Annotated in this window: 175 protein-coding genes, 2 pseudogenes and 1 riboswitch (1 of these 178 running past the window's edge); of the genes and pseudogenes, 89 read left to right on the top strand and 88 right to left on the bottom strand. The window is 62.5% G+C overall.

Annotated features, from left to right (window positions below; translation table 11 throughout):
- The 4 genes in view from paaC to AC07NV_RS17220 are tightly spaced (at most 10 nt apart) and all read left to right on the top strand, a layout consistent with a single transcriptional unit that may run on beyond the window.
- A protein-coding gene (gene paaC, locus AC07NV_RS17235) for a 1,2-phenylacetyl-CoA epoxidase subunit PaaC (RefSeq protein WP_495167608.1) crosses the window boundary here: on the top strand, positions 1-320 show its final stretch. It extends 439 nt beyond the left edge of the window; 320 of the gene's 759 nt are visible here — the last part of the coding sequence; its start codon lies off the left edge, out of view; it ends in the stop codon at positions 318-320.
- Positions 317-766, top strand: coding sequence for a 1,2-phenylacetyl-CoA epoxidase subunit PaaD (gene paaD / locus AC07NV_RS17230; protein WP_495167607.1), 450 nt, complete (start codon positions 317-319; stop codon positions 764-766). Before paaC ends, paaD begins: the two co-directional genes overlap by 4 nt.
- A 1-nt stretch (position 767) precedes the next feature.
- Complete coding sequence (locus tag AC07NV_RS17225; RefSeq protein WP_495167606.1) at positions 768-1,847, top strand: 2Fe-2S iron-sulfur cluster-binding protein; 1,080 nt, start codon at positions 768-770, stop codon at positions 1,845-1,847.
- Between the two features lie 10 nt (positions 1,848-1,857).
- A complete protein-coding gene (locus AC07NV_RS17220) occupies positions 1,858-2,469 on the top strand; it encodes a TetR/AcrR family transcriptional regulator (RefSeq protein ID WP_495167605.1) in 612 nt (203 codons plus the stop codon).
- Here the strand turns inward: AC07NV_RS17220 and paaI are convergent.
- The 4 genes from paaI to AC07NV_RS17200 form a co-directional block, all read right to left on the bottom strand.
- Complete coding sequence (paaI, locus tag AC07NV_RS17215) at positions 2,466-2,894, bottom strand: hydroxyphenylacetyl-CoA thioesterase PaaI (RefSeq protein ID WP_495167604.1); 429 nt, start codon at positions 2,892-2,894, stop codon at positions 2,466-2,468. The genes AC07NV_RS17220 and paaI overlap by 4 nt on opposite strands.
- Positions 2,891-4,210 (bottom strand): MFS transporter, encoded by a 1,320-nt coding sequence (locus AC07NV_RS17210; protein WP_495167603.1) that lies wholly within the window; start codon positions 4,208-4,210, stop codon positions 2,891-2,893. Before AC07NV_RS17210 ends, paaI begins: the two co-directional genes overlap by 4 nt.
- A gap of 69 nt (positions 4,211-4,279) precedes the next feature.
- Positions 4,280-6,583, bottom strand: coding sequence for a TonB-dependent receptor (locus tag AC07NV_RS17205; protein WP_495167602.1), 2,304 nt, complete (start codon positions 6,581-6,583; stop codon positions 4,280-4,282).
- Between the two features lie 265 nt (positions 6,584-6,848).
- Positions 6,849-7,289 carry a MarR family winged helix-turn-helix transcriptional regulator gene (locus AC07NV_RS17200; RefSeq protein WP_495167601.1) on the bottom strand — a complete coding sequence of 147 codons (441 nt, stop codon included), beginning with the start codon at positions 7,287-7,289 and terminating at the stop codon, positions 6,849-6,851.
- Positions 7,290-7,430: 141 nt separating this feature from the next.
- On the opposite strand from AC07NV_RS17200, the gene AC07NV_RS17195 reads away from it, so the two are divergent.
- The 4 genes from AC07NV_RS17195 (at position 7,431) to AC07NV_RS17180 (ending at position 9,367) form a co-directional block, all read left to right on the top strand.
- Complete coding sequence (locus AC07NV_RS17195; protein ID WP_495167600.1) at positions 7,431-8,195, top strand: alpha/beta fold hydrolase; 765 nt, start codon at positions 7,431-7,433, stop codon at positions 8,193-8,195.
- A gap of 229 nt (positions 8,196-8,424) precedes the next feature.
- Positions 8,425-8,868, top strand: a complete 444-nt coding sequence (locus tag AC07NV_RS17190) for a DoxX family protein (protein WP_495167599.1) — start codon at positions 8,425-8,427, stop codon at positions 8,866-8,868.
- A gap of 77 nt (positions 8,869-8,945) precedes the next feature.
- Complete coding sequence (locus tag AC07NV_RS17185; protein WP_495167598.1) at positions 8,946-9,215, top strand: hypothetical protein; 270 nt, start codon at positions 8,946-8,948, stop codon at positions 9,213-9,215.
- Positions 9,212-9,367 carry a hypothetical protein gene (locus AC07NV_RS17180; RefSeq protein ID WP_495167597.1) on the top strand — a complete coding sequence of 52 codons (156 nt, stop codon included), beginning with the start codon at positions 9,212-9,214 and terminating at the stop codon, positions 9,365-9,367. Before AC07NV_RS17185 ends, AC07NV_RS17180 begins: the two co-directional genes overlap by 4 nt.
- A 25-nt stretch (positions 9,368-9,392) precedes the next feature.
- Here the strand turns inward: AC07NV_RS17180 and AC07NV_RS17175 are convergent, their stop codons facing one another.
- The gene (locus AC07NV_RS17175; RefSeq protein WP_495167659.1) at positions 9,393-10,304 is read right to left on the bottom strand and encodes a LysR family transcriptional regulator; all 912 of its coding nucleotides are present in this window, start codon (positions 10,302-10,304) and stop codon (positions 9,393-9,395) included.
- Between the two features lie 100 nt (positions 10,305-10,404).
- On the opposite strand from AC07NV_RS17175, the gene AC07NV_RS17170 reads away from it, so the two are divergent.
- From AC07NV_RS17170 to AC07NV_RS17115, 12 genes are all read left to right on the top strand, one after another.
- The gene (locus tag AC07NV_RS17170) at positions 10,405-10,713 is read left to right on the top strand and encodes a hypothetical protein (protein WP_495167596.1); all 309 of its coding nucleotides are present in this window, start codon (positions 10,405-10,407) and stop codon (positions 10,711-10,713) included.
- A gap of 20 nt (positions 10,714-10,733) precedes the next feature.
- Positions 10,734-11,639, top strand: a complete 906-nt coding sequence (locus AC07NV_RS17165; protein WP_495167595.1) for a pirin family protein — start codon at positions 10,734-10,736, stop codon at positions 11,637-11,639.
- A 40-nt stretch (positions 11,640-11,679) separates the two neighbouring features.
- Positions 11,680-12,276, top strand: a complete 597-nt coding sequence (locus AC07NV_RS17160; protein ID WP_495167594.1) for an NADPH-dependent F420 reductase — start codon at positions 11,680-11,682, stop codon at positions 12,274-12,276.
- A 28-nt stretch (positions 12,277-12,304) separates the two neighbouring features.
- Complete coding sequence (locus AC07NV_RS17155) at positions 12,305-12,754, top strand: CBS domain-containing protein (RefSeq protein WP_495167593.1); 450 nt, start codon at positions 12,305-12,307, stop codon at positions 12,752-12,754.
- 23 nt (positions 12,755-12,777) lie between these two features.
- Positions 12,778-13,548, top strand: coding sequence for a glucose 1-dehydrogenase (locus AC07NV_RS17150; protein ID WP_495167592.1), 771 nt, complete (start codon positions 12,778-12,780; stop codon positions 13,546-13,548).
- A 137-nt stretch (positions 13,549-13,685) separates the two neighbouring features.
- A complete protein-coding gene (gene wrbA / locus AC07NV_RS17145; RefSeq protein ID WP_495167591.1) occupies positions 13,686-14,285 on the top strand; it encodes an NAD(P)H:quinone oxidoreductase in 600 nt (199 codons plus the stop codon).
- A 109-nt stretch (positions 14,286-14,394) separates the two neighbouring features.
- Entirely contained in the window at positions 14,395-14,832 is a 438-nt protein-coding gene (locus AC07NV_RS17140; RefSeq protein WP_495167590.1) for an ester cyclase, read from the top strand.
- Positions 14,833-14,845: 13 nt separating this feature from the next.
- A complete protein-coding gene (locus AC07NV_RS17135; RefSeq protein WP_495167589.1) occupies positions 14,846-15,346 on the top strand; it encodes an ester cyclase in 501 nt (166 codons plus the stop codon).
- Between the two features lie 25 nt (positions 15,347-15,371).
- Entirely contained in the window at positions 15,372-16,325 is a 954-nt protein-coding gene (locus AC07NV_RS17130) for a zinc-binding dehydrogenase (protein WP_495167588.1), read from the top strand.
- 572 nt (positions 16,326-16,897) lie between these two features.
- The gene (locus AC07NV_RS17125) at positions 16,898-18,028 is read left to right on the top strand and encodes a hypothetical protein (RefSeq protein WP_495167587.1); all 1,131 of its coding nucleotides are present in this window, start codon (positions 16,898-16,900) and stop codon (positions 18,026-18,028) included.
- A 156-nt stretch (positions 18,029-18,184) separates the two neighbouring features.
- Positions 18,185-18,739 (top strand): hypothetical protein, encoded by a 555-nt coding sequence (locus AC07NV_RS17120; RefSeq protein ID WP_495167586.1) that lies wholly within the window; start codon positions 18,185-18,187, stop codon positions 18,737-18,739.
- A 184-nt stretch (positions 18,740-18,923) separates the two neighbouring features.
- Positions 18,924-19,373, top strand: coding sequence for a hypothetical protein (locus AC07NV_RS17115; RefSeq protein WP_495167585.1), 450 nt, complete (start codon positions 18,924-18,926; stop codon positions 19,371-19,373).
- Positions 19,374-19,544: 171 nt separating this feature from the next.
- Here AC07NV_RS17115 and AC07NV_RS17110 read toward each other — a convergent pair whose 3' ends face one another.
- On the bottom strand, positions 19,545-20,735 hold the full coding sequence (locus AC07NV_RS17110; RefSeq protein ID WP_495167584.1) for a hypothetical protein: 1,191 nt from the start codon (positions 20,733-20,735) through the stop codon (positions 19,545-19,547).
- Between the two features lies 1 nt (position 20,736).
- Positions 20,737-21,732 carry a nucleoid-associated protein gene (locus AC07NV_RS17105; RefSeq protein WP_495167583.1) on the bottom strand — a complete coding sequence of 332 codons (996 nt, stop codon included), beginning with the start codon at positions 21,730-21,732 and terminating at the stop codon, positions 20,737-20,739.
- 357 nt (positions 21,733-22,089) lie between these two features.
- Between AC07NV_RS17105 and AC07NV_RS17100 the strand changes: the two genes are divergently transcribed.
- Complete coding sequence (locus AC07NV_RS17100) at positions 22,090-25,062, top strand: hypothetical protein (protein ID WP_495167582.1); 2,973 nt, start codon at positions 22,090-22,092, stop codon at positions 25,060-25,062.
- 129 nt (positions 25,063-25,191) lie between these two features.
- On the opposite strand, the gene AC07NV_RS17095 is transcribed toward AC07NV_RS17100, so the two are convergent.
- Genes AC07NV_RS17095 through AC07NV_RS17070 form a run of 6 tightly spaced genes read right to left on the bottom strand, consistent with a single transcriptional unit; the run spans position 25,192 to position 29,679 of the window.
- Complete coding sequence (locus AC07NV_RS17095; protein WP_495167581.1) at positions 25,192-26,316, bottom strand: hypothetical protein; 1,125 nt, start codon at positions 26,314-26,316, stop codon at positions 25,192-25,194.
- 26 nt (positions 26,317-26,342) lie between these two features.
- Complete coding sequence (locus AC07NV_RS17090; protein WP_495167580.1) at positions 26,343-26,633, bottom strand: DUF6378 domain-containing protein; 291 nt, start codon at positions 26,631-26,633, stop codon at positions 26,343-26,345.
- Positions 26,634-26,693: 60 nt separating this feature from the next.
- Positions 26,694-27,188, bottom strand: coding sequence for a PIN domain-containing protein (locus AC07NV_RS17085; protein ID WP_495167579.1), 495 nt, complete (start codon positions 27,186-27,188; stop codon positions 26,694-26,696).
- Positions 27,185-28,312 carry an ImmA/IrrE family metallo-endopeptidase gene (locus AC07NV_RS17080; protein WP_495167578.1) on the bottom strand — a complete coding sequence of 376 codons (1,128 nt, stop codon included), beginning with the start codon at positions 28,310-28,312 and terminating at the stop codon, positions 27,185-27,187. The genes AC07NV_RS17085 and AC07NV_RS17080 overlap by 4 nt, the downstream gene beginning before the upstream one ends.
- A 1-nt stretch (position 28,313) precedes the next feature.
- Positions 28,314-28,889: a hypothetical protein gene (locus AC07NV_RS17075; protein WP_495167577.1), complete on the bottom strand. Its 576-nt coding sequence runs from the start codon at positions 28,887-28,889 to the stop codon at positions 28,314-28,316.
- Between the two features lie 4 nt (positions 28,890-28,893).
- Positions 28,894-29,679, bottom strand: coding sequence for a hypothetical protein (locus AC07NV_RS17070; RefSeq protein WP_495167576.1), 786 nt, complete (start codon positions 29,677-29,679; stop codon positions 28,894-28,896).
- Positions 29,680-30,168: 489 nt separating this feature from the next.
- Between AC07NV_RS17070 and AC07NV_RS17065 the strand changes: the two genes are divergently transcribed.
- Together AC07NV_RS17065 and AC07NV_RS17060 are read left to right on the top strand one after the other, a co-directional pair.
- The gene (locus AC07NV_RS17065; RefSeq protein WP_495167575.1) at positions 30,169-30,768 is read left to right on the top strand and encodes a hypothetical protein; all 600 of its coding nucleotides are present in this window, start codon (positions 30,169-30,171) and stop codon (positions 30,766-30,768) included.
- Between the two features lie 331 nt (positions 30,769-31,099).
- Complete coding sequence (locus AC07NV_RS17060) at positions 31,100-31,489, top strand: hypothetical protein (protein WP_495167574.1); 390 nt, start codon at positions 31,100-31,102, stop codon at positions 31,487-31,489.
- A gap of 41 nt (positions 31,490-31,530) precedes the next feature.
- Here the strand turns inward: AC07NV_RS17060 and AC07NV_RS17055 are convergent, their stop codons facing one another.
- Complete coding sequence (locus tag AC07NV_RS17055; RefSeq protein ID WP_495167573.1) at positions 31,531-33,459, bottom strand: hypothetical protein; 1,929 nt, start codon at positions 33,457-33,459, stop codon at positions 31,531-31,533.
- A 229-nt stretch (positions 33,460-33,688) separates the two neighbouring features.
- Here AC07NV_RS17055 and AC07NV_RS17050 point away from each other — a divergent pair, with 229 nt between their 5' ends.
- Positions 33,689-34,804, top strand: a complete 1,116-nt coding sequence (locus tag AC07NV_RS17050) for a Fic family protein (RefSeq protein ID WP_495167658.1) — start codon at positions 33,689-33,691, stop codon at positions 34,802-34,804.
- A 1,050-nt stretch (positions 34,805-35,854) separates the two neighbouring features.
- On the opposite strand, the gene AC07NV_RS17045 is transcribed toward AC07NV_RS17050, so the two are convergent.
- The 3 genes from AC07NV_RS17045 to AC07NV_RS17035 form a co-directional block, all read right to left on the bottom strand.
- Positions 35,855-38,176, bottom strand: coding sequence for a serine hydrolase (locus tag AC07NV_RS17045; protein ID WP_495167572.1), 2,322 nt, complete (start codon positions 38,174-38,176; stop codon positions 35,855-35,857).
- Between the two features lie 57 nt (positions 38,177-38,233).
- Positions 38,234-39,157 carry a class A beta-lactamase gene (bla, locus tag AC07NV_RS17040; protein ID WP_495167571.1) on the bottom strand — a complete coding sequence of 308 codons (924 nt, stop codon included), beginning with the start codon at positions 39,155-39,157 and terminating at the stop codon, positions 38,234-38,236.
- A 126-nt stretch (positions 39,158-39,283) separates the two neighbouring features.
- Positions 39,284-42,193, bottom strand: coding sequence for a TonB-dependent receptor domain-containing protein (locus tag AC07NV_RS17035; protein WP_495167570.1), 2,910 nt, complete (start codon positions 42,191-42,193; stop codon positions 39,284-39,286).
- 521 nt (positions 42,194-42,714) lie between these two features.
- On the opposite strand from AC07NV_RS17035, the gene AC07NV_RS17030 reads away from it, so the two are divergent.
- Positions 42,715-44,124, top strand: a complete 1,410-nt coding sequence (locus tag AC07NV_RS17030) for a type III PLP-dependent enzyme domain-containing protein (RefSeq protein ID WP_495167569.1) — start codon at positions 42,715-42,717, stop codon at positions 44,122-44,124.
- Positions 44,125-44,954: 830 nt separating this feature from the next.
- Here AC07NV_RS17030 and AC07NV_RS17025 read toward each other — a convergent pair.
- Both AC07NV_RS17025 and AC07NV_RS17020 read right to left on the bottom strand, forming a co-directional pair.
- On the bottom strand, positions 44,955-47,531 hold the full coding sequence (locus AC07NV_RS17025) for a TonB-dependent receptor (RefSeq protein WP_495167568.1): 2,577 nt from the start codon (positions 47,529-47,531) through the stop codon (positions 44,955-44,957).
- Between the two features lie 1,361 nt (positions 47,532-48,892).
- Positions 48,893-50,128: a glycosyltransferase family 4 protein gene (locus AC07NV_RS17020; protein WP_495167567.1), complete on the bottom strand. Its 1,236-nt coding sequence runs from the start codon at positions 50,126-50,128 to the stop codon at positions 48,893-48,895.
- Between the two features lie 395 nt (positions 50,129-50,523).
- Between AC07NV_RS17020 and AC07NV_RS17015 the strand changes: the two genes are divergently transcribed.
- The 12 genes and pseudogenes from AC07NV_RS17015 (at position 50,524) to AC07NV_RS16960 (ending at position 66,131) form a co-directional block, all read left to right on the top strand.
- Positions 50,524-51,132, top strand: a complete 609-nt coding sequence (locus tag AC07NV_RS17015) for an outer membrane protein (RefSeq protein WP_495167566.1) — start codon at positions 50,524-50,526, stop codon at positions 51,130-51,132.
- A gap of 256 nt (positions 51,133-51,388) precedes the next feature.
- Positions 51,389-52,075, top strand: a complete 687-nt coding sequence (locus AC07NV_RS17010) for a response regulator (RefSeq protein WP_495167565.1) — start codon at positions 51,389-51,391, stop codon at positions 52,073-52,075.
- A 165-nt stretch (positions 52,076-52,240) separates the two neighbouring features.
- A complete protein-coding gene (locus AC07NV_RS17005) occupies positions 52,241-53,500 on the top strand; it encodes an ATP-binding protein (RefSeq protein ID WP_495167564.1) in 1,260 nt (419 codons plus the stop codon).
- A 26-nt stretch (positions 53,501-53,526) separates the two neighbouring features.
- Positions 53,527-53,691, top strand: a pseudogene (locus AC07NV_RS17000) (IS3 family transposase); the annotation flags it as partial.
- A gap of 529 nt (positions 53,692-54,220) precedes the next feature.
- Complete coding sequence (locus tag AC07NV_RS16995) at positions 54,221-57,013, top strand: TonB-dependent receptor domain-containing protein (protein ID WP_495167563.1); 2,793 nt, start codon at positions 54,221-54,223, stop codon at positions 57,011-57,013.
- A complete protein-coding gene (locus tag AC07NV_RS16990; RefSeq protein WP_495167562.1) occupies positions 57,003-57,242 on the top strand; it encodes a hypothetical protein in 240 nt (79 codons plus the stop codon). Before AC07NV_RS16995 ends, AC07NV_RS16990 begins: the two co-directional genes overlap by 11 nt.
- 8 nt (positions 57,243-57,250) lie before the next feature.
- Positions 57,251-59,170 (top strand): serine hydrolase domain-containing protein, encoded by a 1,920-nt coding sequence (locus AC07NV_RS16985; RefSeq protein WP_495167561.1) that lies wholly within the window; start codon positions 57,251-57,253, stop codon positions 59,168-59,170.
- Between the two features lie 40 nt (positions 59,171-59,210).
- Complete coding sequence (locus AC07NV_RS16980) at positions 59,211-60,902, top strand: serine hydrolase domain-containing protein (protein WP_495167560.1); 1,692 nt, start codon at positions 59,211-59,213, stop codon at positions 60,900-60,902.
- A 62-nt stretch (positions 60,903-60,964) separates the two neighbouring features.
- Entirely contained in the window at positions 60,965-62,596 is a 1,632-nt protein-coding gene (locus AC07NV_RS16975) for a serine hydrolase (protein ID WP_495167559.1), read from the top strand.
- 213 nt (positions 62,597-62,809) lie between these two features.
- The gene (locus AC07NV_RS16970) at positions 62,810-63,286 is read left to right on the top strand and encodes an Lrp/AsnC family transcriptional regulator (protein ID WP_495167558.1); all 477 of its coding nucleotides are present in this window, start codon (positions 62,810-62,812) and stop codon (positions 63,284-63,286) included.
- Between the two features lie 362 nt (positions 63,287-63,648).
- Positions 63,649-64,731 (top strand): pyridoxal-phosphate dependent enzyme, encoded by a 1,083-nt coding sequence (locus tag AC07NV_RS16965; RefSeq protein WP_495167557.1) that lies wholly within the window; start codon positions 63,649-63,651, stop codon positions 64,729-64,731.
- Positions 64,732-65,300: 569 nt separating this feature from the next.
- Positions 65,301-66,131 (top strand): 23S rRNA (adenine(2030)-N(6))-methyltransferase RlmJ, encoded by an 831-nt coding sequence (locus AC07NV_RS16960; protein ID WP_495167556.1) that lies wholly within the window; start codon positions 65,301-65,303, stop codon positions 66,129-66,131.
- 125 nt (positions 66,132-66,256) lie between these two features.
- On the opposite strand, the gene AC07NV_RS16955 is transcribed toward AC07NV_RS16960, so the two are convergent.
- The 4 genes from AC07NV_RS16955 to AC07NV_RS16940 form a co-directional block, all read right to left on the bottom strand.
- Positions 66,257-66,577: a hypothetical protein gene (locus AC07NV_RS16955; RefSeq protein ID WP_495167555.1), complete on the bottom strand. Its 321-nt coding sequence runs from the start codon at positions 66,575-66,577 to the stop codon at positions 66,257-66,259.
- 129 nt (positions 66,578-66,706) lie between these two features.
- The gene (locus AC07NV_RS16950) at positions 66,707-68,413 is read right to left on the bottom strand and encodes a class I adenylate-forming enzyme family protein (RefSeq protein ID WP_495167657.1); all 1,707 of its coding nucleotides are present in this window, start codon (positions 68,411-68,413) and stop codon (positions 66,707-66,709) included.
- Between the two features lie 280 nt (positions 68,414-68,693).
- On the bottom strand, positions 68,694-69,230 hold the full coding sequence (locus AC07NV_RS16945) for a hypothetical protein (RefSeq protein ID WP_495167554.1): 537 nt from the start codon (positions 69,228-69,230) through the stop codon (positions 68,694-68,696).
- Positions 69,231-69,282: 52 nt separating this feature from the next.
- The gene (locus tag AC07NV_RS16940) at positions 69,283-70,020 is read right to left on the bottom strand and encodes a Crp/Fnr family transcriptional regulator (protein WP_495167553.1); all 738 of its coding nucleotides are present in this window, start codon (positions 70,018-70,020) and stop codon (positions 69,283-69,285) included.
- A gap of 128 nt (positions 70,021-70,148) precedes the next feature.
- Here AC07NV_RS16940 and AC07NV_RS16935 point away from each other — a divergent pair, with 128 nt between their 5' ends.
- Positions 70,149-71,540 (top strand): DUF1254 domain-containing protein, encoded by a 1,392-nt coding sequence (locus AC07NV_RS16935; RefSeq protein ID WP_495167552.1) that lies wholly within the window; start codon positions 70,149-70,151, stop codon positions 71,538-71,540.
- 367 nt (positions 71,541-71,907) lie between these two features.
- On the opposite strand, the gene AC07NV_RS16930 is transcribed toward AC07NV_RS16935, so the two are convergent.
- Together AC07NV_RS16930 and AC07NV_RS16925 are read right to left on the bottom strand one after the other, a co-directional pair.
- On the bottom strand, positions 71,908-72,873 hold the full coding sequence (locus tag AC07NV_RS16930) for a FecR family protein (protein WP_495167551.1): 966 nt from the start codon (positions 72,871-72,873) through the stop codon (positions 71,908-71,910).
- Positions 72,870-73,412, bottom strand: a complete 543-nt coding sequence (locus AC07NV_RS16925) for an RNA polymerase sigma factor (protein WP_495167550.1) — start codon at positions 73,410-73,412, stop codon at positions 72,870-72,872. Before AC07NV_RS16925 ends, AC07NV_RS16930 begins: the two co-directional genes overlap by 4 nt.
- On the opposite strand from AC07NV_RS16925, the gene AC07NV_RS16920 reads away from it, so the two are divergent.
- From AC07NV_RS16920 to AC07NV_RS16905, 4 genes are read left to right on the top strand one after another with little or no spacing between them, the layout of a single operon-like run.
- Complete coding sequence (locus tag AC07NV_RS16920; protein ID WP_495167549.1) at positions 73,405-76,167, top strand: TonB-dependent receptor; 2,763 nt, start codon at positions 73,405-73,407, stop codon at positions 76,165-76,167. The two genes, AC07NV_RS16925 and AC07NV_RS16920, sit on opposite strands and share 8 nt — an antisense overlap.
- 35 nt (positions 76,168-76,202) lie before the next feature.
- The gene (locus AC07NV_RS16915) at positions 76,203-78,638 is read left to right on the top strand and encodes a S9 family peptidase (RefSeq protein WP_495167548.1); all 2,436 of its coding nucleotides are present in this window, start codon (positions 76,203-76,205) and stop codon (positions 78,636-78,638) included.
- Between the two features lie 23 nt (positions 78,639-78,661).
- Positions 78,662-80,044 (top strand): amidohydrolase family protein, encoded by a 1,383-nt coding sequence (locus tag AC07NV_RS16910; protein WP_495167547.1) that lies wholly within the window; start codon positions 78,662-78,664, stop codon positions 80,042-80,044.
- 13 nt (positions 80,045-80,057) lie between these two features.
- Entirely contained in the window at positions 80,058-82,202 is a 2,145-nt protein-coding gene (locus AC07NV_RS16905) for a prolyl oligopeptidase family serine peptidase (protein ID WP_495167546.1), read from the top strand.
- Between the two features lie 541 nt (positions 82,203-82,743).
- Here AC07NV_RS16905 and AC07NV_RS16900 read toward each other — a convergent pair.
- The 8 genes from AC07NV_RS16900 to dgcN (AC07NV_RS16865) form a co-directional block, all read right to left on the bottom strand.
- Complete coding sequence (locus tag AC07NV_RS16900; protein WP_495167545.1) at positions 82,744-83,847, bottom strand: amidohydrolase family protein; 1,104 nt, start codon at positions 83,845-83,847, stop codon at positions 82,744-82,746.
- A gap of 89 nt (positions 83,848-83,936) precedes the next feature.
- Positions 83,937-86,423: a TonB-dependent receptor gene (locus tag AC07NV_RS16895; protein ID WP_495167544.1), complete on the bottom strand. Its 2,487-nt coding sequence runs from the start codon at positions 86,421-86,423 to the stop codon at positions 83,937-83,939.
- Between the two features lie 117 nt (positions 86,424-86,540).
- Positions 86,541-87,563, bottom strand: a complete 1,023-nt coding sequence (locus AC07NV_RS16890) for a FecR family protein (protein ID WP_495167543.1) — start codon at positions 87,561-87,563, stop codon at positions 86,541-86,543.
- 32 nt (positions 87,564-87,595) lie between these two features.
- The gene (locus AC07NV_RS16885) at positions 87,596-88,207 is read right to left on the bottom strand and encodes an RNA polymerase sigma factor (protein ID WP_495167542.1); all 612 of its coding nucleotides are present in this window, start codon (positions 88,205-88,207) and stop codon (positions 87,596-87,598) included.
- Between the two features lie 12 nt (positions 88,208-88,219).
- Positions 88,220-89,782, bottom strand: coding sequence for an N-acyl-D-amino-acid deacylase family protein (locus AC07NV_RS16880; RefSeq protein ID WP_495167541.1), 1,563 nt, complete (start codon positions 89,780-89,782; stop codon positions 88,220-88,222).
- A gap of 22 nt (positions 89,783-89,804) precedes the next feature.
- On the bottom strand, positions 89,805-91,199 hold the full coding sequence (locus AC07NV_RS16875) for a serine hydrolase domain-containing protein (RefSeq protein ID WP_495167540.1): 1,395 nt from the start codon (positions 91,197-91,199) through the stop codon (positions 89,805-89,807).
- 28 nt (positions 91,200-91,227) lie between these two features.
- The gene (locus tag AC07NV_RS16870) at positions 91,228-92,265 is read right to left on the bottom strand and encodes a dipeptide epimerase (protein WP_495167539.1); all 1,038 of its coding nucleotides are present in this window, start codon (positions 92,263-92,265) and stop codon (positions 91,228-91,230) included.
- 52 nt (positions 92,266-92,317) lie between these two features.
- A complete protein-coding gene (dgcN, locus tag AC07NV_RS16865) occupies positions 92,318-93,328 on the bottom strand; it encodes an N-acetyltransferase DgcN (RefSeq protein WP_495167538.1) in 1,011 nt (336 codons plus the stop codon).
- A 202-nt stretch (positions 93,329-93,530) separates the two neighbouring features.
- Between dgcN (AC07NV_RS16865) and AC07NV_RS16860 the strand changes: the two genes are divergently transcribed.
- Positions 93,531-94,994: an amino acid permease gene (locus tag AC07NV_RS16860; RefSeq protein WP_495167537.1), complete on the top strand. Its 1,464-nt coding sequence runs from the start codon at positions 93,531-93,533 to the stop codon at positions 94,992-94,994.
- Here the strand turns inward: AC07NV_RS16860 and AC07NV_RS16855 are convergent, their stop codons facing one another.
- The 3 genes from AC07NV_RS16855 to AC07NV_RS16845 all read right to left on the bottom strand — a co-directional run bounded on the left by AC07NV_RS16855 (position 94,995) and on the right by AC07NV_RS16845 (position 101,055).
- On the bottom strand, positions 94,995-95,873 hold the full coding sequence (locus AC07NV_RS16855; RefSeq protein ID WP_495167536.1) for a MurR/RpiR family transcriptional regulator: 879 nt from the start codon (positions 95,871-95,873) through the stop codon (positions 94,995-94,997). It abuts the gene before it with no gap.
- A 390-nt stretch (positions 95,874-96,263) separates the two neighbouring features.
- On the bottom strand, positions 96,264-98,210 hold the full coding sequence (locus AC07NV_RS16850; protein ID WP_495167535.1) for an N-acyl-D-amino-acid deacylase family protein: 1,947 nt from the start codon (positions 98,208-98,210) through the stop codon (positions 96,264-96,266).
- A gap of 88 nt (positions 98,211-98,298) precedes the next feature.
- Positions 98,299-101,055: a TonB-dependent receptor domain-containing protein gene (locus AC07NV_RS16845; RefSeq protein ID WP_495167534.1), complete on the bottom strand. Its 2,757-nt coding sequence runs from the start codon at positions 101,053-101,055 to the stop codon at positions 98,299-98,301.
- A 460-nt stretch (positions 101,056-101,515) separates the two neighbouring features.
- Here AC07NV_RS16845 and AC07NV_RS16840 point away from each other — a divergent pair, with 460 nt between their 5' ends.
- Positions 101,516-102,157, top strand: coding sequence for a helix-turn-helix domain-containing protein (locus AC07NV_RS16840; protein ID WP_495167656.1), 642 nt, complete (start codon positions 101,516-101,518; stop codon positions 102,155-102,157).
- 232 nt (positions 102,158-102,389) lie between these two features.
- On the opposite strand, the gene AC07NV_RS16835 is transcribed toward AC07NV_RS16840, so the two are convergent.
- Positions 102,390-103,262: an alpha/beta fold hydrolase gene (locus tag AC07NV_RS16835; protein WP_495167533.1), complete on the bottom strand. Its 873-nt coding sequence runs from the start codon at positions 103,260-103,262 to the stop codon at positions 102,390-102,392.
- Between the two features lie 2 nt (positions 103,263-103,264).
- Positions 103,265-105,571 (bottom strand): TonB-dependent receptor, encoded by a 2,307-nt coding sequence (locus tag AC07NV_RS16830; protein ID WP_495167532.1) that lies wholly within the window; start codon positions 105,569-105,571, stop codon positions 103,265-103,267.
- A 171-nt stretch (positions 105,572-105,742) separates the two neighbouring features.
- Here AC07NV_RS16830 and AC07NV_RS16825 point away from each other — a divergent pair, with 171 nt between their 5' ends.
- Positions 105,743-106,351 (top strand): TetR/AcrR family transcriptional regulator, encoded by a 609-nt coding sequence (locus AC07NV_RS16825; RefSeq protein ID WP_495167531.1) that lies wholly within the window; start codon positions 105,743-105,745, stop codon positions 106,349-106,351.
- Here AC07NV_RS16825 and AC07NV_RS16820 read toward each other — a convergent pair.
- The 3 genes from AC07NV_RS16820 to AC07NV_RS16810 all read right to left on the bottom strand — a co-directional run bounded on the left by AC07NV_RS16820 (position 106,270) and on the right by AC07NV_RS16810 (position 111,290).
- Positions 106,270-107,007 (bottom strand): DUF1826 domain-containing protein, encoded by a 738-nt coding sequence (locus AC07NV_RS16820; RefSeq protein ID WP_495167530.1) that lies wholly within the window; start codon positions 107,005-107,007, stop codon positions 106,270-106,272. The genes AC07NV_RS16825 and AC07NV_RS16820 overlap by 82 nt on opposite strands.
- Positions 107,004-108,236, bottom strand: a complete 1,233-nt coding sequence (locus tag AC07NV_RS16815; protein ID WP_495167529.1) for a GTP-binding protein — start codon at positions 108,234-108,236, stop codon at positions 107,004-107,006. Before AC07NV_RS16815 ends, AC07NV_RS16820 begins: the two co-directional genes overlap by 4 nt.
- Positions 108,237-108,434: 198 nt before the next feature.
- Complete coding sequence (locus tag AC07NV_RS16810) at positions 108,435-111,290, bottom strand: CHAT domain-containing protein (protein WP_495167655.1); 2,856 nt, start codon at positions 111,288-111,290, stop codon at positions 108,435-108,437.
- Positions 111,291-111,458: 168 nt separating this feature from the next.
- On the opposite strand from AC07NV_RS16810, the gene AC07NV_RS16805 reads away from it, so the two are divergent.
- The gene (locus tag AC07NV_RS16805) at positions 111,459-112,298 is read left to right on the top strand and encodes a hypothetical protein (protein ID WP_495167661.1); all 840 of its coding nucleotides are present in this window, start codon (positions 111,459-111,461) and stop codon (positions 112,296-112,298) included.
- Between the two features lie 717 nt (positions 112,299-113,015).
- Here AC07NV_RS16805 and AC07NV_RS16800 read toward each other — a convergent pair.
- The 6 genes from AC07NV_RS16800 to AC07NV_RS16775 are packed head-to-tail and all read right to left on the bottom strand — an operon-like array spanning position 113,016 to position 117,743.
- Complete coding sequence (locus AC07NV_RS16800; protein WP_495167528.1) at positions 113,016-113,471, bottom strand: aconitase X swivel domain-containing protein; 456 nt, start codon at positions 113,469-113,471, stop codon at positions 113,016-113,018.
- Positions 113,465-114,697, bottom strand: coding sequence for an aconitase X (locus AC07NV_RS16795; protein ID WP_495167527.1), 1,233 nt, complete (start codon positions 114,695-114,697; stop codon positions 113,465-113,467). Before AC07NV_RS16795 ends, AC07NV_RS16800 begins: the two co-directional genes overlap by 7 nt.
- Positions 114,694-115,623 (bottom strand): hypothetical protein, encoded by a 930-nt coding sequence (locus AC07NV_RS16790; RefSeq protein ID WP_495167526.1) that lies wholly within the window; start codon positions 115,621-115,623, stop codon positions 114,694-114,696. The genes AC07NV_RS16795 and AC07NV_RS16790 overlap by 4 nt, the downstream gene beginning before the upstream one ends.
- Before the next feature lie 8 nt (positions 115,624-115,631).
- Positions 115,632-116,537: a beta-keto acid cleavage family enzyme gene (locus AC07NV_RS16785; RefSeq protein WP_495167525.1), complete on the bottom strand. Its 906-nt coding sequence runs from the start codon at positions 116,535-116,537 to the stop codon at positions 115,632-115,634.
- Positions 116,534-117,292, bottom strand: coding sequence for an SDR family oxidoreductase (locus tag AC07NV_RS16780; RefSeq protein ID WP_495167524.1), 759 nt, complete (start codon positions 117,290-117,292; stop codon positions 116,534-116,536). Before AC07NV_RS16780 ends, AC07NV_RS16785 begins: the two co-directional genes overlap by 4 nt.
- A 16-nt stretch (positions 117,293-117,308) precedes the next feature.
- Entirely contained in the window at positions 117,309-117,743 is a 435-nt protein-coding gene (locus AC07NV_RS16775) for an acyl-CoA thioesterase (protein WP_495167523.1), read from the bottom strand.
- A gap of 160 nt (positions 117,744-117,903) precedes the next feature.
- Here AC07NV_RS16775 and AC07NV_RS16770 point away from each other — a divergent pair, with 160 nt between their 5' ends.
- Genes AC07NV_RS16770 through AC07NV_RS16760 form a run of 3 tightly spaced genes read left to right on the top strand, consistent with a single transcriptional unit; the run spans position 117,904 to position 123,370 of the window.
- Positions 117,904-120,030 (top strand): TonB-dependent receptor, encoded by a 2,127-nt coding sequence (locus AC07NV_RS16770; protein ID WP_495167522.1) that lies wholly within the window; start codon positions 117,904-117,906, stop codon positions 120,028-120,030.
- Between the two features lie 50 nt (positions 120,031-120,080).
- A complete protein-coding gene (locus AC07NV_RS16765) occupies positions 120,081-122,075 on the top strand; it encodes an alpha/beta hydrolase family protein (protein ID WP_495167521.1) in 1,995 nt (664 codons plus the stop codon).
- Entirely contained in the window at positions 122,072-123,370 is a 1,299-nt protein-coding gene (locus tag AC07NV_RS16760; RefSeq protein WP_495167520.1) for a spinster family MFS transporter, read from the top strand. The genes AC07NV_RS16765 and AC07NV_RS16760 overlap by 4 nt, the downstream gene beginning before the upstream one ends.
- Positions 123,371-123,386: 16 nt before the next feature.
- On the opposite strand, the gene AC07NV_RS16755 is transcribed toward AC07NV_RS16760, so the two are convergent.
- From AC07NV_RS16755 to AC07NV_RS16730, 6 genes are all read right to left on the bottom strand, one after another.
- Complete coding sequence (locus AC07NV_RS16755; RefSeq protein WP_495167519.1) at positions 123,387-124,097, bottom strand: GntR family transcriptional regulator; 711 nt, start codon at positions 124,095-124,097, stop codon at positions 123,387-123,389.
- A 57-nt stretch (positions 124,098-124,154) separates the two neighbouring features.
- The gene (gene argE / locus AC07NV_RS16750; RefSeq protein WP_495167518.1) at positions 124,155-125,351 is read right to left on the bottom strand and encodes an acetylornithine deacetylase; all 1,197 of its coding nucleotides are present in this window, start codon (positions 125,349-125,351) and stop codon (positions 124,155-124,157) included.
- A 605-nt stretch (positions 125,352-125,956) separates the two neighbouring features.
- The gene (locus tag AC07NV_RS16745) at positions 125,957-127,453 is read right to left on the bottom strand and encodes a SulP family inorganic anion transporter (RefSeq protein ID WP_495167517.1); all 1,497 of its coding nucleotides are present in this window, start codon (positions 127,451-127,453) and stop codon (positions 125,957-125,959) included.
- 5 nt (positions 127,454-127,458) lie between these two features.
- Positions 127,459-128,154 carry a carbonic anhydrase gene (locus AC07NV_RS16740; protein ID WP_495167516.1) on the bottom strand — a complete coding sequence of 232 codons (696 nt, stop codon included), beginning with the start codon at positions 128,152-128,154 and terminating at the stop codon, positions 127,459-127,461.
- 98 nt (positions 128,155-128,252) lie between these two features.
- Complete coding sequence (locus AC07NV_RS16735) at positions 128,253-129,590, bottom strand: ATP-binding protein (RefSeq protein ID WP_495167515.1); 1,338 nt, start codon at positions 129,588-129,590, stop codon at positions 128,253-128,255.
- Entirely contained in the window at positions 129,590-130,297 is a 708-nt protein-coding gene (locus tag AC07NV_RS16730) for a response regulator transcription factor (protein WP_495167654.1), read from the bottom strand. The genes AC07NV_RS16735 and AC07NV_RS16730 overlap by 1 nt, the downstream gene beginning before the upstream one ends.
- Before the next feature lie 388 nt (positions 130,298-130,685).
- Between AC07NV_RS16730 and AC07NV_RS16725 the strand changes: the two genes are divergently transcribed.
- The 8 genes and pseudogenes from AC07NV_RS16725 (at position 130,686) to AC07NV_RS16690 (ending at position 138,690) form a co-directional block, all read left to right on the top strand.
- Positions 130,686-131,222 (top strand): hypothetical protein, encoded by a 537-nt coding sequence (locus AC07NV_RS16725; protein WP_495167514.1) that lies wholly within the window; start codon positions 130,686-130,688, stop codon positions 131,220-131,222.
- 334 nt (positions 131,223-131,556) lie between these two features.
- Entirely contained in the window at positions 131,557-131,916 is a 360-nt protein-coding gene (locus tag AC07NV_RS16720) for a hypothetical protein (protein ID WP_495167513.1), read from the top strand.
- A 305-nt stretch (positions 131,917-132,221) separates the two neighbouring features.
- Entirely contained in the window at positions 132,222-133,562 is a 1,341-nt protein-coding gene (locus AC07NV_RS16715) for a spinster family MFS transporter (protein ID WP_495167512.1), read from the top strand.
- 63 nt (positions 133,563-133,625) lie between these two features.
- Complete coding sequence (locus AC07NV_RS16710; RefSeq protein WP_495167511.1) at positions 133,626-136,304, top strand: TonB-dependent receptor; 2,679 nt, start codon at positions 133,626-133,628, stop codon at positions 136,302-136,304.
- Positions 136,305-136,649: 345 nt separating this feature from the next.
- Positions 136,650-136,865 carry a hypothetical protein gene (locus AC07NV_RS16705; protein ID WP_495167510.1) on the top strand — a complete coding sequence of 72 codons (216 nt, stop codon included), beginning with the start codon at positions 136,650-136,652 and terminating at the stop codon, positions 136,863-136,865.
- Between the two features lie 12 nt (positions 136,866-136,877).
- Positions 136,878-137,924: pseudogene (locus tag AC07NV_RS16700) on the top strand (acetyl-CoA C-acyltransferase); the annotation flags it as partial.
- A gap of 97 nt (positions 137,925-138,021) precedes the next feature.
- The gene (locus tag AC07NV_RS16695; RefSeq protein ID WP_495167509.1) at positions 138,022-138,237 is read left to right on the top strand and encodes a hypothetical protein; all 216 of its coding nucleotides are present in this window, start codon (positions 138,022-138,024) and stop codon (positions 138,235-138,237) included.
- A gap of 81 nt (positions 138,238-138,318) precedes the next feature.
- Complete coding sequence (locus tag AC07NV_RS16690) at positions 138,319-138,690, top strand: DUF3703 domain-containing protein (protein ID WP_495167653.1); 372 nt, start codon at positions 138,319-138,321, stop codon at positions 138,688-138,690.
- Here the strand turns inward: AC07NV_RS16690 and AC07NV_RS16685 are convergent.
- The 3 genes from AC07NV_RS16685 to AC07NV_RS16675 form a co-directional block, all read right to left on the bottom strand.
- Positions 138,611-139,339: a DUF4377 domain-containing protein gene (locus tag AC07NV_RS16685; RefSeq protein ID WP_495167508.1), complete on the bottom strand. Its 729-nt coding sequence runs from the start codon at positions 139,337-139,339 to the stop codon at positions 138,611-138,613. The two genes, AC07NV_RS16690 and AC07NV_RS16685, sit on opposite strands and share 80 nt — an antisense overlap.
- Positions 139,340-139,667: 328 nt before the next feature.
- Positions 139,668-140,963 carry a metallophosphoesterase gene (locus AC07NV_RS16680; RefSeq protein ID WP_495167507.1) on the bottom strand — a complete coding sequence of 432 codons (1,296 nt, stop codon included), beginning with the start codon at positions 140,961-140,963 and terminating at the stop codon, positions 139,668-139,670.
- Positions 140,964-140,987: 24 nt separating this feature from the next.
- Positions 140,988-143,294, bottom strand: coding sequence for a TonB-dependent receptor (locus tag AC07NV_RS16675; protein ID WP_495167506.1), 2,307 nt, complete (start codon positions 143,292-143,294; stop codon positions 140,988-140,990).
- A 189-nt stretch (positions 143,295-143,483) separates the two neighbouring features.
- On the opposite strand from AC07NV_RS16675, the gene AC07NV_RS16670 reads away from it, so the two are divergent.
- Both AC07NV_RS16670 and AC07NV_RS16665 read left to right on the top strand, forming a co-directional pair.
- On the top strand, positions 143,484-144,071 hold the full coding sequence (locus AC07NV_RS16670; protein ID WP_495167505.1) for a TetR/AcrR family transcriptional regulator: 588 nt from the start codon (positions 143,484-143,486) through the stop codon (positions 144,069-144,071).
- 77 nt (positions 144,072-144,148) lie between these two features.
- Positions 144,149-144,778 (top strand): GNAT family N-acetyltransferase, encoded by a 630-nt coding sequence (locus AC07NV_RS16665; protein ID WP_495167504.1) that lies wholly within the window; start codon positions 144,149-144,151, stop codon positions 144,776-144,778.
- Positions 144,779-144,912: 134 nt separating this feature from the next.
- Here AC07NV_RS16665 and fahA read toward each other — a convergent pair whose 3' ends face one another.
- Entirely contained in the window at positions 144,913-146,199 is a 1,287-nt protein-coding gene (fahA, locus tag AC07NV_RS16660; protein ID WP_495167503.1) for a fumarylacetoacetase, read from the bottom strand.
- A gap of 73 nt (positions 146,200-146,272) precedes the next feature.
- On the opposite strand from fahA, the gene AC07NV_RS16655 reads away from it, so the two are divergent.
- On the top strand, positions 146,273-146,734 hold the full coding sequence (locus tag AC07NV_RS16655) for a MarR family winged helix-turn-helix transcriptional regulator (protein WP_495167502.1): 462 nt from the start codon (positions 146,273-146,275) through the stop codon (positions 146,732-146,734).
- A 1-nt stretch (position 146,735) separates the two neighbouring features.
- On the top strand, positions 146,736-147,716 hold the full coding sequence (locus AC07NV_RS16650; RefSeq protein ID WP_495167501.1) for a 2-dehydropantoate 2-reductase: 981 nt from the start codon (positions 146,736-146,738) through the stop codon (positions 147,714-147,716).
- A gap of 39 nt (positions 147,717-147,755) precedes the next feature.
- Here the strand turns inward: AC07NV_RS16650 and AC07NV_RS16645 are convergent, their stop codons facing one another.
- Positions 147,756-149,204, bottom strand: coding sequence for a CYTH and CHAD domain-containing protein (locus AC07NV_RS16645; RefSeq protein WP_495167500.1), 1,449 nt, complete (start codon positions 149,202-149,204; stop codon positions 147,756-147,758).
- Positions 149,205-149,465: 261 nt separating this feature from the next.
- On the opposite strand from AC07NV_RS16645, the gene AC07NV_RS16640 reads away from it, so the two are divergent.
- Together AC07NV_RS16640 and AC07NV_RS16635 are read left to right on the top strand one after the other, a co-directional pair.
- On the top strand, positions 149,466-150,377 hold the full coding sequence (locus AC07NV_RS16640; RefSeq protein ID WP_495167499.1) for a LysR family transcriptional regulator: 912 nt from the start codon (positions 149,466-149,468) through the stop codon (positions 150,375-150,377).
- A gap of 97 nt (positions 150,378-150,474) precedes the next feature.
- Positions 150,475-151,719 (top strand): acyl-CoA dehydrogenase family protein, encoded by a 1,245-nt coding sequence (locus tag AC07NV_RS16635; protein WP_495167498.1) that lies wholly within the window; start codon positions 150,475-150,477, stop codon positions 151,717-151,719.
- Between the two features lie 46 nt (positions 151,720-151,765).
- Here AC07NV_RS16635 and AC07NV_RS16630 read toward each other — a convergent pair whose 3' ends face one another.
- A complete protein-coding gene (locus AC07NV_RS16630) occupies positions 151,766-153,412 on the bottom strand; it encodes an N-acyl-D-amino-acid deacylase family protein (RefSeq protein WP_495167497.1) in 1,647 nt (548 codons plus the stop codon).
- Positions 153,413-153,634: 222 nt separating this feature from the next.
- On the opposite strand from AC07NV_RS16630, the gene AC07NV_RS16625 reads away from it, so the two are divergent.
- The 7 genes from AC07NV_RS16625 to dacB all read left to right on the top strand — a co-directional run bounded on the left by AC07NV_RS16625 (position 153,635) and on the right by dacB (position 161,923).
- Positions 153,635-154,519 (top strand): LysR family transcriptional regulator, encoded by an 885-nt coding sequence (locus AC07NV_RS16625; protein WP_495167496.1) that lies wholly within the window; start codon positions 153,635-153,637, stop codon positions 154,517-154,519.
- 97 nt (positions 154,520-154,616) lie between these two features.
- Positions 154,617-155,651: an N-acetyltransferase DgcN gene (gene dgcN, locus AC07NV_RS16620; RefSeq protein ID WP_495167495.1), complete on the top strand. Its 1,035-nt coding sequence runs from the start codon at positions 154,617-154,619 to the stop codon at positions 155,649-155,651.
- Between the two features lie 10 nt (positions 155,652-155,661).
- Positions 155,662-156,654: an N-acetyl-D-Glu racemase DgcA gene (dgcA, locus tag AC07NV_RS16615; RefSeq protein ID WP_495167494.1), complete on the top strand. Its 993-nt coding sequence runs from the start codon at positions 155,662-155,664 to the stop codon at positions 156,652-156,654.
- Between the two features lie 22 nt (positions 156,655-156,676).
- Positions 156,677-157,915, top strand: a complete 1,239-nt coding sequence (locus AC07NV_RS16610; protein WP_495167493.1) for a dicarboxylate/amino acid:cation symporter — start codon at positions 156,677-156,679, stop codon at positions 157,913-157,915.
- The gene (locus AC07NV_RS16605; RefSeq protein WP_495167492.1) at positions 157,912-159,414 is read left to right on the top strand and encodes an MFS transporter; all 1,503 of its coding nucleotides are present in this window, start codon (positions 157,912-157,914) and stop codon (positions 159,412-159,414) included. Before AC07NV_RS16610 ends, AC07NV_RS16605 begins: the two co-directional genes overlap by 4 nt.
- Positions 159,411-160,439, top strand: a complete 1,029-nt coding sequence (locus AC07NV_RS16600; protein ID WP_495167491.1) for a serine hydrolase domain-containing protein — start codon at positions 159,411-159,413, stop codon at positions 160,437-160,439. The genes AC07NV_RS16605 and AC07NV_RS16600 overlap by 4 nt, the downstream gene beginning before the upstream one ends.
- Positions 160,436-161,923 (top strand): D-alanyl-D-alanine carboxypeptidase/D-alanyl-D-alanine endopeptidase, encoded by a 1,488-nt coding sequence (gene dacB / locus AC07NV_RS16595; protein ID WP_495167490.1) that lies wholly within the window; start codon positions 160,436-160,438, stop codon positions 161,921-161,923. Before AC07NV_RS16600 ends, dacB begins: the two co-directional genes overlap by 4 nt.
- Here the strand turns inward: dacB and AC07NV_RS16590 are convergent.
- Positions 161,918-164,299: a penicillin acylase family protein gene (locus tag AC07NV_RS16590; protein WP_495167489.1), complete on the bottom strand. Its 2,382-nt coding sequence runs from the start codon at positions 164,297-164,299 to the stop codon at positions 161,918-161,920. The genes dacB and AC07NV_RS16590 overlap by 6 nt on opposite strands.
- Positions 164,300-164,714: 415 nt before the next feature.
- On the opposite strand from AC07NV_RS16590, the gene AC07NV_RS16585 reads away from it, so the two are divergent.
- The 5 genes from AC07NV_RS16585 (at position 164,715) to AC07NV_RS16565 (ending at position 176,396) form a co-directional block, all read left to right on the top strand.
- Positions 164,715-167,753: a TonB-dependent receptor plug domain-containing protein gene (locus AC07NV_RS16585; RefSeq protein WP_495167488.1), complete on the top strand. Its 3,039-nt coding sequence runs from the start codon at positions 164,715-164,717 to the stop codon at positions 167,751-167,753.
- Between the two features lie 227 nt (positions 167,754-167,980).
- A complete protein-coding gene (locus tag AC07NV_RS16580) occupies positions 167,981-170,608 on the top strand; it encodes a TonB-dependent receptor plug domain-containing protein (RefSeq protein WP_495167487.1) in 2,628 nt (875 codons plus the stop codon).
- A complete protein-coding gene (locus AC07NV_RS16575; RefSeq protein WP_495167486.1) occupies positions 170,608-171,741 on the top strand; it encodes a pyridoxal phosphate-dependent aminotransferase in 1,134 nt (377 codons plus the stop codon). Before AC07NV_RS16580 ends, AC07NV_RS16575 begins: the two co-directional genes overlap by 1 nt.
- Positions 171,742-172,332: 591 nt before the next feature.
- Positions 172,333-175,173 (top strand): TonB-dependent receptor, encoded by a 2,841-nt coding sequence (locus AC07NV_RS16570; RefSeq protein ID WP_495167485.1) that lies wholly within the window; start codon positions 172,333-172,335, stop codon positions 175,171-175,173.
- Between the two features lie 38 nt (positions 175,174-175,211).
- Entirely contained in the window at positions 175,212-176,396 is a 1,185-nt protein-coding gene (locus AC07NV_RS16565; protein ID WP_495167484.1) for an OsmC family protein, read from the top strand.
- Between the two features lie 69 nt (positions 176,397-176,465).
- Here the strand turns inward: AC07NV_RS16565 and AC07NV_RS16560 are convergent, their stop codons facing one another.
- From AC07NV_RS16560 to ccoN, 11 genes are all read right to left on the bottom strand, one after another.
- Positions 176,466-176,741: an HU family DNA-binding protein gene (locus AC07NV_RS16560; protein WP_495167483.1), complete on the bottom strand. Its 276-nt coding sequence runs from the start codon at positions 176,739-176,741 to the stop codon at positions 176,466-176,468.
- A 155-nt stretch (positions 176,742-176,896) separates the two neighbouring features.
- Positions 176,897-178,210, bottom strand: a complete 1,314-nt coding sequence (hemN, locus tag AC07NV_RS16555; protein WP_495167482.1) for an oxygen-independent coproporphyrinogen III oxidase — start codon at positions 178,208-178,210, stop codon at positions 176,897-176,899.
- 61 nt (positions 178,211-178,271) lie between these two features.
- Complete coding sequence (locus AC07NV_RS16550; protein WP_495167481.1) at positions 178,272-178,502, bottom strand: hypothetical protein; 231 nt, start codon at positions 178,500-178,502, stop codon at positions 178,272-178,274.
- On the bottom strand, positions 178,499-178,654 hold the full coding sequence (gene ccoS / locus AC07NV_RS16545) for a cbb3-type cytochrome oxidase assembly protein CcoS (RefSeq protein ID WP_495167480.1): 156 nt from the start codon (positions 178,652-178,654) through the stop codon (positions 178,499-178,501). Before ccoS ends, AC07NV_RS16550 begins: the two co-directional genes overlap by 4 nt.
- A complete protein-coding gene (locus AC07NV_RS16540; protein WP_495167479.1) occupies positions 178,651-180,771 on the bottom strand; it encodes a heavy metal translocating P-type ATPase in 2,121 nt (706 codons plus the stop codon). The genes ccoS and AC07NV_RS16540 overlap by 4 nt, the downstream gene beginning before the upstream one ends.
- Entirely contained in the window at positions 180,768-181,238 is a 471-nt protein-coding gene (locus tag AC07NV_RS16535) for a FixH family protein (protein WP_495167478.1), read from the bottom strand. Before AC07NV_RS16535 ends, AC07NV_RS16540 begins: the two co-directional genes overlap by 4 nt.
- A gap of 16 nt (positions 181,239-181,254) precedes the next feature.
- Positions 181,255-182,712 (bottom strand): cytochrome c oxidase accessory protein CcoG, encoded by a 1,458-nt coding sequence (gene ccoG, locus AC07NV_RS16530; RefSeq protein WP_495167477.1) that lies wholly within the window; start codon positions 182,710-182,712, stop codon positions 181,255-181,257.
- On the bottom strand, positions 182,699-183,643 hold the full coding sequence (gene ccoP / locus AC07NV_RS16525; protein ID WP_495167476.1) for a cytochrome-c oxidase, cbb3-type subunit III: 945 nt from the start codon (positions 183,641-183,643) through the stop codon (positions 182,699-182,701). Before ccoP ends, ccoG begins: the two co-directional genes overlap by 14 nt.
- Positions 183,636-183,794 (bottom strand): cbb3-type cytochrome c oxidase subunit 3, encoded by a 159-nt coding sequence (locus tag AC07NV_RS16520; RefSeq protein ID WP_495167475.1) that lies wholly within the window; start codon positions 183,792-183,794, stop codon positions 183,636-183,638. Before AC07NV_RS16520 ends, ccoP begins: the two co-directional genes overlap by 8 nt.
- A complete protein-coding gene (gene ccoO, locus AC07NV_RS16515) occupies positions 183,791-184,558 on the bottom strand; it encodes a cytochrome-c oxidase, cbb3-type subunit II (RefSeq protein ID WP_495167474.1) in 768 nt (255 codons plus the stop codon). Before ccoO ends, AC07NV_RS16520 begins: the two co-directional genes overlap by 4 nt.
- A 12-nt stretch (positions 184,559-184,570) precedes the next feature.
- Entirely contained in the window at positions 184,571-186,229 is a 1,659-nt protein-coding gene (gene ccoN, locus AC07NV_RS16510; RefSeq protein WP_495167473.1) for a cytochrome-c oxidase, cbb3-type subunit I, read from the bottom strand.
- 172 nt (positions 186,230-186,401) lie between these two features.
- Between ccoN and AC07NV_RS16505 the strand changes: the two genes are divergently transcribed.
- Positions 186,402-187,082 carry an OmpW/AlkL family protein gene (locus AC07NV_RS16505; RefSeq protein WP_495167472.1) on the top strand — a complete coding sequence of 227 codons (681 nt, stop codon included), beginning with the start codon at positions 186,402-186,404 and terminating at the stop codon, positions 187,080-187,082.
- Positions 187,083-187,085: 3 nt separating this feature from the next.
- Here the strand turns inward: AC07NV_RS16505 and AC07NV_RS16500 are convergent, their stop codons facing one another.
- Positions 187,086-187,775 carry a Crp/Fnr family transcriptional regulator gene (locus tag AC07NV_RS16500; RefSeq protein WP_495167471.1) on the bottom strand — a complete coding sequence of 230 codons (690 nt, stop codon included), beginning with the start codon at positions 187,773-187,775 and terminating at the stop codon, positions 187,086-187,088.
- A gap of 225 nt (positions 187,776-188,000) precedes the next feature.
- Here AC07NV_RS16500 and AC07NV_RS16495 point away from each other — a divergent pair, with 225 nt between their 5' ends.
- From AC07NV_RS16495 to AC07NV_RS16485, 3 genes are all read left to right on the top strand, one after another.
- On the top strand, positions 188,001-188,762 hold the full coding sequence (locus AC07NV_RS16495; RefSeq protein WP_495167470.1) for a response regulator transcription factor: 762 nt from the start codon (positions 188,001-188,003) through the stop codon (positions 188,760-188,762).
- 3 nt (positions 188,763-188,765) lie between these two features.
- Positions 188,766-190,100, top strand: a complete 1,335-nt coding sequence (locus AC07NV_RS16490; protein WP_495167469.1) for an ATP-binding protein — start codon at positions 188,766-188,768, stop codon at positions 190,098-190,100.
- Positions 190,101-190,260: 160 nt separating this feature from the next.
- On the top strand, positions 190,261-192,684 hold the full coding sequence (locus AC07NV_RS16485) for a TonB-dependent receptor domain-containing protein (protein ID WP_495167468.1): 2,424 nt from the start codon (positions 190,261-190,263) through the stop codon (positions 192,682-192,684).
- A 69-nt stretch (positions 192,685-192,753) separates the two neighbouring features.
- On the opposite strand, the gene AC07NV_RS16480 is transcribed toward AC07NV_RS16485, so the two are convergent.
- From AC07NV_RS16480 to AC07NV_RS16460, 5 genes are read right to left on the bottom strand one after another with little or no spacing between them, the layout of a single operon-like run.
- A complete protein-coding gene (locus AC07NV_RS16480; RefSeq protein ID WP_495167467.1) occupies positions 192,754-194,076 on the bottom strand; it encodes an erythromycin esterase family protein in 1,323 nt (440 codons plus the stop codon).
- A complete protein-coding gene (locus AC07NV_RS16475; protein WP_495167466.1) occupies positions 194,073-195,686 on the bottom strand; it encodes a serine hydrolase domain-containing protein in 1,614 nt (537 codons plus the stop codon). Before AC07NV_RS16475 ends, AC07NV_RS16480 begins: the two co-directional genes overlap by 4 nt.
- Positions 195,683-196,702 (bottom strand): N-acetyltransferase DgcN family protein, encoded by a 1,020-nt coding sequence (locus AC07NV_RS16470; RefSeq protein ID WP_495167465.1) that lies wholly within the window; start codon positions 196,700-196,702, stop codon positions 195,683-195,685. Before AC07NV_RS16470 ends, AC07NV_RS16475 begins: the two co-directional genes overlap by 4 nt.
- Entirely contained in the window at positions 196,699-198,171 is a 1,473-nt protein-coding gene (locus tag AC07NV_RS16465; protein ID WP_495167464.1) for an amidohydrolase family protein, read from the bottom strand. The genes AC07NV_RS16470 and AC07NV_RS16465 overlap by 4 nt, the downstream gene beginning before the upstream one ends.
- Before the next feature lie 60 nt (positions 198,172-198,231).
- Positions 198,232-200,379: a TonB-dependent siderophore receptor gene (locus AC07NV_RS16460; protein ID WP_495167463.1), complete on the bottom strand. Its 2,148-nt coding sequence runs from the start codon at positions 200,377-200,379 to the stop codon at positions 198,232-198,234.
- Between the two features lie 168 nt (positions 200,380-200,547).
- Here AC07NV_RS16460 and AC07NV_RS16455 point away from each other — a divergent pair, with 168 nt between their 5' ends.
- Positions 200,548-201,498: a MurR/RpiR family transcriptional regulator gene (locus AC07NV_RS16455; protein ID WP_495167462.1), complete on the top strand. Its 951-nt coding sequence runs from the start codon at positions 200,548-200,550 to the stop codon at positions 201,496-201,498.
- A 91-nt stretch (positions 201,499-201,589) separates the two neighbouring features.
- A riboswitch (SAM-I-IV-variant riboswitch) is annotated at positions 201,590-201,698 on the top strand.
- Positions 201,699-201,750: 52 nt separating this feature from the next.
- Positions 201,751-202,803, top strand: a complete 1,053-nt coding sequence (locus tag AC07NV_RS16450) for a threonine aldolase family protein (protein ID WP_495167461.1) — start codon at positions 201,751-201,753, stop codon at positions 202,801-202,803.
- Here the strand turns inward: AC07NV_RS16450 and AC07NV_RS16445 are convergent.
- The gene (locus AC07NV_RS16445) at positions 202,775-205,813 is read right to left on the bottom strand and encodes a DUF2339 domain-containing protein (RefSeq protein WP_495167460.1); all 3,039 of its coding nucleotides are present in this window, start codon (positions 205,811-205,813) and stop codon (positions 202,775-202,777) included. The genes AC07NV_RS16450 and AC07NV_RS16445 overlap by 29 nt on opposite strands.
- A 425-nt stretch (positions 205,814-206,238) precedes the next feature.
- On the opposite strand from AC07NV_RS16445, the gene AC07NV_RS16440 reads away from it, so the two are divergent.
- On the top strand, positions 206,239-207,489 hold the full coding sequence (locus AC07NV_RS16440) for an SEL1-like repeat protein (RefSeq protein ID WP_495167459.1): 1,251 nt from the start codon (positions 206,239-206,241) through the stop codon (positions 207,487-207,489).
- A 124-nt stretch (positions 207,490-207,613) separates the two neighbouring features.
- Here AC07NV_RS16440 and AC07NV_RS16435 read toward each other — a convergent pair whose 3' ends face one another.
- The 3 genes from AC07NV_RS16435 to AC07NV_RS16425 form a co-directional block, all read right to left on the bottom strand.
- Positions 207,614-208,417 (bottom strand): hypothetical protein, encoded by an 804-nt coding sequence (locus AC07NV_RS16435; protein ID WP_495167458.1) that lies wholly within the window; start codon positions 208,415-208,417, stop codon positions 207,614-207,616.
- Positions 208,417-211,026: a TonB-dependent receptor gene (locus AC07NV_RS16430; RefSeq protein ID WP_495167457.1), complete on the bottom strand. Its 2,610-nt coding sequence runs from the start codon at positions 211,024-211,026 to the stop codon at positions 208,417-208,419. Before AC07NV_RS16430 ends, AC07NV_RS16435 begins: the two co-directional genes overlap by 1 nt.
- A 274-nt stretch (positions 211,027-211,300) precedes the next feature.
- Positions 211,301-211,930 (bottom strand): NAD(P)-dependent oxidoreductase, encoded by a 630-nt coding sequence (locus tag AC07NV_RS16425; protein WP_495167456.1) that lies wholly within the window; start codon positions 211,928-211,930, stop codon positions 211,301-211,303.
- A 110-nt stretch (positions 211,931-212,040) separates the two neighbouring features.
- Between AC07NV_RS16425 and AC07NV_RS16420 the strand changes: the two genes are divergently transcribed.
- Positions 212,041-212,394, top strand: a complete 354-nt coding sequence (locus AC07NV_RS16420; RefSeq protein WP_495167455.1) for a winged helix-turn-helix transcriptional regulator — start codon at positions 212,041-212,043, stop codon at positions 212,392-212,394.
- Between the two features lie 240 nt (positions 212,395-212,634).
- On the opposite strand, the gene treA is transcribed toward AC07NV_RS16420, so the two are convergent.
- The 6 genes from treA to AC07NV_RS16390 are packed head-to-tail and all read right to left on the bottom strand — an operon-like array spanning position 212,635 to position 220,591.
- A complete protein-coding gene (gene treA, locus AC07NV_RS16415; protein ID WP_495167454.1) occupies positions 212,635-214,158 on the bottom strand; it encodes an alpha,alpha-trehalase TreA in 1,524 nt (507 codons plus the stop codon).
- Positions 214,155-215,372, bottom strand: coding sequence for an MFS transporter (locus AC07NV_RS16410; RefSeq protein ID WP_495167453.1), 1,218 nt, complete (start codon positions 215,370-215,372; stop codon positions 214,155-214,157). The genes treA and AC07NV_RS16410 overlap by 4 nt, the downstream gene beginning before the upstream one ends.
- A complete protein-coding gene (locus AC07NV_RS16405) occupies positions 215,372-216,403 on the bottom strand; it encodes an alpha/beta hydrolase (RefSeq protein WP_495167452.1) in 1,032 nt (343 codons plus the stop codon). The genes AC07NV_RS16410 and AC07NV_RS16405 overlap by 1 nt, the downstream gene beginning before the upstream one ends.
- Positions 216,400-217,368, bottom strand: coding sequence for an alpha/beta hydrolase (locus AC07NV_RS16400; protein ID WP_495167451.1), 969 nt, complete (start codon positions 217,366-217,368; stop codon positions 216,400-216,402). Before AC07NV_RS16400 ends, AC07NV_RS16405 begins: the two co-directional genes overlap by 4 nt.
- A 25-nt stretch (positions 217,369-217,393) precedes the next feature.
- Positions 217,394-218,230 (bottom strand): SGNH/GDSL hydrolase family protein, encoded by an 837-nt coding sequence (locus AC07NV_RS16395; protein WP_495167450.1) that lies wholly within the window; start codon positions 218,228-218,230, stop codon positions 217,394-217,396.
- Positions 218,231-218,248: 18 nt separating this feature from the next.
- On the bottom strand, positions 218,249-220,591 hold the full coding sequence (locus tag AC07NV_RS16390) for a TonB-dependent receptor (protein ID WP_495167449.1): 2,343 nt from the start codon (positions 220,589-220,591) through the stop codon (positions 218,249-218,251).
- Positions 220,592-220,782: 191 nt separating this feature from the next.
- Here AC07NV_RS16390 and AC07NV_RS16385 point away from each other — a divergent pair, with 191 nt between their 5' ends.
- The 4 genes from AC07NV_RS16385 to AC07NV_RS16370 all read left to right on the top strand — a co-directional run bounded on the left by AC07NV_RS16385 (position 220,783) and on the right by AC07NV_RS16370 (position 228,530).
- Positions 220,783-221,766 carry a LacI family DNA-binding transcriptional regulator gene (locus AC07NV_RS16385; RefSeq protein WP_495167448.1) on the top strand — a complete coding sequence of 328 codons (984 nt, stop codon included), beginning with the start codon at positions 220,783-220,785 and terminating at the stop codon, positions 221,764-221,766.
- Between the two features lie 387 nt (positions 221,767-222,153).
- Positions 222,154-225,183, top strand: a complete 3,030-nt coding sequence (locus AC07NV_RS16380; RefSeq protein WP_495167447.1) for a TonB-dependent receptor — start codon at positions 222,154-222,156, stop codon at positions 225,181-225,183.
- 217 nt (positions 225,184-225,400) lie between these two features.
- Positions 225,401-225,895 (top strand): PraA/PraB family alkane oxidation protein activator, encoded by a 495-nt coding sequence (locus tag AC07NV_RS16375; protein WP_495167446.1) that lies wholly within the window; start codon positions 225,401-225,403, stop codon positions 225,893-225,895.
- Between the two features lie 322 nt (positions 225,896-226,217).
- Positions 226,218-228,530: a hypothetical protein gene (locus AC07NV_RS16370; protein WP_495167445.1), complete on the top strand. Its 2,313-nt coding sequence runs from the start codon at positions 226,218-226,220 to the stop codon at positions 228,528-228,530.
- A 42-nt stretch (positions 228,531-228,572) separates the two neighbouring features.
- Here AC07NV_RS16370 and AC07NV_RS16365 read toward each other — a convergent pair whose 3' ends face one another.
- Entirely contained in the window at positions 228,573-229,199 is a 627-nt protein-coding gene (locus AC07NV_RS16365) for a TetR/AcrR family transcriptional regulator (RefSeq protein ID WP_495167444.1), read from the bottom strand.
- A 207-nt stretch (positions 229,200-229,406) separates the two neighbouring features.
- On the opposite strand from AC07NV_RS16365, the gene AC07NV_RS16360 reads away from it, so the two are divergent.
- Both AC07NV_RS16360 and AC07NV_RS16355 read left to right on the top strand, forming a co-directional pair.
- The gene (locus tag AC07NV_RS16360) at positions 229,407-230,261 is read left to right on the top strand and encodes a metal-dependent hydrolase (RefSeq protein WP_495167443.1); all 855 of its coding nucleotides are present in this window, start codon (positions 229,407-229,409) and stop codon (positions 230,259-230,261) included.
- A complete protein-coding gene (locus AC07NV_RS16355) occupies positions 230,258-230,680 on the top strand; it encodes a DUF2147 domain-containing protein (protein ID WP_495167442.1) in 423 nt (140 codons plus the stop codon). Before AC07NV_RS16360 ends, AC07NV_RS16355 begins: the two co-directional genes overlap by 4 nt.
- Positions 230,681-230,686: the final 6 nt, after the last annotated feature.

Raw genomic sequence — 230,686 nt, 5'->3', positions numbered from 1 at the left:
GGCTCGGCGACGGCACCGACGAGAGCCGCGCGCGGATGGAGGGCGGCCTCGACTGGCATTGGCGCTTCGTCGACGAATTATTCCAGATGGATATGGTCGAACGGGAGCTCGCCGATGAGGGCGTGGCGGCCGATCGTAGCGCACTCCGCCCGGCGTTCGATGCGCGCATGAAAGCGGTTCTTGATGAGGCCGGCATCGCCATCCCCGCGCTGCCGCGTGCCGTCAGCGGCGGGCGCACCGGGTATCACAGCGAGCATCTCGGCCATCTCCTCGCGGTGATGCAGCATCTGCCGCTGCGCTATCCGGACGCGCGCTGGTGAGCCTCGCGCCCGCCATCGCGAGGGTTCGCGACGTCCTTGCTTCGGTCCCCGACCCGGAAATTCCGGCGGTGTCGGTGGTCGACCTCGGCATCGTGCGCGATGTCCGGCCCGATGCGGTGACGATCACGCCAACCTATTCGGGCTGCCCCGCGACGCTTGCGATCGAGCAGGCGATCCGCGAGGCGCTCGACGCCGCGGGCTTTGCCGGCGTCGCGATCGAGACGGCGCTCGCGCCGCCCTGGTCGACCGACTGGATCACCGCCGAGGGGCATGCGAAACTGCGCGCCTACGGCATCGCCCCGCCCTCGCCGACTGCGACCGCGGTATGCCCGCGCTGCGGCTCCGATCACACCGAAGAGGTCAGCCGCTTCGGATCGACGCCGTGCAAGGCGCAGTGGCGCTGCCGCGACTGCTTCGAACCCTTCGACCGCTTCAAGTGCCACTGAGATGACCGAGATATTCCACTCCCTCACGATCCTCGACGCGCGGCGCGAGACCGACGATGCGGTGTCGCTGCGATTTGCGCTGCCGCCCGGGATGGACGACGCCTTTGCCTTTCGCGCCGGGCAGCATGTGACGCTGCGCGCGACGGTCGACGGCGAGGAGCTGCGGCGCAATTATTCGCTCTGTGTCAGCCCGCACGACGGCGAGCTGCGCATAGCGATCAAGCGGATCGCGGGCGGGCGTTTCTCGTCCTGGGCGAACGAGCAATTGGTTGCGGGTGCCGCGATCGACCTGATGCCGCCGCACGGCAGCTTCACCTGGCATTATGAGCCCGGGAAGCGCCGCTCCTACCTCGGTATCGCCGGCGGGTCGGGGATCACCCCGGTGTTGTCGCTGCTCAAGACCGCGCTCATCGAAGAACCGGACAGTCGCTTCACCCTGCTCTATGGCAACCGCCACAGTGGCGGGATCATGTTCCTCGAGGAACTGGCGGCGCTCAAGAACCGCCATATGGACCGGCTTGCGGTCTATCATTTCCTCGAAGACGAACTCGATGCCGAGGCGCCGCTGTTCAACGGGCGGCTCGACCGCGACCGGCTGGGCGAGCTTTTCGGCACCCTCGTCGATCCCGCGACCGTCGATGCCGCCTTCATCTGCGGGCCCGGCCCGATGATGGACGCCGCCGAAATCGCGCTCGTCGAAGCGGGCATGGCAAAGGGCGCGATCATGCTCGAACGTTTTACGGCCGACCGCCCGAGCGGCGCCGAGGCCATCGAGCTCGATCGCCAGCGCTCGGAAGCGTCGGGCCGCCAGTTGGTGATCGCGATGGACGGCCGCAGCCGCCGCCTTGCCTTCGACAGCAAGCACGGCAGCATTCTCGACAACGCCCGCGCCGCCGGCCTCGCCGCGCCCTATGCGTGCAAGGCGGGCGTCTGCGCGACGTGCCGCGCGCGGCTGGTCAAGGGCGAGGTGGTGATGGCGGCCAACTACGGCCTGTCGGCCGAAGAACTCGCCAAGGGCTATATCTTGACTTGCCAGGCGGTTCCGAAGACGGAAGAGGTTGTACTCGACTACGACGCCTGAAGGATAGAGATTGGCCCGACCGCAAGCCCCGGACTATGCCGACCGACGCGAGGCGATGCTGGGCAGCGCCGCTGCGCTTTATGCCACCCACGGATTCCTCGGAGCCTCGATCGCCGACCTTGCGAAGGCGAGCGGCGTGTCGAAGTCCCTGCTCTATCATTATTTCGGATCGAAGGAGGACATCCTCTTCGAAATCATGCTCGATCATGTCGAGGCACTGAAACAGATGGTCGGCGACGTGCTGAAGGATGCACCGGCCGATCCCGCGGCGCGTCTTGCACGCCTGACCCGCGGCTTCCTCGCGCTCTATGTCGGGGCGTCGGACCGGCACAAGGTGCTCGTCAACGACCTCGACAAGCTGCCCGCCGTGCGCCGCCGCAAGGTCGTGCGTATCGAGCGTGAACTGATCGACCTCGTCGGCGACCTCCTCGCCGAGCTCGGTCCCCGCTATGGCACGAGCCGCGCCGAGCGCCGCGCATCGACGATGCTCTATTTCGGCATGATCAACTGGACGCACACCTGGTTCGAGCCCGATGGTCCCGTCAAGGCGGCCGAGCTGGCGGACCGCGCGACGGCGATCTTCCTCGGCCGCGACGCACTGCCGGCGGAAAGCGCGGCCTAAATCTGCGGAGTCATGATTGACCCGCCGACGGTGCGCGACAGGCCGTGGAACAAGGCAATATCCCGGCCATCGCTCGTCCGCACGATAACGCTATGCGCACCGCTGCGGCCTGATGCCATCACCGCCTGCGCTTCGGCGACAAGGCGGTCGCCGGGCCGGGCGGGGCTGAGGAAGCTGATCGACGCCGCCTGCGCGACGGTCTGCAATCCGTAGCTGTTGCAGGCATAGGCGAAGGCCTGGTCAGCGAGGGTGAACAGCGCGCCGCCGTGCGCGGTGCCATAGCCGTTAAGCATCGTTTCCGTCACCGTGACCGCTATCCGGGCATAGCCCTCGCGGACTTCTTCGATTGCAATCCCCCATTCGCGCCCCATCGTCTCGCGGGTGCTGAGGAAGTCGGCGATGACGCGGGCATCGGCGTCGCTCATGCCGGCTCGATCGCTGCGCGCTTCGCGCCATCACCGAGGCCAACGAGTGCCAGCGCGCCGAGCGCCGATCCCAGCGCCATGATCAGCGCCACGACGGGGACCTCGAAATCGGCGGCGAACAGGCCACCCGCGACCATCGGCGCGAGCACCGCGCCGCCGCGCCCGACCCCGATCGTGAAGCCCGTCGCCGTTGCGCGCACTGCGGTGGGGAAGCTGTTGGCGAGCAGCCCATAAAGCCCGACGACGCCAGCGGTCGCCGCGAACCCCGTGGCGGACGCGATCAGCGTCAGCGCGCCAATGTCCGCCGCGCCGCGACCGAAGAGGATGACGAGCCCCACCGACAGGGCCATGACCGCAACCGTCAGCAGGCGCAGCGGGATCCGCGCGGTGAGCAAGCCGATGACGAGCGCCCCGCACACGCCGCCGACATTGGCCCAGACGAGGACGCCTGCCGCTTCGGCGGGCGCATGCCCCATGTCCGCGACGATCTTCGGGATCCATTTGAAGATGAAATAATAGGTCATGATATGTGCGAGATAGGCAGCGGTGAGCAGCAATGTCGTTCGCGCAAGCGCGGGCGAGAACAGCCGCGCGAAAGGCAATTGCGCATCGGCGGGCGGCCTATCGGGCAGCGTGGCGATCGCCGGATGGCCCATGCGCCGGAGCGCCCTGTTGATCGAGCCGAGCGCCTGCGGTCCGCCGCGACGCAGTTCGAACGCGATCGATTCCGGCGCGAAGAAAAAGACGACCGGGATAAAGATCAGCGTAACCAACGCACCGAGCTGGAAGATTGCCTGCCAGCCATGGTCGGCCAGGAGGGTCGCCGAAATCGTCCCGCCGATCACTGCGCCCAGGGGAAAGCCCCCCGCCATCAGCAGGACGCAAAGGTCGCGGCGCCGGGCATTGGCCGCCTCCGACACCGCAGCATTGGTCGCCGCAAGCATGCCCCCGATGCCGACACCGGTGACGACGCGGCACAGACACAGCATGGTGACATTGTGCGCCTGCCCCGCAAGCGCCATGCCCGCGGTCATCGCCGCGAGGCAGCCGATGATCGTTTTTCGCCGGCCGAACCGGTCGGCAAGATTGCCGAGCAGCATCGATCCGAAGGCCATGCCGATCAGTTCCATCGACAGCACGAAACCGAGCGCCGCGGGATCGAGGCTCCAGTCGCGCGCAATGCCCGGCGAGGCGAAGCTGATCGCAAGCACATCGAACCCGTCGATCGCGTTGAGGCCGATCATGATGGCGACGATACGCCACTGGAATGCGGACATGGGCCGGTCTTCGATGATATCGCGTACCGATTGCGTCATTCGTCTCTCTTTCTCTGGTGTCGGCAGGGCCGTCCTTGCCCTGCCTACCGTCCGGCCCGGGTGCCGCGCCTAATATTTGAAGGTCGCGGTCAGCCCGTAGGTGCGAGGTTCGCCATAAAGCGCGAAGGCGACGCGGCTATCGCGCTGCGAGAAGACGTGGGTGCGATATTCGGTCTTGGTGAGATTCTTCCCCCACAGGCTGAGTTCGAAATGCTCGTCGGCCGATTTGAAAGTGATCGAGCCATCGACCAGTTCGTAGCCCGGAATGACGGTGATCGGATTATTGTCGGCGTCATAATAGCTGAGGCTCTGATATTTATAAGTCCCGCGGATCCCGAGACTCGATCCGTCGCTGAACTCCTGCGTGTATCCGGCAAAGCCGCTCGCTGCATATTTGGGGGACTGGCGCAGGCGGTTGCCGTCGAAGTCGCCGGTGACGATCTGCGACGGCGTGCCGGTGAACTCGGTATATTTGGCATCGAGCCAGGCGAAGGTGCCGCCGATTTCGAAACCGCGGAACGGGTTCGCCGATGCCTCGACCTCGATACCCTTGATCCGCGCCTTGCCCGCATTCTCGGTAATGAACTGGCCGAAGGTCGTGCCCGCGGGCTGGAAAAAGCGGGTCACCTGCAGGTCGCGATAATCGGTATAGAAGCCTGCGAGGTTGAGCCGCAGGCGCCGGTCGAAAAGCTGTAGCTTTGTCCCGAGTTCGTAGTTGACGGCCTTTTCGGGATCGAAGGGCGTCGTTGCGGTCAGCGCCGTCGACGCCGTGCCTGTGAAACCGCCGCTCTTGAAGCCCGTCGAGACGCTGGCATAGGCGAGCAGATCGGGCTGAAATTCATAGTCGGCGATCAGCTTCCAGCTGAAATTGCGCCAACTGTCCTTCGCGGCGACCTCGGGGTAGGCCTGCAGGAGCAGCGGCAGGCCGCTATAGATAATCGCCTGCGAGGTAATCTTCTTGCGCTCGTAGGAATAGCGCGCGCCGCCGGTGACCTTGAAACCCGGCGCAACCTTGTAGCTGGCCTGTGCATAGGCGGCATAGGAGAGGCCATCGTTGCTCTGGATCGATTCGGAGACGCTCGGTAGCCGGTCGGTCCGGCCGAGCGCGGGGAAATTGAACCCTTCGTGGCGGGTATTTTCTTCCTTGCTGACAAACAGGCCGCCGATCCATTCTACCGCACCACCCGAGGGCGAGATAAGCCGGATTTCCTGCGTATACTGCTTCGGCTTCTCGCGCACGGCATCGGTGATCTTGAAGGTGAAGCCGTTGGTCGCGGGGCCAAGCAGGACAGTGTTCGGATTGCCGGAGGCGCCGGTGAGGTCGGTGAAGACCGACGAAGGCGGAAGCCCCGAGGAATCCTCAAGATAGTCATAATCGGTCTCGCGATAGCTGCTGATCGAACTCAGCGTTGCGAAGTCGAAATCATAATTGAGCTGAAGATTGGCGCCGAAGATCGTGCGCTTCGTATAGCCCTCGACCGAAGCCAGCGTCGTATAGGGGCTATCCGCGCCGCCGAGCGCGATATTCACCGCGACGGGGTCGGACGCACAGCCGCAATTGTGCAACGGGCCCTGGCTGCCGACGGGTTCGCGGTTCGTCGCGCCATTATTGTCGTGCACGCCGTCGACGGTGAAGATCGCCTCGAAACGATCCGACGGCGTCCAGCGCAGCGTCCCGCGATAGCTGAAGCTTTCGGTCTCGCCCCAGCGTTCGCCATATTGGGGGCTGCCGACGAGGACGTTACGCAGATAGCCGTCACTCGAACGATAGCTCAACGCCACCTTCGCGAAAAGATTTTCGGCGATCGGGCCGCTGATGAGACCCGCGGCATCCATCCGGCCGTAATTGCCCGCCTTGACCTGCAGCTTCATGCGGAAATCGTCGGACGGTTTCAGCGTCACGAAGTTGATCGACCCACCGATCGAGTTCTTGCCATAGAGAGTGCCCTGCGGCCCGCGCAGCACCTCCACGCGCTCTAGGTCGAAGAGGTCGAACACCTGTGCCGAGCGCGCGGCGATATAGACGCCGTCGATCGAAACGACGGTCGAATCGCTGGCGGCGGGGCCGTCCTCCTTGGTCCCGACGCCGCGAATCGCGATCTCGGGCTGCCCAGCCGCAAAGGCGGCGAAGGTCAGGCCCGGGGTACGGTCGGCGACGCCTTCAAGGCTGGTGATATTGTCGCGCGCCAGCGTTTCTCCGGTGATCGCGGTAATCGCCGCGGGGACCTTTTGCAGCGCCTCTTCGCGCCGGTTCGCGGTCACGACAATCTCGTTGGCGACGCTTTCCGTCTCGCCTTGATCGGCGGTCTGGGCAAGCGCAGGGCTCACGAAAAGCAGGCTGCCAAGGGCCCCTGCGCCAAGTACGGCCTTCATATCAACCTCCCCTGTTTTAATTATCCGACCGGTCGGTCTTATAATAATCTCGACAATCGAGCAATATATGATCGTCCGACCGGTCAATTTATATAATTATAGGCCTTTTCATGCCCGTAGCGCGAGAATCAGCCGGGTTCGGACCGCCGACACTGGAACAAGGCGACAATCGGAAGGGGGGTAAGAACATGCTGACCGTGGACGGGATCGCTATCGCGATCGGCAAGATGTCCTGACCTTTGACATGGCCTGCCGCCGCACTCCACTATTCGGTGAGCGCGGCGCGCAGCCTTTGTACCTGCTCGTTGAACGCGATCATTTCGGGTATCGTCAGCTTCGAGCCGGCGAGCAGCGCATCGGTGAGACAGCCCGCCCCTTCATGAAGCGCCCTGCCCTTGCCGGTCAGATGCACATGCACCTGCCGTTCGTCGGCAGGGTTGCGTTTGCGGGTAACAAGTCCCGCATTCTCGAGCCGCTTGACCAGTGGGGTGATCGTACTGGGTTCGAGCGCAAGACGCTCGGCGATCGCACCGATCGTCAGCTCGCCCTGCTCGGCGAGACTGCTCAGGACCAGATACTGCGTATAGGTGATTCCCATCGAATCGAGCATCGGTTTGTAGAGCCGATTGATCGCGATCGTGGTCGAATAGAGCGAGAAACAGAGCTGCGCATCGAGCGGCAGCGGCTTGCCATCGGGTCCGGACATAAAAACATTCCTTTTGAATCAATGCGTTGTGGAAATATCCATTATTGCGATAAATTTTATCTTTGACAACATCGGAAGTCCAGCCTTAAAACGACTTATCGCGATAATGATTATCGCGAAATATCAGATAGGAGATATGCCATGACCAAGAAGATCCTCGCCGCCGCTGCCGCCTCGCTTGCCGTCGCCGCTGCTCCCTCGGTTTCCGCAAAGCAGGCCGAACCCGTCAAATCGGTCGTCCTCGTCCACGGCGGCTTCGTCGACGGCTCGGGCTGGGCCGATGTCTACAAGCTGCTGTCGAAGGACGGCTATAAGGTGACGATCGTCCAGAACCCGACCAACTCGCTCGAAGACGATGTCGCTGTGACCAAGCGCGCGATCGCTGCCGCCGATGGCAAAGTGATCCTTGTTGGCCACAGCTATGGCGGCGTGGTCGTGTCCGAAGCCGGCACCGACCCCAAGGTCGCAAGCGTCGTCTACATCGCGGCCTTCGCTCCCGACAAAGGCGAATCGGTCGGCTCGCTGATCGCCAACCCCGCGCCGGGCGCGCCGGTGCCGCCGATCCTTCCCCCGGTCGATGGCTATATCTTTCTCGACAAGGCAAAGTTCGCTTCCGCCTTCGCCGCCGATGTGAAGCCCGAGGTAGCCGAGTTCATGGCCGCGTCGCAGGTGCCGTGGGGCGTCAATGCGCTCGCCGGTGCGGTAACCGTCCCTGCCTGGCGCCAAAAGAAGAGCTGGTACCTCGTCGCCAGCGACGACAAGATGATCCCGCCGCCCGCCCAACGTGCGATGGCCGCCCGCGCCGGATCGACCGTCAAGGAAGTCGCCGCCAGTCACTCGCTCTATGTCTCGCAGCCCGCCGCGGTCGCCAGCATCATCGAGGAAGCCGCCAAGGGCGCCGAATAAGCGCCGGCTCCCAAGGCCCGATGCACCGGATCTCCGAAACGGTATCCGGTGCATCGGGCTTCCGCGAGAAACGGACAGGCTCGGACCAGCCCGCTCCAGACGCCAGGTAATTCGAAATTATCGAACCTAACGGACTATTTTATTCGTCTGGTTCGACATGCCCCGCGATGGCATTTCCCGGTCACCGCGGCGCTCCATGGTGGCGTGCCGTTTCAGAAGGAAAAGTCCCATGACGCAAACCGCTACCGCTGCCGCCGGATTTTCAGGCGCCACCACCAATTACTCCAGCCTTCTCACCGGCGCCGCACCGCTCGCCGGCCGGCTCCTTATCGCGCCGCTGTTCCTGCTCTCGGGGGTCGCCAAGCTCAGCGCACCCGAGGCAACGATCGGCATGATCGCCTCGTCGGGTCTGCCCTTCGCGACGCTGGGATTTGCTGCAGCGGTCCTCGTCGAGGTCGTCGGCAGCATCGCGCTGATCGCGGGTTATCGCACGCGCCTCGTCGCCGCGCTGATGGCTCTCTTCTCGGTCGCCGCCGCGTTCGCTTTCCATAGCGATCTCGTCGACCAGAACCAGTTCATCCACTTCTTCAAGAACATCGCCCTCGCAGGCGGGCTGCTGCAGATCGTCGCCTTCGGTGCCGGTCGTTTCAGCCTCGACGCCCGTCGCCGGTGAACGAACGAGGGGCGCCTCGCCGAGGCGCCCCCCTCCCCAATCTCGACCCTCCGCGAATGACCGGAAAGGAGAATGATATGTTCCAAGCTCTCAAAACCCATGGTGCGTTTCGGTCTGCAGTCCCGGCATCGCGCGGCACCGCGCGCACCTCTGCGTCTCGCGGTTTTGGCCTTCCCGGGATCGCGGTGATGCTCCTTTACGCAGGCGTCACGCTCAGCGCCGCAGCCTTCGTCTTCCTCCAGCTCGCGGCCGAGTTCGGCGATCGATCAATGGCAGGGCTGCTGACCTCGATGATCGCCATCACCCTCCTGCCCTTCCTCGGGCTCGGCGAGAATCGCCCGTCATGAAATGGCTCCCGCTCCTGCTGATGCTCAGCGGCTTCAACCCGGGTCAGGCGTCGCAACTCGCGGCCGCGATCGAATCGATCTGGATCGGGGCGTCCAGCTCTGCCGTCTCTGCGCTGATCCTGACGCCCTTCCGGCGCGTCTTAGAACGTTAGGCGATCCACTCCGGCAACATTGCCCTCACACCGCGGCTTCAGCCCTGGCCTGTTCCTCGAACCGCGCAATGAGCCAGGATGCCGCTGGGCCCGGCGGCGTGTCGGCGCGGTAGATGGCAGCGAGCGCATAATCGCCGCCGATGCTGTCGGGTAGATCAAGCGCCACCAGCCGACCCGTCTTCAAATCCTCTTCGATCATCGGCACCGGCATATTGCCCCAGCCGATCCCCGCCTTCAGCAGCATATGCTTCGAGCCGAGATCGGCGAGGCGCCACGTCCGGCTGCTCACCACCGCGAAATCGCGCCCCTCGGTCAACGGCGAACGGTCGGTGAGGACGAGCTGGATATGCTCGCGTCCGGCGCCCGGCGCGTTGCGGCCGGCAAGCGCCAGTGGATGCTGCGGCGCCGCAACGGGAATCATCGGCACATGCCCGATCGAAATGCGCTCGACGCCCGCAATGGGCCCATCGAGCGGCCCTGTCACGCCGATCGACGCGACCTTATCGAGGACGAGCTTGGTCACCGCCCCGAGTGTCTCGACATGCAGGTGCATCGACACCGTCGGAAATTCCTCGCGAAAGCTGGTCAGCGCATCGACGACGCGCGCCTCGGGCAGCAGCACGTCGAGGACGAGGTGCAGTTCGGCCTCGATCCCCTGCAGCATCCCCCTGACCTTGGCCCGGAGGCCATCGATCCCGTTCGCGACGGTACGCGCCTCGGCGAGCACCATCCGGCCGGCTTCGGTCAGCTGCGGCTTGCGCGTCGTTTCGCGGTCGAACAGCAGCATGCCGAGCTGAGCCTCAAGATTGGCGATCGAGTAGCTGATCACCGAGGTTGCCCGGTTCAATTTGCGCGCCGCCCCCGCGAAACTGCCAACATCGACGACGGTCAACAGCACCTTGAGCTGGTCGAGCGTCGGCGTACCCGGTTCCGATATCATATCGATTTCCTCGAACGTTTCTACCGATCTTATACCGGTTTTATTGGCAACCGCCCAGGCATATTTTCATCTCATCCAATCGAGCCAGGAGGCTGAGATGAGACTGAACGACATGCCGATCCCGCAGCTTTCCAGCGCCGACTGGCGCGTCGTGGCCGACGCCATTGCCATCGGCGAGACCAGCGACATCTCGCTGTTCGGACGGATCGGCGAGCGGGTGAAGCTGGCCCTGACCGGTATCGAAACCCGGCATCCCGCCGTCGACCCCAAGGTCAAGGCGATCCGCGATTTCGTCACGGCGACGCGGCGCGAGCAAAGGCTCGCCGACGAGCGCGCCGCAGCGCTGCTCGCCAACGGATTTTCTGCCGATCAGGTTGCGGCGCTCGCACTCCTGTCGATCCACTGATTTTCAAAGGAACCAGGACAATGACCCTCAACACCGCCAGCCCCGTCGACCAGCTCATCCTCCCTGCGGTGCGCGATCTCGGCGACTTCGACGTCCGCCGCGCGCTCCCTTCGGTGCAGCGCCGCATGGTCGGCCCCTTCATCTTTCTCGACAGCTTCGGCCCGGCGGTTTTCCGCCCCGGCATGGGCGTCGACACGCGGCCGCACCCGCATATCGGCCTCGCAACGCTGACCTATTTGATCGACGGCGAAATGGTCCACCGCGACAGCGAGGGCTATGTCCAGACGATCAATCCGGGCGAGGTCAATCTGATGACCGCGGGCCGCGGTATCGTCCACTCCGAACGCAGCGGCGCCGAGTTCCGCGAGAATGGCGGCACGATGTTCGGCTTTCAGGCCTGGCTCGCGCTGCCACAGGAACTGGAAGAAACCGCACCCGGTTTCCAGCATGTCGCCGCGAACGCGATCCCGCAGCTTAGCGACAAGGGCACCCATATCCGCCTCCTCGCCGGCGACTTGGACGGCAGCCGCTCGCCCACGAAGATTTTCTCCAACACGCTCTACGCCGACGTTACACTCGAAGCCGGTGCCCGCTTCCGGGTCGACAGCGATCATATCGAGCGCGCCATCTACGTCGTCGACGGCGAGATCGAAATCGAGGGCCTGAACGGGCATTTCCTCCGGGACCAGCTGATCGTCTTTAAACCCGGCGCCGAAATCATCCTGCGCAGCCATGGCCCCAGCCGGCTGATGCTGCTCGGCGGCGAGCCGCTCGACGGCGAACGCCACATCTTCTGGAACTTCGTCTCGAGCCGCAGGGAGCGGATCGAGCAGGCGGCCGACGACTGGCGCGAACGCCGCTTCCCCGGTGTGCCCGGCGAGACCGAATTCATCCCGCTTCCCGAAACCCCGCGCCGCGCGGCGTGAATGCAATCCACAATCAACCTTAAAGCAGAAGGACAACATCATGACCTATTCAATCATCGGATCCGGCGCGATCGGCACCGCTCTCGCCCGCCAGTTCGCTCGCAAGAACATCCCGGTACTCATCGCGAACAGCCGCGGACCCGCGTCAATCGCGCCGCTCGCCGCCGACCTCGGCTCGGCGATCGAGCCCGCGACGCTCGAAGCGGCGCTCGCCGCCGACATCGTCATCCTCGCAGTGCCCTTTGCCGCGGTCGGCGACACCGTCGCCGGCATCGCCGACTGGCAGGGCCGCATCGCGGTCGACGCGACCAACGCGATCGACTTCACCGATTTCTCGCCCGCCGATCTGGGCGGCGCGCTGTCGAGCGACCTCGTCGCAAAGCAGCTTCCCGGCGCGCGGCTGGTCAAGGGTTTCAACAGCCTGCCCGCCGCGGTTCTGGCTGCCGAGCCCGGTGTCGACGGCGGACGCCGCACGATCTTCGTGTCGAGCAACGACGCCGAGGCGACATCGGCGGTCGCCGACCTGGTCGATGCGCTCGGCTTCGCGCCCATCGCGCTCGGCCGGATCGATGAAGGCGGCCGGCTGCAGCAATTCGGCGGCGCGCTGATGGTCCACAGCCTGATCAAGCAGGGCTGAACGCCCCCTACCCCTCAGAAGGAGAAGCATGATGCGTATTTCGGATATCCTGAAGGACAAGAACCATCGGCTCGTCACCATACCGGGCAGCGCCCCGATCCATGAGGCGGTATCGCGGATGCACGCCGAACGGGTCGGCGCGCTGATCGTCCGCTCGGGCCATGGCCGCCTGCTCGGTGTCCTGTCGGAACGTGACGTCGTGCTCGGCCTCGACATCTACGGCGCGGCGTTGCTCACGATGTCGGTCGACGATGTGATGACGCTCGGCGTGCCGACTGCCTCTCCTTCCGACAGCATCGCCGATACGATGAAGGTGATGACCGATCGCCGCGCCCGGCACCTGCCGGTGATCGAGGAGGGCCTCGTCGTCGGCCTCGTCAGCATCGGCGACATCACCAAATATCGCCTCGCCGAGAAGGTCGAGGAAAACAGCGTCCTGCAGGACATGGCGAAGTTCCGCCTAGCCGCTGCCGCCTGATATCGAGCCCAAGGAGACAGACAATGAGCGACATTCTCAAGGACAAGACCGTTATTGTCACCGGCGCGTCGAGCGGCATCGGCCGCGCGATCGCGATCGCCGCCGCACGGCACGGTGCAAAAGCGGTGATCGTGTCCGATATCACCGAAGTGCCGCGCGAAGGCGGCGCGCCAACGACGGCCGAAATCGAAGCGCTCGGCGTCGCCGCCCGCTTCCACAAGGCCGATGTTTCGAGCAAAGCCGACAATGAGGCTCTCGTCGCAACGGCAGTAGAGTTCGGCGGCGTCGACGTGATGGTCCTCAATGCCGGAATCTCGCTGAAAACCGATGGCGCCGACGTCAGCGAGGAAGACTATCGCCGGTTGATGGCGATCAACCTCGACGGCACATTGTTCGGCGCGCAGGCCGCGGCGGCGGACATGAAGGCGCTCGGCAAGCGCGGCAGCATCGTTCTGATGGCGAGCATAGGTGGCATCGTCGGCGCGGGCTTCACCGTCGCTTACTCGACCAGCAAGGGCGGCGTCGTCCTGATGGCGAAGGCGCTCGCCGACGCGCTCGGCCCCGACGGCATTCGCGTCAATGCGATCGCGCCCGGCACGATCGATACCGAACTTCTCCGCTCGACCCCCGACATCGCGGAAGCATCGGAGAGGTTCCGCCAGCGCACCCCCCTCCGCCGCCTCGGCCAGCCGAGCGAGATTGGCGACGCCGTCGCGTTCCTCGGCTCGGACCTGTCGAGCTATATCAGCGGCATCGCGCTCCAGGTCGACGGCGGACTGCTGTCGGTCATCTGACCCCGGAGAAGCGCGCCAACATGTCGAAACCATCGAACCTATGGGTCGATATTATTCGGATATTCAAGAGACCCTTTACAAGCCAGTTTAGCGCCACCGCTGCGGATCTGGCCGCAGGACCAACGAAGGAAACTGAAATGACCAAAGTTCTCGTTCTCTATTATTCGTCCTACGGCCATATCGAAACCATGGCCAATGCGATCGCCGAAGGCGCCCGCGCCACCGGCGCCACAGTCGACGTCAAACGCGTTCCCGAAACCGTCCCTGAGGAGGTCGCCAAAAGCGCCTATTTCAAGCTCGATCAGGCCGCCCCGGTCGCAACCATCGCCGACCTTGAGAACTACGATGCGATCATCGTCGGTACCGGCACGCGCTTCGGCCGCATGTCGAGCCAGATGGCGGCGTTCCTCGACCAGGCCGGTGGCCTGTGGGCGCGCGGTGCCCTCAACGGCAAGGTCGGCGCGGCCTTCACCTCGTCGGCCACACAGCATGGCGGCAACGAGACGACGCTTTTCTCGATCATCACCAACCTGCTGCACTTCGGCATGACGATCGTCGGCCTGCCCTACAGTCACGCCGGCCAGATGACGGTCGACGAGATCACGGGCGGCGCGCCCTATGGCGCGACGACGGTCGCTGGCGGCGACGGATCGCGCCAGCCTTCGGAAATCGAGCTCGAAGGCGCGCGCCATCAGGGCGAGCTGGTCGCGAAGACCGCCGCCAAGCTTTTCGCCTGATCCCCAAAAGGCGGCCGGTTCCGGCCGGTCGCCTCCCCATAGTCGAACAGATCGAGCGGACGGGCTTCCCGTTTTCGCAAGGAGAGACGTCATGTCTGGAGAATATGAGATGACCAACGATATTAGCGAAATCGCCAAGTCCATCACCCGCCGCAACACCGAAGCGGTGCAGGGCGGCGGCGACTGGGCCCTGTTCGACGAACTCTTCGCCGACGACTTCTTCGACCACACGCCGCAGCCGGGCGGCACGCGCGACAAGGCGGGCGTGCTTGTCCTCTACAAACGGCTGCGCGAAGCTTTTCCCGACTTCACCCCCGAGATCCACTGGCAGCGCGCTGACGGCGACGTCGTGACGACGTACAAGACCTATCACGGCACGCATCGGGGCGACTTCCTCGGCATCGCCGGCACCGGTACCAGGGTGAGCTTCGAAACTGTCGATGCGATGCGTGTCGTCGATGGCAAGATCACCGAACATTGGGGTGTCGCCAATCTCTATTCGGTCCTGCAGCAGCTCGGCGCCATCGCGCCGCTGCCGACGAACTGAAAGGATCGTTGCGATGAAGACTCCCCTTTTTCTTATGGCCGCCGCGGCGCTGATGAGCGCACTGCCGGCTCCGGCACAGGCGCAGGCCATCGAGGCGTCCGCGACGCTCCCCGCCGACCCGAAGCAGGCGGTACTGCTCTGGTATGATGCGTTCGCGCAGAACCGCCCCGAGCTCCTCGACCTGCTGCTCGCGCCCGCGTGGAAGGACATACCGACGCCGCCATCGGTGCCGCCGGGCCCCGAGGCCGCGAAGCAGACGCTCGCCAAGCTGCGGTCGGCTTTCCCCGACTTCGATATCAAGGTCGAAGATGTGATCCGCGACGGCAACAAGGTCGTCGTACGCTCGACAATCACCGGCACCCAGAAGGGTGTGTGGCTCGGCTTGCCCGCGACCGGACGGTCGATGCGGATCCAGGCCGTCGATATCCATGAGTTCGAGGGCGGACAGGTCGCCCGCACCTGGCACACCGAAGACTGGATGACCGGCCTTCGCGAGCTCGGCCACCAGCACTGACATTTTCCCGGACAGGAGACAGACAATGACCACCGTTATCCGCGTACGCCAGACCGGCGCCCCTTCCGTTCTCGTTCCCGAAACCGACAGCATCGGTGCCCCTGGCGCGGGGCAGGTTCGCCTGCGCCACGATGCCATCGGTGTGAACTTCGTCGACACGATGTTCCGCGCCGGCGTCTATCCGATGCCCGTGCCCTTCGTCGGCGGAGTTGAAGGCGCCGGCACGATCACCGGGATCGGCCCCGAAGTCGCGGACTTCGCCGTCGGCGACCGCGTCGCCTATTTCTTCGCGCCCGGCGCCTATGCCGAGGAACGCATCATCGACACGGCGCCGCTGGTGCGCGTGCCCGACGATGTTCCGGGCGAGATCGCCGCGGGCCTGCTCACCAAGGGCGTCACTGCCTGGCTCGCGGTGCGTGAGCTTTTTCCCGTCAAGGCCGGCGACACCGTGCTCGTCCAGGGCGCGACCGGCGGCGTCGGTTCGCTGGTGACCCGCTGGGCGAAATCGCTCGGCGCGACCGTGATTGCCGTTGGTTCCGCAGCGAAGCTCGCGCGCATCGCGGACGAGGCCGATCATGCGCTCGCATCCGACAACCCGGACCTTGCCGGCCGCATCCTCGCGGTCGCCCCGGCGGGCGTCGACGTTGTTTATGAATTCGTCGGCAAGGCGACGTTCGCCGCCTCGGCTGCGGCGATCAAGGATGGTGGATCGATCTTCACCATCGGCGCCGCATCGGGCGCGCCCGACGTCGATCAGGCAGCACTCGCCGCGCGCGGTGTCAAAGTCGAACACGCAAGCGCGGCCGCGACGGTAAAGGGCACAATGCTGCACCAGGCGGCCGCCGAAGTGTTCGGCCTCTGGCAGCAAGGTGTATTCCGCGACATCGAATTGCATCGCTATTCGCTGACCGAGGCGGCCAAAGCGCATGAAGATATCGCCGCACGGCTTATCGGCCCTAATCCCATACTCGTTCCCTGAACCGATGACCAACGGCCCGCCTCGCCGCCCCGCAAGCCGCCCGCGGGAGACAACCAATCCCCCAATCGATCATGATGCCAAGTCAGATGAACGAACTCGGCTAGGCCCAAATGCAGCAGCGCCGGACTTGGCCGCTTGGAGAACGTCCGCTTCCGGAGGCAAAGTTCGAGAAGCAGACATCTGCATCTTGATGATCAACATTTCGATGCGAACATCGAGATTCCTTATAGGGCAACTCGTCGATCGAATAGGCAAGGACACCAATGTGTTTCAGCTGCCCGGAAGCAAACCATCGAACACCGGTGCTTGCAGCGCCGCAAGATTCCCGCATAATATCAACACCAAGGTGAGGCCCGCACGCCGCTGATTTACCCCGCGAGCTATGCCAGATGCTCTGACGACGGACCATATCCATCTTGACGCAAAGCCTATCCTCCCCAACCCCGCCGAAGACCCGATTCAACCCGCGCCGCTTCCTTTTTCTGGCGGCGCTGTGGATGACGATAGGGTCATTTGTCGGCTTTATCGTCGCCGGCGCAAACGGGGTGGCACCCGATTCATGGATACCCTTCGTGGTGATCGGATATATCGCGGCAAGCTTCCTGTTCACCGGCTCGTTCGTGGCGGGCATATCGCGCAATCTGAAACCGATGCTCGAGTCCGCACAGAGCGGCATCGCGAACCGGATTCTCGAAGCTGCCGAGGACGGAATTTTGCCTGGCAAACGCGTGTTGGCGCGGGTCGGCAAGCTTGAAGAAGCAGGCCTGACGGTTTCGAACTTCAATCATATGTTCATTTTCACCCTGACGGTGTTTCCGGAACATGGCGCCCCTTATGAAACGGTAATCCGCCAGTTCATCACCATGGGCGAGCTTCCAAATTTCTACACCGGACGCTTTGTCGTATTCATCGAGGATCCGGAGAGCCCCGGCTATGGGGTCATCGAAAAGGAGCCGCCCGAAGATTGGCAGCAAAAAGCCGCCGAGCCGCCTCCCGCCTGGAAGACGCAAAAAGCCGAGACATCCTATCCCGACAAAGGCACGGGGCTGTTCGGCGGCGCGCTGGATCTGTCCGCCCGGATGTCACCGGCGCGGCTAACCGCCAATTTGATCGCGACTTTGGTCTTCCTTGGGCTTGGCTTTTTGGCCCCCTTCGCCCTCGTGACGGGCGGGATCGAAACGGTGACGACATTCGTGCAGGATTTGCCGAAAACGCTAACCGGACGGAACGAAGGAAATTTCGACAAGGAGAAGCTCCGCAAGGCATATGATCGTGCGATAGCCTATGCGGGCAACCGGCAAATCCATGACATGATTATCTATAAGGACCATGTGACGCTGACGGTCGAAAATCCGTCCCGGGAGAATGCCTATGACGACGTCACCATGCGCGGCGCAATCGTGGACTCCCGGCCGGACGGGACAAGTGCTTCGATCGGGCCCGAAGCGACTTTCCGCGCCGCCGATACGAATTTCGCGGCGCTCGAACATGCTCTGGGCGATGCGCTGATGCACGGCGACAAAAATCAGCTTTCCTATATCGGGTTCCGCAATCGATCGGAAATCTCGACAATAAGGATCAATAGCGCATCCGGCATATCGATCGACGAGAGGAAATTCGTTGTTATCGCAGCCGGGTTTAACAGCGATTATGGATCGACTTCCCGAACATATGATGCCGCGACCGGGCGGTTTTTGAATTAAATCCGACAGTCATTACGCCCTCGGAGGTGATCGGGCCCGGAGCCAGAAACCATCGCCCGTGCGGTACACAATCCGGCACAACGCGCATTTGCCAAGCTGCGCTGAAACGATAGAAAAGCCGCCATATCGTCACTCGATCAAGGATCCGGACGTCTCGTGAAATTTCATCCAGCCTCGCTTGCCCTGACGCTTGCATTTCTCCTCGCTGACCCCGTTCGGGCCGACGACAGTTCCGGATACGAGGTCGAGCCGTCCAGCCTGACGCTTGCCGACATCATCGCGTGCAAACTCGAAGACGTGCCCACATGGAACGGATTTGCGTTCTGGTTTCACGATAATGCGGAGGCAAAGCGCCACTACGGAATGACGGCGGTGAAGAGCAGCAACCCGTTCCTCTCCGAATATCGGCTTGCAACGCCGGTAACCGTGTTCGGCCGGACGACCGACCAGGTCGCATTCAGCAATTCGGGCCTGATGGCAGTTTTTTCGGAACTCACCCCGCAGGCCCTCGCGAAGGAATTGGGGATCACCCCGATCATTGACGCACCGGGGAAATATCTGGGTGAGCGCTCGATCGTCGAGGCGCCCTTCGATGGGGGATCGCCGGCCTTTCAGGGGACGTCCAGGATTTCGCTCAATGTCTCGACCGTCACCACGCACCCGGGGAAGGTTCTGGCCGGGTGCAGCTACCGGATCGACATCAAGGATTGAGCCTTCGCCGGGCTGAAAGGTCCGGCCGGCAGACACGACGAACCGTGCTGTCGAATTTCTTGCCTTGCTCGCTCCCGGGTGAATACGGGATAGACGATTTCGCATTGTTGGCTTCAGAACGACATGCGTTGCTGACTGGAATCCTACACCGTAGATCGAGCGTTGGCCAACCAGAGGTGATATTGTGTTTCCAATCCCGGCTTTCGTTCTGATCCTCTCGGACCCCGCGCTTCCACCGCCGGTGACGATACATGAAATTCCGACGGCCCGGGCGCCACTGACCAACTCCGATCGCGTGGTCGTGACCTGTCCTGACGGAGACATGGTGGGTGCAGAGTTTATCCGCGAACACCAAAGCGTATCGGTGGTCGGGATCGCAGGCTTTTCCCGCGCGCTTTCCGACAAGCAGCGCAAAATCGTCGATGCCGCTCTCAAACCGCTGGGATCGCTGGATCGGGTTGAAATAGTCTGCAACGGGCCGGATAGCGCGATGATCCGGGTCCTTGGCGATTTTATCGATGTTAAAGGCCAGATGTATCAGCAGACGGTGGTCGTCGTCTGGGAGGATTCGGGCATGTTGGGAACGGAGCGGCGAGCCGTTCCAGAAATGGAGTTGGAGCAGCGGACGCTTTGAAGCCCATCGACACCTGCGTCCCCATTTTCGCGTTTATTAACCCGCGAAGCGGTGCCCACGTTTGGCCGTTAGCGGTCAGGCAGCTTTCAGCGGGGAGGTCTAAAGTAGCAGACCCTCCTTTCAGTTTGCGCGGTCATTCGCCTTCGCCATCGCTATCAACTCCCAAGACCCTTAGCGCCATAGATTCAGGCAAGTACCCGATCCTTCTTCGGTGAGCCCGAGGAAGACGAAGAGCGCGACGATAAAACCGAAGACCCCAATCCCGATTACGCAGCGCAGCGCGATCTCATGCCAGCGGATGCGCGCTTCGAGATCCGTAAAAATGTCAGTGAATTGGTCCGCGACATCGGCATATTCGTCGGCCAGGCGCGTCTTCTGACCTTCGATCTCGAGCGCGAGCACGCCAAGCGTCTTCCGCTGATTGAGGACGGCAAGTAGCAAGAGCGCAACGAAGATCGCGGCGCCAGACAGAACGGCGATATTGCTCCAAAATTCTGCGCTGCAGCCAGTCGATTTTTTGAGCTGCGCCGCGACAATCATCGTCGCGACTGGGATACCTAGAAGCTGATTTTGAATGTCGACGATCGTCTTGTGGATCTTTGCAACGAAATCGACGCGCGCCGTTTCAACCTCGTTGCGGATTTTGGAGTAAGAGAAGCTCGAAATGAAAAGTTTGTAGCCCTGTTCGAGGCGGTTGCAGAGAACTTCGAGGTTGCGCAGCAGATAGCCGAAGCGCTGAGCTTCGGGCACGGGGCCAGCAAGTTCGCAGATCGCATTGACGAAGAGCGTCATCCGGTGATCGGCGTGGAGCGTTTGCGACAAAAGTCCGTCGAGCCTTGCTGAAAGCTCGGACACGTTGGATTGAAGGTCGGCAGCACCGAAGCGTTCGGGAACGATGATCTTCTGGGTGCCGATAAAGACTAGTTCGCGGCGGGTATCGTCAACATAAGATGCGGCCTGACGCAGATATTTTGTGACGCCGAGCATCGCTCGATATTCGACGATCTTTGACGGCACAACACTGTCACCATTGGCGAAGGCGGCCTCGATCACATAGTAATGTTTGGGCTCCGCGGACGCTGCGTCGAAATGTTTGAACAGCGCGTCGAAGTTGCGAACGAGCAGCCCGAGCTTTTGCGACGGCGGCTTCCATTCGATATCGACGGTCGTTCCGACGGTCAGCGCGACGCCTTCTTGAACCAGTGAGATTTGCGCGTCTTCATAGAGCGTATCGTCGTTCTCGATGCGCTCGATGGTTTCGGCGATTTTGAGCGTCGCGATTTTGAGCCGACCTGTGCCCGCCTCAGCATCGAACTTGGTGCACCGGTAGAGGTCCACCAGCTCAGACCAGCTGATGCTCATGTCAGCCGACCAGCGTCCGCAATTCGTGGACAAACTCATCGGGGAGATCGAGGAGCGTGAGGCTATTATCTTTCTTGTTGAAGCGCACCGGGCCGTGGTTGAGAGCCTCCCGATCGAACTCGACGCTCCAGGCGGGAGTTTGCGATTTGAGGCGGACGAGCGACTTTAAAGCGCGCCGGTCGGGGACGAAGCCGTCGTTTAACTTGCGATCCGGATGCGCGAGCCAAGTGACGAGTTTCGTCGGTGCTTTGGGAAGAAGCTCATTAGCGAGCGCCTCGAAGGGGAGCTCCTCGCGCTGCCGCGAATAAGTCTCGCAAATGACCTTTGCCTTACCGAGGAAGGCCGCAGTATCGACCTCATTCATTTTCTCCGCGGCAGCATAGTCCTTCAATGACGCTACTAGATCGCTCGTATCCTTGCGGTCCTGCACGACGGAATCACAGCCCAGAAACTCTTGGAAGTATTCAGAGACGTTGCCCTTCCCTTTGAGGAAGCTGACATAGCGTTCCTCCCTTGCGGCCCAACCGGTAAGATTGATCCGCCCAGCAAAGCGGAAGCCGTCAAGATCAAGATGCTTGACGCTTTGCATCTGGAGGTTGCTGGTGAGTGCGGCACCGAGTTTGTCGTTGACGATTGCGACGAGGAGATAGTCGCGCTTATCCGCAAAAAACCGTGCGAAGAAGACATATCCTCCGGTCGAAGCTGACTTGCGGCCAGCCTGAATTTCGAGATTGGCCATCATCTTGTGGGTGAAAGCGAGGAAATCGATACTTTTGTGACGGATAAAATCGACCACATAGCTTTCGGTTGGATAGCCGTCAGCGGACGTGAACTTGCCGTGCGATTTGGAGGCGCGACCCTTGTAGAGTTCGTAAAGCTCGTCGACGACCCGTTGGGTCGTTTCATTAACCGGGAGTTCTTTGTCGGCAAGGACGACGGAGAAGCCGCCGTCGCGCCGTTCGAGGTCGTGGATCGCGAGACCCTTGATTTGATTCACTTTGGCTTCCCCCTTCGCCCCGCGACTTGATCCGCCGTGACGCTCCCGATGACAGAATACGCGGCGTCAAACCACACGACGGCACAACTACAAGAGCAAATATATACGGATCGGCAAAAGGCCTAACGAAAATCGACCTGCCTCGAACGCTCATTATATTCATTTCGCAACTTCGTCGAAGGCGTTGGCCGTTTGCCGTCACGCCGGCTTGAACGGGAAACTAAACGAAGCGGACGTTGCCGGCGTGCCGGTGACTATGGCAGCTAACGACCGATTGTGAACGACCGATTCTCGCGAGCAGGCATCGCTTAGCTTGCCGAGGTCGGGTTGCTCCGGGGGCTGCAGCGCGGTCGGCAAATGGAAATGCAGACATTCTTTGAGGCTGACCGATGCCCGCCGACTTCCTATGACGATGTCATGGCAAATCCAGCGCAGCTCGCCGGTCAGATCCGCTACTATCTCGGCGAACTCTCCACCCGCAGCGGGCATCACGAATTCGAGGAGCTCGCGCGGCATACGGCCCGGGCGCGACTTTACAGCAATATTCTACCCGCAACGGGTCCGGTCAGCAGCGGTGGAGATGGTGGACGGGACTTCGAGACCTTCGAAACCCAAATCTCGGACAGTCTCACGGTGGGATCCTCCTTTGCCGGGCGATCATCCGCGACCAGGCGCGTCGTGTTCGCATGCAGCCTCGAAAAGAAGATCGAAGCCAAGATCCGCCGCGACCTCAAGACGATCATCGCGAATGGAAAGCCCGACGAGATCATCTGCTTCTGCGAAAGCAATCTTCCGATCGGGCGGCGGCGCAAGCTCATCAAGGAAGCTGACGAGGCGGGCGTGGAACTGCGCGTTTTCGACGGTACAGCGATAGCAGAATGGCTCGCCGAGCCCGACATATTCTGGATCGCACAGCAATATCTTCACCTTCCCGAAGATCTTGCGCCGGACGTGGTGCAGGAAGAAGGCTATTCGGCGCACCGGCGAAAATGGGCCGAGCGCGACGTTATTCCCGTCAGCCGGGCGCATTTTGTCGCGATCAAATCGGGACTCCGTGCAGCGACCTTTGAAGAGAGTGCCCGGGTCGATCTCGGGTTCTGGCTTTCAAAAATGGAGGGCTTCTTCGCTACGATCACGCCTCGCGATCTCGTACGCGATGCCAGTTATGAAATTGCCGTAGCTCAGCTGCGGGGGCGCGGCGAACTCGACAGCCAAGCCGCGCGAGTCGAGGATTATTTCAGCGACTTAGAGGACCATGTCTCGATCGGGGACCTATCGACTGCGAGCACGCTGCTGACCTACTGCATGGGAGCGCTCTATCTCGGCCACTTTCACGGCAACCACGCTGACTTCGCGGCGATCCGGGACCGCCTGTCTGCTACGCTCCAGAATGAGTTGGCCAAGGACATTGGGCCCGGGCGTCGGGCCGGCCTACTCCATGTTTCGGCACTCCTCGAACGAACACCGCCGGCGCCGGGCGTGATGCCCAACTATGGAAGAAGCGCCGAATTGTGGAACGAGATGCTCGACCACGCGGCCGAGGCGCCCCTCTATCCCGTCGAGTCCTTTGCAGACCTGTTGACCAAACTCATCTCCAACGGGGGCAATGATGAGGGGCTGCTGGAGCTGGGGATCCGAACCGACGAACTGCTTGCCAAGCGGCTTGGGGGAACGGCAGCCGGCGAGAAAGCGCTCGACCGCGCCCACGGCCTCATCGATCGCGGTGAGCGAGCAGCAGCCATACGTGAACTCCATCGTGCCAAAGGAAAGTGGTTCTCCGGCGAGAGGTTGCGAGGAGCGATCACGGTCTTGCTCCTGCTCTCGCGCGAATATGGCGAGCTGGGCCTCGGCTATGCTGCCAAGTACCACGCCATGGCGGCCGCCTTCGTAGCCGAAGGACAGGATGTAAGTGAGTATGGCGACCTCCTCGCAGACGCAATTTTCGACATTGCCGGAGCGGATGATCTCGCGGGGAACAGCTTCGCCTATTTGCGGGCTGCTCCCGTGCTCAGCGCCACCCATCTGGTTCATGCCGACCATGATGACGAAAGTGACGACAGTGAGCGCATCCAAATCAACATCGGACAAGCGGCGGCGCTGTTCGGGCTATTGGCCCGCCGGGATCCAGCTGGCTGGGCACAAGTGGAGAAGATCACCGCCGATTGGCCGCCTCCAATTGCCGAGGTGGTGATCGACGGCGCACGAGAACAATCCGGCTTCTGGAACAACGAAAGCTGGGACGACACGTGGGAAGGAATGGAGAGTGGCTTCGCGGATCGCCCATTCGGCGACGTCGGCGAGGAGCGGAACCTAAGTTGGGAGGCGCTAGGCCTTCGGTGGAAGTGCCGCTTCTCAAATGACTTTGCGACCACGCCGGCCGCGGAACAGCTCGTGACCGAACTGCAGCTCATCGCGTGCGCCTTCGCGCAGCGCGACCTCGGCATCGTCCCGGATGAAGTTCGGATCGAGATATCGGTTGGTGCCGATGCCGACGGATTTGAGCTCGAAGAGATAGAGGAAGGCGAGGCGAGTTTCCACGTCAGGTTGCCGGCGGCGGACCGCGGACCCGACGAGTTCGTCCATGCGGTCGAGGTATTTGCCGCAGCGCTGCGCAGCGTCTCGGTTCTGGATGACGACGATCTCAAGCACAAGTTCAACCGGGACCTGTTCGAAGCGAGCTTTATTGGACGACCTTATGCTGAACTCTTCCGGCACTTCTTTGCCGGGGCTGGCTTTTCAGAAGCCCTGCGTCGAAGCATTCCACCACTCGACCCGGACAGGGAGTTCCACTCGAAGCGGTTCAATTTTGTGCCGTGGCATAATGGTCCCGGTCCCAACTTCGATCCTGATCGTTCTCTTTTGGACATTGAGAATCGCTACCGCCTGACCCTCCAGTCTCTACGTTTTACCGTACCGAGGCTCATGGCTGACGGGCGTTCACGCGAGCTTCTCGAAGCTATGCACTTACGCGGCATGAAGGATTGGGAGATCCTCAGCATTGTGGGCAATATCATGCTCAACGCGCGACTAAGGGGACTCAAGGTTGACCCCGAGGAGTGGTACGTTCGCGGCCAGGAAATGCTGGCCACTCCGGAAAGTGAGGCCGATGCGATAGATCCTGGCCTCGTAACCGCCGAGGAGCTTCGATTGCACGAAGTTATCTACCATGGGGTTTTCTTGGCAAACTGGGACCTGCACGCGCCATGGCGACCGAACGGCGCAGGGCTTGAGCGCTTCCTCGTTGAACGCTTCGGCCTGCGCGATCTCGACGTTGAGCACACCGACATTTTTGGCTGGGACGAATGGGCAGCAGAATCCGGAGGCCTATAATCGCAACCACAGGACATCGGAAAGGTGAGCCGTTGGATGGACTAGGTCATCCACTTCTAACAAAAGGCGCAGAGCATTTGGCGCATCTGCGTTATTCGGCGTCGATCGAGCGAGCTGGAGCTCAGAAGATTACATCCGTTGACCAAATGTAGCGGTCATGAGGTCGGATCTGCAAAGGGGCGCACCACGATACATTATGCGTTCGAACACACCTTCAATCGCAATCGTTCCGTCAACCATGACGCGGGCCATCACACCCTCAGTTTGAGGGTGTTCGGAGGTCCAAAGAATTGCCGGCATACTTGGCCAAAGAGCGAACTCGGCCGAAGGCAACTCGTCAAGATCAAGAATGTCGTCAGCCACCCGTCGAGGTGTAGGAGAAAATTGATCGTTGAGCGACTTTAGAGGCGTCGATGCTATTGGTCGGTCGCTCCAAGTTCCATCGCGGCCGCAGTTGCTGCACAAATGCTTACTGTGGGCGCGATCTGCGAATTCGCCAAGATCCAAGTGCGGCCAACCGCAGTCCTTACAATGGATGCTACCCATTTCCACGCCGCGCTCGACGGCTAAAAGATACTCGACAGCAGCGGGGGGAGTGAGGTGGACTAGCCGCTCTTCAACTGCTCCCAGAAGATCGCTTCTATCGCTGTATACTACTGTCAGCGCCTCGCACTCGTACAGCTTGGTTGGGTTCTTTTCCTTGCCTTCGAAACTCTGCACCATAAACTTTTGTGCCAGACATTCGGACTTCCAACCCCTGCTAGTAAATGCGGGAGGAAGCTCATACGTGATCGCCAGTGCCTCCGACGCATCGACGCGGACCCGCGGAGGATTTACGACGTAGGACATCGGTTGCGTATGATTTGCACAACGGAGGACACCGTCGCGGCGGGCACCCAATAAATCCGGTTTCGTACCCCAATGATGCTGATGAGTGCGGCACCACCATCGTTTGGCGCCGTTTCTCATCTTTCCCGCTTCGACAATGTCACAGGCAAGGATAGCGTTGGTACCGGAGGGCGTCGGCATTGTTGCCAAAACATCGTCGCTGAACACAGCGACATTCCCGAGCGTTCTGCCAACAGACCAGCAGAGAGCTTCGGATGAACTTCTGGCGGCAGTCTCGGCCTGACGGATGGGTTGTTCGTAGCCCAGAAACTGCCCGTTGAGCCTTTCTCGCGAGGTAGCGACCGCATCGAAGGCCCACAGTTCAATTCGGCCGTCAACTGCCGCAACTCTTTCAATTTCTATCATCTTTTATCCAACGCATTCACGCCAGCTTATTCTCTCTCATCAAGCAGCATAACACCGCATCGACTATAGCCAGCAACATCGACCCACGAGTCTAAGTGATCTGGCGTTTGTATCAGCCGAGCAACTTTCGTCACGATCATACCAAGAATCTCTCGGATTTCCGCGTCAGGGCACTCATCGACCACCGCGCGCATTGTCGAGATCCGTCGATATGTATCCTGCGGGTTGCCGTACACATCTCGGCGATCCTCTGTCACCTTACCAAATGCAGCGTCAAACTGCTCGAGGAGACCTTGCTGCCGGTTATTTCTGCCCATCTTACTGCCCCCTCGTAACGCGCATAAAATTCTTCCGCGACTTTTTCTACGACTGGAGACCTATTCCTCCCCGCGGCAGAAAAAATCCTGAGGTGTATCTGGAAGGAAGCCACCTTGAGCGCGCATTGATCTTAAGATGGCCTTGGCTTCGGAACACTCAATCAGACGGCTTCCTACACACCATCTCAAGACCCTGATTGTCCCGAAGACACGTTCGCGCCCTATGATCGACGACGCGGCGTCGCGGGCGCGGCGATCATCGCAGCAAATGCTGAAATCAGTTTCAACGGCGATGGCCATACATTCGGTTTCGCCAGCACCCAGCTTGTACCTGTCGATAAACTCTAAAAAGCGCTCAGAATTTACCGTGTCGTCGTCGAGGAATTGAACTAATCCCTTTATCCGCAGATCCAGTAAAACTGCTGCGCAAGTTGGTCCGGACTCGTCGACGACGAGCGGAGGCAGCCACCATTCGACATCAAGGCGACAGACGAGATCCATCGCCTCTGCATTAACGAGGTTTATAACCGAGCTGGAATCAAGCAGCGCTCTCAAAGCTGCAAATTCCTAGTATTGGCGGCTAATATCTCCCCTAAGGTGAATCCGAGGCGATCGGCAGCCCAACCAATCGAAACTTCTCCTAGGTTGATCTTCTCCGACAAAGACTCCGCGAGCGCCGCCGAAATTGCCGGAAACTTTACTTCCGGGCGAGCAGGAAGCTGAAGTTCGTCCGCTCGCTTTTCCGGGGAGCCAAAATCCTTACGGAGCATGTCAGCGAGTCCGTGTGCGACCCCTGCGGGAAGCAAGCCCAAATCTTCGCAGCGACGGGCCGCAACCTCGAAACTCACGCCATAAAACCGGGCTAAAAGAAGTAGCTCAAGATCGGTGAGATTTATGGAGGAAAGGTCATAGTGTTCACGAAACGCCTGCAGCGACCTGCCAACCCCGACATCTGGAAGAAGGAGGCAGGATGCGAATGCGTCGACGAAAGCCTCTTCCTTGGAGTGGCGACCGAAGGTTGCGATGTCTGACGGACGTTCAAATAGTGCTCTTCGCTCTCCGTTGTGATGCGCAATGAGATGACCGAGTTCGTGCCCCGCGGTGAAGAGCATTCGCCCTGAAAATCTCGGCGAGACGAATATAAAGCAATAGTTGCCGGCGATAAGCGAGACGCCTTCGTATCGCGAATAGCCAAGCTTGCTGACAATACAGCCGTCTAGATTCCCTAGTACTTCGAAGAGATCGGACGCAGGCTGAGTTTCGTGCTCAGCATACACGATTCGCCTAAAGTCCTGCGCCAGACGGTCGGCCTCGGCGTAAGTTCTCTCGGTCGGTTGGAAACCGGCCAGCCAGTCTGGAAGTTCGGTTCGGTTCGGCAGAATTTCCAATGCCGCCTCCACGAAAGATGCTACCTTCTCGACGGTTAGATCGTATGCCGTCTCACCCTTCTTAGTTCCGCGGAATAGCGGTCGAATTGCACCCGTCTCGCTGGATAACTGGCTTCGCGCGAGGAGATGCAATGGAATGCGCAGACCAGATGCGATGGCGCGCACTTCCGAAATTGCGGCACTATTGCCGGCCAAAATCTCCTGAACCCGATCAATGGGCAAACGTGACCTGTCTGCGATTTCTCTTGGGCTGACCTTGAGCCCTTTCAATGCGTCGGCAATAATGGTCACATTACTTCGCCGCTGCCTTTATGCCGCGCAGCCAGTCCATCAAGCCGTGAACTTGGGCCTCATCTAGCTTGCGATGCCTTCCGATAATATCGATCGCGCGGTTTCCTGGTCGATCGAACATCTCGGACAATTTCCTGAGCGATCGTTCTCGGCCGAGTTCTACCTCTCGTGGAGTGATCAACGCCGCCGACTGGTCGCCTACAATGTAATTGCGTATGCGCTTTTCGAACGTTTCCGACGCGTGATGATCCAAAGGATGCTGTCGTCCGGCTGCGTCGACAATTACGTTGCCTCGAACGATGCCGCGTTCATCAGCACGAAGCCGGTTCTGAGGAAACCTGCCGTAGGCCGCTAGGGTGGTGATCTTCTCAGCGACACGCAAGCCGCCAACGATGTACTGCTGTACGTTCGGCGTTTTTCCCGAGACCACAAAAAGAAAGTCGCCAGGATCAACAAATTCTCGAAGGTTAGGCATGCACGCCCCTAACGTGGGCGGATCGCCAAACAGGGGATCATCTAGATTGTCTCGAAGGCCAGGATCCGCCCCGGTTCCGGTAATGTAGATATAACCCTTCACTCGCTTAACCTCCCTTGGCATGCCTCGCCCTCTTAAGCTCTTTGATAGTCTCCACAAAGGGATTGCTTACGACCAGCCGACGGCGACTCGGCGTATCGAAATTTGCTCCGCACTTATGGCAGACATGTTTTGACTTCGGCCGAAACGCTTGCTCGCCATCATCAAACAGAGGGTGCTCGCAGTTTGGGCATCGAATACAAACTACTTTATTTCGAAGATATATCAGAGCATTCTGCGCCATAAAAACGCGAAGTTGGCGCTCATCCAATTCGATGCCATCGATCGTCACCTTGGCGAAGGTTCCATCGACGGCCGGCATTGCCCCAGCCTTCTTCCAAGCGTGGACATGTATTCCCTCTTCTTCCTTGCGGGTCGATGTCCAGAGAAGCGCCGGATTGGACGCCCATATCTGCATACCCGCCGGATAATTTGCCTGTGAGATATCGAGGACCGTTTTCGCTCGTTTAGGCTCCACCGGAGCGGCGAACCCTAGGAGTTCGTGGCGAATGATCTCAAGCGGGTTTGAGATGTGCTTCTTTTCTTCACGGAAGAGCGTGTTGCACCTGTGGCATAGGTGAGTTCTATGAGGCTTCACAGCAAACCAGTCGGAGTCCAAATGCGGGGTTTGACAGTTTGGGCAGAAGAGCCCTTTGATAGACCGTCCAAGAAACCGGCTGATATAATAAGCAACGGCTGTTTCTGCCGTGATCAGCACCGGCTTTTCCGTAAAAAGGTCAGCCTTCACGGTCAACTCGACAGCATCAAAAGTCTGATCGATTTCCTTCTTCATTCCCGCCCGCTTTCTGGCGTGAACGTGAATTCCCCGATCCGCTGGCTCTTCGGCAGTATTATAGACCGGTTCGACCGCACCCCATAGCGCTACCCCTCCTGGAAACTCATTCGGATCTAATTTGAACCGTCGAAAATCGGCGATTGTTCGGTACGCCCCTTCGCAGCGAGGCAGTCTCCCCCCGAACCTCGCGGTTGCGGACGAGTTGTGCGAAAAGCACCAGTACTTAGTCCTACCATTACGGGGTTTAGGTACCAAGCGTATGTAACAATCGTCGACAGAAATGCTTTCCATATTGTCTCGTTAAACTTTAAGTTCGAGACCAACGTAACAAAATTTAATGACTTGGTCGAGCTGGTACGCCGTAAGCCTCGCAAATGCCGAATCAGGTATGAATGTAACGGCATAGCGGCGAAGCCCTTACCTTCGTTTGACGGCGCGATCGCCGACAGACATATTTGAGCTGTCCGCCCAGCCGAAAGGAAAGTCATGATCGGAGTGTTAGCCTACGGATCGCTAATTACGAATCCGGGGGAGGAACTGGCGGCTGTTATAGTGGGGGAGAAGCGGCAGGTGATCACACCGTTCGCCGTGGAATTTGCGCGTTCAAGTAGCAAGAGATTTGGAGCACCAACACTCGTTCCGATCCAGAATGGCGGTCGGCCGGTGCTAGCCACTTTATTCGAAGTTGCGGTCGATGAGCAGCAAGTGCTCGATATTGTCTACAGGAGAGAGATTAACGCGGTCGGGAGTCAAAAAACTTACTCCGACCCAGCACCTGACAAAATCAATGCAGTTCGGTTGGATCGGTTTCGCAACTTCGAGGGATTCAATCTCGTGGTTTGCGCCGCACTCCGACCGAATATCGAGAATCTTTCTGCTGAGGTCCTGGCCGACTTAGCTATTGCAAGCGCGAGGGAGCTGAGAGACGGGCGAGATGGAATAAGCTATTTGATGAGCGCAAAATTATGCGGTGTAGAGACCGAGCTGACAGCTCAATATGAAGCCGCTGTTCTCAAGCGTACAAGCACCACCAGCCTTTCCGAGGCACTTGCGGCTGTACAGGCCGAGGCTCCTCAACACAGGTAGATCGAACGTCCGCTTTGACCGGCGCTAATCCGCCAGCCGAATGGCCGACATCAGGCGCAAAGCGGAAATGCCTGTATATGGCCATCTCTTCCATCTGCCTCAAACAACTTCAGGGCTGATTGACGACAAATCCCTATAACGAGCGTCGGAGCGATTCCTTCTCACAGGTCAACAACCAATCAGCTGGGTCGGCAGGCACATGTTGCTTGTTACCGCTAAACACCTTGCACTTTGCGGACCAGTGACGGCAGCCTAGGTCGAGCAGCTAGAGTTTGGCGAGAGGTCCGATGTCAAAGAAGCAGCGATGTCGATAAATGCAATCGAGGCCAGGATGAACGCCGAAGCACATGTTGCGGTGTTAAAATTGAGCGAATGGCTGACAGCCGGGCATCTGTCCCGGATTTTGAACGGCAGCGAGAACGCCAGCGCAATGCTTCATAAATGGAGACGGGACGGGCGTATCTTTTCCATTCGGCAGCCGGGAGCAGAGTATTTCCCTGATTACGGATTCGATCCCGGAGCGGGCTATCAGCCGGTCCCAGGCTTGGCTCGGATTCTGAAGCTGTTTGTCGGCGAATTGAATGATTGGGAGATCGCGATCTGGTTTGCATCGCTAAACGGCTTCCTCAACGCGAGGCGCCCCCAAGACCTATTGTCATCAGATCCAGATCTTGTTCTCGCCGCGGCGGAAGACGAAATATTTGGCATTCAGCATGGCTAGATTGATTAAGATCGTCAGACCGCCTCACAAGAACACAGATATTAAGCTGCATCCCAGACCTGGTTGATGACTTTCGCTGCCAGCGCGATCTTGTTCTCTGGCAGAAATCGCCCGTAGTGCTGGGCTACCACTTCGGCGGTATCTTGAATCGCATAGCCTGCCTGTTCGTAAGATCCTGTTTCTTTGAGAATATGCGTGGCCAAAACATCGCGCACATTGTGAGGCCCATGAGGCAGCAGCCCCTTGATCGCGCCGCGCTTGGTATATGGGTTGAAAATCCCATAGCGTTGAATGGTCAGCCGCCACGCTTCGTAAAATGTGGACTGATTATATGCCGCACCTTGGCTCGTCGATTTGACTGTCTTCACGAAGAAGGTGCCCGGATCTGACGCGCCATTGAGCAGGATTGGCCGATGTATCCGGATATAGCTGTCGAGGAACCGATAGAGATTCCCGACGTCCGGCAGCAACAATCGATAGGGCCGTTTCGCGAAGAAGGAAGAGTTTGCGTTCTTGAAGGCCGCGGCGGGAATGAACACCTCCCACCCTCGCTCCTTGCCGTTCCAGCGTAGTTCGCCGCATCGTTGTGTCTCAAGTTGGCGCTCGGACCTTGGGTTCTCACCGCGCGGGCAAAGGAGCAATTCTCTCAGGTTTCTTTGGCGGACGCCCAAGTGCAGCCCGAGCCGGATAAGCAATAGCGAGCGCATGGCCTCGGCTGCCGGTCGGGGATAGCGCCCCGCAGGCGGCATCAACCGCACAATTTCATCCGCGATCCGACGATATTCGCCGACAGGGCTGTCCGCCTCCAGCACGGCCATGATCGGCTCAAACGTATCGCGGTGTACTTTCGCGACGCGCTGGATCTCTTTCGCGCGGACCATACCGTGAGAATAGAAAGCCTCGCAAACCCCGTCCCAATCCGATTGCGCCGCCTGGATGTCCGCTTCCGATACCAAGCCAGGGATCGGGCGCAGCCTATGCGCCAGATCCGGTCGCTGCCGGAGCCAACCGGTGTCCGCGCGAGTCATCGCCAGCCCGAGCTGGACCATGTTGACTTCCCAGATGGTGAAGAAACCGCGCCGCCGCTCTCGCCACCTTACGTACCAGTCCCAGACCGCGGGAAAAATCAGCAGTGCAACGCTGAGCTTGGCGAGTGGCACGCCAAAACCAGCGACTGGTCCTTCGGGCGACGCCGCAAGCGCTCCGAATAGCAGTCCGAGGTGATCGACTTTCTGAAGCGCGGTCTGCTCATTCCAGACGCCGTTGCGGCGATATCCGATCTCAGTAAGCGTCGCCGTCTTGAATTGAATGAGATGCGCAACGTCCTCCGCCAACGCCCGTGGCGCGTCTCGCGATGTCGACACGAGTTCGAGTTCAACGTCATCCAGTTCACCGGGGTCGAACTCTTCGGCAGGCTCAACCGGGACCCGCGGCCGGATGTTGTTCAGGTCCGGGAATCGAAGCGCATAACGTTGCCTCATGGCCATGGCCTGGTAGCGACGGTAGTCGGTGGCGCCAGAGATGATGACCTTCCGCACCCAGTCCAAGATCTCGCGCCGCTCGCGAAGCGGCCGCCTGTCGAAATCATTGGGCAGATGCCAAGCCATCCGGCGCCGTTCCGCCGGGCTCATCTCGCCGAGTTTGGTATGCCCGCTCCCCGCTCGCCCGGTATGCGGAAGCTTGGCAGCGAAGTAACCGGCCGGAAGGCGATAGCGCGTCTCGATGCGGCTCAGAATTTCCAGGCTGGAAACGGATCGCGGCACCTTGGTGCCAGCGACCCAGTGCACAATCGTCTTGCGGTCGACGCGGTCCTTCGGTCCAACGATCGCCTTGTGCAGATGCCACGCGGTGTCGCCGTGTCTTTCCATATGCAGCGTCAGCGCCTCGTGGAATATGTCCCGGTCGCCCCAGATGGTCGAGTTCGGTTCTGGAAACTCGACGATGGCCCGGGGCTTTGGCCCGCGTTTCATCTTTGGTTGGGCATGGGAGATTGCGGCTGTAGAAGTTCGCTTACGACGGTTCTTCGGACTCATGAAATGAATGTTATCCTTCAATCGATTACGGCGCGGGGCCGGGCTCCTTACAGGATCGAAACGATTCCGGAAGCCCAATAGACCGAGTGCAGATGATCGATAGAAGATGCTTCTATCGATCACAAAATGCCGCTATCGTGATCGATAGAAGGGCTTGGTATCGATCATGCAGTGGAATTGGCAACAAGCAGACTGGCCATCGTTCCGTTATTCCCCTTCCCTCTTTGGGGATATGGAGGCCCGTTTCCTAAAGGGAGCCGGCGTTGTCATCGGGGCGCTTCATCACGTCGGCAAAGAGGCGCGGCAGGGCTTGACCCTGGACCTGATCTCTCAGGAAATGATCGAAAGTTCGGCGATCGAGGGCGAGATACTGGATCGCGCAAGCGTGCAGTCCTCCCTCGCCCGCCACTTGGGCCTGACAGCCGAAAAGCGGCGGGTCGGCAACGCCGAGGCAGGCGCCGCTGAGCTTATGGCGGACCTGTTTCAACGCTACGCTCTACCCTTGAATGACGAGATCCTGTTCGGCTGGCACGCAATGCTGATGAATGGCAGGCGCGATATCGTCGATATAGGGCAGTACCGAACGCATGACGATGCGATGCAAATCGTTTCCGGCCCCCTCCATGCGCCGCGGATCCACTTCGAAGCACCACCCTCATCGCAGATCGCGGGGGAGATGGAAGCCCTCATTGCATGGTTCAACGACAGCGCACCGGACGGGAAGAGGCCCCTCGGCCCGATCCTGCGCGCCGGCATCGCTCACCTCTGGTTCGAAAGCATCCACCCCTTCGAAGACGGCAATGGGCGGATCGGGAGAGCGATCGCGGAAAAGGCTCTCGCGCAAGCCCTCAACGCACCCACGCTGACCGCCTTGGCCAAGACCATCCACCGGCATCGGAAAGACTATTACTCCGCTCTCCATAGAGGAAGCCGCGATCTCGATATCGACGATTGGTTGAACTGGTTCGGAGCGATCGTGCTGGAGGCGCAGGAACGCACTCTGACCGAGGTCCGCTTCTTGATCGGAAAGACACGTCTCTTCGACGGCATCCAGGGACAGATCAACGAGCGGCAGGAGAAAGCCCTGCTCCGCATGTTCGCGGAAGGCCCCGATGGATTCACGGGCGGGTTGAGCGCCCACAACTATCAAACAATCACAGACGCTGCTCCGGCGACAGCTACGCGCGATCTGGCGAAGCTCGTCGAACTCGACGCGCTTTATCGAACGGGAGAACATCGCCATGCCCGCTATCATCTGAAACTGTTAGATAGCGGGATATGAGTCTCACATCGGCTGCGCTTGGACAATTGCCCATATATGGACAGTTAATCCGAAAAATGTAGGATAATCGTCCATATACGGACGATCCAATGCCTCTCAATAGCGCAAGAATTGCGGGGTCTAGGGCTTCCAAAAGCGGCGATCTCCCGCTATATGATGCCCATAGAAACGCGATGAACGAATTTAAAAAAATACAATAAAATCAACTACTTAACTAGATGCTTTGACTCTTAATCAGCGGGTCCTAGGTTCGAGCCCTAAAAAAAAAAGTGCGTCCACCATTTTCCTGAAATATAGGGGTTTTCATTTCCCCCTCCACCCTAGATGAGATTTAGGGCGGTGAACTCCGACGAAACAGCTGAAATATGGTGCGGTGATGCTCGATCTTCGCCGAATGGATGCTCATCAGCCACCCTCTCGATGTAAACGAGAAGCCCTCTGGAATGGCCGCTATTGGCCGGAAACAGACAGCCAGCTCTCGGGTCGAAATCGACAAATGCGGACGTTGCGGCGCACGCGAGGGCAGCGCGCTTTAGGGTATCGTCGTGACGGGTATTGCCAAGCGCGAAGCTGTAGCTCCCCGAAATTATACGTCACCTTAAGCGCGCGCACGAAACACGCGCCCGCAAGGTTGCGCCGCCGTTCTGTACCTGGAACCGCGTATATTCGGCGTCGAGAAGCCCGAGCGCCGCGTTGAAATTCAGGCCTTCCACCGGCTCGCCGGCTCTACCCTCTGCCGTCGTGATCGACAGACCGGGACAGCCTTCAGCCTGTTCATACAAGTGGATCTTGTGGAGGCTTGCCGCACTTGGCCGATTCCGACCAGGCGGCTTTCGGGCGTGGATTCAAGATGGTCAGCATTCGCCAGCCCCACACGCGAGCGACCATGGCGACTGATTGTGGACATAGGAAACATCGGGAACATCCTATTCCATGACAAGAGTGACGAGACCGGTCCCCACCGAGTGGTCCGAGCGGATTGTCAGTGCATTGATGCTTTGAAGCGCTTGGGAGTGACGCTCTGAAAGTAGCGATGCCGACCACCCCCACTCATCGGGCCGTCTCCGTGCGGAGTTGCTCGAACGAGGCGTTCCCGATCGGATAATCGGCCCAGGAGCCGAAATCATAATGCCACCATTCCTCGGGATAGACGGCGAAGCCCTGCGCCTCCATCGCCGATCGCAGCATCTCGCGCAGCCAGCGCTGATGATCCGACCCGCCGACGAAATTGGAATAGGATCGATCCGAGAATTCATCATACCGCCCGGTCGTCACCACCGGCTTGCCGGTGGCGAGCGAATAGAGCGTCAGATCGACCGCCGCACCGCGGTTGTGCCGCGACCCTTGCGTGGGGTCGGCGACGAACTGGCGGCTGGTCGGCGGCGTGGCATCCCAGAACATTTTTGTCACGAACCACGGCCGATAGGCGTCGTGGATCAACAGACCATAGCCGCGCGCGCGCAGCCCTGCGTTCGCCCGCGCAACCGCCTCGGCGGCGGGGCGCTGCATATAGGCCGCGGCGCTCTGATACACCGGCAGACCAATGAAATTGGTGTCGGCGGCATAGCGGATGTCGAGCTTGATGCGGGGGTCGAGCAACGGCAGCGCGACAAGATCGGACTTGCGGAGCCGCGGCGCTTCGGTCGGCGGGCTCGCGGCGAGAGCGGCGCCGCGCAGAGTGCTGATGTCGCCCTTGATGCCCGCGCGCACACGCGCCTGCACCTCGGCCCCGAAATCGCGGCGTGGCCAGCGGATGCCGCCAAGACGTAGCGCGATCGGCTGACGATCAGCGCCGCGCTCCACGCGAAGTATTTCCAGCGGATAAAGGCCGCGGTCGTCCGGAAAAGCATATTCATCGATGCCCACCTTGCGGAGCGGACGATAATCAGTCCATTCGATCCGCACATATGGCTGGCCGTCGCGCTCGTAGATGCGCAACACATTGTGCGCCCAGCCATATTCGCCGATCAACGCCGCCAGATCGGCGTTGGGCAGCGGCGGTTCGGGCTGCGACTGGCGCATGTAGCGCTTGCCGTCGAGTTCAAGCCAGCTTCCGTCGGGCGCAAAGGCGAGCCGCTCGTCGCGCGCCTGCGCATCGTCGATCAGATAATGGTCGCCAATCCGGCGCACCATGCCCACCGTCTCGGGACCATCGACCGCGAGCTGCCCGGCATAGACGCGCGCGCCGACACTGGCATGGCCATCGCTGAACCAACTCGACAGGCGCTTCGCCTCATCGCCGTTCACCGGAGACCCAAGTTCGTAGGGCGCGACCCGCTTGCCGGCTGCTGCGTCACGCCATGCCTGCAGCGCGTAACGCGCAATCCGGCTCGAACTCACACCCGAATCGACTGTGCTAAACACAATCACGCCGATCCCCGCCTCGGGCAGCAGCTGCAGCTCCGTCGCGAAGCCGTAGACGGCGCCCGAATGCCCGACCATCCGCGCGCCGTCGAGATCGCTGACGACGAAGCCGAGCCCGAAATTGCGCGAGGCGTTATTGGCTGGATATTGGGCGCGCCACATCTCGTCGATCGTCGCGGGTTTGAGCAGCGAAGCGCCGCGATCAAGCATCGCCGTCGCGAAGCGACCGAGATCGCCGGCCGTCGTGTAGAGGTTGCCCGCCGCCGGCGTGCCAAGATCGAACGGCACCGCCGCGAAGCGCGGGCCGTCGAACGACGCCATCTCGGCATAGGCGAGCCGATCCTTCACCGGCGCAAGCGTCATGCTGCTCGCCGACATACCGAGCGGCGCGAGCACAAGATCGCGCACCGCTTGGTCATAGGGTTTGCCGGTAACGGCCGCGAGTACCTCGCCGATCACGGCGACTCCGGCATTGGAATATTTGGTGATCGCGCCGGGCTTCGCAACGAGCATCGTGTCGTTGAGGCTCAGCACGGTATCAGCCTGCCCCGTGGCGTCGGTATCGAAATAATGCCCGCGCGGTGGCTCGCGGACGAGACCAGAACGATGCGTCATCAATTGGCGCAATGTGATGATACCGCCGAAAGGATTTCGGGGATGAAAGCTCGGCAGGTAATGGGTGACAGGCGCGTCGAGATCGATCCTGCCAGCCTCGACCAGGCGCATGATTGCAACGTCGGTGAACAGCTTGGAGACCGAGCCGGCACGATAGACGGTGTCGACGGTGGTCGGTTGCCTCCGGTCGGCGTCTGCGAAGCCCCATGATTGCGACCAGATCAGGCCGTTGCGATCGACCAGCGCGACCGCGATCGACGGCACCGCCTTCGCGCTCATCTCCGCCTGCACCGCGGCCGCGATGGCGGCCTCGGCCCCAGGCGCCGCTTGCGCCGTTCCACTCACCGTCATGCCGATCACGAACAGGAGACAGGTGAGGAGCGAGCGGATCATGAAATCCCCTTTCGAGACGAGCGCGGACTTGCCCCCGCGCCGGTTTGAGATGATGACTCAGACGCCGCCGAGTGTGAAATAATCATAGGCGGTGCGGGCGATGTCGGCGATCACGCGCTCTTGTATCGCGCTGCCCTTGGTGTCGCCCTTGATAAACACCGCGATCACGAACTTGCGGCCATCGGGCAAGGTCACCAAGCCGACATCGTTGGCGATACTGCTGATAGTGCCGGTCTTGTGCGCGACGACCGTTCCCAGCGGCAGCAAGCCTTTCAGCCGGTTCGCGCCGGTCTCACACCGCTCCATGATCTCCAGCAGGATCTTGGTACTGGCGGGGCTCAGCGCCTTGTTCGAATGTATCGCAAGCAATAGCTGCGCCATCGCCTCGGGCGTGCTGCTATCACGCGGGTCGGCATTGAACGCCGCGTTGGGTACGCGCTTCTCATCGCGCTCAGCCTTGGACGGGTCGGCCGCGAACGCAGCTTCGACGTTCTCGCTGAACGTGCCGGGCCCGGGCGTGATTTCCAACATCCGGTAAAGAAGGTGGGCGGTGTCAGCTTCGATCCTCTGATCCGTAATCCCGAGCTTGCGTAACCAAGCGGTCACCGCCGCCGGACCGCCGGCTTGGGCCGTCAGCACATCGGTGGCGCTATTATCGCTGCGCGTCAGCATCAACTCGAGCAAATTATAGACCGACAGGGATATGCCTGGGTGCGGCAGCTGCTCGGCGATTCCCGCCGAATTTACGATCATTGCCGGATCGACCGCGACCATCTGGTCGAGAGCAAGTTCACCGCGATCGATGCGCGCAAAGATTGCGCCAGCGACCGCAATCTTGAACGTACTCGCCATCGGGAACGTGACTCCCGAATTGAGCGTCGTGACCGGGCCACCGTCAGCGCGCTGAACCGCGACGCCGACCGTCCCATCGGTTTGCCTGGATAGGCGCGCGATCGCCGCCGCAAGCCGCTCGCGCGCCATGGCCGAATCTGTTGAACTTGCAGCGGGCGGCGCCTTCGCCAAGGCCGCAAGCGGCACGGCGCTGAGCGCGACCGCCGCCGCTAATGTGATCATATGAGCAAGGGAGCGCGTCATCGCAATAATCTCCTAGAAGTTGAAACGAACGCCGGCGGTAAATTGCCGCCCGATGACGTCAAACAGCTGGCGGGGCGCGGCATATTCGTCATAGCCGGTGATCGGCGGCATTTTGTTAAGCGCGTTCAAAATTGCCCCGAACACGGCCACCCGGCCCTCGCCGCCCGGCCGGTACACCGTAACTTCACCGGCAAGGTCGAGATAAAAGCGGCCATTAATCTTGTTTGGGCTGGTGATTGGCACCTGCGGCTTGTCTACGTCGATGTCGCGGGTGACGAGGCCGCCACTGACATAGCGGCCGGTCGCGCTCACCCGGAATGAGTCGTTGTTGAACTCCAGGATGGTCGAGGTGCGCAGCCGCGAGGTTCCGCTGGGGCCGTCGATCGCCACCTGCGCCATGTTACCTGCAAGTTTGGTGACGTCGCCCTGGGCCCCGATCAGGTCGAGCTTCATGAGATAGGTCGCCAGCTGCCGGATTGCGAACGTCCCGTTGGCAAGCGGAAAATTGTACGCGGCCTCAAAATCGAGCCCCTCTGTATTGATGCCAGCCACATTGGCAGGCGCCAGTAGGATATTCGTGATTCGACCCGGCGAGGTTCCGTTGGTGCTCGCCTCTCGCGTGATCAGCGAACAGATCGTGGCATTGCCGTTGAGACATTGATCGAGGATCGCGCCGGAACCGAGCGTAGAGATCGCCCCGTCGATTTTGATATTGTAATAGTCGAGTGACGCACGAACCCGAGGCGCGGGCGAAAGGACGATGCCTGCTGTAAACGTATCGGCCCTCTCCGGCTTCAAGTTGCGATTGCCGCCGGAAATCGTGGCCGCGGTGTAGGAATCGGGGGCAATCACGCCGTTGAGATTTGGCACTTGCCGGGCACGGTCGATGACGGTGAAGACGAGTGTCTGGCCCGCCGCGAACAATTCTTGCAGGTTGGGCGCGCGGATGTCGCGCGAACGTGTTGCGCGGAATCGAATAGCGTCGTTCAGCTCATAGTTGATACCGACCTTCCACGTTTCGACCTGGCCGGACGTTTTATAGTTCGTGATGCGGCCAGCGAGATCGAGCTCGAACCGCTTGCCGAGGCTGGAATCGGCAAAGATGGGCGCGAGGACCTCCCCGAATGCTTCCTTGACGACTTCCTCGCCGCTGAACGGCAGCGTGTTTCCGACGCGCAGGAACGTGCCGCCGCTCGGGGTCCGCGACGATGACAATGGATCCGACAGCACGTCCGTGCTGAATTTGCGCCAGTGGACGCCCGCGGCGACCGAAAATGGTCCGGCTGGGAGCTGGAACGGCTCCCCGCGAATGATCAGGTCCGCACTCTGTTGCGTTTGGTGCCAATCGCGAAGCGACGGCGCCAGAATATTGGCGATAGCCGCCGCTTGCTCACCCGGAGCGATCGGCCCGAACAGGTTGATCGGAATGCAACCGTTGCCAGGGTTGGTGATTGTCGTACGGCAGATCGGATCGACGACACCAAGGGTCGCCGGATTGTCGACCGCATCCACCGCATCACGCCAAGCCTGGGTAATGCGGGTGCCGGCGAAGATCGTCTTGTTACGGCTCTTCCCATACGCATAGGACAGGTCGTAGCTCCAGGTGTCGGAAAGGTCACCACGCACGCCGGCGATTGCGGTCCAGGCCCATGCTTTCTGGTCGAAATAACCGCGTCCATAGTCGTTCAGCGTGCGGCCCATCGTAAAGCCGGTTACGCCAGGGTTAGCGTCCAGGACGGTGCGGACCGCGGCCGGGATGAAGACATTGTCCCGCCGGATCGCGATCTGGTCGTTCCCGACGATGCTGTCACCGCGCAGCTTCGAGTGGCCGTAGGAGAAGCTGCCATACGCCGTTGCCGCCGGCGAGAACTCGAACTCGGCGCCGCCAAATGCCGCCCAACGCTTGTAAGGCTGCTCGAGCACGAGATCGCTGGTGCTGGCGACGCCGGTGCCGCCGTTCTGCGTGTTGCCCGCCTGCATCGTTCCGTAGTCAAACCGCCTCGTTTGGCCGCCGGCCAAGAATTCGGTGCCGACCAAGCCTGCCGGGTTACCACCAAGGACGCTATTGATGACACCGCCATAGGCGGAATCCGACAGGCGCGCGTTATCGACCAGAATATACGCGGTCTCGTTGTTAGTGAGCGTATGGGCCGGGTTGTTGATGACACTATGGTCAGCCCAAGGGCGACGCGAGACACGCGAGACACCTTTATTCTCTGCTATTTCCGCGCCGAGCAGCAAATGGCCGCGGTCGTCGCCGAACTTGGTGCCATAGGCGACCGATCCGAGATAATTCTTGTGGTCGCCGAAATCACTGACGCCATATTGCACGCTGCCACGCACGCCCTGCAGCTTGTGGTCGAGCCGGAAGTTGACCACCCCGGCCACAGCGTCCGAACCATATGCCGCAGAAGCGCCGCCGGTGACGACCTCGACGGATCCGATCACGGACTGCGGGATGATGTTGACGTTGACCACACCCTCCGGGCTCGACGGCACATAGCGCTTGCCGTCGATGAGAGTCAGCGTTCGCAGATATCCGAGCCCGCGTAGGTCGAGGTAATTGGCACCCGCAAGCTTTGACAAGTTGGTGGTCGCCGACGGTGTGACGCTGGGCTTGAGCGCTGGCAGCTGATTAAGAGCATCGGCTATATTGGGCGCACCAACGCGTTCAAGATCGGCAACACCGAGAACGGTCACTGGAGTAGGGGTATCAAATCCGGAGCGAGCAATCTGCGAACCGGTGACGATGATGTCCTCGGATCCCGCGTCAGTTCCATTGCTCGCAGCCCCCTGCGCGGCAGACCGTTCCTGTGCGAATGCATTCGAAATCGCGAGCGGCGACAACACCAGACCGCACGTGCCAAGAAGAACGCGTATGGCTTTCTGTCGGCCATTTTTCGGATTTTTGAAATTTTTCATTGATCACCCCTCCTAGTCCACAAGGTCCCTTGGCAGCGGCTTCTATTCCCCGTTATTTTTCACAATGTTTCATAATAGAAACATTACGTCAAGCCAGGGCTCGCTCAATTCGTGTTTGCAGGATTCGTGACGCCGTTGGATCGCCAAAAAAAATGCTGCAAAGCGGCGACTCAACAGCCATCGCGCCTATGATAGCGAGAGCGCAAAAACCCTGGGGTGAAGGCAAGCTGACACGACAATATATCGCCTCGATGGCCGAGACAGCCCCGTCGAAAACTTCCCACGCATGCCATCGCGAACGCTTGGCTCCGCCGTTCCGCCCCTGCGCTGACGACCGAAGCCAAAATCAATAAAATCAAGCATTCATAGCCAATTCTCCATTCGGAGAAAAAAGCGAATGATTCCAGCATATCCGGAGATTCAACACGCAGCTTACCCACCCTTTCCGTCGCCATTTTCACAAAGTTAAATACCTATAATAAGTTGATTTCTTGCCTATCTCTATTGGCCATCCCGTCAGATTGGCATTTTACGAAATTCAGATATTGAAAAAATTAATCGCGCGTGACATCACTCGGAACTTAATGGGAGCAGCAATGTCTATGAGGCATGACTGGGGGGAGAACGGAGGCAGCCGTTCCGGTGATTGTAAGGACGGCCAGCTGGACTGGCGGTTCAAAAGCTGGCCGGCAGGCGCCTCTCCGCAACCGACCGACGCTGTCGGCGCGGCGGGCTGGTCGATCCTGCGCGAGGATGTGATGCTACCGGCGGCTGTGCTCGATGCAGGGGCAATCCGCCACAATAGCGACTGGATGCGCCGCTTCACCGCCTTGGCCCAGGTCGGCATCGCGCCACATGGCAAGACGACCATGAGCCCGGAGCTGTTTAGCCTGCAAATAGCAGATGGCGCTTGGGGAATTACGGCTGCAACGGCCGCGCATCTGCGCATCTATCGCGAGCATGGCATCTCGCGGGTCATTTTCGCCAACCAGCTGATCGGCCGTCAGGCGATCGACTATGTCGTCGGCGAACTGCTCCGCGATCCCGCCTTCGACTTTTATTGCCTGGTCGACTCCATTGCCGCGATCGAGCGGCTGGAGGCTGGCGTCGCAGCTGGGCTGGCCAACAGCGGCCGCCGGGTACAGGTGCTGCTCGAACTCGGCATGCCTGGCGGTCGAACTGGCGTACGCAACGATGGCGAGGCGCTGCACATTGCCGAGCGAGCCGCCGCCTCCCCTCTCCTCAGCTTGCGCGGCGTCGAGGCGTTCGAAGGCATCGCCCAGGGTGATGGCGCCGCCGGAGAGACCGAGATGCGTAGCCTTCTCGGCCGCATGACCGGTGTTGCCGAGCGATGCCTCGAGCGCGGATTGTTCACCGGCCGGCCGGTGCTGACCGCGGGCGGGTCGTCGTTCTTCGACGTTGTCGCTGCGATGCTTAATCCGGCAACGACCGAAGACAGGTTTGAGGTCATCCTGCGCAGCGGCTGCTACCTCGTCCACGACAGCCACTTCTACGCGCGACTGGTAGAGAAGCTGATCGCCCGTTGCCCCGAAGCTGCGGGCTTGGGGGAAGGGCTTCGCTCGGCCCTCGAGGTCTGGGCCTACGTCCATTCGCGGCCGGAGCCGACCCGCGCGATCGCCGGCGTGGGCAAGCGCGACACATCAGCCGATGCAGCCCAACCGGTCCCGCTGCGCTGGTATCGTCCGAATAGCGAAATGACGGGCCCGCAACCCATGACGCCGGGCACTGCAGTCATCCGGCTTGACGACCAACATGCATATCTCGACATCCCCGAAGGTTCGCCGTTGCAGGTTGGCGACATGATCGCTTTCGGCGTATCCCATCCATGCACGACCTTTGACCGCTGGCCTTTCCTATATCTTGTCGACGAAGCGTTGGAGATCACCGGCGCGATCCGTACCTTTTTCTGATCCGACAGGAATAGGCGCCGCGTCGACCAGCGCCGGAAGCGGGCGCGATCGAATGGCTGCTGCTCAGGAAGGAATATTGTACCGCGACGGTTGACGGGTGCGTCGACCAGGACGGTCGGCAGATGCGACCCATACATGCGCGATGCCGTCAGCAACGTCGTTTGCGAGGATTTGGAGGCGCATCAGCGGTCTTGGCAGTTTCGACGTCAAGCAAACGCGTTGGATGGAGGGCGAACAGATTGACGAGGTGGAGCTCAAAAAGCTGACCCGCACTTTTGACGCAGTGGGCGTCATCGCCGAGAAAGGAAATAGAGAAACTCCCAGCGTGATCTGGATTGAACGCGCTCCTGAATAAGCGCGGAAGCACGAGGACCGATCCATCTCCTGCCGCCGAACTTGGCCGATTGCGGTCAGTCAGCTTGCGGCATCCCCGGCTATCCCGCCTGTTTCGCGAAGCTCAACGACTTTCCAATCCCTTTCCGAGTTGGGATCGTACAAGGTAGTGAATGGACAGAACCTCGCGATCTAGCCCGCAACCCCCACTTTCAGGGCTATACCGTCTTCCTCGTCAATCCGACTTCGCGGGGCCTACGGCACTGATGGCCGTGACCGGGTGGATGGTGCAGCCCGGCCTGTACGCTTCGTTTTGGCCGATTGCAGACTGGCTGCTCTTGGATCAAATAGCCAAAGAGCGGACATCCGGGGCTCGCCGGCTTTGGGTGTAGCCGCCAGCAAATCGCCATTCACGCCCGTGGCGTTGGTTGTCCGGACCGCAGTGGGCGGGTGCAAGTTACAGTCCGCCCACTACAAGTCGTCAGTTCGTCGGTCGATCAATAGGCGGCCGAGAAGGTCAGGAACCATTGCCGCGGCGCGATCGGATAAGCCGAATAGCTGTTCGTTGCCGAGCCGATCGAGAGCGTGGAGACACCCTTTTTGTCGGTGAGGTTCGTGACGTTCAATGACAATTCCGCCTTGCGCAGAGGAACAAGATTCTCGGGAATCTTCACCCCCAGACGCGCCGAGAGGAGGAAGTAGGATGAAACGCTCGCATCGTTGGTGAAAGTGCTGAACCGGCGGCCGACATAATCGCCGACAAGCTGCAGCTCGACCGGATCGACGTCGAGCGATGCCACCGTCTTGTTCATCCATTTCGGCGTTCCGGGGAGCTGCTTGCCGCAGGTCGGAATCACGCCGCCGACGACAAGAAAACCGCCGATGCAGGTGTCGGTCGCGGCACCGATACCGGCGGCCGTCGCCGTATAATCGCTCTGGTACTTCGAGAGATTATAGGAGACCGCATTGTAGAGCGAAAAGGTCCGGCCAAAGCGCAAGGTGAAGGCGGCGTCGACGCCGTCGGTTTTCACGTCACCCACATTGACCAGCGCTGACGTACCGCCGGTAATGCCGCTGCCGGCAATGCCGCCTGGATTGGTCGGGATAGCGAGCAAGCGGTTGCTGAAGTCGACATGATAATAGTTGATCTGCGCCTGGAGGCCGATGTCGCTGGCGAGGTCGCGCCGGATGCGCAGCCCCGCTTCATAGGTCCAGCTTGTCTCGGGCTTACCTTCATCGGCAAAGGCATCGAAGGCGGCCTGGCTACCGGTGAACCAGGGACCTCCGCCACCGGCCAGATAGGCCTGATACTGCCGCATATTCTTCTGGACGTTGAAATAGATCTCTTCATGCCCGTTGAAATCATAGGTCGCGCCGATCGCGGGCAGGAACCACTTCTTCGTGTTGATCTTGCCCTGCGGCAGCGCGGTGGTTCCGCCAAGCGAGCCCACGCGCGGCTGCACCGGGTACCAGCCGTTGGCCCATTGGGCGCTGGTCTTAAAGCCGGCCTGGACCAGAAGCTTGTCGGTCACCTGCCAGGTATCCTGAAGATGCAGTTGCAGCTGCTTGATCCGCGCTTCCCCCTGATATTGGGTGAACAGCGGTTGCGCGACGTCGAGCGGACGAATGTACGGCGTGCTCAGGCCCGGGTTGTCGACATCGACCGCGTACCAGCGACGCCATTGCGTCGTGCTGTTATGCTCGAACCAGCCGCCCAGTTCGATGCTGTGGTTGCCGATCTCGGCACTGACGGCGGATATGACGCCCCAGCGGTCGATCCGATATTCGGTGGTACGGGTAATCAGGCCCGACCCGCCCGTCGCGGCAACGAGCGCGGCACCGGCGGCGGCGGCTTGCTGATTGGTCAGCGCGGTGCACGCCGACGGACGCACACCGTTATTATTGGCGGTAAAGCGGCAGTTGGCAGGAAGCGTCGCATAAGCCGGATCGAGATAGGCTTGGGCGGTGGTGATCGACTGGCCGAGCGGGCCGGCCACGACGCCTGCGCCATCATTATGGTGGAAATAGCCCGTCGTCGACCAGGTGAGATTGTCGCCAAGTGGGGCGTCATAGCGGCCATAGGCAAGATAGTCGGTGCGCTGGGCATCCGAGTAATAGTTGCGATAATTGCTGCCTTCGGCCGCCGGTGAATTGCCGAGCGGACTCAGATAGCTCGTGCGGTAAAAGTCGAGCTCGGGATAGAAAAACGGCTTGGTGTAAGGCGTGTAGAGCTGGACCGGCGTAGCAGTGCCCCCGGCGGACGGCTTGAAGAAAACCGTCGCATCCTCGTTGGGCTGGGTCATGTCATTGTAGTCGAAATAGAGCGTGATCTTGCCAATGTCGCTGTCGTGGACGAATTTGGCATTGGCCTGCCATCCGCCCTGTTTGCCATTGAAGTCCCAGGCGCGAGCGCGCTGGCGAGCACCGGAGATATAGAGCGAATTGCCGCCCCCGAACTCCCCGCTGTCGATGCGGCCAAAGGTTCGCGAGGTGCCGTAACTCCCAATCGTCTGCCCCACCTGAACGCCGAAGCGGTCGAGCGGGTCGGACGAATAGGTTTCAACCGTACCGCCAAGATTGCTGTTCGACGGGGTCGCCAGATCGCCGGCGCCGGTCGATACGATGACGCGGCTCACATTCTCGGAGATCACGGCGCGCTGGGGCGACAGACCATTGTAATTGCCATAACTCTGATCACCGAGCGGAATGCCGTCCATCGTGTAGCCAAGCTGGTTCCCGGCAAAACCATGGATGAAGGTCTGCGCATTCTGCTCATTATAACCCCAGGGGTCGGCGGTGATGTAAAGGACGCCGGGGAGCGTCTGGATCGCCTTCAGCGGCGACACGCCGGGCAGAATCTTCTGAATTTCGACCTGCGGGATCTCGGTCGACGAACGGGTCGTTTTGGTGGCGGTGACTACGATCGTCCCGTTGTCCCCCGCCCCCTCGTTGGCGGGCGCGGCGGCGTCGCTATCGGCCGGGCCGGCCTGCGCAAAAGCGGGATTGGCGACAACAAGCGCGCCGGCGATGGCGAGCAGACTGGACGCGAGCAGTTTGGGAGAGCAACCGATCATAGTGGACCCCTGTTTTGATTTGGCTGATACCATCGCTGCGGAGCGCAACGACGAAGCGCCGCTACCCTGGGGCTGTTACAGTCAGGCGACATGGCCGATCGATTTGCGGCGGTGCCGAAGCGCGGCGAGCTCTGGCCGTTTGGAGACGTCTGCTTCTGGCGGGAAATTGAGAAAAGCGGACGATCACAGCGCGCCCTATGATAATGACCGCAATTGGACGTTCCCGTCTTAGAGGCATAGTGCCAAAAACGGCCTTTCAGGCGATCGTTTGGGGGGGAGCAGGTATGTCGAGACGAAAACAGGCTGCGCTTTCCATCGCAATCGTGGCGGGGCTTCTTACTGCCGGATGCGTTGGGTTGACCGGCAAACAAGCGCGCATCATAGGCCGCTATTGATATTTCTTGAGCCTCGAAACATGATCGACTTCGGTCGGTTCCCGACGATCCTAATATTGCGATTGCATGGGGCGCCTTGTCGCATCGTTGAGGTGTCGGGGGGTGGGAATCTCAACCTGATTCCATACGGTTGTCGCCGGACGAGGTTCGGCGATTGAGGCGCTGTGCATGAATGATCGGGGGCGATTGGCGTGCAAGTAAAACCACGAACTCAGGCAACTGTCGTCGCGAAGGCGAGAGCTTTCGCCGACCCGGCCGGCGAATGGCAATTGCGACAGGAAAATGTGGCATGATGACGCAGCGACCATTCGTGCTTTCGGCTGTTCTAGCTCCACTTGCGCTGCTCGTGACTGGCTGCGGGTCAACCGAGAAGTTTCGATACAAGATGACAGTGGAGGTTGAAACTCCTCAGGGCATAAAAACGGGCGATGCGGTTCGCGAAGTGACGCATTCTACGCCGCCGCCTATTCCTATGCTTGGTGAAAGCCGTCCTACTTGGTCGGTTGCAGGTGAGGCGGTTCGGGCCGCTTTGGGCAGCCCATATTGATGTCTGCTCACCACCGTTCCGGTCATCGAGGCCGATGGCGGACGCACCAGTCCCCGCAACGCCGACTCTTGGCCGCTAGCCGACAGGCCGCTTTCAGTTCGGAAGTGTCGAAAAGCGGACGCCGCGACATATCTGCGCTTGGCTGTGGCCCGCATAGGGCGCTGGGCGATAGCCGACATTGAGAACGCAGTTGCAGTCGATGACGTGAAACGACCATTTCGGGCGTGACCTGCCCCCCCTGAAATGTGACCGATTTTGAGTAGATTCCGACGGGTATTGCACTGCAACCTAACCTTGTATCACTTGAGCTGGCTTCACCGGGTGGGTTGGCCCGCAGGATCGTGGGCAAGCGGAAAACGTGTATCGCTTCATCGGGCACGGGATGAGCAGCGATCTGGACACACTTCCCGTGCGTTGGCTCACCGCCCTGACTCAAGGCATGCGCGATAAACCGAAACGACCGTTGAAAGCTGTGTTTGCCAGTTGTGAGACAGTGCGCTTTGCGCCGCCGCCATGCCAAGCGCCACCCGGGTATGGCGCGACAGGATGAGCTGCTCCAGTGCGTCGGCATAACTCTCTACGTCGTCGGCTTTCACCAGCAACCCCGAGGAGCCATGTTTGACCAAGGTTTCGGCGCTGTCGACCCGCGCGGAAACAATCGCGATACCCGACGCCATCGCTTCAAGATTCACATTGCCGAACGCCTCGGTAACTGACGGATTGACGAGCACATCCGCACTTGCGATCGCGGTACCAAGGCTTTCGCCCGAGAGATGACCAAGGAAATTCGCGTCGGGTAGCTGATTTGCGAACCATGTTCTGGCCGGTCCTTCGCCAACGATGGCCGGACGCAACCGGTAGCCGCGTTCCCGCACCGCCCGGATGACTTCGACGAAGAGTCCGATGCCTTTCTCTCGCACGAGACGTCCGAAGAAGAGGGGAACCACCTCGTCATGCGTGTAGCCCAGATCGCCGCGCCACACCGTGCTGCGCCGCCAGGGATTAAACTGGTCATGATCGACGCCTCGGCCCCATATCGTGACGCGCCCGTTTAGCCCTTTCCGCCCGAGCGCATCGGCGATTGGCCTGGTCGGCGCAAGCACATGGTCGCAATTCCGGTAGAAGTGATCGAGATACCGCTCCACCGGCTTCTTCAGCCGGCGCAAGCCATAATAGTCCAGATAGCTCTCGAAACGCGTGTGCAGGCTACTCACCACAGGTATCCCGTGTTCGCGTGCGAAACACTGGGCGCGCCAGCCCAGCCAGTCGGGTGCGGACAGGTGAACGATGTTTGGCGCGAACCTCTCGATGTCCGTTCTGACCTTCGACGGCAGACCAAGCGCGACACGATATTCCCCACGCCCCGGAATACCGATCGCGCGAACGGGCACCACATCGCCAGTCGAGTTGAACGCCGGTTCGGCTGCAACGGGCGAATAAATACGCACGGCAGCGCCTTCAGACAGCAGATGGTCGACGAGTCTGTTCAAAGCCTGGTTCGCGCCGTCGCGCACACAGTCATAGTTCCCCGAGAACAAGGCGACACGCAGTTCCTTCCCACGCGCCGCCAAGGCGGTCCGGATCGAGGGGCCGGGTGCATCTGTCGAGGAGAGCCTTGCGCCGCGCACGCAATTATCGGTTGCAGTCAACACCACTGTGATTTCTCCGTTTGAAGACCTCATTCTTGTCCCTTTGCGCTGGGCCAGCTTGGTAGAGACGATGTTCGTGAGCGGTGGAGATCCGGTGGAGCGAGGGCGAAAACCGGGAATGAGCCGCGCCTGTAATAGCGGTGCGAAGCTGCAGCTGCCCCGATGAGCGCCATTGCCGCGGCGAAGAGTGTCATGAAGACAGTCGCCAATGCCGTGTGGAGAGCGAGTGGATTTTGGCTGCGCTTTTCCCAGAGGCCCGTCGCGACGCCCAGGCCCGACCCCGCATGCCGGAAACCGCCGGCTCGACCCAGCGTCATCACAGCCTCCACCGAAACTCGATAAACGCGCCCCAAATGAGTCCTGTCGGTCCGGTCTGGATCGCAGTATTTTGGAGTAAATCGATGAAAACCAGACTTCTTCTTTGCGGGCTAGCGCTTTTCGCGGCCGAAGCCGCGCATGCCGAAACCCCCGCAGAAAATGCCTTTGACGGCTTCAAGATCGGTGCTTCCGTCGGTCGCAATCGCACGAGCGTCGAACAGCCGGTCGCCGGCGAAACCGCAAAGCTCGACCTGGCCAAAAAGGGCGTCGATTGGCGCGGCTATGTCGGATACGACGTGCAGACCGACAGCAACATCGTACTCGGCGCCGAACTCGGCTTCGGCGGCGGCGGCAAGAGCCTCAGCCAGAAGGTTGGTGCCACCAACGTCAAGCTGGATCCGGGCCACACGTTCGATGCATCGGGCCGTCTCGGCTACGCGCTTGGCAATTCGATCCTCGTCTTCGGCAAGGCCGGCTGGGCCTGGCAGAATTTCGATGTGACCGCGACATCGACAAAGATCGGCGCCAAGCCCGTCGAAAGCAAGATCGAGGAGAACGGTTTTCTGTTCGGCGGCGGTGCCGAAATCGCATTCGGCCCGGCGTTTGCCGTTCGCGCCGAATATGACCAGGTCAAGTTCAACGAGAATTTGAAACGCAGCCGTATCATGCTCGGCGGTGTGCTGCGCTTCTGAGACGCCGCCGTTTCGCGTTTATGAACGCGAAACGGCCGCCAGGCAGGCCGGGTTGAGGCTTGCCCGATATCCGCGCCGGGACGCTCCTTCCCCCTCCCCCTCCCCCTCGTCCCGGCGCCGGATCGGCAGCGCCCCCGGCATGCACGGCGAAACCCGCCGGAAATGTGCCCCGAAGTGGCGTACCTCCATCAAATCTCCACAATTTGTTCGCTTAGTCTCGACCTTCGGGTCGTGGAGCGATCCAAAGGAGCCGAATATGGAAAGTGCATTGGTGCTGATCGTCGAAGACGAACCCGAGATCGCGGCGATCCTAGATGCCTATTTCACGCGCGACGGGTTTCGCACGGTAACGGCCTGCGACGGAGAGATCGCGCTGCAGCATCATTTGCGGCTTGCCCCCGACCTGCTGGTTCTCGACGTCAAACTGCCCAAGGCGGACGGTTTTGCCGTGCTGGCCGAGATCCGGCGGCGCGGCGGAACGCCGGTGATCATGGCGACCGCGCTCGCCGAGGATCTCGACAAATTGTCGGCATTGAGGCTGGGTGCCGACGATTATGTCGTGAAGCCATTCAATCCACTCGAGGTCGTGGAGCGCGCAAAGGCAATCCTTCGCCGTGGCCGGATGAGCCATGACGCACCCGTACGGCACGGCCCGCTTGAGCTCGATGCCGCCGCGCATACGGCCCATGTGCGGGCGAACGACGGACGCGAGCGTCTCAACCTGACCAGCACCGAGTTCAAACTGCTCGCGCATATGATGCGTACGCCGACCAAGGCCTTTTCGCGCGGCGAGTTGCTCGATGCCTGCATGCCCGAAAGCGATGCGCTCGAACGCACGGTCGACAGCCATGTGAGCAATTTGCGTCGCAAGCTACAAATGGCCGGCGCCGACCATATGCTCGGCGGCGTTCGGGGCATCGGCTATCGCCTGCTTCCGCCGTGAGCGCTGCCGCCTTTCAGGCGTTTGTGGCGGCCGATGGCTTCGCTCGCGCTTTCCGTCGATTTTTGCGAGGAGCGAAACCGGAGCGCTCGTCAGGCGCCGCGATACACCCGGCAAAAACCGGCGCGTGCGGCGTATGACACTGCCGCAAGGTTGGAGAGTTTTTCGATGAGCGCGAATCCACAGGGCCCAGCAGGCGTCGGCGCGACCGCCGAGAAGGCAGGGCCGAAGCCGCCCAGCCCGACCAGCCTTGCCGGGATGATCGGGCGAGCCGGCCGCCGCCGCCGCCCCGCCAAGCTGACAACACAGCTGACCGCGGCGATGACGGTGGTCGTTGTCTTGTCGGTCGTCGTGATGATTGGCGGAATGCTGCTCTTCTACCTATGGTCGGAAAATCTGTTCCGCAGCACGCTCTCGCCCGATGCCCGGCTCGCCTATGACATGGTCGAGCAGAACCGGCTGCCCATGCATGCCAATCTCGAAGCTCTATTCCAAGCTTATCAAAAGTGGGAAGCGGGTGTCCAGATTGAGGAGCAGATCGCGCTGATCCTGTTCGGGGGGATGGCACTGCTCATAGGAATCATCGCCGGGCGCTGGCTCGCGGCGCGGATCAGCGAGCCGGTGCACAAGGTTGCTGACGCCGCCCGGCGCATCGCGGCGGGCGATCGGACGGTCCGGGTTCCCATAGCCGGTCACGGCGCAGGCGAAACCCACCAGCTAATCGCCGATTTCAACATGATGGCGCGCGAGTTGGAGCGATCCGAACGCGAGACGCGCGAAAGCGTTGCCGCGATCGCCCATGAGCTGCGTACGCCGCTCACCGTCCTGCGCGGCCGGCTTCAGGGGATGGTTGACGGTGTCTTCGCGCCCGACACGAAGGGACTCGATGGCCTCATCTTTCAGGTCGATGCGCTGACACGGATCGTCGAAGATCTGCGAACGCTGAGCCTTGCAATGACGGGACGGCTTGCGATCCGCCCGACGGTGATCGATCTTGCCGTGGAGGCCGGCCGGACGATCGACGCCTTCGCGCCCGAGCTGAAAAATGCGGGCATGATTGCGGAACGCAGCCTCAACCCTGTGCGTCTCGCCGCAGACGGCGCGCGGCTACGCCAGATTCTGCTCGCGCTTCTCGACAATGCCCGCCGCTACGCCGCATCGGGCGGCGTGGTACGGATCGAAACCGGATCCGATACCGACTGCGCCTTTTTGCGCGTGCTCGATCGCGGCCCCGGTTTCGCGGCCGGCGATGCCGAACGCCTGTTCCAGCGCTTCTGGCGTGCCGACGAATCCCGGTCGCGCGATTCAGGCGGAACCGGACTCGGGCTGGCCGTGGTGAAAGCCATCGCCGAGGCCCATGGCGGTCGGGTGGCGGCGGCCCAACGCCCCGGAGGCGGAGCCTGTTTCGAGGTCCGCCTTCCCTATTGATGACGATCCCAACGCCGCCTCCACATGTCGAGCGCATCTGGCGTCGTGAAGGGCAGAAGGTGCCGCAAAGGCAACCCATACGCAGGCAACTCTGGCTCAATGACGGATCGCGCATCCGGCTGCGGCCCGAGTATCCCGGCCGTGCCTGGGGCCGCGACATATCCGGCGCATCTACGCACGCGTTTCGCCGCGAGCACGCATTTGTACGACCATTATTGCGGCCAGGATGCGCGCTCCCCCGATAGAAGATTGGCAACAGGCAGAGGGCAAACTGGATTTAATTTGAATGGAGGGCTTCGTTCAATGCGCTGGGCATGCGGATGCCGTGCCTTGGCTGGTTGAGGATAGAATCTCTACGAGTCTCGCGCGTTTTCGCCCTGCTCCGCCAAACCTTTCCGTACGCGCCAGTCTTGAGGTGAACGCGTGCTCGCTTCCACATCCGATGCACATGGATCCCATCCCTGCGCATTCCAACCACGATGCATGGCAACCGCAATCGTCGCCATTCCTTACCCGGTCGGGCGGACCTTCGATGCCCCGCACCTCCGAGAAGAGCCGAATGAAATAACTCTGCGAAGCCCTCTCGCAATACGCCGAAAAGGCACGCGTGCTGACCCACGGGGCCGGCCCTCCAACCGGATCGAGGTCATCCACAACCAGACCCGAAATGCAGCCGTGTTCGCCTAGTTTTTAAAAAAATAATTGTTGGGGAGAATAGCCGTGAACAGATCTATCAAGTCCTTTCGTGCCGCCCTGGGCGCCTCGGCAGCAGGAATAACCCTCCTCGCCGCAGGCCCGGGCTTGGCGCAGCCTGTCCAGAATGACTCGCCACCTACCGAAGAGGCCGGGGCCAGCGAATCTGGTGACGATATCGTCGTCACCGGTTCTCGCGTCGAACGCGCCGGCTTCGATCAGCCAACGCCGACGACCGTGATTGGCGAAACCGAGTTGCGGCAAGGCGCGCCCGCCAGCCTTCAGCAGGTCCTCGCCGACCAGCCATCGGTGCGCGCTACGGTCAATCCCAACTCGACCGTTGGTAACACCGAAAGCGGAACGGCTCCTGTCGATCTTCGCGGCCTCGGCACCGATCGCACTTTAACCCTGATCAATGGCCGCCGCTTCGTCGGCTCGAACAATCTCAACTTTGTACCATTCAATTTGGTCAAACGGCTTGAAGTCGTGACCGGCGGCGCTTCCGCAGCCTGGGGCTCGGGCGCGGTAGCCGGGGTGGTCAACATCATTCTCAATGACAATCTTAAAGGCCTCGAATTGGGCGTCGAAGCGGGCATTTCCTCACGCAGAGACGGGCAGCGCTATCGTTTCGACGGAGCTTTCGGAACGGATTTTGCGGACGGCAACGGTCACTTTATGATTGGCGCGGAATATGTGGAGGAGAAGGGCTTGCCTCCCCAGTCTCGTCTGTCTCGCCCCGGTCTCCGAAACCCCGGCATCACCGAGGTCAATGGTGTGTCGGTGATCACAGAGAATGTGAATGTTCCCGGAAAGAGCTATAGCGGGTTGATCACCAGCGGCATTCTTGCCGGCCAGACCTTCAATCATGACGGCACCTTGCGCACTTACCGCGGCCCGGACGCCTCGGGCATCGGCGGCGAGGATGGAGCGGGCCCGTTCGGCCATCTCTATGCGGCAGCACCAAACAAGCGCTTCAGCAGCTATGCACGTGTGAGCTATGACATAGGCAGCGCGACGCTTTGGGCCGACGCCGCCTATTCGAAGAGCAAGACCAAATATAACTTCTTCCCCGACTTTTCCGCTCCGGGTGATTTTGGAAGCGCCACCCCCGAGAACCCGACGGGCGCCCTTACCATTCAAGCCGCCAATCCGTTCCTGCCGCAGGCGATCCGCGACCGGCTGACGGCGGCCGGAGAGACCAGCTTCACCTTCAACCGGGTTTATGAGGATATTCTCGAATTCGTCTTCGACGCGGATCGCGAGAGTATCGAAGGTGCGATTGGCGTCGACGGCACACTGGGCGACGGCTGGAAATATGGCGCTCACTTCAGCCATGGTCAGGTCAGTGATACGCAGTTCCTGAGGAACAGCCGACTAGCCGCGAATTTCGATCGGGCTTTGGACGCAGTTCTGAGCGGCGGCCAGATCGTTTGCCGGGTGAATGCCGATGCGGACCCGACCAACAATGACGCGGCGTGCCGTCCACTCAACATCTTTGGCTTGGGCAACGCATCACCCGAAGCGATCGACTATGTCACCGCGGACCAGGGTCGGCACAGCGTTCAGAGACTCGATTCGGCGGGCGTTGAAATTCAAGGCGACCTGTTCTCACTCTGGGCCGGCCCCGTCACTGTGGCTATCGGGGCGGAGGCGCGTTGGGAAGAGGTCGTCACGAAGCGCGACGCCGAGACGCTTGCCGGCGGTTTTGGCTTCCCCGTTTACACGAGCGACTTGAAGGGCGGTTACAATGTAAAGGAAGGCTTCGCCGAAATCGTCCTGCCATTGCTCGACGCTGAAGCATTCAAGCTCGAGTTCAATGGAGCAGCCCGCTACTCCGATTATAGCAACAGCGGTGGCATCTGGTCCTGGAAGCTGGGCGGCACCGCACGTCTATTCAACGACCTGCTGCTCCGTGCGACAAGGTCGCGCGACATCCGGTCGCCAAATATCAGTGATCTCTTCAGGACGAGGAACATCAGTGTCGGTGCTGTGGTGGATCAGGACACCGCAGGTCGTACAGGGCGCCCTGGTTACGATCCGAATCCCGGGTCCGTGACACTCTTCTCCGGCGGGAACCCGAATCTGGCACCGGAAATCAGCAGCACACTCACCTTGGGAGGCTCCTATTCGCCTTCCTTCCTGCGCGGATTCAGCCTTTCGGTCGATCACTTCGACATTAAGATGAAAGGGGCGATAACCACCCTGGGGGCCTCGGACCTTACGGCTCTTTGCGCTGGTGGAAGTCAGGTCGCCTGCGATGCGATCATTCGCGATCCCGTCACACAGACGCTGGTCACGGTCTTCTCGAATTCGCAGAATATTGCTCAGTTCGAGACAAGTGGCTTCGATTTCGAGGCCGCCTACATACTCCCGGTGACGCAAATTTCCGGAGAGAAGCCGGGGACGCTTCGCTTCCGGGCACTGGCGACCTATGTCGACAAATATGTCTTCGACACAGGCTTGAAGGGCGGGCGGAACGAGCGTGCCGGCGAAGTGGGCGACTTTGCCCTTGGTATTCCCAAGTGGCGCGGCACTTTCAGCGTAGCCTACCAAGACGACACCTTCGGCCTCGGTGCGCGGGTCCGCTATGTCGATGGCGGCCTGTACAGCAATGATTTGGTCGGGGTCGTCGCGAATAACGAGGTGAGTTCACGCACCTATGTGGACATTGGAGCGCAGTTCAAGGTGATGGACAGGTTCACCTTCTTCGGCAACGTCTCCAACCTGTTCGATCGTGGCCCGCCCGTCGTTCTCGACTCCAGCTATCACTACGACATCATGGGGCGGTACTTCACCGCAGGCGTCAAAGTTGGATTTTAAGCCCGGTTGCGATGAAGCGACGGGTGGGAGTTCAGATTTCCACTCCTGTCTTTTGCTCGCGCCGCAAGCCGGCTTTGGTTTCGTCGCGTCCTTCACGGGTGGCGAGGCCAGCTATGCGGCGCGAACCGGACTGAGCGATGCCATCACCCGTGATCGCGCAACAGCACGCATGAGCGGCGCAGCGAATATCGCGGAAACGTTACCCCTGACACATGGAGATAAAGCGTGACAAACACGATGAAGACAATTGTCCTCGGCTTTCTCGCAAGCCTTTTGCTGGGCACCGGTTCACTGCAGGGCGCTACCCGGCCGAGCCCGCCCGCGCTTTCTTCCCCGGCACCTTCCGTCGAGCCAGTCGGACCGTCCGCCATGATGCTCGAGCCCTTCATCGATGGGCTGATGCGGGCGGAGATGGAACATGGAAAGATACCCGGCGGCGTCATCTCCATCGTAAAGGACGGCAAACTCTTGTTCGCCAAGGGCTACGGATTTTCCGACATAGAGCATGGCACACCGGTGGATCCCGAGAAAAGCCTCTTTCGAATTGCATCGACCACGAAGATCTTCACATGGACGGCCGTCATGCAGCTGGTCGAGCAAGGCAGGCTCGATCTCGATGCCGACATCAACACCTACCTCAGGACTTTCCAGATCCCGGCAACATACAAGCAGCCGATCACGCTGCGCCATTTGATGACGCACACAGCTGGGTTCGAAGACGGTGGCATCGGCTATGAGCTGACCACCGACCTGAAACGGGCGCCGTCGATAGCGCAGAAACTGGCCATGCATATGCCGGCCCGGGTGCGTCCTCCCGGTGAAATGGCATCCTATTCCAATTACGGCGCCGCGCTGGCCGGACTGATCGTCGAGCAAGTTAGCGGCATCCCCTATGAGGACTATATTCAGAAGAACATATTCTCACGGATTGGGATGAAATACGCCACGGTGCGTGAACCGGTGCCGGCCGCGCTCGCCCGCTACAAGGTCGTTGGCTATGCACGCGAAGGGGGCGAATTCGTGCGAAGGCCCCTAACCTATGAAGGCGGCTTTCGGCCTGCAGGCTCAGCCTCGGTCTCCGCCAATGACATGGCTCGCTTCATGATCGCGGCTCTTCAGGACGGCAGCTATGGGAACGCAAGCATATTGAAGCCTGCGAGCATGCAGCGCATGCAAAGTCCGGCTTTCACCTTCGACCGGCGCATCCCCGCGATGGGGCTAGGATATTACGGGCAGAATGTCGGTGGCGAACTTGCCTGGGCGCATGGCGGCTCCGATCCGTTGTTCAACACCGAGATGTATCTCTTTCCTGCCAGGAAACTCGGGATTTTCATATCCTTTAGCGGAGGACAAGGCGATGTTGCTGCCGAAAACCTCGCCAAAGCTCTGCTGGCCCGGCTTTATCCAACATCGCAGCGGAAGCCCGAGACAGCGGGGACGGGATCGCTTGAGAAATATGCGGGAACCTACGCTTTTACCCGTCGCAATCACACGGATATCGACAAATTTTACGGACTGTTGTCGCAATTGTCCGTTTCGGTATCGGGCAACCGGCTCAGTCTTGGGGCAGGCGACGATGAAATGCAGTTTGCGCCGATCGGGCCGGGCCTTTTCCAGGAGATTGGCGGCACAAGGCAGATCGCCTTTCGCACCAATCGTGCCGGCGAAGTCACCCACATGTTTTTCGACTTTGCGATAATTGTCCCGCTGGAACGTGTGCAGTTCTTCGACAGGTCCGGATTCTGGTATGCGGTCCTCGGGCTATCACTCGCTGTGTTTGTTTCCGTTTTTCTGGGCCTGTTATACCGGGCACGCCTGATCGCCGCGATGCCCAAACCGGAGCGCCGGGCGGTGTGGCTTTCCGCCGCAGTTGCCATTTGGGGCCTGCTCAGCGTTGCCACGCTTGGAATCCTTCTGCTTTCAACAGACTTTATTGAACGGCTCAGCCACGTCCCGGTGTCGTGGAAGGTCGCCCTGGCAATGCCTATCCTCTTCATTGTCCTGACTGCATTGTTGCTGTTCACTCTTCTGAAGATTTGGACGAGAAAATACTGGAACCTTCGCACGCGTTTATATCACACAACAGTAGTAATCTCCGCGATTTCTCTGATTTTATTCTTTTTCAAATGGAATCTTGTTGGATGGAACTTTGGATAATGCGTCCTGCATTCAGAACAAGAACGTGAAGGACAAGGTAATGAACTCTCATCGCAACGTTTCGCGCAACCTGGTGGTCATGGGCCTTTTGCTGACCGGTGGCTGGACGACATCCTGGGCGGGAGCTGCGGCCGCGCCCGCCACCCACCGCGAAGTTCGCGCCGGAGCGCCGCAACTTGCAGATCCCGGACCGGACATTGATCGTCTGTTCTCAACCTGGACGAGCGGCGGCACTCCGGGGTGCGCGATCGGCATCTCCCGGAAGGGATTGCCCGATATGGTGCGTGCCTATGGCGAGGCGGATCTCGAACATGGCATCAGGACCGATGCAGAAACCGTGTTCGAGGCTGGATCATCCTCCAAGCAATTCACCGCCGCAGCTGTTCTACGCCTTGCCGAGCGGGGCCAGGTCGCGCTGGACGACGATGTGCGGAAATATATCCCGGAACTTCCCGACTATGGGCATGTCATCACGCTCGATCACTTGCTGCATCACACGAGCGGCCTGCGGGACTGGGGCGGAGTCCAGATCATCGCGGGGTGGCCCCGCACCACGCGCATCTACACGATGGAAGATACTCTGCGCATCGCCGCGCGGCAGAAGTCGCTCAATTTCGTCCCGGGTACGCAATATTCCTACACAAACACCGGATATAATCTCCTCGCGCTGATCGTGCAGCGCGCGAGCGGAAAGTCACTGGTGGAATTTAGCCGCACCGAATTTTTCGAGCCGCTGGGCATGCGGAACACACAATGGCGCGACGATTTCCGGCGGGTCGTCAAGAACCGGGCGATCGCCTACGCACCGTCCTCCGCAGGCTATGTGCAGCTCATGCCGTTCGAGAATGCCTATGGAAATGGTGGTCTTCTGACAACCGTAGGGGACTTGTTGGCGTGGAATGCAGCCCTGTCCGAGGGCAAGCTGGGCGCTTTGGTCACCACCGGTCTCGCAAAGCAGGGCATCCTGCAGTCGGGGCATGAGATCAACTATGCGAGAGGCCTGATCGTCAGCAACTATCGCGGATATCGGGAGGTCGCACATCCCGGCGCGACTGCCGGCTATACCGCATGGCTCGGTCGCTATCCAACGACGGGGCTTTCGATCGCGGTCCTCTGCAACGCTGCCGACATCGATGCCTCTAGCCTGGCGCATGCAGCCGCAAACCTGCTCCTTCCCCATGCTTCGTCGCCTTCACCGTTGGAGACGTCCGGGAAACCTCGGGCCCACGCGATCGCAGCTGATGGCTTGTTTGTCGAGGAAGCGACCGGGATGCCTCTGACGTTGAAGAGCGACGCCGGTCGGATCACCCTGGACGACGTCGACCTCTCCCGGGTGTCGAAGAACGAGTACCGGAACGAGGATCTGATGCTGAGGTTCGAAGGACGAGACCGATTCCTGCTGCAGGACTCGTTTGGCGCCGTGTCGCGCTACAAGAGCATGCCTGGATTTACGCCAAAGCCCGGCGAGCTTGAACAATTCGTCGGTGAATATGCCAGCGACGAGGCCGAAGCAGTCTATGTCGTCACCCTTCAAGGGGGCCATTTAACGATAGCGTTGCGCGAGCGGCCGGAGGCGGACCTTGAGCTTGCACCTGCCTATCGTGACGCTTTCATGGCCTCGGGAAGCCTCGTCCGCTTTCGTCGCGAACAAAATGGCGCGGTCTCCGAGCTCAGCATGGGGAACGAGAGGGTATGGGATCTTCGATTCCGACGGATTTCGAGCGTTCGTTGAGACCGCTCTCTCTTTTCGGAATTTTCAGGAAATAACGCCGCTGAAGCGCACAGGAGACAAGCATGCATCGAAATTGGAAAACAGCCTGGTTGCTGGCTGCGGCGTGTATCGCCATCGGATCGGGATCAGCCACCGCGCAGCCACAGGACGCCGACCGTCCGACGTCCGTGCCGGTCGATACAGGGGACGTCGATGCGCTGGTTGCCAACGCGATGCAGACGTTCGGTACGCCCGGCGTGTCGGTCGGGATCGTCAAGGACGGCCAACTGGTTTTTGCAAAGGGATATGGTGTCCGCGACAAGGACGCCCCCGCTCCGGTCACACCCGACACGATTTTCGCCATTGGGTCGAACACCAAGGCGTTCACCGCTGCGGCGCTCGCCCTGCTGGTCGACGAAGGCAAGCTCGGCTGGGATGACAAGGTGATCGATCACCTGCCGCAGTTCCGGATGTACGACCCCTATGTCACGCGCGAATTCACGATACGCGATCTTTTGTCGCATCGCAGCGGATTGCCCGCTTATGCCGGGGATCTCTTGTTCGTGCCGGCCACCGACTTCACCCGCGACGATGTTATCCGAACGATGCGGCATTTAAAGCCGTCATCCAGTTTCCGGTCCCGCTATGCCTATGACAATCTGCTCTATGTCGTGGCCGGACAGATTATTCCTGCGGTGACAGGTCAGAGTTGGGAAGATTTCGTCGAAGCCCGACTACTCCGCCGGCTCGGAATGACGCCCTGTGCCGTCAATCGCAACCGACTGGATAGCAAAAGCAACGCCGCCGCGCCCCATGTGATGGTAGGAACCGCATTGCAGAAGGTCGAGCCCGACGATCTGGAGATGGTGGGGCCGGCGGGTTCCGTCCAGTGCAACATTCCAGGAATGGCAAAATGGATGAACATGCTGCTGGCCGACGGCGAAGATTCCTCCGGCGAGCCGCTGCTTAGCAAAAACCAAAGCCTTGAATTGCGGACACCGCAGACCCTGCTTCCGGTCGATCGCGAGGGGCTGGCGGCCGCTGCCGGGATGCGCTTCCAATCCTATGCTTTGGGGTGGAGCGTTGCCGATATGCGCGGACAGACCTTAGTCTATCATGATGGCGAAGTCGGCGGGATGAGTTCGATGGTGGCGCTACTGCCCGAATCCAAATTTGGCGTAGTGGTTCTCGTCAACCAGCAGCACCAAGCGACCAAGATCGCCATCACCCTGCAAATCGTCGAGTCATTTCTTGGTCAGATTCGCCACAGTCAACCCAGCCCTGATCAGATCGGTCAGGACTGGGTGAGCCTGCTGAAAGAAGCGACCGATCAGGAGAATGATCAGGTGCGCAAGATTGAGGCACAGGTAGCGGCCGTACTGGATAGCAAGGCCACAGGGGCAACCCTGCCGCTTCAGACCTATGCGGGGGTCTATACCGATGCCTGGCGCGGTGACGTTACCGTCCGGCTCGACAAGGGCGGTCTCGTGATGACCTTCAGCCGCACAAAAGGGCTCGAAGGACGCCTTTATCCGTATAGCGGTGATGTGTTCGTCGCGAAGTGGAACGATCGCAGTTTGAACGCGGACGCCTTTGTCCGCTTTTCCCAGGACTATGGGCGTCAGGTGGAAGGCTTCACGATGCGGGCGGTCTCGCCAACCACCGATCCGAGCTTCGATTTTCGGGATCTCAATTTTAGAAAGCAGAAGAAATGAATATATCGGCTGTCGCAAACCTGAGGCCGCGCACCACATCCGGCTGCGGCGCTGGCTCGCCCTCCGGCGTGCTTGCCCGGCCCCCGGTTTGGATCGAGTAACGAAGATCGACAGCTCTTCGACGCGGCTATCTCAAGCGCATGCATTATGGCCGCAATAACGGCGGCACAATTGCCTGTTCGCCGCAAGATAACTGCTTAGAATGGGGCGAATATGGACCTCGACAGATTCGATCGACAGCTTCTCAATCTCGTTCAAAACGATTCCGGACGGACTGCCGAGCAGATGTCCGAGCAGGTCGCGCTGTCGCCGTCGGCGATCCAGCGCAGGATCCGGCGGATGAAGGCCGAAGGCGTTATCCTCAAGGATACTGCGGTGGTCGATCCGACGAAGGTTGGCCGACCCAATTTCTTCCTCGTCTCTCTTCAAGTCGAGCGGGACCGACCCGAGCTCCTCGCGCCGTTGCGGCGGTGGCTCGCTGCGCAGGAACATGTGCAGCAAGCGTTCTATGTCGCGGGCGAGACGGACTTCATCCTGGTTGTCACGGCGCCGGATATCGAGACCTATGACGCACTCATGGCCAACTTGGTCAGCGAGAACCACAATGTCAGACATTTCACGACCCATGTGGCGCTGGCCCTCGTGAAGCGTGGGCTGACGATACCTTTGTCGATCGAACACCGCTCCTAACCCGCGGCCAAATCGCCCGCGCACTGACGCACATCGCGGCTCGCAGTCGAAATCCGCGAAGGCTCCATCTTCGCGCATCACAATCGGTGTTGCCGTCAAGCACCATGCCCTTTGAACCACTATTCGGGACAAGAGCCAGCCATCGACCACGTGTCGCCGAAGCTGGCCGTGCAGTTTTTCTCCCGTGCGCAGTCAACCATTCAGCTGGCTCGGCAGGCCTTCAGAAATCGTCCCTGGCATAGATTGCAGACCGGGCGCCCAAGACCGGGCGCGGCGTTATGCCTCGGCATCCGCGCAGTCTGGCAGCGTTCAGATGGCGCTCTTTGCCGGGTGGCGCCGCAGAGTATCGCTATATTTGTGACATGACCAAAACACCCCCTCATGAAATAGCCGCAACTCTCGCAGAGGCTATGGCTGCCCCTCGCCCCACTCCGCTCATCGAATGCGGCGAACTAGCGCGCCGCACCGGCGTCAGTCGCGTTTTTGTCAAGGTGGAAGGTGACCGCCCGCTTGGCAGCTTTAAATCGCTCGGCGGCATGCTGGCGGGGCAGCGCGCGCTCGCCAGAGCCGCGGAACAAAGACTGGCAGGTGCGGATGACACTCACGAAAATGGGCCCGAAGCTCCTCCCCGGCTGATCTGTGCCAGCGATGGCAATCATGGTCTGGCCGTCGCTGCAGCGGCGCAACTCGCCGGTACTGGCGCCACCATTTATCTTCCCACCGTGGTTAGCCGAGCCCGCGCCGAGCGGATCGAGGCTCTTGGCGGAGAAATCATGTGGATCGAAGGGACTTATGATGACGCGGTCGAAAGGGCCGCCAGCGCTGCCGCGCGCGGACATGGCCTGCTGATATCCGACACAAGCCCCGATTCAGACGATCCGGTTGTGAGGGATGTCATGGCTGGATATGGTTTGCTCGCCGCAGAGCTTGTCGACCAATTTCGTTTCGACGTGGCCGATCGGCCCAGTCATATATTCGTGCAGGCCGGTGTGGGTGGCCTTGCGGCGGCGATGGCAGAGGGGCTGCAAACCATCCTCCGGGGCCCCACGGCGATCACGGTCGTCGAGCCCCAAAATGCCGCCTGTGTTGGAGCAGCATTGGCGGCCGGTCGCCCCGTACAGATTGTCGGCGACCTCGATACGTCGGCGGATATGCTGCGCTGTGGCCTTGTATCGGCGCCTGCACTCGATGTGCTTTTGCGCTACCGCGCGCAGTGGGTTGCCGTTGATGAAGATTTGATCGGCGAGGCTGTTACCGCCCTGTCAGCGGCGGGCGGTCCCCAGACCACTCCATCAGGCGCGACCGGGCTCGCGGGGTTGTTGCATGTGGCTTCATTTCCGGCCTTGCGCGCGCATCATCAACTCGGAGCCGACAGCATAGTGCTGATAATCGCGACCGAGGGAGCCGTTTGCGAACGCTCGCGTGCAGACTCGGCTTGTTCTTGAATCCATCTGCCGGACTTCGGAGCACATTGCTGTAGTGCTTCGCATTTGCAAACGAGTTTGTAGGTCCGGATTGCCTATCCTTGGATGCTGCTTCTCATTTTAGAGGCAAATTTGCCGGCCGATCATGCAGCACGTCCGGTAACGAACGGCGAGCGGACTGGCGGCTTTAGAGGGCAAAACCGAAGAAGCGGACATTATCCGACCGATCCAAGTCATTCGACATTGAGCGGGTGCAGCTCCGCTCCTGACAGACGTGGACTTCGAAGCACCGCAGTTCTGATGATGCGGTATTATATGAACGTTCGGCCGACATCAGGCGACCGGGCGCTTCGCCGCAATGCCAATCGCATCCGACTCCTCGAAGATCGAACATTCGCATGCGGCCCGGAGCCCTGTGTCTCCGCCTCTGGTGACGATCGCTAACGCGGGCTTGAGGCCTTGTGCAGAATGTTTTGAAGGTTTCCGCCCGATTCTATACAGGCGCCGGATTGGTTGCTTCCATCGCCTCGCGCTCGGCTTCCGCGCCCAGCCATTCGCATGGAGGCAGATCGCCAGGATTTTGAATTACAATGAATTATCGCCATTCCTTCCATGCTGGCAACAGCGCCGATGTCGTAAAGCACAGCCTGCTGATCGCGCTCGTGCGGGCGTTGCAGCTTAAAGAGAGCCCGCTCACTCTGATCGACACCCATGCCGGTTGCGGGCTGTACGACCTTGGCGGCGATGAGGCGAGGCGCACCGGCGAGGCCACACAGGGCGTGCTGCGGGCCTTTGCCGACCCGAACCCCTTGCTGGACGACTACCGCGCCGCCGTACAGGCGGTGAATGCCGGGGCCGAGCCTCGCTTCTACCCCGGCTCGCCGCGATTTCTGGCGCAGCTTCTGCGTCCGCAGGATTTTCTGATCCTGAACGAAAAGCATCCCGAGGACGCCTATGCCCTGCGCGGCGCGATGCGCGACACATCGGCTGCCGTGCACGAGCGCGACGCCTACGAGTTTTGGCTGGCGATGCTGCCGCCCCGCACCGCGCGCGGCGTGGTGGTCGTCGACCCGCCATACGAGCAGACCGATGAACGCGCGCGTATCACTGCCACCCTCGCAGCCGCGCACCGCAAATGGTCGCATGGCGTGACGGTGGTCTGGTATCCGCTGAAAGACCGCGCCACGCATGTGCGTTGGAAGCAGCAGTTACGTAAGCTCGGCATTCCGAAATTTCTGGTGGTGGAGCATTGGTTGTACGATCGCGATCAGCCCGACATCTATAACGGCGCGGGCCTCTATATCGTCAACCCGCCCTACGCCTTCACGCAGGCGCTGCCGCCTCTGCTGGAAGCTCTGCGCGCCGCGCTGGCGCCGGAGGGGCATAGGGGAGCGATCACAACCGATTGGTTGGGCGATTAAAATAGACCCTCATCTTCCCCTTCTCGCAAAGGAGGAATTGCCGGGCTTCAGCTTGTAAACAAATTGCTCGCGCTGAATTTAGAACACGGTTTTAGCACTGGATCCAGTGCGCCAGACGATTGGGCTTAGTCGCCGTTGGCATCAACCATGAAGACCGTCGGCTTGCCGCGAGAAGTCGGGTCCCATCCTGCCGACAATGCCGCTCGCACCCCTCGCGAGGCTATCGCGTCGTTGATGTGCGAACGCCCTTTCGGCAATCCCTTCAGCAGGCGCTTTGGCGTCGGAAATTCCAGCACGGCTTCGCGTGGCATATCTCTCTGGCGCAGGGCGACCCTCATGCCCCTCCAGCCTTCGGAAGAGGACAGTTGGGGCTCGCTCAGGAGTTCCCAGTCATATTTGACACCATCGATTTGGACGGTGCCGCCGCGGCCGTGCATGTGAAGCATAGAATGCCCTTAGCATGTTAGGCGCGGCGCTCCAGTCAGTTCACATCAAAGATCGGTACCCGAACGTTTAGCGGCCAAGACAGCCGCTCCGCGGCGACGATGGCCGTTTGCAGCTACCGGGCGAGAGAGCTAGGCAGCGGCCGCGTCCTCCTCATCGCTGAAAAGGACCTTCAGGTCCTTCTTCAATATCTTGCCATTGGCATTGCGTGGCAGCGTTTCCGCGACAAAGCGGATCGCAACCGGCACTTTGAACGCCGCCAGCCGCACGCGGACCCAATCCTGCAATTCCGCCTCGGTCACCGAGGCGCCGGGCGCAAGGTGGACGACGGCGGCGGGTTCTTCGCCCAATGTCCGGTGGGGAATGCCGATGATCGCACAGTCGGTGACCGCGGGATGCTCGTAGAGCGCATTTTCGACCTCGGATGAGTAGATATTCTCGCCGCCGCGCAGCACCATGTCCTTGGCGCGGTCGACGATATAGACGAACCCCTCGGCGTCGAGGCGTGCTAGGTCGCCAGTGCGAACCCAGCCATCGACGAAAGTTTCCGCGGTCGCCTCCGGCTTGTTCCAATATCCCTTCACGATCATCGGCCCGCGCGCCCAAAGTTCGCCGACGTCACCCGGCGGCAGCAGCGAAACGCCATCGTCCGCACGGATTTCGAGGTCGGCGACCGCAACGGGCGGCCCCGCGCTCGTCGGCCGGTTCAGATAATCCTCCGACGAATGCGAGGTCACGGTCGCCATCGTCTCGGTCATGCCCCAACCATTGGCCGGCAGCGCGCCGAATTCCTCATAGATGCGCTTCACCAGTTCGGGCGCCGACGGCGCACCACCATAAGCGATCGCCTCGAGCGACGAGAGATCATATTTCGCGCGGTCGGGATGCTCGATCAACTGCCAGGCAATCGTCGGCACGCCGCCGGTGACATTGACCTTTTCGCGCTCGATGATTTCCATCGCGCGAACTGCGTCCCATTTGTGCAGGAAGATCGTCGTATTGCCCGCCGCCATACTCCCCATCAAACTCGCCGAGCAGGCGGTGACATGGAACATCGGGATCACGGTCAGGAGCGTGCGCGGCGTCGGCTCGGGCACCGGCTCGCCGCGGCGGAGAAAACTGCGCGCCGCAGCAAAACCGCCCGACAGGATATTGGTGACCAGATTGCGGTGCGTTCCGAGCGCGCCTTTCGGATGGCCCGTCGTGCCGCTGGTGTAGAAGATCGCCGCCTCGTCGTCGCTGTCGAGGTCGGCCTGCGGGCGCTCGATCGCGGGCAGCGCGGCCCATTGCGCCGGCGTGCCGACGATATCCTCAAGCGCCATCGCCTCTCCGACCGCTCCGCTCGCGCGCACGACGATCAGCCGTTCCACATCGGGCATGGCGCCCAGATGATCCGCGATCCGCTCGCGACGCTCGCCATCGACGATCAATATCTTCGCGCCCGAATCCCGGATGCCATAGGCCAGTTCGGCGCCGGTCCACCAGGCATTGAGCGGCACCGCGATCGCACCGATCGAGACGATCGCGAAAAAGATCATCGGCCATTCGGGCAGATTGCGCATCGCGAAGGCGATGCGATCGCCCGTGCCGACACCCATGTCCTTTAACGCCCAGGCAAAGGTTGCGGTCGCACGCCAGTTCGCCTCGAAGGTCACGCGCTCATCGCCGAGAATCGTGAAAAGCCGGTCGCCGTGCGTTCGCGAGAGATCGAGCAGCACGCCCAGGTCGTGCAGCGCATTTTTCCAGACGCGTGTCGAAACGCCGCGGATCGTTGCCGTATCCATCTCGAACTTCGCGCCCGGCGCGGTCAGCGCCGCCGTTGCGTCGGCGAGCGACATCTTCGGCCATTCGGGATCGAGCGGTACCACGGGTTCGCTGGTCAGATCATTCGCCACGGGACAGCCTCTCCATCAATGCCGAGCCCGCAGCTTCGTGGCCGACGGACTTTCCTGCCGGACAGGATCGACTGCGGTCCATCAAAAGGCAAGAGGGGCCGGGCTCCTTCCGTCGCGGTGGCGCGAATGGCGGTCGCGATCGGGGTCCGACCCGACGAAGCTCGGGCGAATGTGAGGCAGAATGGATTCTCCGAAGGACAGTCTATGCGGCGGCTAAGGCCGCTCAATCCTTGATCTCGACGGAATAGGAACAGCCGAGAAGCGCTTTGCCGGGATGGCTGGTTACATTCGACAAGACACGCTTGACCGTGGCGGTGAATGTCAGCCCGTCGTCGGTTTCGGTTTTTGACGAAATTACCCGTTCGCCAAGAAATTTTGGCCCGTTCCCCATCACATTCTCGATATTCTCATGCCGGGCCAGCTCTTGGATATCGATGTCGAGCACGGCCATGATCGCCGAACTGGAAAAGACGATCGTGCGCGTGCTGTGGCCCGCAACCATGACCGGCTCGGGCAATTCATATTGCGAGAGAAAGCTGTTATTCGACTCCTGCCGCTTCCACCCCCGCGCCTGACAACCGCTGTCGTCGGATCCAAGAGTAAGGGCAAAGCCGTTATAGGTTCGCGGATCGAGCCGGCATTCAAGCGCCTCTGCCACATCGACAGCAAGGGAGTCGAATTCTTCCTCCTCTGCCGTGGCAGATGCGGCGCTCAGCCAAGCGACTGTCATCGCGATCGCCACAGAAACCCATTTTTGCATGCGACCTCTCTGTCCCCTCTTCGGGCTATTATCATCCCCGAACAGGCAAGTGCTACCCCCGCCGCGCGGCGATATCGCCAAGCTCGGATGCGTTGCAGATCGTAATCCGGTTATAGTCGATTCCGATCAGCCCCCCGCGTTCAAAATCGCGCAGCACCCTGTTTACGCTTTGCCGCGTCACGCCGAGCATGGCGCCCAATTGCTCCTGCGGCAGACGCAAGCCGAGTTCGGTGCCACCATTTCCCGCAATACCGTGAATACGCGCGAGGTCGAGCAGGATCGCAGCCATGCGCTGTTCGAGCGATCCGAGCGTCTGGTCATTGAGCATTCGCAGGCTGTCGCCGTGTCGCGCGCACATCAGCAGGGCGATATCGCGCCACAGGATCGGATCGGCATCGAGGATAGCGATAAGATCATCACATGGCAGGTGCAACAGCATGCTGTCGTCATAGGCCCGATATTCATAGTGGATCGGAACCTGCGCAAGCAGGCGGACCAGCCCGACCACCTCGTGCGGACCGACAACACTGAGGACGAACTTCTTTCCCGCCGCCGAACAACGGCTAACTTCTATTCCGCCCGAGGCGATGATGAAGACCTCACGCTTCTGCGGGTCGCGTGCAAAAATTTCCGTGCCGCGCGTATAATGTTCCACCCGCGCAATGGCGGCGACCTCGACAAGTCGCGCTTCGGGCCAGTTCAGAAACAGCGGGCAGGCACGCAGCGGCGCCATGCGATCGTCGCGGGTCCATTTCTCCTGAACCGTCTTCGCAAGCGGCCTCGTCGACATCGCCCGGCCCTCCCTTATCCCCTCATATTGGCTGCCGGGAAGAATCCAAGAGATTGTCGGCTGGGTGACAGACCTCCGGTACGATCCCGGCTAGCGCACGTCGACCATATCAGCCCGGAGGCCCCTCGATGAAAATGCTGCTTGCCCTTTTCGCAATGGCGACCGCCGTGTCTGCAGGCCCATCCCAGGCAGCCCCGGCCATCAGCGAAGCGGAAGCCTATTCCATCGGCGTGGAGGCTTATACCTACGCCTATCCGCTGGTTTTGATGGAAGTGACCCGGCGTGTCGCAACCAATGTCGCGTCGCCCGGTGATCGGCACGCGCCGATGAACCGCTTTGCGCATCTGCCGGCCTATCCCGACGCGAGCTTCCGCGACGTCGTGCGACCCAACGCCGACACACTTTATTCGATACTCTGGTTCGATGTCGGCAAGGAACCGCTGATACTGACGCTGCCCGACACCGGGGACCGCTATCATGTCATCCCGATCATGGACATGTGGACCGACGTCTTCGCGACCCTTGGCTCCCGCACCACCGGAAACCGCGGCGGAACCTTCGCGCTTGTCGGCCCGCGTTGGAAGGGGACGCTGCCAAAGAATATGCGCGCGATCGTCAGCCCAACCGAGGTGGGATGGGTTATCGGGCGCATCCAGACCAATGGCGCGGCGGACTATGCCCATGTGCACAAGCTACAGGCCGGGCTGGCTGCGGCGCCGCTATCCACGGGGGGAAAATCCCATGCGCCTTCAGCCGCCAGGATCGACCCTGCAGTCGACATGAAAACGCCTCCGGTCGACCAGGTCGCCGCGTTGAAGCCCGATGCCTTTTTCGGGCTGTTTGCCGAACTGATGAAACAGAACCCGCCGCATGCCGCGGACAATTCGATACTGCTGCGCATGGAACGCGTCGGGCTGGTGCCCGGACGGAGCTTCGACTTTGCCGTAGCCGATCCGGCAGTGCAGCAGGCGCTGACCCGCGCTGCCACCGACGCCTATCAGCATATCATTCAGCGGCGACGCAATCTGGGCCTCTCGCCGGCGGGCTGGGTTCCGATGCGCAATGCGATCGGCGTCTATGGCAATGATTATCTGCAACGCGCCTTCATTGGCTATGCGGGGCTCGGCGCGCTGCCGCCCGAGGAAGCCCTTTATCCGATGGCGCCCGTCGACAGCGAGGGGAAGCCGCTGTCGGGCGCGTCGCACTATGTCCTGCATTTCGACAAGGAGCAGATCCCGCCCGCCGATGCCTTCTGGTCACTGACCATGTACGGCGCCGATCAGTTTTTCGTTGCCAACCCGCTCGGCCGCTATGCGATCGGCGATCGCGACAAGCTGGCCTTCAACCCCGACGGGTCGCTGGATCTCTATATCCAGCACGCTTCACCGGGCGCGGACAAGGAAGCGAATTGGCTGCCCGCCCCTGCCGGGGCGTTCAGCATGAACCTGCGCCTCTACTTGCCGCAAGCACAGGCAGCCGACGGACGCTGGACACCACCTCCGGTCAAGCGACTTCCCTGATCAGGGGCGTAGACCTTTCAATCCCGCCCCTTCGCCATCGGCGACTTGGTTTGCTGAGGACTGATCTAAATGGCCTATTTCGGGCGCAATGGGCCAAACGCAACTGGGGCGGCCGCCGTTCGTGGCCGATTGCAGTAGAGTAGCTTCTGGTTTCAGACAGGCAAGTACCAGACATCCACTGAGCTTGGAGACGTCCGCTCGAAATCACCGGCTAAACGGTCCAAATTGCCTTGCGCTGCGCAAGTTCGAGCGAGGCACTATCCCTAATCCCTACCGGAGCCATCGCGACGGGAGGAAACCGGAGAGGTTTGTCGAGCCAGGAACCACAAAATTGGCGAGATAGAGGTCACGGCCCACTATATTTATTTCATTCCGTTCGGCCGATTCTGATCTCGTCCCTATGCGATAGGTCGACTGGAACGCCCAAGCTGTCACGCACAGCCACTGCAAAGCCGTCGGGGTCGTCGATGCGAAAGATACCGTCGAACCGTTCGCTGCCGATCGCAGGACTGAGGATCACGAGCTTGCGCCGATTGTAGCGGTTGAATTCGGCTGCGGCCTGCTCGATCGGATCGTCGACAAAATCAACACGGCCGCTACGCCAGGCGAGCGTGCGGTCGACCGCTGCGAGTTCCGCCGGGGCGCTGGTAATTGCGGCATTGTCGGCGACAAACGCACGCTGGCCCGCGGACAGCTTGATTTTATTGCCGTCGGCGCCTTCCGCCCATGCTTCAACGACGCCTTCGGTCACGAGGATATCCGCGCCCTTGTCACGGCGGCGTACCGAAAAGGCCGTACCGAGAGCTTGCACCCGGATCCGGCCGGCTTCGACGATGAAGGGCCGCGTCTTATCCTTTGCAACCTGAAACCAGGCTTCGCCCTGGTCCAGTCGCACCAACCGCTTCGCTTCGGCCAATTGCACATTGATCTGGCTAGCCGTGTTGATCGCTGCGGTTGAACCATCCGCAAGCGGAACCCTGCGTATCTCCCCGACACTGGTCGCATAAACAGTGCCACTGCCAGCGATCAGCACGCCGCCGATGACAGAGGCAGCGAGAGCAGCGCCGCCAGCCAGCATGGATCGGCGGCTGAACCAAGGGGCGCGAGCGATCTCGACTTCGGAAATGGCCATGTCGTCATTGGCTGCTGCTGCACCCGATCCGTCCATCGCCATCCACATCGCCTCGGCCTCCAAAAGGGCTCCGGCAGATTTCGGATCGGCGGCCAACCAGGCTTGAAATTCCGCTTCTTCGGCCGGACTCAAATCGCCCGCGTCCATGCGGATAACCCAGTGCCATGCTTGCCCGTCCAGCTCTGCGCGCGACATCATCATGCCCGGGTTCCACGTCCGCGATGATCTGTGCTGCGATCGCTGGCTCGCCCCTCCGCCTCGCCTCTCATCTCGCGCCATGCCCGCTGAATTGCCAGCATGCCTTGGAACAGATCATTCTCGACGATACTTTCGGTGATGCCGAGCCGTGTGGCGATCTCCTTTTGCGACAGTTCCTCGAACTTGCGCATCTCAACGACGCGGCGGCGGCGCTCTGGAAGCAGAGCAACGAAGGCGCGCAGGCTGTTCATCTCCATGCGGGCCGCAACATGGCGCTCCGGCGAGGGTGTCTCGTCAATAAGGCCAGCCACTTCGGATTCGCTCAGCGCCTCGATCGGGACAACCTTGGTCCGTTTCATCCGGCGCCCGACGAGGTTGCGCGCCATCGTGAAGAAATAGGCATCCGGGCGCTCAATATGCTCGACTGCGTCGAGCATTGCGAAGCGGCAATAGCAATCCTGAATCACTTCATCGACATCCTCGAGGGAAAGTTGGGATCGTCGCAGCCAGGCCCGCACAAAACGTTCGTGGGGCATGACCATGCTGGCCACCCACTTCGCTGTCCGGCGACGCCGGTCTAGGCCCCCTTTATTCGACGTTGTCGTTCCTTCGTTTTCCCCCGCGCGATGCGCGCCTCTTAAAGATAAGAGACATGAGCGCATCCCTTTCCTTATTTTTCCCATATTAAATCATATCGTCGAAAAAAAACGCTACGGAAAAAAGGAAAATGATCAAGCCAGGTCTCCTTGGAATCATCGGCGCAAGAGCGCAAAAAGATGGGGGACGGCTATGAAATCGGAATTCTACAGGGACATTGCGCTCGCGGCCAGTGCGACCGTCTGCATGGCGGCAGCGCCCGCCATGGCCCAGGAACGAAACTTCGACATCCCTGCCCAATCGGCAACGACAGCAGTCGCGGCTTTGGCGCGACAGGCCAATGTCCAGGTCTTCGCCGCACGCAAACACACACGTGGCAAGCGCGCTAATGCCGTGCGCGGCAGAATGAGTGTCGAGCAGGCGCTGGACCTTCTCTTGAAGGGAACAGGCCTCACCGTCCGCGCGACGGGATCGCAAACCTATGCAGTCATCCCTTTGTCCGGAGACGATAGCGTAGCGCGGCCGGTGGCGAACCCTGCCTCCACATCCACGTCGGCGGCGGAACAGACGGAACGCGATCCGGGCGATGGCGAGATTATCGTGACGGCGCAGAAGAAACTGGAAAATGTCCAGGACGTGCCCGCTTCGATCAGCGTAATCGGCGGGCCTCGGCTCGAGCGGATGGGCGCTGCGCAATTGGCGGACTATTCTGCATATGTTCCAGGGCTGGTCGTCGACAGTGGCGGCACGCCAGGCCAGGCGCGGATCACCCTGCGCGGCCTCCCGCCCATCACATCGACGACCATGGTCGGCACCTATATCGACGATTCCCCTCTGGGTTCCAGTGCAGGCTGGGTGGGTGCGCCCAACTATGCGCTCGATCTGCTGCCCTATGATATCGACCGGATCGAAGTGCTCAGAGGGCCGCAAGGCACGCTCTATGGCGCCAACACGATGGGCGGGCTGATCAAATATGTCACGAAAGCCCCTGACCTCAATCGCTTTTCCGGACGAGCCGGCGTGGAGGCGTTGACCATCGCGAGCGCCGACGATCTCGGGTGGGGCGTCAAGGGATCGGTCAATCTGCCGATCGTCGCGGGGAAGCTGGCGGCCAGAGTGAGCGTCTATAATCAGATGACTCCGGGATATATCGACAATGGCCTTACCGGTGAGAAGGACGAAAATGACGTCCGCCTGACGGGTGGCCGGATTGCCCTATTGTGGCAGGCGACCGACCGGCTCAGCGTCCGACTGTCGGCACTCGCACAGGATATCGACGCCGACGGCAGCGCCACGGTTTCGCTCATTTCCGGAACACGCACGCCCATCCATGGCGGACTGACAAGCAGCCACAGGCTGGACCAGCCATTCAAATCCAAGCTGCGCTATTATACCGGTACATTGAATTGGGATTTGGGCTGGGCAGATTTCGTCTCGGCCAGCACCTATTCCAACGCGAAGATCCGCAGAGCTTCGGACTCCACCGCCTATTATGGCGCATATTTCCCGCTCGTGAGCGCCGCCCTGCCCAACTATACCAACGGCGCCGTCATTCCCGAGGGGCTGGATCGCAATCGGGTCAGCACGGTTGTCAAAAAATTTACCCAGGAACTTCGGCTATCCTCGCCCGCCGGTCAGCGGCTGGAATGGCTGATCGGCGCTTTCTACACCGACGAAGACGCGCTGATGGTCCAGGAGGATTTTGCGCTGGACGTCAACGAGGTGCCGGTCGCCGGCTCGTTCAACCCGTTCGCCTTCGCGACCATACCGACCGAGTATCGCGAAATGGCGGCGTTCGCCAATGTGACCTACAAGTTCAGCGATGCCTTCGACATCAGCCTTGGCGGCCGTTTCGCCAGGAACAAGCAGGATTTCGCGCTCACCGCAGGCGGGCCACTCTATGTCTTTTTCGGAATAGACGGAACAACCATCTCCAAATCCAAGGAAGATGTCTTCACCTATTCCGTCGCGCCGCGTTGGCATATCAATGAAGATACGATGGTCTATGCGCGGGTCGCGAGCGGCTATCGTCCGGGTGGCCCCAATTCACCTCTGCCAGGTATACCGCCCCAGGTGAATTCGGATCGCATCACCAATTACGAGCTTGGCCTCAAGACCGAATTCCTCGATCGGCGGGCGATGGTCGATGTCGCCCTTTTCCGGGTGGATTGGACCGACATTCAGGCATTCGGCTTCTCGAACGGGATCAGCTTTCTCGCCAATGGCGGCAAGGCGCGTAGCCAGGGCGTCGAGTTCAATGCATCCATCACGCCGGCGCGTGCACTCCGCATCGGCTTCAACACGGCCTATACCGATGCCAAATTGATCGATCCCATTCCGTCGCTGGATGGATTGCCGGGCGACCAACTTTCCTACGCTCCGAAGTGGAGCGGCGCAGTCACGCTGGATTACCAGTTCGATGTGGGCGGCGGCTGGAACGGCGAAGCGGGCGGCGGCATCCGTTATGTCGGTGATCGCAAGTCCGGCTTCCCCACCGGTTTCGATTATTTCGAGCTATCCGATTATGTGGCGGTGGATCTCAATGCCGGCATTTCAAACGATCGCTGGAGTGCGCGTCTCTTCGTGAGAAACCTCACCAACAAGCGCGCCTATCTCGACCCGAGCGCCAATCCCAATCAGGACAACTGGACCGTGCTGCAACCACGGACGATCGGTCTCGCGCTGGAAACCAAATTCTAGCGACCGCTTTTCCAGACGACCGACGGAGCCACACTATGACCCTCCACCCAAAAATGGCGGCCGCCATATTCTTGTCCACGGCCGCATCCTTGCCCACACCGGCGCTTTCGCTTCAGACAGCGACGGCGCCGCCGGCATCCACGCCGGCGCTTGCCAAGACCGATTATGATCGCGCGGCGCGCTTCCTGTCCGACAACGGTCAGCGCGCCGTACTGAATGCCGAGGTGCAGCCCCATTGGATGCCGGAGGGCGACCGTTTCTGGTATCGTCGCCAGACCGCGCCCGACCGCGCCGTTTTCGTAATCGTCAACGCTGCAGCCGGCGGGGCGCGCAAAGCGGCATTCGACCATGCGGCGGTGGCCGCCAGCCTGTCCAAGGCGCTCGGCAAAGACGTCGCGCCGGACCAATTGCCGTTCGACCGGTTCCGTTACGGTGGCCGGGGCGCGATCGAGGCGATGATCGACGGCAAGCTCTGGTCCTGCTCCGGGGCGCCCATGGCCTGTCACGGCCGCGAGGTGTTTAGTCCATCCGTAGCGGAGGTTCCCTCTCCGGACGGCAAATGGCGCGCCTTCATCAAGGACGACAATATCTGGATCAAGCCGGCGGATGGCGGTGAAGGCTTTGCGCTGACCACGGACGGAGTAGCCGACTATGGCTGGGGGACTCAGCCGGGCACCAATATGGGGGCAACGGCAAAGAAAATCGCGGGGCAGGACTCCCCGCCGGCTTTGCTATGGTCGCCCGATTCCAGGCGCGTGCTCACGCAACGAATGGACGATCGCAAAGCCGACCGGATGGGGCTTCTCCAGTCCGTACCGACCGACGGATCGGTCCGGCCAAAGCTTCATTCCTGGCGGATGCCTCAACCCGGCGACCCCGATATTCCCACATTCGAACCTTGGGTGTTCGACATCGCCACGCGGCAAGGGGTCAAGCTCGGCGTACCGCCAATTCCGTTCCTGCTGCAAACCTCGGTGGAGACCGGAGAGGCCTGGTGGTCGAAGGACAGCCGATCGATTGGGCTCGTCGTCCGCGGGCGATATCTGAAAGAGATGAAGCTCTATCGCGCCGACCCTGCAACGGGCGATGCACGGCAGCTGCTTTCCGAGGAGTCCAAGACGTTCATCGAGGCGGCGGGTGGGTTGGGCCAGCGCCCGATGATCCACATGCTGGACAATGGCGAGATCCTCTGGTTTTCCGAACGTGATGGCCATGGTCGGCTTTACGTCTACGGCGCCGATGGCCGGGTGAAGCGGGTTCTGGGCACAGGTGAAGGGCAGATCACGAGCATAGTCCGGCTCGATCAGACCAGACATGTCGCCTGGGTCCGCGCCAATGGCCGCGGAGATGGTGCCGACCCCTATCTCTCGAACCTGTACCGCCTGGATCTCGGAACCGGGGCGATGGCGCGACTGACCCCTGAGGATGCCGATCATTCGGTCGGGTTCGCGGACAGTTTCCCCAAGAAGCTCGACGCAGACCCGCTCGCGGCTCCCGGCGCCACGACCAGCTTTTCACCGACCGGGAAATATTTTGTCGACACCTATTCGACGGTGGAGACACCCCCGGTCAGTGTCTTGCGTCGATCCGACGGGACGCTTGTGACATTGCTCGAGCGCGCCGATCCGTCGCCGCTAAAGACAGGAGGCTTCACAGCGCCCGAACGCTTCACGACAATGGCCGCGGACGGGACCACCATTCTTTACGGCGTGATCCTGCGGCCCAGCCATTTCGATCCGTCCAAACGCTATCCGGTGATCGATTCAATCTATCCGGGGCCGCAGGCCCGCAGAACGCCCAATGCCTTCATGGATGCGGTGTTCGACTATGGCTTTGCCAGTTCCCTGGCAGAGCTGGGCTTCATCGTGGTGCTGGTCGACGGGCGTGGCACGCCGGGCCGCAACAAGGCCTTTCTCAATCTTTCCTACGGCAAGCTCGCCAATGGCGGTTTCCTCGAGGATCATGTCGCGGCGATCCGGGAACTCGGTCGCACGCGGAGTTGGATGGATGTCGACCGGGTCGGTCTCTACGGCATTTCCGGTGGCGGAAATGCGACCGCCCGGGCGATGTTCACCTTTCCGGATTTCTACAAGGTCGGTGTCGCGCATGCCGGCAACCACGATCAGCGCGGCTATATCTACGGATGGGGCGAAAGCTACAACGGCCCGATTGAGGGCGACAATTATGCGGCCACATCCAACGCCGCCATCGCCAAGAATCTCAAGGGCAAATTGTTGCTGATGCATGGCGATATGGATTCGAACGTCTCGCCCGCGTTGACCCTCCAGGTGGCCGACGCCCTCATCAAAGCAAATAAGGATTTCGACCTCATGATCATCCCCAATCTCGGCCATGCCTGGAACGATTATGCGACACGCATAACCTGGGATTATATGGTCAAAAACCTGATGGGCGCCACGCCGCCCAAGGAATATGCGATGCCCAAGCCGAGCGACGGAGTGACACCGTGAGGGTCCCGCTCCGCCTTGCCGGCATGAGCCTCATTCTTGCAGCCTCCGCCGTTCAGGCGGCCGATCCGCCCTTGGCCAAGCCCAACGATCGCGCCGCGCTGTTCGATGCGAAGACCGAAACCAGCAACGATCTTCGGCGGGTGCCGGTCGCGCCTGGCACCAACGCCCCGAAGGGAATAATCCTCATCCGCAATGCGCGCCTGTTCGATGGAACGGGGGCCGAGGTCCGGACGGTCGATATCGTAATTGAAGGCGACAGGATCGCCCGCATTGCCGCGCAGGCAAAGGCACCGCAGGGCGCCGAGGTGATCGATGCGCAAGGCCGCACCGTAATGCCTGGTCTGATCGATCTGCATACCCATCTGACCTATGTGCAGAGCTTCGGGTTGCCGGCACCGACATCCGACGAAAGCCAGGCGGGGGCCGCGATCCGCGGCGCCGAACGGCTGCGCTATTTCGCCGAAAGCGGCATCACCAGCGTGCGGGACGTCGCCTCCCACGGCATGGCGCCTTTCCTGCTTAAGGACGAGGTTGCCGCCGGAAACATCCCGGGTCCGCGCATCTTCGCCGCCGGCCAGTTGATCGTCGGCGAGGGTGGTCATGGCACCGAAGGCATGGGAAGCCGCACCGCCCCCGACTATCCGGATGCGGCTGTGCGCGAGGCGTCGGGCCCCGAGGATTGGCGCAAGGCCGTGCGCACCAATTTCAAACGCGGCGCTGACCTGATCAAACTCGCCAGCCATTTCAGCCAGGATGAAGTCAATGCCGCTGTCGACGAGGCCCACAAGCTTGGCCTGCGCGTCACGGTGGATTCGGAATCCATCTATACGCGCATGGCGGTGGAGGCGGGCGTCGACAGTGTCGAGCATCCGCTGCCGCGCACCGACGAGACGGTGGCGTTGATGGCGAAGAAAGGCATCGCATCCGTCCCGACCTTTGTCCCTTACCAATATATCAATGCGATGGGCGGCTATTACGGCTCCACATCGCGCCGCTTCACAATCTCGGATGCGAGCATGTTCGCGATGGGCGCCAAGCTGAAATCATCGGGCGTCAAGTTGGGCGTCGGGACGGATCTGGTTGTCGACTGGCATCGTCATCTGCCCGAGGCCTATATTCAGGAGCTGCGCAACTTCCGCCGTCTCGGCTATTCCGCGCCGGAGGCCCTGATCGCTGCCACCCGGACCAATGCGGAAATATTGGGAATGGACGACCGCCTGGGCACATTACAGCCGGGCAAGCTCGCCGATCTAATCATCGTCGGGGGCAAGCCGGACCAGAATTTGGAGGATCTCAAGAAAGTGCAACTCGTCATCGTCGGCGGCCGCATTGTCGTTCGCGACGGTCGCGCGATTTTGCCGCCGCGCGTTGACACCAAGCCGCCCTACTCAAGCCGACCCGATTGAGGGCCCGCCGGTGATGAGAACGCTAAAAAATATACTCGTCATCTTGCCGTTAATCGCAGCGCCTGCGCCGCTTTCGGCGGCTCCAGATGAATATGAGTGGCTGGAGGGGCAGCATGACCCCAAGGCCCTGGCTTGGGCGGCCGAGGAGACCGCCAAGTCTCGCAAGATCATTGCCACCATGCCCAGTCGGGACAGGCTCCGGCTTGAGCTGACGGAATTAATCGCGGACAGCAGCCCTCCCCCCGAGCTTGCGATTCTCGGCCCGCTGGCGGTGCGTTTTCAGCGGTCGGCGGCGCATCCTCGCGGCATCATGTCCGTGGCCAAGCGTAACTCGCAAGGGCTTCCTGGCGAATGGCGCGATGTTCTTGACGTGGAGGCGCTGGGCGACGGTGCGGGCGCGGTATATGATCTGCATTTTTTTGGCATGGAAAGGGCATGCCTGCCGCCCGAGTTCACGCGGTGCATGCTTTCGCTCTCACCGGCCGGAGGCGTCGACGTCGAGCTGCGGGAATTCGATCTTCTTCGAGGCGAATTTGTTCCTGGTGGCTTCCATTTACCGGCCGGTCAGGGCGGCGCCATCTGGATGGATCAGGATCATCTTCTGATCAGCCAGAGTGCGGGCGAAACGCCGACACTTCCTACAGCTTCGCCAGCCGCAATCTATCTTTGGGAACGCGGCAGCCCCCTTAATCGGGCGCGCGTGATATTCCAGGCCGAACCGAAGGATGCGCGGTTGGTGCTGGGCGCAACCGGCGTCGGGCGGGATCGCGTCGGGACCATTTTACGCATTGTCGATCCTTCCACCTTCGAAACCTTGCTCGTGCGCAGCAATGGAACTCTTGAGCGCACATCCCTTCCGCCCAAGATCAAGCCGAATATGGCAAGCCCGACCGGTGGGCGCATCGTCGCCCAGCTGTCACAGGATGCCAAGATAGGCGGCCGCTTATTTCCGGCGGAAACCGTGGTTGCCTATGACACGGCGGTGGACGTACCGAATGCGAAGCGCCTTAGCGTGCTTTACTCGCCTCAAAGCGACGAGTTTCTGACCAACATGATGTACGGCATCGCCTCGGGGACATCGAAGGTCAGAATGATTTTCGATCGGCGCGGCCTGCAGCGCATGGTGACGGCGACCCGCCACGGGGAGAATTGGGCAATTGAAAGTCAACCGCCCGAAGCGGTCGGAACGACGATCGGCTTCGGCGCAGTTGATCCGGATAGCGATGCTGTTATCGTTCGGCGCTCAGGTTATCTCGTGCCGACCCGCCTGGAACTGGTCAGTGATACGGCCGAGCTGGCTTTGCTCTTCTCCGAAGCGCCGGTCATTGACGCCGAAAAATTTTCGGTAGCGCTGAAATCGACCCGCTCGAAAGACGGGACAGACATCGACTATTTCCTGCTTCAACCCAAAACGCTTGAAACCCCCGGCGAGACGCCAACGCTTTTAACGGCGTATGGCGCGTTCGGCGCATCGCACTCGCCAACCTATTTTGACCTAGGCGTGGGCGGCAAATCGCTAGCTCCCTGGCTGAAGCGCGGGGGCGCATTGGCGGTGGCCTTAATTCGCGGTGGCGGAGAGCGTGGTGAGGCCTGGCACCAAGCGGCAATTCGGGAAAAACGACAGAATAGCTACGACGATTTCGCCGCCGTTTCCGAGGCGCTGATCTCCGATGGTTTTACCCGCCCCGCCCGACTGGGCGTTTTCGGCAGATCCAATGGTGGTTTGTTGGCCGCGGTTATGGGCACGCAACGCCCCGATCTATACGGAGCGATCGTCAGCGACGTGCCGTTGACCGATCTGGTGCGAATGCCCTTCCTGGGCATGGGCGCGGCATGGACGGACGAATATGGCGATCCAGCGGACCCAGCCATGCGGGCCGCAATCGAAAGATATTCACCTTACCAGAATGTAGTAGAGGGAAAAGCTTATCCCCCTATGCTGGTTACTGCCTCAACGTCTGATGATGTTGTCGGACCGGGTCATGCGCGAAAACTGGCGGCCGAACTGAACGATGCGGGTGCGAAGGTCCTTTATCTTGAAGAGCCGGAGGGAGGGCATCTAGTCAGCAACCCCCTGACCCAGCCGGAACTGATGGCCGATCGGATGACATTCCTGATAAATATACTGATAGAGAGCAAAGGAGGCGATCGACGGTAAGCGACTTGCTCGGCGCTGTCAGTCTAGGCCGTGAGCCCATAACTGAGCGCAAATTTGGATCGCCATGGACTTAGTCATGGCGGCTAGCGGTCGTGGCAGAAGCGTAGCTAAGACATGACCGCTTTTGGGACTCATGTTCGTCATGCCGTATGGCCGGGATGAGGCGCAATGGAGACCTTCCATCTGTAGGTGAAAATGTGACGTAGGGCATGATGATGGGGCATGCGCTCTTAATCAGCGGCTCCTAGGGCCAAGCCCTAGTGCGTCCACCATTTTCTCAATGACTTAATTCCCATTCCTCGTTTGGAACGCTGACCTAATTGGCCTGCATAAGCACCGCGTAAGCACGAGCCCATATGGACACGGCACTTAACGCGCTTTTTTTTAAGAGAGCAAATTGCGCCAATATCATCTCGACATATGCTCCTCCCGAGGCGGCAAGCTGCGCGCGACTTTGCTTCAAATCACGAAAAATCTCCGCGCATTGTCCCCATAGGGGCAGGTGCTCGACGGGGAGTTTTCCGATGATTGCAGGGCAAAATTACTTGTTCGCACGCTTGCGCGTCCACTCGGCCCGCAGATAGGGCGCAAGGTTCGCACAGAGTTCTGCCCATTCGGTTTCGGTCACGGGGAGCTGCGCCTTTTCCTCCAGGAAATATTCTGTGGGCGGGTGCAGCGCCGGCCAGTCGCTGGCGAGCACGAAACGCCCCATCCCGATCTTGCGCATCAGCGCAACATACGCCGTGGCGCGCTCGGCAGAGGTCCGCTTGTCGCTGTCGTCCTTCGACTGCACGGCGGCGGCGTCGAATTGTACGACCGCGGAAATGTCGAAGACCAGATTGGCAGTGCCGGGCGCCTTGCGCGTGATCGCGTCACCATAGGCCGCCAGCGCGTCGAGCGTCGGCTGATCGACGCCACCATAGCCGCCGCCATGCGCAATCTGCACGGGCAAGTCGCCCGCCTGCGACAATATTTTGTCGATGAAGATTTGCACATTGGCGGCCGTGAAGGGTGCCGCCCCGCGCAGATGGACGACGAGCGGCATGCGAGCCTTGCTTGCGGCGGCGAAGAAGGCCGCCAGCTTGGCCACCTGTTCGGCATCGCCCGGATCGAAGCCGCTGTTGCCGAGGTGCAGCTTGACCCCCGATGCGCCGCGTTGGCGCGACCAGTAATCCAGCTCGCCCAGCGCATTGGACGCAAAGGGATTGATCCCGACAAATGCGACGAGCCGGCCCTGCGACGCGAGCGCGGCATCGACGTTGAAACGGTTTTCCGCTCGCATGCGCCGCGCCATTTCCGCAGGTTCGAGTGTGGCCTGGGTGAAGCCGAACATATAGCCCGTCGACAACAGCACGCCCTGACGGATGCCCGCACGATCAAGCTCGCGTATCGCGTCGGCGCCGCTGCGTTCGGTGAAGATATCATCGGATATGTCATCGAAAGCCTCGGGAACCTTGGCTTTCATCTCGCGCAGAAAATCGGAAATCAGTGCGCTTTGGATATGGATGTGATGATCCGCCACCGGTGCGGGTTCGGTGTGCGTCCTGTCTTGCGTATGCGCCGGGCCCGCCGCAAACAGCAGCGCGAGCGCAGAGGCCGCAATGGATCCGGTGCGGATCGGGCGCAGTTTTGCAAAAACGATCATATCAATATCCTTCCCGTCATGGTGATGGGCCGCGACCGGAATCCCTGTCCCTGCGCGGCCAAAGCGCGATCGCGCTTCGATCCGAAGCGCTAGATCCTGTAGTCGAAGGTGATGCCGACGGTGCGCGGTCGGACGACATATTGTTCCAGGGGATTGGCCGTGCCGCTCGTCACGCCATGGGAATTGCCGATGTTGTCGAGAAAGAGCGTGATGCCGGCACGATCGCCGCGCACGCCTGCACGCATGTCGAAAAGATGATATCCGCCCTGCGGAGCGCCCGCGACCGTGGAATCGACAACAAGAGCGCCGGGCGCTCGGGAAATATACCGGTGAGACAGCACCACCGACAAATCCATGCCGCCCGTATCGCGCTCATAGGAGATCATGTTCGAGATCTGCCATTTCGACGCGCCCGGCAGCCTCGCCCCCGCGGGCACCACCGGTCCCGGGGTGTTGGGGGCGGGATCGAATGTTTCGGACAGCTTCGCGTTCAGATAGGTCAGGTTACTGGTCAGGCTGAGGCCATCGAACGGGCGCAGCGTCGCGCTCGCTTCAAGGCCGTAGCTGCGCGCTTTGCCTGCATTGTCGGCATAGTTGAGCGAATTCGAGGTCAGCCGCAGCTGGATGTCGCTCCAGTCGACATAAAAACCCGTCAGATCGAGCAATAATTTGCGGTCGAACAGGTCGGCACGCAGGCCGGCTTCATAGTTCCACAGCGAATCGCTGCCATATTGGCGCGGGACGTCCGATCCCGGCAGCGACGGAATGATATTCGGGCCGCCGAAGCGAAACCCCTTCGACACCAGCGCATAGGCCATCAGCCCCGCGTCGGAGGTCCAGGTGATCGATGCCTTGGGGTTGAAGCCGCTGGATTTCTGTATCCCGGTCATGTCGACGACCGAATTGCCAGTGCTGAGAAATGATGAGAGCCCCGTCAGAACCGAGCGCAACGTGAGTTTCTGATCGAAGACACGGCCGCCGAATGTTGCCTTGAGCCGGTCGCTGAGATGATAGGTCGCCTCACCGAAGAGTGCGCTTTCGCGGGCGCGTCCCGTGATATTTCCGTCGAGGAACAAATCATCCGGTGCGAGAACCGCCCCCATCCCCGGCCCGATGAGATCGTCGACCACGGCTTGCAGGCCCGTCGCATGCAACCGCTGGTTGAGGCGGACCTTCGTATTGTCATGCATTGCGCCGATCACATAGTCGAACGCGCCACCAGGCGCGGACGCCAGCCGAATTTCATAGGTTTGCCCGACATTTTTCGCCGGTGCGAGCGAGGTGATCGGCGCGAGCCCGAACAGCGCCTCGGAAAAAGCCGCACTATAATCGTCACGCGTATCTGATTTCTTGGCGTGATGGGTCGCGGTCGCCGTCAGCGTGGCGAAATCCAGATCCTGGTCGAAGCGCATATTGTGAACGAGCGTGCTGAAGCTGCCGCGGTCCGGAAACGCCGTTCTCTTCTTGAGTTCGCCCGCGAGCGTCGGTTGCTGAAAGCCCGCATCGTCGGTCGTCTGCCGCTGCTGCAGGAACATATAGGAAATCGACGTGTTCGGCCCCGGCTTCCAACTCGCCAGCAACCGGCCGCCCTTCGTCACGGTGCGATTGGAATCGCGTTTGCCGGTGCCGATATTGTCGATGTAGCCGGCATCCTCGCGATAGACGAAAACGCCGCGTATGCCGAAAACATCCTCGACAATCGGCGCGTTGAACATGACCTTGCCGGCGCCGCCCGTTCCGCCCTGCTCGGTCCCGCTGAGACCGGCTTGCACACGCCCTTCCCAGCGCGTCAGGTCGGGACGATTCGCCTGATAGTTGATCGCGCCGCCCAGCGAGGCCGAGCCGAACAATGTGCCCTGCGGCCCCCGCGCCACGGTGACATTGTCGACATCGAAGGTGTCGATATCCGGCGTGCCGATCGAAATAGAGGGATCGGTGAGCGGCACGTCGTTGATGAACACGCCTGTTGTCGCCTGCCCCTGATCGCGGCCGGTAGTGGTCGAAACGCCGCGGATCGCGATCGAGCCATCCCCTGGCCGGCCGGCGTTGAAGACGACGCCCGGCGTGCGCGTCAGATAATCGCCCAGGCTCTGCGCGCCCAGTTTGTCCAGCTGCGCGCCCGTCTGCGCGGATACCGACCCCGATATCTTGCGCACCGGCTCAGCGCGCTTGGTGGCCGTCACGATGATTTCGGTGGCATCGGCAAAAACCGCACCGCCACTCGCTTCCTCGTCGCGCGAAGAGGTCTGAAGGCGTTCGATGATATAGGCGCCCTGCGCCGTTCGGCGCGCCGCCAGCCCCGAGCCTTCGAGCAGGCGATCGAGGGCCTGATCGGTCGTGAACGCCCCAATCAGCGCAGACGTGCGCCGCGAACCCACGACCGACGGGCTGAAAATGATTTCTGTCTTGGTCTGGCGGCCCACCTGACGGATCGCCGAGGCAAGGCCCTGCGCCGGGACATTGAGTTTGACCGGCGCCTGCGCCTGCGCGGCGACCGGAGTCGCCAGCAGCATAGTCGGTGCGATTGTCAGCGCGCTCGCCAGACTGATACGCAAAAGCGCGTTATGTACTGTCATGGTTTCTCTCCCCCATCTGTCCCTGTCGAGGCGCGATTTTTTTCGCGCTCTCCATCGACATCACGCAGCACGGAGAGAAACCCGCACCGGCCCATGGATATTTTTTGCTGACGCGGTTCAGGGACGTGCGGGAGGACTCACCAGTTCGATGCGGTCCGAATGCGTTCGCGCCTCGACCGGCAGCAATTCGCCTACGATCGCAACAAAGCGTCCCGGATCGCCGGTCCGGAACACACCGCTGATGCGCTGTGCCGCCAGACGTTCGTCCGCCATACGAATGGGACGGTCGGTATAGCGGTTGATCTCGGCAACAGCCTGGCCCAGCGGTTCATCGACGAATTCGACAAAGCCTTCACGCCAGCGCAGCTTCGTCCCCAGATCGGCAGAAACGACCCGTGGCGCCGCCCCGGTCTGCACAATCAGTTCCTGCCCCGGCCGCAGCACGGTCGGCGTGTGCACAGCATTCGCAGCATCCCGCCGGTCCACCACGACTTTGCCCTCGACCAGAACCACCTCCATGCGGCCGGGCTCAAGGCGAACCTCGAAGACGGTGCCGAGCGCCGTGACGTGACGATCGGCCGCTTCGACCACGAACGGACGGGCCGCATCGTGCGCAACCTCGAACAGAACCTGACCTTGTACCAGTTTCACGATGCGGCGCTGCGCCGAGAAAGCGATGCGAACTTTGGAATCGGTATTGAGCGTGACCTTGCTGCCGTCGGCCAACACGACGGTCCGCAATTCGCCCTTGCGCGTCGCATGAACCATATCGTCCGTCGAAGCGGCGACAAGGGCGCCACCGTTCGAAGCCGTTTCGACCGGAGCCGCCGTGCGATAGGCCGGTTCCAGCAGGATGATCCCGGCGGCCAGTGATGCCGCAATCAGCCCACCGGCTGCAGCTTGCCAGATTCTTCCGCGACGGGACGGTGACGCGGCAAGAACAGCGCGGCGCTGCGCCGCAAGACCGGGATCGCTCTCGTGATCATCGTAGAGATTCCAAGCGTCTACCATGCGCGCGAACTGTTCGGCATGGTCTGGCGACTCGCGCAGCCAGTCATCGAATTCGGCCTGCTCCTCGGCAGAAAGGTCGCGGCCGTCGCGGCGCACATACCAATAGCTTGCGGCCTCTGCCGGGGACATGCCGTATGTGGGCCCGCTGCTTTTCCGACCGCTCATTCTTCGTTCATCCGGTGGGCCATGTGCGTCATCGCGCGCTGCATATGCTTTTCGACAGCGCTTACCGATATGCCGAGACGCTCGGCAATTTCGACATAGCGCATCCCCTCCAGACGTCGCAGAATGAAGATGGCGCGTGTCCTTTCCGGAAGCTCGAGCAGGATTGCCGATGCGCGCGCGAGCCGCTCCCTGTTGGCAAGCACGTGCTCGGGAGAGAAATCCACGCCCGAATGGGTGTCGGGACAAAATTCCTGGTGCAGATGTTCCTGGCGTGCCCGGCCCCGCCGGTGGCGATCAGTGAGGACACTGCTGGCGGTGGTGAACACATAGCCATCGATTCGATCGTCATTCTCGACAGCGCCGCGACGCATCAGCCGTTCGAAGACCTCCTGCACCAGATCATCGACATCGGGCTTGCTTTCAATTCTCCGCGAAAAATAGCGTTCGAGCGCGAGGCGGAAGCGCGTGTGCAGTCCCGTTATGCGCGCGCGCTCGTCGATCAGGTCACCGTTTTCACCAGTGCATTGCACGGCAACATCCTCGCGCGCTGGGCAATAGATTACCTCCCCGTTTGACGGGCCTATGCGACGCGATGGCAGCGCGAGCAACCCCGGCTGCCGTCACACATCGGCGTCCTTCATTTTGCCGGTGCACCGCGCCGCACGGGCTGGCCCGCCCGGACACCGGTCGGCTGGCCATTCCGGAAGGTCAATGCACCATTGACCCAGACCCGCGATATGCCGATCGACAGGGCCGACGGATTTTCGCTCGTGGCCCGGTCGGCGACCGTTTCGGGGTCGAATGACGCCGCGATCGGCAATCCCCATATGCTCAGCCGCGGCGCCCGTCATCTTGTGGACCGCCTGCTCGAGCGTGAGCAGCTTTTGTTGGCGAACATATTGACGCAGCACCCGCGTGAAAGACCCGGCGCCGCGCGGATGACGATCCTCAAGTATACCATCGCTGCTGATATTGGCGTGAGGCCAAGCGATGAGCGTCGCAACATCGTCACCGCGCATACTGGTTCCAATCACCATCTCCTCCGCGCCGGGAACCTGTGATTCTGCGATCAACTGCATCAGTGCGGCTGCGGGATCGATGCCGCGCTGCGCCGCTATTTGCGCGACGGTCTTGCCGACGAGCGCCGGGTCGGGACTGAACAGCGAGAGCAGCAGTCCGTCGGCGGGCGCGAGGTGTTTGAGCGCGAACTCGGCGCTTTCGCGACTGTTGAAATCGCGCTTGGGAAACATGACAGTCAACGTCGATTGCCAATATTCATAGGGGTACACGTCGCCCGTAATGTCGACACCGGCGGCGCGTGCGCGATCCATCACATCGAGATAACGACCGGCCTGTCCCCACCAGTCTGTCATGGCGAGCTTCATGTGCGAGACCTGCACCGGCATGCCCGTCACGCGTCCGATCTCGACGATCTCGTCGAGCGCGGCCCATATATTCTGGTCTTCGCTGCGGATATGGCTGATGTAACGCCCACCCGCGCCTGCGGCTTCCTTCGCCAGCGTCAGCACTTCGTCCTTCGTGGCATAGATACCGGGATCATATTCGAGTCCCGTCGAAAGCCCGATCGCGCCCGCGGCCATAGCCGCCCGGACCCTCGTGCGCATCGTCGTGATTTCATGCGCGGTGGCGGCCCGTTTGTAGTCCTCGCCCAGCACTTCGGCGCGGACCATATTGTGCCCGACATAGGAACCGATGTTCACGGCAACAGGCGTGGTTTTCATCCGCTCGAACAGCCCCGACAACGACGGTTCCGACCCGCCATCCTGTCCAACGATGATCGTTGTGATGCCCTGACTCGTCGCCGTCAGCGCGTCGGGTTTTTCGAACAGGCCGATATCATGATGGCTATGCGTATCGATAAAACCCGGGGCGAGCACCTGCCCGCCTGCATCGATCACCGCTTCGCCGGGGCGCGGCGTCAGGTCTCCGATTTCGACGATATGTTCCCCCTCGATGCGCACTGAGGCGGAGCGCAACGGCGCGCCGGAACCGTCGACAAGACGCGCGCCCGCGATGAGCGTCGATGGCGGGTTCGCAGCGTTCGCTACGCCGGTCAGCGCCAGTGCAGCGGCGACCACCGCCAAAGCATGGCCGCGCGGCCGGCGCATAGTTCCGAGCCAGCGAAATCGCGACTTTCGTTCGCGGATGATGTCTGTCTTCATCGTCTTTCCCCTCCGATACTGCTCAGTTGTCAATCATGAAGGCGGACACCCGATCCCCGGGAGCAAGCGCCAGTCTCACTGTGACCTTCCGATCGCCATAGGTCGCCGAATAGGTGTAGGCTTTGTCGTCACCCAGTTCGCGGCGATCAGTGAGTTCGAGCTGCGTCAAAGGACCAAGGTCCTTCAACATCGGCGGGAAATACTGGTTCGCCATTTCGACAAAACCGGTGCGCCCGATGGGAATGTCCTGCGGACTCAACAGACCCTTGCCGGCCTTCTCGAGCAGCGCGGACACGCGACGTTCGATAGCGGGCTCGGGTGCCGGGCGCGGACCGGGCGCGACAAGCGCAGGATCCCACAGCCCGGCTATGCCGTCGACAAAGGTATTGAGCTCGGTGTTCGCCGAATTGGTCAGAAGGATGACCGAAAGATCATCGCCAAGATAGCGCGAATAGAAGGTACGGAAACCCTGCCACGCGCCGCCGTGATGATAGCGGGGATGCCCGCCAGCCTCGGCGATGTTCCAAGCGAAGCCATAGGGATAGGGCTTTCCGCTATTGAGACGGACGGGGGTATAGATCTGCTTCCAGCTCGCGCTGCTAAGCGCCGCGCCGTTTTCGACGCCCCGCGCCCATGCGATCATGTCGTTGAGCGAGAAGTAGAGCGAGCCGTCTGCCGTCGAATTCATGGTCGGCGATACCCAATCGTGATTCTTCAGCCGGTCATTGACGAGCTGATAGCCTGAGGCACGATGCGGCACGATATCGCCATCGCTGATGCCGCGTGCCGTCTTCATGCCCAACGGTTTGAAAATCTGTTTGTCGAGGATATCGAGATAGGACTGGCCGGTGGCCTTCTTCACCAGGATGCCAAGCAATATATAGCCGGTATTGCTATAGTTCCATCGCGCGCCCGGCTTGAAATCGAGTGGCAATGGATAGGCGGTTTTCACCAGCTCATCATCGCTATAGTCGCGTCGATAATCGAAGTCGGTCCCAAATTCGGGAATGCCCGATGTATGTGTCAGCAGATGGCGGATGGTGATCGGGCGCCAGCTCACCGGCGCATCGGGCAGATAGGTGGTAATCGGCTCATCGAGCTTCATCTTGCCGCGCTCGACCGCTGTCATGACCGCCGCGGCGGTGAACATCTTGCCCACCGAACCCGATTGGAAGATCGTGTCGGCGGTTACGGGAACATTGTGTTCGACCGTCGCCAATCCATAGCCCTTCGCGACCACAATCTCCCCCTTGCGGAGTACCGCGATCGCAACGCCGGGAACCTTCTGTTCGCGCATTTCGGTTTCGACGAACGCATCGAGCTGTTTCCTGAACGTGGCGGGTTCGGGTGCGGCGATCGCGGGCGTCGCGATGCAGAGCAATGTTGCTGCACCTATGGCATTGGCCAGTCTGAACATATTTCTCTCCCTAATATTATAGTTTTCTTCAAATCGGCCCGACAGCGGGTGATTGCCGAAGATCCGCCGTCACGCGCCCGGAACCTGGGCCGCCCCAAATGTCGTCGGGACACCAGATCATGCCGTCGCGATAATCGGCCTGCGGTGCACGATCGGACCGCAACAGAACCGGACCGTCGAGATCGACGACATCGCAAAACTGGCCGACGATGAAGGCAGGCGCCATGGCAAGCGAGGTACCCAGCATATTGCCCACCATCACGCCCATGCCGCGCGCACGCGCCGCTTCGACCATGGCAAGCGCCTCGGTCAGTCCGCCGCATTTATCGAGCTTGATATTGACGATAGAAAAGGCGTTCGAAAGCCCAGCGATCGAAGCCAGTTCCTGCACGCTTTCATCGGCCGCCAGCGGGATCGGCGACCGGAAGCCATCGAGATCGGCATCGCGATCCATGGGCAAGGGCTGCTCCACCAGCGCCACCCTTGCTTCCACCAGAACCGGCAGCAGACGTTCAAGCGCCGCGCGCGAAAAGCCCTGATTGCCATCGACGCCAAGCCAGACGTCGGGTCGCGCGGCGCGCGCGGCCCGGACGCGCTCGGCATCGAGACCATCGCCCGTCAGCTTGAGCTTGATCGCACGCGCATCGCCGAATGCCATCGCGCGCTCTGCCACGATATCCGGCCCATCCGCTCCGATCGTCCAGGTCGTGAGACGGGGCTCGGGCCGGACGACGCCCGCATCCAGCCACGCCGGACGCCCCGACCGGGATGCTTCGAGATCCCAGAGCGCGCAATCGAGTGCATTGCGTGCGCCGCCCGCAGGTAATAGCGACTGGAGCCTGGCACGGCTCATACCGTTAGCGAAATCAGCGCTTAGCGCTTCGATCTCTGCCGCGATGCTTGCCGGCGTTTCGCCGAGATAGTCAACGCCTGCCGCTTCCCCCCTACCCTCATATTCTCCGTCGCGAACGACCGCGACCACGAGCTCGATCTCGGTATAGGTCCGCCCGGTAATGCGGAACGGATTGGTGAGAGGCCATGCCTCGATACGAACGTCGATGTCCATCCTGTGATGCTCTCTACGGCCACCGCACCGGCCGAAGCCGGCACGGTAACAATCAATCGAAAGTTTGTGCGATATGCGCGACGAGTACGCCCGCACCCGTCGCAACCGGGTCGAAACAGGGAAGCCCGAAACGGTCCGAAACGGTTTGTAGATAAGCGGGGCGCTGATCCGCCGGCAGCAACGACGTGTTGATGCTGATGCCCGCGCAATGGGCGCTGGAATTGGTAAGCCGCGCCATGCGCAGACTGGCATCGATGCATTCGGCCAGATCGGGGAGAAGAAAGTCGGGATAACCGTCGATGTGCGTCCGGCCGGCGGCATGACAGAGGATGATCGCGTCGGGCTGCGAGCCGTGCAGCAGGCCAAGCGTTACACCCGCGTAGGCTGGGTGAAACAAGGAGCCCTGCCCCTCGATCACGTCCCAATGATCGGGATCATTGTCGGGAGAAAGCGTTTCCGCCGCACCTGCGATGAAGTCGGCGACGATGGCGTCGATCGGAATACCTTCCCCCGCGATCAATATGCCCGTCTGTCCGGTTGCACGGAAGGTCGCTTTCATGCCGGCAGCCGCCATATCGCGGGCGATCGCCAGCGCAGAATATTTCTTGCCGACTGCACAATCGGTGCCGACCATCAACAGGCGCCGGCCGGCTCGCTTTCGACCTGATCCGACCGGGTAGTTCGTCCCGGGCACGCGGACGTCGAACAGCGATGCGCCCGAAGCCTGTGCAGCCAAGGCGATCTCGGGCACACTTCCAAGCCGCGTGTGCATGCCGCTGGCTACGTTGAGCCCGGCTTCGAGCGCCCCGACGATCGGTGCAACCCATTCGGGCGCAATAGCGCCGCCAAAGGGCGTCACCCCGATGACCAGCGTTTGCGCCCCGGCCGCGCGGGCCTGCGCGAAGTCCATATCGTCCAGACCCAGGTCTATCCCGCACAAGGGTAACCGCCACTGCCCGACGCATCGCTCGCGCGCCCAATCGACCAGTCCGCACGCGGTCTTGGCGTCCAGTCGATCGACCGCGTCGCCCAGGAACAACAGATATTTTCCAGGGATGATCATCCGGTTTCTTCTTTCTTCCAGCAAATCGGCAACGCGCCGAGATGTCCCGGCCGAGGCTTGATAGTTATAATTATTACTATAGAAGTCAATTGAGATAAAAATAACATTTTGCCCCATGGGCCTGGGAGACGCGCTTGAAAATGTTACCGCTCCAATCCGCACGGACGTCGCTGTTCGCCCGTCTTCATTGGCAGACGCGCGCATGACGCCGTTCGTGCGCAAGACGATCGCCCAACTACAGGGTGATGACGGTCGCAACGACAAAGGGCTGTCGCGCAATATCGGGATGTTCGCGCTGGTCTGCTTTGGCGTAGGCAGCACGGTCGGCGCGGGCATTTTTGTGCTTACAGGGACCGTGGCGGCACAGCATTCGGGTCCGGCGGTGGCGCTGTCCTTCCTGATCGCCAGCCTCGTCTGCCTGCTTGCCGGGCTCTGCTATGCCGAACTCGCCGCCATGATGCCGGTGGCGGGCAGCGCCTATTCCTACAGTCACGCGTCGATGGGCGAAGGTGCGGCGTGGATCGTCGGCTGGTGCCTCATACTCGAATATCTCTTTGCGGGCGCACTCGTCGCGATTGGCTGGTCGGCCTATCTCCAGTCGATACTGCACGATCTTGGCATCAGCTTTCCCGCGCTCTTCGCGCAGGCCCCCTTCGCACTTTCGTCCGGCCGCACGCTGGTGGCGACGGGAGCGATCATCGACCTGCCCGCGGTGCTGCTCACGCTTTTCTGTACCGCGCTGCTTTTGCGCGGCACCGAGTTTTCCGCGCGGGTGAACAACTTCATCGTCGTCGCCAAGATCGGCGCGATGCTGCTGGTCGTCGCAACCGGATTTGCATTTGTCGATACCGACAACTGGACGCCTTTCATCCCCGCCAACACGGGCACCTTCGGCCACTTTGGCTGGTCGGGCGTGATGCAGGGCGCAGCCGTCCTGTTCTTCGCCTATGTCGGCTTCGACGCGGTTTCGACACTGGCGCAGGAAGTCCGCAACCCGCAGCGCACGGTGCCGCGCGCGTTGCTTGCGTCGGTGGCTGTGACGACATTGCTGTATGTGGTCGTAGGGCTCGTGATCACCGGGCTTGCCAGCTATCGGCTGCTGAATGTCGCCGATCCCGTTTATGTCGCGCTCAACAGCGCCGGGCCGAGGTTAGCCTGGACCAAATTGATCGTCGGATTCGTAGCGATCGCGGGGCTGATATCGGTGTTGCTCGTCACGCTGCTCGGTCAGGTACGCATCTTCTACGCGATGGGACGCGACGGCTTGCTGCCCCCGGCGTTCACCCGCGTAGGCGCCGCCTCGCACATACCCCATATCGGCACGCTGGTGACGGGCGCCGTCGCCTCGATCGCCGCCGGGCTGTTGCCGCTGAGCCTGCTTGGCGAGCTTATCTCCATGGGTACGCTGTTTGCGTTTGTGATGGTCGCAGCGAGCGTGATCATCCTGCGGCGGCGCGAGCCGCAGGTTCCGCGTCCCTTTCGCGTGCCGCTCTATCCGTGGACACCATTGCTGAGCATAGCTGCCTGCCTGTACCTCATGTGGAGCCTTCCGCAGGATACCTGGATTCGGCTGTTGCTCTGGCTCGCGATCGGCGTGGCCGTCTATATACTTTATGGGCTACGTCGCCGAAACACGTCGGAGAAGCGCGCTTCCACCCGTCTGTGATCAGCCTGGCTTGCGTCTGACCGGGCTGCCGACATGCCCGGTATGGCTTTGATAGAGTTCCGACAGGCGCTCAAGGCGCTTCTCGACCTTTGTGCCCAGCATTCCGATCACATCGTTGACGAGAAGATTGACCGCACACCCCACCGACACCTGCGAGCTCCAGAACAGTTCGACCTCAGTAGGTACAACAATGACATTGTCCGTGAATTTACGGATCCAGTCGCAGAATTTATCGGTGATCATCACCACCCGGATACCCTCGCGGCTGGCCCGCCCGGCCAATTCATAAGCCTGTTCCGAATAGCGTCGCATATCGACCAGGACGAGCAATTGATCCTCCGGGTCAACCGCAAATATCTCATGATAATTGCCCGCCGAACCGTCGACAATGCTGACGCCCTCGCGCGCATATTGCAACAGATGCGCGAGCGTCGTGGCAATACCCCGCTCGGTTTGGAAACCCGCGACATGGACATGGCGACTATGTGCCAGCAGCGCCACAATCTGCTTCCAGCCATCGGTCTCCGCCATCGCATAGACCTCGATGATACCGGCCAACTCCAACTCCAGACTGCGCTTGGTACGGTTGCTCTCGCCACGCGCGCCAACGAATTGGGTTACCTGATCACCAACTAGCCAGGGCACGCCCGACATCGTCATGCGCAGCCCGGCCTTCAGATCCTTGAAGTGGCGATAGCCCATCTTGCGCGAGAAACGGCCGACGGTGATCGCGCTCACCTGCAGCTTGTCGGCGATCGAATTGGCGGTCTCGAACGCGATCCCGCCGCGATTGGTCAGGATGAAATTGGCGATCGTCCGTTCCGTTGGCGTGAAGCTTTCAAGGCTGTCCTCAAGCCGCTGTAACAGATCCCGCGACATGTCAGCTTCACCTTGCACGATTTCCCCGCTCCTCGCCAACCACATGCTGTTCCTAGAATAATAGGCGGGCCGATGCCAGAACGGTCATTTTCGTAACATCTCGGCGATTTCCACGGTCGCCGAAAATCGTTGGCCCGATTCGCAACCGATCGACCGAGAATCGAGCGAGGTCCGCTTTCGGGCGACGTCAGAAACCCGGGAACATCGACAGCCAGGCGCAAAGCGGACTGCATGGTAAAATCTTAGAGAGGGTTCAAATCCGCGAACCACACCATTCCGGCTATCCGCTGCCGATCCATCCGCAATGGCCACAATTGGGCGCAAGCAGCCTGCCCCAAAGCGAAGGCGCGGAAACCTGCGATGGGTCTGCCTTGCAAGGGATGAGCGAAATCAATCGGCCTCTACGATTCCTTCCCCCGGTCCCGCCAACGGGGGGCCGCCGCCAAGCGTGACAGAAACCAGGAGTTCCTGCCCGTCGCCATCCGCATCATCAAGCGTCAGGGTCGCGGCCTTCCGGTTACCTGCCCGATCCTTCAAAGTCGCGGTCAGACTGGCCCAGCCCTTGGCGGTTTGAAGCACACCAAGCCGATCAGCGGCCCACACGGTGCCAGACGGTGCATCGGTCAGGGTCACCGAGCCAGTGGCATAGCGCGCACCGGCGCGCTGTTCGGCGTTGATGGTTACGACAAGCCCGGGCAAGCGGGCGTTCGCGTTGAAGCTGCGCGTCATTGTGGTCATGGTCATCCGCCGACTGGGCATATGCGTGCCGCGAAGCAGGACGGCGCCGGCCTTCACATTGGTCGCCCTGCCGTCGGCAAGGGCGGCAACACCGTTCACAATGACATGCCGTATCCCGTCGGATTTCAGCGTTGGAGCGTCGAATGTGGCGTGATCGCCAACCGTCCCTGCATCGAACACCGTCAGATCCGCGCGCATCCCGGGTGCGATGCGCCCGCGGTCGACCATCCCGATAACCGCGGCGGGGAGAGCCGTCATCTTGCGCACGGCATCCTCCAGCGTGATCGCTCCCGTATCGCGGGCATAGTGGCCAAGCACCTTTGGAAAGCTGCCATAATAACGCGGATGTCCACGATTCTCGATCGTCGCGCCGCAATCGCAGGCAACCGCCGTATCGGGATATTTCAAGAATGCGACGACGTCGGATTCGGTGCCGAACGTCATGTTCGCATAGATCATCGGTTCGCGCTCGAGCGTCCGCAGCACGGCCTCGCCAGCGCGGATGTTCTCGGCGGCCATGATGTCGGTCAGCCGCTTGCCCAATGATGGCAGCGCAATCCCCTCGGCACCCCCGAGGCGCGTCGCCATCGCATATTCCGCCGCCTCGACCAGTTGCGGACGGATCTTGGGATCCTTGAAACGCGCCAGCATCGCATCGCTGCCGCCGTCCGCCGCCCAGCCGGGAACCAGGAAGGCCTGCAGCGCGGTCTGGCCGGCGAGATAGGGATAGATGTCGATGGCCGTCCAGACGCCGCGCGCACTGGCGGCGGCGACCATCTCCAGCACCTTTGGCGCCTGCCCGCGCTCCCTGCCGGCGCTTTTGATGTGTGTGATGACGGGGGTGAGACCCGCTTGTTCCCCAATCGCGATCGTCTCCTCCATGCCCTTGAAGGAACTGAGATTGTCTTCGGGCCGTAGCCTGTCGTGATTGGGAAAATTGGTTCGCCATGGCGCGGCGGCGGACAGGATTGCAACCACTTCTTCCGGCTTGGCATAATAGGCCGGGCGATAGTCGAGGCCAGATGCAACGCCCCAGGCGCCTGCGGCGAGATTCTTTTCGAGGACCCCGCGCATCCCGGCAATTTGCGCTTCGGTGGGTCGCAGGTCGCGATCGCCCATGGCGTCGGACCATATGGCGTTGAAACCGATATAGGCGCCGATATTCTCGGCAAGACCATTGGCGGCATAGCTGGCCAGCTCGGTTGCGATGTCGACGGTGCCGCTGCCGTCGGCGTTGATGATCTCGGTCGTGACGCCCTGGGTGAGCATATTTACCGCCGTCGACACCGCTTCGGGCTCGGCGTGACTGTGGATGTTGATGAAACCCGGCGCAACGACCAGTCCGGTGGCGTCAATACTCCGTGCCGCCCTGCCAGACCCCACATCCCCGACAGCAACGATGTGCCCGTCTGCTATCGCGACATCGCCGCGATATCCCGCAAGCCCGCTGCCGTCGACGATGGTGCCGTTTCTGATGACGATGTCATAGGCCGAGGCATCACCAGGGGCTGCCGCCGCCGGAGTAATGGCGAGAGCAGCCGATGACCACAATAACGCCGTGATGATCCGATGCCCGCGTGAAATGTCCTGCTTGCTCATTGATTACGCTCCACACCGTTCACCACACTGAAATATTGGGCCGGAGATCGGGGCGTGGCGTATCATCCATCGCCACGCCCCGGTGCCCTTAGAACTTCGCCCGGACCCCGACATAGAATTTGCGACCGACAACATCGTAATGCGCCGCGTTGGTGGCAGTGTTCGAGATGAAGTTGAGCGGCGCGACGGGAGGATCCCTGTCGAGCACATTGTCCATGCCCGCATAGACTTGCGCCTCGCTCCCGATCAGTGCGTCGAGATCGTATTTCACCGAAAGATCCAGATAGGCGACGGCGCCGATATGATTGTCCTTCGCCGATAGCTGTTCCGGACCAAAAGTCGCGTCATAGACGCCGCTGCCGATATAGCGCAGCTGGCCAAAGAACCCCCAAGGACCGACATCATAGTTGGCGCTGAAGGTCGCCTTGAAATCGGGCGAGCCGAATCCTGTGGACGTCGGCCCCACTTCGCCCGCGACATCGATCGGCGCGCCGCCCGTAGGAGCGATCTTCTTGTCGATCAGATAGCTTGCGACAAAGCCCAGTGAAAGTTTGCCGCTTCCCACCGGCAGCGCATAGCGTGCATCGAAGTCGAGGCCCTGCACGCGGAAGCTGCCAAGGTTGAGATTCTGGTTCTTGACCGAGAGGATCGTTTTATTGGATCCGAAGCTGATGAGCGAACATAGATCCTGTTCGCCCTTGAAGCAGCGGTCGGCGATGTCCTGCGCGCCCAGCGCGCCGATCGCATCCTTCAGGTTGATGTCATACCAGTCGAGCGATGCCTTGAAGCGCCCTGTCGTCAGGACGACACCGGCCGTTTTGGTCAGCGCCCGCTCCTCGGTCAGGTTAGCGTTCCCGGACAGCGGGACCTGGACGAAATCGATATTGCCGTTGAACGGGTTCGCGACATTCTCGAACAGCAGGACCGATTCAACGAAGGTTTCGCCGATGCTCGGCGCACGAATATCGCGCGAGATCGTGCCACGAAAACGAAGTTCCTCGATCGGTGCAAAGACCAGTCCGGCCTTCCACGTGACCACCCGGCCAACCGTGCTGTAATCGGTTAGGCGCACCGCACCGTTGAAGTCGAGTTTCTGCGCACCCGCGAAGATCGGCACCGCGATCTCCGCATAGCCTTCGGTCACGTCATATTTGCCGCGGAGCGGCTGCGCATTGACGATGAGGAATTCCTCATTGTCGTTGGGTGCATTGACCTTGCGGTCGAGCGATTCCTTGCGATGCTCAATGCCGAAGGATGTCTGGATCGGCCCCGCCCAGCCCTGAAAGAGCTCACCGCTCAGATTGGCCGACATGATGGTCTGCCTGATCTTCGTATCCGACGTGCCCGTGCCCGTGACATAAGCGATCGCCGCCGCGCTCGGAGAGCCTTTGCCGAAGAGATTGATCGGAGCGCAACCGGGCGCTCCGTTGGCGCCGCCAAGATTGGCGCGGCATATGATCTGGTTGGTCGAAGGGTCGCGAACGGCATCGGCGGCCAGCGCCAGCCTCGCGGGCAGAAGATTAAAGGGCTGGTCGTTCGAAAAGTCGGTGCGGCCGTGCTGGAGCGAAGCGTCCCACGACCAGGAGGATCCGAGCGATCCCCGGACCCCGCCAACGAAGCGCATCGTTTCGTTGACCGAAACCGATGTGATCGAAGGGAATTCCTCGAAAGTCCTGAACAATGCAAATGGTTGGTTCAGTGCCGCGATGCTAGCGGGCAGGAAAGGATTGTCCGGCCGGATGACCGCGCCGCCGAAACTGAACGCATCGACCAACGCCCCGCGTGACTTCGATCGCGCAAAGCTCGCCTCGCCGAACAGCGTGATGCCGCCCGCAATTTCGTAACGCGCGGCGCCCAGGATGCTGAATCGCTCGGTGGGGATCAACAGCGCGACGCGATCGGCAAGGCGCGCACCGCTGCCCCCGACCATGTGGCTGCCGCCGATATTGTCGCCCAGTTCGCGCGGCCGCACCGTGCCATCGGGAAAGAATTCGAGATTGCTCGTCGGGCCGGCTCCGGGCAGCGTCACCCCGTTCGGGGAACCGAGAAACAGCACCGCATTGTCGCGGATCACATATTGCGGAATCCCGTCCGTGTCGTTGACGTCGGCCGGATTGCTGAGCAATGCCGGGCTCCTGCGCTGCCATTTGCGCGCGCGCCCTTCGGGAATACCCTTGTTGCGATCATAATCAGCCGCCAGCAGCACATGACCCCGGCCACCGCCGAACTTGCTTCCAAAAACACCCGATAGCCTGAGGTTTTCCGCATCGCCCCGCCCCGACTGACCATATTGCGCGTTGAACTTCACCCCTTCGATCTTGTCGTTAAAGACGAGATTGACGACACCCGAAATGGCGTCGGAGCCCCATGCGGCGGAGGCACCCCCGGTAACCACCTCAACGCGGTCGATCGCCAGCGACGGCACCGCGTTGAGGTCGATGTTCTCGAATTCGTCGAAAGGTGTGCCGCGTCGCCCGTTGATGAGAACAAGGTTGCGGTTGGTCCCCAGCCCCCGCAGATCGATCGCGTTGACGCCATTCTGGCGGCTGTTGAGGTTGGACGAGCTCGGCGTGATCGTACCGGTGACGGCCGGGAGTTCGTTGATGATGTTCGCGATATTCGTCGAGCCGCGCTGATCAATCAGATCTGCACCGATAGCGAGCACGGGCGTCGGAGCCTCGAAATTGGCATCCTTGATGCGTGTTGCCGTGACGGTGATTTCGGCATCTGCCGCATCGTCGGCGCTCGCCGTGCTTGTCTCAACCTGCGCCATCGCGGGTGTTGTCAAGGCAAGCAGTGCTGCACCCGACAACAAAACGATACTCTGACGAATAACCATCACCATTCTCCCAAATTACATATTTGTTTTTATTTTCAAAAGCTTGTTACTTGCTCGCTTCCTGAGTCCTAGACGGTCTTGGGCGGTCGGGCCTTCATGTCCGAAGGCCTTCAGTCCGCGACGCGCCCGCTCCTTCCACAGCGACAGGCAGCCGTTGCCGCAGGCTAGACCAGCGCCGGGAGGTGCCGGCTCTGGCTGGCGCGCGGGCCTATGGCGTTATGTTCGAAGTCTGTGGTTGCGCCGGCCGGGCGCGTTCAGTTGCCCGATGCGCGAACCAAAGCGCGCCGGCATGTCTCTCTCCCCTGATCTTTGCGCTTGATGCGCTTTTGTATGAGTCGCGTCGTTTTAGGCTATTATTGTCCCAATTGTAACATTAAATATCCTGATCAGGATCATTTTTTCTGAAATGATCGAATTGCGAAAAGGCTTGCGGCTGGTGGAGATCGATCCGACAATGGGGCGAGACATGAAATCGGACGAACCCACGCTCGGCGCGCTCCTGCGCGGACTACGCAAGCGCAAGGGCTGGACGGTCAAGGAGATGAGCGACAGAAGCGGCATTCCGTTTTCTACGCTCTCCAAGGTCGAGACCGGCCGCCTCACTCTGGGCTATGACAAGCTCCAGCAGTTGAGCCGATGCCTTGAAATCCGCATGTCCGAGCTTTTCGCCGAGGGCGCGCAGGGCAGTGAGGCATCGTCCTCGCTTACCGCCCGCCGCAGCCTCGGCCGTATCGACCGCGCGATCCGCGTGAATACCGGCAAGTACGACTATCGCTATCTCTGCACCGAATTGCGTCGGAAGCGCATGATCCCGATCGTCATTCATGTACGCGCCAAAACGCTGGAGGAATTCGACAACCTTGTGCGCCATCAAGGCGAAGAGTTCACCTATGTGCTCCGCGGTCGTATAGTCGTGCACACAGAACATTTTGATCCCGTTCTCCTGGAAGAAGGACAGTCGATCTATCTCGATTCCAGCATGGGTCACGCCTACACCGCCGCCGAAGGTTGTGGCGAAGCCGTCGTCCTCGGCGTCTGCTCCAGCGCCGACGAAGATTTGCTGGGTTCATTGCTCAGCCATCACGACGAGGGTGCCATATCCAGATGAGGCCGACATGCGCCCGGCCTCCATACCCCGATTTTCGTCGAGAAAATGGTCGAGACGGACGGCGTGCACTTTCCAGATGAGTGGCTGATATTTGAGGGGCGGCCCAAAAGCCGCCAGCCAGTCCCATCGAGGCCACAAATTCGCCAAGGCCATCAACCGGCAGTTCGCGGCGCGAGAGATCCGCGCGACGACGCGGCTAAGCCGCTGCCCCGAATGGAGCAGAAGAAAGACTTCAGGGCATCGCTTCCAGAAACTCAAAAATGGCGTGCTTCGCAGCGTCTTCGGACAGCAGCGGCGCATGCCCCACTCCCGCCACCTCGGCATAGGCCATATGCGGTGCGGCGCGGCGCATTTTGGCGGCAATAGTCTGCGACAGCAGGTCCGAAAGCTCGCCCCGGATCAACAGCGTCGGCCGCGACCGCGCGAGCCTGAGGAACAAGAGCCATGCCAGCAACGACCGGCGCGGCAGCGGCTTCGCCATGATAGGAACCGCGATCGCCGGATCATAATCGAATACGGGCTGCCCCTGCCCGTTCACAACGCAGGCGCGCTCGGTGAGGGTCCGCCAGTTCGCCTCCGAAAGATCGGGAAAGGCGACGGCGCTGGTGCGCTTGAAATGGGCGACCGCATCATCCCATGTCTCGATCGTCACCGGCTGCCCGGCATAGCCCGCGATGCGCGCGATCCCCGCCGGGTCGATCTCCGGCCCGACATCGTTGAGGATCGCGCTGGCGATCGCGCCGCGTCGGCGAGCCGCCAGCATCATCGTGATCAACCCGCCCATCGAAGTCCCGATGAAATGCGCGCGCGATATGCCCAGCGCATCAAGCATCGCCAGCATGTCGCACGCATAGACCGGCAATTGATAGCGCATCGGATTGACGCAGCGCCCCGATCGCCCGCGTCCGCGGACGTCGACGGCAAGCACGCGCCGCCCCGTGGCCGCGAGCAACGGAGCCAGATCCTCAAAATCGCGCGAATTGCGGGTGAGGCCGTGGATGCAGATCACCGGCAACCGCGCTGCCCCGGCGGCGGCGGGGTAATCGCGGGCAAAGAGCGGCACCCCGTCGGGCGCGGACCAGTGCCGCTCCTTGAAGTCCGCCACCGTCAGAACCGGTATTCGGCCGAGAATCTTGCGGTACGCGGTGGCCCGTAAAAGCCGATCACCGACTGGGCGAACTGATTGGACGGGAAATTATATCCGCCGGTGCGGTAGCCTACGTCGAACAGGTTGCGGCCATGCACGCCCAGCCGCCAATGCTCGTCCGGCGATGTCCATGTCACGCTCAGGTCGACGAGCGCATAGCCATCCTGATCGATCGAGGGGATCGGAATTTCGAAGAGATGCGTGTCGCTGCGGAACGAGATGGAAGGCGACACCGACATCCTCCCGCCCATGAAGTCCGCCTGCCAGTTGAGCGAGGCGCTGCCCGTGAACTTGGGCGTATTCTGAAAGCGCCGCAGGTCCGCGACGTCGACATTCTTGCCAGTGGCAAGGTCGAAGACGATGAACTCGTTGAACTTCGCATTGATGTAACCGAAACTGAAGTTCGCACTGAAATCGCGGCTGAGCACCGCCTTGGCCTCCAACTCGGCACCCCAGATCCGCGAACTGCCGACATTGTCGACAAAGCTGACCACGCCCGGCGGCGGTGTGACCTTGGCCACCTGTGTCGTCACCTGCTGCCCCGCATAATCGGTATAGAAGACCGCCGCGTTGAGGCGGAATTGGCCGTCGAGGAAATCGCCCTTGAAACCGAGTTCGTAGGAATCGACGATCTCGGCATCATAGCCATCCTTGGTCGCGGGTGTCGCGATGGCATCGCCGCGCATGTCGAACCCGCCCGATTTGAAACCGCGACCATAGGCAGCATAAATGTTCACGTCATCGCTGGCGGCATAGGTCAGGCTGACCCGCGGGGTGAACTCTTCGAAGGTGCGGCTGTTGGTATAATCGGTCAGGATCTGCGGCGTGTTAAAGGGCGGCGGCAGAACGGGGACATAGGGTTTCAGCAGCGGGCTTCCCAGCGTGCCGAGATAATTGGCCTTGAAGACTGTCCCGACCTTTTTGTCACGCGTCCAGCGCGCGCCGAGCGAGAGCTTGAGCCGCTCGGTCAGGTCATAATTCATATCGCCGAAAATCGCGAAGCTTTCGGTATCGACCGAACCGCTGGTGAGTTGGGTCAGCGCCGTCGCGGCACTCGGCCGCGGCACGAGCAGCGCTTCGGGAACGAGCCCGCGGCCTAGGATGGTGTCGAACGCGCCCGAGGCCTTCGCGTCGAGATAATAGACGCCAACCACGCCTTGCAGCCTGTCGGTTTCAATCTGCGCCTGAAACTCCTGGCTGAACTGACGGTCCTTATAGACCTTCCCCTTCGACGCGATGTCGAGAAAGGGTTGCGGCGTCCCGTCGAAATCAATCCCCGCCCCGCTGGAATAACCGTCGCGATAGGCGGTAATGGACTTGAGCGTGACCGCATCGGATACGCTCCACTCACCGGTCAACGACAGCCCCTGTGTCACGACCTTATTCTCGTCGCCGACCCCGGCGAGCGTGTCATATTTGCCCGGCAGAACCGGTGTATTACTGTTGGGTTCGCGCAATTCGCGATGGCCGTGGTTGGCGTTCGAGCGATCCTCGGTGCGGTCCGCCGCCAGCCGGATGAACAGATCGTCGGATGGCGCGATTTCGACCGACAGGCGGCCGGCGATTACATCCTTATTATTGGTCTCGGCCCCGGTGAAATAATTCTTGCCGTAGCCGTCGCGATTATACCACGCGAAGGCCGCACCGACCGAGATCGCGTCGGAAACGGGCAGCGCGACCGAACCGGTCAGATTATATTCGTTATAGCTGCCCACTTCGCCGCGAACCTTGCCGCTGAAGTCATGGCCGAGCCGCTTGGTCACATATTTGACCGCGCCGCCGATCGTGTTGCGGCCATAGAGCGTGCCTTGCGGGCCGCGCAGCACTTCGATCCGTTCGATATCGAAAATGTCGAGAACCGCACCTTGCGGCCGCGCAATATAGATGTCGTCGACATAGAGGCCGACACCGGGCTCGAAACCCCACAAAGGATCCTGCTGACCGATGCCGCGAATGAAGGCCGTCAGCGTCGAGTTGGTGCCGCGCGAGACCTGGAGCGTCAGATTGGGGGTCGAGCGCTGGAGCGCGGTGATGTCCGGCGCGCCCTTCTGGTCGAGCGCATCGGCGGTGAAGGCGGTGACCGAAATCGGAACATCCTGCAGGCTTTCCTCGCGGCGCCGTGCGGTGACGATGATCTCTTCGACCTGCGCCGAACTCGCGCCGTCGGGCAGTACATCCTGGGCGGCGGCGGTGCTCGCGCCGGTCATCGCGCCCAGCGTCGACCCTGCAAGCAGCATGCATTTCAGCGCCCGGCGATATTCGGTCATCAAATTGTCCCTCCCATGCGAATCATTTAATACGATTGCGTATGAGATACAAATAGTGATCTGAAACTAATTTGGTCAAGCTCAGCGACACAAATTTGAAAAATACATTCGATAACGAATGAAAAATCTTGCGGCATTGACCTGATGGATTGCGCGCCCTACGCCTTACCCATGTCGTTGCCGCCGCTTCCGCTCCAGCCGATCCTGCCGGGTACGATCGCGACGCCGGTCAAGCGCGGCCCCAAGCCCAAGGTCACATCCGAACGCTGGTTCATCGCCGCGCTCGAGCAGCTCGCGCTCGGCGGGATCGACGCGGTACGCGTTGAACTGCTCGCCGAAACGTTGGGGGTCACCAAGGGCATGTTCTATGCCCGCTTCGACACGCGCGAGACTTTTCTCGACGCGATGGTCGATTATTGGCGCCAGCGCACGACGACCGGGCTCGTCGGCGAACTGACCGCGATGGATTCGGGCCCCGAGGACCGGTTGGTACGGCTGTTCGCCATCTCGCGAATGGATCGCGCCAAGACGGGCGCCTGGATCGAGGTCGCAATGCGCACCTGGGCGCTGACCGACGATCGCGCCAAGCGGGCGATGGAAGAGATTGACCGGCACCGGTTGCTCTATTTTGAATCGGTCCTCGCGGCGAACGGCGTGCCGAAGGAGCAAGTGCCCGCACGCGCCTTCCTGATCTATAGCTATGTGATCGGCGACACCTTGCTTTCGGGCGATCGCGCGGCGATCGGCGATATCTGCCTCGCGCTCCTGACTGCACCTTGAGACCGGGACTTGGCAGACGAGAGCCTGCCACGGTCGCGGCCGATTGAAGACCGCCGCATGTTTGCCGGATTGATGACGAGCACGAGCCGCGCCGCGCCACTGCCTGCAATCGGCGGCGAACGATGGATCGCGGCGCGTGTCTCGTCCCAGTGACGTCCCTTCAAGATCGCAACATCACCGGCGCGTAGCTGTCGGACACCGTGCGGTTCGCCGCAATCGCACGCCTCCGGCCCGGTTTCATCGAGCCACTGCGTTCCGGGGCCCGCATAGGTGGTGACCAGCCGCGCCCGCACATAGTCGGCATGGAATTTCCGACAGGCGTCGGTGACGATTCGCTCGAGCCGCACCTCGACCGCATCCGCCGCCATGATCCGCGCAAAGCGGTTCGCGAGCATGCCAATATCGGCTTCGAGTGCCACGCGCGCACCGGTCAGCGGATAGCGGGCGTCGTCGAGCGCGCGGCCGAGCGTTGCAGTGAGCGGGCGGCCAAGCGGACTGGCGAAGCTAACGGGACCGATAGGCGCAGCGAGAAGCCCGGCGATCGCAGCGGGGGGATCGCGTTCCCATATCGCAAGCGCGATGTCGGGGTCGTGGACCGCGTCCAGCGCCTCGGGGCCTCTCGCAATCAGCGCGCGCGATAAGGTGACGATGCTCATACGGCGAGCTCGGGCTCTGGCCGCGCCTCCCCCCAGCCGGGAAAGGGGTCGGGCAGCGACCGCCACCGTTCGGGTGCAAAATCGCCCGAGGCGATAAGGCAGGCGTCGAGCGCATCGCGGATTGCCTCTTCATTCATGCCGATGCCGATAAACACCAGTTCCTGCCGCCGGTCACCCCAGACCGGATCCCAATGCCGAAGGACGAATTGCTCGAAACCTCCATCGTCGGGCCAGCGGTTCTTGGGTACAGCCGCCCACCAGCGCCCGAGGCGCGAGACCGTTTTCTGGGTTCCCGCGAGCCCCAGTTCGCCGAGAACGTCAGGCCGCGTCGCGAGCCAGAAATGGCCCTTGGCGCGAATGACCTGGTCGAGACGGTCTCCGGTAAGAAACTCGTGAAAGGCGGTGGGATCGAATGGCCGGCGGGCGCGATAGACGAAGCTTTCGACGCCATATTCCTCACTCTCGGGACGATGGCTTTCATAGTCGAACAGCTCCTTCGCCCACAAAGGATGCTGCTCGGCGCGCTCCTCGTCGAACAGGCCCGTGCCGAGCAGTTGATCGAGCTCGACCTTGCCATAATCGGCCTCGACGATCCGCGCGTCGGCGTTGAGCGATGCCGCGACCTGCTTGACGGCGGCAAGCTCGTCTGCGCGCACCGCGCTCGCCTTGTTGATCACCACGACATCGGCGAACTCGATCTGTTCGACGAGCAGGTGGACGAGGCTGCGAGTGTCGCCCTCCCCCGCGGTTTCACCGCGGTCGGCGAGCAGGTCGGCGCACGAATAATCGGCGAGCAGGTTCACCGCATCAACGACGGTCACCATCGTGTCGAGCCGCGCGATATCGCCGAGGCATTGCCCCTGCTCGTCGCGGAAAGAAAAGGTGGCGGCAACGGGAAGCGGCTCCGAAATCCCTGTGCTTTCGATCACGAGATAATCGAACCGCCCCTTCTCGGCGAGCGAGCGTACTTCTTTCAAGAGATCGTCGCGGAGCGTACAGCAGATGCAGCCGTTGGTCATTTCGACCAGGCTTTCCTCGGAGCGCGAAAGTGCCGCCTCGCCGCCGCGCACCAGATCGGCGTCGATATTGACCTCGGACATGTCGTTGACGATCACCGCGACACGCTTTCCGTCGCGGTTGGCGAGAATATGATTAAGAAGCGTGGTCTTTCCGGCCCCAAGAAAGCCGGAAAGAACGGTGACCGGAAGCAAGGCTCGAGACTGAGTCATAAATATCCCATATATGATATGTTATAACGTAATATAGAATGGCAGGCGGCGCAGGATCAAGGCCGTTTGTCGGCTCTTCCATGCCGTTCGTCGTCCAGAGCGAGGAACGTCAGTTCCGCGCGGCTCTGTACGTTTCGCGATGCCCCGTAAAATGCCACTGACATCGTTGACCGGGGGCAACGAGATTATCTGCCGCCGCTAATCGCGGGACGCGACGAGAATGAAGGGCCCCCAGGCTCGGGGATGTTTCCAGCTTTCGCGCCATCCGGGTACCGTTGCTCCATCCACCGTATGACCGGAACGTACCGCGATCATGGCCTCACGCAACGCGCCCGCCGGAGTCAACGCCGGGTTTGCGGCCCGACGCGACGCCATCGTAGTGACGAGCGCGGCAGTAGCGTCGTCGAGGACGCTCCACCGCGACGCGATTACCGTTTCAGCTCCTGCTACAAGGAAAGCACGGGCCAGTGTGGAAAGAGAATCGCTTCCCGGTTCGCCACTTGCCGATGCCGTGTTGCATGCCGACAAGAGAACCAGCCGGGCGTTGAGTTCGAGCCGGGCGACTTCGGATGCGAGGAGTAAGCCATCGTCGCCGCCGCTGGCCTCGGCGGGCGGCGTGAGCACGAGGCCAGGCTCCGACAGGCCGTCGAGATTGCCGGGCAACAATCCATGCGTGGCGAAGGAAAGAATATGGACGCTCGCCAACCGGCCGTCGCTCTTTACCCGAGCCTCCGTCGCTTGAACGCCCGTAATCAGATTCGCCTCGCTCGCGCCCAGTGCCCGCGCCAGCCCTTCAAGCTCTCGCTGTGTTCCGGGCAAGGGACGAAGCGCGGCGATCGCGCTGACATCGGCAAGATAGCCTTCTGGCTCCGCCGACCGCGGCATGATGCTTCCGAGCCCGGACGATGCGGGGCGTTTGCCGTACAGAACCGGATTGCCGATCCCGAGAAAAGTATCGGACGCCGGCGCAACCGGGAGCCTGGAGGTCGGTGTGAGTATGTCGGCCGCTGGTAACTGAACGACGGCGACCCGATCGATCAGCCATTCCACGCCTTCCATGTCAGACGGATTGAACGCATCGTCGGTCGGCGAGCGGGACAGCGGGAGGATGGCGAGCGGCAGATCGCCGGTACGTCCCTGTTGGACGGCATAAAGCGTATCGAGCCCGCCAAGCCCCGCAGCCAACGGCGCCAATATCGCCTCGCTGACTCGCGCCGCCGCAGACAGATCGAAGGGGTCGGTAGCATCCCAGGGATAGTTGGCGCGCAAGGTATCGGAGTCGATTCCCGAAGAAATGGCTTCCGTGCAGAAGGTCTTATCGAGCATGCAGCGCAGACGCGCGCTATCGCGCGCCAGGAGAGCGACGCCACCGCGCGCATAAAGAAGGCGGGGCCCCGAAGCGCTGACCAACATGGCCGCCAGATCCCGCTCATCACCGCCGATAAGATACAGGCCTTGCCGCCCTCCCAGTCGCGCGAGCATTTCCCCGAGCGAAAGAGGATCGTCCGTGGCGGCTTCGCGATAGCGAGGCAATGCGGCCCGGAGCTGGGCATCGAGCTTCTCCATCTTGTCCCGCGCAGCCAATTGCCGGATCTGCAGCGCCGATGGGTCGCCGCTCGATGAGCCCGTCAGGGCAGACAGATAGAGGCGACCCAAGGCTTCATGCTCGCGCTCCGCCGCCCGAAACTCTTGAAAAACAGGCAGAATATTCTTGTCTTTTGTCGATTCCGCGAGGGAACGAAGAATATTGCGACGCATCGCAATCGCTGCCGGTGACAGCTCGGCCTCCTGAAGTGCCCGAAAGGCTTCGTCAGCGAGCCTCGGATCGAACGCGCCCGTCTGCTGCTGCACCTGCGAGGCCGCAACTGCGACCAGCCCGATAAATGCCCGGCGAAGTTCGGGATCGGCGACACCAGCCCATGCCTCGCGGCCAAGGGCGGCACGTCGAGTGCGTGCGATGACGACCGCTTCGCGTGCCAGAGCCAAGGCCCGCTCTTCGCCGCCCTCTTCGTCATGCGCGAGATAATAGCGCACGGCTTCGTTGCGGATCTCCATGCCCCCGAGACGACCATCCTGCTGTTGCGCATGGGCCAGCGCAAGCGCCACAGTGAGCGCTGGTTCGGCCGCCGGATCCGCGGCATCGACGAGCGTTCGAACGAACAGGCGATGCGCGCGCGCGATCATGGGGTGCCCAACCGGCAACGCCTCTTCGGCGACCTCGACCGCGCGCGCGGCGATATCCTTTGGCTGACGGCCCGGCGCATCCAGTGACTTCGCCATTTCGGCCAGTTGATCGTCGGAAAAGGACGCCCCGCCGAATTCGATCGCGTCGAGCAAGATGCCGATCGACGCCGTTTCGACATTGGAGACAAAATTCAGCCTGCCGACCAGATCAGCAAATTCGGCCGTCCCGTCGGCAGCCTCTCCAAGCGCCATATGGGTGCGGGCGAGCAGGCGCGCCGGCTCGTTGGTTTCGTAAATCATATAGGCGGGATCGACGACATCGCGCGCATCGAGGCGACTTTCCTCGGTGCGCGTTGCCTTGAGAAGGTCCGCAGCGTCGCGCACACGTCCCGCATCGAGCACCGCTTCCGCAAGGCGGCGTAGTGCCTGCGCGAGCATATAATTGTCTCCGTCCAGGCTACGCAGCTTGGCGACCGCCTGGCGGAGAATCATTTCGGCCTCGGATGTCCGGCCGAGCGACAGCAGAGCCGCGGCAAGATCGGACTGCGCCGCCATCGCGTCGCTTTCGTTCGGCCCTGCGAATGCTGCGCACAGCCGCGCGGCCGATCGGACGTGTCCCTCGGCCTCGGCAAGCCGCCCGAGCCCCATGAGACTTTTCGCAAGGCCAGCATGTAATACCGCTGCCGCGGGACTTTCACGCCCGGCCAATTGGCCAAGCGATGCCGTCTCGATAGCCGCGGCATCAGCGAAGCGCTTCTCGCGCCGCGCAAGATCGGCCTCATATGCCGCAATGATCCCGGTCTCGACCCACGCCCCCGGCCCGATACCAAGCCCATCCTTCCGGCTGGCGCCGTTCCCGACATTATCCATATAGCCGCGGCGAAACCCCTCCTCGATTGCGAGTTCGAGGCCTCGCAGCGAAATTCCGTCCAGCGGAGTGTCTTCTAAAATCAGGAAGGCGTCGCGTGCACCATAATATCGGTCATCGGCCTCGTCGGTTCCGCGCGCCGCCCGCGCGCGATACAGCGAAGCGAGACGATGGGCATCATCCTCATCGGCCGCCTGATAGGCAAGTTGTTGTACCGCGCGGCGCAGAGGTTCGAGCCCGCTCGCCCCACCGGCGAGCGTCAACATTGCTCCCTGCACGAGGCGTCCGCGCGCCAGAAGCGGGTCGGTCGGAGAAGCGTCGTGCTCCAAAACAGTCACCAGCGTCGACGCGCGGGCTACAGCCTCCGGCGATGGAAGGGGGACGGCTTCGCCTCCTGGTTTGAGGCGTATGATCGATTCCGACAAAAAGGCCGCATCGGCGGAGCCCAGCCGGACGGGTTCGATCCGCCGCATCGTCCGGCTAGCCGCGTCCCACGCGAAGGCGTCTTCGTTACAATCGCTCTCCTCGGAACGGCAATCGATTGCGAGCACGGGACGAGTATTCGAAACGTCGAAAAAGACGTCGCCCGTCGCGATCGAGACGGCTCGCTCGGGCGCTTCATCACGGTCGAGCCAAAGCGTGACGGGAAGGCGCCGACCTTCCACATCGTCGTCGATCGAGCAATGAGCGCTTTGCCCGATCAGCCAGTCGAGGCGGCCATCACCGTCGAAGTCGGCGACCGGTTCGGCACCGAAGCGGACCGGCCGGGCCGACCGGCGATAGCGTTTGCACGCGGCCTCGGCTTCGCGCAAAGCTGGCAGCAGTACGGACGGAAACGGAGGCGGCACCTCGGTTCCGATCACGGGTTCGATCATCGAAAAGCCGTAGCGGCGAGCTGCCGTTCCGGAGAGCATCGCGTCCACGAAGCGGCGACTTGCCTGATCCCACCGAAATCCCAACGCACATTCGGTCTGGCTGTGGCCGGTGCAATTGCCGCCGTGCACCGATAAGCGGAGAAGCGCCGTACCGCCTTCGTCATGCTGCAGCTTCATGCCCAGGAATTGCCGGCGGAGCACCATATCGAACCCGCCCCCGGGGCGCGAAACATGGATTTCATTGGCACAGCCCCCCGTACCGCACATCGCGACAAGTGAATATTCAACGCGCCAGTCGGGGATCCCGTCCGCATTGATGTCGAACGGAGTGAACTCGGCCGCTTCGTCGGGCGAAAGTTTTCGGAGTGCCTCGCGTCGTTTTTCAGGAAGGGAGGCATAATAGCCCTCGATCATCGCGTCGGCGTGCGCACGTAACTCGGACGGAACCGACGGCGGTTGGGCGAAACATGGCGCGGCAAGGAGAGCCAGCATCCCGATCCAGATCCTGAACGCCATTGGCTGCCCCCCTCATGCCCGGGAGAAGCCCGATCCCAACGCTCCGTCCTCGTCCTCTTTGCAGAACAACGAAACGGATCGCGGTACAGGCTGAAGCTCCCCCTTCAGGAAACGAGGAGTAAGCAATGTGTCTCCCGCAGCGCAAGCCCGACTGCCGATGCTAGAAATCGATCATTGCGATAACCGGGCTCTCATTTAAGAAAAAGGACGTCCGGAAGTTGCCATTTCGGCTTTGCGCGAGCCAATTCGCGAAGCGAGCCCCGATAGCGGTCCGTCAGCTTTTGGTCCGGAAGCGCGGCAGAGCAGACCGCGCGCCCGACTTCGACCCCACATCATCTAGACCGACGGGTTCGAGAACTGGACTGACTCATGCCCCGGGACGGTCAGCACCGCCCGGTCGGTTTCACACCATAAATGGCCGGTCGTGCCGCACCGGACTTTTACGAAATCCTCGTCGGACACGATCAGCATCGGGATGGCCGCGCCATAAAGATAGTCGGCGACCAGCGCGCCGATGGTGAGGATCGGATCGCTCCGCGTCGTGATCACCCCTGCGGGCGCCCGCCCGGTCCGCGCGAGTTCGACGAGGGCGCTCGAAGAGGAAGACGATCCCCGGCTTCCCGGCATCACGAGCAGCCGGTTGGCCAGCACCGCGCCCCGCTGGGGGTGCGAGGCGTCGACGATGCACCCGGTCTGCAGGTCGACCCCGCCCCACAGGCTCAGCGGCTCGGTGAGCCTCAGCAGGGTCCCGCTTGCCAGTCCCTCGATCAGCGCCTGTCCGGGGATCAGCATGGCGCCGCCACCCGGCCCGTTTCGGCCGACCGAATGCAGCGTTCGAGCGTCATCAGCGCCACGCGCCGTCCCAGATTGCCGGGGCCATAATGGGCATATTTGCCCGACGTCGTCAGGATCAGGCCCGACGTCTGGCGAACCACGGGCGCGAGATAGGTGCAGGTGTCGACGATCATGTTGACGCCGAAGGCGCGCAAGGCATCGAACGCCGGATCCGCCGCGACCGCGGCCGCAATCTCGCGCGAGGTCGATACATAGATCTCGGTCTCCGGCGACCGGCGGCGGCCCTCGACCGTGCGGTTGAGCTGCGCAAATTCGCGGATCGAATAATGCGGTGTGCCGAGACAGACCGCCGCGACGCCCTCGCCCTCCACCGCACGACAGAGCGATGCGATCGCCGCAGCCGGCTCAGCCGGCGAGATCACCTCGACCTTCACGCCATCGGTCGGCATGTCCGCGGCCTCGGGCGTCACGCCTTCGGCATGAAACAGCGCAAGCGCGCCCGACGACGCCCCCGTCGCCCCGAGCGCTTTCAGCTCGTCCTCGCTCGCATCGAGCGGAAGCCCACGCAAATAGGGGACGATTCCCGGCGCACGGCGGCCGACGACATAGCCGATCGCGGCGAAATAGAGGTCGCGCGGCAAAGCGGTCGCCTCGACCGAGGGCAATTCGAAGAGAACAGTCGGACGCCGCGCTTCGTCGCGATGCAGCCCCGCGAGCGGCACCCGCCCGGTCAAAGCCGCGCAAAGGTCGGTGAAATCGCCATAACGGTCGGTCCGCGCGCCGAGCACCGAATTGATGAAAACGATCGCATTGGATTCCGCCCAGGCGACATGCTCGCCGCGCCGCGGACGCGCCATCCGCTGATAGGGCGCGCAGGTCAGCGTCGGCAGGCATCCGAGCTGCTCGTGCAGACGGGTCAGCGTCTCCTGCTGCGCGATGATTTCGGGGGGCCCGCAATTCCAGCCGGGGTGGGTGACATCGACCGCCGCGACGTTGAGCGTCGTCGGAACACGGACCTTTCCACCCAGATCGACAAAATGCTGCGCAAAATCGATGCTCGACGGTCCGTGATAGAGGCAACCGTCGATATGCGCGGACTCGATGTCGATGAAACGGTCGGCGCCGCATGCGGTGCCGTAACGGACAAGAAGCGCCATGGCGCGCGCGGCAGCGGCGCCATGTTCGCCCGCCAGCAGCGCATGGTCGATCGGTTCAAGCTTCACGGCCCAACGTTCCCCACGACGAGTTCGGCCGCCGCGAGATCCTCGATCGCGGTGCCCACCGATTTGAACAGGGTGATCGCCGTCTCATCCTCGCCGCGGCCTGGATGCGCGCCGGAACAAAGCGCCGCAAGATCGGCTTCGATCGCGTCCGCACCGATCGCACCCGCAGCGATCGCCTGCAGCAGGTCTCCCGCCTCGTCCATCGCGCCTTCGTGCGTATCGACGAAGACGCGCGCACGAGCGAAGCTCCCGGCATCGGCCTCGCACATCTCGGGGCGAAAGGCGCCGATCAGGTCGATGTGCATGCCGGGCCGCAGCGCCGCACCCGCGATCAGCGGTGCAGTCGCGAGTGTCGCGGCCGACACGATATCGGCCACCGCGAGTCCCGCCTCGACCGTCGCGATTGCCGCTACGGGATATCCCTGCGCGCGTGCCGCGCGCGCCGCCGCCTCGGCCTTGTCCGCGTCGCGGCCCCAGACGAGGACCTGCTCCAATGCAAAAGCGGAGGCATAGGCTTCGATAATCGGCGCATTGAGGGTGCCGGTCCCGATGACGAGCAAGGTGGCCGACGCAGGCCGCGCGAGCGCCGATGCGGCAAGAACCGATGCCGCGGCCGTGCGGCGGCGGGTGAGCACGGCGCCGTCGATCGCAGCAATCGGCCGGCCGGAAGCGCGATCGCTCAATATATAGGTCGACTGGATCGAGGGACGCGCGCGCGGATCGACGGTGACGATCTTCGTCCCGACCCGCTCGCTCCCCTTCCACGCCGGCATGACGAGCAGCGACGCGCCGCCCATATCGGCGGCCAGCCGCGGCGGCGCATGATATTCGCCGGAGGCAAAGGCACGCCGCAACGCCGCGATCAGCGCGGGCATCGGCGTTGCCCGCGCGACCGCTTCGGCGTCATAATAAGGGATGGTCGCCATCGCCCCGGTCATGCGCCCGGGGTTCTGAGCTTCAGCATTTCGCGCGTTTCAGCAGGCGTTGCGACCTCATAGCCGCCGACCGCGTTGACGAGCGTATAGGCGCGCTCGACCAGCTGGCCATTGGTCGCCCAGACCCCGCGCGACATATAGAGATTATCCTCCAGCCCGACGCGGATATTGCCGCCGAGCAGCAGCGTATGCGCCAGCATCGGCATCTGTTCGCGGCCGATACCGAATGCGCCCCATATCGTGCCGGGCGCCATCAGGCTCTTCTGATACAGGATCGTCTCCACCCCGTGTGGCGCCGCCCATTGCACGCCGAGCACCATCTGCATCATCGGCGGGCCGTCGATCAGCCCTTCCTCGACCAGCTTGTTGCCGAACAGGATGTCGCCGGCGCCGAACACTTCGAGTTCGGGTTTGACGCCTGCGGCCTGGAACCGCTTCGCCATCGCGCGCAGCGTGTGCGCCGGGCTGAAATAAATATATTCGGTCGGCCCTTCGACCTGATTGTTGGTGACGATGTCCAGCGTCGCAATTTCGGGCAGCAGCTCCTCGACATGCGCGACGCGCTCGTCGACGCCGACGACATCGCTGCCGGGCAGCATCAGCCCTTCATTTTCGGGATCGGGCAGGAAATAGGCGCCCATCCCGCACGTCAGGTTGAGCACGATGTCGGTGCCCGTCTGTCGCACGCGGTCGACGACTTCCCGGAAATGCGCGCGGTCGCGATTGCCCTCGCCCGTCTCGGGATCGCGGACGTGGATATGGACGATGCTCGCCCCGGCCGAGGCCGCTTCGATACACGCGTCGGCGATCTGCTTCGGCGTCACCGGCATCGACGGATGCTTCTTGTTGTAAGGCGCGCCGCCGGTCACCGCGCAGGTCAGGATCGTCTTCTTGCTCATCGTCATTCTTCCCATTCCATATTGCCGCTCACGGCGATGATCTCGCCGGTGATCTTCTTGCCGGCGTCCGAGGTGATGAATTCGACCATGTCGGCGAACTCGCTGAGCTCGACCTTGCAGCGCAGCGACACATATTTGAGATAGTCATTCTCGATGTCGTCGAAGCTGCGCCCCGTCGCGTCGACATTGCGCTGGACGATAAAGCGAAAGCGGTCGTTGTTGATGATGCCGGGCAGGATCGCGTTGACGCGAATGCCCGACGGGCCAAGCTCGCGCGCGCTGTTCTTGGTCAGCCCCTCGACGCCAGCTTTCGACGCGATATAGGGCGCGCGAAACGGAATGCCGGTGCGTGTCGAGCAGGTCGAGAAATTGACGATCGAGCCGCCGCCGTTCGCCTTCAGCATCGGGACGGCGCGCTTCATCGTATAGAACATGCCCGACAGGTTGACCCCGATCGTCTTGTCCCACTCATCCTCGTCGATATCCTCGATCGCGGCGCGCGGTCCCGCCATGCCGACGACGTTCACCAATATCGTGAGGTCGCCGACGTTTGCGCGGACATCGGCAAACAAGGCATCGACCTCGCTGCGCACGCCGACATCGGTGACGCTGCCGCTCATTCCCGGATTCGCCGCGAGCGTCGCCGCGACCGCATCGCCGCGCACGTCGCAGATATGCACCTTGGCGCCCTTTTGCAGAAAACGCTCGGCAATCGCGCGGCCGACGCTGTCGCCCGCCCCTGTGACCAATACCCGTTCCATAAAATCTCCCTTGAGTTCAGTTCGTTTCGGCCGGCAGCATCAGCTGCCCGGCGATGGCGCGTTCGCGATCCGACAAGGGCGTCGCCTTGCGCGCGCCGAGGTCGAAGCGGACGGTGACGCCCTCCAATATCGTGCAAGCTGCAGCGTCGGAGCGTCGCGACAGGATCGTCCGGTGCCGCACCGACGAGCGCCCCACTGCCAGGATGCCGCTCGTGAGGATCAGCAGGTCGCCCGCGACCAGTTCGTGAAGGTAGCGAATCTCGTGCGAGACATCGGCCCAGCCGGCGTTGCGGCCATCAACCTGCCCCGCTGTCGGACCAAAAAATCCGAGCAAATGATAAACCGCATTGTCGAGAAGCGGCACCTGATGCTGCACCGACATGTGCCCCATCGCGTCGCAATGCCAGGGAAAGACGACTCCGCGAAAGGTTTCGACCGGGGCGCTTCCCACTGATTCTGCTGCGATTTCCGGTTCCATGATGCGCCTCTCCGTTGCCGATGGCACCGGACTAATCACCCACGCTTGACTTGTCTACACAGATTATACACAATGTGTTCACTGGGTATTCGCACTCTCGTCACAATCCTAAAAAAGTGCAAAAGGGGATAATATGCGTAGCAAGTTGAAGACTGGATCCGGCCTTGGCGTTCTCGCCGCTCTGTTGTGGGCGACCCCCGCCCTCGCGCAGACCGCCGATGAAGCCGAAGGCGCCGACGGCGCGAACGAAATCGTGGTGACCGCGCAGAAGCGCGAAGAACGGCTCCAGGATGTTCCGATCTCGATCTCCTCGCTCAGCGGCAAGGACCTCGACGCCCAGGCCAGCGGCGGCGTCAGCGAAGCCCTGCGCTCGGTCGCCGGCATCTCGATCACCAACTCGCCGCAGGGCGGCGGGACCCAGCTCACGATTCGCGGTGTCGCCGCGAACGGCGCGACGCTCGCGGGGTCGAGCACCTCGGCCTTCTATATCGACTCGGTTCCCTTCGGCCTTGTCAAATCGGCGATCCTTCCCGACACCAACGCCTATGACATGTCGCGGATCGAAGTGCTGCGCGGGCCGCAAGGCACGCTTTACGGCGCCAACGCGCTGAACGGCGTCGTGCGCGTCCTCACCAACGACGCCAATCTCGACCGCTTCGAACTCAAGACCCGCGCCGGTGTCGCGGCAACCGAAGGCGGCGACCAGAGCTATCGCGGCGACATGGCGGTCAATATCCCGCTCGTCGAAGGCAAGCTCGGCCTCCGCGTCGTCGGCGGCTTCGAAAGCGCCGGCGGCTGGATCGACCAGCCCGCGCGCGGCGTCAAAAACGCCAACGACAGCCGCTCGCGCAACGTCCGCATCAAGCTCAACGGCCAGCCGACCGACGCGCTCAGCTTCGGCCTGTCGGCATGGATCTCGCGCATCGATCAGGATGCGCCCGCCTATGCCAATGATGACGGCAACCAGCTCACCACCGTGCCGCTGCCGCAGAAACTCAACTATGACGCGTTCAGCGCCAAGCTTGGTTACGACTTCGGCGCGTTCGAGGTGTCGAGCGCGACGAGCTACCTCAAATTTTCGAACCTCAGCGAGCGCGATTACACCAATCTCGCCGCCAACCAGACGCTCCATACCGAAATCAGCTCGAAGATCTTCACCGAAGAGCTGCTGATTAATTCGACCGGCGGCGGTGACTGGCGCTGGTCGGTGGGCGGCTTCTACCGCGACGCATCCGACCTTCTGAGCCAGACCTTGTTCGTGCTCCCCGCGCCGATCAACTTCCGGGACAAGTCGCGTTCGTTCGCGGCGTTCGGCGAAGTCACGCGCAGCTTCATGGACGGCACGCTCGAAGTCACCGGCGGGCTGCGCTATTTCAAGGATCGCGTGACCCAGATCGAGCTTACGCCGACAACGGGCAATCCCGCGCAGCCGCTCGCGCGCCGCACCGACACCTTCGACGCGGTGACCCCGCGCGCGGTGATCACCTGGCTGCCGAGCCGGCGGTTCACCGCCTATGCCTCCTATTCGCAGGGCTTCCGCAGCGGCTTCAACCAGAGCCCGACGATCATCCGCACCGCACCCGGTATCCCGCCGGTCAAGGCCGACCGCCTGTCGAACTATGAGGTCGGCGCGAAGGGCAGCCTGCTGGGCGGCGCACTCACCTTCGATGCCGCGCTCTATTATATCGACTGGAAGGATATTCAGCAGAATCTGAACGTCGATATCAACGGCGTCGTCTTCGCCGCATCGGTCAACGGACCGAAGGCCAGCGGCCTCGGCGCCGACCTTGCGCTGACCGCGCACCCGGTCGAAGGGCTCGACATCGGCGGCACCTTCAGCTGGAACGGCCTCGATCTGTCGGGTCCGATCATCACGCAGACCGCGGGCGGCCCCGTTACCCTTTACAAAAAGGGCGACCGGCTCGCCTTCTCGCCCGAATATACCGCGAGCGGCTTCGTCGACTATCGGTTCCCGGTCGGAGACGCGGGGCTGAAGGGCATCGTGTCGGGTTCACTGACCTATCGCTCGAAAATCCCCGCACGCCTGCTCGTCGCGGGCGCAGCGCGGAGCTTCATCAGCGATGCCCCCTTGCTCGCGCGCGGCAGCATCGGGATCGAATCGCCCGACAAGTGGACGGCCACGCTTTACGCCGAAAATATCGGCGGCTGGGACGGCATCACCCAGCCCCCGACGGATATCAGCCAGCAGTATCGGGTGCGTCCGCGCACCTTCGGCCTGCAGTTCGAATTCCGCTATTGAGTCTCTATGGGGGCCGGAGCAATCCGGCCCCCTTTTCAAAAGGTTTGCCCGTGACCTCCCCGGATAAAATCCCCTCCTCCCCCGCAACCGATCCGGTCGAAGCCCGGGTCCGCGACTATTTCGAGCGCCTCTATCGCCCCGGCGCCGCGCAGTTCCATGGCATCGTCCATGTCGCGGCCAATCCGGCGAGCGGCGTGATCGCCTTCTCGGGCCCGATGATGCGCGCCGGCGGCGGCTTTCCGGTCACGCGCATCGGCCTTCTCGCCCCCGACGGCGCGGTCACGCTCCTCGGCAGCGATGCGGCGAACGACAGTCAGCCGAAATGGTCGCCCGACGGCGCCCGGCTCGCCTTTCTGTCCGACCGCGATCATGGCGCGGGCAATTTCCAGCTGATGATCGCATCGGCCGACGCGCCCGATGCCGCCGCCGCGCCCGCGCCCATCGCCGGTGAGGCCATCGAGAGCTTCGTCTGGGCGGCCGACAGCCGCCATATCCTGCTTCAGAGCGCCGACGCCGGCGCCGATGCCGCCGGATCAGCCGCAACCGCGCGGATCGGCGGCGGCGCCAGCGAGCGCCCCTCGTGGATGCCGACCGTCGAGACGGGCGGCCACGACGGCCTGTGGCGCCATGCGCATATCCTCGACACCGAAAGCGGCGTACTCGCGCGCGTCGGTGCCGAAGGCCAGAATGTCTGGGAGGCCGACTGGTGCGGCCCCGATGCCGTCGTCGCGGTCGTCTCGGCCAGCCCGACCGAGGGCGGCTGGTACCAGACCGAAATCGCGATCGCCCCGGCTGCGGGCGGCGCGTTCGAGCGTTTTGCCGCGCCCGAAGTCGAGATCGCAGGCGTGACCGCCTCGCCCGATGGCAAGACGATCGCGGCGATCGAGGGACGCTTCCACCGCACCGTCCAGCTCGGCTCGCTCATCCTCTACGACCGCGCGACCGGCGCGGCGCGCGAACCCGATGTGGGCGCGCAGGTTTCGGCGCTCGTCTGGCGCGATGCGAACCGCCTCTTCTTCGCCGGCTTCGCCGCGCCCGGGTCGGTCGCGGGGACGCTCGATATCGCAAGCAACACCGTCGCGATCGAATGGCGCGCATCGGGCACGGCGGGCCGCAAGGTGCCCTATGCAATCCCCGAAGGACGCGATGCGGTTCTCGTCCCCGGCCATGCCTTCGACCGCTATCCCTATCTCGCGCGCTCGGATGCCGCGGGCGAACAGATGCTGCTAGACCTTACCCCGCCCGATCTCGCGCCCATTCAGGCGCGGATGAAACCCGCCGAGGTCGTGCGCTGGCACGGCCGCGACGGGCTCGAAATCCTCGGCTATCTCGCGATGCCCGAGGGGGTCGAGCGCCCGCCGCTGGTCGCCTTCATCCACGGCGGCCCTTCGCACCTGTTCCGCGACAGCTGGAGCTTCGACAACCCGCTCGCGGCGTTGCTCGTCAGTGCGGGCTATGCCGTGCTCTTTCCCAATCCGCGCGGCAGTTCGGGGCGCGGGCTCGATTTCGCGAGCCGCGTGATCGACGACATGGCGGGCGAGGATGCGCACGATATTTTGGCGGGCGTCGATCATGTGATCGCCCATCATCCGGTCGACGGCAGCCGGCTGTTCGTCACCGGGGGCAGCTATGGCGGCTTCATGACCACATGGCTCGTCGGCCAGACGGGGCGCTTTCAGGCCGCGTGCGCGATCGCGCCGCTGACCGACATGCGCAGCCAGTATTTCACCGCGCATCATCCCGAATTCCTGTCACTTTATTCCGGCGGCGATCCCTATGACGTCGGCGGCGTCTTCGACCAGCGGAGCCCGCTGGCGCATGCGAACAAGGTGACGACCCCGACGCTGCTGATCGCGGGCGAGATGGACAAGACCACGCCGTCGGCACAGGCGGTGCAGTTCCACCACGCGCTCGTCCTCGGCGACGTGCCGACCGAACTGGTTCTCTATCCCGAAGAGGGCCACGCCGCCGCGCGCTACGAGGCGCAGATTGATCAGGGAACCCGCGTGCTGCGCTGGTTCGCGCAATGGGAAGGTCGCAATTGAGTACGCCCCCTCTCCCCGCCGCCACGCAGGGCGGCGGCGCGGCGCATCTCTACACCCCCTCGCGGCGCTGGACCTTCCTCGCGATCCTGTTCCTCGTCGGTGCCTCAAGCTCGGTCGACCGCGTCGTCATCTCGGTGTTGCTCGAACCGATCAAGCACGAATTCCAGGTTTCCGACACGCAGCTCGGCCTGCTGAGCGGCCTCTCCTTCGCCTTGCTCTATTCGGCGTTCGGGCTGCCGATCGCGCGCTTTGCCGATCGCGGCAATCGCAAGAAACTGATCGCGGTCGCGATCTCGGTGTGGAGCCTGATGACCGTGCTCTGCGCCGCAGCGGCCAGCTTCTGGCAGCTGCTGCTCGCGCGCATCGGCGTCGGGGTGGGAGAGGCCGGCGCGACCCCGCCCGCACAGTCGCTGATCGTCGATTATTTCCCGACCGCGCAGCGCGCCCGCGCCATCGGCATCTTCGCGACATCGGGAACGGTCGGTTATCTGATCGGCCTGTCGGCGGGATCGCAGCTCGTCGCCGCCTATGGCTGGCGCGCGACCCTCGTCGCCTTCGGCCTGCCCGGGCTGCTGATCGCTGCGCTCGTTTACTGGGTGCTCGACGAGCCGCGCCAGCGCGCCGATGCCGCGGTGCGGCGCGGCAGCAGCGAGGATTTTCGTACCTCGGTCGGGCGCCTCGCCGGAAAACGATCGTTCGTGTTGATGCTCGCGGGCTTTACCCTCTATCATTTCGCCGCCTATGGCTCGCTCGTTTTCGTGCCCTCCTATCTTGTGCGGGTGATCGAAAGCCCGATCGAACAGGCGGGACTTTACTACGGCGCGACCTCGGCGTTTGCAGTGCTGATCGGCAGCCTCGCCGGCGGCGCGATCCAGGATGCGCTGTCGCGGCGCGATCCGCGCTGGATCGTCCGCTTCCCCGCGATCGCCTTTGGCCTCGCGGCGGTGCCCAATTGCGCGATGTTCCTGATCGACGACCTTCCCACCTTTCTGGTCGTCAGCACGATTGGCGGCATCCTGCTCTACGCCGCCCTGCCCGCGGCTTTCGCCGCGATCCACGCAGTGTGCGGCAGCGCGCGCCGCGCGACCGCGATCGCGGTCGTCCTCTTCTTCGGGAATCTGCTCGGTTTCGGACTTGGCCCAGTGATCACCGGCGCGCTCAGCGATCATTTCAGCGCGATCCATGGCCCCGAAGGCCTGCGCTATGCGCTGATCATCGTCATGGCGCTGACCGTTCCGACCGCATATTTCTTCTACCGCGCAAGCGGCAAGGTCGCGGAGGATCTGGAGGATTGAGGCTGGTGGCCGCGGCTCAGCCGCGGCCGGACAGCGAGAAATCGGCGGTGCTGGAACCGGCGATAAAGGCCTTCATCCGCTCGCGAAACTCGTCCGAATGTTCATAGACGAGCCGCTCGGCCTCGACCGCATCGCCGCGGCGGATCGCATCGATCATCTGGTTATGCTGATCGATGACATCCGAATAGCTCAGCAGCGCCGCGCCATTCTGGCGAAAGGCGAGCAGCGACAGGCGCATCACGCCGCGCAGCATCTTCGAGCAGTCGGCGGCAAGATATTTGTTTCCGCACGCCTGATTGATCGCATCGTGAAACGCCCAGTTCGCCTCGACGATCTGCCGTGGGTCGCGCGTTTCGCTCGCGACCGCAAACTCCCGGTTGCGCTGTTCGAGCAGGTCGAGATGGTGCGGCTGCCGCCGCAGGGCGGCCCAGCGCGTCGTCGCGCGCTCGTAAAGCTCGAGCGCTTCGAGGACCTGCGGCACCTGATCGAGGTCGAGCGGCGCGACGCGCGCGCCGCGGTTCGGCGCCAGAACGACCAGGCTGTCGGACGCGAGCCGGATCAGCGCCTCGCGGATCGGCGTGCGCGAAACGCCCAATTCGCGGCTGAACTGGACCTCGTCCAGTTCGGTGTTCGGCGGCAGGTCGAGATTCAATATCTGCTCGCGCAGCAGCGAATAGACCTTCTGCCCCGAAGACTGACGGGCGATCTCGTCGCCTATGTCGACCACCTCGGTTGATTCGGCGACTTTTGCGGATTTGGTTCGGGCTGCGCACATCGCCGATCTCTACTCTGCATGGGTGATCGCAATCAACCTCGACATGAACCGCGCGCCCGCCTCGATTTGCGCAATCTCGATAAATTCGTCGGGGCGATGCGCCTGCATGATCGAACCCGGGCCGCAAATCACCGTCGATACGCCGGCCGTCTGGAACTGCCCCGCCTCGGCGCCATAGGATACCGCGCCCGGGAGGGTCTCGACTTCGCTCAGCATCGCGGCAAAATGTTCGGCGACCCCGTCTTCCTCGCGGCGCAGCGGCGGCACCTGCGCGATCGGGTGGACCATAACGCCGGTTTCCCCGCCCTCCCGCTTCAGGTGCGTCCGCGCCTCCTCGACCGCCGCCCAGAAGGGGGCGAGCACGACATCGATGTCGCGATCGGGCACCGTGCGCAGGTCGAAGGTGAAGCGGCATTCGCGGGCGAGGATATTCGCCGCCGTGCCGCCATGGATCGTCCCCACGGTCAGCGTGGACCAGGGCGGGTCGAAGCGCGCGTCGCGATGATCCGTGCGCTCGCTTTCGGCGATCCGTCCGAGCACCGCCAATATCTCGATCGCGACCATGTTCGCCGAGACGCCCTCATGCACCAGGCTCGAATGCGCCTCGCGCCCGGTGACGACGACTTCATAGAGGTGAATGCCCTTGTGGCTGTTGATGATCGCCATGTCGGTCGGCTCGCCGACGATCGCCGCCACGGGGCGATGCCCCTCGGCTACCAGCGCGTCGATCAGGTCGGGCGCGCCGAGGCAGCCGATCTCCTCGTCATAGGAAAAGGCGAGATGGACCGGACGCGTCATCGTCGAGGGCGAAAGATAGGGCACCGCCGCGAGCGCCAGCGCGATGAAGCTTTTCATGTCGGCGGTGCCGCGCCCATAGAGCCGCCCCTCATGCTCGACGAGGGTGAAGGGGTCACGGCTCCATGGCTGGCCTTCGACCGGAACGACGTCGGTATGCCCCGACAGCACAATTCCCCGCGCGCCCACAGGGCCGATCGTCGCGAGCAAATTCGCCTTGCTGCCGTCGGCGTTCGCGATCCGCCGCGCGGTGACGCCATGCCCCGCCAGATAGGTCTCGACATAAGCGATCAGCGCAAGGTTCGAACCCGAAGAGGTGGTGTCGAACGCGATCAGGCGCCCGAGGATGTCGATCGCCGACGCCGCGAGCGCCGGGGCAAGATTGTCGTCGCTGCGCGGCGCACCGGTCATCGACCCCGCCCCTTCGGACCCGCCAACGACGCGAAAGACCGCCGCACGCTTCTCGTCCGCGCGCGCCGTTCAAAACCCTCTTGCATGAAAACCCCTGTTGCGGATGCCGACGATAAATCAGTGTATACATATTGTATTTTTATTGTCGGCAGTCAACAGCGTTTGCGCTCAAGGAGATGGGCGATATTCGCCGACGGGGCTATCCACCCCCAGCACGGCCATGATCGGTTCGAACGTATAGCGGGGAACTCTCGCGCCTATTATGCTGTGCGAGTAGAAAGCCTCACAAACCCCGTGCGCGACTTCCTCCACCAACGCGCGCGAGGTCGAGACGAGGTCGAGTTCGACCTCATCCAATTCATCGGCGTCGAACGCTCCGCTGGCAGGTTCAAGCGGGATTTGGGGCTGAATTTATCCAGCGACGCAAGGAGCGCTGTCGCATGGCCATGGCTTGATAGCGACGATAGTCCGTTGCGCGAAAGATGATGATCCTCCGCACGCAGTCCAAGAACTCGGGACGCGCTCGAAGCGGCCGCCTGTCGAAATCATCGGGCAAATGCCAAGCCAGACGAAAGGAGGCCGCACCGATGGTGCGGCCTCCTGTGTTATGTCAACAGGGCAGCGAGGCGGCCCCGCGCGCCGTGAACCTCGACCTCGCTTCCCCGCGACCGACGGCGCTGCCACCATTCGGAAAGCAATTCGGCGCAGCTATGGTCGATCGATCGGAGGCCGGCGAGATTCATGCGAACGCGCCGATCGACAGGCAACGCGTCGAGAGCAGATGACAATTTCGGCAGCGAGACGAAGCTCGCCACGCCGGCGAGCCGGAGTTCATGGCCATGGTCATGCTCCGTCTGGTCGACCTCCAGCTTGAGCCGCTTCATGTTGGGGACGATCTCGATCAACGACAATGCCAGACCAACGAGAACGCCGGTCAAGAGATCAGTTGCAACGACCATTACAAGCGTCGCCGTCCAGATCACGGCCGGTAGCGGGCCATGGGCCTTGAGGAGATGACGCACGTGGCGCAGGCTGACCAGTTTCCAGCCGGTGACGACAAGGATGCCGCCGAGGGCTGCCATGGGAATCTGACGCAATAGCCAGGGCAGCGCCACAACCAGAGCGAGGATCCAGACGCCGTGCAATACCGCCGACATTCGCGTCACCGCCCCCGCCTGGACGTTGGCCGAGCTACGGACGATCACGCCGGTCATCGGCAGCGCGCCGGCGGCGCCGCACAGGAGATTTCCGACGCCCTGCGCACGCAGTTCCTTGTTATAGTCGGTGCGTGCGCCGTCGTGCATCCGGTCGACCGCCGCGGCCGACAGAAGCGTTTCCGCGCTGGCGATGAAGGCGATCGCGATCGCCGTCGCCATCAGGGTCGGGGTCAACATGGCGCTGAGGCCTGCCATGGTCGGCGGCGTGATCGCAGCGGTGATCGATTCGGGAACATCGACGCGCGCCACGTCGAGGCCGGCGAAAGATGCGATCAGCGTGGCGAGGACGACCCCGATCAATGCACCGGGCAACAGACGCAGCGAAGCGGGCCGGAGCTTGTCCCACAACAGGGTGCAACCGATGGCAACCAGACCGATAAGCAGCGCGGGCACAGCCGGACCGTCGAGGCCCAGAACGCGACCGGGAATCGCGACCAGATTTTCCAGTCCACTGGCGAGCGGCCGGGCGTCGAACAGCACATGGAACTGACCGACGACGATCAGCACGCCGATACCCGCGAGCATCCCGTGGACGACCGCGGGTGAGATGGCACGGAACCAGCCGCCCAGTTTCATCACACCAGCCAGAAACTGGATCAGGCCGGCGACGACGAGGATCGGCCCGAGTGCCGCGAGGCCGTGACGCTGGACAATTTCGAAGACGATAACCGCGAGGCCTGCGGCGGGGCCGCTGACCTGCAGCGGGGATCCCGCGAGCAGGCCAACGACCATTCCGCCGATGATACCGGTGATCAGCCCCTTTTCGGGCGGCACGCCCGATGCGATTGCGATCCCCATGCACAGGGGCATCGCGACAAGGAACACGACAACCGACGCGGTTATGTCCCGCGCAAGCCAGTTCGACGGCAACTGCGAAGCGGTCATCGAATTCACTCCGCCGCGACCAGCGGCTGCGTGTCGGCGGCGCGCCGTGGTCCGGCGGCGAGCGCCACCGGCAAGGGGCGATCGTCGCGCATCGGCACGAAACGGCCGGTGTTGCCGTCGAGGCCCAGCACCGCGCCAGCGTGGATGTCGACGAACCAGCCGTGCAGCGCAATCTCGCCGCGCGCGACGCCCAACGCCACCGACGGGTGGGTGCGCAGATGCGCGATCTGGGCGACGATATTCTCCATCGCGACGATCCGCACGCGTTGGTGGTCTTCGGCTTCGGGATAGCCTTCCGCGGCGACACGCTGTGCGGCGTGCGAGTGCCGCAGCCACGCCGCGACATTGGGCATGGTGTCGAGGCTTTCAGGATGCACCAGCGCCTTCATCGCTCCGCAATCCGAATGACCGCAGACGATGATGTCGCGCACGCCGAGCGCGAGCACTGCATATTCCACCGTCGAAGAAACCCCGCCATTTGCGGTGGCGAAGGGCGGCACGATATTGCCGGCATTGCGGCAGACGAACAGGTCGCCGGGCTGCGCCTGCATGATATGTTCGGGAACCACGCGTGAATCGGCGCACGAAATCATCAACGCCTTGGGGCTCTGGCCGTCGGCGGCCAATTTCGCGTAAAGGTCCAGGTTGCGGGGGAAAACCTGTTTTTCAAAATGGAAGACGCGGCCAATCAGCTCGTTCATTCCGATACTCCTTCGCTGGGGGAGGGACAAAGTCCCGACCGATGGAAGGCGGCAGATAGGTGGCCTCGATTGCTGCGGCGCAGCATCGATGTAAGGAATTATTGCTGGCGCCGCACGGGGTTGACCGTTCGGGATCGGGGCAATGCGATCTCGGCACGCAGGCCTCCTTCGGCCCGATTGGACAGGGTGAGCATGCCGGCTTCCCGCTCTACCATCCGCGAAACGATAGCCAGCCCCAGACCCAGCCCCTTGGTGTTGCGGGTGCGCGCGGCGTCGAGCCGGACGAAAGGCTGCAGCACGTCGAGGAGCGCGTCGGCGGGAATCCCCGGACCGTTATCCTCGACGCGGAGTATGATATTTTCCGGCTCGCTGGCCAGACTGAGCTGCACATCTTCGCCATAGTGAATGGCGTTCTCGATCAGGTTGCCGACCGCCCGTTTGAAGGCGCCGGGCCGAAGCGTGGCAACCAGATGATCCGGTCCCAGATAGTGTATTCGGTGGCCGCGATCGGTCATGTCGTCGATCAATGTCATGACGAGGACGGCGAGATCGACCCGTATCGACGCTTCGGAATCCGCATCGCCGCCGAGATAGGCGAGGACCGAGGCGATCATCTCCTCCATCTCCGAAATGTCACGTTCGGAAGAGAGGCGCAGATCGGCATCACTCGATCCGTCGAGGCGGAGTTGGAGCCGCGCGAGCGGCGTGCGCAGATCGTGGCCGACGGCGGCGAGCGCCTGCGTGCGATCCGCGATCATCCGGCCAATCTGATCCTGCATCTGATTGAAGGCGCGGATCAAATGGCGAACTTCGTTCGTTCCTTCCTCGCGAACGACAATGCGTTCGCCCTGCCCCATACTCTCGATCGCGCCGCTGAGCGTCTTCAGCGGCCGCAGCGTTTGCCGAACGAGCAGACCGCCCAGCACGGCGAAAGCTATGGCCGGTATCAATGCCAGGATGATCCGATTGAACTGCAAGCCCCAGCCGGTAACGAGGCCGTGCATCTTGAAATGCACCCAAGTGCCGTCCGCCAGGATGATCTGGCCGGCGACGCTATCGTTGCGGACAGGTGAAGCCAGCTGCAATTGCAATCCGGCACTGGCGAGCGACGGCTCCCATTCCACGACCTGATCGCGCATCTGCCGCAACTCGGCGGAAAGCATGTGGCGCTCCGGCGCCGATCGCTGCCAGTGGACCTCGTAGCGATCCGTCGAAAGATAGCTCGTAATCGCAGGGCGCTCCGCCTGCGGCCGTTCGTCGACCAGGCGCTCCACGATCACCAGATGCTCGGCCAGTCGCCGTGCCTCATCCTCCTTTATCGAAAACTCGCCGGCGCGTTCATAAAGAAGGGTGCTGACGGCAAACTCCATCATCACCGTCAGCAGGATGATCCCGACGATGCGACCGATTAATCCGAGCGATGGACGCGCAACCATCAGATCCGGTTGACGCTGGCATTCAGCATATAGCCCACACCCCGCACGGTGATGAATGGCGCCGGCCGTTCATCATCCGCCAGCTTGCGGCGCAGCCGGCTGACGAGAACATCGATACTGCGGTCCGACGAATCGCCGATGCGAGCGCGTGACAATTCGATCAGCCGCTCGCGCGCAATCACGCGCAAGGGATGGCTCAAAAAGCTGGCGAGCAAATCAAACTCGGCGCCGGTAAGCGGGATCATTGCGCCATCGCGCGAGAACAGCTGGCGGCGGGCGAAATCCACCGTCAGTCCGTCGAACTCGGCACAATTGGACGGCACGGCACGGCGCTCCTCCACCACGCCACGGCGCAACACGGCACGGATGCGAGCTATCAGTTCGCGCGTGCCGAACGGCTTGGCCAGATAGTCATCTGCGCCCAGTTCAAGGCCCACGACACGGTCGGTTTCGCTGGCCCGTGCGCTGATGAAGATGATCGGCACGCTACTACGTTGCCGGATCATCTTGCACAGATCGATGCCGCTGGTCCCGGGCAGCATGATGTCGAGCAGGATCAGATCGATCGGGCCGGCGTCGAACGTCGCCCACATCTCGGCAGCCGTCGCGGCTGGGCGGACGATATAGCCATTTTCCTGGAGCGCGCGGGCGGTAAGCGTCCTGAGCGGCGGATCGTCCTCGACGAGGAGGACGGATGGAGCGGTCATGGCAGGTTGAGGGAAGGAGGAGGAGGTGAGCGAGGGGGGACTGGAAAGCATCAGCGGCACGTAGGTGGCGATTACCGCCCGTCAATGCCACGCACACCACTCGTCGCGGAATAGCAACGCGTTATCGTCAGAGAAACAAATAGAAACAAACCGCGCGACGGCATGACGACATCCCGGGCAGCCCAGCAATACTTCGTCACATTGGCGACAACTCGCTGCATGGTTCGGCCGGTATCGGCCCTGTCGTGGCGGTCCCCCGCCACAGGATTTGAGCATTCGAGGAGTCCGGTTCGTGCGTTTTCCCATCCTGATCCTTGGCCTTGCGGCTGCGACGCTAGCCTCACCCGCTGCGGCAAATGCGCCTGCCGTGCCGAGGCAACTCGCAAAGATGGATGCCGAAGCATTTCGCTCCGCTGCCAAGATCGACGACGACGATTTGGAATTCGCAACAATCATCTCGACCCGCAACGGTTTTCGTAAGGAATGGCGGGTCAATGGCTCGACTTGGGTCGACAGTCATGTCGAGGCCCATATCGACAGACGCACCGGCGATGTCCGGTTCGAAGTGCACCAGGCGCTGCGCTACCTGGGCTCACAGCGTCTATATGACATGGTCCACTTCGCGGATCGCGATGGCAAACTCGTGGCGCAGCCGCTGGATCGCGCACTGCGCGGCGACGACAGCATGTGCCCGAATAGCGAGTTCAACGGCGATTGTTCGCTAACGATGAAGCTGGTCTTCTCGGTCGACGAGACCCAACTCAGGGCCGCCATGAGCCGTACCGAAGGCTGGGACCTCAAGTTCAAGGGACAGCCCGATGGAAAGGGCGACCTCCGGATCCGGATCGTTCCGGCCGAGATCGAAGGGCTGTTGCTGGCCGTCGACGACTATCAGGCGACCTTGTCGGCCCGGGCCAGCGATTGACACCCAAGCCTTCCCGGCAAAACCAACATCCGAGCTTGAACGGCATGCGGGATTAGCCCCCTGACAATGAAGTGGCTGTCGGTCGAGGCCGTCTAACCAAATGGTCGCCTTCACGCCGTCGAGATCGACGACGCTTCTGCTGTTACCGAAGCGCTTTTCAACATGATCGTCGCAGATATTCTGCGCCATGGCACCTTCTGCCGGAAAGATTGACGTACGATCAAGCCCGCGCAGCAAACACGCGTCCCGTGGCGGCAGTCAGCATCCTTGGCGGACCTAGCTTCTGCCCTCCTCCGCTCTATAGGAGCGACGCGGTCGAGTTTTGGAGAGAGTGATGAACAATTCGCCAAAGGCGTGGGATGGGGAGCAGGTCCGGACATGGCTGGAGCGCCGGTTCGAGGCGTCGAAGCTGGATCAGGCAGCAGCCGACAGGCGCGGGTATGACGCGCAGGACGATTATGACAAGGCCGCCGCCGAGGAATGGGTCTGCCGTGCATTGATGGGAGCGCCTTGTACGAACGAGCAAGCCGCGTTCGCCGGGCGTCTCAAGGAACTAACCGGTCAGGAAGAATATCAGGCAACGGGCGTCTACGACGACAGGCGGTTCCAGCGCCATGTTCGCGGTCAGCTCAGAAAATTGGCAAAAATGACCAAGGCAAATGAGGGGTTCGAAAAGACACTGCGCTATCAGTGAGCGCCCCGCGACGGAGCTTATGACTTCCACCGGTTATCGCCAGCCAACTGTCAATTTCGAGCGCGCGCTTCTGTTATTGGCCGCGTTCGAACGGCCTGCTTTGGAGAAGGAAAGGAAGATAGGCGGCCTTCACCAATGCCGTCTCCATTGTGACTGCCAGCGCTGAGGCGTGAAATCGCCGAAGCACCGGCCCGCGGCCCCCAAATGGTAATGGCCGGATGATGCCCGGCGGCGCATCGGCCCCTTGAAATGATCGCTGAAAGGCGAGGCCCGGGACCATCGATGCCCGGGAATCAGGGGGGCATATGCACGAACAGCGTAGCGAAGCTGGCACGTCACTGACGGGAAGGCAGGCGCATTTCGCGCTGGCGATATTCCTTCTCGCTTATGTCCTCTCCTTCGTCGATCGCCAGATATTGAGCCTGATGGTCGATCCGATCCGCCGCGATCTGGGGATCAGCGATCTGCAGATCGGGCTGCTCCAGGGCGCAGCCTTTGCGTTGCTCTATGCCGTGCTGGGCGTACCCATCGGGATGCTCGCCGATCGCCTGGTCCGCAAGCGTATCATCGCTTTGGGCGTGGCGTTCTGGAGCGTCGCGACCGGGCTCTGCGGCTTTGCCGGCAGCTATACGGCATTGTTCCTCGCGCGCATGGGGGTTGGTCTTGGCGAGGCGGCGCTGTCGCCGACCGCGCATTCCTTTCTGAGCGACGCCTTTCCGCCCGCGCGGCTCGCGCGTGCGATGGCGATCTATTCACTCGGCATCACGCTGGGCGGGGGGGCGGCGTTCATGATCGGCGGCAGCGTCATCGATCTGGTCGCGCGGGGCGGAGCGACCACGCTGCCGCTGCTCGGCACGCTCAAATCCTGGCAGCTCGCCTTTCTGATCGTGGCGCTGCCCGGATTGCTGATCGCACCGCTTGTCATGCTGGTCACCGAACCGCGCCGCCGCGGCGCGGTGTTGGCGCATGATATCGCGCCCGATCGCCCGACGCTCGCCACAGTGCTGCACTATGTGACATCCAACTGGCGCGCTTTCGTGCCGATCTACTTCACCTCGTCACTGCTGGGTATTCTCGGCTATAGCATGATGAGCTGGTATCCGACGCTGCTCATCCGTTCCTTCGGCCTCTCGCCGGGGGAAGCGGGCCATTATGTCGGGCTGATCTATCTCCTTCTCGGCAGCGCGGGCTCGATCACCGGCGGACTGCTCGCCGAAAGGCTGGCGGCGTGCGGCCGGCACGACGCGAATCTGCGCGTCGTGGCAATCGTGTCGGGTGCGGTGGTTCTGCCGGCGGTCGCGGCACCGTTGATGGACAGCCTGCCCGCGATGCTGCTGCTCTTCGCGCCCGCGACCTTCCTGCAGAGCGGATTTTTCGGCGCGTCGACCGCGGCGATACAGTTGACGACGCCCAACAAGATGCGCGCGACCAACGCCGCGCTCTTCCTGCTTGCCAACAACTTGGTCGGCCTGTCGCTCGGCGCCGCGATCGTGCCGCTGATCGATCACCTGTTCTTTGCCGGGGACAATCTCGGCGCTGCGCTCGCGGTCATCGCGGGCGTCGTTTGCCCACTCAGCCTGATGCTCGCGCGCTGGGGGCTCGCGCCATACCGCGCGCTCGTCGTCAAAAACATCGCGGCATCCTGAATTCCGCAAAAGGGCGCCCGCCCTCCCCACCGGTCTCGATCAACTTCAACAGGGAGAAACAATATGAGAATTAATACTCGGCGCCGTGCCGCCTTGTGCGGATGCGCGTTGGCGCTGGTGCATGCAGCGCCAACGCTTGCACAGGATACCGTAGCGACGGCAACCTCCGCCCCCGGAGAAGCGGCCCCCGAAGAAGGCGACGATATCGTCGTCACCGGCTCGTTGATCCGCCAGTCTTCGATCCCCTCCCCGGTCGATGTCATCGATGCCGGCCAAATCGCGACACGCGGAATTTCCAATCCCGCCGAACTGGTGCGCGCACTTCCCGCCAATGCAGGTTCCGAAGCACAGGTTGATCAGCTCAATCAGCCACTGACGTCGGGGACCGCTCAGTTCAACCTGCGCAATCTCGGGCTGGGCTCGACACTCGTGCTGCTCAATGGCCGCCGGCAGACGCTGAGTGCAGTGGCCGCAACCGACGGCAGCACCTTTGTCGACATCAACTCGCTCGTCCCGTTGATCGCGCTCCAGCGCGTCGAAATCGTCAAGGACGGCGCGGCGGCGACCTATGGCTCGGACGCAGTGGCGGGCGTCGTCAACTTCATCACGCGCAGCCATGTCGAGCGCCCCGAAATCTCTGCACGCTATCTCAGCATGGATGGCGCCTACCAGCTCACGGTCCAGGGCATTGCGGGCTTCGACCTCGCGGGCGGCGACCTGATACTCGCAGCATCCTATTTTTCGAGCAGCCGCCTCGGCACCAATGAGCGCAGCTTTTCGCGTGCCAGCACCTTCGGGCGTCCGTCCTGGCATTCGGTTTCAAGCTTCGGGCAGCCAGGCTCCTATTTCGTTCCGGGCCTCGGCCGCTTCGCGCCCGACCCCGCCTGCACCAATCCGGCCTTCCCGGACAGCTATCGCAATTCGCCGGCCGACAATTTCTGCCGCTACGACTTCTCGGAATCCTTCGATCTTCTGCCCACCGAGCGGCGCGCACAATTCTACGGGTCATACGAAGTGGACCTAGCCGATACGGTCAAGCTCAACCTCGAGGCCGCCTATACAAACACCTTCTCCAAGGTGCGCGCATCGCCATCTTTCCCGATCCTGACGGTATCGCCTCTGGTTCCGGCCACACATCCCGACAATCCGTTCGGGGAAGCCGTCCGCTTCCGCGGCCGCCTCCTCGGCAGCAACTATGGCCCGTCAATCTCGACGTTCAAATATGACACGTTCCGCGTGGCAGCCGGGCTCGAAGGCAAATTTTCCTTCGGCTGGAACTGGAACATCGATGCCGGCTATAGCCAGCAGAACGTACAATATGACAAGCCCGATACGCGGGCGACGGCGCTCCAGAATGCGCTCAATGGCCTTGGTGGCGCGGGCTGCAATCCGGCCACCGGCACGCCCGGCGTCGGCCCCTGCCAATATTATAACCCGTTCGGTTCAGCGCAATTGGGCACGGGCACCGCGAACAGCCAGGCGCTGATCGACAGCCTCATCGGCCTGACGAACCTGCGGGGCAAGGCATCGCTTGTCACAATTGAGGGGGTGACCACGGGCGATCTCTTCGATTGGGCCGGCGGCACCGTCGCCGGGGCCGTCGGCGCACAATATCGCCGCAACCATTTCCGTCACGACTGGGGCGACGATGTCAATGCGGGCGAGCTCATCACCCTCGGCCAGGCGCCTGATTTTTCGGGCAATCAGGAAACCGTGTCGGTCTTTGGCGAGGTCAAGGTGCCGTTCGGCGAGATGCTCGAGCTTCAGCTTTCGGGACGGTACGAGAAATATATCGACAGCTTCGGCAATTTCAGCCCCAAGGCGGCGCTGCTCTTCCGCCCCTTCGACGCGCTGTCGCTCCGCGCTTCCTATGGCAAGGCGTTCCGTGCGCCTTCGATCTACCAGCTTGTCGCCGTACAGGCAGGCCAGCCCTCGGTGAGCGACGGCGGCACCTTCGTCTTCGCCAACACCCAGACCTTCGGCAATCCGGATCTGAAGCCCGAAAAGTCCGACAGCTACAATATCGGCGCAACACTCAAACCGCTTCAGGGTCTCGAGTTCAACGTCGATTTCTATGGCTTCGACTATTCGAACCTGATCGTGAAAGAGAATCCGCAGCCGATCATCGACCAGGCGCGGGCAGACACCGCAGCCGGCCTCGTCGGCACGCCCGCACAGCTCAAGGTGACGCGCGACACGCTCGGCAATCTCCAGCTCGTCAAGCTCGACTTCATCAACGCCTCTTCGGTCAAGACCGAAGGCATCGACGTGTCGGGCCGCTATCGTTTCGGGACGGGAATCGGCGAGTTCGAAGCCAACGCCGCCTGGACGCATATCCGCAATTATCGCGTCCGCCTGTCGCCGGGCGGCCCGGTGATCGACGGCGCGGGCAGCGTCAACTTCAACAACCTCGGCCGCTCGCTCCCACGTAACCGCGTCGAGTTCGGGCTGGGCTGGACGCTCGAGAACCATCAGCTTCAGGCGTTCGGCCATTATGTCAGCGGCTATAACAATGATCGCTCCGGCATCACCGATCGCTCGATCAAGGCACAGACGACCTTCGACATGCAATACAACCTGACGCTCGAAAGTCTGCTGGGGTCCCCCACCAAGCTGACGCTGGGCGCGATCAACCTCACTGACAAAAAGCCGCCCGTTGCACAGCTCAACCTCGGCTTCGATCCCATCGTTCACGACCCCCGCGGACGTGTACTCTATATAGGCGTAAGTCAGGGCTTCTGACGGCAAGATGTGTCCGGAGACGGCCGATACGGCCGGCTCCGGACCGCTTCCGGGCGCGAATAGCGCCATTGGTGATCGGTGAGCTTTCGACACGAAGGGGACAGGACGACAGCGTCACCGATCGATAGCCAACAAAAAAAGTTCAGCCTCCCCAACCAAAGATATTGCCGATCCAGCCCGCCAGCTGGTGGAATTCATTCGCTCTCGCACCATATCGCAGTCGTGGCGGCATCTCCCCTCCCCCTTGCCGCCAGCGGGGCGTCGCCGATGCGGCGCTTTTAGAGAGCGAGCCGGTTGTCCCCCCTGCCGGCTCGCTACTCGCCTCGCCAAGTCAGGAGACTGTCGATGACGCGCTTCAAACAGGATGTCTTTATCGCCGCCGGCCTCCGCACCCCTTTCGGGCGCGGCGGCGGTCCGCTCTCGGCCTATGACGCGATCGGTCTGTCGGTTCCGGTGGTACAGGCGATGGCGGATCAACTCGCCGACCGGCGGCCGGACCTCCTGCTATGGGGCACTGTCATCCCCAGCCTTGGCTGGAGCAATATCGCTCGCGAGGTCTAGCTCGACGCCAAGCTCGACCCCACCGTCCCGGCTTTTTCCGTCGTCCTCGCCTGCTCGACCAGCATGACCGCCGCCTTCGCAGCTGCGGGTATGATCGGCCCCGGCATCGACACGGTGCTGGTCGGCGGCGCCGAGGTGATGAGCCGCCCGCCGATCGGTCTGCAGCCCGAAACCGCGGTGCGCCTGATGGGCCTGTTCGCGAAAGACCCGCCGGCGGCGCTCGCCGCACTGGGCGCGCTGACGCCGCAGGATTTCATCCTGCCCGTGAAAGGCTGGGCCAACCGGATTACCGGGCTGACGATGGGCGATCATATGGAAATCACCGCCAAGGAGTGGGGCATTGGCCGCGAGGCGCAGGACGAATGGGCGTATCAGAGCCATGCGCGCGCGGTTGCTGGCTGGAACGGTGGCTTCTTCGACGATCTGGTCATTCCCTTTGGCGGCCTCGACCGCGACGCCAATCCGCGCGCCGATTCGACGCTGGAAAAACTTGCCAGCCTGCCGCCCGCTTTCGACAAGACGAGCGGTCAGGGGACGATCACTGCGGGCAATGCAACGCCGATCACCGACGGCGCCGCAGGCGCCTGGGTCGTGTCCGAGACCGGACGGGCGCGGTTGCCCGACACGGTGCCCTATGCACGGCTTGTCGATTATGAAGTCGCCGCAGTCGATCACGCGCGTGACGGGCTGTTGATGGCGCCGTCCTTCGCGATCCCGAAGTTGCTCGCGCGCCATGGTCTCAGCTTCGAAGACATCGACCTGTGGGAAATCCACGAGGCCTTCACCGCGCAGGCGCTCGCCAATATCGCGGCGCTGGAAAAACCGGGCTGGATTGCAGAAAAGACGGGAATCACCAAAGACTTTGGGCGCTTCCCGCGCGAACGCGTGAACCCCAATGGCGGCTCCGTTGCCATCGGTCATCCTTTTGCCGCCACCGGCGCACGCGACCTGAGCCAGGCGGTGAAGGAATTGTGGGCGATGCCGATCGGATCGCGCGCGATCGTCAGTGTCTGCGCCGACGGCGGCGAGGGGACGGTCTCGTTGCTGGAACGGGTGTGATGCTATCATCCACCATGCGAGGCTCGCCCGCGGGGCGGCCTCGCTACCGCTTTGGGATATCGACCTCTATATAGTCGTAAAAGTGAGAAACAGGGCGATGACGGAAAAAAGAGGCACCGAAGCCGCGCGCATAGCGGCAGCGCAATATCTGAAGGCACAGGGCTACGAGCAAGAAGCCAAACTCGTCGCCGAAGGTCAGGGCGACGACTTTCGCGAAGTAGCTATTGCACGCGCGCTGTGGAATATCATGAATGTTCCACCGTCACCGCCCACGAAGCGGCTTGGCCGCCGCATCGTCGGAGAAGAATGCTAAAAGATCACCTCGATGGAGACTATCGGCAAATCGGTCACGGCACGACTGTCAGATCCTCTTGCATAACCGACGACGCTTGCAATAGGCCGGATACGATCTCTCGGCGCGCGGGGAACGCTTCAAAACTGCGGACAGCTCGTCCGGCTCATCGGAGCGGCCCCCTTCCACATTGCGGGCTGGGCTCCCGCCGGAAACACTGGCGGAGCGGACGTCTCGCCAACGCGGCCGATGCCGATTCCCTCTGACTTGCAATCCTGTCTTGAAGGTCATTCGCTGCGCAAAGGCTTGATCGTGCGCGCCACTTTGCAAAGGCCTGCGAAGCGTGACCGGGGTCGGCCGGGGAGTCCTGCGATACACCCCGGTCGGCCTGTTATCATGGATTGGCCATCCTCTGCTCAATCACCTGATCGAGAGTCCAGAGGATCGACGAGGCGTCGGCGGGCGGATTTTTGACCTGTTCTTCTATGATCCGCAGGCGATATTCGATCCCCGGCTGCGGGACGAAATCGACGATCCCGCTATAATGAAGCTGCCAGGCGTCGCCGTCCTTCTCGCGGACCTGCAGACAGGTCATCGGCGCGACACCCATGCACGGCTTGGTTTCGGCCGAGACGTAAATCAGCTTGCGTGGTGCATCGGCAGCGGGCTTGTGCGTCGCACGATAAGTAAGCGTCACCCCTTTTGCCGTGCGCAGGACAAGCCGGTTACCGCTGATCTTGTATCGCGTGACAGCTCCAAGCTCGTCGACATAGCTGCGCTCTGCGGACATCGCAGGTTCGGGACACGCCATGAGCGTGCTGGCAAAGCCACCCTTCCCGTTACCGAAGCGAAGTGTGCTGCCCTTGACCTTGAACGCACCGCTGGTCCGGTTACATCCGGTTGTCCCGGAAAAGCGCCCGCTCTCTGCGTCGAAGTCGAGACGGAGCGTCGTGCCTTCAGGCAGCGTGCGGCCGCTCCATTCGACAAGGTCCCAATGCTGCGAAGCGAGCGCCGGAACGCCCTTCCCGGGCTGTAGCGACGAAACACTCGCGTGTGCACCGGTTGCTGCAAGCAAGCCGGCCATGGCAATCGACATGGCGCCGGCATGGCGGAAGGAATACATTCTTGGCTCCTTTTTCGAGATTGAGCGCGCATCTGGGCATCATGCGCTGAATTGGGCCTGTCCCGCTCGTTGCCGGGGCGAAAGAAACCCGACTCCTTCTCGACAGGACGGTTTCAGCTCGAAAGCACGGGATAAGCCAGCTCAACACATGAACAACAGAATGACCTCACCGGGCCGGTAGCGGTCTGCCGGTTTCCGATATCGAAACACCAAAACCGATACATGCGTCGAAACCGTCTCCTGCTCGCGAATGGCCTGAACGGAAGTCCGACGTCCAGCCTCGTCGCGAATGAGACCGGACGTCGAAAACCACCCCTTTTGACAACCGCTATTTCACGCGTGCCGTCTTGTCGAAGCGGGTGCGGAAGTCCGTGAGATCGATCCGGAAATCGTCGCCGGCGCGATAGGCCTCGTCAGTCAGGTGCGGCTGCTCTTGAGCCTTGTACCATTGGACATATTCGGGAGTGTCGCTGCTCTGCTTGCCGTAATGGGTGGAATAGGTCCGCACCTTTACCACCGGCGTTTCGGGCGCCATGTCGAACGTCATCAACCGCATCCAGCCGTCGCCTATCCCCTCGCCCTGCATCAGCGGACGCCCGGCATCCTTCGCGGTTTGTCCGCGCGCCTGATAGTCGGAAAGGATCTGATAGACCTTGTTCCCCGACCGGTTGGTATCGACGCGCATCGCCTGCGCATGCTGGTGGCCGCACAGCAGCATGAAGATCTGGTCGTGCTGGCTCACCAGCTTTTCCCACACCAGTTCGGGATTATTGTCCTGGCTGTCGACCGCATGGCTATCGATCGCCGGGTTCGAAAGGCGTCGCCCCTGCGTATCGAGAAAATTATGGGTCGAAATGATCGTCGGCAGGCCCGGATAGCGCTTGATCACCGACGAGGCCCATTCAAGCGACGCATCGGGCGCATCGAACTGCAGTCCGATGTGCAGGAAGCGGTAGCCGCCCGCGGTGAAGATCTGCGCGCTGTCGGCACCGTCGTCGTGCGCCGCGACATACCAGGGCTTGCCGCGAAAATAGTCGGACTTGTCGGAAAAGACCGACTTGAAATTCGATAGGCCGCCGGGGTGGAGCATGCCGAGGCTCGACATATCCTTGAAGACGGCAGCAGGCGGGTGATTGGAATCGGTCCACATTGCGTCATAGTCGTGGTTGCCCGGAACGACCGAGAAAGGCACCTTGCCCGCGATCAGGTCGTACCCCTTCTTCGCGGCGGGCATTTCGACCGTGCGCACCTTAGGCGTCGGGGCGAAATGCGAATCCATGATCGGGTTGGGCACCCGCTTGAACCCGCGTGCGGTATGGCCGGGGTCCATATCGGTCGATTGATGCTGCCAGATATCGCCGAGCGCGGTCACAAAGGCGATGTCGCCGCCAGCGCTTTCGACGTTCGCGGCGATATATTGCATCTGTTCGAAGAACATCTTGTTTGCGTCGAAGGGAAAACCCTCGGCGCTCTGGTGGGTGTAATCCATATAATTCTGCGTGTCGGGGATCACCGCAATGGTAAAGCTGTCATCCTTGGCTAGCGCCGGGGTACCGGCGGCCAGCGCGAAGGCGAGCGCCGAACCGATCGCCGAGCGGCGCGTGATATGCTTGAAAAAGGTCATGCTACGTCTCCTGAATTGGGTGGGTCAGAACTGAAAGCCGACTTCGGCGGTGAACATGCGCGGCGTCCCGGCGATGAAGCTGGGGATGCCGAAATTGTCGCCGGTATTGCCGGCATCGATGACATATTTGGCGTCGAGCGCATTCTTGAGCGCGACTTCGAACCGCCAGCGCTGGTCCGCGGTGCGGACGCCCGCGCGAAGATTCAGCAGCCCATAGGCTTTCTGAACCTCGTCGACCGCGAAGTCGGCGGGCTGCAGGTCGCGGCGGTCGTTGTCGTCGTCGAAGAAGAAGCGCGATTGCCAGCTATAGGCCGGGTTGAAATAGAGCTCGATCCTGTCGCCGACCGGCGCGGTCACGAAGGCGCCGAACGAGACGCTGTGGTCGGGCGCGTTGCGGAAGCGGTTCCCGTCATAAGCGCCGCCGGTCAGCCGCGCATGATTATACGAATAATTGGCGAAGAGTTGCAGCCAGCTTGCAGGATTGGCCTGCACCTGCGCCTCGAAACCATAAGCCTCCGCCTCGCCGGCATTGACCGTGGTCAGCGTGCCGTCGATCGTCTTCACCGTCTGGAAATTGCTGTAGTCGAAATAATAGGCCGCGCCCTCGAACAGCAGCTTACCGCCCGCCGCTGTGCCCTTGAGTCCCAGTTCATAGCTGTTGACGAGTTCCGCCGGCGCCACCGAGACCGGCGCGGTCGCGGAGATGTTGAGCGCGGGCGAACGGCGTCCGCGATTATAGCTGAGATAGGCGTTGAGATTGTCGCCAAGCTCATATTGCGCCGCGGCGCGCCAGCTCCAGCCGCTGAAGCTGTCCCCGGCGGATAGCGTCGCGCCGCCCGCGGTCGGCTGGAAAAAGATGCCGCGGCCGGTCAGGCGGCTCGGACCGTTCGGCAGCGTACCGACGACCGTCGCGCCCTTCTTGTCGTGCGTCCAGCGCAGGCCCGCGGTCAGCGACAGGCGGTCGGTCGCGCGCCAGGTGCCGTCGGCGAAGATATCGACCGTCTTGGCGGTGCCCCCGAAGGTCGAATCATCCTGATGCGCGGGCTTCAACGCACCCCCGAGCGGGCCGAGCGCGGCGAGGATCTGCGCCTGCGTCAGGCCCATCGGCGCCGAGCGCAGCAGCGCACCCGAAAAGAGAAGCGCGGTTGCGCGCTCGTCGAACTGGAAAAGATAACGGTCATCGTTCGACAGGTCGACGTAGGAGGCGCCGACCACGCCGGTAAAGGCGCCCTTGTTGTCATAGGTCAGGCGCAGTTCCTGCGTCGTCTGGTCGCCCCAGCTTTCCCCCACGCCCGCGATGATGTTCATGAAGGTGCCGTCGGGATCGAATGCCTCGACATTGCGATATTTGCGGTGGCTGGTGATCGAGTTGAGCGTCAGCGCCTCGCTGACGTCCCACGCGCCGAGCAGCGTCACGTCCTCGAGCTTGCGGTCGATGTAGAGCCGGTCGCCGGCGAGCCCCGCGAACGAGCCGAGTACGACTCCGCTATGCGGCTTCGTATCACCCAGCATCGCACCCGTCGCCGGATCGCGCGGCACGAAGATGTTCGATTTGAATCCGGTGCCACCCTGCGGCGTATTCTCCTCGCGGTTATAGATGAGGTCGAAGCGTAGCCCGTTCGCCGGGGTGAAGCGCAGCGCGCCGCGATAGGCCAGCGTGTCGACCGCGTTGAAATCGGGACCGCCAGCCAGATTCTCGATATATCCGCCGCGCTTGCGCCACTTCATCGCCACACGCACCGCGAGCATATCCTCTACGAGCGGCGCGTTCGCCATCGCTTCGGCCATGCGATAGCCATAGTCGCCGATCCCGGCCGACGCCTTGATCGCGAAGTCGCTGCCCGCCTTGTTCTGGATCACATTGACGCCGCCGATCAACGCCCCGCGGCCGAACAGTGTCGATTGCGGCCCCTTCGCGATCTCGATGCGTTCCATGTCATAGAGTTCGAACGCCGATGCCGCGACCGACGAGGTCGACACACCGTCGAGATAGATCGAGACGCGCTGCTCGCCGATCCCGTCGGAGGTGATGCCGCGGATGATGAAGCCGGGCGCGCCGACACTCTGCTCGCGGACCTCGAACCCGGGGGTATAGAGGCTGACGTCTTCAAGCGTGTCGGCCCCGATCTTGTCGAGCATGCCGGCATCGAACGCGGAGAGGCTGATCGGCACGTCGATGATCGACTGTTCGCGCTTTTGCGCGGTGACGACGATCGCTTCCGAATCGCCGCCGGCGCCGGCGTCGGCCGCCTCGAGCATTTCGGCATGGGCCGGGGTGGCGACGAGCAGCCCGAGCAGGCTGGCGGAAAGCAGAAAAGGCTGGAAGGACACAGAAAAACCTTTCGTTGGAAGAGCCGAATTATTACGATACATCGTCGTAACGTTTATATTTTCGATACGGGCGTGTATTGGAAAACGACGACAGTTTTGTGAAAGCGCGGTCTGGTGGAGGCGGCGCAGGAAAATGAGGCGAGAATGACCGGAGAAGAACCAAAGGAGCTGCCGGGCCGGGGGCGCCCGATGAGCGCGGAACTCGACGATGCGATACTCGAGGCGGCGTGCGACGTGCTGGCGGCGCAAGGCTATCGCGGCTTTTCCTTCGACGCCGTTGCCAAGGCGGCGGGGACCACCCGCCCCGCCATCTACCGCCGCTGGGACAAGCGCGAGGACTTGCTGCTCGCAGCGCTCGACCATGTCATGCGGGTCCACAGCGCCGACGCCGACGTCGCCCGGATTTTGGCGGGGGCCAGTGACAAGGAGTTGCGCGGTCTGATCGACAAGATGCTCGACAGTTTCGTGACGATCGTCGCGGACCGCCGTGTCGCTGCGGTGAGCATCGCAGTGTCGGCCGCGATGTACGAGGATCCCGAGCTACGCGCGCTGGCGCAGGCACATCATTATGACCGGCGCAAACCGCTCGAGGCGGTGCTGGGCCTTGCACGCGACCGCGGCCTGCTGCGGGGCGACATTCCGCTCGACGACCTGATCCACATCTTCGTGGGTGCCGTACAATATCGCTCGAACATGCTGGTCGAGCCCATCACCGGCGAATATGCGGCCAATGTGCTGAAACTGCTTATGGTGCAATCGGGCGAGGCCGGCGCCTAGCCTGGTTCTGACATTGTGGACGGGCTATGTTCCGACCGAAAACGGTCACCGTGGACACCCGGATTTTCGCGCGTGATATGAAAGCCGACAGCATGAGCGCCCCGCCCACAACGAGACTCGAAGTCACCGCGGACGAGGAAGCCGCGATACGCGCGGCCGTTCGCGGCGCCGACCTCGCCCTTCTCGGTCCGCAACATCATATCGCGGACAGCAGCCACATAGCGGGCTTGATCGCGCTCTTGTCCGATCCCGGCGTCTCCGATCCGATCTACGACTTGCCAAGACCTTTTACGCACGATGTTCTGGCCGCGTGGATTTCCGAAGCCCGCGACAGGCAGGCGCACGGCGAGGCGATACTGACCGTAACGGTCGACGAACAAGGAACCGTCTCCGGCTATTCCTATTTCACCATCTGGCCCGGGCGGGCCGCAGGCGAACTGGCGGGAGCGCATCGCACCCGCGGGCAGGGTCAGGGCCGGGGCAAAACTGGCGCCGTGCGCAGTTTCGGATGGATGTTCGAACATCTGGGAATCCGCCTGATCGGCCTCACCGCGGCCACTGACAACTACCGGTCGGCACGCGTGATCGAGGCCGCCGGCTTCGTGGCGATGGGTGAAAGAGAGAGCGTCAGACCCGACGGGTCCATCCGCGTGTCCCGCTATTGGGAACTTGCGCGTGATCAATGGCGAACCACCGGCTCCTCATGAGTTTGGCGTTGCCCCGCTGCGCCATAGCTCGCACCGCCGCTTATTCGAGGGTCTTGATACCAATACCGCCAAAGACATAGCACGGAGACGGGACAAGCGAACCGCCCGCCGGGCGCTGCACTTCGCGTCGAGGATTATCCCGGCGCCGGTAAAACCACCGCACGGCACTCACCGAAACCGATCGTAACCCGGCCGTCCTTCCGCGCCCGCGCCGACAGCAAGATCTCGTCGCCATCTTCAACAAAGCGCCGCATTTCCCCGTTGGGAAGCGTGACAGGCTCGCTGCCGCCGCGGGTCATTTCAAGCAGGCTGCCAAAACCCTCCCGGTCGGGCGCCGAAATCGTACCGGTGCCCAGCAAGTCGCCCGGGTTGAGATTGCAGCCACCCGAGGCGTGGTGGGCGACCATCTGCGCGACCGTCCAGTACATGTTGGACGCGGAGCCGCAGCTCAGCCGATGCGGAGCCATGCCGGCCGCGCGCATCCGGTCGGTCAGCAGACTCACCTCGAGTTCGAGTTCGAGCGCGCCCGATTCCTGATCGGCCTCATCCCACAGATAAGGCAAAGGCCGGGGATCGCCGGTGGGCCGCGCCGGTTGCGCACATCGAAACGGCGCCAGCGCCTCGGCAGTGATCACCCAGGGCGAAATCGTCGTCTGAAAATTCTTCGCAAGGAACGGACCGAGCGGCTGATATTCCCATGCCTGAAAATCGCGCGCCGACCAGTCGTTGAGCAAGCAGAAGCCCGCGATATGCTCGCCCGCCGAACCGATCGGAATCGTCGTGCCGAGCGCATTGCCCTCGCCGATCCAGACACCAAGTTCGAGCTCATAGTCGAGCCGCTGCGACGGACCGAAGCTGGGCCCCGATGCGTCGGGCGCCTTATGCTGACCGACCGGTCGCACCACCGGCACGCCCGACGGCCGGATCGACGAGGCGCGGCCATGATAGCCGATCGGCACATGCTTGTAATTGGGGAGCAGCGGATTGTCGGGCCGGAACAAGGTGCCGACATTGGTCGCGTGATGAATGCCGACATAGAAGTCGGTATAGTCGCCGATCGTCGCGGGCATGTGCAATTCGCATTCGGCGGCCAGATGCAGCGCCGGCTCGATCGCGTCCCGATATTGACGGTCGGACAACAGCGAAGACAGACGCCGGCGCAAGATCACCCGCACGGCACGCGGCAAAGCGAAGAGGCTGTTGAGCGCGCTTTCGGCAAGCGCCTGCCCGACCCCGGCCGGTAGCAGCCCTGCAATCGCCGCAAGATCGACGATATGATCGCCGATCGCGACACCCGGTCGCGGTCCGCCAGCAGGCGGCGAGAAAATGCCAAACGGCAGATTCTGGACCGGGAAGTCTCGGTGGCCATTGGCTCCCGGCACCCAGCTCGTCCGTTCAGGCTGGTGGGTTTCGTCGATCATGCAGCCCCCTATTGGTAACAATTGAAACCACATACGCCGGTTGCAAAACTAGTGTCAAATGATACTATCTTTCATGGACAAACCCTCGCTGCGGCTCGACAGCTTCCTCCCCTACCGGCTCTCCTTCACCACCAATCGCGTCAGCGACGTGATTGCGAAAGCCTATGAAAGTCTGTTCGCGCTGCGCATCCCGGACTGGCGGTTGATCGCTGTAATCGCCGAAAATCCGGCCGGAATCACACAACATGAGATCGGGTTAAAGACCCGGATGGACAAGGTAATAGTGAGCCGCGCGGCGATCGCGCTCATCGATCGCGGGTTGCTCGCACGCAAGCCGGTTAGCGGCGATAAGCGCTCGCACCTGCTCCAGCTCACTGCGGCCGGGTGGGAACTGTACGCCGCCGTGGCGCCCAAGGCGATCGAGCTCGAGAAACGGATCTTTGACGCCTTTCCAAAGGAAGATCTCGTTCGGTTCGAGAAGATGCTTCGCGATATCGACCGGATCGTGTCGGGAATAGAAGCTGGGGAGAGTTGAGATGAAGATAGCGATCGTCGGCGCCGGTGCGATCGGCGGCTGGATGGGGATACGCCTCGCGGCAGCGGGCAACGCTGTGAGTGTTCTCGCGCGCGGCGCAACGCTTGCGGCTCTCCGGGCGGCGCCCTGGCGGCTCGAACTGGAAGGACGGCTGTTCGAAGCGCCGGTCAAGGTGAGCGACGATCCCGCAGCCCTGGGCATCCAGGATCTTGTCATCATTGCGTTGAAGGGGCCCGCCTTGCCTGCACTGGCCTCGTCGCTGCGTCCCGTGATCGGGCCCGACACCATCGTCTTGCCTGCCATGAACGGAGTACCATGGTGGTTCCTTCTCAATGGCGGCGGCGAACTCGCGCCAACCCGGCTGGCGTCGGTCGATCCCGATGGTACGATCGCGAGGGCCATTCCGGCCGGGAGTATCATCGGATGCGTCGTCCATGCCACCGCAGCCGTCCGGAGCGCGGGGACCGTCGCGCACAAGGCCGGCAACAGGCTCATCATCGGCGAGCCCGACGGGTTCCTTTCACCGCGACTGGATCTTGTCGCCGATGTCCTCACCAATGCCGGATTCGACGTTGAACGAAGCACCGCCATCCGGCGCGACATCTGGTACAAACTCTGGGGCAATATGACGATGAACCCGATCTCGGCGATCACGGGCGCCACCTGTGACCGCTTGCTCGATGATCCGTTGGTCAGCGCCTTCGCATTGCGTGCCATGGCCGAAGCGCAGGCGATCGGCGCCCGGATCGGCTGCACCATTGCCGAACGCGGCGAGGACCGCATGGCTGTCACGCGCCAACTCGGGACATTCAAGACCTCGATGCTGCAGGATGCCGAGGCGGGTCGCCCGCTGGAAATCGACCAGCTTTTATCGGCGCCTATCGAGATCGGTACGGCGCTGGGCCTCAAGGTAGAAAATCTGCAGACTCTTTTGGGTCTGAGCCGCTTGTTCGGACGCGAGCGCGGTCTCTATCCGGCCTGAACAGGCGAACGGACTTTGGCCGATAGCCGAATGGCCGGATCACCAGAATATCTTGGTATCGATCAGATCTTCATGCGCGGCTTCCGCGCGATCGAGCAGCTTCTTTTTCGACCCATATCCCGGAAGCTCGACGACAGCATCGTCGCTCAACCCGGCCTTCGCAAGCACGGCCGGCGCGGCGACAAGGTCGTTGAGCATGCCCAACCGGTCCTGCAGCGCCTCCAGCCTCGCCAGAAAGCGCTTATGCCGCCGTCGTTCACGCTTGCGTTCGAACAGCGAGGCAAAGAATTCGGTCGCGTAGCGCAGCTTCTTTGCATCCTTCCGGACCATGTGCCGCGCGTCGTCGTCGAGGCTCGCCAGATCCCGCCCCTTGCGCTTGATCCGGCGCCGAAAGTGACGAAGCGCCCTTGCGGCATAGGCGCGTGCCGGTTGATCGCCATCCGCCTCCCCGCCCGATCCTTCGCTCCATTCGCCAGCCGCCGCCCATTCGACGAGGTCGAGCATGAGCGCGCGCGCGCGGGTGGATTGGAGCGCCACATCGACCCTGTCGTAGGCGGCTTCGCGCGCGGCCTCGATGCGATCGAAAATTACGCCGGGCCGGGCTCGCTCGCACAGCACGTCGAGGTCGCGGGCTTCGCCAAATATGGATGCCAGCCAGCGCAATTCCTTACCGATCGGCACGCCACCATCGCCGATCATCGGCTTGAAGATCGCCAGAGCCGACCGCAACCGGCGCAGCGCGACGCGTGCCTGATGCAACGCGGCCTGATCGCGGGCCTCCATGAGCAGCATCTCGTTCAGCCGGAACTGGCGGATGCACGCCTCGACGATACGCCGAAACGCCTGCGCCGCGGTCATATCCAGGGTGAGCGGAACGCGCGCAACCTTGACGCTGGTCGCAGCCGGACCAGTCAATCGGTAGCCGCGTTCGGATTTCGTGAGGGCGCCGAGCCGCACCGGCGCAACCGCGTCGATCTTGCGAGCGAGCGCGAACAGGGCCGCGCGATCCCCCGATTTCAGCTCCAGTTCGATTTCGCAGACCGGTGACCGCCGCTCCCCGGCAATCACCTCGCCCCGGTCGAGCACGAGCTCGATCGAGGCCGCTTCGTCAGCGATGTTCCAGGTGCGGCGGGCGATCCGTACCTCGAACGCCGGGCCAACAGCATCGGCCGCCTTGCCCAGCACCGTGGGAAGCGGGGTGGCAAAGTCCAGCACCGGCGTGTCATTCTCCACCGGGCGCTCCCATTCCGACCGGATAAACAGCCCCGCCGTACCGGCTCCGCCGGCCTTGATCGTCTGGACGCGCTTTGCACCGGTGCGGCGAATGCGCAGCGAGAAGCCGGCTTTCGCCACCGCATGATCGCTCGTGTCGAAATAGGTCGATACCTGGCGTACCGCCCGGGGTTTCCCCGGCAGCAAGCCCGATGCCTCGATCCGGTCCGCATCGGCCGGCGACAGTTCGAGCTTCAATTCGATTTCATCTGCCATATGTTCAGGTCCTGACCAACAAATGTGGCGGTGCGGCGAGGCGTCCGAAATCGCGGCGGACCGTCTTGACCAACCTATCGACCGGCGGGTCTAGCCCCAATGTTTCAACATCGCCCTAATAGCAATGGCTGCAGTTTCGAGAGCATAATCTTTTACCGCGAGCGGTCCGGGGAGCAGCGCCGCACCATCGGTTCACTTCCGCGCCCATGACAGCTATGCCCCGACCATCGCGCTGTTGCCGACTTTGCTCAGGAGCCCCCCTTGCGGCATCTCGCCCGTTTCGATCTCAACCTGCTCAGGATATTCGAGGCGATATTCGCCAAGGGCGGGGTATCGGCCGCGGCGCGGCATCTGAACCTGTCGCAGCCGGCGATCAGCCACGCGCTGGCGCGGCTGCGCACCCAGTTCGACGACCCGCTTTTCGTGCGCCAGGGCAATCGTCTCGTTCCCACCCATGCCGCACGCGCGATCGCCGGACCGGTGCGCGAAGCGTTGCGCGGGCTCGATGCCGCGCTCGATGCCGCGACCGCGTTCGATCCCGCCCGGACAACGCGCGAATTCCGCATCGGCGTGCGCCTGTCGGGCGAAATGCCGCGTTTTTCGTCGCTCGTGTCGCGCGTGCGGCGTGCGGCGCCGCATGTCGCGCTCGCCAGCGTGACCTTCCGCCGCCGCGATCTGCTGATGATGCTCGCAAACGGCGATCTCGACCTCGCGCTCGACGTCGCGCTGCCCGCCAACGACCGGCTCTGCCGTCATTATCTCGGCACCGAACCGCTCGTCGTGGTGGCCCGCAAGGGACATCCGCGCGTCGACGGCGCGATCGACCTCGAAACCTATCTTTCGCTCGACCATATCATCGCGACAGCGCGGCCTTATGGTCCGGGGATCGAGGATATCGCGCTCGATCAGATGGGCGTGACGCGGCGCGTCGCCGTGCGGTGCCAGCATGCGATCACCGCCTGGCAAATCGTCGCTTCGTCCGACATGCTTTTCGCGCTCCCGCGATCGCATGCAGAGGTGCTCGACGCAATGTGGCCGATGCAGCTTGTCGAGCTTCCCCTACCGGTCGAGCAAAGCGGCAGCTATCTCTATTGGCATCAGGCATCGCAGGCCGACCCCGGCCTTGGCTGGCTTCGCACGATCATTGTCGAAGAACTGGCAAAGCCGGACTAGTCATTCGCAGAACGAATATAGCTTATTCGATCCTATCATTTTCTTAAATGACATGGCGCGCCTAGCGTTACCGGTGCCATCCACTGGAGACTTGCCCATGACCGAAATCGAACTTCAGGCCGAACTCAACGACCTCCGGATGTCAAAGGAGGCGCAGCCGCTCTTCGATGCCGTGAAGCGCCATATCGCCGAGAATGTCGATCCGATCACCGAGGAATTCTTCCGCCTTGGCGAAGCGCGTACCGATCGCTGGAGCTGGGCGCCGGGGCAGCTCGAATTGCTCGAAGGCGCGAAGAACAAGGCAAAGGCGGCGGGCCTGTGGAACTTCTTCCTGCCGCACGGCGACACCGGCACCCCGCTCAGCAACCTCGACTATGCCTATATTGCGGCCGAACTCGGCAAGTCGCCGCTCGCGTCGGAATCGCTCAACTGCTCGGCGCCCGACACAGGCAATATGGAAGTGCTCGAAATGGTCGGCACCCCCGATCAGAAGGAACGCTGGCTGAAGCCGCTCCTTAATGGCGAAATCCGTTCTGCCTATGTCATGACCGAACCCAATGTCGCCTCGTCGGACGCCGGCAATATCGAAACGAGCGCGCGGCTAGAGGGTGACGAGTGGGTCATCAATGGCGAGAAATATTTCATCAGCGGCGCCGGCGACCCGCGGTGCAAGATCCTGATCTGCATGGTGCAGACCAACCCCGAAGCCGCACGAAAGGCGCAGCATTCGCAGATTCTCGTGCCGATGGACACGCCCGGCGTGCAGGTACTGGGGCCGATGCGCGTCTTCGGCGCCGACCACGCGCCGCAGGGCCATATGCACATGCGCTTCGACAATGTCCGCGTGCCCAAAGACAATATGCTGCTCGGCGAAGGCCGCGGGTTCGAGATTTCGCAGATGCGCCTCGGGCCAGGCCGCATCCATCATTGCATGCGTACGATCGGCAAGGCCGAGGTCGCGCTCGACCTGATGGTGAAACGCGGCAATTCACGCACAGCCTTCGGCAAGCCGCTGTCGCAACTCGGCAAGAATATGGAAGTCATCGCGCGGGCGCGGATCGATATCGAGGCGATGCGCCTGATCGTGCTCAAGGCCGCAAAGGCAATGGATCTGCTCGGCAACCGCGAAGCGCGCGTCTGGGTGAGCATGGCCAAGGCGATGGTTCCCGAACGCGCCTGTCAGATCATCGATCAGGCGATTCAGATCCACGGCGCTACCGGCATTTCGCACTGGACCCCGCTGGCCGAGCTTTACGCCGACGTGCGCCACCTGCGCTTTGCCGACGGTCCCGACGAGGTGCATTATATGGTCGTCGGCCGCGACGAACTCGGGAGGCATTGATCGCGCAAGCGGCGGCGCCCCTTCAGGGGTCTTCAGTGCAAACCGTTCAACGCCGCCCGGTGCAACCGGTCGGCGGCGACCGCAACAGCGCGCGGCCGGCGACGGCGCCCGTTGCGCGGCTGTCATCGACCGCCAGCACGCCGTTGACGAACAGCTTCCGCACGCCGACGCTCAGTTCGCGCGGGCGCACATAGTCGGCGCGCGGCGCATATCCGGCGGGATCGAGGACGAGCACGTCGGCGAAATAGCCCGGGCGCAGATAGCCGCGCCGGTCGAGCTTGTAGATGTCGGCGGTGCGCCCCGTCGATTGGCGGATGAAGGTCTGCAGGTCGATGACTTTTCGCTCGCGAACATAACGCACATATTTTTCGGGGAAGGTCGCGAACATGCGCGGGTGGCCGTCCGATCCGTCGGACGATGTCACCATCCACGGTTGCTGCATCAGCAAGTCGACGTCCGCCTGCGCCATATTGAAGGAGGCCACCGCGGTGCCACCGCTCCTCTCTCCCTGATCCTTCGCCTCGATGCCCAGCCGGATGATGCGCAGCGCCGCATCGCGGCTGTCCATCTTCCATTCGCCCGCAACCTGCTCCAGCGTCTGTCCGGTCCACGGAAAGCCCTGCGCGATCAGGAGCAGCGCGCCCGCGCCGCCGCGCCGGCGAAGATTTTCCTGCATCTCGCCCCGGATCCGCGCGAGCGTGGCGGGATCGTCGAGCCTTTTCAGCAAGGCCGCTCCGCCGCCGTCGACCGCCCAGCGCGGCAGCAGCGACGCGTCGAGGTTCGATCCCGACGCCAGCCAGGGATATTGGTCGGCGGTCACCTCAACACCCGCTTTACGCGCGGCATCGATCGCGGCGATCACCGCGCCGGCCTGTCCATGAACGTCGACGCCCAGCGCCTTCAGATGGGCAAAATGGACCGGCATTCCCGCCTGCCGCCCGATCTCGATCGCTTCCTTCACCGATCCGAGCAGACCGATGCTATAGCTCGATTCATCGCGTTGATGGGTGTCGTAAAGGCCGCCGCGGGTCGCCGCCTCGCGCGCCACCGCCACCACCTCTGCGGTGGTGGCAAAGCTCTGCGGCGCATAGAATAGTCCGGTGGACAGGCCCACCGCGCCTTCGCACATACCCTTGGCCACCAACGCCTTCATCGCATCGAGTTCCGCCGGGCTTGGCGCGCGCGCATCCTGCCCAAGCACCCGCTGACGCACGGCGCTGAAACCGACGAACGACACGATGTTGGTCCCGATCCCCGATGCCGCCAGCTTGCCCGCATCTTCGGCGACATCGGGCGTGCCCGACCCGTCGACCCCGATCATCACGGTGCTCACCCCCTGGTTGAGCCAGGCCGCGTTGACGCGCATCGCCTTGTCCGGCGAGCGGATGAAGCTGTCGGGATGGGTGTGCGGATCGATGAAGCCGGGCGCGACGATCATCCCCTTTGCGTCGATGATCCTGTCCGCCGAATAGCGGCCCGAACGACCGACATGGACGATCCGGTCGCCCCGGATCGCGACATCGCCGACAACGGGCTTGCCGTCGCTGCCGTCATAAATCGTCCCCCCGCGGATGATCACATCGACCGTCTCGTCGGTTCGCGCCGCGGCTCCGGCGACGCAGAGCAGCGCGGCAGCCGCCGAAATCGAACCGATCGTCCGGCGAACGGAAAGCGAAGCAAGCGGTAGCGGCATCGACGATATCCTTCTGCGAAAATGACGGCGAACGGCATTCGGCACAGACCGTCCGTCAATATTATTCCGGCGACGAAATGTCGCGAACAGGCGCTCCGCGTCCAGAGAGTGTTGTTGCACCCCCTATAACCCGATGGCATAGAGCCCCGATACGCCGCAAATATCCGGCCAAACAAGGGGCAATCCGATACCCCACGGCCGCAGCCCCGGGATCGTAACAGGATGAACCTGCGCCAGATCGAAATATTTCACGCCGTCTTCCTGCATGGCACGGTCAGCGCCGCCGCGCGGTCGCTCAACGTGTCGCAGCCATCGGTGACAAAAGTGCTGCGCCACGCCGAACGTTCGATCGGCCTGACCCTGTTCGAACGGTCGAAGGGGCGGCTGATCCCGACCGAGGACGCGCACACCCTGTTCGCCGAAGTGTCCGACATTCAGGACCGCGTACGATCGCTGCGGCAAGCCTGCCAGAACTTGCGCCACGGACGTGGGGGACTGCTCCGCATTTCCGCCCTCCCCTCGCTGGGCCTCGGCGCGATCCCGGCAGCCGTGTCACAGTTTCTGGGCGATCATCAGGACATCATGTTCGATCTCCAGACGCTGCACCATGATGAAATGGTGCGCAAACTCTATGAACATGAAACCGACATCGCGATCAGTTTCGAGGTGCCGCTTTCGGCCCCGGTCGCCCATCAGGTGATCGGCGAGGGCGAGCTGGTGGTTATCTATCGCGAAGAAGATATGCCCGACGCGCCGCCGCGCCTGCGTCTCGACGAGCTGTGCGGGCAAAAGTTCATCAGCCCGGCGCAGAGCGGCCCGATCGGGCGGATGCTGTCCAGCGAACTCAACCGGCTGGAGGTCGAGCTGGACGAGGTGGTTTCGGCCCGCACCTATTATGTCGCGGCGGCGCTGGTCGGCGCAGGGGTTGGCATGGCGATCGTCGACAATTTCACCGCGCATGCCGCGCTGCCCCCCGGTCTGGCGAGCCGGCCTCTACAGCCAGCGATCACGTTCGACATCAACGCAGTCTATCTGCAGAACCGCCCGCCATCGCGAACCGCCTCGGCATTCCTCGCCGTCCTCGCGACGGTGATCGAGGGACTATAGCATCAGGCTATAGGAGATGGGGCGCTAGATATTGGGGCGTTGCGGCAGGTGGCGATAATATTGCCCCTTCTTACCATTACGCAGGTTTCCCGGATCCATGATCGACACGCCCTATCTTCTCTACCTCGGCCATAGCAATGACGAGATCGGCATCAAGACCTCGCGCGGGCTTGCGGTTTTCCGGCCCGACATCTGTGTCGGCGAGTTCCGCCACGACGACTGCCAGCTGACGCTCGATCTGCCGCGCATGGACTTTGCCGCGGCGCGCGCCGCAGGCGCCCGGACGCTGGTACTGGGCATTGCCAATGCCGGCGGCAAGCTGGGCGACGATCTGGTCGACGATGCGCTGGCCGCGATGGAAGCAGGCCTCGACGTCGCCTCGGGCCTGCACCAGCGACTGAACGACGAACCGCAGCTGGTCGAGGCTGCAGCGCGGCTCGGCCGCACCCTGCACGACGTGCGCGTACCTCGGCCCGACGTCCCGATCGGCAACGGCAAACGGCGCGCGGGCAAGCGGTTGCTCACCGTCGGCACGGATTGTTCGGTCGGCAAGATGTACGCAACGCTCTGTCTGGCGCGCGCGCTCGAAAAGCGTGGCGTGGCCGCCGATTTCCGCGCAACCGGACAGACGGGCATCCTGATCGCCGGCGACGGCGTCCCGCTCGATGCCGTGGTCGCCGACTTCATCTCGGGAGCGATCGAGCAGATTTCGCCCGCGCGCAGCGATGACGGCTGGGACCTGATCGAAGGTCAGGGCTCGCTCTATCACCCGTCGTTCGCCGGCGTCTCGACGGGCCTGCTGCACGGCGCCCAGCCCGACGCGCTGGTCCTCTGCCACGATCCGGTGCGCGCGCACATGCGCGGTCTGCCGCATTATGCCCTGCCCGACCTTGCCGAATGTCTGGAGGCGAATCTGCGCACCGCGCGGTTGACCAATCCCGATGTCCGGGCGGTCGGCATCGCGCTCAACACCTCGGCGCTGCCCGAGGACGAAGCGATTGCGCTGTGCGCCCGGATAGAGGCCGAACTCGGCTTGCCCGCCAGCGACCCGTATCGCTTTGGCGTCGAAACGATCCTCGACCGGCTGCTGGATACGGACGCCAGCTCGCCCGCCCTCGCCGCAACCGCCTGACCCTTCGGCTATGCAACGCACCCTGACCGTCGCTGGCGAGACGTTTCCGCTGAGCACCCCCTTTCGTATCTCACGCGGGGTGAAGACCGCCGCCGAGGTCGTGACCGTCGCCATTACCCGGGATGGCATCACCGGGCGCGGCGAAGGCGTTCCCTATCCCCGCTATGGCGAGAGCGTCGAAAGTGCGATCGTCGCGATCGAGGCCCTGCGCGAACCACTCGAGCAGGGGCTTGGTCGGCAGGAACTGATCGAGCGGATGCCCGCCAGTGCCGCGCGCAACGCCGTCGACTGCGCGCTTTGGGATCTGGAACTGCGGATGGCGGGCAGCGATATCGCGGCGGCGTTCGACCTGGAACGGCCGCTCCGCCCGATCGTCACCGCGATGACGATCAGCCTCGACACCCCCGACCGCATGGCAGCGGCAGCGGCGGCGCTTGCCGATGCGCCCCTGCTGAAGATCAAGGTCGACCGCGGCGATCCCGCTACGCTGCTGACGGCGGTCCGCGCCGCCGCGCCGCGCCCGCGCATGATCGTCGATCCCAACGAGAGCTGGACCATCGACGAGGTCCGCGGCCTGCAGGGGCTGATGACCGATTTGCGCATCGACCTTCTGGAACAGCCGCTGCCCGCCGACGCCGACGGCGACCTTGCCGGTTTCCGGTCGGCGATCCCGATTGCCGCCGATGAATCGGTCCATGTCGCGGCCGATCTCGATAGCCTGCCCGACGGCTATCGCGTCGTGAACATCAAGCTCGACAAGGCGGGCGGGCTGACCGCCGCGCAGGGCCTCGCGCAGGCCGCGCGTCAGCGCGGACTGGATGTGATGACCGGATGCATGATCTGTTCCTCGCTGTCGATCGCACCGGCGTGGGCCGTTGCGGCGAACAGCGGCTTTGTCGACCTTGACGGACCGCTCTGGCTTGCAGAGGATCGCATCGGCGGGGTGAGCGGGACGAAAGGCTTGCTATCGCCGCCACAGCCCGGCTTCTGGGGCGGGATTTGATACGATCGGGGCAAATGGATCGATGACAGGGATGCTTCGCCGCTGGTTCGCGGTACCGCTGTGGCAACGCGTCGTGGGTGCCATGGTGATCGGCGTGCTGCTCGGTCTTGCCTGGCCCGCGGCGACCTCCGCGATCGCCTTTGTCGGCGAATTGTTCGTCCGGCTGATCCGGATGCTCGTCGTCCCCATCGTGTTCATCAGCATCGCGTCGGGCGTCACCGCGCTCGCCGACCCGCGCAAGCTGGGGTCGGTGGGTGCGCGCACGATCGGGCTGTTCGCCGCGACCACCGTCTGTGCGGTGTCGATCGGCATCGCGGTCGGCCTGCTCCTCGAGCCGGGCAAGGGCGCCGCGCTTGGCGCCGCCGTTCCCCACGCGCTGGGCGAGGCGAAGTCGCTGCACGACCAGCTGATCGGCATTGTCCCCGTCAATATCGTGCAATCGCTGGTCGAAGGCGACATGCTGGCGATCATTTTCTTCGCCATGCTGTTCGGCTTCGGCGTCATCCTCGCGGGCGATCAGGGCCGCCCGATGGCGGATTTGCTCCAATCCGCCGGCCAGGTGCTGTTCCACCTGGTGCGGATCGTGATGGAAATCACCCCCTTCGGCGTACTAGCCCTCATCGCCAAGGCGGTGGCCGATAACGGCGTCGCGGTGTTCACCCATATCGGCTGGCTGGCGGTCGGCGTCGCGGCGGGGGTGATCCTTCAGATCCTGCTCGTCCATCTGCCGCTGATCGCCTTTGTCGCAAAGCAGCCTGTGCTCCGCTTCTACCGCAAGATCATCGATGCGCTGGCGGTTTCCTTTTCGACCGCCTCGTCCGCGGCCACCCTGCCCGTCGCACTCCGCATCGCGCATGAAGACTTGCGCATCGCGCCCGGCGTCGCTTCGACGGTCCTGCCGATCGGCGCCAGCATCGGCAAGGACGGTACCGCAATGTATGTGGGCCTGCTCAGCATCTTCGCGCTGCAGGCGGTCGGTGTCGAGCCCGACCTGCCGATGCTGGCGATCGTCCTGTTGACGGGCGCCCTCGCTGCGTTCGGTACGGCGCCCATCCCGTCGGCGTCGCTGTTCATGCTCGCCGCGGTCCTCTCCTCGGTCGGCGTTACGCCCGAGCAGACCGCCCTGGTAGTGGGTTTCATCCTGCCGTTTGACCGGTTGCTTGACATGACCCGAACGGTGGCAAGCGCCAGCGCCAATCTGACGGTCACGACGGTGGTGGCCCGCTGGGAACAGGCCATCGAGCCGGATAAGGCCGCATGAGCGCATCTGTCGTGACAGCGACGCATCCGGTCGGCGTATACGACACTCCGGCCAAGCCATCGCCACGGCGCCTGCTTGGGCTCTATTTGCTGCTCGGTTTTTCGGCCGGACTGCCCTTCTACATGTTCAACGCGGTGCTGACGCTCCGCCTCGCGCGGCATGGCGTCGATATCGTGATTATCGGCTTCTTCGCGTGGATCGCACTGTTACCGACGTTCAAATTCGCCTGGGCGCCGCTGCTCGACCGGTACGATGTGCCGGGATTCGCGCGCTTCTGGGGCCGCCGGCGGGGATGGATCATGCTCTCGCAGCTGGGCATTTTTCTGTCGATGATCGCCATGGCCTTCACATCGAACGACGAGAGCCTGCCGCTGACCGCGCTGTTCGCGATCCTGCTCGCCTTCTGGACTACGACGCTGGAAGTCGCCGCCGATGGCTGGCGCATCGAGCTTGCCCCGACGCAGGCCGAACAAGCGCCGGTCGTCGCCGCCAATTTATGGGGCTATCGCAGCGCGATGGTCGCGGCGGGCAGCGGCGCGATACTGGTTGCGGCGTGGACCGACTGGACATGGGCCTATCTGGTCATCGCGGTCGCGGCCTTCCTGCCCTTTCCCATCCTCGCCGCCATGCGCCCCGAGCAGCAAGGCATCGCAGGCCGCGCGAGGGCGCTGGTTTATGGCACATTCGCCAGCCTGCTCATCCTGCTCGCTGTCGCATTCGTCACCACATTGGTCGGCTGGGGATTGTTGTCCGCGGTACAAGGTGCGGGTTTTTCATCGAAGACCAATGTGACGCCGGTCGTTTTGGCGATAGCGCTATTGCCCTTCGCAGCGCTGGCCCTCGCACTGCCCCGCATCCGACGTTTGCCCGCGGGCGCACCCGCGACCATGTCCGCCGTCGTCGCGCCCTATGTCGAGCTGTTCTGGCGCTATGGTTATGCGATGCTCGCGGTGCTGGCCTTTGTCTCCCTCTATCGCATGGGCGACGTACTCACCCTCACCCTCTCGCATCCATTGTGGAACGAAGCGGGCTATAGTTTGGAGCAAATCGGTGTCGCGGACGGCGTCGTTGCGCTGTCCGCAAGCATGGCGGGCGTTGCGCTGGGCGGTTTGCTGTCGACACGCCTGCCGCTCACCTGGACGCTGGCGATCGGCGCGGTGACCGCAGCGGCGGGCAACTGGATCTATGTCTGGCTCTGGCACAGCGAGCCATCCTCCTTCGTGCTCTATACATCGGTAGCGGTCGACCAGTTCGGCAATGGTTTCGCTGGCGCGGTGTTCGTGATCTATCTCTCGATGCTGGTCAGCCCGAATTATCCGGGGGCACAATATGCCCTCCTCTCGGGCTTCGCCTTCCTGCTCCCGCGCCTGCTCGCCGGAGCATCGGGCACGATGCAGACTCAGATCGGCTATGACGGTTTTTTCTTACTGTCGGGCGCGCTCAGCTTCGCGGCAATCTTCCTTTTGCCCGTGATCGCGCGCGTGAAAGGACGGACATGACGATCGACGCAATTTGCGAACGGGGCTTCGCACCCGCGCTGGAAGCGGTCGAAAGCGGCCGCATCCCCGGCGCGACCTTGGGGGTCGTGTGCGCCGACGGTGAGAGCGCGGTGCGCCTCGCTGGAATGGCCGCCCTCGTTCCCGGGCGCGAAACGCTGACGCGCGATCACTGGTTCGACCTCGCCTCGCTCAGCAAGGTGATCGCGACCACGACGATGATCCTGATGCTCGCCGAAGAGGGACGCATCGACCTCGACCGGCCGCTGACCGATGCGATACCCGACCTCCGCCAATATGCCGTTGCCGACGCCGCCGAACGCCGGCTGACCTTCCGTGACTGCCTGATGCACCGCACTTTCCTGCCCGCGGTCGAGCCCATCTATACCTATGGCGACGATCCGGCGCGGCTGCGTGCGTTCGTCTTGCAGCGCGAATGGCGGCATGGACCGCCGGTCTATTCGGATATCAATTTCATCCTCCTCGGCATCGCGATCGAGCGTATCACCGGCGCGCCGCTTTCAGCCTGGCCGCTGGGCGAAGGACTGGGCTTTGGTCCGCCGCCCGGCCCCGCGGTCGCGACCGAGCATTGCAGCTGGCGCGGGCGTGTGATGAAGGGCGAGGTGCATGATGAAAATGCCTTCGCGCTCGGCGGCGCGCCGGGGCATGCGGGACTCTTCGGCACCATCGACGGCGTGCTGGGTTTCGCCCGCGCGATGCTGGACGGATCGATGCTGTCGCCCGCAAAACTGGCCGAGACGCGCACCGCGCACGAAGGGCATCGGACGTGCGGTTGGGAGCGCGCCTTTACGGGGTGGCATGGGGGCGAGGCCTGCTCGGCCGACACAATCGGCCATACCGGCTTCACCGGGACGGGCCTGTGGATCGACTTCGAAAGAGGTCTCGCCTGGGCCCTGCTGACCAACCGGGTCCATCCGACCCGCCACGCAGACAGCGGCATCGCCGCCCTCCGCCCCGCGGTGGGCGAGCGGGTTATCAAAGCTTGGGACGCACGGGAGACATTATGACGGCATCGATGAAGACCCACGCCTGTGCGCTGGCCCTTGCGCTGAGCCTTTCGCTCGCCCCGGCTAATGCCCGGACGCCCTTGCCCGATGCCGGGGCCGGTCCCGTTCTGGCGGCGGTCGAGCGACAGCTCGCCAACGGACCGGAGGGCGCGCGCTATGGCGTGCTGGTCGCGACGTTGGACGGCGAAACTTTGGTGTCGGTCGCCCCCGATCAGCGCTTCATCCCGGCGTCGAACACCAAGATGTTCACGACCGCGATCGCCTATGCGCAGCTGCCGCTGCTCCAGCGGACCGCAAAGGGCACGGGCGTCCGGCTTGAGGCGGGCGCTGGCGGCATATTCGACGTCGTCCTGCACGGCCGCGGCGATGCCAGCCTGTCGAGCGCCGATGATTGCGCCATCGACTGCCTGCAGACGCTGGCCGACGCGGTCGCGGCGAAGACGCGCCATGTCCGCCATGTCACCGGCGACGACAGCTGGTACCCCAACGAGCGCTGGAGCCCGGGGATGAGCTGGAACAATATCCAGTCGCGCTATGGCACCGGCACGTCGGCGCTGACGCTCGACGACAATGAGCTGGTGGTAAAGATCGCGCCCGGCGCCGTCGGTGCCGCCGCGGGCGTGGCGGCCGGCTATTATGACATCGACAATCAGGTGACCACCGTGCCGGGCAAGGCCGAGACGATCGCCGCCGTCCGCGCACCGAACAGCCGCACGCTCCGCCTGACCGGCACGATCGGTGTCGAGGCCACGACGGTCACGCTCCGGTTCGGCATCGACGATCCAGCGCATTATGCTGCGTGGCGTTTTCGCGACCTGCTGCGCGCGCGCGGGGTTCGGGTCGACGGCGATGTCGTGGCACGCCATCAGCCGCTGGCCCCCACCTATGATGCAGCGGACCGCAAGGGCCCACCGGCGATCGCGCAGGCCGCGCCGGCGATGCTCGCCGAACTGCCAGTGCCGCCGCTGGCCGAGGATATGGTACGGATCAACAAGGAGAGCCAGAATCTCCATTCCGAACTGATGCTGCGGCGCGTTGCGCGGCAGGCGGGCAACGGCTCGATCGCCGACGGTCAGGCAGTGATGCGACAGGTTATGACACAGGTCGGGTTACCCGAGACCAGCTACAGCTTTTCGGACGGGTCGGGCATGTCGAGCTATAATCGCATCACGCCGCGCGCCGCCGTCAGGCTGCTGAGCTGGGTCGCGCGCCAACCATGGGGCGCTGCGTGGCGGGACACGCTGCCGATAGCGGGACACGACGGGACGTTGCAGCGGCGCTTCAAGGGGACTTCGCTTGAGGGCAAGTTGTTCGCCAAGACCGGATCGCTCAACGCAGCACGCGCCTTGTCGGGCTATCTCGTCACCCGCAGCGGGCGAACGCTCGTCTTTTCGGTGCTCGCCAACGATATGCCCGACGGGACCGACGATCAGGCGACCGCCGCGGTCGACCGCGCGCTGGTCGTGATCGCCGAGGCGCTATAGCGCGGGCGCGAGGATCAGCCGCGCGGCGGCGTGCCGCTCGACCGCGGCCTTGCTGAACCACAAAGGCTGCATCGCACCCGCGAGCCAGAAGGGATAAAAGTTGCGATAGCGCGGTGAGCGGGGATCGGCCGACTGGCCGGGCAGCAGCAGGAAGCGGCTGTTGTCCCATGCGCCGACGTCGGCGACGAACAAATAGCTCGCACCATGCGACACGTTGAAGCCGCGCTTGGCGTTGAAGCCGCGCGCCATCGGCGTGGTTCCGTCGCCGCCCGACCGGCCGCCCTCGATCTTGGGAAAGGCGGCCGCGATCGCCGGGATCGACGACAGCGGATGCGCGATCGTCACGCGGTGCAGGTCGCCCCATTTCCAGCGTGCCGGATCGGAGCCGCCCAGTTCGACCGCCTTTTTCCAGCCTGACGCCAGCGCGCGGTCGATGAGCGCATCGCGCGCTGCGGCGGGATCGTCGCCCAGACGCTTGTCCGGCGAGGCAAGGATACGCAGCATTTCCGACAAGTTGACCGACGGGATCAGATCGCGCGCCGCCGCCGGAACGATCCGGTCATGGAAATCCGACGACAGCGCCGGCATCACCATTTCATACAGCAGCGCCGCAGCGCTGTCCGCCTCGATCCCGCAATCCCATCGCCGGAGCAGCGCAGCGGCAGGAGCGGCTTCTGCAGAAAGACTGGCAGGGAGGAGCTTCACCAGCGCCCGAGCGGGAAGCGACTGGACGTCGTGCTGAAGCGCGATGCTGTCCTCGATCCGGTGCTTCGGCTGAGCGCGGAGGACCTCGGCGATGCGATCATAGCGGAAGGGATCACTCCAGCTGAAGCTGATGATCCGCTCGCGATAGGGATAGCTCGTCGGCAGGTTCATCTGGTTCGCCGACGCGAACCAGCCCTCACGCGGATTATAGACGTGCGGCATATCCTCGACCGGCAGAATACCGGTCCAGTCGAAGTCGCCGCCGCCGGGTGCAGGAAACAGCCCGTCATGCTTCGGCCGGCGTGGTGTGAACCCGATCGTCTGCCAGCCGGTGTTGCCGTCAATGTCCGCATAGTGAAGGTTGGTCGGCGACACGTGCAGCTTGCACGCCTGCCGTAACGACGCCCAGTCCTTCGACAGGTTGATCGCAATGATTGCGAACCGCTGGTTCGCGCCCGGCAGCATGCTGACCGTAGCAAGGGCGACCGCGCGGTCGCGTGCAGCATCCTGCGACACGACCGGGCGCCCCGCAGCATAGCGCAAAGTCACGCGCTCGGGCGGCGCGCCCTTGATGGCAATCTCGTACTCGAAGGTCTCGAACGCCTTCCACTTGCCCTTGTGCCAATAGCGCCCCGGATCGCCTTCCTTGGTGCGCAGGATGAACAGATCGGTCTGATCGATATGAAAATTGGTGCGGCCGAAGGCAAAGCGATCGGTGTGCCCCTGCATGATGCCCGGCAGCCCCGGCGCGCCCGCGCCGATGACGTCGAGTCCCGGGGCGGAGAGATGGACCATGTGCCGCGGACTCGCGCGGCCAATGCCAAGATGCGGATCGTTGGCGAGAATCGGCCGCCCCGTCGCACTGCGCGAAGGGGCAATCGTCCACGCGTTGCTGCCCAGCGCGAAACGGTCCGTCCAACGTTCTTCGGGGTCGAAGCGTGCCTCCTGAACCGGATCGAAATCCATCGGCCGGGTCGCCGGATCCAATATGCCGAGGTCGGCGTCGCTCACCGCCGCACAATCGAGCCCTTCGGGAACGGTAAAGGACCATGCGGGACGCAGCGGTGCCATCAGCTGGTCCGCATCGACCAAACCGCGCGCCTGAAGCTGCGCCCGGCGCACCTCGTCATCGGCGTCGCCCATGCCGATTCCGCGGTTCCGTACCAGATCGCGGATATCCCAGCGCAGCGGGCTGATTCCCAATATGCCATATTCCAGCGGCAATTGTGCGGGGTCGGCCGCCAGCTCGTCGATGCGGGCATTCACGCCGGCCACATAGCCGCGCGCGCATTCCAGCACGTCGGCGGGCAGCGCCGCGAGTTCGGCTTCGACATCGCCGCGATAGTGGAAGAGCCGGGCAGCTTTGTCGGCCGCGACAAAGCGCGGTCCGAAGGCTTCGGCCATCCGCCCCATGTCGCGGCGAATCTCCATATCGATCTGGAACAGGCGGTCGCGCGCAACCAGATAGCCCTGCCCGAAAAAGGCATCGTGCAGCGAGGCAGCGCGGACATGCGGCACACCCAGTTCGTCTTCGACGACCTCAACCGGCGCGCGCGCGCCGGACAGTTGCACGGTCCGCACGCCGCCCTTGAAGCCGGGTTTCGCCAAAAGGCTTCCCGGCATCGCAACGAGCGCAACGGAAGCCAGCAAGAATGCGCGGCGCTGGATCAACAGGGCCTCCCCGATAAGGATTGAAGATAACGAAACCCAAACGTATCGTAGCATGGTGCCGCGGCGCTATAGCAAGCGGGCCGCCTCCTATAACTGCAAGCTATCCGCATCCGGGCTCGACGCATTCGGCAACCCATTCCCTTGGGCTATATGTCCATATAGTCAGGGTAATAGCGAAGCTGTTGACCGGCCGTAACCACCCTGTAACCTCTCCGTCATGGAACCGGCTGTCCGCGCGCCCTGAACGCGCCGGTCGCCGGACCGGTACGACGACATCACTGAAAACATAAGAAGGCGGAGCCAAGTGCCCGCCGCGCGGTCAGGTGGGACAATAGGGCAAGCCAACCCGGCACCGGCCGGGGCACGCACAGGGCGGCGTGCGGTTCGGCTCTTGGACAAAAAGGGGACTCTTAATATGCGTGATCTTGGACGAATTCGTCGGCCGCTCGGCCGCAATGGCCGCCTTGGCGCGGCGATGACTGCATTGGCGCTGGTTCAGGGAGCGCCGGCACTGGCGCAGGAAGCGACAGCCGCTGCAGACAGCACCGAAGCATCGCCCGCCGACCAGATTATCGTCACCGGCTCGCGCGTCACGCGCGACGGCTTCCAGGCGCCGACCCCGGTGATGGTGCTGACGCAGGAAGATATCCAGAACACCTCGCCAACCAACAACATCGCGGACTTCGTCAACCAGATGCCGGCACTCGCGGCGTCCATCCGTCCGTCGAACTCGCGCCTTGAGCTCAGCAACGGCATCGCCGGCATCAATGCGCTCAACCTGCGCAGCTTGGGCACCGTACGCACGCTCGTGCTGATCGACGGGCGGCGGTCCGTGGGTTCGACCGCCAGCGGGGTGGTCGACATCAACACGATCCCGCAGTCACTGGTGGAACGCGTCGAAGTGGTCACGGGCGGCGCCTCGGCCGCCTATGGCTCCGACGCGGTTGCGGGGGTGACCAACTTCATCCTGAACAAAAATTTCAGCGGGCTGAAGCTATCCGGCGATGCCGGCGTGACCGAAGAGGGCGACGGCTTCAACTATTCGGCGGACATTGCCGCCGGCTTCGGCTTCGCCGATGGCCGTGGCCGCCTGATCGTGGCGGGCGAGATCGCCCACACGGACGGCATCTTCCAGGTCGATCGCGGCTGGAACCACACCGGCTTCGTGCGGATCCAGAATCCGGCCTGGACGGCCAACAGCACCGTGCCCCGGTACCTGCTCCGGACCCAGGTCGGCGCGGCGAACTCGACGCCGGGCGGGCTCCTCACGGGCAGCACCATCCCCAATCCAGCCGGTGGATCCGCCCTGCCATCTTCACGGCTGTGCGGGAGCTATTTCGGACAGGGCGGGTCGATCAACCAGTACCAGTATGGCGCCTTGACCTTCCCTTCGCCCGCCTGCTCGTCCACCCCGTCGTTGACCCAAGGCGGCGACTGGCAGATCAATGATTCGGGCCGCCGCATCGGCCTCAGCCCGGAAGAAGACCGCTATGGCCTCTTCGGCCGGCTGAGCTTCGAGGTCAGCGACGGGGTCACGCTTTTCGCACAGGCCTCGTACAATCGGCAGGAAACACTGTTCAACGCGGGTCCGAACCTGATGACCGGCCTTAGCTTGGACGCGAGGGGCTGCGGCACGGCGGCGACCGCAGCGGCGGCTCCGACAACCTGCAACGCGTTCCTCTATAATGCGCTCGGACCGACCCCCCTGGCGGGGCTGACCAGCGCCACGCTGGCGACGACCGCCGTCGACTTGCCCGGCCGCGGCTCGAACAACAAGCGCAAGGTGCAGCGCTATTTGATCGGCGCAGAGGGTGAGTTCGAGGCTTTCGGAAAGCCGGCGAGCTGGGACGTCTATGCCCAGTACGGCCGCGCCGAGTTGCACGAGCAACTGACCAATATCCAGCAAACGGTGAAGAGAAACAACGCGCTCGCCGCCGTGTTCGCGCCGGCCGGTAATCCCAACAATCTCCCGGTCGGTTCGATCCAGTGCCTGATCAACGTCAACGCCAGCGCGGCGGATGACGATCCCGCTTGCCGCCCGCTCAACCTCCTGGGCATTGGCGTCGCCGATCCCGCTGCGATCGACTATATCCTCGGCGATCCGTACCGCGATCAGACGCTCGAACAGACCGTGGTTGGCGCCAACCTGTCGCTCACGCCTTTCGCCACCTGGGCGGGCGACGTCAGCATCGCGATCGGCGCCGAGTATCGCAAGGAGGAGATCGACGGGTTCGTGCCCGCCGAGTTCCAACCCATCTTCAACCCGGCCACCGGCGCATCGACCAGCGTGTGGTCGGTCGGCAACTTCCGCCCCAGCAAGGGCAGCTACGACGTCAAGGAGGCCTATCTCGAAACGGTCGTGCCGCTGGGCTTTGGACTCGAGTTCAACGGGGCGGTGCGCGCCACCGACTATTCGACCTCGGGCTATGTCACGACATGGAAGCTGGGCGCGACCTGGCAGCCCATCGACGACATTCGACTGCGCGCCTCGCGCTCGCGCGACATTCGCGCGCCCAATCTTAACGAGCTGTTCCAGGCGGGTACCGCCAACACCTCCACCGTCACCAACCCGTTCTTCCCGGGAGCGGGGCCAGGGACCGGCACTTATGGTTCCAGCCTCTCCTACCTGGGCACGATCACGGGCAATCTGAATCTGAGCCCGGAGAAGGCGGATTCGTGGAACGTCGGCGCGGTGTTCTCGCCCCGCTTCATTCCGGGTTTCACCGCGTCGGTCGACTATTTTGACGTCAAGGTGAAAGACGCGATCGACAGCCTCAGCGCGGACGACATCGTCAACCGCTGTTTCGAGGGGCTGGCGGACTTCTGCGCGGCGATCACGCCCGACCCGGCCAATCCCTCGCGCGTCCTGATCAGCCGCCAGCCGGTCAATTTCTCCAGCCTCGTCATGCGCGGTGTCGATCTGGAAGCGTCGTACCGCATGCCCCTCGCCGGGGGCAATTTCACCCTGCGCGGCTTGGCGACACGCTATATCGACAACATCGTCACAACAGGCGTGCCCGGCTTCGTGCCGCTCAACTCCGTCGGGACGCTGGGTGTCGGCACCGGCACGCAATCGATCACGCCGAAGTGGATCTACCGCTTCACCGCGAGCTACGACACCGACGATTTCTCGCTGACAGCGACGGCGCGAGGCGTGAGCGACGGCAGGTACGATGCCACGGGCGTCGAGTGTGGGACCACCTGCCCGATCTCGACCAACCAGTTTCCGACCTACGAGGACAACAGCATCGACGGCGCGACCTATGTCGACCTCAACGCGACGTTCAAGTTCGACGCGATGGGCAAGGGCGACGCCGAATTCTTCGTCAACGTCACCAATGTGTTCGACGCCGGTCCGATCCTGCTGCCCGAAACCGGCTTGGCCGCGAACAGCACCTATTCGGATCTGCTGGGCCGCACGTTCCGCGTCGGCGTCCGTTTCAAGATGAAGTGAGCGGGGGCAAATAAAGAAAAAAGGGAGAGCCCCGTTGCTCTCCCTTTTTTTTGGCCCTGCGTTGCCAGCTTCCCGACCAGCTCAACCAGACCTTCCCGCGCGGGGACCGGTAAAGCGGTCGTTCCGTGGCGCAATCGCCGGCTTCGATTTAGCCGCGCGTAGAAAATCTTTGTTTGTCTATTAATTTAGTTGAGTAACGGGAGCAGCAGGCAACAGGAGAAATCGCCATGTCCCGCAAAACAGCCATTCTGCTCTCCATCGGGCTTCTGCCCTTCCCGCTCTACGCCCAAACACCGGTCGCACCGGCAAATGATTCGCCCGACATCGTCGTCACGGGCACGCGCGTCTCCGAGCGCACCACTACGACATCGCCAGTGCCGATCGACGTCCTGCGGGGCGATGACATCCGGGCGTCGGGCTATCAGGAGACGACCGAGATCCTGCGCCAGCTCGCGCCGAGCTTTTCCTTCGCGACGCCAACCACCCCCGACGGCAACACCCACATCCACAATGCGACCCTGCGGGGTCTTTCGCCCGACGCGACGCTCGTTCTTGTCAACGGCCGCCGTCTCCACACAGCCGCCTGGGTCAACACCGGTGGCACGATCGGCAAGGGGTCGACGCCGACCGATCTCAACCAGATTCCCGCCGCCGCGATCGGCCGCATCGAAATCCTCCGCGACGGTGCATCGGCGCAATATGGTTCCGACGCGATCGCGGGTGTGATCAACATCCTGCTGCGCGATGACACCGCGCTTCACGGATCCGCGAGCGCCGGCACGACCTACGATGGTGGCGGCGACACCTATGAATTCTCGCTCGGCGGCGGCATCAAGCTCGGCGACGACGGCTTCATCAACGCGACCGGCTATTATCGCGACCATAAGGCCGCAAACCGTGCGCTTCCCGACACCCGCCAGTTTTATTTTGGCACCTCGCCGACCGGGACGCAGCAACCGCTGTCCGCGCGCTACGGCGCCGGCCTTGGGCTGAACCCGCCCGGCGGTGTCGCCGGGACGCGGCTCGATCCGCGCGAAGCGACCGTCGATCGCAAAGTCTGGCGCTTCGCCGATCAGGGCGATCTCAAGGACGCGAGCGTTATCGTCAATCTCGAGAAGCCGCTCGGCGACAGTATCGAGCTTTACGGCTTTGGCGGCTACCGCGTCAGCAAGGCGCATTCCAATGCGTCCTTCCGCCGCGCCGGACAGGATGAAAATGTCCGCGCTATCTATCCCGATGGCTTCCTCCCCTTTATCGATACCAAGAGCATCGATTATTCGGGTGCGCTGGGTCTCCGCGGCGATCTCGGTAGCTGGGCGTGGGACCTGTCGAGCGTCTACGGCGGCAACAGCATCGCCTACCGGCCCAAGAACACACTCAACGCGACGCTCGGCACGAGTTCGCCGACCAGCTTCTATGCCGGCAAGTTTGCCAACGCCCAGTGGACAACCAACCTCACCCTTTCGCATGATTTCGAAGTCGGCCTGGCCAATCCGGTCGGCTTTGCAATCGGCGCCGAGTACCGGAAGGACTCGTATAAGATCACCCCGGGCGAACCGAACAGCTATGCCTATGGTCCGGCGCGCATCCTCGACGGCCCCAGCGCGGGCGGCGTGCCCACGATCGGGTCGCAAGGTTTCGCCGGAATCCAGCCTGCCGATGCAATCGACACAAACCGCGACACGATCGGAGCCTTTGCCGAACTCGATGCCGAGCCGGTCGACGGCTGGAACATCAATCTCGCGGGCCGCTATGAGGATTACAGCGATTTCGGCGACACCTGGAACGGTCAGGCCTCGACCCGCATCGCCCTCCCCGCAGGCTTTGCGCTCCGCGGTTCGGTGAGTACGGGTTTCCACGCCCCGTCGCTTGCCCAGCAATATTTTAGCTCGACGAGCTCGCGCACCGTCGTCAACAACAACACCGGCTTTCCCGAGTTTGTCCTCGTGCGGACCGCGCCCGTAGGCTCCTCGCTCGCGCAGGCCCTCGGCGCTCAGGATCTCAAGCCCGAGAAGGCCGTGTCCTATGGCGGAGGCCTGACCTTTGCCAGCGGCAAGCTTTCGGCGTCGATCGACTATTATCATATCGATATCGACGACCAGATCGTCCTCTCGTCGAACTTCGTCGATGCGGCGGGCCGCCGGACGCTCCGCGACTATCTCGCCGCGCTCGGTATCCCCGGCGTGACCTCGGTGCGCTATTTCACCAACGCCGTCGACACGCGCACGCAAGGCGTCGATGTGACCGCCGCCTATGCCGTCGACCTCGGCAACGCGGGCGAGGTCAAGCTGACCGCAGCCTATAACTATAACGACGTGAAAATCCGCCGCCTCTCGGCGACGCCCGGCCAGATCACCGCGCTGGGCATCACGACGCCGATCTTCGACATCAACGAACAGACGCGCCTCGAACATGGCCAGCCGCGTGACAAGGTAGCGATCGGCGCAAACTGGAAGATCGGCGCAATCACCTTCGACGTGCGCGGCACACGCTACGGCCGGGTCGAGCAGGTCGCGCTCACCAACCAGACTCCGGCAAACGTCGCGCTGATCGCGCAGCAGTCGACGCCCTATCGCACGATCCCGACCGCGTCGGGCGCCGCGGGCAATGTCGATGTCATCCAGAAACTCAAGCCCAAATGGATCACCGACTTCAGCTTCACCGGTCAGGTGACGCCGAACGTCACCGCGACCTTCGGCGCGAACAATATCTTCAACATCTATCCAACGAAGAATATCGCCACGACCGCTGCGCTGACCGGTGCCGACACCTTCGGCGTCTTTCCTTACAGCGAATTCTCGCCCTTTGGCTTCAGCGGCGCATTCTATTATGCCCGCCTCGGGTTCAATTTCTGATGGTGGGCGCGATGATCGGCGAAGGACATGGCGGCTTTACCCGTCGCGATTGGCTGGCGGCGAGCGGCATCGCGCTCGCCGCTGCCGCGGTGCCGGGATGCTGCAATGCCCAAACCACGGGAGCTGCCGCAGTCCGGCTCAACCTGAACGAGAGCGCCTTCGGCCCTGCCCCCGGCGTCGCAAAGGCGATTGAGAGCCAGCTCGGGAATATCGCGCGCTACGTCGAGCAGGATGAAGTCGATGCCCTCGTACGGCAAATTGCCGCAATCGAAGGCGTCACGTCCGATCAGGTCGTGATCGGCGAAGTGCTGGAACCGCTTGGCCTCTATCTCGCGCGCCAGCGTCCCGGGGGCGGCAATGTCGTCTATTCGGCCCCCGGTTATACCGCGCTCGTCGATGCCGCCGCGCCGCTCGGCGGGGTTGGAAAGCCCGTGCCACTCAACACCCGGCTCGAAAACGACCTCCCGGCCCTCCTCGCGGCCATCGACACCGACACGCTCGCAGTCAATCTCGTCAACCCGCACAACCCGTCGGGCACGACCAACGAGAGAGCGGAGTTCGACAGATTCATCGGCGAAGCGGCGAAGCGCACGCTCGTCGTCGTCGACGAAGCCTATCTCGAATATGACGATCTTGCCGGCCGGAGCGCGATCCGGCTGCTTCGTGCGGGAGCGAATGTGCTGGTCTTTCGCACCCTCGCCAAGGCCTATGGGCTGGCGGGCCTGTCGATCGGCTATGCTCTCGCGCCAGCACCGCTTGCCAGGGGTCTACGCGATGCCGGCATCGGCGCACCGCACAGCCTCAGCCGCCTCAATCTCGCCGCCGCATCGGCCGCACTCGCCGATCAGGCCTATATCGCGCGCGTGCGCGAATGGACGCTCGCCGGGCGAAAGCGGCTCGAACAAACGATCGACGCGCTCGGCCTCGAACGCACCGACAGCCGGGCGAACTTTGTTTATTTCCGCGCCGCAGCCGCCGACGCGCTGCGAACCGAGGCCGCAAAGCGCAACATCCGCATCGGCCGCGCCTTCCCGCCCCTCGCCGACTGGGTCCGCATTACGGTTGGAACTCCGAAGGAGGTCGAGGCGGTGCTCCAGCTGCTCCGCGATACGCATGATGCTCCAGCGCGCTAGCGACGGCGAGGCGCAAAAGAAAATCTTGCCGCCGACACAATGCAGTTACGGCGGCCTGCCAGGGTCGCGTGAAACTGCCGATTTTGACGGATGATTTCTCCAAACGGGTCGGGTTATCCACTTGACAGAAAAACCCAATCAAATAAGTTGAGTTAATCGGATTGGGATATCCCGCGTTACCACCGGCGTCCCTATCCCGCGGAATTGACCTGCAGATTGCTCCGCGTCACCAACGCAAAGCGCGCCAGTCCACCGGACCGCCGGAAGGCTTCGTAATTCCACACCAAGGGGGAAAAAACGATGCGCCATACGCTCCAGATCTGACGCCGCGCGTCAAAACGGGACATTGGATTGGCTGCGGCTGACCTGCGACCCGCTTAACATCTTTGGCAATGGAAAGGGCGCGTGCGCGCCAACCGGGAAGAGCCTTCCGGCGTGCGTTCGCACATCCTTTTTCCACTTGCCCAACCTGCTTCAGGACCGTGCCCGGGGGCGCGGCCGACCCAGCATGTCGCGCCGGTTCGCAAGGCAGCGCGCGCGCTCTTCTCTCCCCACCTTGCGAAACAGGGACATAATATGACCATAAGAACATTGGCCAGCGGGCACCCTGCCCGCACGGCCGTACATGCGCGCAGCAGGAATGGACGCCTTCTTGCCCTTTTTCTCGCGGGCGCGTCAGCCATCGCCGCGGCGCCCGTTCAAGCGCAATCGATCGAGGAACTGAAAGAGAAGAACCGCCTGCTCGAAGCCGAGAATGCGCGGCTGCGCGCTGCCATTGGTGCGCCCGCGGGCGTGAGTGCACCAACCCCGGCCCCTGACGAGCGCGCGGCCGAACCGCAGCCGTTCCGCTCGGCCTATATATCGCAAGAGCGCGAAGAGACGGTGGGCGATGCGCAGCTCGTCGACGCGATCACGGTGACCGCGGCGCGGATCAAGGAATTGCCGAAGTCGGTCTCGGCCGTAACGGGCGAGGAACTGGAGAAATTCCACGTCAACAACTTCCGCGACATCGCGAACCGGATCGGCAACGTCCGGACGTCGTGGAACAATCCCAACACCGCCTCGATCTTCATCCGCGGCGTCGGCTGGGCGGCGGGCGCCGGGGTGCTCGACCCCAGCGTCGGGGTCTCGGTCGACGGCGTCAGTCACGGCATCAGCTCGATCTCGGCGCTCAGCAACTATCTCGATGTCGAAACCGTCGAAGTGGAACGCGGCCCTGTCGGCGCCGACGGCGAAAAGGCGGCAAACCTCGGCCGCATCTCGATCCAGACGAAACGTCCGAGTTTCACGCCCTCTGCTAGTGCGGCAGTCACCTTCGGCGAACTCAGCACCGTCATCGCGACCGCGGCACTGACCGGGCCGATCATCGACGACAAGCTGGCGGTGCGCCTGACCGTCAATCGCGAGACTGCCGACGGGCCGTTCAAGAACAAGAATGATACGCACTATAGCTGGCGCAACACCGACCGCACCAATGTCCGCGCGCAGCTTCTTTTCACGCCAACGCCGAAATTCGAGGCGCTCGTCAGCCTCGACTACACCCCGACGGGCCGCGAGATTTGCGAAAATTGCTTCGCCTTCCCGACCAAGACGCCCGAAACCTACGACTGGATCAATCCCGCGACCGGCCAGCCCGGCCGCGTCGATTACAGCAACGACGCCTTCGGCCGCATCCAACGCCGCTGGTTCGCGCAGAAACAGGATTACAACGTCGACGACTATTACGCATCGGAGATCAACACCGCCGGCGAATATCCGAACACCTATGCGACCAAGGGGGCGTCGGCGAACCTTCGTTTCGACCTAGCGCCTGGAATCAGCCTGCGATCGATCACCGGCTGGCGCGATTATGAATTCTCGCAAGGCGCGGGATCGCACACACCGTTCGAATGGCTGCGCGCGCCGCGCGGCACGCAGACGAGTTTCGAGCAGTGGAGCCAGGAGTTCCGCCTCGACGCGAAGCTCAGCTCGCGGCTGCGCTATCGCGGCGGCCTCTATTATTACAACGGCACTTTTCCCAACTACAGCCAGACCGAGCGTTACGGCTCGGACGGCGGCGCCTGGTATGCGACCGCGGCGCAATATGCGCTGCTCGACCCCGTCAATCCGGCGCTGCCGAACGCGACCGATTCCGCCGGCCGCGCGCTGCTGCTCAATTCGGTCAACGGCTTGATCACGCAGCGCAAGGAACGGTTCGAGAATGAATCCTACGCCGCCTACTCCAGCCTGATCTGGGACGCGACCGACCGGCTCTCGCTGAGCGCGGGCCTCCGCTTCACGCGCGAGGAACGGCAAAGCTGGTCGCAGTCGGGCATATTGGCCAACGGCTTCGGCACCGAGCTCAACCCCGCTTCCGTCAATAATGTCCCGCTGAACGGCTTCAACAGCAATGCGGCAGGGGCCCTTACCGGCGCCAACAATGCAAGCCAGCTCGCGCTCGCCGATTTCGTCGCGCAGAAATATTTCGGCATCGCGACCTATGGCGGGCTCAGCGCCTTTCAGCGCTCGCAGGTCGGCGCCGCCAAGTCGATCCGCGCCGCACGCATCGGCGCGCTCTATCAGCGGACCGAGGCCGAGAAATATTCGGCAACTTTGCCGACGATCGAAACCGGCCTGACCTACAAGGTCAGCGACGACCACACGCTTTATGCGACGTACAAGCATGGCGAGAAGCCCGGCATTTCGCAGATCGTCGGCGCGACCGCGCTCGGCGGCAAGTCGGTGCCCGCCGATACCGAGAAGACCGACGCCTATGAACTCGGCTTCCGCTCGCTGCTGTTCGACAACACACTGTCGTTGAGCGCGACGGGCTTCTGGCAGGATATCGACAATTATATCCAGCCGAGCTTCGTCTATGACGAGGTGCAGACGGCGCTGAACAATAACGGCCTGCCCGCCTATCTCTCGGCGCTCGGCAATGTGCCGAAGGTTCGCTCGAAAGGTGTCGAGCTCGACGTCGCCTATTTCGGCATCCCGTACACAACGCTGCGTTTCGCGGGCGCCTATACCGACGCGCGTTATCGCAGCTTTCCGCGCGCCGCAAACCCCGGCGAGCTCGGCGGCAGCAATCCCGCGGGCGCCTATTATGACGCGAGCGGCAAGACGCTGGCGGGGGCGCCGAAATGGAGCGGAAACCTCTTCGGCGACTTTTCCTACCCGCTCGAAAGCGGGCACGTCATCCACGCCAATCTCAACTATAATTTCCAGAGCGGCTATTATCCCGACACCAGCCTGTCGCGGTACACCAAGACCGACTTCTGGGGCGTGACCGACCTGTCGCTCGGCTTTGCCTTTCCGGACAACCGCTTCGACGTCAGCCTCGTCGCGAAGAATGTCTTCAACGTCGACACCGGGCTCAAGCCCAGCTGGAACCAGTACAAACCCGGCATTCCGCGCTGGCTCGGCGTGACGCTGCGCGCATCCATCGACTGACGACCCACCCTTCCAACTCGCATAAACAGGAGAAAATCATGTCTGATCATCGTTCCAGAAAAGCCTTCCGCCGCACTGCTCTGTTCACCGCCGGGCTCATCGGTATCGCCGCCTCGGCCGCGGCCTTCGCCGACAGCCCGGGATCGCTTCGCGACCAGCTCGAACGCCGCGCGGCGCTTCAGGAAAGCCAGTCTAAGACGCAGTCCGAGCCGCAGGCGCTTGAGGCGCGCGTCACCGCCGAAAGCCGTTCGGGCGTTCGCCGCCTCCGCATCCGCGACTTCCAGTATCTGAGCGACAGCGGCCGCGATTTCGGCGGTTATAATCTCGGCGCGGGTTCGTGGGATACCGAGGTCGCGGTGCTCGCGAGCGCGATTGCTGACGAATTTGCGATCCAGGCTGCGGCGCAGAAGATCCCGGTCGACGGCATCGACGTGCTGTTTACCAGCCATCCCGACGATCCCTCGGCCGAAAAGGCGCGCAAGGTCGCCTATCCGCGAAACCTGTCCTACGTCGCCTATATCGACTCCCCGGCGACCGATGCCCAGCTCGAAGGTCTGCGGCAGGCGGTCGAAAAAACCTCCCCCGTGCTCAACCTGATCAGCGCGGGCTATCCGATTCCGCATGGCGAAATCATCCTCAAGCCCAGCCCGGCGACGCGCGACGCCGACTTGCCTCCGGGCCTGCGTGATTTCCTGGTCGAGAAACGCGGCGCAATCCTGCGCCGTGATAAGCGCGCCGCGACCAATCCGCCCAAGCCCTATGCGCTGCGCGCCGTCGCGACGGTCGAACCCGCGACCGGCATCCGCACGACGCGTACCGGCGATGGCAATTTCCAGATCGTCCACGACAGCCGCAAGGAGTTTGGCGGCTATGGCCTCGCGCCGACAGTCGAGGAGCATCAGATCGGCGTCCTCGGCACCTGCCTAACCCACATCTTCGAGATTCAAGCCGCGACCAAGCAGGTCGTGCTCGACAGCCTCGAAGTGCGGGTCGAGGGCAAGCTCACGCCGCGTATCGGCTCAGGCGCCACGCAACCCCCGCGCTATCAGGACATCAAATATACCGTGCATATCGAAAGCCCGGCGACCACAGCAGAGATCGACGGACTGCGTCAGGCGGTCGAGGCGACATGCCCGGTCTATAACCTGCTCAAGGATGGGCAGGCGGTGAAGGGAAGTCTGGTCCGCGGGCGCTATGCCGAAAAGGGCAAGCCCGCAGCCTGATCGCATCCTTCATGTTAGTCCGGCCGCGCCCGCCTGTTTCAGGGGGCTCGACCGGACTATCATCCAATATCAGCCGTTCAGGCGATCCTTGATGGCCTTGGCGGGACCAAAGGTCAGCTTCTTGGCGGCTTTGATCTGGATCGTCTCGCCAGTGGAAGGGTTGCGGCCTTCGCGCGCCGGCGTTGCCTTGACCTTGAACTTGCCGAAACCATTGACCGACACTTCGTCTCCCTTTGCGGCGGCATCGGCGATCGCTGCGAAAACAGCGTCGACGGCCTTGCGCGCATCAGCCTTGCTGGCGCCGAGCGAGGCGGCAACGCTATCCGACAATTCGGCATGGTTCATGAAAGTTTCTCCTGAGATTCGGACGGGCCTTCCCCGGCCGGGGACCCGCTATAATCGCAAGCCTCGGCAACTGCCATCACGGATAGCAGTCATTCCGGCCGATAGTGTGGGGCCCAGCGCGCGCAAAAAACCTGCGCCCGGCTTGCCATTTGAAATCAGGTCGCCGCGCCGGGAAATACACTCCCGCGAAGGCTATCGAATTGCGATGCGATGATGCGGGCATAGGGCCGCGCGTCGTCGGGAATGATGAGGGCATCGCCGTCCCAGTCGATCAGGCGCCGCGCGCCGAATTCGACCAGCGAAGCCTGTGTCGCCGGGATCCATCGAGGATCCAGCCGGGTACGGCCCTGACACAGGAGATCGCTTATGATCGCCGCGCGCTCCCGTTCCTCTTCGGCGCGAAACACGCCGCGGACAGCCGCCAACCGGCCGGCGCCGATCAGGTCGCGATAAGGCCCGGCGCGTTTTTCGTTCTGGACAATGAGGTCGGGAAATTTGCTGACCGCGCTCGCACCGAAACCGAGCAAGACCAATGCATTATCTTCAGTAAAGCCTTGAAAATTACGATTCACCCTGCCCTCGTCCAAGGCGATCGCGAGCGGGTCGTCAGGTCGCGCGAAATGATCGAAACCGACCGCAACATAGCCCGCAGCCGTCAATCGTTCATACCCGTGCGCGGCCTGTTCGAAACGGAGCCGCGCATCGGGAAGATTACCAGCATCGATCCGCCGCTGACGCGGCAACATCTGCGGCAGATGGGCATAGCCGAACAACGCGATGCGACTCGGCGCCAGCCGGATCGTTTCTTCAAGCGTCGCGTCGAGGTCCTCGACGCCTTGCCCCGGCAGGCCGTACATTAGGTCGAAATTGATCGCATCGATCCCGCGCAGCCGCAGCGCGGCCATCGCGCGCTCGATATCGACGAGCGGTTGCACCCGCCCGATCGCCTGCTGAAGGTGCGGCGAGAAAGTCTGAACCCCCAGGCTGACGCGCGTGACGTTCGAAGCCGCCAGCACCAGCGCCCATTCGGAGGTAAAACCCCGCGGATCGATCTCGATGGAAATCTCGGGCCGGGTCGCATCGAAAACGGTCAGCATGCGGTCAAGCAAGCGCACAAACTCGACCGGCGCGATCGCATTGGGGCTCCCGCCGCCAAAAGCGATCCGTCCGACGCGCCCGCGCCCGCCGAGGCGCTTCGCGACGATCGCGATTTCCGACCCGAGCGCCGCCAGATAGTCGGTCAGCCGCCGTTTGCGGCCCGCCGCCCCGGTGTTGCAGCCGCAATACCAGCAAATCTGCTCGCAAAAGGGGATGTGGGCATAGAGCGAAATGGGCGTCGCCGACTCAATTCCGTCGAGCGCGCGCGCGTAATCGTCTGTCCCGACATTTTCGGTGAACTCCACCGCGGTCGGATAGCTGGTGTAACGCGGCACGGGCCGGGCGAGCAGATCGGGGTGATAGGTCCACATAAGGCTGTCCTATGCGTGCCCGTTCGCCGGGACATTGATCGGGATCAACGCAGCGCGCATATCAGCAGCACCCCCGCTTGGTCCCGGCGGGTTTGCTGCGGCGCTCGGCGACCGCATGACACGCCTTGGCGCAGTCGCGCCGCTGCTCCGGAACAGCGGGATCGCCGGGAAACAGCATCCGGTGCGCCGCTCCGCCACACGCCGGAATGAGGACAACACGCGCCTCGACAGCAATCGGCGGTTGCATCAACGCTACGACAGCGAGCGCAACCAGGATTCTGCTGGCACTCACGGTACCGCTCCTTCTTCATCCTCGACGAAGATACGCAGCGCCGCCCCGTCGAGATCATCGAATTGTCCTTGCCGGAGCGACCAGAAAAACGCCGCGAGACCGAGCAGGCCTAGTCCAAGCGCGATCGGAATGAGGAAAATGAGCCCGTTCACCGGATCGCCTTTTTCAGCCGCAGCGCATTGCCGACGACGATCAGCGACGAACCTGACATGGCGATGGCCGCAACAAGCGGGGTGACGAAACCGAGGAAGGCGAGCGGCACCGCGACGATGTTGTAGCCGATCGCGAGGATGAAATTCTGCCGCACCACCGCCTGCGTGCGCCGTGCCATCCTCACCGTCTGCACCACCGGCATCATCCGGTCGCCGAGGAAGATGCAGTCGGCGGCATTCTTGCCGACATCGCTCGCCGACCCGGGCGCCATCGATGCATGGCCGGCGGCGAGCGCCGGCCCGTCATTGAGCCCGTCGCCGATCATCAGCACCTTGTAGCCCAGCGCCGCCTGACGGCCGATCGCCGCAAGCTTGTCCTGCGGGCTCATCCCCGTCTGCGCGGTCAGGCCCAGTTCGCGCGCGATCGGCGCGACGGCCTCGGCGCGGTCGCCCGACAGGATCATCGCGCCAATGCCTTCGTGCCCCAGCGCGTCGATGGTTCCGCGCGCATCGGGGCGCAGCCGGTCGGCGAGGCGGATCGTCGCCACCGCCCGACCATCGACCGTCATTTCGGTCGCCAGCGCATCGCCGAGGCCCGCGCCCTGCGGCCGACCGAGTGTGATGGTCTTACCCGCCCATTGCGCCTCGATTCCGAAGCCGGGTGTCTCGCGGATCGACGTCACTTCGGCGGGGCGCACGTCGAAATCGTGCAACCCGCGGGTCAGCGCCTCGCTGAGCGGATGACGGCTCGCCTGCGACAGCGCGAGGATGAGCGACTTCACCCCGATGTCGAACCGGTCGAGCCCGATCGCCTCGGGTCGCCCCAATGTCAGCGTCCCGGTCTTGTCGACGAGCGCCAGATCGACCGCGGCCATCCGTTCGAGCGCCGAACCATCCTTGATCAGCACCCCGGCGCGCATCAATTCGCCCGCCGCGACAATCTGCGCCGCGGGGACCGCAAGGCCCAATGCGCAAGGACAGGTGATGATCAGCACCGCCGCCGCGATCAGCAGGCTTTGATGCCAACCCGCGCCCGCCACCATCCAGCCCGCGAAGGCCATCAGCGCAAGAATATGCACCGCGGGCGCATAGAAGCGCGCCGCGCGGTCGGCGATGCGGACATAGCGCGACTTGCCTTGCGCCGCTTCGCCCATCAGGCGCGCGATGTCGGCGATCGCGGTGCCGGCTCCCGCGGCGGTCACACGCACATGAATTGGTGCATCGAGATTGAGCGTGCCGGCATGGACGCAGTCGTCGGGCTGAACGCCCTGCGGCGCGCTTTCACCGGTGAGCAATGACAGATCGAGCCGGCTTGCGCCGCCGACGACAACACCATCGGCGGCCAGCCTTTCGCCCGCGGCGACGAGCATTACCATCTCGGGTTCGAGCGCGGCCGCATCGACCCAGCGGCTGCGGCCTTCGTCGCCGATGACCATCGCCCCCGTGCCCATATTGCGAAGCAAGGCCGTCACCCCGCCCCGCGCGCGGTCGCGCATCACGCTGTCGAGCCAGCGGCCACAGAGCAGAAAGAACAGCAACATCACCGCGCCGTCGAAATAGGCGTGCGGTCCGCTCGTCGCAGTCTCGTAGAGGCTGATCGCGCAGACCAGCAACACCCCGATGCTGATCGGCACATCCATATTCGTCCGGCCATGACGCAATGCGCGCCATGCCGAGCGAAAGAAGGAGCGCCCGGCATAGGCGACCGTCGGCAGCGCGATCGCCGCCGACAGCCAGTGGAACAGATCGCGCGTTGCGCCCTCCGCGCCCGACCAGACCGACACCGACAACAGCATGATGTTCATCATCGCAAAGCCCGACACCGCAACCGCACGCAGCAGTTCGCGGCTCGCGTCGGCCTCGGCCTCGGCATCGACCTCGCCAGGTCCCTTCCCGATCGGATGCGCTTCGAACCCGAGGTTCGAAAAGGCGCCGATCAGGTCGGGCATTTCGGTATCGGGCGTGCATGACAGGTGGACGCGCTTTTCGGTGAAATTGACGCGGGCCGCCGCAATGTGCCGGTCACGCACCAGCCCTTGCTCTAGCTTGGCAATGCACCCCGCGCAGCGAATATCAGGAACCACGAAATCGCGTTCGACGAGCGCGGCGACGGTCATTGCAGGTCCTCCCGGTACCGCGCCTCGTCGGCGCCATGCCGCACCGACAGGTCGATCCGCCAGCGGCCTGCGGGGATCGCCTCGAGTGAGCGCAACATGCCATCGGACTCGGGTGCAAAGCGCAGCGCGCGCGGCGCAACGCGGCCGAGCGGATGACTGAGCGTGGCCGTCACATCTGCTCTGGCCAGCGCCGCGCCGTCTTTTCGGACAGTCAGTCGAACGTGACGATCCGCCTCGACGCGAATCGATTTGTCCCAGCCCAACCGGTCCTGCACCGCAGCGCGCGCGAGCCATTCATTATATTGCTGGCTCGCGACATAGCTGTTCTCGACCACCTTGCCGCCAAAGGTCGACATGGCAAAGCGCGCCATGGTGAAGTTGACCGCCATCACCACCCCGAAAAAGGCGACGAGGATCGCCGTCATATGCCAGCCGGTAAAGGCTTTCGGTTTCCCTTTTTCGGTCATTGCCCTGTCTCTTCGGTCATTGCCCTGTCTCCGGACGGTCGAACTGGATCGTGTCGCTGTCACCGCGCGGGTCGCCGTCGAGCCCGCGCGTTGCGATCGTGAAGTCCTGCCGCGTCGGCCCTTCGGCGGGTGCGGCGATGAAGAGTTTGATGCTGGTCACGCTGTCGGGAGAAAGCGCCAACACGATGGCCCGTCCCGCTCCCTCGCGCGAACCGCCTTCGGTCCACATGGCAGCACCCGGAAGCCCGCTCACGGTCACAGCGACGCGGCGCGGACGCGTTTCCATATTGCGCAGCTTCAACGTGTAATTGTTGCGGATATGACCGTCCGAGAGCTGGACATAGAGCGGACTGCGTTCGTGCTGGACAGCAAGGTCGAGCCGCGTACGCTGGCCGAGCGAGAAGAGCATCGCCGCGCCGATCGCGATCCACACACCGAAATAGGCCAGGGTGCGCGGCCGCATCAGCGTCTTGCGAACCGGCTGCGCCGTGCCGCCCGCCTTTTCGGTCGCGGCATCGTCCAGCGTGCAATAATCGATCAAACCGCGCGGCCGCCCGACCTGCGCCATCACGCCGTCGCAGGCGTCGATGCACAGCGCGCAGGTGATGCAGCCGATCTGCGGTCCTTCGCGGATGTCGATCCCGGTCGGACAGACCGCGACGCACTGGTTGCAGTCGATGCAGTCGCCGAACGCGCCGGGATTGGCCTGCGCCTTCTTGATGCTGCCGCGGGTTTCCCCGCGCCAGTCCTTATAGGTCACCAGCAGCGATTTTTCGTCCATCATCGCAGTCTGGATGCGCGGCCAGGGGCACATATAGACGCACACCTGTTCGCGCATAAAACCGCCGAGAATGAAGGTCGTCGCCGTAAGGACGGCGACGGTGCCATAGGCGACCAGCGCCGCCTGGCCGGTCCAGAAATCCACCGTCAGCGTTGGCGCATCGGCGAAATACATGATCCACGCGCCGCCAGTCCAGAAGGCGATAGCAAGATAGATCAGATACTTAAGGCTGCGCTTTATGATCTTTTCGGACGTCCACGGCCCGTTCGCCAGCCGGACCTGTGCGTTGCGATCGCCGTCGACCATCCGGTCGACATGCTGGAACAGGTCGGTCCACACCGTCTGCGGGCAGGCATAGCCGCACCAGGCGCGGCCAACCGCGCTGGTGACAAGGAACAGGCCGATGCCCGCCATGATGAGCAGGCCCGCCACATAGTAGAATTCATGCGGCCAGATTTCGATCTGGAACATGTAGAAACGCCGGTTCGCAAGGTCGACCAGCACCGCCTGATCGGGTGCATAGGGGCCGCGGTCCCAGCGGATCCACGGCGTGCCGTAATAGATGGCAAGCGTAATCCCCATGATCGCCCATTTGAAGCGGCGGAAGCGGCCGTTCACCGCTTTGGGGTAAACGCCCTTCCGCGCTTCATAGAGCGATGCGGGTGCGCCGGAGAGATCCTCAGGGCTGGCCATCGGCTCCCTGCCCTTCGGTTACCGGCGCAAGCCCCTTTTCACCACCACCCAGCGAATAGACATAGGCTGACAGCATCTTGATCGTCACCGGATCGAGCCGATTGTTCCAGCGCGGCATCACGCCGTTGCGCGGCTGGTTGATCGTCGCGGTCAGGCTGTCGCGGTCGCCGCCATACAGCCAGATCGCGTCGGTCAGCTTCGGCGCGCCGAACGAACGGCCGCCTTCGCCGCCCGCGCCATGACAGACCGCGCAATTGGCTTCGAACAGCGCCGCACCGCGCGCCGACGAGGCACTCGCCTTTTCCTGACGGCTCAGCGTGCGAACGAAGCTGACCACATCGCCGATCTGCGCCGCATCGAGAATGCCGTCGCGCCCGAATGCGGGCATCAGGCTGGTCCGCGTGTCCTTGTGGTCCGGATTCCGGATACCATTCGAGACCGTATATTGGATCGCGGCCAGATCGCCGCCCCACAACCAGTCGTCATCGGTCAGGCTGGGATAGAGCTTCTTCACCCCCGCGCCGCCGGCGCCGTGGCACTGGACGCAATGGACGCGAAACGCCGCGCCGCCGCCCTGCACCGCCGCCTGCATCAGTTCGGGCTTTGCCGGAAGGTCGGTGATCGCGGTCGCGGCGATGGCCTTCACCACCGGCGCGCGGCGCTGCGCATCGGCGCGCATTTCCTTGTCCAGATCGCCGCGGCTCGACCAGCCGAGCACCCCCTCGGTCGCGCTGTTCATCAGCGGCCATGCCGGGTAGAGGATCACATAGCCGAGCGCCCAGACGATCGTCGCGTAAAAGGTCCACAGCCACCAGCGCGGCATCGGCGTATCGAGTTCCTCGATGCCGTCCCATTCATGGCCGACCGTGCTCGTACCGGTCGCGTCGTCGATACGTGCCCCGGCGGCCGGAAAATCATTGAATTCAGCCATGGTCGTCTTCCTTGAAGATCATGTTCGCGGCTTCTTCGTTACGGGCGCGCGCGCTCTTGCGAAACGGCCAGGCGACGAGGGTGAGAAACAGCAGGGCCATTGCGAGCAGGCCCCAGCTGTCGGCAAAATGGCGGAGATCGTCGTAAGTCATCGTGCCGCCTCCGCGGCGGGTGCCGCCTGTTCCTGCGCCGCCGCCTTGTCGACATCGACGAGCGTACCGAGCATCTGGAGATAGGCGATCAGCGCATCCATCTCGGTCACGCGCGACGGGTCGCCGTCGAAATCGCGTACCTGCGCTTTCGGATAGCGTTTCTGAATATCGCCTGCCCCTGCATCGGGGTCGGCCTGCGCCTTGATGTCGTCATTGGCCTTGGCGATGTCGGCCTTGGTATAGGGGACGCCGAGACGATACAGCGCGGTCAGGTCGTTCGCCATATCGCCGGTCTGCAAGTCGCGTTCCGCAAGGAAGGCATAGGGCGGCATGATCGATTCGGGGACGACGCTCCGCGGGTCGATCAGGTGCGCCTTGTGCCACTCGTCCGAATAGCGGCTGCCGACACGCGCGAGGTCCGGCCCAGTGCGTTTCGAACCCCATTGGAACGGGTGGTCGTACATGCTCTCGGCGGCTAGGCTGTAATGGCCATAGCGTTCGACCTCGTCGCGGAACGGCCGGATCATCTGGCTGTGACAGGTGTAGCAGCCTTCGCGCAGATAGATGTTGCGCCCCGCAAGTTCGAGCGGCGTGTAAGGCCGCATCCCGTCGACCTTCTCGATCGTGTTGTCGATCCAGAACAGCGGCGCAATCTCGACGATGCCGCCGATGGTCACGGTGATCAGCGCGAGGGCGCCGAGCAAGGTGACATTGCGTTCGAGCGTCTTGTGGCTGAAGCCCTTTTTGGCGGATTTGGTGGGCATGGTCCGGGCTCCTTATGCGGCAGGAACGGGCGCGAGCGGACGATCCGCTGCGGCGTTGTAGGGGGTTTCGGTCATCGGCTTTTCGGCGCGGACCTTGCCGCGAAGCGTGGCCCAGACGTTGACGACCATGATCAGGAAGCCCGCGAGGTACATCGCCCCGCCGGCGGCGCGGATCAGGTACATCGGGTGCATGGCGGCGACGCTCTCGGCAAAGCTGTAGACGAGGTAGCCGTCGGCCCCATATTCGCGCCACATCAGCCCCTGCATGATGCCCGCAACCCACATCGACGCGGCGTAGAAAACGATCCCGACGGTCGCGAGCCAGAAGTGCCAGTTCACCATGCGCAGGCTGTAAAGGCGCGGCTGGTTCCACAGGCGCGGCACGAGATAATAGACGCAGGCAAAGGTGATCATGCCGTTCCAGCCGAGCGCGCCCGAATGGACATGCCCGATCGTCCAGTCGGTATAGTGCGACATCGAGTTGACCCATTTGATCGACATCATCGGGCCTTCGAAGGTGCTCATCCCGTAAAAGGCGAGCGCCATCACCATCATGCGGATGATCGGGTCGGTGCGGATCTTGTCCCACGCGCCGTTCAGCGTCATCAGGCCGTTGATCATCCCGCCCCAGCTCGGCATCCACAACATGATCGAAAAGACCATGCCCAGCGTCTGCGCCCAGTCGGGCAGCGCGGTGTAGTGAAGGTGGTGCGGCCCCGCCCATATGTAGAGGAAGATCAGCGACCAGAAATGGATGATCGACAGGCGGTAGCTGTACACCGGTCGCTCGGCCTGCTTCGGCACGAAATAATACATCATCGCGAGAAAGCCCGCGGTCAGGAAGAAACCGACAGCATTATGCCCGTACCACCATTGGGTCAGCGCATCCTGCACGCCGGCAAAGGCGGCATAGCTCTTGGAGCCGAAGATGCTCGCGGGCAGCGACAGATTGTTCACGATGTGGAGCATCGCGATCGTGATGATGAAGCTCAGGTAGAACCAGTTCGCGACATAGATATGCGGTTCGCGGCGCTTGACGATCGTTCCCGCGAACACGACCAGATAGGCGACCCAGACGATCGTCAGCCACAGGTCGACATACCATTCGGGCTCGGCATATTCCTTCGCTGCGGTGACGCCCATCAGATAGCCGGTCGCGGCCAGCACGATGAACAGCTGGTATCCCCAGAAGACGAAGCGCGCGAGTGTCGGAAAGGCAAGCCGCGCGCGGCAGGTGCGCTGCACGACATAATAGCTCGTTGCGATCAGCGCGTTGCCGCCGAAGGCAAAGATCACCGCCGACGTGTGCAACGGGCGGAGCCGCCCGAAGGTCGTATATTCGAGGTTGAGGTTGAGCGCCGGAAAGGCGAGCTGAAGCGCGATAAAAAGCCCCGCCGCCATCCCCGCGATGCCCCAGAACAGCGTCGCGATAACGCCCCAGCGAACCGGATCGTCGTCATAGGCGCCTTCGTCGGCGGGCATTTTCAATATCCCGCGCGCGAGCGCGCTATAATCCGCGCGTGAGACGGTCGCCCACAGCATGGCAAGGCATGCCAGCGCGACGATGATCATATGCACCGCAAAGGGTGCATCGACCGCCAATGCTGCCATGACTAGCGCCAGCAGGGTCAATCCCAGCCAGCCCCCTGCCCTTGTTACCAGACCGTCCATATCGCTTGTCCCTGTTTGGCGCGGCTTGCTTGGCCCCGCGGTTCGGGACCGCCATGGACGCGGCGACGATGCGAAACATTGATCGGGATCAACGAATTTGTTGCGCCGCATCAATGCAGCCGCATCACCACGGGCGCAGGGACGGCTCCGTCAACGACAGGAGCCAAGACCCGTGAAAAAATATCTCTCCCCCGCCGCGCTCGCCCTCGCGCTCGCGCTCGCCTTCACGCTTCCGGGGCAGGCGGCCGCCAAGGCCGGCGACGTCCAGTTCAAGCTGCTCGGCACCCTCGTCGCGCCCGACGGCAAGCTCACCGACGTAAAACTCGACAAGATCGGCCTGCCCGCGGGCACGCTGACAAAGGCCGACGACAATTTCGTGCCGACCGTGGCGGTCGAATATTATGTGACCGACCATATCTCGCTCGAAACGATCGCAGGGGTGACCCAGCACGATGTCGACGGCCGCGGTGCGCTTGCGGGTGCGGGGCTCGTGTCGGACGCGAAGATCGTGCCCGCCACGCTCACACTCAAATATCATTTTGGAAAAGACGGCAATATCCAGCCCTACATCGGCGCTGGCCCCAGCTATTTCATCTTCATCGACGAAAAGCCTGGTGCGACCGCGATGACGCTTGGCGCGACGCGACAGAAAATGAACGACAAGCTGGGTGTCGCACTCCAGGCTGGGATCGATATTCCGGTGAATGACAAGGGGCTCGCGGTGACCTTCGACGCCAAGCGCTACTTCCTGCGCACGACCGCACACTGGTACGCCGGGACGACCGAGGTACTGCAGACGACGCACAAGCTCGATCCGTGGGTGATCAGCGCGGGCGTCGCCTTCCGCTTCTAGGCCTCAGCCCGCCATATCCTCCATCGCCGCGCGGTCGCTGATCACGATCTCGCGGCGTGACGGGAGGTCGACGACGCCGTCGGCTCGCATTCTGGTGAGCTGGCGGCTCGTCGTTTCGATTGTCAGCCCCAATATGTCGGCAATCTGCTGACGGCCGAACGGCAATTCAAATCCGTCGCGCGCACCCGACTGGCATCCCTGCCCCGACAGACGTTCGGACATTTCGAGCAGGAAGGAGGCGACCTTTTCCGAAGCCGACTTGCGCCCGAGCAGCATCATCCAGTGCCGCGCGCGATCCAGCTCGTCGAGCGTACGGCGCAGCAGCTTCTGCTGAAGATCGGGATGGCTGCTCGCGAATTCATCGAAATTGTGACGGTTGAACACGCACACTTCGGCATCCGTCATCGCGGTGACGCTATACGGGCTTTCCACCCCGAACGGACGGCCGATGAAATCGGACGGAAAGACGACGCCGACGATCTGCTCGCGCCCGTCGGCGGTCGAGACCACCAGCTTGAGCACACCTTCGAGCACATTGGCGACAACCGGCGCGCCATCGCCCTCCCACAGCAGGGTCTGCCCCTGACGTACCTTCTGCTTCCGCCCCATCCTGCCCAGCGCGGCCAGCTCCGCGGGGTTCAGGCTCGCGCAAATCGCGCGGTTTCGTACAATGCAGGTCGCACAATCACTCACCCGGCCGCCCTACAAGATGGCGGCCGGTTTGAAAAGCGTAGCGGATCGAAACGGTAGTGCCCGAGCAGCAACGGTGCCGGTGCTGCGTGGAGCACGTCTCGCACATCCCGGATGGTCATTCTGGGCGATTGATATTTACAATAATGCGAATAGTTATCAAATCCGCTTACCCGCACCATCTGCCATGGATTGCGAAACAACGGAGCGAATATCTTGCCGGACATTGTGACAAGGAGCGTGCAGCCAGCGCCCCTCCCCGACCGGGCTCCGACGCTTGCTCATCATATCGTGGTGGTCGATGACGACGCTGGCGTACGGACTCTCCTGACCCGGATCTTGCGCGAATGCGGCTATGAAGTCAGCGGTGCGCGCGATGGGGCCGAGCTCCAGTCGATCATGGGCGCCGGACGGATCGACCTGATTTTGCTCGATATCATGCTGCCTGGCGACAGCGGCATCGAGCTTTGCCGGATGATCCGCGATCAAAGCCGGGTCCCGATCATCATGATCAGCGCGCGCGGACAGGAAAGCGACCGGGTCGCCGGGCTGGACGTCGGCGCCGACGATTATATTGCCAAGCCCTTTGGCCGGCCGGAAGTTCTGGCCCGCGTTCGTGCTGTCCTGCGACGGATGCGCGATCCGCACGCCCCGCTCGATGCACCGGTGCCAGAACGCTTTGAATTCGCCGCGTGGCAATATCATGCGCGCCGGCGCGAGCTGATCGCGCCCTCCGGCGCCGAAGTCGACTTGACCGCCGCCGAGCAGGATTTGCTGCTCGCGCTGCTGCGCAATCCGCAACGCATGATCGGCCGTGAACGATTGCTCGAACTGTCGCGCAGCCGGATCGGATCGTCGACTGACCGCAGCATCGACGTGCTCGTCAGCCGATTGCGGCGCAAGCTGGGCGACGGGCGGAAGATGCGGCCGCTCATCCGGACGATCCGCGGCGTGGGATATATGCTCGCCGCCGACGTTGTTGTGGCCTGACCGATGCACCTGCGCCTGCCCGAGGCGATGGTCGGGCGCATCCTGCTGGTACTCGTTTGCGCGATCCTCCTAGAATTGCTCGGCAATATCGCGCTTCAGCGCTGGCAGGAACGCGAACTCCTGTCCGATCCGGAGATCCGGCAAATCGCCGGCCAGTTGAGCGAGGCCGAACGCACCGCGCTGGCGCATCAGCCACGCGAGCGGGGCGACCGGCTTCACCAGCTTGCAAAGGGCGATCTTTCGCTCAACTGGGTGCCCCGCACCGTCATTACCGATTTCAGCACCTCCTTTGCCCAGCTTCAGAATCTTCGCGGCCGTCTGGTTCAATCGGCGCCCGGGCTGGCCGCCCGCGAACTGCGACTGACGCTCATGCCCTCGCCCCGGCGCGGTGAACGCGATCTCGTCGGCGCGCTGCGGATCGCCGACGGCTCTTTCGTCACCTTCCGGCTCAGCCCCTATCTCGGCGCTCCGCCCGACCCTAAAATGGTCATCCTCTTCCACCTGCTGCTGATGGCAGCCGTCGTGGGAATCGCTCTGGTGATGATCCGCGCGCTCGTGCGCCCGCTCAGCAACCTCGCCGAAGCCGCCGACCGGACGAGCAGCGGCCGCGCAAGCCCGATCATCGTCGACGGGCCCGCCGAAGTGCGGCGGGTCGCGGCGGCCTTCTCGGCAATGCAGGACCGGCTGTTCGAGGCGATGAGCGACCAGACGCAGGCGCTTGTTGCGGTATCGCACGACCTCAGAACACCGATCCAGCGGCTCCGTTTGCGCGCTTCGCTGCTATCCGATACCGAAACACGCGATGCAATCGGTACCGACCTTCTTGAAATGGAAAGCTTCATCGAGGCGACCCTCTCTTATTTCCGGAGCGGCGAAGAGGAAGCGCCGCGGCTGATCGATGCCGCCGCGCTGCTGGCTACGGTGACCGATACCGCCGCCGATCTAGGCGACGATATCGCCTATCGAGGTCCTGACGCGCTTCTGATCACCGGCCGGCCGGTCACCATCAGGCGCATCCTCGCCAATCTGATCGACAATTCGCGGCGCCACGCGGACCGCATCGAATTGACGCTTCGCGAGGAGGGTCCCGACCGCTACGCCATTGATGTCGATGACGACGGTCCCGGTATCCCGCCTGATCGGCGCGATGAAGCGCTGCTCCCCTTTCGCCGGCTCGATGAGGCGCGGGCAAACGAAACCGGCGGCGCCGGGATCGGACTCGCCGCAGCGCACAAGGCTGCCGTTGCGATGGGGGGCAGACTGACGCTTCGGCACAGTCCGCTCGGTGGCCTCGGGGTCAGCCTGTCACTGCCGCGCGAAGAACCGCCTCAAGCATAGCTGGCCCGCGCCCGCCAAACACCCTCCTCTCGGCGCCTGTTTGTAACAAAGTGTTGCTTACAGCCTCCCGGCTCCATTTCATAATTGACCATGACCCGCGTCGGCATCAGGTGCGCCTCGATCTTTTGCAAATCATTCGCATTATCTGGGGACTATCTCAATGACCGCTTTCCACCGCTCGGCCGTTCGTCTCGGCAGTGGCACCTGTTTCATAGCCATCGCCGCGCTGATGGCGTCCCCCGCCGCAGCGACCGCGGGCGACGAAGCACCGGCGGGGTCCGATATCGTCGTCACCGCTGCGGGTTTCGAGCAAAAAATCACCGATGCACCCGCCAGCATCACCGTCGTGACCGCCGAAGAACTGCGCGAACGTCCCTATATGACGCTGATCGACGCAGTACGCGATATAGAGGGCGTCGACGTCGGCGAAACCTCGGACAAAACCGGTCAGCGCACGATTAGCATCCGCGGCATGGGCTCGGACTATACGCTGATCCTGATCGACGGACGCCGCCAGAACAATCATGGCGACATCTATCCGAACAGTTTTGGCGGCAACCAGTTCAACCATATCCCGCCGCTCGACTCGATCGAGCGGATCGAGGTTATCCGCGGCCCCGCGTCGACACTCTATGGCGCCGACGCGCTGGGCGGCGTGATCAACATCATCACCAAGAAGGTGCGCGATCGCTGGACCGGATCGGCGACCGTTGGTCGCAGCTTTCAGGAAAACAGCGAGTTTGGCGACGACACCACGCTCGATTTGAATCTAAGCGGCCCGATCATCAAGGGACTGCTCGGCGTCAGCCTCCGCGGCTCGATCTATGAACGCAAGCCGTCCGAACCTGACTTTGCCCCGTCGGTCGATCCCGCAGGCGTGACGCATGTGCGCGGCCTCGGCTTCGGCGCCGGCGGCAAAACCGTCCAGAACACGAACAAGAGCGCGGGCATCACGCTCAGTCTGACCCCGACCGACAATCAAAGCCTGACCTTCGACTTCGACTATTCGCGCCAGGTTTACGACAACAGCCCGGTCACCGACCCCGCCACAGGCCTCACGTCCTTCCCGCTCGGCACCGTCGACAGCATTTCCACCATCTGGCGCGCAAGCAACACCGGCATGGTCCAGCCGCAGGTCGGCTATACCGACGATCAGGTCTTCGACCGCCTGAACTGGGCCGTCACCCACAATGGCGACTGGGGCTTTGCACGCAGCTTCATCTCGCTCGCCTATGTTAACACCAACAACAAAGGGCGGACGATGCCCTTCTCGGTCGCCGAGCGGCTTGAGTTGCAGGGTCTGTGGAACGCCGCCTGCGCCGCGATCGGCAGAGCCGCTAATTGCCGTGGCAGCGCGCAGGGCGCGTACCGCCCGCCGACGCCGAACAACCTGACCCCCGCGCTGCGAGCCCGGCTCGACGCCTTCTTGCCGCGCCCGACGCGCACCCTCGAAAGCAGTCAGTATACGCTCGACGCGCGCGTCGACATTCCGGTCGAGGATTTCGGCGGCAAGCATCATTTCGTGATCGGCGGCCAATATATCGACGGCGCCCTCGACGACGGTGTTTTCGGGCTCGAAGCATCGTCTGGCGGTATCGCAGCGGTGCAGGACCACAAGATCTGGTCGCTGTTTGCCGAGGACAACTGGACCCCGCTCGAAGGGCTGACGATCACCGGCGGCATCCGCTATGATCGCCACGACCTGTTCGGGGGCCATGTCAGTCCACGGCTCTATGCCAATTACAACATCACTCCGACACTAACGATAAAGGGCGGGGTCAGCACCGGTTACAAAACGCCAAAGACAACCGACCTCTACGACGGCATCCGCGGCTTCGGCGGCCAGGGCACCAGCCCGATGATCGGCAACCCCGATCTGAAACCCGAAACGAGCACGAACAGCGAAGTCGCGCTTTACTGGAACCCGTCGGCGGACAGCGGTATCAACGTCACTTTGTTCCACAACAAGTTCAAGGACAAGATCGCCACGACCACCGTCCAGCCGTGCACTGTCACCAACTTCGTGCGCCCGTGCGCCAATCTGGGTGACTATTTCACGATCCTCGGCCTCGGCGGCACGATCAGCGTTCCGATCAACATCGACGAAGCGCGGATCAAGGGCGCCGAAGTCGCGGGCCGCTATGAAATCTTCGACGGCCTTTCGGTCCGGGCGAACTATACCTTCACCGACAGCAAGCAGCTTTCGGGTCCGCAGAAAGGCCAGCCGCTGACGCAAACCGCAAAACATATGGCGAATGCGACGATCAACTGGGACATCGTCGACGGCCTGTCGGCGCAGTTGTCGGCCGAACATCGCTCGCGGCGCTATCGCGGCGTCGATGCGGCCGGCACCCATCTCTATTACAAGAGCTATCAGGTGCTGAACCTTGGCGCACAATATCGCGTGAACGAGCATTTGACGTTGAGCGGCCGCGTGAACAACCTGCTCGACCGCGACTTCACCGACTATGACGTGAGCTTCCTCCGGAACCCCGACGGCAGCTACACGCCGAGCTATGTCGATCACTATAACAACAAGGACAAGGCGCGGAGCTATTGGGTGAGTGTCAACGCCAGGTTCTGACGCGGATCATCGGGCCGCAGCGCCATGCCGCGGCCCGATTGGAAACTCACTGTAACAACAACTTCGCGATCAGCGGGGAACGGCGGGCGTCAAGCGATCGAAGAACAGCAGCGCGTCGAACGCGCTTGCCGGAACGAGCAGATTTTCGGTGTCGAAATTACTGCGCAACGATTGCGTCTGTTCCAGCCAGCCCGCGGCCGGCCCGTCCTTTTGCGCGTGTCTCAGGTCGAGCAGAAAATGTTCGCGGCCGACCTGCGCCAGCGCGGTATCAAGACTCGCCGGCTTTTCCTCGCGCGATGACGCCTGCCCCGTCGAACCGCCTGCGATTGCCATGATCACCAGCTTTTCGCCCAGCGCAGCGCGCAGATGCTCGCCCATTGCAGCGGGTGCCTCGGCATAGATCGACCAGATGCCCCCGTGCGTGCGCACGTTCATCACATGGCCGTTGTGCGCGAACAGCAATATCCGGCCCTTTGGTCCTTCGCGTTCGAGCGCCCAGCGGACGTTAGCGGCCATCGCGGCATCGCGCACGGCGTCGGCCTTGTAATCGCCCGGCGACAGCGCACCGTCGTCGCCGGGCAGTCCCGAAACCTGGAACAGGGCCTCGAGTTGACGCGCGGCAACGGCGTTCTGGCGGGCCCAATTATAGTCCGCCTCCGACGATGCGGCGATCAACGAAGCGCGATTCCGGTCGAAGAAATTGGCGAGATCGCCAAGCGCAGATCGCAGCCGCGCCCGCTCGCCGACCGGCATCGCGACATAGGCCGGAACATTGAACCGGTCGACAAATGGCTCGGCACGCTCCCGAATGCGGCCGGATTTGCTCGACGCGGCGCGCGCCAGAAATGCAAGACTGTCATCGAGCGTGACCCGGGCGTTTTTCCATAGGCCGCTGCTGTCGCCGCCGCTCATATCGATGCCGTACAGGCGGATCTTGCGGCCGTGCGCCGGGTCCGCATTATAATTGCGGATCCAGTCGAGCAGTTCGACATTCTCCGGATAGCGCCAGAAGCCCCAGGTGAAGCCCCGCCGAGCGACATCCTGCGCATCGCCCTCGCCGCCCGCCGAATAATCGTGCAGGCGGCGCGATTCATTCAGCCCGGTCTCGAGCGCGATCGCGGTAAAACCCTGCTGCTCGACCAGATAGCGGAACAGGCAGTTGCGGAACGCCAGCGGCTCGTGCGCGCCGTGCGCTGGCTCGCCAAGCGCGACAACGCGCGCCTTCCCGACGACCGCGTCCAGAGCCTCCAACGGCGCCGGTTGCGACATGCCGGCGCAGGCAGGAACGGTGATCGCATGCGCGCGGGCCCACTCGACAAAGCCGCTGTCATCTGCCGCGCTCGCAGGCATCGCGCACGACAAGGTAATCGCGAGCACCGCCAATCGCATCATGGCAGATCGATCCGATAGAGCGGCACGCCGCTGAAGGTCAGGCGCTGCGCCTGCCCGCCGATCAGGGTATCGAACGTAAGCCATTCGGGGGCGTATTCAGGCTTGGCGAACCGAAATCGCCCCGGCGTCTCTTCGACCAGCGGCATCGCGATACTCGCGTCGGCATAGGCCATCGTCAGTTGCCCACCGCGAACGAAGATGCGCACCCCCGGCCCTTCTTCGCCATGCGCGGCATAGCGCCCGACGAGCGAGCCATAGGTCGCGGGAATCGGGGCAGGCGGCACGCTCGTGCCCTGTCTCGCGTAGCCCGACACGCCTTCGGACACATCGGTTACCACGCCCGCCGCATCGCGGAAAAAAAGAAAGGCGCGCGGTCCTTCGGGCGTGAGATAATGGCCCCAGGCCTGCTTGCCCAACCGTGCCAGCGGCATCGCGGCGTCGCCGTCGATCAACGCCAGTTCAGCCGGCGCATTCACCTTGAAAACAAGCGCGTGCCCATCGGCCCTGACAAAGCGGCCGGCGAAGCTTTCGGCATCGGGCCAGACCGAAGATGATGGTACCATTTCAGGGGCCGTCCCGGCTTTCGACAATCGCCGGACGATGCGTTCGCGCAGCGCCTTGTCGAGCGGACCATTGCTGAGGAAGACGACCGCAAACCCCTCGTCGAGATGGGCGACAAGATAGGCCTGAAAGCCCGCGATCGATCCGCTGTGGGCCAGCACCCGGCCCCCTTCGAGCACATCGACGCCATAACCATAATCGTCGAGCAACGGCGTTGCGAACCGGTCGAAGGCGCGCGCCGAAATCAACTGCCCGGCCGGTGTCTTGCCGCGCATGAGCAGCATCCGCGCATAAGCACCCATGTCAGCCGCATTCGAGACGATCGCGCCGTCGGCCGACAGATAGTCGAACCACGGGGCTTCGGCATAAGTGCCGTCGGACGTGCGCACATAGCTGTTCGCGATCCGCCCGCGTTGCCGGTCGTCGATCTGCGGGGCAGTGGCCGTCATGCCGAGCGGGTCCAGCACCCGCTGCTGGAGGATCAGCGGAAAGGGCCGACCGTCGACCGCCTCAGCCGCATATCCGAGCAGTTGATAACCCGCATTGGAATACCAGAAATGCGCCCCCGGCGCATATGGCGGCTCGAAATCGCCGAGCGCCGCAATGAGGAAGCGCATCGATGCAACGTGCGCAAGATAATTGGGAAGTCCCGAGGTATGCGTCATCAACGCATGGCCCGTGATCGGCGCAAAGGCCGAACGCGGATGGAAATCGGGAAGATAGCGCGCAATCGGTGCGTCCGGATCGAAGCGCCTCTCGTCGGCCATCTGCATCAATGCGATCGCGGTGAAGGATTTGGAGATCGATCCGATCGCAAAGCGCGTGTCGGGCCTCACCGACTGCTTGCGTGCAATATCGGCATAGCCGTGGGTCGCGACAAGCCGCATGCGGTCGCGGTCGGTGACTGCAACGACGAGGCCAAGGTCGCCCGGCGCCGCTTCGACCATTGCCCGCACATCGTCGAGCGCCGATTGCGCAATGTCCGTCTGTGCCGTCGCTCCCGTACCAAACGCGAGTATCAACGATAGCGAGAGCAGCAAACGGATCATGCAAGACATGCGTCGACCAGCCCTTCAAATTCCGCGCTTGGTCGCATCGGATCGGCAACCGGAACGCCCCATTCATCCGAAAGCGCGGAGACCGCCGCCGCGGCCTCTTCTTCCGATAACCCGGCCGTATTAAGCGACACGCCCGCGCAGCGCACGCGCGGATTGGTAAGCCGTGCCTGCTCCAGCGTGATCTCGATCGCGCAGCCGATCGACGGCAGCGGATAATCCGGCAGGCCGACGATATGCTGGCGCCCATGCGCATGACACAGCACCAGCACATCGGGCTGCGACCCGTGCAGCAATCCGAGCGACACCCCGGCGTAGGACGGGTGAAACAGCGAACCCTGCCCCTCGATCACATCCCAATGCGCGGGGTCGGCATCGGGGCTCAGCACCTCGGCCGCGCCCGCGACAAAATCGCTGACCACCGCATCGATCGGGATGCCCGACCCCGCGATCATGATCCCGGTCTGCCCCGTCGCGCGAAAATCGGCGGCAACCCCGCGCGCCCGAAACGCCTCTGCCAGCGCCAGCGCGGTATATTTCTTGCCGAGCGCGCAGTCGGTGCCGACAGTAAGCAGGCGCTTTCCGCTGCGCTTGCGGCCGGTCGCAATCGGCAGGTCGGGCGGCGGCGAGCGCACGTCGATCAACCGGCGTCCTTTCGCCTCGGCAACACTTTTGAGGAACCCATTGTCCATAAGCCTGTCGTGCGCACCGCTCACGATATCGAGCCCGGCTTCGAGCGCCTCGACCAGACAGGGTATCCACGCCGGCCGGATCGCCCCGCCGATCGACGCTGTCGCGATGACCAAAGCGCGTGCGCCAACGGCATGGGCGTCGCGCGGCCGCATCGCAGGCAAACCGATCGAGGCCGCCGCTCCGTCGCATTTATACTCGGCAAGGCACAGGTCCGGCGCCCAGTCGCGCAAGCCAAGCCCGGTCTTGAGGAAAGTCGTGTCGTCGGCGTCACCGAGGAACAGCAGATAGGGCTGCGGCAGGCCGATCACCTCGCTCATGGCTTGACCTTTGACGAGATCGGCCGGCCGGGTCGCACGCCTTCGACCAGCGCGCCGCCGTCGACCACCAGCGTGCCGTTGACCATCACAAAACGAAAACCGTCCGACATGCGCGCCGCGTCGCCGTAAGTTGCCTTGGTACCGACCGTCGCAGGGTCGAACAGCACGATGTCGGCATCGGCGCCCGGCTGGAGCCGTCCCTTGCGCGCCATTGCGGGCACAAAGCTCTGCAATCGCTGTGCTGGCATCAGCGTCATCTTGCGGATCGCCTCGTTCAGGCTCAGTGCCCTCGTCTCGCGCACATAATGGCCGAGCACCTGTGCGAAGGTGCCCGCCGATCGCGGGTGGCCGTTCGGCCCCTCGATCCGCCCGCCATCGCTCGCGATGATCACCGTCGGGTCGGCGAGCAATGCCACGATCGTCGCCTCACTGTTCATATGCATGATGACGCCGTCGTCGCCGGTGCCCGAGCGCAGCGCGTCGAATTCGGGCTGCGTCAGCCGCTTGCCCGTCGTTCGCGACTGGAGGTCACCGACGCCGACGCCCCAACGCTTTTCCCAGCCGGGATCGAAGAAATGGCTGCGGACGGCATCGACAGATCCGCCCCATGGATAGGTTTCGGTCGAAACGTCGATGCCCCTCGCGTGTGCGTCGCGTATCAGCCCCGCCATCTTCGGCGCATCCGACATCGCCATGCTGTTGATATGCGCGATATGGACGCAGGCGCCCGTGATCGCGGCATTCGCAATATTTTCCTGCACCGCTTCCAGCGTGCTGTCGGGCTCGACAAGGCTGCCGTGACGGATGTGGGTGAAGAGGCAGCTTCGCGCCTTCGCGGCGACGCGGGTGACGTCGAGCATCTCCGGATGCGTGATGCCCGGTGCATATTGGGTGCCGCTGCCGATCCCGATAGCGCCCTCGCCTAGCCCCCGTTCGAGCAACGGTACGAGCCGCGCGGCGGGCGCGTCCGGGATCGGCTGGTCGGCCTCGGGCGCACCGAATTTCTCCATCGGATCGCGGAGTGCCGCGAGCCCCGCCGCCCCTTCGCCTTTTTGCAGAAAATAGCGGACGGCGGTGTGGCCGACGCTCGTGCCATAGTTGAGCAGTTCCTGTCCCTGCTTCGCCGCATACCATGCCGACACCGGCCAGGTGCCGATCTCCAGCTCCAGTCGTGTCGTCACCCCATCCTTCACCTGATAGCGCGCGGCCTCGAGCGTCGTCGCGTGCGAATGCAGGTCGATGAACCCCGGTGCCGCGACCAGCCCGCGCGCATCGATCTCGCGCCGTCCCTTCATCGGCGTATCGGTCACCGCGGTGATCCGGTCGCCGTCGACAGCGATGTTGCGGATCGCATCGAGCCCCGTTTCGGGATCGATCGCGCGCGCACCGACATAGACGATATCGTGGACAGGCTCGGCATGTGCGGCGGCGGCGAGCAAGCCCGCCAGCGGCCCGATCGCCGCCAGCATAGCCCACCGCCACCGCGTCGCATATGTCCACTTTTTATCCGACCCGACTAGCACGGCGGGTCAGAAATTCGCGCGCAGTGAAACGGTCGCGCTCCGCGGTTCGCCGACGACATTGCCATAGAACAGCGTCTGGTAGTTGTTCACGAAATAATGCTTGTCGAAGAGATTCTTGACGTTGACCTGCACGCGGAAGCGCTCGAAATCATAACCCGCCGACGCATCGACCAGCGTATAGGACGGGATGTCGCGTGTCGCGCGGTCGAAGTCGGTCTTCACCGAGCCCACATAACGGATACCGCCGCCGATGAAGGCGCCGCCGCCGAATTCATAACTCGTGTAGATGCTCGCGGTGCTCTTCGGCAGGAAGGTCAAAGTCTTGCCGATAAGCGTCGTATCATCGTCCTCGCGGATCGTCGGATCGAGAATGGCCAGCCCGGCATTGACCTGCCAGCCCTTCGTAATCTCGCCCACCGCCTGGAGCTCGAACCCCCGATGGCGGACCTTGCCCACCGGGGAATAGCGGTCGATCAGGTCGATGGTCTGGTCGTACCGTGCCTGATTGGCCTGCCGGACGTCGAACAGTGCGGCGGTCAGAAGCAGCCGCCGGTCGGGGGATACATATTTGACCCCGACCTCAACTTGCTCACCGGTGAGCGGCGGCAGGACGTCGCCAACCGCATCGATGAACAGCTGCGGCTGGAAGGATTCGCTGTACGATGCATAAAAGTTGAGCCCTTTGACGGGCTCCAGCGTCGCCGCGAGGCGGAGGCTGGTCTGGCTGTCGCCGCTGAAATCCTGCCAGGCTCCGGTACCCGACTGCTTGCTGACATCGGGCTTCGCCCATGAAATGCCGCCGAGCAGGGTCAGCGGTTCCGCTACCTTAATGCTCGCCTGCGTCGACAGCGTCAGATAGCGAAGCCGGCGGTTCAGGCCGTAGTCGAAGCCGGGGTAGGTCCGGCTATTGAAGAGCGCCTCGATCGCATCGATACCATCGAAGATGTTGGCGAGGTCGCCCTGCGGCGTGTCCGGGATCGTACCCGCCTGTTTCGTCTCATAATCCTGATAATTTGCCGCGACGGTGATGAAGCTGTCGGAAAGGCCGAGATCGTCGAATTTATAGACGCCCGACAGCCCGGCGCTAAAGGCCTGCGTCGTGCTTTTGGTGAGCTTGTTGATCGCGATCAGGAAGTCGCCGTTCGGCTGCAGATCGTATCCGAAGCCGCTTTCGCCGGTCGTGTTCGAACGGAGATAATTGACCCGGAGACTGACCGAAAGCGCCGATGACGCTTCCCAGTCGAGGCCGCCGTTCACCCGGGCCACCGGCGTCACCAGTTCGAAGTCGCCCGACCCGATGAAGAAGGACCGGCCGACCGGCGCGGGCGATCCGTCGGGCAGCGTCGGAATGCCGTCGAACGACGTACGCCGATAGCGTTCATATCCGCCATGGAGATAAGCGGTCAGATCGGATGACAGGTCGGCGTCGATGCCGGCATAAATCACCGTCTTCGCCGAACCGACGCGCTGCATGAAACTGCCGCCTTCCTCGTGAACGGCAACGCCGATCACATGGATTGTCTCCGCGGCGTTGAGCGCGCCCGCAAGCTGGCCCTCGATACGCCAGCGATCCCACGAGCCGCCGAGCAGTTCGATATGCGACGGCGTGCCCGCACGCGCGCTCTTCGTTACCTGATTGATGATACCGCCCGGATTGGCCGCCCCGTACACCACCGATGTCGGTCCCTTGACGATTTCGAGGCGTTCGAGCGTCGCAAAGTCGGGCTCATAGTCGAGCGCACCGACATTCAGTCCGTCGATCGCATTGCCCGCCGCAAAACCGCGCAGCTTGATGATCGAAGATGTTCCGCCCGGGTTTCCGTCGAACAGGGCGCCTGGCGTATATTGGGCGACATCGCCAAGGGTCTTGGCGTCAGTGGCTTCCAGAAAATCCTCGCTGATCAAGGTGATCGACTGGGGGACTTTCTCGAGCGGCAGCGGAAGACCCGTGGTGCCGCTCGTATTCTCGCTGAGATAGCGATAGCCGCTGACGACAATCGCATCGGCGTCCGCATCGGCGACGGGTTCGGCTTCCTGCGCCTGCACGGCCCCCACCAGACCCGGCTGCAACGCCAGTGCACCAGCCGCCAGCAGAAAGCGCGTCCTGCCAACGCGCCGGTTCTTCAAACCCCTGCCCAGCCCAAGCCCGTTCATCACCAATCCCCTCACCCGATTTCAGAATGTCGAATGGCCGTCCTTTTCCGATCCGGAGGGCCCGTTGCCGCCAATTAGAATAGCTTTGACATATTTCTGTCAATTGATAGTTTTGATTTGTTAACTAGCACGTCTTGCACATCAGGTTCGACAGCAGAGGTCCGCAGCATGAACGACAGCGACGACAGAAAATCCGCAGTTTCGCAGGGATCCGAGCCCGACAAGCCGGTCATCCCGAATGTGCCGCTGCTGCAGCGCCTGCAGACAGATCTGGAAAGCTATTCGTCAGCGGACCGGGCGGTCGCCGCTTATATGCTGGCGCACTATGCCACCCTCGCCTTCGAAACCGCGATGTCGCTGGCCGACAAGGTCGGGGTCAGCGAAATCACCATCGGCCGCTTTGCCCGCAAGCTTGGATACCGCAATTTCAAGGCGTTGAAGAACGAACTCAAGGACAGCAGCGAAGAGGGCTTCCCCTGGCTGATCGGCGACGATCTGCTCGAATTCGTCGAGTCGTCCGACGGATCGGACGCAGGCGAAAGCAATATCCAGCGCGAGATGAAGTCGCTTCTTGCCGTCTATCGCCTGGCCGAAACCCCGCAATGGGCCGCGGCAATCGAATTGCTCGCCAGGTCCCGCACGGTGCAGATCGCGGGTTTCCAGACCGAGCGCGGCATCGCGATGCTGCTCGCCAACCACCTCCAGTTCATGCGCGACGGGGTACGGCTCGTCGATCTTTCGGCGGGCAATTATGCCGATGTTTTCGCGAACGAGGCGGAGGATAGCTGCCTCGTCGTCATCGACATCCGGCGCTATTCGCGCCAGTCCTATCTGATCGCCGAGCAGGCGAGCCTGCATGGTATCCCGCTGATTGTCCTCACCGATCTGTTCTGTGACTGGGCGCCGCGTTTCACGCCGCATGTCCTCGCCGTGCCGACACAGACGGGCATGTTCTGGAGTTCGCCGGTCGCACTTGTCTGCGCGGTAAATCTGATCGTGAACGGCGTCATCAAGATGGTCGGCACGCGCGTCGAACAGCGACTGGAAAAGCTGACGCGCCTTCATCAGACTTTCACGGGCTATGCCGGCCATCAGCCGCCACGCGCCAAGCGCCCGTGACCGAGTAAATATGACAGTTTTATGCCAAAAACTATTTTAGGCAGAAAAATTACGTAGCGGTTGACGTCGCTGACCGCCCTCACTAGAGGGCGCCTTACATCAAGAGTCGGGCCGACGCCTGACACCAACCTGCTCCCGAGCAAGGTGGTACCCCGTTCAAAGCGGGGGATGTGGCCGGACCGGCAACAAACGGGACCTTCAGCCGCACATGCGTCGAACCGCTTCTCGATCTTTTCGAGGAAAGGAAACGACGTGACGAGCAAGCCCCAGCAATTCGCCAGCGACAATTATGCCGGCATCTGTCCCGAAGCCTGGGATGCGATGGACGCCGCCAACCGCCAGTCGGCGCCGGCATATGGCGACGATGCGTGGACGCAGCGCGCGGCCGACGCCTTTCGGGCCTTGTTCGAAACCGACTGCGAAATCTTCTTCGCCTTCAACGGCACCGCCGCAAACTCGCTCGCGCTGGCGACCTTGTGCCAATCCTATCACAGCGTCATCTGCTCCTCGTCGGCGCATGTCGAGACCGACGAATGCGGCGCCCCCGAATTCTTCTCGAACGGATCGAAGCTGCTCGTTGCGCAGACCGAGGACGGAAAGCTGACGCCCGAGGCGATCCGCGCGCTCGCGCTCAGCCGGTCGGACATCCACTTCCCCAAATCGCGCGTCGTGACGATCACCCAGCCGACCGAAACCGGACAGGTCTATTCACCCGCCGAAATCGGGGCGATTTCGGCGACGTGCCGCGAACTCGGCCTCAAGCTTCACATGGACGGCGCGCGTTTTGCCCATGCTTGCGCAACGCTTGGCTGCGCGCCCGCCGACATCACCTGGCGTGCGGGCGTCGACCTGCTCTGCTTCGGCGGCACGAAGAACGGCATGGCTGTTGGCGAAGCCATCGTCTTTTTCGATACCGCGCTCGCCACCGATTTCGATTACCGGTGCAAACAGGCTGGCCAGCTCGCGTCGAAAATGCGCTTCCTCGCGGCGCCGTGGATCGGCCTGCTCGAAAGCGGGGCGTGGCTTCGCAATGCCCGCCATGCCAATGATTGCGCGACCCGGCTCGCGTCGCGCATCGCGGCGCTGCCCGGCGTCGAACTCGCCTTCCCTGTCGAGGCGAACGCGGTGTTTCTGACGGCGCCCGAATCCCTGCTCGACGGCCTGCGTTCACGCGGCTGGCGCTTCTATACCTTCATCGGCGGCAGCGCCCGCTTCATGTTCGCATGGGATGCCGACCCCGCAATGGTCGACCAGCTCGCCCACGATATCGAGGAACTCAGCGAGACGCTGCTGGTGCCGGGCTGACCGCACCGGGATCCGGCTCGGGTCCGGCAGTCGATGGCGCAAGCTGCCGGCTGTAGAGCCAGCCGATCCCTATCAGGCTGAAACCGAGCGCGACGAAGGATCCGATGCGGAGCAGGCCCTCAAGTCCGGAGGCGTCGAACAGGAACACCTTGGCTGCCGCCGCCAGCATCAGCACCAGCGAGGTAATGCGCCAGTCGCGCCGGCGCGTGCGAATGCCCCACAGCAGGAAACCGATCGCGAGCAGGAGAATGAGCAGCGAGCGCAGGATATTCTCAGCCGGCGCGACCCCCGCCTCGACGAGTAGACTGCCATGAAAGAGCTGGCGCAATGTCGCCCAGGCGAACACCGCGACGAGCAACATGGTGAAGAGCTGGATGGCGAGATCGAGCCATGCGGGCGCGGGCGCGAACAGTCTCTCGATCAACTGCATCCCGAACCACGGCAACAGGAACAGCGGCACGAGCAGATTGACGAGCGGCCAGCTGCCAACGGCTTGCTCCGCCCACAGCGGATTGTGAAGAAGCAGGCCATAGAAGACCGCATGCGCTGTCCCGGCGATGGCAAGCGCCTGCGCGCCGGGGCGAAGACCGCGGCGCCAGAGCAGCCAGCCGGAACCGATCAGCAGGCCTTCCCAGACGAGGCGCTGGCATATTCCGGTTGCGACAAAATCGCTCCCGACGACCGCCGCAAAGCCCAGCCGGTAAAGGGCGTGGACCGCGATCATGCCGATCGCGCCGGCGATGCCCAGCCCGGCAAACAGCAGCCATCGCGGCAACTTGTTACGGACGAGCCAGAAAGGCACGCCAAAGAGAAGCACGGGAAGACCCAGACGGCGGACCAGTTCGGCTGCGCGCAGCGCCTCGCCGTCGACCAGCATCGGCATGCTGCCGAGCGACAGCAGCGCCTTGCCCGACCAGATCACGACCGGAAGCGTCGCCCACGCGAGACTGATCGCGGCGAAGGTTGTCGCTCCTGCATCGATCCGGGCGAAGGCAATGCGCTGGCCTGCGAACAGCAAGGCCGCGACGCCAAACGCCGGAACGAGGACCAGAACCGTCCCCGGAAGCACCTGCGCCGTGGCGCCATAAGCAAGCGCAGCCGCCAGCGCCTGTCCGAACCGGCGCACAATCGGCCGGTCGGCGCGGAGCGCGAAGACAAGCGCGACGAGCGCGAGCGCCGCCCAGCGCAGCACGGCCTCCCCGTTGGCGCTCGCTGCGCCCTCCGCAAGACGCGGCAGTTCGCCCAGCGCGCGCGGCGTCGTAACCAGCGCGACCAGCGCGACGCCGAAGAAACCTGCCCCCACCCATTCGATACGGCGATCGGCAGCGGACTTGCCAAAAAACAGCAGTCCGGCGGCCACAGCTGCGATCGCGACCGGCACGAGCCAGAGGGGCAGGATCAGACCAAGCGCGAGCGCCAGCAGCGCCGCTGCCGTCCCGGTGAGCCAGGAAAAACGGCTGTCGGACGCGCGACCTTCGGCGCGCCACCCGCGCGCGATTCCGGTCGCCGGAAGCAACGTGCCGCCGAGCGCGACAGTCGCCAGCCCGCCGTCGGTCATGTCCCATATGTGCCATTTGACGAGTGGCACCAGCACAAGCGCAAGCAGGCAAAGCTCGAGCGTGCGGCGCAGATGGGGCGGCACACTCCATAGCCGCGCGAGCAGCGGAACCGCATGGATCGCCAACAGCGAAAGACCGATCAACCCGAGCCAGAACGGCGCCGGATCGGGCCACAGCGCCATAAGCAGGATCGAAAGCGCGAGGCTGGTCGTCGGAACGATGGCAAGGCTACGCTCGCGCCAGGCGAGCCACTGGCCCGCCGCCGCAAGCAGCGCGAACAACCCCCAGTGAAGCGGTGTGAAGCCAGCATGCGCGACCAGCAGCGCTAGTTGCAGCGCCCCGATGATCGCTGCTGCCGAGCGGAGCAAAGTGGCCCGCGGACCTTCATAGGCGAACAGCGGGATGGCGACGCCCAGCAGCAACACATAGGCGCCGATCGACAGTGAACCGACGGCATCGAGCGCGCCGCCGATGAAGATCATCCACAGGCTCCACCCGGCCCCGCCGGCGAGTGCGGCGAGTGCAAGCCAAGGCCAGCGGCGCATCCGCGCAACGCCGGTCATCGCCGCGATGGTCAGCGCGAGATAGATAGCGAGCAAGGGCACGTTGGGTTCAAGCGCTCCGACCAGCGCGGGCGCGGCGAGCCCGCCCGCAAGCCCGAGCAGCGCGCTCGGCGGCCCGAAGCGGAGCGACAGGGCAAGCGCCGACGCAGTCACCAGCGCCAGCGCCACGAACGCAAAAAGCGGCCCGATCAGCCCGTAGACATTGGCCGCGACCATGATCGCCGCATAGAGCGTCGCGATGCCGGCACCCGATAGTGCCTGCGGAACGCGGACATCGCGCAGCCGGCTTTCGTTGCGCCACGCATATTCGGCGGCGCCGATGAGCCCGAGACCGAAGATAAGGCCTGCAACCACCTGCACGCCGGGGGTGAAGACGCGCGCGAAAAAGCCGAGATCGATCGCGTAGCGGACGATGAGCACGCCGGCGATGGCAAGTGTGATGCCCCCCGCCCAGATCGGCAGCGTCTTGCCGAACAGATTTTCGAAGCGCGCCGACAGGTTAATCGGGACCGCCGGCGCTGCTGTCGCCGCGGGCGCGCCGGGGTTTGATGCAGGCGACTGCGCGACAGCCTCCACTTGGGAGCGATTCGCGGGTTGGGCGTCCTTCTGGACCGTCACGGGCAACGGCACAGCCGCCTCGGCCGCGGCGCGAATCGGCGGATCGGCAAGCTCGATCCTTTCCGGCATCGCCGGCGCTGGGACTGGCTGCGCGGTATCGGAGGCCGGCGGTTCGCTCTCGGCAACTTGCACGCCCGTGTGGCGCTGCAAGGCCCCGATCCGTCTGGCAGCTTCCGCAAGCGTCGTCTCGGCCCGCTTGAGCCGGCTCCGCGTGTCCGCAAGCAGGACGCCCAATATGATGATCGCCAAAAAGGCGAGAAGATCAAACACCCAATACCTTTCGCGACGCTTTTCTATCAGCCGAAAGCGGAAAGATCGACGGTCTTTTGGTTTTCAGGTGGTTACCGGCCCCATTGCGCCCTGGCCGACAGAGGGCTGATAGCTTTTGACACCTAGTTTCCGATTGCGGACGTTGGTTCTGCGGGAATGTCGTCGAACGCTTCTTTCGCTCCGTTCCTGAAGCATGGTCACCGGCATAGCGCCGATCGCCTGCGGCGGCGACAAACAAGGCAAGTATCAATATCGCGAAACCCCGGTATGTGCGCAAAGTGGCCCAAATTCGTACGGGTCCCAAATCATACGCCCTCAAGGACGGTCCAGAACGTATAACCTCGGATGGCTGCTTTCCACCCCAAAGCAATCATTCTTTGCCCGATGCCGGGACCGGCGGCAATCGGGGTAGGAAAGGATCTGACATGAGACTCTTCGAACGCTGGATGTACAAGGCGATCCTCGGCGTAATTCTGGCCAGCCCGGGCGCCGGCGCGGCGATAGCAAAAGACCGCGCTGCCGAGCAAAATGTGCTGACGTGCCAGATCGATGGCCAACAGCGACAGGCGTCGGTATCTATCGTCGGCAGCGAAGCCATCTATCGCTACGGGCGATCAGGAGAAAAACCAGAGCTCACCCTGACTGGCCCGCTGATGCATGTCGACTATCGAAGGAAAGACGGCCCGGGGGCCACGATCGACGAGATCATCACATTTGCGAATGGCGACACGACCTATCGCATCGCGGCGGGATTTCGCGATGGCGTGAAGCCAGACCCGTCGGCATATATCCCGTTCGGAACCCTGACCGTCAGCCGCGCCGGCAAGGAACTTGCCCGATTGAACTGCAGACCGGATACGATCCGACGCGTCCATGATCGGCTGCTCGCGAATATGCGCGAGCTCGGCAGAGATCGCTCCTCCGACGGCGAGACATTCCCCAATTATGACATTGATTATCCTTTGCCAGCCAAGCAGTCGGCTGCGTGCCAGGCTGATAATAATGTGGACACATGCTGGGGGCGCGGCGTCGGGGCCGAGCGCGGCGGAGACCTGCGCGGCGCGCTGGAGCATTATGACATGTCATGCGACGCGCGGCTGATCACCGCAGGCTGTTACGAGGCCGGAAAGCTGTATTTGCAAAAACAGCAGCTGCGCAATTACGCCCGCGCAAAAGAACGGTTCATTCGCGTGTGTAGCGGCGAGGACTCAGGCCAAGGCCCTTACGCCTGCAAATATCTTGGGTGGATGTATCTGACCGGCGTGGGGGCGGAGCGAGATCGCGACGTTGCTCGGGGCTTCCTGGCCAAAGCCTGCTTCCTGCAAAATGAAGATCTGCTGATCGACCCGGAAGGCTGTCATTTTCTCGCCCGGTCGATTTTTGAAACGCAAGACAGAACCTTCTCGACCGACGGTGGCGTAAAATATGCCGCTTATCTGTCACTGGCCATGGCCTGTACCGACAACGCCAAGACCGTCTGCGACGAGGCGCGAGCTCTCTACCAGCGCGAAACCGCGCGCGGGGCTAGCTGGATAAAAGACTGCGACGCGGCGGTCGCACGCCATGGTCCGATTGAATCCTGCGCGAAACTCGCCACAATCGAGGAAGATTACGGCGCTGCCAAAGCAATGCGGAGCCAGATGCGCGACCTCTTTGTCAGTGCCGAATTGCCATGAAGGAATGAATGCCAGGAACGGCAGCTTACCACCAATTCGAACCCTTTCCGCCGTATGCACATCCCAGCCGCAAAACGTTGAAAGCAGACATTGGCATCGCGGTCAGGCGGCCACAGCGATCGCGCTATTGTTTCAACGCCGGCACCCGCATCTCTAACATCGACCGCTCTTTGCGACTGATGCCCCAGAGGATGCCCGGCCGGCTCTCGTCCCAATCGATCGCCTGCCCCTCGGCTTCCATCGCGACCGTCGCGACATGATCGAGCGTGGCCCCTCCTTTGGGAAGGCGAACGACATAGAGTTCGGGAAGATCATGTCCGGACAGCCATAAGCTCCCGTCTGACCGGAAGCCCCCGCCCGAAATGCTCATCGGGGCGATGCGATCCAATATCGTCCCGGGCAGCGCCCAGCTTTCCGTGCGCCGCCATTCTGTGTCGAACTTGATCAGCGTCGTATGCCTATGATCGCGCGGCGCTTCGCCGCCCTTGTTGTCGTAATTGGCAAACATGGCCCACCAGTGGCCGCCCTGCCAATCGACCCATGTCAGCGACCCGGTCCCGAGGCCCAGCGACACCGTCCGCTTGTGCGCGAGCGTCACGGGATCGAAGAATTCGACCGAGCTTGCCTGCGGCACGGCCGGAAAGTTGGAGGCCGCACACACCAGCTCAACCTTGATCAGCGCGCAACTGTTGATGTGCGGATAGCGCGCCGGTTCGCCATCCCATATCGCGCGGCGCTCGCCCGTCTTGCGGTCGTAACGCGCGATCGTCCAGTTCGCGACGGCGTAAACGTCGTTCGGCCCGATCGCCACGCCCTGCCGCGCTTCGGCAGCGGGGATGCGGCGGATCGTCTCGGCGGGCTGGCCCTGCGGAACAGCGGGCGACGGCGCGGTCGCCGCCGCCGCGAGGAAAAACAGCAAGGCCGACATCAGAAATTCACCGCCAGGCCGAACCAGAAGGTCCGGCCATATTCGGCCGATTCCTGAAGAAAAGCCTGCCCCGGCCCGACCAGTTCGCGGCGCCCTTGGTCGGTCAGATTTTGCCCTTCGGCATAGATCGTCAGGTTCGGTGTGATGCGATAGCTGATGTTGGCGTCGAGCGTGCCGCGGCTCTTCCAATATTGGTCGGCGTTGGGAATCGTGTCGTTGATCGTTTCGAGGAAACCGCCGATATAATTATAGGATACCCGGCCTTCGAACTTTCCCTTCTGATAATAGACCGATGCGTTCCACACGGTGTCGGGCTGAAGGAACAGCCCGGTCACGCGCGGTCCGACGCTGGTCAGGAAGGTGAATTTCGTGTCGAGGAAAGTGGCGTTCGCACTGACGCCCAAACCGTCGAACGGCGCCGGCAAAAACGTCAGCGCCTGTTGCAGGTTGAGTTCGAGACCCTTGATCGTCGCGGTTTCGGCGTTGCGCGGTTCGGATATCAGAACATCTTCGACGCCGCGGCCGACGTCGATCGCCTCGACGCTCGACAGCGTGAAAATCTCATTCTTGATCTTCTTGTGGAACAGCGCCGCCGAAATGACGCCGTCCTTGGGATAAAATTCGAACGAGAGATCGAAACCGCGGCTTTCACGCGGCTTCAGCCCGGGATTGCCCCGCGCCAGCGTCGGCTGGCTGCCGTCGAAGCTCAGCGTCTCGGTGGCGGTGATCGATGCGTAATCGGGGCGGCCGATCGTGTTGGTATAGGCGCCGCGAATGACGAAACGATCGGCAACGTCCCAGCGAATATGCGCGCTCGGCAGCCAATTGTCATAGCTGCCATCGGTCGTGATCTGCGTCAGCGTCCCGCCGACCGCACGATAGGCGTTGGAGGAGACGTCGGTGCGTTCGTAACGCAGCCCGCCGAGCAACGTGACATTGCCGATCCGCGTGCTGCCCTGAAGATAGCCGGCATAAACATCTTCGCTGACCTTATAGTCGCCCGCGATGGATGCCACGGTCGACGTGAAGCGGGCCTTGTTCGTTTCATAGAAGGCCGGAAACGCATCGGCGTCGATGCGGATGGGGATCGTGAACTGCCCGCGGATCGGTTTGGTCGGGCCCTCCGTGACGACATTGTCGAGCGTATAGTTGAACCCCGTCGCGGCACGATAATCCGTTCGCGGATTGCTGTTTTCACGGTCCGTCAATCGAAGCACGCCGCCGCCCTTGATCTTGACCCCGCCATCTTCGCTGTCATCGCCCCACGTCAGGTTGAGGCGGAACTGGCCGCTCTTTTCCAGTGACTTCTGCAGATCGTCGCGCTGCTGCTGCAGATAGAAATTGCGCGGATCGACTGCCGCGGCTGCATTTTTCGGCGTGAAGACCGGATAGAAATCCGACGTGTCATAGTCGAATGCATAGCGCGTCGCATCGGCATCGCGGGTGCGGAATTCGATGCTGCTGTTCGGTACGCGGAGCCGACCGAGCGAGAAGACGGCGTCGCCGTCGAGTTTCAGCTGCTCGTTCGCATCCCACGCAAACGCCGTCCGGCCGAGCGCGACGAGGCGCTTGGTGATCGGCTGATTGAGCTGGACGATGATGCGGCCGCGGCCGAATGTGCCACTCGTCGGCGTCTGGTTCGTCACATTGCCGATCTGCTCGATCCGGTATTCGATGCGTTCTTCATCATCCTCGGTGCGCGCAACAACGCCCGACAACTCCCAGCGGAAGCGATCCGACGGACGCCATTCGAGCTTCATATTGCCGCCCGTGCGCTGCTTGGTGTTATTGTACCAGAAAAGGCGGTGCTGCGTCGGCACCTGGATGCCATTGCCGTTCGCGGCGCCCGAATTCACCGGCGCACCGGCGGCGGTATATTCGCGAACCGACGGGCTCGCGACCTCGATCTGCGGAATATCGTAGTCGAGCTGTTCCTGGCTCGCACCGATGACGATCCCCCATTCGTGATTGGCGCCGAATGTCGTGCCCGCCGCGAAAGCGACACGATAAGACGGCTTGCTGTTCCGGACGTCGCCATTCTGTTCGTAGATGCCATAGGAGGCCACGCCGTTGAAGAAAGGCCGCCGGGCATCGAACGCGCTGCGCGTTGCGATGTTGATGATGCCGCCGATCGCGTTCGCATCATTCTCCGGCATCACCGTCTTGATGACCTCGATCCGCCCCGCCATCACCGATGGAATGATATCGAGCGGCACCGTGCGGCCGCCCGAATCGACGCCCGACACCATCGCCCCGTCTACGGTGGTGCGGTTGTAGGTCGACTGCAGCCCGCGCAGCACAGGGAAACGCGGTTCGCCTTGGTCTTCCTGCACCGACAGACCAGGAATGCGGCGCAGCGCGGCAGCGGTATTATGATCGGGCAGCTTGCCGATATCGTCCGACGAGATCGCGTCCATCACGACAAAGGCTTCGCGCTTTTCGGCCGTCGCCTCATATTGCGCGCGGCGCTGTCCGGTCACGATAATGGCATCGCCCTCCTCTCCCGCCTCGGTTTCGGGCAGCGGTTCGGACTGCGCCATCGACGGCGTGGCGAACAGAACAGCCGTGCACAGCAAAGCGGCCCGGAAATTCGGGAGAGACGGCTTCATTTTGGTGATTCCCCAATAAGGTGTTGTTATCGGGGTGGCGGATAGGAACGCGGTGCGTCAGCGGCATGACGCGACCATTTCGATGGCATGAAGTAAACATATCAGATTGATGACAAAGCGAGAGTTGCCCGGCGCCCGAAGAATAGCCGTATCCGGCCGCTTGCGGACCGGCTGCTTCCGGGCGCGAAGCTCAAATGAAGCGACACGACCGGCGGACCAAGGCTGTTCTGGCTATTGGCGCGACGGAGCTTACAGGTCTCGTGATCGCGCCCCTTCAATAGCCGACGGTGAAACGCCGGCGAATGTGCCCGGACTTTTCGATCTCGTCGACGAGCGCCACCGCGAAATCCTCGAACGAAATGCGGCTACCGTCCGGACCCACGAGAAGCTCGTCCTTGCCAAGACGGAAAATGCCCGTGCGCTCGCCTTCGAAAATTTCCGCGGACGGCGACACAAAGCTCCAGTCGAGATCGTCCGTGCGTTTGAGCCGTTCGAGGAACTCCGCACCCTTGGATGCTTCGGCCTTGTATGCTTCGGGGAAATCCGGCGAATCGATCAGTGGTTTACCACCGGCGAGCAGGCTTCCCGCACCGCCCATGACGACATAGCGTCGCACGCCCGATGCGCGCACGGCGCCGATCAGCGTCTTCGCGTCGCTTGCGGTAAAGTGCACAGCGCTGACCACAGCGTCGTGTCCCCGCAGCAGGCCGGTAAGGCCGGCCTCGTCGAATACGTCGCCCCTGACCGCCTTGACACCGGGCAGTGCGGAAATCCGGTCCGGGTTGCGAGCGATAGCGGTGACCTGGTGTCCGCGATCGGAAAGCTCTTTCAATATCCGCGATCCTCCGCGTCCCGACGCGCCGATCAAAGCAATATTGGCCATTTGAAACTCCTTGGTCTTCATTCTATATCAGGTCCACAATCTGGACCTATGCCCAGATATGATCGTCAAATGATTGTCACAAGGAGTCACTTTGGAGTGACCTTGGAAGTGGCGCGGCAGGTGTTTTGTTGATGGACGCAAGGAATCTAAAAGAAGTCTGTCCGATTCGGGGCGTCCTCGACCGGGTCGGAGACCAGTGGAGCTTTCTCGTGCTCGACATGCTTGGCGAAAAGGTGATGCGTTTCAACGAGCTTCTGCGCGCCATAGGCGATATCTCGCGACAGATGCTGTCGAAGACTCTGAAGCGGCTGGAGGAAGATGGGTTCATCACGCGTACCCTTTATCCCGAAGTGCCGCCCCGGGTGGAGTATGCGCTGACTGATCTTGGTCGTTCCTTTATGGAACCGATGCAGGCGCTCGTTGTCTGGGCCGATACCCATCACCCGCAAATCAAGGCTGCACGCAGCGCCGTTACAGCGGCCTGAGACCGGACAGAGTAGCCGATCCGGCCATGGGCCGCAGACAGGCGCGCGCGCCAAGCCTCACCCCCGCTGGTTGAGGCAACAGTCGGTGCCGCGGACCTCTGCCGGACAGTCCAGAGCCAAGTGACCGGTCGCGAATTGGCCCTCGGAGATGCTGTATTGCCTCTCCTTACCGGTCGCTCGGGACGTAATAATGCCGGAAGCGAGCGCATCTGTTGCACCGCGAAACGAATTCCGCGGCGGTCACGAGCTCTCGCCTTTCTGTTTCATCGCTTCGTCGTCCCTCGCCGCCAACAACTCTAGCGTCACACCATTGGTCCAGCCGAATCCTATTTCGGTGGCATATTCGCCCCCCGACCCGGCCGAGCAGGTCGTGACGTCATATTTTTCGAAGAGCTGGCCGGTCGCGGCATAATGGCTTTCGACCATCGACATCCAATGAGCGGCGATCGTGTCCGCAAATTGCGTCTCGCCATAGCGTCGCAGTCCGATGATCGCGATCCACTGCAGGGGCGCCCAGCCATTGGGTGCGTCCCATTGTTGCCCGCTGTCGTCGAGCGTCGTCATCAGCCCGCCGGGGCGCAGCAACTGTTGCAGCGCCGTGGCAGTTTGGGCGGCGCGCGGCGCGGTGGCGAGTCCGGCAAAAAGCGGGAATGCCGATGCCGCAGTCAGACGGTCCGACGAGTACCCGCCGTTAAAGTCGAAGTCGGCATAATAACCACACTCCTCGTGCCACAGATGATCGGAGATCGCCCGGGCACGCGCAGCTGCGCGTTCGGCGAAATCGGCGGCGACATCGCTTTCACCCAATTCTACCGCTTTCGCCGCGATGGCTTGTTCGAGCCCGAACATCAGCGCATTGAGGTCAACGGGAACCAGCTGCGTCGTGCGGATCGTTTCAAGGTTCCGCCCGTCGGCGAGCCAGCGCGAGCTGAAATCCCATCCGCTCTCTGCCGCTGCGCGGATATCGCGCCAAAGCGCGCGCGCATCGCGCGCTGGCACCCGTCCGGCTAGCGCAACATCCTCACGCCAACTCTCGTCGCGCGGCCGGTCGAGGTCGTCCCAATAGCGGTTGAGCAAGCTGCCGTCGGCGAGCCGGACAACACGCCGCGCTGCACCTCCGGCTGGCACAACATGCTCTCCGGCCATCCAGAATGCATGTTCCTTGATCATCCAGCCAAGCTGGCGGCGGAGGTGATCCTCGCTGGTATCGCGGGACAATTCGACCATCAGGTAAAAAAAGGGCGGCTGCGAACGGCTGGCGTAATAGCTGCGCGTGCCGTTCGGGATGTGGCCGATGCTGTCGAGAAGACTGCCAAAATTCGCGATCATATTCTCGACGAGATCCTGCCGCCCCGAGCGGGCGAGCCCCAGCATCGTGAAATAGCTATCCCAATAATAAAGCTCGCGAAAGCGCCCCCCGGGCACGACATAGCTGTGCGGCAGCGACAATTCGGACGAACCCGCACCGATCATGTTCGACGTGCGGATCAGCCGCGGCCACAAAGCGCGAATATGCTCTACGAGCGGCAGGCGATCGGGTGCTTCAGTCGGTTCGCTTTGCGGGATATCGAAATTGTCGAAGACGAACTCGCGCAAGGCATCGCCCTCCGCCGGACGACGCGCCTGCCAGTCGGAGAGGATCGCCGCGGGCTCCCGGCGCGGACGCGCGTCGGCGAATGTTTTGGAATCGGGAAACAGGCCGCACTCCTGCACCGCGGCGAACAGCGGTCCGAACAGGCCGGCAGGGGTGTCGACCGCGGTCATGCGCGAGCGCTTTCGATCCGGCGCCGCACGAGCGGCAGCGCGAGCGCGACGAGCGCGATCGGCCCCAGCAGGAAATAGAAGGCGGTCGTACCGGGCAGTGTCTGGAACAACAGACCGACGAGGAAAGAACCGATCGTGCCCCCGAGCGCGGAGAAGATGACGATCAATCCGATCATCGCCGGATGGCGCTGCGTCGGGAGCGCGCTCAGCACCACCGAGCAGACGGTCGGATAAATCGGGGCAAGGAAGAGCCCGACCAGCGGGAAGAGATAGGCCGCGAGCGGCGCGTCGGCCCAGCCGATGTCCGCATGCGGCGTCAGGCCCTCAGCCAGCGGCAACGCCGCCACCACGAGCAGCGCGAGCGCGCCAAGACAGCCAAGCAGCACCGGCAGCCACGCTACACGCCGCAGCACGATCCCCGACAATAGCCGTCCCGCCGCCAGCGCGGCGACGAAGATGCTCGACATCTGCACGCTCATCGCCGCGGGCAGATGCAATATCTCGCGGTTGAAGGTCGGAAGCCAGGTGCCCGTCCCCTGCTCGATCAGGACATAAAAGAACAGCGTTACCAGCACCGCGACCGTCGCGGGCAGCGATGCCAGCGCCATCATCTCGCGCCAGCCCGCCATAACGAGGACACTCCCGCCATCGGTAGCGGTCGCGCGCTCGTCGAGCCGGATGCCGAGCCAGGCGATCGCCGTCAGCGCGCAAAGCGCAGCGAGCAGCCAATAAACGCGCAGCCAGTCGCCCGCGTCGATGAACCAGCCGAAAATCCATGCGCCGGCCAGCACGCCGCCCATGAACACGCCTTCGACCAGACCGGTAATGCTCGCATGATCGGCCGGATCGCGCGCGACGAGCCCGATCGTCGAATAGGTCGCGATCTTGGTGATACCGAACGACAGGCCAGTCGCGATGAACAGCGCCTGCATTGCCGTAAAACCCGTTGCAAAGGAGGCGAGCAGGCAGGCCATCGCCATCAGCGCCAGAACCACCATCAGCGAACGGCGATATCCGAAAGCAGGAACCGCCGCGACGAGCAGGAATGAGGCGACGACCACCGACAAATCCTTGCAGGCCTCGAGCGTCGACCCCATCAGTTTCGTCGCCCCGAAATGGGCGATCGACTGGAGGATGACGATCCCGACGCTGTTCATCAGCAGGCCGAGCAGCGCATAGGTCAGCGCCAGCGTGACGATGGTCCGTGTCCGCATCAGCGCACGTGCCGCCCCAGATGCCGGTCGAAAAAGGCGGCCATCAGGCGATAGGCTTCGGTCGATTCGGGCATATCGGGCCACACGAAAAAGGCGTGCGGCAGTCCGTCGAACAGATGAAGCTCGCTGGCGACCCCGGCGGCGGCGAGCCGGCGGTGCGCCAAAGTCAGCGCGCTGACTGCAAAATCGCGGCCGCCGGCGAGCAACAACGTCGGCGGCATCGCCTTGATCTCGGCCTCCGACACCAGCGGATAGGCGAGCGCATCGCTCGCCGCGACGCCCGTCATATAGGGGATCGGCAGCGTATCGGGCAGCGCGGGCGCGGGAAAAGGTGCCTCGCCGTTGGTCGGCCCGGCGACGAAGGGGCTGTCGCCCGACATCGGCGCGCCGGTGCCGCAAAAGGTGCCGATCGCGCCGGGGCGCGGCAGGCCTTGCCGGCGGATCCACGCGGTCGCCTGCGCCGTCGCGATGCCGCCCGCCGAACAGCCGTAGATGCCGATATTCTCGGGGCGATATTGCGTCAGCAGCTGCCGGTAGACCGCGGTCACATCCTCCGACGCCGCCGGATAAGGATGTTCAGGCGCCAGCCTGTAATCGACCGTCACCACTTTTACGCCCATCGTCGCGGCGACCGGGATCGCCTCGACAAGCGCGCCGCTGCCCGATCCCCACATGAAACCGCCACCATGGACGTTGATCAACACGCGCTGCTTGTTTCCAGCCGCGATGCCGCCTTCGGGTTCGACGATGTCGACCGTGACGCTGTTCATCGTCTCGCGTCGCTCGCGGGTCCGGAAATGCTTGCGCATCTCGGCGAGCCGCTCGTCGTTATACCGGCCGTAAAAGGCGCGCTGCTTTGCGATGTCGGTGGCGATATCGGCGGGCGCCGTCGCCGCCTTCATCCGCTCAAGCACCTGCTTCGCTTCCTTGCTGAGCTGGTTCGATGCCGGCAGGGTGAAGGCGGGCACCGCCGTCTGCGCCGCGGCGGGCGATGCCGCCACCAGCGCGGCGAGGAGGAGCAGCCGCTTCACGGCTTCCCTCCGAGGCGCGCGGTGAAAAAGCGCGCCATGGTCTTGAACGCCGCGTCGCTTTCGGGCGCGTCGATATAAGCCCAGAAGGCATGCGGCAGCCCGTCGAACAGCGTGAGCTGTGCCGGAACACCGGCCTCATCGAGCACGCGGCAGAATTCGGCGGTATCGCTCATCAGGAAATCGCGGCTGCTCGCGATGCACAATGTTGCTGGCCAGCCCGCAAGATCACCGCGCTTCGGCGACAGCAGCGGGTCGTCGAGCTTTCGCCCGCCCGAATAAAACTGCAGGAGCCCCGCCACCGCCGCCCGATCGGCGAACAGCGAAAGCGAATCGCCGAGCCGCGACAGGTCGGCGGCGCCCGAGAAGAATCCGAGCGCGGCGGGCTGCGGCAGCTTTTCGGCGCGCAGCCGCGCGACCAGCTCGGCCGAGAGGATCGCCCCCGCCGACGTCCCGTAAAGCCCGATCCGGCGCGGATCATGATCCTTCAGCAGCGCGCGATAGACGGCGAGCGCATCGTCGCTGGCGGCGGGAAAAGGATGTTCGGGCGCGAGGCGATAGCGCACGGCGACGACGCGGTATCCGGTCAGCGCGGCGACATCGACATTTTCGGTGATCGAGCCCGAATCGACCATGAACCCGCCGCCGTGAAGGTTGAGCAGAACCGGTCCCCTCGCAGCGACATTCTTTGGCGTGAATATCCGCACAGGGATTCCGGCGATCACATCGTCCTTCATCGTGACGCCATGGCGCGCGAGGCGCGGCAGGCCGACCTCGCGCTGGATCGCGTCGGATCGCTCGCGGCGCCCTTCCATCGTGGCGGGTTCGGGTTGGCGCGCCGCGTCGGCGGAAAGACCCGCCTTTGCTTCGGCCGAGAGGAAGTCCGGCCACGGCGCCTTGACCTCCTGCGCCGACGCAGCGGGAGCCATTCCGGCCGCAAGCAGCAGAAGCGCAAAAATCCGGTTCATGCCATATCCCCTCACCATCCCTGCCCTATTTGCCGAGCGCGGCATCGAGCGCGCGCGTCGCGGCAGGTTCCATCAGCGCATAGCCCTTGCGATTGGGATGCGCCGCATCATTGGCATAGGCGGCGGGCATCTCGCCCGCGCTGTCGGCCAGCGCGGCGTGATAGTCGACAAAACCCAGGCCGTTGGCGCGGGCATAGTCGCGCAGCCAGGCATTGAACTGCTTCACCTGATCGCCGGGGCGCAGATCGGGCGCCCACCAGACGCGCGCGATCGGGGTGATCGAGCCCAGCACCACCTTGATGTCGTTGGCGCGCGCCAGCGTCACCATCGCGATGACATTGTCCTTCAGGACCTGCTCGCTGGTCAGCCCTGCATTGCCCGCGATGTCGTTACCGCCGGTCAACAGGTGCACGACCCGCGGTTTCAGCCCGACCACATCGGCCTGGAAGCGCAGCAACATCTGCGCGCTGGTCTGGCCGCTGATGCCGCGATTGATGCGGCCATTGCCGAAGAAGGCGGGATCGGCGAACCCCCACAATTCGGTGAGCGAATCGCCCATGAACACGACATCGGGGCGCGCCGTCACCGCGGCATTGTCGGCGCGGTAACGACAGAGATTGGCCCAGTCCTGCATCGGGTTCTCCGCCTTCGGCAAGGGCGGCGGCGGTGTGAATTTCGCGCCGGGTTCGACCAGCGTCTGGACAAAGGCGATCGTCGCCGCGTCGACGGGTTTGGGCGGCGGACAGGGATTTTCGACCATTGCGGTGCGCGCACCGACGGCCGGTGCCTCGGCGGCGAAGGCCACCGCGGGGGCGAGCGCAGCACAAACCGCAGCGACCGACAGAAATAGAGTCCTGTTCATATGTCCTCTCCCGTAATGTCAGTAACGAACGCGGAGCGACGCGCCGAACATCCGCGGTTCGCCGTAGAGCGCCGTCGTGTAACCGCTGGCGTTATACTGCTGGATGACGGCGATCCGGTATGTCTTGTTGGTCAGGTTCGTGGCGAAAATCGACAGGTCGACATTTTTGGTGTCGAGGACATTCTCCCAATCGAGCCGCGCCCCCAAAATCCCGTAGGAGTTGATGAAGGAACTGGGCTGCGTCGGGTCGGTGTCGCCGGCATAGATGCGGTCCTGCCAGCTATAGGTGCCGCGCAGGATGACGTCGCCGACGTTTTCCGGAAACGGCAAGGTCAGACTCGCGCCGATGTTGAACTGATGCTTCGGCGTAAAGACGAACGGCAGGTCCGACAGATCGGTCGGCGGGATCGCCGGGTCGAGGCTGGCGACGAGATATTTGTCATATTTCGCGTCGGTGTAGCTGTAACCCGCGTCGATCGAAAACCAGCGCCGGATGCTGATATTGGCATCGGCCTCGATCCCGTTGATCGTCGCGCTCGCGGCATTCTGAATCGCGGTCGCGGTGAAGGGCGGGACGATCGCCGGCACCGTCGCGTGGATATCCTTATATTTGCTGCTATAGCCCGTGACGTTGAAACGTCCGCGCACATCGCCGATCGACCAGCTCGTCTTGAGCCCCACTTCGGCGGTATTCACCGTTTCGGGCTTGAAGCCGTAGAAGGGGTTGGCGGACGTGCCGCCGAAGGCGGCGATGATCGGGTTGAAGCCGCCGGGCTTGTAACCGCGCTTGTAGTTGGCGAAGATCATCACGTCGTCGGTGACCTGATAGTCGGCGCCGAAGACGAAGCTGTCGCCCTTGTCCTTGCCCGATCCCCGCACCTCGCAGTTCGGAAAGACATTGCCCGGCGGCACGAAGCACGGCGTGCCGACGACCGGTTCGGGCGGCGGGCGGAGGATGCCGGGATACTGAAGCAGCGTCAGCCCGAAGGCGAAATCATTCCAGGTGTAGCGATAGCCCGCGGTGAGGTTGAGGCCTTCGAGTGCGGGGACGAGCTTGCCGACATCGAGCCCGAGTTGCCCGAACACCGCCTTCGACGTCGCCTTCGCGTCGGCGTCGACCTGCGAACTGGTCGCGACAGTCTGGAGATTCTGCGAATAGGTCATCTGGCCGCCGCGCGTCAGCCGGTCGTAATAGCCGCCGACCTGATATTTCAGCGCCTCGCCGAGCGCCCCCGAGAAGCGCAGTTCCTCGGTCAGATAATTGAGGTCGCTGTTCCACGTTCCCGGCTTCCACGCGCCGTTCGAATCCTGGATCGGCAGGATCGTGCCGTCGTCGTCGCGCGCGCTGTCGGTGCGGTAATTGGTGTAGCTGAAGATATTGGTGAGCGTCAGCGCGTCCGAGACGTCGAACGTCGTGCGGTTGATGACGCCGAGTTGCCGCGTGCGGTCGCGCGAGATCGAGCTCAATGCAACATCGCGTATCCCACGCGCCTCCTGCTGCGCCAACAGCTGGGTAAGAGCTGCCCCGAAAAAGGGATGACTCGCATTGGCTTCGACCAGGACAACCCCCGGTCCATTTTCGCTCGAGCCCGAAAACTGGACGATGGTGTAATTTTCGAACCGGTCCGACGGGCGGAACAGCAAGCTGGCGCGCGTCGACCAGGCGCGGCGGTTGTCATAGTCCTTGCCGGTGACGACGTCCTTGGTGAATCCCTCGCGATTGAGCGTCTGCCCGCCGACGCGGAGCAGCAACTTGTCTTCGACGATCGGGACATTGACCGCGCCCTCGATGTCGAGACGGCCATAGCTGCCGACCGTGCCCATCACATAGCCTTCGAAATCATTGGTCGGCCGCTGCGGTTCGAACAGGATCGCACCTCCGGTCGTGTTCTGCCCGAACAAGGTCCCCTGCGGCCCCTTGAGCACCTGGACATTCTGGAGGTCGAAGAATTGCCCCGGGCCGATCGCGCGCGACGGCGCTTCGGCGAAATAGGCAACGACCGCGGGACCACCACCGGTGCCGGCCGAGGTCCGCGTCTCGCGCTGCCCGCGCATCGCAAAGGTCACATTGTTGCGGTTGAGATCGGTCGAAAAGTTGAGCGACGGGACGAGACGCGCGAGGTCCGAAACCATCGTGACATTCTGCTCGCGCAGCGTGTCGCCGGAAATCGCGGTGAGCGACATCGGCACGTCCTGCTGATTTTCCGCAACGCGCCGCGCGGTCACGACGATCTCGTCTCCCGCCGCTTCATCTTCCGCGCCGGGTGCGCTTTGCGCAAAGGCCTGCGAAGGAATGAGTGCAAGCGCGAGCGGCGCAACGCTCCAGCCGAGCGACACCAGATATTTGCGACAATTTGCCATTTATCATCCTCCCACCGCGGGTTGCTTACCCGTCATGCGAATCGAATATCCGTTTATGAAATGCATTTCAACAACAAGTTTCATTGCAGCCAAAACTGGCGGTTGCATGCGGCCCACAGCTGCCATATGGATGGTTCATGGCAGTAAAAAACAATGAAACAGCTGCAACATTGCAAACGGGGCGCCCGACGATGGAAGACGTCGCCCGCCTTGCCAATGTTTCCAAGCCGACGGTGTCGCGCGTCCTGAGCGGCAGCCCGCTGGTCAGCCCCGCAACCCGCGAACGCGTACTCGCGGTCGCCCGCGAACAGGGCTATGCGCTCAATCGCAACGCACAGAAGCTGCGCCACGAGCGCGCCAACGCCATCGCCGTCGTGCTCGATTTCGGATCGCACCGGCACGGCGCGATCGGCGACCCCTTCATCTTCGAGCTTCTCGCCGGCATTTCGGAAGCGCTGTCGGTGCGCCAACTCGACCTGCTGCTCTCGCCTTCGGGGCTCGACACGGTCGACGGCTTCGTCGACCTGCACCGCTCGCGCGGCGCCGACGGGTTCATCGTGCTGGGACAGGGCACGCGCGACGCGCTGTTGCGCAAGGTCGCGCGCAAGCAGATTCCGATGGCCGTGTGGGGCGCCGTCGACGATGCCAGCGGCTATTGCGCGGTCGGCAGCGACAATTTCCTGGGCGGCCGGCTGGCAGGCGAGCGCTTTCTCGCGCTCGGTCGCAAGCGCTGGCTGTTCATCGGCGATGCCCGGCATACCGAAATCCGGATGCGCTTCGAAGGTCTGCGCGCCGCGGCGGCGGGGTCGACGGATATCGGGATCGACATATTGACGATCGATTCGATGGCCTTTTCGGCCATTCACGAACGCGCCGGCATGTTTCTGAAGGATTGCGAGCAGCGGCCTGACGCCGTTTTCACCTTTTCGGATACCGCCGCGATGGCCGTCATCGATGCTTTCGGCAAACAGGGCCATATCACGCCGCGCGACTATTCGCTCGTCGGCTACAACGATATCCCGCCAGCCGCCCATTTCGCACCAGCGATCACGACGGTCGCGCAGCAGACCGGCGTCGCCGGAGCCATATTGGTCGAAAAGCTTATGCAAATGCTGGACGGACACACGCCGCGGTCAGTGATGCTACCAACGCAGTTGATCATCAGGGAAACCTGAAACGCGCAGGCGTAGCCATATTTCCGCGCATTCATCCTCAGAAGAAAAATCTGGAGTCCAAAGCAGCCGGCGCGAAATAGTCCGCCCGACTTGGCCACCGCATCCAAACCTGCGCCAAGGCCATAATCTGCGATAGAAAAAATCAGCGGCACCGGATGCCTCGAGCGGTGTTTCGGTGCGAACCCCAAATCCGCTCGGGCCGCACCAGGCCTGCTCGGGCGTCTGCGGCGCTTTCGACCGAGGCGCCCCAAGTAGCTGAGACAGGCCGCCTCCTCCCACAAATAAACATTGGCATTAATGTACATTGACATCGATGTGAACATGGATCAGCTTCGTGGCAGGAGAAAACTCCTGCCGGTCATACGGCACCATGTCAGGGGAGAGATTATGGTAGATACCCGGTTCGCGTGCATATCGCGCACGATCAGTTTTCTTGCGCTTGGAATCGCGCTCGCGACGCCCGCCTCCGCTCAGGACACGCCGCAGGCCGACGAAGCACCGGACGGCAATATCATCATCGTGACCGCGCAGAAGCGCGAGGAAGCGATCCAGGATGTGCCGATCGCGATATCGGCCTTCACGGCCGAGACGCTCGACAATTACAAGATCGAAAGCGGCTCCGAACTGCTCCGCGCGGTGCCCAATGTAAATTTCTCGAAGAGCAATTTCAGCATGTATAATTTCTCGATCCGCGGGGTCGGGACCAAGGCGACTTCGGCATCGAGCGATCCGGCGGTTGCGGTGAGTTTCAACAATACACCGCTGATCCGCAACCGGTTGTTCGAATCGGAGCTGTTCGACATGCAGCGGGTCGAGGTGCTGCGCGGTCCGCAGGGGACGCTGTATGGTCGCAACGCTACGGGCGGGGTCGTCAATCTGATTCCCGCGCTTCCCGGCAATGATTTCGGGCTCGCGGCAAAGGTCGAGGTCGGCAATTTCAAATCGATGCGAGCGAACGCGATGATCAACGTCCCGGTCACCGATACGCTGGCTTTCCGCCTTGCAGGGGCGCTCACCAGCCGCGACGGCTTCGACTACAACACATTCACGCAGCGCCGCGTCAACGGCCGCGAGCTCTGGTCCACCCGCGCGTCTGTGCAGTGGGAGCCAAGCGACCGTTTCAAGGTCAACGCGATCTGGCAGCATTTCGAAGAGGACGACAATCGCTCACGAACGGGCAAACAGCTTTGCACGAACGACCCCGGTCCGGCCCGCGTCGGCAATGTCGATATGACTGACCCGCTCGTTCGCGGCCGGATGAGCCAGGGCTGCCAGGGGCGCTCGCTGTACAATGATGCCGCCTTTGGCGCCCCCAACGGCAACGCACTCTCCTATTATCTGGCGCCCAACGGCATCTCGCTTGGCCTCAACCCTGACACATTCGAGCCGGTGCTTTTGCTGAGGCCGGACGACCCCTTTGCCGGCGTCCAGCAATCGCGAAATTTGCGCGAGATCGCGACCAGCTATGATCCGGTATTTCGCGCCAAGAATGATGTGGTCCAGCTCAATATGGAATATGAGCCGTCCGACGGGCTGAAGTTGGTGTCGCAAACCGCTTATGCGCGCGACCGCTATTATTCCTCGCAGGATTACAACCGCTTCGTCGCGAACCCAGGGTTCAATGACTCGACCCAACCGCTTTTGGATTTTTTTGGCGACCCCATCAATCCAGCCGTTTTCCCGGGTGCCACGCCCGGCGGAAAATTCTGCGATCCCCAACTTGGCTGTTCGGACCGGCTCCTGTCGGTCGACATCAGCCAGTCTCGCAACCGTCAGTGGATGCAGGAGTTGCGACTGCAGTCGGATTGGGATGGCCCGATTAACTTCAACCTCGGCGCCAATTATCTCGATTTCAAATCCAAAGATGATTATTATGTTTTCAACAACTTCTTCACGCTGATCGCGCAATATTTTTATGGAACAACGGGGCCGGGCGGCGTACCCGTTCCGCGATCTTGCCCGCTTGGTGACGAAAGCGCCGAATGTATATATGTCGATCCCAATCCGATCGGCAGCCTCAACAATCAGGGGCATAATTATTTTCTCAGCCAGAACGGTATCCGGACGAAGTCCAAAGCGGTTTTCGGCGAACTATATTGGAACGTGACCGACGCGCTGAAACTGACCGTCGGTGCCCGCTATACGCAGGACCGGAAAGTATCGACGCAGATTCCCAGCCAGCTGTTGCTCGGTGGCGGCACCGGCGCCCCCAATCCCGGGTCATCGACGGGCGGACGGGTGAATAGCGGCTATCCGGCCCTCCCTGATATCCGGCAGCAATGGAATAAATTCACCGGCCGCGTCGTGCTCGACTGGAAGCCCGATCTCGGCTTCACCGACGACACGCTGATCTTCGCCTCGGCATCGCGCGGTTACAAGGGTGGGGGCACCAACCCGCCGCGCGTCGATATCAACCCGGCGATCGTGCAATATCTGCCGCTGCCACAGACCTTCAAGCCCGAATATATCAACGCCTTTGAAATCGGGACCAAGAACAGCTTCGACGGCGGCCGGTTCACGCTCAACGCAACCGCCTTTTATTATGATTACAAGGACTATCAGATTTCGCAGATCGTCGACCGCATCGCGTTCAACGAAAATTTCAATGCGACAAGCTACGGCCTCGAATTGGAGGCCGCATGGCGTCCGTCGCGTGCCTTCCGGGTCGATGCCAATCTGGGCTATCTGCGGACCCGGCTCAAAGATGGCGAACAGTCGATCGACGTCATGAACCGCACCCAGGGCAATGACGACTGGATGCTGCTGCGTCCCTGGTTGCAGGCGCCGTCGAACTGTGTCGCACCGCGGGTGCTGGTCGAACGGATATTGGCGGCCAACAACGGCTTCGAACGACTTGCGTTGCCAGCCATGTGCCCAGGCGGCAATCGCCTGGGCGGGTTCAATCCTGACGTTCCGGGCGGCATTCCGTTTTGGGCGATTTATGGGTTTACCTATGATCCCTTTGCCGATTACGATCCAAGCAAGATCGGCCAGAACATCGCGCAAGGCGGCAGCGGCGCGCCCAACAGCGGTCGCGGTTTCAATGCCGATCTGTCGGGGAACGAACTCCCCAACTCGCCGCACCTGACCTTCAACATCGGGGCGCAATATACCTTCTTCATCGACGGCGGCGATTGGGAGTTGACCCTGCGCGGCGATTATTATCGCCAGTCCAAAAGCTATGCACGAATTTACAACACCGAATACGACCGGATCAAAGCGTGGGACAACGCCAATCTGGCGCTGACGCTGTCGCGGCCGGCATCCGATCTCACCTTCCAGCTCTATGTGAAGAACCTGTTCAACGACGCACCGATCACCGACGTTTTCACCAACGCCGATGACACCGGCTTGAGTGCGAACATCTTTACCCTGGACCCGAGAATTGTTGGGCTTAGCGTTTCAAAGAAATTCTAGCACCGAACCTTGCAGACAAATTGAACAATAAGTGAATCACATATTAAGTAATATGGGACATGTTGATTCCCATGTTACTTAAACACGTCTATATTATTATTATTTTTCTTATAGAATCAATTTGACATTATTGTAGATGTAAGTGAAAGTTACCCCGCTCGCCGAGTCGTTTGTGGTGAGGTAATCCGAAAAATTATAAATGCTTAGGAGATGGACAATGAAAAAATTTGCTTTGATTGTTGCAAGCTCAATGGCGCTGCTCGGTGCCCAGACGGCCACGGCCCAGACTTATACGCCGGCGCCGTCAACCTGGACATGGAAGGGCAATCTTGTAGTCCAAAAGGGAACGGGCCCGGTCCTTACTTGCGCGGTGACCGTGACGGCCAATGTCACCAGCTCCACCACCGCTACCGCTACTGCCTCGATTGCTCCCGGCGACATTGGCTGTATCACGGTCTCGTTCACCGGAGCGCCCTACGCGGTTACATGGAGCGCTGGCCCTCCCGAAACGGTGACGCTCAAGAATGTTTACGTGAACACCAGCATCACGCCAGGCAATTGCAAGGGCGATATCACGGCGACGTTCAACGATACGAGCAACGACGCGCTGGTGGTCAACACCTCGATCCCGCAAGACACCGCCGGCGGTGCCTGCACGATGAGAGGCACATTGTTTAAGACGGCACCAGCTGGCCCCATCGACATCAGCTAATCTTGATCCTCTGCCGCTGCTGCAATGGGACGGGCGGCGGCATCCCGACTTGGGCGCGCGATTTTCGCGCGCCCATTTTTCCGTTGCGAAGGGTGAAGCGTTTAGTCGTGTCGGCCGTTCCGCACCGCCAAACCGAGAAAAGCGCGTGATGCGTCGAATATCTTCGAATGCATCCGTCCCCGCGATTGCACCATTTTACCGCCGCGCCAGCCCCGTTCGCGCCGCGACCTGCTTGATGACTGCCCTGACCAGTGCTGCAGCCGTCGGTCACGCTCAGGCGCAAATGGCAACGGTCGCGGATGGGAATGCTGGGGCTGCAACAATGCGGGAGCCGTCCCCCGATCCGCCACCTGCGCCCGCGCCGGACGACATCGTCGTGACCGCCAAGCGCTGGGGTCAGGCGGCTATCGTCGCCGAAACCGAATTAAACGCGGACGAAATTGCCGCTTATGGCGCGCGCAGCATCGGGGAATTAATCGGCAATATTGCCCCGCTGATTGACGGAAAAGGCGACGCTCCCGCGATTCTTGTCAACGGAAAGCGCATCGGAAGCCCTGCGGAAATCACGGACTATCCTCCCGAGGCATTGAACCGCGTCGCAATCTTGCCGCCCGAAGCCGCCGTGCTTTATGGCTATGCGTCGGGGCAGCGGGTGGTCAATCTCGAGCTCAAGCAAAAATACGCCAGCTGGGATACCGACGCCGGTGTGACCGTTCCGACCGCCGGCGGGCGCCGCACCGCGCAATTGGCGGTCGGCCGCACCGCAATCGACGGGGATGCACGCTGGAATGTGCAGGTCACGGCGTCGGACGACACGGCACTTCTCAAAAGCGCTCGCCGCTTGCCGGTGCGCGACGATGTGTTGGCGCTGCTGCCGACGCTCCCCGATGGCGATGGCGAAGAAATCGACCCGAACCGGTTTGAATCGGTGATCGGAGAAGCGCGATCGTGGAACCTGAACGCTGGGTTGAACAGGCCGCTTGGCGCCTTTTCGGGCGCGTTGGGCGTCAACGCTGCCTTGAGCCGCGGCTCGCAGCTGGTCGGCCTACCGATCGGCTCGATCATCCTGCCGCCGGACAGTCGCTGGGTGCCGGAGGGCGAGACGCCGGTCACCGTCAGCCGGTTGCTCGGCGACGGGGCGTTGCAGAGCGCACAGCGGTCCGCATCTTTCGGGGCATCCGCAACGCTTTCGGGGCCGATAGCGGGATGGCAGACCAGCCTCTCGGTCCTTTATACACACAGCCGCAGCAACAATGTCTATGATCGCGGCTATGATGTGAGCGCGGTGCAGCAGCGGGTCGATGCCGGTGACCCGAGCTTCGATCCTGACGGCCCCTGGCCCGCGACCCCACGCCTTTCGGACCGCAGCCGGTTTCGCAACGATATGTGGGGCGCGACCTTCAATGCGTCCCGATCGATCCTGGCGCTTCCCGCCGGACAGGTGAATACGAGCCTGACCGCCAATGCGAGCCGCAACCGGTCGCATTTCATAACCGAAACCGGCGGAGCCGTACAGCACGACCGGTCGGGCAGCGACCAACTCGAGGGGCGATGGTCCTTCTCCATCCCCGTGGCCAGTCGAGCGTTGGGCATCCTTGCGCCACTGGGCGACCTCGGGTTCGATCTGTCGGCGGAGGCTGGAACGGCGACCCGGACAAGGACGCGACACAAATGGAATGCCGCTATCCGCTGGGCCCCTTTTTCGTTTCTGGATTTGCGGGCGAACATCGGCCGCGAGAATGCCGAGCCGACTTTCTATCAACGTCACGGACCGCAGATCGAGGTCATCACCCGCCTGTTCGACTTTGTGCAGCAGGAATATGCCCAGCCAGTCAGGGTCTTCGGGGGAAATCCGGCGCTTGAAGGCGGTCGCATCCGGTCGCTGTCGATGAACGCGATGATACGGCCTTTTGCGGGCGATCTGGCGACGTTCACCATCGACTATCGCAAGCAGCTGGCCCTGGGCGCTGTCGCGCCCTTCCCGGCGCTCACCCCTGATGTCGAGGCGGCCTTTCCCGACCGGGTCACGCGCGATATGAGCGGGCGCCTCGTCGCCATCGATGAGCGCCCGGTCAATATTTCGCAGGACAGGACCGAGTCCATCGCGACCGGCTTGACGCTGCGCACCACCGAAAAGCCGAAAGCGTCGGCGAGCCTGCCGAACGAGTTCAGGCCGTGGACCTTCAGCCTGTCGGTCAACCATGGCTGGCAACTCAGAAGCGAAATGGAGATCCGGCCGGGCCTTCCGGTGCTCGACCGGTTGCGGGGCAGCGGCCAGTCCCGTCACAATGTTGCGCTCAACCTTGTCGCAGGCCGGCGCGGGCTGGGCACGACGCTGAATGGCAGCTGGAGCAGCGGCGCGGTCGTCCGGTCGGCGAGCGGCGGGACGGAATTCCGCTATGCGCCCTCGCTTTTGTTCAATCTCGGCCTGTTCGTCGAGCCCGGGCAGGAGGATGGCGATGCGGGGCAACGAAAATGGACAACCAATCTGAGGATTTCTCTCGACGTCCAGAATGTCCTGAACGGGTATCGGCGGGTGTCGGTATCCCATGGCGGCACCCCGCGCGGATATACGCGCGATGAGGTCGATCCTTTGGGCCGCACGGTCCGATTGAACGTCCGGAAGCAATTCTAGCGAACGCGCAGCACGCTGTCCGGGACGATGTGTTTTGCCGCGTCAGGGCATCGCCGGCGGGATGCCCGACGGGATCAGGAACAGCGGCAGGATGCGTGCGATCAGGTCGCGCATCGCATCATCCTTCTGGTCGAGCATGTCGCGCACATAGGGACCGATCACCGCGTCGCCGAACGCGCTCACCGCCATCATCAGCACGGCGGTGCGCACCCGGTCGGGCGCGGCTTCGTCTTTCGACTGGCCGACGATCGCTTCGACGAGCGAGCGCACCGCCTCGCGTACGGGTTCGAGATGCGCCACATCGCCCGACAGGATGATCCAGGCCGCAAGCGGCCCGGCGCCGCCCTTGTCGAAAGCGTCGAAGACGCGATCCGCCACGGCACGCGGCGCGGCGGCGTCGGTCTTGAGCAATTCGACCACATGATCGAGCGCGACGGTCAGGTCGTTGATCATCGATCCCATCAGCGCCGATTGGAGGCTTGCGGCCGATCCGAAATGATGAAGGACATTGGCGTGCGACATGCCGATCTCGTCGCCGATATTCGCCAGAGTCACCGCCCCGGGCCCGCCCTTGAGCAACAAAAGCCGCGCCGCCGCCAGACCTTCCTCGCGGACTTCGGGGCCCAACCGCTTGCGCCGTTTCACGCGCGGTGGTGCTTGATTGTGCATCGTCGTTGTTCCTTGCGGCCGTCCCACCCCACATGGGCCGTAATCCTTAGTGTCTTTAGCCCAAAGCGTGCACTTGTCACAATGCATCTGTGTGCGGGGGCCCGCGCGTCGCCGCGCCTTGGAGCGTCAGAAAAACATCGCTTGCACGATCATTCGCTATGTCATATATACATTGATGTTAATGTTATTTCAAGAAAGGGATGCGCGATGTCATCGACCTACACGCCCCGCGATCTTCAGATCGAGAAGCGCGATATGAAATTCGGGCGCGAGATAGCGCCGGCGCGCTGGTGGCACAGCGGCGACCCCGGCCGCACGGCCTTCTTCAACGCGTTGTCGTCGACCTTTCCGGTGGGCGAGAAATTCTTCATGACTGCGGTGCGCCATTACCGTGACGGGGCGCCCGAACCGCTGCGCAGCCAGATCGACGATTTTCTCTATCAGGAATCGATGCATTCGCGCGAACATGTGGTGTTCAATCGCCAGGCCGAGGATGTCGGATACGACATCGCACCGCTCGAGGATCGGGCGCGCCGCACCATTGCATGGGTCAAGCGCCGTTCGCCGCTCCAGCAACTCGCCGCCACCTGTGCGCTCGAACATTTCACCGCGACGCTCGCGCATGACGCGCTCGCCGATCCACGGCATCTGGGCGGTGCGTCCGCCGAGGCGAAGCGATTGTGGCAATGGCATGCGATGGAGGAAATCGAGCATAAGGCGGTGGCGTTCGACACCTATCTGCACGCGACGCGCGACATGACGGCGTTTCGACGTTGGCTGAAACGCAGCCTTGTCATGTGCGTGACGACGATGCGGTTCCATTATGTGATCTTCCGCAACACCGCCGACCTGCTGCGCCAGGACGGACGCAATGATTTCACGACCTGGCGGAAGCTCCTCGCCTATCTTTACGGCCGGCCGGGTACGATGCGCCTCCTGTTGCTCGGCGTGTTCACTTATATGCGCCCCGGCTTCCATCCCTGGCAGATCGACGACCGCGCGCTGCTGGTCGAGGCGCTCACGGCGCTTGAAGCCGGTGAACCGAAAAGGAATGCGGCATGAAGAAACTGGCTCTCCCTATGGCCGCGCTCGGACTGTTCACAGCACCAGCATCCGCATCGGCCGCCGATATCACCGGCATCTGGGCGACAGGCAGCGAAGGCGGACGCGTCGAAATCTATCGCTGTGGCACGGCGCTCTGCGGCAGGGTGGTCGACGCGGCGCGATTGCGCGGCAATCCCGATCTGCGCGACGTGCGCAATTCGGACGCGAGGCAGCGCGGGCGGCGGATCAAGGGGTTGGTGGTGTTGCGCGGTTTCACCGGCGGTCCCGCCGCGTGGAAGGGGGGGCCGGTCTATGACCCCGAAACCGGCGACGGCGCGTCGCGCGGCTATCTGACGCTGCTCGCGAACGGCAAGCTCGAACTCAAGGGCTGCGTAGCCTTCATCTGTCGCACGAAAATTTGGACGAAAACCAGCTAGCGCCAA

It is taken from the genome of Sphingopyxis sp. GW821-FHT10B01 (genome assembly GCF_059415685.1).
The sequence above is the reverse complement of the archived record's forward strand: the minus strand, read 5'-3'. Positions and strand labels throughout refer to the sequence as shown.

Bases quoted from the DNA above. Each gene is read 5' to 3' on its own strand.
- AC07NV_RS17225 (WP_495167606.1), top strand. From the start codon at position 768: ATGACCGAGATATTCCACTCCCTCACGATCCTCGACGCGCGGCGCGAG.
- AC07NV_RS17200 (WP_495167601.1), bottom strand. From the start codon at position 7,289: ATGTCCGGACCCGATGGCAAGCCGCTGCCGCTCGATGCGCAGCTCTGT.
- AC07NV_RS16805 (WP_495167661.1), top strand. From the start codon at position 111,459: ATGGGCATCATCCTCATCGGCCGCCTGATAGGCAAGTTGTTGTACCGC.
- dgcN (WP_495167495.1), top strand. From the start codon at position 154,617: ATGATCGACACGCCCTATCTTCTCTACCTCGGCCATAGCAATGACGAG.
- AC07NV_RS16910 (WP_495167547.1), top strand. From the start codon at position 78,662: ATGAGCCTCATTCTTGCAGCCTCCGCCGTTCAGGCGGCCGATCCGCCC.
- AC07NV_RS16745 (WP_495167517.1), bottom strand. From the start codon at position 127,453: ATGACCGCTTCGCAGTTGCCGTCGAACTGGCTTGCGCGGGACATAACC.
- AC07NV_RS16440 (WP_495167459.1), top strand. From the start codon at position 206,239: ATGAGACTCTTCGAACGCTGGATGTACAAGGCGATCCTCGGCGTAATT.
- AC07NV_RS16900 (WP_495167545.1), bottom strand. From the start codon at position 83,847: ATGATCGTTTTTGCAAAACTGCGCCCGATCCGCACCGGATCCATTGCG.
- AC07NV_RS16395 (WP_495167450.1), bottom strand. From the start codon at position 218,230: ATGAACAGGACTCTATTTCTGTCGGTCGCTGCGGTTTGTGCTGCGCTC.
- ccoN (WP_495167473.1), bottom strand. From the start codon at position 186,229: ATGGACGGTCTGGTAACAAGGGCAGGGGGCTGGCTGGGATTGACCCTG.
- bla (WP_495167571.1), bottom strand. From the start codon at position 39,157: ATGGCGCGCGAGCGGCTTGCGGCGGCGATCGCGCGCCTATCCAGGCAA.
- AC07NV_RS16420 (WP_495167455.1), top strand. From the start codon at position 212,041: ATGGACGCAAGGAATCTAAAAGAAGTCTGTCCGATTCGGGGCGTCCTC.
- AC07NV_RS17185 (WP_495167598.1), top strand. From the start codon at position 8,946: ATGTTCCAAGCTCTCAAAACCCATGGTGCGTTTCGGTCTGCAGTCCCG.
- AC07NV_RS16725 (WP_495167514.1), top strand. From the start codon at position 130,686: ATGGATGCCGAAGCATTTCGCTCCGCTGCCAAGATCGACGACGACGAT.
- AC07NV_RS16825 (WP_495167531.1), top strand. From the start codon at position 105,743: ATGTCGTTGCCGCCGCTTCCGCTCCAGCCGATCCTGCCGGGTACGATC.
- AC07NV_RS16960 (WP_495167556.1), top strand. From the start codon at position 65,301: ATGAATTATCGCCATTCCTTCCATGCTGGCAACAGCGCCGATGTCGTA.
- AC07NV_RS17050 (WP_495167658.1), top strand. From the start codon at position 33,689: ATGCAGTGGAATTGGCAACAAGCAGACTGGCCATCGTTCCGTTATTCC.
- AC07NV_RS16410 (WP_495167453.1), bottom strand. From the start codon at position 215,372: ATGCGGACACGGACCATCGTCACGCTGGCGCTGACCTATGCGCTGCTC.
- AC07NV_RS16355 (WP_495167442.1), top strand. From the start codon at position 230,258: ATGAAGAAACTGGCTCTCCCTATGGCCGCGCTCGGACTGTTCACAGCA.
- AC07NV_RS16860 (WP_495167537.1), top strand. From the start codon at position 93,531: ATGACGCCGTTCGTGCGCAAGACGATCGCCCAACTACAGGGTGATGAC.
- AC07NV_RS16915 (WP_495167548.1), top strand. From the start codon at position 76,203: ATGACCCTCCACCCAAAAATGGCGGCCGCCATATTCTTGTCCACGGCC.
- AC07NV_RS16820 (WP_495167530.1), bottom strand. From the start codon at position 107,007: ATGAGCATCGTCACCTTATCGCGCGCGCTGATTGCGAGAGGCCCCGAG.
- AC07NV_RS16610 (WP_495167493.1), top strand. From the start codon at position 156,677: ATGACAGGGATGCTTCGCCGCTGGTTCGCGGTACCGCTGTGGCAACGC.
- AC07NV_RS16630 (WP_495167497.1), bottom strand. From the start codon at position 153,412: ATGCCGCTACCGCTTGCTTCGCTTTCCGTTCGCCGGACGATCGGTTCG.
- AC07NV_RS17150 (WP_495167592.1), top strand. From the start codon at position 12,778: ATGAGCGACATTCTCAAGGACAAGACCGTTATTGTCACCGGCGCGTCG.
- AC07NV_RS16800 (WP_495167528.1), bottom strand. From the start codon at position 113,471: ATGCTGATCCCCGGACAGGCGCTGATCGAGGGACTGGCAAGCGGGACC.
- AC07NV_RS16380 (WP_495167447.1), top strand. From the start codon at position 222,154: ATGGTAGATACCCGGTTCGCGTGCATATCGCGCACGATCAGTTTTCTT.
- AC07NV_RS17130 (WP_495167588.1), top strand. From the start codon at position 15,372: ATGACCACCGTTATCCGCGTACGCCAGACCGGCGCCCCTTCCGTTCTC.
- AC07NV_RS16430 (WP_495167457.1), bottom strand. From the start codon at position 211,026: ATGAAGCCGTCTCTCCCGAATTTCCGGGCCGCTTTGCTGTGCACGGCT.
- AC07NV_RS16840 (WP_495167656.1), top strand. From the start codon at position 101,516: ATGAAATCGGACGAACCCACGCTCGGCGCGCTCCTGCGCGGACTACGC.
- AC07NV_RS16875 (WP_495167540.1), bottom strand. From the start codon at position 91,199: ATGTTCAGACTGGCCAATGCCATAGGTGCAGCAACATTGCTCTGCATC.
- AC07NV_RS16735 (WP_495167515.1), bottom strand. From the start codon at position 129,590: ATGGTTGCGCGTCCATCGCTCGGATTAATCGGTCGCATCGTCGGGATC.
- AC07NV_RS16400 (WP_495167451.1), bottom strand. From the start codon at position 217,368: ATGAACCGGATTTTTGCGCTTCTGCTGCTTGCGGCCGGAATGGCTCCC.
- AC07NV_RS16580 (WP_495167487.1), top strand. From the start codon at position 167,981: ATGTCCCGCAAAACAGCCATTCTGCTCTCCATCGGGCTTCTGCCCTTC.
- AC07NV_RS16935 (WP_495167552.1), top strand. From the start codon at position 70,149: ATGAAAATGCTGCTTGCCCTTTTCGCAATGGCGACCGCCGTGTCTGCA.
- AC07NV_RS16605 (WP_495167492.1), top strand. From the start codon at position 157,912: ATGAGCGCATCTGTCGTGACAGCGACGCATCCGGTCGGCGTATACGAC.
- AC07NV_RS16460 (WP_495167463.1), bottom strand. From the start codon at position 200,379: ATGAACGGGCTTGGGCTGGGCAGGGGTTTGAAGAACCGGCGCGTTGGC.
- AC07NV_RS16730 (WP_495167654.1), bottom strand. From the start codon at position 130,297: ATGACCGCTCCATCCGTCCTCCTCGTCGAGGACGATCCGCCGCTCAGG.
- AC07NV_RS17035 (WP_495167570.1), bottom strand. From the start codon at position 42,193: ATGAAAAATTTCAAAAATCCGAAAAATGGCCGACAGAAAGCCATACGC.
- AC07NV_RS16535 (WP_495167478.1), bottom strand. From the start codon at position 181,238: ATGACCGAAAAAGGGAAACCGAAAGCCTTTACCGGCTGGCATATGACG.
- AC07NV_RS16980 (WP_495167560.1), top strand. From the start codon at position 59,211: ATGAACTCTCATCGCAACGTTTCGCGCAACCTGGTGGTCATGGGCCTT.
- AC07NV_RS17025 (WP_495167568.1), bottom strand. From the start codon at position 47,531: ATGATCGGTTGCTCTCCCAAACTGCTCGCGTCCAGTCTGCTCGCCATC.
- AC07NV_RS17170 (WP_495167596.1), top strand. From the start codon at position 10,405: ATGAGACTGAACGACATGCCGATCCCGCAGCTTTCCAGCGCCGACTGG.
- AC07NV_RS16955 (WP_495167555.1), bottom strand. From the start codon at position 66,577: ATGCTTCACATGCACGGCCGCGGCGGCACCGTCCAAATCGATGGTGTC.
- dgcA (WP_495167494.1), top strand. From the start codon at position 155,662: ATGCAACGCACCCTGACCGTCGCTGGCGAGACGTTTCCGCTGAGCACC.
- AC07NV_RS17045 (WP_495167572.1), bottom strand. From the start codon at position 38,176: ATGATCCGCTCGCTCCTCACCTGTCTCCTGTTCGTGATCGGCATGACG.
- AC07NV_RS16465 (WP_495167464.1), bottom strand. From the start codon at position 198,171: ATGCTGGCGGCGATCGGGCCGCTGGCGGGCTTGCTCGCCGCCGCCGCA.
- AC07NV_RS16455 (WP_495167462.1), top strand. From the start codon at position 200,548: ATGAACGACAGCGACGACAGAAAATCCGCAGTTTCGCAGGGATCCGAG.
- AC07NV_RS16435 (WP_495167458.1), bottom strand. From the start codon at position 208,417: ATGTCGGCCTTGCTGTTTTTCCTCGCGGCGGCGGCGACCGCGCCGTCG.
- AC07NV_RS16720 (WP_495167513.1), top strand. From the start codon at position 131,557: ATGAACAATTCGCCAAAGGCGTGGGATGGGGAGCAGGTCCGGACATGG.
- AC07NV_RS16485 (WP_495167468.1), top strand. From the start codon at position 190,261: ATGACCGCTTTCCACCGCTCGGCCGTTCGTCTCGGCAGTGGCACCTGT.
- AC07NV_RS16705 (WP_495167510.1), top strand. From the start codon at position 136,650: ATGACGCGCTTCAAACAGGATGTCTTTATCGCCGCCGGCCTCCGCACC.
- AC07NV_RS16475 (WP_495167466.1), bottom strand. From the start codon at position 195,686: ATGATCCGTTTGCTGCTCTCGCTATCGTTGATACTCGCGTTTGGTACG.
- AC07NV_RS17090 (WP_495167580.1), bottom strand. From the start codon at position 26,633: ATGGGCAGAAATAACCGGCAGCAAGGTCTCCTCGAGCAGTTTGACGCT.
- AC07NV_RS16930 (WP_495167551.1), bottom strand. From the start codon at position 72,873: ATGATGATGTCGCGCGCAGAGCTGGACGGGCAAGCATGGCACTGGGTT.
- AC07NV_RS16585 (WP_495167488.1), top strand. From the start codon at position 164,715: ATGCGTGATCTTGGACGAATTCGTCGGCCGCTCGGCCGCAATGGCCGC.
- hemN (WP_495167482.1), bottom strand. From the start codon at position 178,210: ATGTGGACCTATCACCCCGATCTGCTCGCCCGGCCCGTGCCGCGTTAC.
- AC07NV_RS16920 (WP_495167549.1), top strand. From the start codon at position 73,405: ATGACCATGCTGGCCACCCACTTCGCTGTCCGGCGACGCCGGTCTAGG.
- treA (WP_495167454.1), bottom strand. From the start codon at position 214,158: ATGACCGCGGTCGACACCCCTGCCGGCCTGTTCGGACCGCTGTTCGCC.
- AC07NV_RS17110 (WP_495167584.1), bottom strand. From the start codon at position 20,735: ATGAGCATCAGCTGGTCTGAGCTGGTGGACCTCTACCGGTGCACCAAG.
- ccoG (WP_495167477.1), bottom strand. From the start codon at position 182,712: ATGGCCAGCCCTGAGGATCTCTCCGGCGCACCCGCATCGCTCTATGAA.
- AC07NV_RS16390 (WP_495167449.1), bottom strand. From the start codon at position 220,591: ATGGCAAATTGTCGCAAATATCTGGTGTCGCTCGGCTGGAGCGTTGCG.
- AC07NV_RS16790 (WP_495167526.1), bottom strand. From the start codon at position 115,623: ATGGCGACCATCCCTTATTATGACGCCGAAGCGGTCGCGCGGGCAACG.
- AC07NV_RS16370 (WP_495167445.1), top strand. From the start codon at position 226,218: ATGCGGGAGCCGTCCCCCGATCCGCCACCTGCGCCCGCGCCGGACGAC.
- AC07NV_RS17100 (WP_495167582.1), top strand. From the start codon at position 22,090: ATGGAAATGCAGACATTCTTTGAGGCTGACCGATGCCCGCCGACTTCC.
- AC07NV_RS17205 (WP_495167602.1), bottom strand. From the start codon at position 6,583: ATGAAGGCCGTACTTGGCGCAGGGGCCCTTGGCAGCCTGCTTTTCGTG.
- AC07NV_RS16950 (WP_495167657.1), bottom strand. From the start codon at position 68,413: ATGTCGCTCGCCGACGCAACGGCGGCGCTGACCGCGCCGGGCGCGAAG.
- ccoO (WP_495167474.1), bottom strand. From the start codon at position 184,558: ATGCCCACCAAATCCGCCAAAAAGGGCTTCAGCCACAAGACGCTCGAA.
- AC07NV_RS16540 (WP_495167479.1), bottom strand. From the start codon at position 180,771: ATGACCGTCGCCGCGCTCGTCGAACGCGATTTCGTGGTTCCTGATATT.
- AC07NV_RS16425 (WP_495167456.1), bottom strand. From the start codon at position 211,930: ATGAAGACCAAGGAGTTTCAAATGGCCAATATTGCTTTGATCGGCGCG.
- AC07NV_RS16490 (WP_495167469.1), top strand. From the start codon at position 188,766: ATGCACCTGCGCCTGCCCGAGGCGATGGTCGGGCGCATCCTGCTGGTA.
- AC07NV_RS16670 (WP_495167505.1), top strand. From the start codon at position 143,484: ATGAGCGCGGAACTCGACGATGCGATACTCGAGGCGGCGTGCGACGTG.
- AC07NV_RS16985 (WP_495167561.1), top strand. From the start codon at position 57,251: ATGAAGACAATTGTCCTCGGCTTTCTCGCAAGCCTTTTGCTGGGCACC.
- wrbA (WP_495167591.1), top strand. From the start codon at position 13,686: ATGACCAAAGTTCTCGTTCTCTATTATTCGTCCTACGGCCATATCGAA.
- AC07NV_RS17095 (WP_495167581.1), bottom strand. From the start codon at position 26,316: ATGATAGAAATTGAAAGAGTTGCGGCAGTTGACGGCCGAATTGAACTG.
- AC07NV_RS16870 (WP_495167539.1), bottom strand. From the start codon at position 92,265: ATGGACATCGACGTTCGTATCGAGGCATGGCCTCTCACCAATCCGTTC.
- AC07NV_RS16965 (WP_495167557.1), top strand. From the start codon at position 63,649: ATGACCAAAACACCCCCTCATGAAATAGCCGCAACTCTCGCAGAGGCT.
- AC07NV_RS17190 (WP_495167599.1), top strand. From the start codon at position 8,425: ATGACGCAAACCGCTACCGCTGCCGCCGGATTTTCAGGCGCCACCACC.
- AC07NV_RS17160 (WP_495167594.1), top strand. From the start codon at position 11,680: ATGACCTATTCAATCATCGGATCCGGCGCGATCGGCACCGCTCTCGCC.
- AC07NV_RS16565 (WP_495167484.1), top strand. From the start codon at position 175,212: ATGTCTGATCATCGTTCCAGAAAAGCCTTCCGCCGCACTGCTCTGTTC.
- AC07NV_RS16895 (WP_495167544.1), bottom strand. From the start codon at position 86,423: ATGACAGTACATAACGCGCTTTTGCGTATCAGTCTGGCGAGCGCGCTG.
- AC07NV_RS16480 (WP_495167467.1), bottom strand. From the start codon at position 194,076: ATGATGCGATTGGCGGTGCTCGCGATTACCTTGTCGTGCGCGATGCCT.
- AC07NV_RS17210 (WP_495167603.1), bottom strand. From the start codon at position 4,210: ATGACGCAATCGGTACGCGATATCATCGAAGACCGGCCCATGTCCGCA.
- AC07NV_RS16940 (WP_495167553.1), bottom strand. From the start codon at position 70,020: ATGTCGACGAGGCCGCTTGCGAAGACGGTTCAGGAGAAATGGACCCGC.
- AC07NV_RS16945 (WP_495167554.1), bottom strand. From the start codon at position 69,230: ATGCAAAAATGGGTTTCTGTGGCGATCGCGATGACAGTCGCTTGGCTG.
- AC07NV_RS16925 (WP_495167550.1), bottom strand. From the start codon at position 73,412: ATGGTCATGCCCCACGAACGTTTTGTGCGGGCCTGGCTGCGACGATCC.
- AC07NV_RS16715 (WP_495167512.1), top strand. From the start codon at position 132,222: ATGCACGAACAGCGTAGCGAAGCTGGCACGTCACTGACGGGAAGGCAG.
- AC07NV_RS17055 (WP_495167573.1), bottom strand. From the start codon at position 33,459: ATGAAACGCGGGCCAAAGCCCCGGGCCATCGTCGAGTTTCCAGAACCG.
- dacB (WP_495167490.1), top strand. From the start codon at position 160,436: ATGACGGCATCGATGAAGACCCACGCCTGTGCGCTGGCCCTTGCGCTG.
- AC07NV_RS16650 (WP_495167501.1), top strand. From the start codon at position 146,736: ATGAAGATAGCGATCGTCGGCGCCGGTGCGATCGGCGGCTGGATGGGG.
- AC07NV_RS16810 (WP_495167655.1), bottom strand. From the start codon at position 111,290: ATGGATAATGTCGGGAACGGCGCCAGCCGGAAGGATGGGCTTGGTATC.
- AC07NV_RS17070 (WP_495167576.1), bottom strand. From the start codon at position 29,679: ATGAAGAAGGAAATCGATCAGACTTTTGATGCTGTCGAGTTGACCGTG.
- AC07NV_RS16685 (WP_495167508.1), bottom strand. From the start codon at position 139,339: ATGTATTCCTTCCGCCATGCCGGCGCCATGTCGATTGCCATGGCCGGC.
- AC07NV_RS16520 (WP_495167475.1), bottom strand. From the start codon at position 183,794: ATGACTTACGACGATCTCCGCCATTTTGCCGACAGCTGGGGCCTGCTC.
- AC07NV_RS16850 (WP_495167535.1), bottom strand. From the start codon at position 98,210: ATGAGCAAGCAGGACATTTCACGCGGGCATCGGATCATCACGGCGTTA.
- AC07NV_RS16680 (WP_495167507.1), bottom strand. From the start codon at position 140,963: ATGACCTTTTTCAAGCATATCACGCGCCGCTCGGCGATCGGTTCGGCG.
- AC07NV_RS16845 (WP_495167534.1), bottom strand. From the start codon at position 101,055: ATGGTGATGGTTATTCGTCAGAGTATCGTTTTGTTGTCGGGTGCAGCA.
- AC07NV_RS16880 (WP_495167541.1), bottom strand. From the start codon at position 89,782: ATGAAGACAGACATCATCCGCGAACGAAAGTCGCGATTTCGCTGGCTC.
- AC07NV_RS16855 (WP_495167536.1), bottom strand. From the start codon at position 95,873: ATGTCGCGGGATCTGTTACAGCGGCTTGAGGACAGCCTTGAAAGCTTC.
- AC07NV_RS16365 (WP_495167444.1), bottom strand. From the start codon at position 229,199: ATGCACAATCAAGCACCACCGCGCGTGAAACGGCGCAAGCGGTTGGGC.
- AC07NV_RS17195 (WP_495167600.1), top strand. From the start codon at position 7,431: ATGACCAAGAAGATCCTCGCCGCCGCTGCCGCCTCGCTTGCCGTCGCC.
- ccoP (WP_495167476.1), bottom strand. From the start codon at position 183,643: ATGGCTGAATTCAATGATTTTCCGGCCGCCGGGGCACGTATCGACGAC.
- AC07NV_RS17180 (WP_495167597.1), top strand. From the start codon at position 9,212: ATGAAATGGCTCCCGCTCCTGCTGATGCTCAGCGGCTTCAACCCGGGT.
- AC07NV_RS16780 (WP_495167524.1), bottom strand. From the start codon at position 117,292: ATGGAACGGGTATTGGTCACAGGGGCGGGCGACAGCGTCGGCCGCGCG.
- AC07NV_RS16375 (WP_495167446.1), top strand. From the start codon at position 225,401: ATGAAAAAATTTGCTTTGATTGTTGCAAGCTCAATGGCGCTGCTCGGT.
- AC07NV_RS17135 (WP_495167589.1), top strand. From the start codon at position 14,846: ATGAAGACTCCCCTTTTTCTTATGGCCGCCGCGGCGCTGATGAGCGCA.
- AC07NV_RS17155 (WP_495167593.1), top strand. From the start codon at position 12,305: ATGATGCGTATTTCGGATATCCTGAAGGACAAGAACCATCGGCTCGTC.
- AC07NV_RS17065 (WP_495167575.1), top strand. From the start codon at position 30,169: ATGATCGGAGTGTTAGCCTACGGATCGCTAATTACGAATCCGGGGGAG.
- argE (WP_495167518.1), bottom strand. From the start codon at position 125,351: ATGACCGGTGCGCCGCGCAGCGACGACAATCTTGCCCCGGCGCTCGCG.
- AC07NV_RS17165 (WP_495167595.1), top strand. From the start codon at position 10,734: ATGACCCTCAACACCGCCAGCCCCGTCGACCAGCTCATCCTCCCTGCG.
- AC07NV_RS16785 (WP_495167525.1), bottom strand. From the start codon at position 116,537: ATGACGATGAGCAAGAAGACGATCCTGACCTGCGCGGTGACCGGCGGC.
- AC07NV_RS16830 (WP_495167532.1), bottom strand. From the start codon at position 105,571: ATGACCGAATATCGCCGGGCGCTGAAATGCATGCTGCTTGCAGGGTCG.
- AC07NV_RS17010 (WP_495167565.1), top strand. From the start codon at position 51,389: ATGGAAAGTGCATTGGTGCTGATCGTCGAAGACGAACCCGAGATCGCG.
- AC07NV_RS16470 (WP_495167465.1), bottom strand. From the start codon at position 196,702: ATGAGCGAGGTGATCGGCCTGCCGCAGCCCTATCTGCTGTTCCTCGGT.
- AC07NV_RS16600 (WP_495167491.1), top strand. From the start codon at position 159,411: ATGACGATCGACGCAATTTGCGAACGGGGCTTCGCACCCGCGCTGGAA.
- AC07NV_RS16655 (WP_495167502.1), top strand. From the start codon at position 146,273: ATGGACAAACCCTCGCTGCGGCTCGACAGCTTCCTCCCCTACCGGCTC.
- dgcN (WP_495167538.1), bottom strand. From the start codon at position 93,328: ATGATCATCCCTGGAAAATATCTGTTGTTCCTGGGCGACGCGGTCGAT.
- fahA (WP_495167503.1), bottom strand. From the start codon at position 146,199: ATGATCGACGAAACCCACCAGCCTGAACGGACGAGCTGGGTGCCGGGA.
- AC07NV_RS16890 (WP_495167543.1), bottom strand. From the start codon at position 87,563: ATGTCCCCGGCAGAGGCCGCAAGCTATTGGTATGTGCGCCGCGACGGC.
- AC07NV_RS16665 (WP_495167504.1), top strand. From the start codon at position 144,149: ATGAAAGCCGACAGCATGAGCGCCCCGCCCACAACGAGACTCGAAGTC.
- AC07NV_RS16560 (WP_495167483.1), bottom strand. From the start codon at position 176,741: ATGAACCATGCCGAATTGTCGGATAGCGTTGCCGCCTCGCTCGGCGCC.
- AC07NV_RS16360 (WP_495167443.1), top strand. From the start codon at position 229,407: ATGTCATCGACCTACACGCCCCGCGATCTTCAGATCGAGAAGCGCGAT.
- AC07NV_RS17015 (WP_495167566.1), top strand. From the start codon at position 50,524: ATGAAAACCAGACTTCTTCTTTGCGGGCTAGCGCTTTTCGCGGCCGAA.
- AC07NV_RS16635 (WP_495167498.1), top strand. From the start codon at position 150,475: ATGACCGAAATCGAACTTCAGGCCGAACTCAACGACCTCCGGATGTCA.
- AC07NV_RS16695 (WP_495167509.1), top strand. From the start codon at position 138,022: ATGACGGAAAAAAGAGGCACCGAAGCCGCGCGCATAGCGGCAGCGCAA.
- AC07NV_RS16770 (WP_495167522.1), top strand. From the start codon at position 117,904: ATGCGTAGCAAGTTGAAGACTGGATCCGGCCTTGGCGTTCTCGCCGCT.
- AC07NV_RS16645 (WP_495167500.1), bottom strand. From the start codon at position 149,204: ATGGCAGATGAAATCGAATTGAAGCTCGAACTGTCGCCGGCCGATGCG.
- AC07NV_RS16740 (WP_495167516.1), bottom strand. From the start codon at position 128,154: ATGAACGAGCTGATTGGCCGCGTCTTCCATTTTGAAAAACAGGTTTTC.
- AC07NV_RS16710 (WP_495167511.1), top strand. From the start codon at position 133,626: ATGAGAATTAATACTCGGCGCCGTGCCGCCTTGTGCGGATGCGCGTTG.
- AC07NV_RS17140 (WP_495167590.1), top strand. From the start codon at position 14,395: ATGACCAACGATATTAGCGAAATCGCCAAGTCCATCACCCGCCGCAAC.
- AC07NV_RS16970 (WP_495167558.1), top strand. From the start codon at position 62,810: ATGGACCTCGACAGATTCGATCGACAGCTTCTCAATCTCGTTCAAAAC.
- AC07NV_RS16905 (WP_495167546.1), top strand. From the start codon at position 80,058: ATGAGAACGCTAAAAAATATACTCGTCATCTTGCCGTTAATCGCAGCG.
- AC07NV_RS16625 (WP_495167496.1), top strand. From the start codon at position 153,635: ATGAACCTGCGCCAGATCGAAATATTTCACGCCGTCTTCCTGCATGGC.
- AC07NV_RS17060 (WP_495167574.1), top strand. From the start codon at position 31,100: ATGAACGCCGAAGCACATGTTGCGGTGTTAAAATTGAGCGAATGGCTG.
- AC07NV_RS16575 (WP_495167486.1), top strand. From the start codon at position 170,608: ATGGTGGGCGCGATGATCGGCGAAGGACATGGCGGCTTTACCCGTCGC.
- paaI (WP_495167604.1), bottom strand. From the start codon at position 2,894: ATGAGCGACGCCGATGCCCGCGTCATCGCCGACTTCCTCAGCACCCGC.
- AC07NV_RS16975 (WP_495167559.1), top strand. From the start codon at position 60,965: ATGCATCGAAATTGGAAAACAGCCTGGTTGCTGGCTGCGGCGTGTATC.
- AC07NV_RS16815 (WP_495167529.1), bottom strand. From the start codon at position 108,236: ATGACTCAGTCTCGAGCCTTGCTTCCGGTCACCGTTCTTTCCGGCTTT.
- AC07NV_RS17005 (WP_495167564.1), top strand. From the start codon at position 52,241: ATGAGCGCGAATCCACAGGGCCCAGCAGGCGTCGGCGCGACCGCCGAG.
- AC07NV_RS16385 (WP_495167448.1), top strand. From the start codon at position 220,783: ATGGAAGACGTCGCCCGCCTTGCCAATGTTTCCAAGCCGACGGTGTCG.